The organism is Pseudomonas coronafaciens pv. oryzae str. 1_6, assembly GCF_000156995.2.
Taxonomy (GTDB): domain Bacteria; phylum Pseudomonadota; class Gammaproteobacteria; order Pseudomonadales; family Pseudomonadaceae; genus Aquipseudomonas; species Aquipseudomonas tremae.
Genome location: NZ_CP046035.1, coordinates 287,203 through 517,888, shown reverse-complemented (window position 1 = coordinate 517,888; position 230,686 = coordinate 287,203). Strand labels below are relative to the sequence as shown.

Below are 230,686 nucleotides of genomic sequence, written 5' to 3'. Positions count from 1 at the left end.
TCGAAATTGAGCATCACCAGCGCGCACGCCAGGTAGAGGCCCCACGCGTCGCCCTTGCGCAAGGCGTTCCACAGCGTCATTGCCATCACCACCAGAAACATCACCAGCGAAGCGGCACCGGTATAGAGCCCCAGCGACACAAAGATGTTGTGCGGGTGCTGAATCGGTATGCCGCCAGTCAGTGTCTGAGTGGTATAGAAATCGACACCACACCCTAGCAGCCAACCGCAGCGACGCCATTCGCCGGTCATGATTTCAAACAGCTCGATGCGGTAGGAGTCGCCTCTGACCATCAACAAGGTCACCCACTGCTCATCCTTCACGAACCAGAAACCTGCCGCCGCGACGATGCCCAGCACCACCAGGGCCGCGACGGTGCGCAACGGGAAGCGGTAGATCGAATACACAGTGCAGGCAAAAAACAGGAACCCGGCACCCACCAGAGCGGTGCGCGTCTGGACGACGAACGCCGTTATCACCAGCGTAAAAATGACGCCGCAGACCGCCTCGGCCCAGCGTTGCTCTCTGGCCCAGAGTGGCAGGGCCAGTGCAAGACTGCACACCAGCCAGGCGCTAGCGTAAATCACGTTTTCCATGCGCCCCGGCAGGATCGCCACGCGCTGACCGAAGATGAACTGCCCGGTCACCCAGCTGTGAATCGAGCTGAGCAGGATGTACAGACCGACGGCCCAGAACATGCCGCGCACGAAAAGCCCGCGCCGGAAGAAGCCGTTGTCTGCGATACCGGCAACGACGAAGACAAACAGGCTGACGTATATGATGTGCTTGTAGTACTGAAACTCCTGCGCCTGCAGCGCCGGGACCAGAAAGCACGCCATGAACACAACCCAGGCAATGCCCAGCGGTTTGGCAAATACACCCGCGCCACGGTACTTGATCAAAAAGAACAAGCCCGGCAAGGCCGTGAGTGCATAGAACAGGTTATTGGTGATCTTGGCTGACGAGTTGAGGATAAAACTCAGCAGAAAGACAACAATCGCTGCGGTGAAATACGCTTGTACTTTGCTGCTGGGGATTCTGATACGGTCAACTGACATTATTGAGCAACCAACCTGCTACGAGACCTGCGAACACCGCCACGATCAGCTTGACGCGATCCCGGCGCTTGCGACGCTGTTTATCCAGCCGCTCCTGCGGCACCACCACATGCTCACCGAAACCGGTGTGCAACACGGCATCATTTTCCAGAATCAGAGCGTAACGGTTTTGCGAAGCGAATAATTGTGAAAGTTTCTTCTCTCCACCGTGGCCAGAATAAGGCGCATGCTGCCGGTAATCGGCCAGCCGACGCAACCCGGGGTTGAATGAAAACCCCTGCCACTCGGGCTTGCTCGAACCGAGCCGGTAAAACGGAATACCATCGACCACTTCGCGCTCATTCAGGTAGACATAAGGGCTGTGAATGCGCAGGTCGTGATTGTAGCTGCGCAACCAGACCTGCAGCGCCTGCGGGTCATGGGTGAGCAGGGTCATCGACTCTTCGATGAAATGCGGACGGTAGAAATCCCAGTCATCTTCGCAATGGAAAACCCATGACGTCTCGACCATCGAATAGGCGCTATCGACCGAGCGCATCTGCCCCAGCTTCGGGTTGTTGATGATGAACCGAGTGTGAGGACGCCAGTGTTCCGGAATGCACGCCTCGACCTGAACATCACCCGAGTCTTCGGTAATCAGCACCTGGCGTATGGGCGCAGTGTTGAAACGGTCGAACGTCTCCAGAGTGCGCTTCAACAAGTCGAAGCGACCACAACTGGTTACGACCAGTGTGATGTCGCTGTTTTCGCTGAAAACCATCATTCGTTCCCGCTCATTGAATATTCATAAAACATCACCAGCCCCAACGTGACCGCAAGCGATCAACCCAGCTGGCGGCTGGCATGCTGCGCAATGGCGCACGCATGGCCTCCACAATCGCATTGCCAAGGGCATGGAATGTAAAGCGTTCCTGAACCAAAGTCTGCCCGTTACGCGAGATTTCGCTGGCAAGTTCGGCGTTATCCCGCAATTGTGCCAGTTTTTCACGCAGTTCGGGAATGTCGCGGTAGAGCACGATATTGCGCATATCCTCAAAACCCAGTGCGCGGTTTTCTTCAGCACCCTGGTCAAAAGCGAACAGCACACACCCGCAGGCCATGGCTTCGAAATTCTTGATCATGTATTCGCCCATGCCGACATCGGCACTGACGAAAAAACGGATCCGGTTCAGGGTGTCGCAATATTCTTCCCCGGACTTGGTGCGCGTTACCAGCAGGTTTTCGACCTGCCCCAACTCATCCAGCAGAGCCTTGCGGCCACTGTAGGCGACGCTGTTGGTGCTGCCGACAAACGCCAGCTCGATGTCGCGCTCGCGGCTTTGCAACTGCAGCAGGCTCTGGTCATAGCCCTTAGGCACAAAGACTGCGTCGAAGCCCTCTTCACGCAGGCGTTCGCTGACCATGAACCCCGAGCAGATAACTCTGACCCACGGCAGCTTGCGATAGTGCGCGCTGAACTTGCCGGTGTATTTGCAAGGGATGTAGTTCTGGTAAGCGTCGTGCTCGAGGATGACCAGATTGGGAATCGTGCGGATGAACGCGACCTGGCGCACTTCCTGTTTGAAACGCAGAAAAAACACGATCCGGTCGTAACGGCCGACGTCCACTTCGCGACGGAAATAGCTGCGCAGGTTGCGCTGCTCGTCGGAACTCAGCCAGCGCACATCGCATTCGCAATGGGCGGCGATGCCCTCGTAAAGACGGTCCAGAATGGCACGCTGCTCTTTCTGGACCAGAAGTAGGACTTTCATGGTTTTCCTTGCAGTACTGCGCCTGCTGAATCAGATATCACGGCTGCACCAGAACAGCTCGTGTCGTCGCACAGCTTTACGGAAGAATTCGTTTTCACCTTCGGCCGGCCAGCGCCGCCCCGCCAGAACGCGCTGTAATGCACGGCGCATGCGGCGCTTGAAAGGCATGCGCGGCAGCAGGTCATGCATCATGCCCAGCGCCATCGCCTTGTCCCGTTGCGTCGCCACCGACAGCTGAAGGCTGTAAGGCACCAGCGGCAATCGGGCATCGAACACCGGGGGCAGGCTGATACCTGTGTACGCATCGCCCATCGGCCAGCGGTCATTGTCATGCAGGTGGTTGGCGTAACCGAGTATCAGCTGCGGCTGCCACTCAAGGCCGACCAGCGCCTCACGCACTGCTGCCTGGGCGCAGATATGATCGGGGTGTGGATCAATGGCCGGATGCGGCATGACAATTACTTCGGGACGGGCCTTGAGGATCAGCGCGCGCAGGTCGGCGAGCAGGTTGTTCCAGGTCGGCTGGCCGTCGTCGCCGGGCAATGGCAGTGTGTTGAATTGGCGGAATAACCGGGTATCGGTCAGATCAGCCTCTCGCGAGCCGACAGGCACATCCGGCGCCGCCTGCATGGCAGGCAGTTGCAGGCAGAAATAGCCCAGTTGCACACACTGCGATTCCGGCACGCCACCCCAACGGGCAACGGCGATACTGTCCCATGCCCGCAAGCGGCCTTTCATGCGCGCAGCCTCGGCGCGCTCCATACCCATCTGCTGATAATGTTCGGCTTCAATTTCACCGGCAGTCAGCGTGACAATCCACGCTTCCTCGGCTTGGCTGTACAACCCGAAAGCGGCAAGTTCGGCATCGTCGGCGTGCGGCGCGATGACCATGACACGCTGTTTGCGTGCATCCGGCTGACGAAACAGCCAGAGACGCGGCGTGCCGGTCAAACGGCAGAAACGCCCGCGCAGGTGCAGCGCACCGGCAGCCAGTGAATCCCCCAGACCAGTCAGGTTCAGGTACCGAACGCCGCCGACGCCACGCTCGAAAGCCTGCCGGTCCTGCACATCAAACCCGCGAAGCTCGACGAACGGATCGAGAAAATGGCCCAGCCACGTACTGTCGATTGTCAGCGCCAGCACCAGCGTCTCGGCGCCGGTCAGTGACAGCGGCGCTTCCAGCAACAGCTTGCCACCCTGCAGGTGTAAGCCGGGCACTTCGGCATCGGCCGGAAAATTGTACTGATAGTCATCGGCTGGCGAATAAAACAGATGGTCGGCGAACCACGCCTCGTGTGCGACCCATGCGCAAACGGCCAGAAGCGGCACCAGCCACCAAGCCACCAGTGCGCCAAGCACGATAAGCGCCAACAGCCCACCCAGCAGCACCAGCCGTTTGTTACGGCGATGGCGCTTGAGCAATTGCTGCTTGCGGCTCAAATCTGGAACACCGGAACGGGATTGCACCATCGATCCTTATACTCGCGGTCGGCACGGCCAAAGGAAAAACGTAGCGACTTGCCCAAGGCGCGAGCGTCTTCCCAGGCGGACTGGGTGTTGACGAAGCTCAGCACGCTGCCCGGACTGAAATCCCGGGTTTCAGGATCTACGCCGCCATTGACGTACTCGACGCTGACCCACTGCGGCGCTTCAACGCGATACACCAGTTGAATGGCGACCGGGGCATCGTTGAGAAACACCACAGAGCCGATCAGCAGTTCGCGCAGCAGTTCGATAACCTCGGCCTTGTGCCGGGCGCCAGTGGCCGCAAAGCCCCAGCGACGCTGAAACAGATCGCAATACATGCTTGCCAGTTCGGCACTGCCGAACTCGCTGACCGGCCGCACCGTACCACCCGCCTCTTCCAGCAAACGCAGTTCGCGACGCTGGTTGTAACGAAACTTTTTGGACAACTCTTCAGGCGTACGCGCCATCGCCAGCGATTCGGCCTGCGGCTTGAAGGTGCTGACCCGGCCTTCGTTAAGCGCGGAGACGTAGCGAGCCTGGTGGCGAACCGGCACCTGAACGTCTTCAGCCATCGGCAGAATCAGCTCGGCATTGCCCAGATCGAACAGACCTTTCTTGCCGTGACGTTTCAGCTCGTCCTTGGACAGCGCCATTGAGCGCCCCCAGGTAGCAATTGCTGCCTTCAACTCACCGCCCTGCTCCCACGCCAGATAGCGCACGGGTATACCGGCAAGCCCTGAAAGGCGCGCAACCACCAGCGGGTGCGTGGCGACACTGCCGCCAAAGCGTTGCCATGCCTGCTCGTAGGCGGCAGCATCGATTTGCACCCAGCCACGTTCACGCCAGCATCTGAACCGGTTGAGCATCAGACCCCCGCCGTCAGGCTGGAGACTTGCGGCAAGCGCCAGAACACGTCGCGCACGGCATGGTCGGAAAACCGCTCGCGCAGACGCAGCAACATGCGTTCGGCACAATCCTGACGCTGCTCGGCATCCAGGCCCGCCATATGTACCAGGCCGTTTGCCAGGCTATGAATATCGCCGAGCGGGAACAACAGGCCGACATCCTCGACCACTTCCTTCGCGCCACCGCACGAGGTCGCCACCAGTGGCACACCGGCGACCATCGCCTCCAGCAAAACCATGCCGAACGGTTCGTGATCCGAGCTCAGGGCGAAGACGTCGAACGCCTTGAAGTAACGGCGCGCGTCAGCCACCTGTCCGAGAAACAGCACCTGCGCGCCGATGCCCAGCTCCAGGGCGAGTGCCTTGAGGTCTTCTTCAAGACGACCCTTGCCGAGAATCACCAGCTGGCTGTTCTCGGGAAGATTGGGCAACGCCTCGGCAAAACCGCGCAACAGCGTGGCCTGATCCTTGTCGGGATGCAGACGGCCGACGTTGGCCACGATCCACGCAGAAGGTGAAAGCCCCAGCTCGGCACGCGCATCTTCCGGGGAAAACTGGCTGCCTTGCAGTTGCTCGATATCAATACGGTTGTATAAGGTCTGAATACGCTCGGCCGGCCATTTGGGCAGGCTGCTGCGCATGTCGTCACGAACGGCATCGGACACCCCGAGCAGGCTCAGGCGCTTGCGAAACAGCGTGGCGAACAGCTTGCGCGAACGGCGCTTGTAGTCGCCAAACGCATGGTGCACGCCGATCACAGGCAGACTCGTGGCCAGCAGTGCGATGTAGACCGGCTTGAAGCGATGCGCAATGCAAAAGCTGAAGCTGCGCGTGGCAGCGATCTTGCGCAAGTCACGGATGGCGCCCAGCTTCAGGCCACGAATGGCACTGGAGCTGTACTCCATGAACAGCACTTCGTCCGAACCGCAATCAGCGACCACATCGGGGTCGGCGGCACCGGTCAGAAATACCGTTGTGACCCGATATCCCTTGCCGGCGAACAGGCTGGCGTATTGCCGTGCGCAGTCCAGAAAAGGCCCGTCATAGCCATGACAGAACTGCAGTACGTGACGTTCAGCCGAGCGTGTCATAAGTTTCGACGCCCTCTTTGACCACCAGGATGTCTTCCATGATCAGGTACTCGAGGTCCGAGCCGAAGAACATGTTCAGGGCATCGGTGGGCGAGCAGATCATTGGCTCTCCTCGGCGGTTGAGCGAGGTGTTCAGCGACACGCCGTTACCGGTCAGGCCTTCCAGCGCCTTCATCATGTCGTAGTAGCGCGGGTTGTACTCGCGCTTGAGCACCTGAGCGCGAGAAGTCCCGTCTTCGTGGACGACTTCCGGCACGCGGGTCTTCCATTCTTCTGCGACTTCGAAGGTGAAGGTCATGAACGGCGCAGGGTGATCGATCTTGATCATCTGCGGCGCAACGGTGTCGAGCATCGACGGGCAGAAAGGCCTCCAGCGCTCGCGGAACTTGATCTGATGGTTGATGCGGTCGGCCACACCGGTCACGCTTGGGCAACCGATGATCGAACGACCGCCCAGCGCGCGCGGGCCGAACTCCATGCGCCCCTGGAACCAGGCAACCGGGTTGCCCTTGACCATGATCTCGGCAATACGCTCTGGCGTATTGTCGATTTGACGCCAGACCGGCTTGCTCGGGTGACGGGCGCAGGCCGCGATCACGTCCTCGTTGCTGTACGAGGGGCCGAGGTAGACGTGTTCCATCTTCTCGACCGGCACACCACGGGCATGCGACACATAGGCTGCAGCGCCCACTGCCGTACCGGCATCGCCCGAGGCTGGCTGAACGAACAGCTCCTTGACCTCGGGACGGGCAATGATGCGCTGGTTCAACTTGACGTTCAGCGCACAGCCACCAGCGAACGCGATCTTGCCGGTTTCTTTGAGGATGTCACCCAAGTAGTGGTCCATCATCTGCAACGCCAGTTTTTCGAACAGCGCCTGCATGCTGGCGGCGTAGTGGATATAGGGCTCATCAGCCACATCGCCGACACGCTTGGGGCCAAGCCATTCGATCAGCTTCGGCGAGAAGTAGAAGCCCTTGCCGTTCTCTTTATAGCGACGCAGGCCGATGACGTTGGCCAGTTCGGTATTGATGATCAGCTCGCCGTTTTCGAAGGTAGCCAGACGCGAGAAGTCGTACTTGCTGGCATCGCCATACGGCGCCATGCCCATCACCTTGAATTCGCCGTCGAGCATTTCGAAACCGAGAAATTCGGTGATCGCGCCGTACAGCCCGCCCAGCGAATCCGGGTCGAAGAATTCCTTGATCTTGTGGATCTTGCCGTTTTCGCCGTAGCCGAAGAAGGTCGTGGCGTATTCACCCTTGCCATCGATGCCCATGATCGCGGTTTTCTCGGTAAAACCGGAGCAGTGGTAAGCGCTGGAGGCGTGGGCCAAGTGGTGTTCGACCGGCTCGATCTTGATCTTTTTCGGATCGAAACCCAGTTGCTCCAGGCACCAGACGATCTTGTTGCGATAACGCTTGTAGCGGCGGTTGCCCATCAGCAGCGCATCAAGTGCGCGATCCGGGGCGTACCAGTAACGCTTGGCGTAGTGCCAGCGTGCCTTGCCGAACAGGCTGATAGGGGCGAAGGGAATAGCTACCACATCGACGTCCGACGGCTTGATGCCTGCCTGTTCCAGACAGAACTTCGCCGACTCGTAGGGCATGCGGTTCTTTGCATGTTTATCACGAACGAAACGCTCTTCCTCGGCCGCTGCTATCAGCTTGCCGTCGATGTAAAGCGCTGCGGAAGGATCATGGCTAAGGGCGCCGGACAGGCCAAGGATCGTCAATGCCACTAGGGTCTAGCCTCTTTGTCTGCACACAGGCGCATCGCGCCCGAGAAAAGGTGTGCCCCCGCACAGCGGGCTGAGGGCAGCTAAAGGGCGGGATTATAACGTAATGGCCGAGGATTGGCTCGGCGGCCTGAAATGTCGCCGCTGACTCCCGCCAGGCGGTGTACGAAACGTCTCTTTCACTGCACTCAATATTTATCTACGACGTGCCGCCGCTTGCTTCTGATTAATTGAGGCCTTTAGTCGCTGGCCACGAAGGCCGCGCATCAAACCTCAGCGCATCAAGCGCAATGGAAAGCCTGTCATGACGCAAACGCTGCCCCTCTCATTCCCCGATCCATCTCCCCTGACGCCCGTTCCGCTTAAGCCCGCCGGCACCTGGCCTGCTGCTGCCGCTGCACTGCAAAGGCTCGATGAGCTGCGCACCGTTCTGGCCGGCGAACTGCAAGCGCTGCCCACACCTGCCGATTCCTTGCTGATCGCCCTGGAGGGGTCTGACGTTTCGGAGCGCGAGCTGGAAATCTTCAGCCTGCTGCAACAGGTCGATGACTACTGGACAGCCTCTGGCGAAACTGGTGAAAGCCGCCGCGAGCGGCTTGTACCTGCCTTACAGCGAGCCCTGCGCGATGAAGCCTGTGTGCGCATCCACGAGCGCGATATCGAGAGCGGCTACCTTGTTTGCCTGCCCGACTCGCCCGATAACCCGCAAGGCGCAGCGCTCACCTATTCCTCACTGCGGCTGCAGTTGCATGATGACGAACAGGTCGAAATGGCTGGTGTGCTGGCAATATCCAAGGAGCAAGGGCTTACGCTGCTCATGCTGCCAGGCCTTGGCATCATGGGGTTTGCCACGCAACCCATGATGCTCGCAACCCTCGCACGCTGGCTTAACACGCCGACCCTGCGGGATGCGCTGCTGAACAATGTGGAGAAACATCATCAGGATCGACTGGCCGAGATAAACCAGGACGCCGACCTGTTTCTGGAACCGTTCATTGCCGACGACGTGCATTTACAGCCCGTTACAAACGCACCCTTCACTCATGCTTTCGACAGGCTGCTCGACAAACAGCGCAACGACATCCGTTACGCCTGCGAACAGCCAGGCATCGCAGATAGCCAGACGCGCCAGTCGCTGATCAACGAGGCTATCAGCATGCCTGGCCTTTTTGGCCCTGCAGCAATGCTCGAACTGCGGGAGCTGACCAACACACAGCGTCAGTACCATCGGGCCATGCCGGAATGGATGAAGATTGCCAGCGAGGCCGACCTGCAGACTTATGCCGCACACCTGCAACGCTATGACGAAGCTCATACAGCGATGCTCAGTGTAATGGCCGGCGCTGCGTCCCCAGAGCAGTTTGCCGACATGCAATTGCGTGCGCGGATTGCCGATGACCTGGGCCATGACCTGGACCCACATGCGTTGACCATCGATACACTTCGCACAATACCGGCAACGAGCGAGACCTACCGCGTGAAACTCACGCTGGTCAAACTGGCACTCTACGGCCTGCATCCGGGTGACGAGGTTGCAGGTTCGAACTTCCTCGATCAGACCGTCATCACCCTCAATGGCCAACCACTGGACGCCGCGTACTCGCCCTTGAGCCCGGCCTACCTTGCAGAATTGATCGATGAACTCGACCTGCGGGCAAGTTTTGGCGATTTTCAGCGCACTGTCTGTCAGCAAGAGCACAGCCGGAAGACTCTACGCGCACTGGCGCGCTCCCGACTGACCACGCTTGGCTGGGCGGCCAGGATGCAGGGGCATATCCAGCCTGCTGATTTCACCATTGTCGCAGCGCTGACAAACCCGACAGAGCGGGCTTCTGATCCCGCATTAAGTGTGCAGCAGATCCGATTGAACGACAGCAGCTTGATGGCCAGGTTATTGGTGTTTCGCAAGCAAGACGCCCAAGGCCACACGCAGCGGCTGATCCTGGTCGCAACCGATGCACCCGGGCAGCAGTATTTCAAGGCCTTCGACACTGAAACCCAATTGCTCCACGAAGTGGTCGGCTGGACCGCATCGCCCTCAATGACAACCTATCTGCTCGATCAGGTAGAGGTCGCTGCCCGACCAGCCTTGGCAGAGCGGCTGACGGCCCTTGCGCTCAAGCCCCAGCCTTCGACAAATTTCATCCGGTTCATCGATCATGCCGACTGCGACTCGGCCCTGCTCGGTTTCATCGACGAACAAACTCGCGTGCTGCTCTCCGAAACCGCCCGCCACACCCCGGACTGGTATCTGCACGCCAGTCGCGCTCAGCGCCGTGAACTGCTGGCGCTCGAGCAAGCCATCGGCGGCGCACTCTACAACTATCAGGCCCAGCCGCACACACAGGTTCAGCCGTTCAAGGACTATGTACACCAGCGTGCCAGCCAGCAGATCGGCACCCTGTTGAACGTGCCTTCAGGCACGGTAGATCCCGACCTGATCGTGATCACCAGCGAGCGCGAAACACTGACTTACACACAAATGCTGCTCAATGGTTATGACGACAGCATCGACCCAATCCGCGCTGGCGCGGCCACCCACGCGACCTTCAGTGGCCCGACAGGCATCGACCTGAGCGCGCTGTCACCAGCAGCCGTAGCAGGTTCGGTACGCGGCCAGTGGCTGGCCGACGACTACATTGCCTTGATCAGAGGCACACTGCTGAACAGTGAAAGCGCTGGCTATGCCTACCGGCGGCAGTTCAGCGTGTTGATCACCCAGCTGCAGATGAAGGCTGCGGCACTGCGTAGCGTACTGAAGGGCCATATCGAAGCGGCGCACTATGCCTGGCTGAAAAAATCGCTGGATAACGCCCACCTGAGCGACCCGGCATCACGCGAACAATATCCGCTCTACCCCTTGCAAGTGCATGTAGATAAACCCCTCATTGGCTCGGGATTGAGCGATATAGACCAACTGGTTATCCCCAGCCCGTTACTCACCCACATAGAAACCGTTCAGGGCTGCCTGATAATCCTCCCGACCCGGATCCGACACGCTGCACTGCTCTACACGCCGCAGGCGCCTGACGGGATCGAGTTTCGTCTGTTCAGCGACTTCGTACGCTCGCTGGGCAGCGAAGGCATGATCGATTACTACAAGGACCGCTGCCGGATCAAGGCACGCAGGACGCTGGCTTTCTTCCTGCGCGACATGCAGCAAGGCAATGCCAACAAACCACCGGTCATTCCCAAGGCATTCATTTCAGACATGGCCGACACCTGCTTCAACCGGCCGCTGGAGCGCCGGTTGCGTGACGTGGAAGAGACCACCACTGGCCGCAACGACATGCTGGCCAGGCTGATATGGATCAGTGTCGAAATCATCGCCACCGCCCTGACCCTGCCCTTCCCGCCAGCAAGCTTTGCGGTTGGCAGTGTGCTTTCACTGCATGACAGCGGGCGGGCAATTGCCGCGCTGGCCGCCGGCGACCAGGAGCGCGCCACAACCTACATCCTGTCGGCACTGTTCAACGGCATCGGCGCGGGCAGCGATTTGCTGGTTGGCCTGAAAGGCTTTGGCGGCGTGCTGCATCAGCTTGAGCGCGGTAAGGGGCCGGCGTCGACAAAACGCGCGATCCAGCGGCGGCCTTCTCTGCCGCGTTACGAGGACTTGTACCCGGCAGAGCTGCAAGAACAGGTATTTCTGATCGGCAAGCCCAACACCAACGGGCACGCGGCTGTTTTCCACATACCCCACGTCACTTCGGCGCCCCCGATTGCGACAGGCCAGTTCGCCTTGCGAGAGGCTGGTGGTGCCTGGCAGCCCCTTCTCCCCATCGCTGACGCCAGGCCTCGTGCGCCATCCGGGCTGCGTATCGAGCTGGCCGTGAATGTCTCACTGGATAACGTGCCACGCATCGCCGATGGCCACGCGAAAGGCCTGTATGCAATAGACGGCAAGCGCTACATCAGGTTGTCAGACAGGACCTTTCAGGTTCAATACGATGCGCAGCTGCGCTGCTGGCAAGTCATCGACCCGGCCAACCCATTCGCGTTTTTCGGCAAACAGCCGGTCAGGCTGGGTGATCAGGGGGAGTGGCTGCTCGTCGAGCGGCAGCTTCTGCCTGGCGGGGGCCTGGACGGGCCGGCGAGCTACCGGCCACTGCCTGAAGAGCCTGCTGGAAACTCGATCGACCTGCTAAGCGATTACGAGATGCCACGCGCCATGCGGGCACATCTGGACATCATTATCAGCAAGGACGTTTTTGACCCGACCGGCGTAGGCCTAGAAGCCTATTTCGAGAGCTATTTCACGCAAGTGCGTGAGACTTTCGCAGCACGTCGGGAAAAACTCTATCAGGACGCTCAGGCATTTTTTGCCCGATTCTCTCCGCCGCCCAAGCCACCACTGCCCACCTATGACCTGCCCGGTAGCGTCGACACACTGATCAAACACGTGTTCGCCCACAACAACGGGCTGATCTTCAGCGAGGCCCCTAAATCGGTGTCCAGCAAGCGTCTGCTCCTGTTGAACATGCCTTTGCTGGCAGAGCAGCGTGTCGAGATCCTGTACATCGAACACCTGCTGACAGACAAGCACATGCCCAAACTGGCTCGATACCGTCAACTGGGCAAGAAGAGTCGCTCAGGCTCCCATGAGCTCAAGTACTACCTGCACGACACCAATCGCGGAGCCCTGAATAATTCAAGCACCGAGTACGATTACTACCATCTGGTCAAGGAAGCCCATCGTTGCGGCATTGAGGTGCGTCCGTTCAGTTCGTCGATCAGCTACCCGTTTCTCGGCCACACGGTGCAGGCCGCTGCTGATGATCCAGCGGCCACCATAAAGATGAGCAACTTTTTTGGGCACAGGCTCATCAGCCACGACATCCCGCCCGGCGCCTCGAAGCGCTGGGTGGCATTGCTCGACCAGAAAATAGCCACAACGCATGATCATGTGCCCGGCATTGCCGAAATGCACGGTGCAGTCAGTGTGCACGTACAGGACATCCCGGCAGGACGCCCGACCCGCATCAGGCAGGACGCTGGCTTGCTGCAGAGCGAAAACACCCCGAATCGCTGCGACTTCATCATTGCATTTGCCGACCCGGCGCTTACCGCCCCCCTGCCGTCGCCTGCCACCCCTCTGGACAACATGCTCATGCGCGAGCTTGGTAGCCCGACCGCTATCGCCGAAGGTGAGCAATGGGCAGGCGAGTACGGGTTCATCCTGAACGAAAACAATGCCTGGCAGCGCGTGGACCCGGAAGACTGGAGTGCCGACCGGCCAATGACAGCAATCCAGCAATCGTTGACTGACGCAACTTACGACATGCCACCGGATACCCGAACAACACTGCATACACTGGCGAACTTCGAAAAGAAGGGCCTCGATATGGAGTACTTCTTTGAAAACACCAAATTCGACACCGTTCGCCACACGTTCGGTCTGCGTCGCAAGAACCTGCAACAGGCCGCAGCGAACATCAGCGCAACAGCACTGCCACCTCGCCCGACATTGCCAGTCATACAGCCTCGGATAACCACTGCGGGGCTGCTTGAAACGCTCTTTCAGCACACCGATGGAGTTGTGGTAGGCGAGTCGCATTTTTCGGTGGCCAGTAAGAAGCTGATCATCGACAACCTGCCTCTGCTGTCGCAACAAAACGTCAAGACGCTGTACATGGAGCATCTGTTGACTGACCTTCATCAGGCGGACCTGGACCGTTTCCTCGAAACCGGGCAGATGAGCAAAACCCTGCTGCATGACCTGAAAACCCTGGACCGGGGGCATCTTACCGATCCGGACAAGGTGTATACCTTCGAACAGCTGATCATCAAGGCGCGGCAGCAAGGCCTGGAGATTCGGGCAATCGACTGCGCCAGCAGTTACCACCTCAAAGGCATAGCCAGTGAGGAATCCATCACCCGCCAGCAAATGATGAACTACTTTGCATCGCGCACGATGCGCAAGCATCAGGAGGTCATGGGGTCACACAAGTGGATCGCCTTGGTTGGCAATAGCCACTCCAATACCTATCAGGGCGTCGTGCCCGGTATTGCGGAACTGGAAGGCGGCATCGGCTTGCGGGTCGTGGACGTAGTGCCTGGGCAGTCCAAGGGCGTGATGGTAGACCCTGGAGAACTTGTTTCAGGGGATATCGCGACTTCCAACGTGTATCTAAAAGCCGATTATCGGGTGGAAATGGAGGTGCTGCGCACTCGGACGACCAGACCGCAGAGCATCGAACAACGCCTGTTCAAACCGGGAATGTTCATGGTGCAGCAAGGTGAAGACAACCTGCAGACCATCCTGCATCGTGCGCGCGACACGTGGGTTCACCGCACGCCGGTACACATCAATGCGGAGGGCAAACTGTATATCGAGCGTGTGCGCTGGCCGCGCCTGCATCTCAAGCCCTTCGAGGACATGGATGCACTGGTGAAAGCACTCGAGGCGATGAACCTCACCCGGGTCGACTGAGGTAGCACGCCGCCCGAAATGGGGCAGGCTCAGTCCGGTGCGATCTTCGGCAAGCGCTGCTCTAGCATCTGGTGCAGCGCGCTCTGCGCCGACCAGTTGCGCATGAAGCGCGCCCGGTCACGGGCATAGGCCGAAGCGAATGAAGATTGCGACCCGTGCTGCTGCATGGCATCCAGGTCGATCAGTGCCCAGCGATCGTTGTGCCAAAACAGGTTGTGCCCCTTGAGATCACCGTGACTGATGCGCTCCTCGATGAGCTGTGCGAACAGTTGATCCAGCGCCAGCAACTCGACCTCCGGGACATCGGCGGTGTCTACCCAGGGAGCAAAACGCTCGATGATGTCTGGCCCGTCGAGAAACTCGGTCACCAGCCAGGCCTTGCTGCGCAAACCCAGAAAACGTTGCTCCTGCACCGCCAGCGGTTTTGGCGTGGCGATGCCGAGGAACATCAGACGATTGCCTTCACGCCATGAATGCCAGGCACGGCTGGGGCGCCAGAAGCGCTTGAGCCAGTGGCTGAAATTCTTGATGTTGTAACGCTTGATGACCAACGCACGACCATTGACGTCGACACGGCCGACACTCGCGGCGCCACCCGTCTTGTACAGGTGCCCTTTGTCGAGCAAGGCATCAGCCTGAGTCAGCACGGGCAACATGGCGGCCTCTTCCTCGCGGCGACTGGCGCGAAACACCGAAGCGTCAGCCTTGACGCTGAAAAGGCTGCAGTCACGCACGGTCTTGCCCATGAAGTCCTTGAGCCGCCAGCTGCGAACGCGGTCGATCTGCTTTTGCAGCGCCTCCATCGGCAGGCCATGCTCGCCATTGCTCAGGAGGTAATACACCAGCAGTTCTTCGGTGAAGGGCGCATAAGACCGTGGCAACTGGGCAAAGAAAACGCCCAGATTTTCCAGCACCTTCTGCCGGGACAGCGGTTGTCCGGCTTGTTCGGCACGAATGCCCGCACCGTCGATCAGGTACAGCTGGCCCTTGTGACGCAGCAGGTTGTCCAGGTGCAGGTCTTCCTGCCACAAGCCCTTGGCATGCTGCAGGGCGATGGCGGTCAACGCTTCGCCCAGCACCGCCTGCTGCTCATCTGCCAGCGGCGGCAGGTCCTTGACCGCATTCCAGGCATCGCCAAGACTCGATGACTGCTCCAGATATTCGAACAGCAGCCAGCCACCCTCACCTTCCTGCAAACCGTCGGCCAGTAATAGCGGCGTGGTCAGACCTTGCTCGGCAAGCAGACGTACCCCGGCCAGCTCACGTTGAAAGTGCCGTGCAGCCTTGTCGCCCACCAGCAGTTTCGCCAGCACCGTCCGCCCTCGCCATATGCCTGCGCCCACATACCGCTGCCCCGGCAGTACGCGCAGCAAGGTCAGCAATTGCAGCTCGGCCGGACCAGCAGCATCGGCCAGCGTCAGGCTGATCGGCAACTCGGGGTTACGGCCGACGTTCTTGAGTTCAGACAAGCGCATCAACGAGTCTCTTTATCATTGCGGTGTTGAAGGTCACGTTTATGGTCGCTGCGCCTGCCCAGCCGTACGCTCCATGCATCGACCAAAGCGCTTTCCGGGCTGGCTTGCAGGTAGGCGGCCAGCAGCTCGCGCCGCTCGCTTTCATTCCATACCTGCGCACGCCGCAGCAGCGGTTCCAGATCGCGGGCAAGGTCACGTTTGCCGAAGATCACCGGCCGGGTTTTTTCCAGGTCGATCAGTTGCGCCTGATAGCCCGCGCCGCCCGGCCGGAGGAAGATATGCTTGGGGTAGAAGCAACCGTGCACCTGGCCTGCACCGTGCAGCGTATGCGCCAGTCGGCCGCAGGCCTGAAGGATCGCCAGGCGCTCACCCGCCTCAAGGCTGCTCCATTGCAACAGCAGCTCATCGAGATCGGTCCAGCCGTCCAGCGCCCGGGTCATCAGAATGGCGCGGTGCTCGCCTTCGACCTTTTGCTCGCCGTAGAACACCGCTTGCAGGGCCGGAATGCCCAGCTTGCGATAGCGGCTAATGTTACGAAACTCGCGAGAGAATGACGGCTCGCCAAAAGGGTGATGCAACGTATGCGTCAGGTAGTTGCTCTGGCGTTTGAGGTAAAAACCCTGACCGTCCAGGTCAAGGCGAAACACACTGCTCCACCCGCCCCGCCCCGTGTTCGGCTCATCGACTGCATCGAGCCTGATGTTCCAAAGCGATTCAAAATCCGCCAGATGATGACGCGCCAGTAACGGCTGGTCGGCACTGGCAATAAAAACGCTCATTCACGGCCCTCGAAAAAGCTGACGATATGTCGAATACGTTTTTTGTCGGAGGCATTCAAACGCGTTCGCTGACGGTAAAGCAGATAGAAGCGCAGGCGCTGGGTGGCCGACAGGTGATACTTGGCAACCTTGTCCAGGCACGCCAGGTCCTTGGTGATCCGGTAGCGCAGCATGAAGCTCCACCAGAACGCACCGTTGGGGCAATCGATGAAGAACAGCCTGCCCTCGTCATCGACCAGCAAATTGCGCCATTTCAAATCGTTATGGGTGAAATGGTGGTCATGCATGATTCGGGTATAAGCAGCCAGCTGGCGGCTGATGCCTTCGACCCAATGCCTGTCGGCCAACCGGGAGTCCTTGCGCTGCGCAAGCGCGGACAGGTCTTCGGTGTTCGCCAACTCGCGAGTGATCAGCGCCCCGCGATCGTAGGCGGTGCCGTTGCGTTCAAGTCCCCAGGCCACGACCTCGGCTGTAGGGATGCCCCACTTGGCGAAACGCTTGAGGTTCTGCCACTCGGACCTGACCCTGGGCTTGCCCATGTAACGGCGCAAGCCTTTGCCCGCGCCCACGTAGCGCTTGACGTAATAGTTGACCCCGGCGCGCTCGACGCGGATCACTTCGGAAAGCGGGTCACGGGTCAATCGATGTCCTTCCAGAGCAAACACGGCATCCAGACTGCCGAAGTCCTGCGTCAGGAAGGCGTACTCGGGCTCCAGGTTCCAGCCCGCCATCAGAGCGCGTCCCCGTAGCGCACTTTGCGCTGATACAACTTGTCGGCTTTTTTATCCAGCCAGGTGAGTAGCTTCGTTTCCCTGAGCAGAATTTCGCGCAACGGTTTCTGGAAATAGACGTTGAGAAATCGCAGCTTGTCGCGCCGGGTCAGGCCGATGTCCAGCGCTGAAAAATACAGCGCGGCCAGGTCCTTGTTGCGCCAGCGTGGCGTAATCGCGCGCCGGGTCTGGGCACGATGCAGATCGATGACCGACAGCCTGAAATCATCGGCCGTCACAGGCTTGTCGGTGTGCAACAGAAAATGACAGATGTAACAGTCACGGTGGTTGACGCCCGCTCGGTGCATCATCCCGACCAGTCGGGCGACTTCGGCAATAAACGCTCTTTTCAGCCGTGGCTCGGGCGGCTCGTTACGCCAGTTGAGGCTGACATCTTCCAGGCTGGTGGTCGGTGCCAATTCTTCGGTAACGATAAACGAATGCTGCGCGGCGGGGTTGCTGCCACGTTCGCCATAAGCCACAGCGGTCATGGTCGGAACACCGACCTCGTGAAGACGCTCGATAGCGTCCCATTCCTTGCCGGCACCCAGCACCGGAAGCTTGGCGGTCGCCAGGTTCTTGGCGATCTCGCCCCAGCCGATACCCCGGTGGATCTTGACGAAGTAGCCGCGCCCGTCGACTTCGGTGCGCAGCGTGCGACGTCCTTCCAGCTCGCGATAGACCTCACCGCTCAGGCCCTCGACCTCGGCGAATGCATCGCGCCCGGCCCACAGGCTCTTGAACGGTTCAGCAAGGAACAGCTTCATCAATAGTGCTCCGCCAGAATCACATCCGCAGCGCGTTGCGGCATGCTGTAAAGGTCCGCCATGTCCGCAAAGGCCAGGCCATTGCGGCTCCAGGCGCTGCGCGCGGCATCGTCCTCGAGCATGCTCGCCAGGTAGCGATTGAGTTGTGCCTGATCGAACGGTTCATCCAGAACCCGCCCGCAATCGGCTTTGGCAATGTAGTGAGCGTAACCGCATACAGCGCTGACCAATACCGGCAAACCGGCCACCAGCGCCTCGAGCAGCACGGTCCCGGTGTTCTCGTTGTAGGCAGGATGGATCAACACGTCGGCGCCCAGCAGAAAACGCGGAATGTCACTGCGCCCTTTCATGAACGTCACTTGATCGCCCAAGCCCAGCGCGGCGCTCTGCAACTGGAATACTTTGGGGTCGTCCTGGCCGATTACAAACAGGCGCGTGCGTTTTTTCATGTCTGCAGGCAAGGCCGCCAGGGCTTTCAGGCTGCGATCTAAGCCCTTTGTCTTGAAACCGGAGCCGATCTGCACCAATAAAAGGTCATCATCGGCAAGACCAAACTCTTTGCGAAAGTCTGCGCGGATCTGCGGCGCATTGGGGGGCGCACGGCGATCCTGGGAAATACCCGGTGGCAGCAGGTGAAAACGCGACAGCGGCGTATCGTAATGCTTGATGAACAGCGGCTGCTGGACTTCAGAGATCATCAATACCTGGGTTTTCGAGTTCCTGGCGAATACCGCTCGCTCATAGTCGGCAAAATGACGATAACGCCCCCACTTGCGATACAGCGGGCTGCGCAGGTTCTGCGCCTTGTCCTCGAAGCAGCCATCGGCGGCGTAATAAACATCCAGACCCGGCATCTTGTTGAAGCCGATCAGACGGTCCACCGGACGCTGGGCCAGGTCGGCTTCCATCCACGCCATGAGCTTCTCGTTGCGCCGATGATTGAAGAAAGCCTTGACCGGCGCAACCAGCACTTCAAAACCCGGCGGCACGTCGCCTTCCCAGATCAGGGTGTAAACACGAATCTGATGGCCGCGCTGCTGGCACTCCAGCGCGATGCGCATGAAGTCGCGTTGCAGACCGCCGAACGGGAAGTATTTGTAGAGCACGAAAGCCAGTTGCATCAGCCAGGTTCCTTTGCCAGCAACAGCGCGCCCAATTGGCTCGCTACTCGCTCGGGATTCAAACGAGTGAAGCACAGCGGCCACTCGCGTTTCAGGTCGAACCGGCGCTGATCATCGGCGCTAGGTTGGTAAGTGCATTTCTTTTGCAGGCAAGGCGCACAGGCAGGGTAATCGCTGGCCAGGTGCACCTGTGATTTGCCGTAGGCCCCGGTCAGCCCCGGGTTGGTGGGGCCGAACAGGGAAATGGTCGGCACGTCCAGCGCTGCCGCAAGGTGCCCGATTCCGGTGTCCACCGCAACGCAAGCCTGCGCACTGGCCAATATTCGCGCAACACCTGCGAGGTTCAGCTTAGGCAACACATGGGCGCTGTCCAGACCGTCGGCGATGCGCTCGGCTCGGGCCTTTTCCATCGGGTTGCCCCACGGCAACTGCACCTGCAAGCCGCGTGCAGCCATCAATTCAGCCAATTGCCGCCAATACAGCTCGGGCCAGTGCTTGGTGTCCCAGGTCGTGCCATGCAGAAACATCACAAAGGGCGCGCGCGGCGTATCGTCGAGCCCGGCCAGCAGCTTGAGACCGTAATCGCCCATGCCGGCGGGCAACTGATAACCCAGCGCCTGAGCGAACAGCTGGCGCAACCGTTCGACTGCATGCTGCCCGCGCGCCACCGGCAAGGCGCGATCATAAAAGCGACTGGCAACCGGCTCGCGAGCCGAGTCACGGTCCAGACCGGCCACCGGCGCATCGACGTAGCGTGTCAGCCAGGCACTTTTGAACAGGCCTTGAGCGTCGATCACCAGATCGTAACGCTGCTCGCGCACACGCTGCTTGAAGCGTCGCCATTCGCCTGACCTGACGGTCTGCCAGAGATTCTTGCGCCAGCGACGGATTGCCACCGGGATGACCGTATCGACCGCCGGATGCCAGCCGGGAATTTCAGCAAAACCTTCTTCCACCACCCAGTCGAAACGAATGCCGGGCAGCGCCCGTGCAGCGTCGGTCAGTGCGGGCAAGGCGTGAATCACATCACCCAGCGAGGAAGTCTTGATCAGCAGTACCCGCAAAATCAGGCCACCTCGACCGGCGTGCCACTCAGGCGAGCAAGCGCCTCAGTGACGGCGTCCGGCTCAAGCAGACGCATGCAGTTGTAATGACCGAAACGGCAAGTGCGGTCGAAGCACGGGCTGCATTCTATGCCGAGGCGCACCACTTCAACCTCGTCGGCCAGCGGCGGTGTGAAGCCTGGCGAAGTCGAGCCGTAGACCGCCACCAGTGGGCGGTTCAATGCCGCAGCAACGTGCATGAGGCCTGAATCATTGGAGACGACGGCATCGGCACACGACAGCAGATCAATGGCTTCGGCCAGCGAAGTTTCGCCGCTGAGGTTCACCGACTCCTCTCGCAGACCGGGGATCAGGTCTTGACGAATGCTTTCACCGACCGGGTGATCCTTCTTCGAACCGAACAGCCAGACCTGCCAGCCTTCACGAATCCTGGCTTCGGCGACCTGCGCGTAATGCTCGGCGGGCCAGCGTTTGGACTCGCCGAACTCGGCACCAGGGCAAAGCGCCAGCACCGGGCGATCAAGCATCAGGCCGAACTTGAGCAGTGCGGCATCGCGAGTCACAGGGTCGATACGCAAGCTCGGTTTGGGATAGGGCTGCGGCAGCTCGGCGCCCTTGTCGAAAGCCAGCGCCATGAAGCGTTCGATCATCAGCGGGTAGCGCTGTTTGTCGAGGCTGCGCACGTCGTTGAGCAGGCCATAACGAAACTCGCCACGCCAGCCGGTGCGCTTCGCAATGCCGGCAAAGAACGGCACCAGCGCGGATTTCAGCGAATTGGGCAGCAGAATTGCCTGATCGTACTGGCCAGCGAGGGACTTGCCGATGCGCCGCCGGGTCGCCAGCTCAAGGGCGCCATGACCGAGCGGAAAGCTGAGCGCGGCACGAACCTCGGGCATGCGCTCCAGGATCGGACGGCTCCATTCCGGCGCCAGCACGTCGATTTCGCACCCGGGGTGACGCTGCTTCAGGCACTGGAACAGCGTTTGCGCCATCACCATGTCACCGACCCAGCTAGGCCCAACGATCAGAATTTTCATGTTCTATCCAAAAACGACCGGAAACGATCAGGGAGGCCGATCAGACTGCGTGACGTTCCCACACAACCCGTCGCCTCCCTGTCATAGCTTTATATAGCCTTGTGGCTCAGCTCAACCCCATCTGCGTCCAGATCCGCATCACCTCACGCCGCTGGGCATGAAACTGATCACCACTGACTACACCCGCCTGCTTCTGCAAAGCCTGACGGTGCGCCGCCGAGCGGTAGGCCTTGTAGGCTTCACGCAGCAGGCTGGCGTCCGCATCAGGCAACAGTCCGGCTTCTTCCAACCCTTCGAGAATCCGGATGTTATCGGTGTAGCGCAGCAGCGCAGGATGCTCTCTGGACCATGCCAAAGCGGCGTATTGCACCATAAATTCGATGTCGACGATACCACCGGCGTCCTGCTTGAGGTCGAATGGCATTGATGCTTCGAAGGCATTGGCCGCCCTGCCCGCGGCTGTCAGGCGGGTGCCGAGGTTGTCGCGCATCTTGGCACGCATCTCGCTGACTTCAGCCCGCAACGTGTCCGGATCGCGCTCGCGCCTCAATACATCGGCACGCACTTGCTCGAACTGCTCGCCCACATCGCGGCTGCCCGTCAGCACCCGGGCGCGTACCAGCGCCTGATGCTCCCAGGTCCAGGCTTCACCGGCCTGATAGCGGGCAAAGGCACCTACCGAGCTGACCAGCAGCCCGGAAGCTCCGGAAGGCCGCAGGCGCATATCGACGTCATACAGCTGACCGGAGTTGGTCTGCGTGGTCAGCAAATGGATGACTCGCTGACCGAGACGGGTGAAAAATTGCGCACTGTCGATAGGCTTGGCGCCGTCGGTCTCGGCCTGCAGATCACCGTCATGGATGAACACCAGATCCAGATCGGAACCGTGGCCCAACTCGATGCCGCCGACCTTGCCGTAACCGACGATCACAAACCCCGGATCGCACAGCGAACCGTCGGGCCGCGAAGGCGTACCATGCCGTGCCACGCTGTAACGCCAGGCCAGCGCCAGTACCTGATCCAGAATCGCCTCGGCCAGCCAGGTCAGGTAATCGCTTACTTTCATCAGCGGCAGGCTTCCGGAGATTTCCGAGGCCGCCACGCGCAGGCTATGGGCCAGCTTGAAGTGTCGCAAGGCTTCCATCTGCTGTTCAAGGTCATCCTCGGGAATGCGGATCAACCGTTCACGCAATTCGGCGGCCAGCTCCGGGGCCAACGGCGGATTGAACAGACGACCCTCGTTGAGCAGTTCGTCCAGCAGCAGCGGGAAGCGCGCGATCTGCTCGGCAATCCACGGGCTGGCAGCGCACAGAGTCAGCAGTTGTCGCAGCGCATCCGGGTTCTCGGTCAGCAGCACCAGGTACGCCGAGCGCCTGGCCACCGCTTCGACCAGCGGAAGTACCCGCTCAAGAACCAGATCAGGCTTGTCATGCTCTACCGCCTGCGCCAGCAACCTCGGGATGAACGCATCTAGACGTTCGCGACTCAGGCGCTGCATCGAGCGCAGGTTCGGGCTGCTGCGCAGATTGGCCAGATGTTTGAGTGCGCGGTCGGGGTCGACGAAACCAGCCTGCTGTAACTGACGGCCAGCGGCCTCTTCGTCCTGGGACTCTTCCCACAGTGGCAGCCACTCGCCGCCGACCACGACTTCGCCATCGTCCTCTTGCTCGTCGTCCGGGTCTGAATCGGGGTCAGCAATGACCTGGCGAAAATGCCAGGACACCCGACCGCGCCAGTACATCAGTCGCTCGTGGAAGCTGGCCCAGTCAGCGAAGCCCATGATCAACGCAATACGCGCCTGATCCTGCTCGTTGTCGGGCAGCATTTGCGTCTGACGGTCGGCAATGGCCTGAATGGCGTGCTCGGTGTAACGCAGAAATTCGTAGCCTTCGCGCAGCTCTTCAGTCACGGCAGACGGCAGATAACCTTGGCCTTCAAGGATCTTCAACACCTTGAACAACGGACGCTGTTGCAGGCTCAGGTCGCGGCCACCGTGGATGAGCTGAAACGCCTGAGCGATGAACTCCACCTCACGAATCCCGCCCGCGCCGAGCTTGATGTTCTCGGCCATGCCCTTGCGTTTCACTTCCTGCTGAATCAACTGCTTCATTGTGCGCAGCGCTTCGATGGCCGAAAAGTCCAGATAGCGGCGGTACACAAACGGGCGCAGCATCTCCAGCAACTCGGCACCCGCGGCTTGATCACCGCCGACCACTCGCGCCTTGATCATCGCGTAACGCTCCCAGTCGCGCCCCTGATCCTGGTAATACTGCTCCAGCGCATTGAAGCTGAGCACCAGCGCCCCAGATGATCCGTAAGGCCGCAGGCGCATGTCGACGCGAAAAACAAAACCGTCGACTGTCACCGGGTCCAGCGCCTTGATCAATCGCTGTCCCAGGCGGATGAAAAATTCCTGATTATCCAGCGGCCTTTTGGTGCCGACCGTTTCTCCGCCCTCCGGGTAACCGAAGATCAGGTCAATGTCCGACGAAAGGTTCAGCTCGACCGCGCCGAGCTTGCCCATGCCCAGGATGACCATGTGCTGCGGCAAACCCGAGTGGCGGCCGGTCGGTGTACCGACTTGCTGACACAGGCGTGGATAAAGCCATTGGTAAGCGAGGTCGATCGAAGCGTCGGCCATTTCCGAGAGATCTCGGCAGGTTTCGATCAGATCTGCCTGCCGGGTCAGGTCGCGCCAGATAATCCGGACTTGCTGACGCGCGCGCTGTCGACGTAGATTACGCCCCAGTTCATCTTCGCTGGCGGCGTCGAGCAGTGCGTCGGCAATCCGGGCGCGCAATTGGCCAGCAGAAAAGCTACGCTCCAGCTCGCCCGCATCGGCCAGTTGCAGCAGCATCTGCGGGTCACGGCAGATTTGTTCGGTTACAAAATCGCTGGCTGCACAGACCCGATCGAATGCCTGGCGGCGTGCCTCGGGCCAGGCCTTGAACGAGGCCAGCGCTTCGTCTGACACATCGGCCAGCGCGGCCTCGAAAGTTTGCCGGGCACGGCTGATCAACGGCAGCAGAATGGCCGGAAAATCGGCCAGTGAAGGTAGGCTCATGGTCTATCCTTGATCGGCGTGCAAACGCCCGCCCGTCGTGTGCCGGAAACGCGTCTGCCACCACCGCTTGTCGAACAAAGGTTATAAATTGCTGGAAAAATCAAATTAGAAGCATAAAAATCCGCTTTTTACCGGCAAGATATTCAATAGCGACCAACAGTAACGTTTTAAGTCACAACACAACAGAAGCGATTGAGTCGCTTCTCTGTAGTTTTACTACTGGGTCCATTACGTGGAGGGCTGAAATCGTCGTCGATTTGTAGTAAAACTACACGCCGCCGGATCCCACCCTCCGGTAATCCAAGAATTTATGTCGTCTGCCCACAAGGCCAGTCGCAAACTCAGGCAACCGATTCTGGAAGCCTTTCCGCCCTGGAGCAAGCCATGCAAGACCTCGATCCCGTCGAAACCCAGGAATGGCTGGACGCCCTGGAATCGGTTCTCGACAAAGAAGGCGAAGACCGCGCTCACTACCTGATGACCCGTCTGGGCGAGCTGGCCACCCGTAGTGGCTCGCAGCTGCCATACGCCATCACCACGCCATACCGCAACACGATTCCTGTCACCCACGAAGCACGCATGCCTGGCGACCTGTTCATGGAACGCCGCATTCGCTCGCTGGTGCGCTGGAACGCATTGGCCATGGTTGTCAAAACCAACATCGGCGACCCGGATCTGGGCGGCCACATCTCCAGCTTCGCCTCCAGCGCCACGTTGTATGACATCGGTTTCAACTATTTCTTCCAGGCCCCGACCGACGAACACGGCGGCGACCTGATCTACTTCCAGGGCCATGCATCGCCAGGCGTCTACGCCCGTGCATTCCTGGAAGGTCGCATCACTGAAGACCAGATGAACAACTTCCGCCAGGAAGTCGACGGCAATGGCCTGTCTTCTTACCCACACCCGTGGCTGATGAAGGATTTCTGGCAGTTCCCGACTGTATCGATGGGCCTTGGCCCGATTCAGGCAATCTACCAGGCACGCTTCATGAAGTACCTGGAGCACCGCGGTTACATTCCGGAAGGCAAGCAGAAGGTCTGGTGCTTCCTGGGTGACGGCGAGACCGACGAGCCGGAATCCCTGGGCGCCATCGCCCTGGCCGGTCGCGAGAAGCTCGACAACTTGATCTTCGTCGTCAACTGCAACCTGCAGCGCCTCGACGGCCCGGTTCGCGGCAACGCCAAGATCATCCAGGAACTGGAAGGCGTGTTCCGTGGCGCTCAGTGGAACGTCACCAAAGTCATCTGGGGCCGCTTCTGGGACCCGCTGCTGGCCAAGGACGTCGACGGTATTCTGCAACGTCGCATGGATGAAGTCATCGACGGCGAATACCAGAACTACAAGGCCAAGGACGGCGCGTTCGTTCGCGAGCACTTCTTCAACTCGCCTGAACTGAAAGCGATGGTTGCCGATCTGTCCGACGACGAGATCTGGAAGCTCAACCGTGGCGGTCACGACCCATACAAGGTCTACGCGGCGTACCACGAAGCCGTCAACCACAAGGGTCAGCCGACCGTGGTTCTGGCCAAGACCATCAAAGGTTACGGCACAGGTGCTGGCGAAGCGAAAAACACTGCGCACAACACCAAGAAGGTCGATGTAGACAGCCTGCGTCACTTCCGTGATCGCTTCGACATCCCGGTCAAGGATTCCGAGCTGGAAGCCCTGCCGTTCTACAAGCCGGAAGAAGGCAGCGCCGAGGCCCGCTACCTGAGCGAGCGTCGCGCAGCACTGGGCGGCTTCGTGCCTCAGCGTCGCGCGCAGAGCTTCAGCCTGCCAACCCCGCCACTCGACACCCTCAAGGCCATCCTTGACGGCTCGGGCGACCGTGAAATCTCCACCACCATGGCGTTTGTGCGCATCCTGACGCAACTGGTCAAGGACAAGGAAATCGGCCAGCGCATCGTGCCGATCATCCCGGACGAAGCCCGTACCTTCGGCATGGAAGGCATGTTCCGCCAACTGGGCATCTACTCGTCTGTCGGCCAGCTCTACGAGCCAGTCGATAAAGAACAGGTGATGTTCTATCGCGAAGACAAGAAAGGCCAGATTCTCGAAGAAGGCATCAACGAAGCGGGCGCCATGTCCTCCTTCATCGCTGCCGGTACTTCGTACTCCAGCCACAACCAGCCGATGATTCCGTTCTACATCTTCTACTCGATGTTCGGTTTCCAGCGTATCGGCGACCTGGCCTGGGCCGCTGGCGACAGCCGCACCCGTGGCTTCCTGATTGGCGGCACCGCCGGGCGTACTACGCTGAACGGCGAAGGTCTGCAGCACGAAGACGGTCACAGCCATATCCTGGCATCGACCATCCCGAACTGCCGCACCTTCGACCCGACTTACGGCTACGAACTGGCAGTGATCATCCAGGACGGCATGCGCCGGATGTTCGAAGAACAGCAGGATGTTTTCTACTACCTGACCGTGATGAACGAGTCCTACGCTCAGCCAGCCATGCCGGCCGGTGTCGAGGAAGGTATCGTCAAGGGCATGTACCTGCTCGAAGAAGACACCCGGGAAGCGGCGCACCACGTCCAGTTGCTGGGCTCGGGCACCATCCTGCGTGAAGTACGCGAAGCGGCGAAGATTCTCCGTGACGAGTTCAACATCGGCGCTGACGTGTGGAGCGTTACCAGCTTCAACGAACTGCGCCGCGACGGCCTGGCTGTAGAGCGCAACAACCGCCTGCACCCTGGCCAGAAGCCGGAACTGAGCTATGTCGAGGAATGCCTCAACGGTCGCAAAGGTCCGGTCATCGCGTCGACTGACTACATGAAACTGTTCGCTGACCAGATTCGTCAGTGGGTTCCAACCAAGGAATACAAAGTCCTGGGCACCGACGGTTTCGGCCGTAGCGACAGCCGCAAGAAGCTGCGTCACTTCTTTGAAGTCGATCGTCACTTCGTGGTGCTGGCCGCCCTGGAAGCCTTGGCTGATCGTGGCGATATCGAACCCAAGGTCGTGGCGGAAGCCATTGCCAAGTTCGGCATCGATCCTGAAAAACGCAATCCACTGGACTGCTAAGAGTCTGCTTCAAGAGCGCTGATCAGAGCGTAGACAGCCGAGGATGCGGAATTTACCCACCGTAAATGAGCATCCAACGCTGTTTCGTTGTAACTGAACCAGCGTATTCGTGAGTGAACAGGTTCTCCTGAGGAGAGACATAGTGAGTGAGTTAATTCGCGTACCCGACATCGGCAACGGTGAAGGCGAAGTCATTGAGCTGATGGTCAAGGTCGGTGATCGCATCGAAGCTGACCAGAGCGTTCTGACGCTTGAATCGGACAAGGCGAGCATGGAAATCCCTGCTCCCAAGACTGGCGTCATCAAGGCCATGAAGGTCAAGCTGGGCGACCGCTTGAAAGAAGGCGACGAGCTGTTCGAACTGGAAGTGGAAGGTGAAGCATCTGCGGCGCCTGCCCCTGCTGCCGAACCTGCAGCTGCCGCCGCCCCTGCCGCTGCTGAAAAGCCTGCCGAAGCTGCGCCTGCTGCCGCCGAACCAGCGCCAGCTGCAGCTGCCACCGTTCAGGACATTCATGTCCCGGACATCGGCTCTTCGGGCAAGGCCAAGATCATCGAACTGATGGTCAAGGTCGGCGACTCCATTCAGGCTGATCAGTCACTGATCACCCTGGAGTCAGACAAGGCCAGCATGGAGATTCCATCTCCTGCGGCAGGCGTCGTTGAAAGCATTGAAGTCAAACTGGATCAGGAAGTCGGCACCGGCGACCTGATTCTGAAGCTGAAAGTCGAAGGCGCTGCGCCTGCCGCTGCACCGGCACCTGCTGCCAGCGCTCCAGCTGCTGCTCCGGCCAAGGCTGAAGCGGCTGCCCCGGCAGCAGCTCCTGCACCTAAAGCCGAAGCTGCACCCGCTCCGGCCGCACCCGCCAAAGACGGCGCCAAGGTTCATGCAGGCCCGGCCGTTCGTCAGCTGGCGCGCGAGTTCGGCGTCGAGCTGAACGCGGTCAGTGCCACCGGCCCTCACGGCCGCGTGCTGAAGGAAGACGTTCAGGCCTACGTCAAGACCATGATGCAGAAGGCCAAGGAAGCTCCAGCTGGCGGCGCAAGCGGCGGCTCGGGTATCCCGCCGATTCCGGAAGTCGATTTCAGCCGTTTCGGCGAAATCGAAGAAGTGCCGATGACGCGTCTGATGCAACTGGGCGCATCGGGTCTGCACCGCAGCTGGCTGAACATTCCGCACGTCACGCAATTCGATCAGGCCGACATCACCGACCTGGAAGCTTTCCGTGTTGCGCAGAAAGGCGCTGCCGAGAAGGCTGGCGTCAAGCTGACCGTGTTGCCTTTGCTGCTCAAGTCCTGCGCGCACCTGCTCAAGGAGCTGCCGGACTTCAACGCTTCGCTGGCACCCAGCGGCAAGGCTGTAATCCGCAAGAAATACGTGCACATCGGCTTCGCCGTGGACACTCCGGATGGCCTGCTGGTCCCGGTTATCCGCGACGTCGATCAGAAGAGCCTGCTGCAGTTGGCCGCTGAAGCCGCTGCACTGGCTGAAAAAGCGCGTAACAAGAAACTCACTGCGAACGACATGCAGGGCGCTTGCTTCACCATCTCCAGCCTCGGCCACATTGGCGGCACCGGCTTCACGCCGATCGTCAACGCGCCGGAAGTGGCGATCCTTGGTGTTTCCAAGGCAACCATCCAGCCAGTCTGGGACGGCAAAGCCTTCCAGCCGAAACTGATGCTGCCGCTGTCGCTGTCCTACGATCACCGCGTGATCAATGGCGCAGCTGCTGCACGCTTCACCAAACGCTTGAGCGAATTGCTGGCGGACATCCGCACAATCCTGCTGTAAGCCAGGCAGGCCCGCCGCATGGCGGGCCTCGCTGTACACCTTTGCGAGCTGCCACGCTCGAACCTCAACCCCGCCCTCCAGCGGGGATTTTTTTGCCTCGCTATCGCGCCCCATGCTCCGCGCTCATTGCTGGATCCTGTGGGAGTGAGCTTGCTCACGAAGACCATGGTCCAGACGCCCCATCTTCTGGGGCTGTACGGGCCCCTTCGCGAGCAAGCTCGCTCCTACGATCTTCATCGCGGTGCCAGGTCTGGCTGGCGGGTGATACACTGCGCGACATTTTTGTTTTGCAGGTCCACCGTCGTGACTAACACCGCTTTCAATTCTCTGCCCCTGTCTGCTGCCATGCTGGCTAACCTGGAGTCGCTTGGTTATGCCGAGATGACGCCGATCCAGGCGCAGAGCCTGCCGGTGATCCTCAAGGGCATGGACCTGATCGCGCAAGCCAAGACCGGTAGCGGCAAGACCGCTGCGTTCGGCATCGGCCTGCTCAACCCGATCAACCCGCGCTTCTTCGGTTGCCAGGCACTGGTCATGTGCCCGACCCGCGAGCTGGCGGATCAGGTGGCCAAGGAAATTCGTCGTCTGGCCCGCTCGGAAGACAACATCAAAGTGCTGACCCTGTGTGGCGGCGTGTCTTTCGGCCCGCAGATCGGCTCGCTCGAGCACGGCGCGCACATCATCGTCGGCACGCCAGGCCGCATTCAGCAGCATCTGCGCAAAGGCTCGCTGGTGCTTGACGGCCTGAACACGCTGATTCTCGATGAAGCCGATCGCATGCTCGACATGGGCTTCTACGACTCCATCGCTGACATCATCGAGCAGACCCCACAACGTCGCCAGACCCTGCTGTTCTCGGCCACCTACCCGGTCGGCATCAAGCAGCTGTCCTCGAAATTCATGCGTGACCCGCAGACAGTAAAAGTCGAAGCTCTGCACGCCGACAGCCAGATCGAGCAGATTTTCTACGAGATCTCCCCCGAGCAGCGTCTGGAAGCAGTGGTCAAGGTAATCGGTCATTTCCGTCCAACGTCCTGCGTTGCGTTCTGCTTCACCAAGCAGCAGGTTCAGGAAGTGGTTGATCACCTGACCGCCAAGGGCATGTCTGCAGTCGGCCTGCATGGCGACCTTGAGCAGCGTGACCGCGACCAGGTGCTGGCGATGTTCGCCAACCGCAGTACTTCGGTACTGGTCGCCACCGACGTAGCAGCACGCGGTCTGGACATCGATGCGCTGGACATGGTGCTCAACGTCGAACTGGCCCGCGATTCGGAAATTCACATTCACCGCGTGGGCCGTACCGGTCGCGCTGGCGAAAAAGGCATTGCGGTCAGCCTTGTGGCACCGTCCGAAAGCCAGCGTGCGCGCGCCATCGAAGAATTGCAGAAAGCCCCGTTGAACTGGCAGCAATACGACAAGCTGAGCATCAAGGAAGGTGGCAAGCTGCTGCCGGCCATGACCACGCTGTGCATCGGCTCGGGCCGCAAGGACAAATTGCGTCCGGGCGACATACTCGGCGCACTGACTGGCGAGGCCGGTATTGCGGGCACCCAGGTCGGCAAGATCGCGATCTTCGACTTCCAGGCCTATGTCGCCGTCGAACGCAGCATGGCCAAGCAGGCGCTGGAGCGTCTGAACAACGGCAAGATCAAAGGCAAGTCGCTGCGCGTGCGGATTCTCTGAAATAGTCGTCAGTTGCATTATCGTCCTCATGCTCCGCGTGGGGACGCAGCTCTGGACGCTCTGCGTCCAATTTTGAATATGTGGCGCGACGCAGGTATGTGACGCAGAGCATCACGAGAGGTATTCCCACGCGGAGCATGGGAACGGTCGTGACCTAAAGTTCGAGGAAACACGCTGTGCCCGTTACTGACGTTGTAATCATTGGCGCTGGCGCCGCAGGTTTGATGTGTGCGTTCACTGCTGCCGCTCGCGGGCGCAAGGTGATGCTGATCGATCATGCCAACAAACCCGGCAAAAAAATCCTCATGTCCGGTGGCGGTCGCTGCAACTTCACCAATATGTACACCGAGCCGGCCAATTTCCTGTCGCAGAATTCGCACTTCTGCAAATCGGCTCTGGCCCGCTACACACAGTGGGACTTCATTGCGATGGTCGCCAAACATGGCGTGCCGTATCACGAGAAAAAGCTCGGCCAGCTGTTCTGCGACAACAAGTCCAGCGACATTCTGGAGATGCTTCTGGAGGAATGTAGACAAGCCGGTGTCGACCTCCACATGGACACTTCCGTGCAGCAGATCGACAAGACCGAAGCCGGCTACAGCCTGCAAACCACACTGGGCACGCTGACCTGCGAATCACTGGTCATCGCCACGGGCGGCCTGTCGATCCCGACGCTGGGGGCAACAGGCTTCGGTTATCAGGTCGGCAAGCAGTTCGGCCACACGCTGCTGCCGACCCGCGCCGGGCTGGTGCCGTTCACCATCACCGACCAGCTCAAGGACCTGTGTACCGAGCTGTCCGGCACATCGGTCGATTGTCTGGTGAGCTGCAACGACACCAGCTTTCGTGAAAACATCCTGTTCACCCATCGCGGCCTCAGTGGCCCCGCGATTTTGCAGATATCCTCGTTCTGGCAGCCCGGCGACACAGTGGAAATCAACTTGCTGCCTGATCACGATGCCTCGGCCTGGCTGACGCAACAGCAGGCAGAGCGCCCCAACAGCGAACTGAAAACCCTGCTGGGTGAAATATTCACCAAGAAGATGGCCAACCTGATCGCCGAAAACTGGTTCGTGTCCAAACCCATGAAGCAGTACACCCACGCGGAACTGGCCGATATCGCCGAAAGGCTGGCGAGCTGGCAGCTGGTCCCGGCGGGCACCGAAGGCTATCGCACCGCCGAAGTAACGCTGGGTGGCATAGATACCCGTGAAGTGTCGTCCAAGACGATGGAGTCGCTGAAATCCCCCGGCCTTTATTTCGTTGGCGAAGTGCTGGACGTGAGCGGCCACCTGGGCGGCTTCAACTTCCAGTGGGCATGGGCATCGGCCTATGCGGCTGCGCAATACGTGTGACGCAGTACACGTGACGTAACATTGCGACACTGCAAACCGGTATAAATGTTGCGAAGCAGATGTACAGCCCGCCGTTTGGGCTGTACATATCCTCCTGCAGGATCGATCAATTGCGAACAGGGCCGTCAGCTTATCCATGGCATCGAAATCTCTCCGTCATACACTCCGTCGATTGTGGGCGCTGGATAAATTCAGCTATAGCGTTCGAGTCTTTATCGCGCTGACCGGCAGCATGGCGCTGTGCTGGTATCAAAACGAGATGGCCCTGCTGATCCCGCTGTTCCTGGGGATTATCGCCTGTGCCCTGGCCGAGACCGACGACAGCTGGCAGGGCCGGCTGAATGCCCTGGCAGTGACCCTGGTGTGTTTCAGTGTTGCCGCCCTCGCCGTCGAACTGCTGTTCCCCTACCCTTGGCTATTCGTCTGTTCACTGGCACTGGCCAGCTTTTGCCTGACCATGCTCGGCGCGCTGGGCGAACGTTATGGCGCAATCGCCTACGGCACGCTGATTCTGTCGGTCTACACCATGATCGGCGTCGATCAGCGTGGCGGCGAGGTGCTGGACTTCTGGCATGAGCCAATGTTGCTGGTGGCGGGCGCAGCCTGGTACGGCCTGCTGTCGGTGCTCTGGCAGATGCTGTTTTCCAACCAGCCGGTGCAGCAGGCGCTGGCGCGACTGTTCCGTGAGCTGGGGCAGTACCTGAAGCTCAAATCGACGCTGTTCGAACCGTTGCGCACGCTCAACGTGGAGGCCCGTCGCCTGGAACTGGCGCAGCAGAACGGCCGGGTGGTTGCGGCGCTGAACGCCACTAAGGAAATCATCCTGCACCGCGTCGGCAGTGGCCGTCCCGGCTCGAAGGTCAGCCGCTACCTGAAGCTGTACTTCATCGCGCAGGATATCCACGAGCGTGCCAGCTCGTCGCATTACCCCTACAACTCCCTGGCTGAGGCCTTTTTCCACAGCGACGTGCTGTTCCGCTGCCAGCGCCTGCTGCGTCAGCAAGGTGTGGCCTGTCAGGCGCTCTCAGAGTCCATCCAGCTGCGTCAACCGTTCGTTTATGACCCCAACTTTGCCGAAGCCATGGAAGACCTTCAGGCGTCCCTTGAGCATCTGCGTATCCAGAGCAACCCCGCGTGGCGTGGCCTGCTGCGCTCGCTGCGAGCGCTGGCCGCCAACCTCGGCACGCTGGACCGCCTGATCAGGGACGCCAGCAACCCGGACGCCGTCGCCGATGCCACCGACAGCAGCCTGCTGGACCGTTCACCGCGCAATCTCAAAGATGTCTGGACGCGCTTGCGCCTGCAGATGACCCCGACTTCGCTGCTGTTTCGCCATGCACTGCGCCTACCGCTGGCGCTGACCATCGGCTATGCGATGGTGCACCTGATACACCCCTCGCAAGGCTACTGGATCATCCTGACCACGGTGTTTGTCTGCCAGCCGAGTTACGGCGCAACCCGACGCAAGCTTGGGCAAAGGATTATCGGCACAGCGATTGGTCTGACGGTCGGCTGGGTACTGTTCGATCTGGTCACCAGCCCGATTCTGCAATCGATGTGCGCAGTACTGGCTGGCGTGGTGTTCTTCGTCAACCGCACCACCCGCTATACCCTGTCGACAGCCGCGATCACGGTGATGGTGTTGTTCTGCTTCAATCAGGTCGGGGACGGTTACGGCCTGTTTCTGCCAAGGCTGTTCGATACGCTGCTGGGCAGCCTCATCGCCGGCCTTGCGGTGTTCCTGTTCCTGCCCGACTGGCAAGGGCGACGCCTGAACAAGGTGCTGGCCAATACCCTGACCTGCAACAGCATCTACCTGCGCCAGATCATGCAGCAGTACGCCAGCGGCAAAAGCGACGATCTGGCCTACCGGCTTGCCAGGCGCAACGCCCACAACGCTGATGCCGCTTTGTCGACCACGCTGGCGAACATGCTCATGGAGCCCGGCCACTTCCGCAAGGAAGCAGATGTCGGCTTTCGCTTTCTGGTGCTGTCGCACACCTTGCTGAGCTACCTGTCAGGGCTAGGTGCGCATCGCGACACCCAGTTGCCGCCCGAGATCCGCGAGCACCTGATCGACAACGTCGGTCCCGCGCTGGCAGCGAGCATCGATGAAATCGCCTCCGGGCTGGCCGAGAAAAAACCCGTCGCGGTACAGAGTGATGCGGAGGAAGCGCTGGCCACACAACTCGAGCAACTTCCGGAAGAGATGGACGAAAGCCAGCGCCTGGTGCAAGCCCAACTGGCGCTGATCTGTCGTCAACTGGCGCCGCTGCGCACCCTCGCAGCACACTTGATCAAGGTTCCGGAGACGCTTGCAGACCGTGCAGTCTGAGCAGTTCCTCGTAAGTACCGTCGGCTTTCATCGCCGCGATTTCCCGGTCAAAATCAGCAACGATTCGCGCATGCTCCGGGTTTTTCAGACTGACCAGAATATGCAGGCTGTTTTCGCTCAACGAGCCCGGGACGAATGCGACGCGATTGCGCACCTCTTCAGACTCGAGCCCCAGGTTGTAACGGGCCACGTATTCGTCTTCAAGCGCAAGGTCGACACGGTCAGCCGCCAGCATGCGCACAGCCGAGGAGAAGTTCTGCACGAGAACTTTCTTGAGCAATGCGTCGTTATCGAATGCGGGTGAATAGGCGTACCCCCTCACGACAGCAATACGGTAATCATGCATCTGCTCAAGGGTCAGGCTGCCCATAGGCGATTCCTTGCGCTTGATGAGGCGAATCCGGTTGAGCAAGTACTCCGTTGAAAACTGGCCCACTTTCTCACGGTCTTCGCTGAACCACGCATTGATCAGCACGTCGTGACGCCCTTCACGCAACCCCAGCATGGCCCGCGCCCAAGGCACCTGTTCGTAGGCCGTGGAGTACCCGGCGCGGTGCAACGCGGTAGTGACAATATCGGTGGCCAGGCCGCCATTGAGCAGCAGCGCATCGGTAAAGGGCGGCCAGGGGTCCGCGACCAGACGCAGCTTTTCCGCCGCACCGGCTTGCGCCATCAGCAAGAAGACCAGCAACCCAACAGCGCGAAGCAAATTCGACATGCTCAGGTTCCTGAAGAGATCGACGAGGCCGATGCAATCCTATCGGCAGCAAAACCACTGTTCATTAACGTGCCTGCACATAATTGAAGCCCTGAAGCAGTCAGTAGACAGCCTGCAGGAAACACACATTCTGCAAAGCTTCACGCACTCGAATGACAGCGTTTATTGGGAATGTCGCCGGATACGTTTAGACTTCGCTTCTGGTTTATCTGCGAGTCTGCAACATGTCAATTGAATGGATCTGCAAACATCACACCGAACTGAGCATCCAGCAGCTCTATGCCGCGCTGCAACTGCGGGCGGAGGTGTTTGTGGTCGAGCAGAAATGCGTGTATCTGGACGTGGACGGACAAGACCTGACAGGCGATACCTGCCACTTGATGGCTTGGCAGGGCGACAAGCTGGTGGCTTACCTTCGCCTGCTCGATCCTATCCAGCAAGGCGGCGACGTGACCATTGGCCGCGTGGTGACCGCACCGTCGATCCGCAGCAGAGGCATCGGCCATGAATTGATGGTCCAGGCACTGGAAAACGCCGAACGAAAATGGCCAGACCAGCCCATATACCTGTCGGCTCAGGCCCACCTGCAGGGCTACTACAGCCGATACGGCTTCGACCCGATCGGCGAGATATATCTGGAAGACGACATCCCGCACATCGGCATGCGTCGCGATCTGGACTAGGGGCGGCCTTGAGTTGCAAGCGGCTCCTCAGGGATACCCGAGCACGGCCTTGATGCTGGCAAGGTTACTGGCAATCCAGGCCTTGTCGATGGCTCCCCAGTCGCGAATGCGATAGCTGCCGGCGTGATTGCGGGCGCCTTCCTGTTGTTCGAATTCACACTCGATGTCCAGATCGGCGAGCGCGCTGATGGTGTCCTGCGCAGTGCGACGTGGCATGCCGGTCACTGTGGTCAGCTCGGGAACGCTGCTGGCGATCTGCGAATCGATCAGGTACGCCACGTACAACCGGCGATAGAAACTGCTTTTGGTCTTGCTGACCTCCATCGACGAATCCTTTTTCCATACGTTGTTCAGAGGGCCACCCGGGCAGCCTGCAGGTCGCGATACGTCAGGTATACGCGCAGGTCGAACTCCAGCTGGTGATAGCCGGGCAACATGTGCTCGCATAACTGATAAAACGCTTTGTTATGGTCAGACTCGCGAAAATGAGCCAGCTCATGGACGACGATCATGTTCAGAAACTCCGGGGGCGCTTCCTTGAACAGGGCCGCTACACGAATCTCGTTGCTGGCCTTGAGCTTGCCGCCCTGCACTCTGGATATCTTGGTGTGCAACCCGAGCGCACGGTGGGTCAGGTCCAGACGATTATCGAACAGCACTTTTTTAATGGCCGGCGCGTTGCGCAGGTGGTCCTGCTTCAACCCCAATGCATAGGCGTAAAGCGCCTTGTCACTCTGAATCTGGTGACGCTCGGGGTAGCGTTGTTGCAGATAGTCCGCAAGGCGGCCCTGCTCGATCAGTTGCTGCACCTGATCCTGCAGGGCCTGCGGGTAAGCCTGCAAGTACTTCAGCGAGGCATGGCTAGACGCGGTCATAGGTCTCTGGCGCACTCATGAAAGTGCGCCATTCTACAGCAATCCGGCACGCTTCAAGGCGGGCAGCTCAAAGTGCGCCGGGAACTGCACGGCGTCGTCGGCAACCATCGGGTGAGAGATCAGAAACCCCTGCACGATCTGGCAGCCATTGTCGGCCAGCCACTGATACTGCTCATGGGTTTCTACACCCTCGGCAATGACCAGCATATCGAGGTTGCGACTCAGATCGATGATGCTCCGGGCCAATGCCGACTCTCGCTTGGACCCTACAATATTGGCCACAAAGCGTCGGTCGAGCTTCAGCGTGTCCAGTTGCAGATTACGCAGGTGCGACAGTGAGCATTCCCCCGTGCCAAAGTCGTCCAGCGCGACGCGCACGCCGATATCGTGCAACAAACTCAGCTGTTTATGGCTGTGCGTCAGGTTGTTGACCAGTGAGCTTTCAGTGATCTCTACTTCCAGCTGCCCTGGTTCCAGTTCAAATCGGTCCATCGCACGCTTTAGTTCCGAGGCCAGATTGGGCATGCAGAACTGCGTAGGGCTCACGCAGACACTCACGACCACATCCGAAGCAAACACCCCGCTCCATATCTGGCGCTGCTCGGCACCCTGATCGAAGATCCAGCCGCCCAGCCTGTTGATCAGTCGCGTTTCTTCCAGCAGGGGAATGAACAATGCAGGAGGCACCTCGCCTACCGCCGGATGCTGCCAGCGCAGCAGCGCTTCGAACCCGCGCAGCCGACCGTCCACCATATTAATCTGTGGCTGATAGACCACCGAAAAGTCCTTGCCGTCGATGGCCGTGCGCACGCTTTCTTCAAGCATTAGCCGCGAGCGTGCGCGCCCGTTCATGTTCTGGTCATAGAACCGGTATTGCTGGCGTCCTGCGCGCTTGGCTTCGTACATGGCGATATCTGCTGCGCGCAGCAGGCCGTCAAGGTTTGAGCCGCAATCGGGAAAGGTCGCAATGCCTACACTCGCGCCCACGGTTATATCGACACCATCGACCTGCCGCCTGCCCGACACGCGATCGATGAGCTTTTCAGCAATTTTTGCGGCCTGCTCGGGGTAGTCAAGGCCATCGATAACAACGGTAAATTCGTCACCGCCAACCCGCGCCAGCACATCATAAGGGCGCATGCAGTCCTTGAATTGCTGCGCGACCCACAGCAACACCTGGTCCCCTGCATCGTGACCGAGCGCGTCGTTGATTTGCTTGAAGCCGTCCAGGTCCATGAACAGCACGACAAGGTATTTATCCGCCTGCTCATTACGCAACAGCATGCTTTCAACGGCTTGATACAGACCGCGTCTATTGAGCAGACCGGTCAAGGCGTCTGTAACGGCCTGTTTTTCCAGCTGCTGGTACAGATCACGGACCACCGACATGTCGAGCACCGTCAGCACCATTGCCTTTTGCTCAGCAGGCAGCGCGGCGCAGGACAACGCGACCGGCAACTGCGCCCCTTGGGCAGTGCGCAACACAGCATCGTGAACGCGGTAGGTGTCTGACTTGCGATAGTGTTGATAAAACCCCGAATCCAGCCACTCACCCACCTGCGGCTCGACGATATAGTCGAGCACCCGGGTCCCCCGTAGCTGCTCGACCGAAGCGTTCAGCAATTGGCAGATAGCGGGGTTGGCAAAGCTGATCAGGCCTGTTTCTTCCACCACCAAAATACCTTCAGCCACATTCGACAAGACCGATGCGTTGAAGGCCCTGGCCGACTCCAGCTCTTGGGAGAGCTGCTGCAGCGCACGACGATTACGCTGCTGCTCCAGCAAGGTCTGAACCTTGGGTTTGAGCACGTTGGGGTCGAACGGTTTGAAGAGGTAATCCGTCGCGCCGTTTGCGTATCCCTTCTGCACAGCGTCCTGGGTCTGCTCGTTGGCCGTCAGGAAGATAATGGGAGTAAGGCGGGTACGCTGACTGCCACGCATCAATCGCGCGACCTCGAAGCCGTCCATGCCCGGCATCTGTACGTCCAGCAATACCAGATCGACTTCCTGCTCCAGAAGCACCGTCAGCGCCTCGATGCCTGAGCTGGCGGTCACGATGTGCCAGTCCGTTCTTTGCAGAACAGCGCACATCGTCACCAGATTTTCCGGGTAATCGTCTACAACCAACAATACTGAAGAGCCATCATGTGGCTGGGGTGGCACGCGTTCCATGCTGCTTCTCTATGTGGGTATGACGCCTGTAAGCCAGGAAGACCGTCATACTTTGGTTCCAACTCTAGCCCCGTCTCGCCAAAAGCAGAAGCAAGGCACCTCTTCCCAACCATCAAAGTTCGATCTAACCGACTAACGGTCATTCTCTACAGCCCTTGAAATCCCTGCCCTGCAGAAAAAGTGACAGCACTTTGACGTCATTCGTTCGACAATTTTCCATTAACAAATTGTCTTACAAGACGTATAAAACTCTCCCCCCAAACCTTTCCCTACAGACCAGAGACCCATTCGCTGGCAAAACGTATTTATGGACGGATAAAAAATGGTAGATCTTGGATCGTGGAACCTCAGCATCCCGGTGGAGACACCCCCCAAGACCATCGAAACCTCTCAACTGGTAAAGGGCTACGACGGGAAATACTTCCAGTCGAAGTCTGATTCCATCGTGTTCTGGTCGCCGGTGACTGGCACCAAGACCGACAACGCCAAATACTCGCGTAGCGAACTACGAGAAACCTGGGCCGACGGATCACTACACAACTGGGTCTATCCAGACGCAGACAACCACCTGAATGCCAAACTGGAAGTGGATCAGGTACCGTCGACAGGCAAGGTCGTGATCGGCCAGATCCACGCCTATGAAAGCACCGAGCCTCTTCTGAAAGTCGAATACCAGTACGATGAAGACACCAAGACCGGTGACATCGTTGCCAAAGTTCGCAACCGTTACGATGACGACGACAGCAAGGTCTATAAGATAGTAGAAGGTGTGAAGCTGAATGAGACATTCAACTACGCGATTAACCTGACCAAGGGCGGTAAATTGACTGTCTCTGTCAACGGTACCGACTGGAGCAAACGGATCAGCAAGACCTGGCGTGACAAGCCGCTTTACTTCAAAGCGGGCGTGTACACCCAGGACAATACGGGCTACACCTCGGAAGGTGGCAAGGCCACGTTCTACAACCTGGACATCGATCACAATAAAAGCTGAGCTTTTCAGCTTCCAGGCATAACCAGAACGGCCCGCACTTTCATTGAAAGGCGGGCCGTTTTTGTTTCAGGCGTTTGCTGTTAGCGGTTAGCTTTGAAGTCCTGCTCAGCCGCGAGGAAACGCGCCTGCATCGAAGCCGATGCTGGCTTGCAGATCAGGCTGAACACCACGATCGCGATGCTGGCGAGAATGAAACCGGGGATGATTTCATACAGCCCCATCGTGCTGAACTGCTTCCACAACACCACGGTCACCGCACCGACAACCACGCCAGCCAGAGCGCCGTTGCGCGTCATGCCTTTCCACAGTACCGAAATCAGCACCACAGGGCCGAATGCCGCACCGAAACCGGCCCAGGCGTAGCTCACCAGACCCAGCACACGGTTCTCAGGGTTGGCCGCCAGCAGAATGGCGATGATCGCGATCAGCAGCACCATTGCGCGACCGACCCAGACCAGTTCGACCTGGGAAGCGTCCTTGCGCAGATAAGCCTTGTAGAAGTCTTCGGTGAGTGCGCTGGAGCACACCAGCAACTGACAGCTCAACGTGCTCATGACAGCAGCCAGAATCGCCGAGAGCAGCACGCCGGCAACCCAGGGATTGAACAGCAGTTTGGCCAGCTCGATGAACACCCGTTCGGGGTTTTCGACCACCGGGCCGGCCACATCCGGGTTGGCAGAGAAATAGGCGATCCCGAAGAAGCCGACCGCCACGGTACCGCCCAGGCACAGAATCATCCAGGCCATGGAGATGCGACGGGCGTTGGCAATCGATTTGACCGAATCCGCCGCCATGAAGCGCGCCAGAATATGCGGTTGACCGAAATAGCCCAGCCCCCAGCCCAGCAGTGAAATGATGCCGATGAAAGTAGTGTTCTTGAACATGTCGAAGCTGGTCGGATCTTTCGCTTCAATCGCCAGGAACGTCGCATCGACCCCGCCTGTCGCCAGCAGCACGATGATCGGCGTAAGGATCAGCGCGAAGATCATTAGCGTGGCCTGCACAGTGTCTGTCCAGCTGACAGCCAGGAAGCCACCGACAAACGTGTAGGCGATGGTCGCCGCGGCGCCGGCCCAAAGAGCGGTTTCGTAGGGCATGCCGAAGGTGCTTTCAAACAGGCGCGCACCGGCAACGATGCCGGAAGCGCAATAGATGGTGAAGAACAACAGAATCACGATGGCGGAAATGATGCGCAGCAGCCCGCTGCTGTCCTCGAAACGACTGCTGAAATAGTCCGGCAACGTCAATGCATCGCCATTGTGCTCGGTCTGAACACGCAGACGCCCCGCCACGAACAGCCAGTTGAGATAAGCACCGACGATCAGGCCGATGGCGATCCAGCTCTCCGACAGACCCGACATGTAGATGGCGCCCGGCAGCCCCATCAGCAGCCAGCCGCTCATGTCCGAAGCACCCGCCGACAGTGCAGTGACCACACTGCCCAGGCTGCGTCCGCCAAGAATGTAATCCGAAAGGTTGTTGGTCGAGCGATAGGCCATCAGGCCGATCAGTACCATTGCCGCGATGTAGATCACGAACGTGATCAAGGTAGGGTTGCTGACACTCATGAGTTCTGCCTTGGCATTGTTTTTATGTTGGCACCTGATGCACCCGTGAACCACCGGACCGGCGATATTCACCTGTGCACCCGACACCGCGCTGACTGATCCCCTGCGGAATGACAGTCACGGTTGCACCGAGGGATGGATGCTATGAAACAAAGCAGACAAGGTGCAACCCATTTCATCGCACAAGTTGCACCTGTTACAAAAAAACAGGCAAGGGCGATTTTCCGCCCTATTTTAGGGCGTTTTCGACGCAATACACGAAAAAACGCGCACCAGCATTGAGCGCAGGGATCATTTCACTGACCGTTCCCTGTGAATGTCACAAAATATTCTCCAAACAGGGTTGCACTCGGTTGCACCTCGCCGACTCCAGCGCTAACCTGCGCCAAAGCCGATGCCACATTCGAGTGGCTATAAAGAGGACAACATATGGCCACCACCACTCTTGGCGTCAAACTCGACGACCCTACCCGCGAGCGATTGAAAGCTGCCGCGCAGTCCATCGACCGTACACCGCACTGGTTGATCAAGCAGGCGATCTTCAATTACCTGGAAAAGCTGGAGAGTGGTGCAACCTTGCTGGAGCTCGATGGCTCGACAGGCAAGGACAGCGATGACCGTGGCGAGCTGGCGGAAGACACCGGCCTGCAATGCTTCCTGGATTTTGCCGAAAGCATCCAGCCGCAATCAGTGCTCCGCGCCGCTATTACCTCGGCCTACCGACGCCCCGAACCCGAAGTGGTGCCCATGCTGCTTGAGCAGGCTCGCCTGACGGCGCCTGTTGCAGAAGCCACCAACAAGATGGCTGCATCGATTGCCGAGAAACTCCGCAATCAGAAAAGCGCCGGCGGTCGTGCCGGTATTGTTCAGGGTCTGCTGCAGGAGTTTTCGCTTTCGTCTCAGGAAGGCGTTGCCCTGATGTGTCTGGCCGAGGCGCTGCTGCGCATCCCGGACAAGGGCACGCGTGATGCCTTGATACGCGACAAGATCAGCAACGGTAACTGGCAGCCACACCTCGGCAACAGCCCGTCACTGTTCGTCAACGCGGCAACCTGGGGCCTGTTGCTGACCGGCAAGCTGGTCGCGACACACAACGAAGCAGGCCTTACCTCTTCGCTGAGCCGCATCATTGGCAGAAGCGGCGAACCGATGATCCGCAAGGGCGTCGACATGGCCATGCGCCTTATGGGCGAGCAGTTCGTCACCGGCGAAACCATCGGTGAAGCCCTGGCCAACGCCAGCCGGTTTGAAGCCAAGGGCTTCCGCTACTCCTATGACATGCTGGGTGAAGCAGCACTGACCGAGCACGACGCCCAGAAATATCTGGCGTCCTACGAGCAGGCCATTCACTCGATAGGCAAAGCGTCCCATGGCCGCGGCATCTACGAAGGCCCGGGCATTTCCATCAAACTGTCGGCGCTGCACCCGCGCTACAGCCGCGCTCAATACGAGCGCGTGATGGAAGAGCTATATCCGCGCCTGCTGGCGCTCACCTTGCTGGCCAAACAATATGATATCGGCCTGAACATCGACGCCGAAGAAGCCGACCGCCTGGAGCTGTCGCTGGACCTGCTCGAACGCCTGTGCTTCGAACCACAGCTGACTGGCTGGAATGGCATCGGCTTCGTGATTCAGGCTTATCAGAAGCGCTGCCCGTATGTGATTGACTACGTGATCGACCTTGCACGTCGAAGTCGTCATCGCCTGATGATACGTCTGGTAAAAGGCGCCTACTGGGACAGCGAGATCAAACGCGCACAGGTCGAAGGCCTGGAAGGCTACCCGGTGTACACCCGCAAGGTGTACACCGACGTGTCGTACATCGCTTGCGCCCGCAAGTTGTTGGCGGCACCGGAAGTCATCTATCCGCAATTCGCCACGCACAACGCCCACACTCTGGCGGCCATCTACCAGATTGCCGGTCAGAACTACTACCCCGGCCAGTATGAGTTCCAGTGCCTGCACGGCATGGGCGAACCGCTTTACGAGCAAGTCGTAGGCAAAGTGGCCGATGGCAAGCTGAACCGTCCATGCCGCGTGTACGCACCGGTCGGCACCCACGAAACGCTGCTGGCGTATCTGGTCCGCCGCCTGCTGGAAAACGGCGCCAACACCTCATTCGTCAACCGGATTGCCGACCACTCTATCTCCATTCAGGAACTGGTGGCCGACCCGGTCAGCCAGATCGAGCGCATGGCCACGCAGGAAGGCGGTTTCGGCCTGCCGCACCCGCGCATTCCGTTGCCGCGTGACCTTTACGGCTCAGAACGCGCCAACTCCAGCGGCATCGACATGGCCAACGAACATCGTCTGGCTTCGCTGTCTTCGGCACTGCTGGCTACCGCACACAACGACTGGAAAGCCGCGCCGATGCTCGGTTGCCCGGCAGGTGCAGGCAGCCTGACCGCTGCATTGAACCCTTCGGACATGCGTGATGTGGTGGGTCATGTGCAGGAAGCCTCCCTGCAAGACGTGGATAACGCCATTCAGTGCGCCTTGAGCGCCGGCCCGATCTGGCAGGCCACACCGCCTGCCGAGCGAGCTGCAATTCTGGAGCGTGCTGCCGATCTTATGGAAGCCGAAATCCAGCCGCTGATGGGCTTGCTGGTCCGGGAAGCAGGCAAAACGTTCGCCAACGCCATCGCAGAAGTGCGAGAAGCGGTGGATTTCCTGCGCTACTACGCTGTGCAGGCACGAAATGATTTTACCAACGACGGCCACCGCCCTCTGGGACCTGTGGTGTGCATCAGCCCCTGGAACTTCCCGCTGGCGATTTTCAGTGGGCAGGTTGCCGCCGCACTCGCCGCTGGCAACCCGGTGCTGGCCAAGCCTGCCGAGCAGACGCCGTTGATCGCCGCTCAGGCCGTGCGCCTGTTGCTTGAGGCAGGAATTCCGGAAGGCGTGCTGCAACTGCTGCCAGGCCGTGGCGAAACCGTAGGTGCCGGGCTGGTGGGTGATGAGCGCATCAAGGGCGTGATGTTCACCGGTTCCACCGAGGTCGCCCGCCTGCTGCAACGCAATGTCGCAGGTCGCCTGGATTCTCAGGGCCGTCCTGTCCCGTTGATCGCCGAAACCGGTGGCCAGAACGCGATGATCGTCGACTCTTCGGCGCTGACCGAGCAGGTGGTGATCGACGTGGTGTCTTCGGCGTTCGACAGCGCCGGCCAACGCTGCTCGGCACTGCGCGTGCTGTGTCTGCAGGAAGACTCCGCCGACCGCGTCATCGAAATGCTCAAGGGCGCAATGGCCGAAAGCCGCTTGGGCAACCCGGAGCGCCTGTCCGTGGACATCGGCCCGGTCATCGATGCCGAGGCCAAGGCCGGGATCGAGAAACACATCCAGGCCATGCGCGACAAAGGCCGCACGGTTTACCAGGTGGCCATGGCCGACAGTGCCGAACTCAAGCGCGGCACCTATGTGATGCCTACCCTTATCGAGCTGGAAAGCTTCGATGAGCTGCAACGCGAAATATTCGGCCCGGTGCTGCACGTGGTGCGCTACAAGCGTAAGGCGCTGGACCAGTTGATCGGCCTGATCAATGCGTCCGGCTATGGCCTGACACTCGGCGTACACACCCGCATCGACGAAACCATCGCCAAGGTCATCGACAACGTCAATGCCGGTAACGTCTACGTCAACCGCAACATTGTTGGTGCCGTGGTGGGTGTTCAACCGTTTGGCGGCGAAGGTTTGTCCGGCACAGGCCCAAAAGCCGGTGGTCCGCTGTATCTTTATCGCCTGCTGTCGACACGACCTCACGATGCTATCGAGAAATCGTTCGAGCGTGGCGACGCGCTGGTCGCGCCGGATACCCGTCTGCGCGAGGTGATGAGCAAACCGCTGCAGGCATTGAAAGCATGGGCCGCCAGCAGTCAAAACGCCGAACTGGATGCGCTGTGCAGCCAGTACGCCGAGCAGTCGCAAAGCGGCATTACCCGCCAGTTGGCAGGCCCTACCGGCGAGCGCAACAGCTATGCGATCCTGCCACGCGAGCACATCTTGTGCCTGGCCGATGACGAAGCCGACCTGCTGATTCAACTGGCGGCCATTCTGGCTGTCGGCGGCTCGGCCGTCTGGCCGGAAACAGATGTCGGCAAACCACTGCGCGCGCGCCTGCCCAAAGAGGTGCAGGCACGTATCAAGCTCGTTCCGGACTGGAAAAAGGATGAAGTCACCATTGACGCCGTCCTGCACCACGGCGACTCGGACCAGCTACGCGCTATCTGCCAGCAGATCGCGCGGCGCAACGGCGCGATAGTCGGCGTCAACGGCCTGTCCCACGGCGAAACCAGTGTTCCATTGGAGCGTCTGGTGATAGAACGCGCACTGAGCGTCAACACGGCGGCGGCTGGCGGCAATGCGAGCTTGATGACGATCGGGTGATACAACACGCTATCTCGTTGCCGCGCTCCAGCGTGGCAACGATGGCTGTTCGAAAGAGCACCTATCATCCGAATCAATCTTGCTACCGCCAACGCACAACGCGCCCTAGACTGAGCCTATTCCAATAATAGGTACGCCATTATGTCCGAGTCGCTGCTCAGTTCCCGAAATCTGGCTTTCGAGCTGTACGAAGTGCTGGACGCCGAGGGGCTGATCCGGCGTGAGCGGTTTGCCGAGCATTCGCGAGAAACCTTCGATGCTGCGCTGGGAACCGCGCGTACCATCGCGGAAAAATACTTCGCGCCGCACAATCGCAAGGCTGACGAGAACGAACCGCGCTACGAGAACGGAGAGGCCATTCTGATTCCAGAGGTCAAGCCGGCAGTAGACGCGTTCCTTGAAGCCGGTTTTCTCAACGCATCGCGTAATTTCGAAGCGGGCGGCATGCAGTTGCCTACCTTGCTCTCCCAAGCGTGTTTCGCGCACTTTCAGGCAGCCAATGTCGGGACCACCTCATACCCGTTCCTGACGATGGGCGCGGCCAATCTGATCGAAAGCTTTGGTAGCGACGAGCAGAAGCAGCGCTTTCTGCAGCCTATGATCGAGGGCCGTTTTTTCGGCACCATGGCGCTGACTGAACCCCATGCAGGTTCGTCCTTGTCTGACATACGCACACGTGCAGAACCCGCAGCGGACGGTACGTATAGACTGCGCGGCAACAAGATCTTCATTTCCGGAGGCGATCATTCGCTATCCGAGAACATCGTACACATGGTTCTGGCGAAACTGCCGGATGCGCCTGGCGGGGTCAAAGGCATCTCGCTGTTCATCGTGCCAAAATTTATGGTCAACGAAGATGGCAGCCTGGGTAAACGCAACGATGTATTGCTGGCCGGGCTGTTTCACAAGATGGGCTGGAAAGGCACCACGTCCACAGCGCTCAACTTCGGCGATAACGGCGAGTGTGTTGGCTATCTGGTGGGAAAAGCGCATCAAGGTCTGAGTTACATGTTTCAGATGATGAACGAAGCGCGCATTGGCGTCGGCCTTGGCGCTGCGATGCTGGGTTATTCGGGTTATCTGTATTCACTTGAGTACGCCCGCGATCGCCCGCAGGGCCGTTTGCCAGACAGCAAAAGCCCGGAAAGCAAGCCTGTCCCGATCATTCAGCACGCTGACGTGCGGCGCATGCTATTGACCCAGAAAGCCTATGTGGAAGGCGCCTTTGACCTCTGCCTGTATGCCTCGCGGCTGTTCGACGATACCCAGACCGGCGAGACAGAAGATGTCCGCAAGCAGGCTCACGAGTTACTCGACCTGCTGACCCCTGTCGTCAAATCCTGGCCATCGGAGTTCTGTCTCAAGGCCAATGAACTGGCGATTCAAGTGCTCGGCGGTCACGGCTATACCCGCGAGTACCCGGTCGAGCAGTATTACCGGGATAACCGCCTTAACCCGATCCACGAGGGCACGCAAGGGATTCAGTCGCTGGACCTGCTGGGTCGCAAGCTGGCGCAAAACGGCGGGACCGGACTCAAGCAGTTGTTGCGTCTGATTTCCGGCACCTGCGAACGCGCCCAGGCACACGCCCCCATTGATGAATTGCGCCAGCCTCTCGAACAGCTGGTGGCACGTCTGCAGGCCGTCACCCTTGGCCTGTTGACCGATATGGCTCAGGGCAGAATCACCAGCACCCTCGCCAATTCGGCGCTGTACCTCAAGGTATTCGGGCACACCATCGTCGGCTGGCGATGGCTGGAACAGGCCATCCGGTCAGAGGAAGGTTTGAGCAAAGGCAATGCGGCTGATAACGACTTTTACAGGGGCAAGCTGCAAGCCGCTCGGTACTTCCTGACATGGGAAGTACCGAGCTGCCATCACGAGCTGACAATACTGGAAAACCGTGATGACACGTGCCTGGCAATGCACGAGAACTGGTTTTGATCAAACCCCGGCTGGCACTTGCTCAGTGAGGGCTGAACAGGTTGGCCAGTGGGTCATGCGGAAAAAACCGGTCGACCAGTACCTTGGCGTCTGCACCCAGCTTGAGCGCATATTGCGCCCGGCTGAAGGGTTCACCCGTGCGCAGATCGTAAAGCGTCAGCCCTTGAGCCGGGCGGTCTACCTCCTGCATCTGGACTTTCATGATGCGGTAAAAATCACCGACGACTTCTTCGATGCTGTCGATCTGAAAATAGCATCCAGGCAGAAATATCGACTCGGCTTCCTCGGGCGAGGCTGAAAACGGCGCAATCGGAGTGGCCCTCAGATACCGCCCCTTGGGCAATACAAACACCACCGAAGTGTCATCAAACGTTACTGGTGCAATGAGCGCGTTGGTGGGAGCACCGGCACGACTGCTAGCGAAGGCGCCAACCACATAGGGGTTTTCACTGAACGAGGTGATATCGGTATTGACCAGAACATCACCGACCTTGATCTGCCCGCTGCGGAATACCGCACCCGAGGTGCCGCGATCGCCACTGCCGCCCCGATACAACTCGACATCATTGTTATAGCCCACCACATGGATGTCATCGGCAAGCCGCTCAATGAACCTGACCTGATGATTGACATCACGCTTGCCTGTACGCAGGAATCGATTGAACATCGCGTCCTCCTGAGTGTAGAGCTTGATGTTAGCGCCGCTATATTCGTCCTCGCCCAGCCTGAATACTCTGTGTTTTCCGTGCCACGGGTCTTTGTACACCTCATCGCCGTCGGACGAAGAGTCAGACTCCAAAACATCCTCCGGCGTGGGTTCCCAGATCGCCATGGCCTGTTTCTGCCGAGCCAGGGCGCTGTCCGAATAGTACTGTTCGTTGAAGATGTCCGTTTGCAGGTACCTGTCCCAAAACGTCGAACGTACCGCCACGTAAGGTTTGCTTGCCGGAGCAAATGCGCTGGTTGACGGAACCTGCGGCTCCATAGGCGAGCCGCCCTGCAAGCCGAGTGGTTTCATTAAAGTCCACTCCCCGTCTGCACCGAGGCGCACAGGCTGGCCGCCGATGAACGCAAAGGGATTGTCAGGGTTGACGATAAACCAGCAATGCTCTTGCTCATTGAACATCACGCGGTAAGGCAGTTGCCCAAGCTTGATCCAGGTTTCGCCATTGCTCAGCGAGTAAATACTACGAAACCTGCCTTCCGCGGCTGAAGGCGTGAGGCTGTCCAGCAGCAGGTTGCCTTCCATGTTATCCAGTAGATCAACAGGCACGCTGCCCTGCACAATTTCACCGGGCAGTGACACAACATCGGCACGCACTAATTGCGTGGGCTCGGGCGTGGCCCGAATGGACATCAGTAGTGGCAGATTAAAAAGCAGATAAAGGGTGTTGATAATGGCCCCCAACACACCAGCGCGGCGTTGCGCCGGGGTTTTGCCGTTGACCGCCTGTTCGATGTTCAAACCGGTGTTGGCAAAGCTTGCGCCAACCAGTGTCAGGGCAACAGGCCACCCCAATGGGGCAAGTCCGCCAAAAACCTGCATGAACGCACTTAGATATCCCATCCACATCTGCTTGCGCAGATCGGTATTGGACGTCAGCAGTTGACGCGCATCGGCGCTCATGGCCTGGCGCGCAATATCACGCTGGTAAATAAACGGATCACCCACAATGGGTGCCTGGGATAGGTTGATAAGTCGAACATCGGCATGCCAGTCCTGCGCGAGCAACTCGCTCACACCACTGGAAAAGCTGGCGCTGTCTTTTATCAGTGCCGCTTGGCCTCGCAGGAAATGGCCTGTCAGCGCCTTGCCGGCCTGCTCGCTCAGGAACTGCTCCTTGAGCCAGTTGTACAAAGCGCGTTCGTTATCAAACACCCGAAAAGGCTGCTCGGCATCAGGCCAATAAATAACCTCCCGACCATCGGCGATAACAATGCGCAGCATGTTGTGGGCCTCGATGCCATTGATATCCAGCGTATGCACCGAAAGGCCAAGCGTTGCCGGAGGCGATTCCAGCAAGCCTTTCAACGTAAGAGGCTGTAAGGGGTCAGTAACCACGAAGCGAGTGACGTGTTTGAAGTCGTCTGGCGAAAGCTGGCCTTTGCGCAGACAATTACCGGCTGCAACCAGATAGTGCGCTTTGGCAAATATGCAGAAATTCTCGCTGTGCGTGCTCCAGAAACGCTCCATACGGCGGGTGTACTGCTCGCTGAAATCGAGTGTCCACATGTCCTTGAGCACGTCCTGAGGCAGCATGGGTACCTCGTTGCGCTCGTCGAAAGCCCCATGATCCGGGCCATCGGTGTAAAAACCGCCGTACAGGGAGAGCTCGTCGCTGGCTTCCTGGTCGTGGGCTTCGAAGCGCTGCATGAGCAGTTCGATCAACGTCATTGATTGCACCGGCTTACCGGAATGCTGCCAGCCGGTAAAGGTACGCGGACTGCTGCTCGCGCTGCCAAAACGATGCCAGTACACCTTGTCAGGATTGAACACCCTTTTCGTGTGCTGAAGCATGATATTGCTGGCTGCTTCATAGGCAAGATCGTGCAGGTCGGGATAATCGAGCACAAACTGCCGCGCGCGTTCGCGCAGCCGTTGCTGATCAGTCATAGGTATTTTCGAAGGTATGGATGTCATGACGTCTTCCTGTATGAGAGAAGTCATGCACGTAATCATCCAATAGCGCGCACGTGGCACTAACTATCTATAGAAAAACCTCTGATGGCTGAGGCCTGGACAATTGAGCGCCAGAAGCGCCTGACCTGCGCTGTACAAGTCGGTATCAGCCGCCGAGTTGCAACGAACCGTGTGCTCTGGAGCGCCGGTCTGCCGCAACCGCGTGAAATTGCACTTTGACAGCCAAGCAATTCAACAGGTTAAATCGCTTGGCACGCGGACTGCATGGTCAGTTTTCGCTCTTCCCGCTTTTGTTTCGTTTTCTTTGGAGTACCGCCCTTGGACGCCACCACCATCAACAGCCTGTTCCTGATCGGCGCGTTGCTGGTAGCCGCAAGCATCCTGGTCAGCTCTCTTTCGTCGCGTCTCGGCATCCCGATTCTGGTCATCATCCTGGCAGTGGGCATGGTGGCAGGCGTCGATGGCGGCGGGATTATCTTTGACAACTATGCAACGGCCTACCTGGTCGGCAACCTGGCGCTGGCGGTTATTCTGCTCGACGGCGGGCTGCGCACGCGGGTGTCCAGTTTCCGGGTAGCGCTCTGGCCAGCCCTGTCGCTGGCGACTGTCGGCGTCCTCATTACCACCGTCCTGACCGGCATGATGGCCGCCTGGCTGTTCAACCTGAGCGTCATTCAAGGCTTGCTGATCGGGGCCATCGTCGGTTCGACAGATGCCGCAGCCGTGTTCTCGCTGCTTGGCGGCAAAGGCCTGAACGAGCGGGTAACCGCTAGCCTGGAAATCGAATCAGGCAGTAACGACCCGATGGCGGTGTTTCTCACCGTGACCCTGATCGGAATGATTGCCAGTGGCCAGACCGGTCTGCACTGGGGGCTTCTGGGGCACCTGATTCAGGAATTCGGCATCGGCAGCGTCATCGGTCTTGGCGGTGGCTGGATTCTGTTGCAACTGGTCAATCGCATCAATCTGGCGGCAGGTCTATACCCGATCCTGGTCATTGCCGGCGGTCTGGCGATCTTCGCGCTGACCAACGCCATTCACGGCAGCGGCTTTCTGGCGGTCTACCTGTGCGGCCTGGTACTTGGCAACCGGCCAATCCGTAGCCGCCACGGGATCCTGCACATGCTCGACGGCATGGCCTGGCTGGCGCAGATCGGCATGTTTCTCGTGCTGGGCCTGCTGGTCACGCCTCATGACCTGCTCCCGATTGCCCTGCCGGCTTTGGGGCTCGCACTCTGGATGATCCTCGTCGCGCGGCCGCTGTCGGTGTTGGTCGGCCTGCTGCCCTTCAAGGTATTTCATGGTCGCGAGAAAGCGTTCATTGCCTGGGTAGGCTTGCGCGGCGCGGTGCCGATCATTCTGGCCGTGTTCCCGCTGATGGCCGGGCTGCCCAACGCTCAGCTGTATTTCAACCTGGCGTTCTTTATCGTCTTGGTCTCGCTGTTGCTGCAGGGTACCAGCCTGCCCTGGATGGCCAAGCTGCTGAAAGTCACGGTTCCGCCAGACCCTGCCCCTGTTTCCCGGGCAGCGCTGGAGGTACACGTCACCAGCGAATGGGAGCTGTTCGTTTACCGCCTTGGCGCCGAAAAATGGTGCATCGGCGCCGCGCTGCGGGAACTGAAAATGCCCGAAGGCACGCGCATCGCCGCACTGTTCCGCGGTCAGCAACTGCTCCACCCGTCGGGTAGCACAACGCTGGAAGTGGATGATCTGCTGTGTGTCATCGGCCACGAGCATGACCTTCCGGCGTTGGGCAAACTCTTCAGTCAAGCGCCGCAGCGCGGTCAGGATCTGCGCTTCTTCGGCGATTTCGTGCTCGAAGGCGACGCACAACTGGGTGAAGTCGCGGCGCTGTATGGTCTGAAACTGGATGGCATTGACCCCAATATGCCGCTCAGTCAGTTCATAGTGCAGAAGAACCGAGGCGAGCCGGTGGTTGGCGACCAGATTGAATGGAACGGAACTATTTGGACTGTTGCCGTCATGGACGGGAACAAGATCCAGAAAGTCGGCGTCAAATTCCCCGAAGGAACCCGCCCGGGTCTCGGTCTGTTCCTTTAAACTGCCAACCCACACGTATCATCATGCGACCGGTGTCTATGTTTTCCCTGCGTTCCATTTGTGCTGCCGCACTGTTTGCGCTTTGCCTGTCCACCTTCCCGGCGCTGGCCGCCGACCCTCCGACCAGCGAGGCTGTGCAGCAAAGTCTCGACAAGATTGCCGACCGCAAGCTGCCTGATGCCGATCAGAAGGCGTTGCAGCAGGTGCTCGAACAGACATTGGCGTTTCTGGCCAGCAAGAAAGACAGCGAGCAGAAACTCGAAGCGCTCAAGCAACAACTGGCTCAGGCCCCCAAGCAGACCTCGGAAAACCAGCGTGAACTGGCCCGCCTGAAAGAAAGCAAAGTGGTGCCCGTCGCCCAGCGCTACGGCGGCCTCGACGTGCCGCAACTGGAGCAGCTTCTCAGCCAGCGCAGCACCCAGCAAAGTGATTTGCAAAGCGAACTCAACGACGCTAACAGTCTGGCCATCACCGCGCAGACGCGACCGGAACGGGCACAGGCTGAGATCAGCGCCAATCAGACACGCATTCAGCAGATCAACGCCACCCTCAAAAGCGGCAAGGACAATGGAAAGACAATCAACGCCGACCAGCGCAACCTGCTCAATGCAGAACTGGCGTCGATCAATGCTCTGAACCTGTTGCGCCGCCAGGAACTGGCCGGTAACAGCCAGCTTCAGGATCTGGGCAATAGCCAGCATGATTTGCTGACTGAGAAAGTAGCGCGTCAGGAGCAGGAAATTCAGGACCTGCAAACCCTGATCAACGACAAGCGCCGCGCCCAGTCACAGAAAACCGTGGCCGACCTGTCTCTGGAAGCGCAGAAATCCGGGGGCAGCAGCCTGCTGGCAACCGAGAGTTCTGAAAACCTCAAGCTCTCCGACTACTTGCTGCGCGGTACCGATCGCCTCAACGAACTGACCCAGCAAAACCTCAAGACCAAGCAGCAACTCGACAACCTGACTCAGACCGATCAGGCCTTGAGCGAGCAGATCAACGTCTTGAGCGGCAGCCTGCTGCTGTCGAAGATTCTCTACAAACAGAAGCAGTCGCTGCCGCATCTGGAGCTGGACACTGGCCTGGCTGACGAAATCGCCAACATCCGCCTGTACCAGTTCGACATCAACCAGAAGCGGGAGCAGATGAGCACCCCGAGCGCGTACGTAGAACGCCTGCTGGCTACGCAAGCGCCGGAAAACGTCACCCCGCAACTGCGCCGAACCCTGTTGGACCTGGCCATCACCCGCAGTGACCTGCTAGAGCGCCTGAACCGCGAACTTAGCGCGTTGCTCAATGAATCCATCACACTGCAATTGAACCAGAAGCAGTTGACCAGTACCGCTCAGGGCCTGCGCTCCACGCTGGACGAGCAGATGTTCTGGATTCCCAGCAACAAGCCGCTGGACCTGGAGTGGTTTCAGAACATCTGGCCACGTCTGGAAAAACAGGTCGCGACCCTGCCCTGGACTTCCAGCCTCAGCGAGCTGTCGGACGGCCTGACGCAGCGGCCGCTGCTGTTTCTGCCACTGTTGCTGCTGATCGGTGTGCTCACCTGGAGACGCAAGGCGCTTTATCAGAAGCTCAACCGGTTGCACGCTGACATCGGTCACTTCAAGCGTGACAGCCAGTGGAAAACCCCGCTGGCGCTGTTGATCAACGTGCTGCTGGCCATGCCGGTAGCATTGGGGCTGGCGCTGTGCGGCTATGCCCTGCAGATCGACGCGCGCGGACAAAACGCTAATCTGGGCGAAGCGCTGCTGCAAATCGCCTTGGCCTGGCTGGTGTTCTACACCGCCTACCGCGTACTGGCACCCTCCGGCGTAGCGCAGCTGCATTTCCGCTGGGAACCGGCGCAGGTCGCGTTCCTGCGCGGCTGGGTTCGTCGCCTGGGGCTGGTGGTGCTGGCGCTGGTTGCCGTCGTAGCAGTCGCCGAGCACCAGCCTGCTGCGCTGTCTGACGACGTACTGGGTATCGGCGTCGTACTGACCTGCTACGCGCTGATGACCTGGCTGCTGGGCCGACTGCTGATCTCAAGCCCGACGCATCACAATGCTTCACTGTTCCGCAAAGCGATTGGCGTGGCATTCACGGCACTGCCCGTCGCGCTGTTTCTGGCGGTGTGCTTCGGTTATTACTACACCGCACTCAAGCTCAGCGACCGCCTGATCGACACGCTGTACCTGATGATGATCTGGCTGATGGTCGAAGCCACCTTCGTCCGTGGCCTTGGCGTAGCGGCACGGCGACTGGCCTATCAGCGCGCCTTGGCCAAGCGTCAGGCAGCCAGAGAAAACGGCGACAGCGATATCCCTGTCGAAGAGCCGAAGCTGGACATCGAACAGGTCAACCAGCAGTCGCTACGCCTGATCCGCCTGGCCTTGCTGGCCGGTTTCGTCGGCGCGCTGTATCTGGTCTGGGCCGAGCTGATCACGGTATTCGCCTATCTGGACAACATCATCCTCTACGAATACACCAGCGGCACCGGCGCCAACATGAGCATGGTGCCCATCAGCCTCAGCGACTTCCTCGGCGCCGGGGTGATCATCGTCACCACTTTCGTGCTGGCGGGCAACCTGCCTGGCCTGCTGGAAGTGCTGGTGCTGTCCCGCATGAACCTGGCACAGGGCAGCGCCTACGCCACCACTACCCTGCTGTCCTACACCATCGCCGGCATCGGTTTCGTGACCACCCTGTCGACGCTGGGCGTGAGCTGGGACAAACTGCAGTGGCTGGTCGCAGCGCTGTCGGTAGGCCTGGGGTTCGGCATGCAGGAAATCTTTGCCAACTTCATTTCGGGGATCATGATCCTCTTCGAACGACCGGTGCGGATCGGCGACACCATCACCATTGGCGCCCTGTCGGGTACGGTCAGCAAAATCCGCATCCGTGCCACGACCATCACTGATTTCGACCGCAAGGACATCATCGTCCCGAACAAGACCTTCATCACTGGCCAGCTCATCAACTGGTCGCTGACCGACACCGTAACCCGCGTGACCCTCAAACTGGGCGTGGACTATGGCTCTGACCTGGACCTGGTGCGTTCGTTACTGCTGCAAGCGGCCCGCGAAAACCCTCGCGTCCTCAAGGACCCGGAGCCCATCGTCTACTTCCTGAACTTCGGCGAAAGCACTCTCGACCACGAACTGCGCATGCACGTACGCGACCTGGGCGACCGCAACCCGGTACTTGACGAGATCAACCGTTTCATCAACCGCGAGTTCAAGAAGCAGCACATCAACATCTCGTTCCGCCAGATGGAGATCTACCTCAAGAACACCCAAGGCCTGGAATACAAACTGGTGCCAGCCGAACCCGGCGACAAGAACAGCGCGCCTACCGGGCAAACAACACTGCAACCGGTAGACACCAAAGTGGCACCAGCCACCAAGGACGCGCCAGAGCCGCCTGAGTTGCGGCTGGACTGAGACAACCAACCCGACACGCGTCAACCGGGCAACAAAGCCCGGTTGTGCGTAACAGCGATTACATCAGGCCTCAACCCGCCCAATCACCACTTTTGCCTCCAGATACTCGCCAGGTTCCTTGCTCACCTTCAACTGCCCGGCACACGGTGCCAGTATCGATGTCTCCATTTTCATGGCTTCCATGATCGCGATTACCTGACCGGCTTCTACCGTCGCTCCGTCCTCGACCGCCCACGCATGCAGATTGCCGGCTACTGGCGTAAGCACTGCGTGCGGGTCAGGCGCGTCTGTAACTGGCTGACTGGCATCCGTCGGTGCGGCAGAGTTCAGGCTCATGCCACGTAGCAGCGCAGCAGGCAGGCCCAGTTCATGACGTTTGCCGTCGATTTCGACGAAGGTGCGCAGCACGCCCGGGTCGACCGGTGCGGCATTGCGCGGCGCGATAGTGACGTGTTCGGCGAAGTCGGTTTCGATCCAGCGAGTGTGTACGGCGAAGGTGTCGGCGGCGGTGAAGTCGTCGTGGTCCATGACGGCACGATGAAACGGCAGCACGGTGGCGACGCCTTCTACCTTGAACTCGGCCAGAGCGCGACGGGCGCGGCTGATGGCCTGTTCACGGGTTGCTCCGGTGACGATCAGTTTGGCGATCATAGAGTCGAAGTTGGGTGACACTCGCGAGCCGACTGTCACGCCGGTGTCCAGCCGCACACCCGGTCCGGACGGCGGCTGGAACACGTCGATGGTGCCCGGCGTCGGCAGGAAACCGTTGCCTGCATCTTCGGCGTTGATACGAAATTCGAAGCTGTGGCCACGTGGCACAGGCGTGCCGTCGAACGACAGCGGCAGGCCGTCGGCCACGCGCAGTTGCTCGATGACCAAATCGATGCCGCTGGTTTCTTCGGTGACCGGGTGCTCCACCTGCAAGCGGGTGTTGACCTCCAGGAACGACAGGGTGCCATCACCGCTGAGCAGGAATTCGACTGTCCCGGCACCGACGTAACCAGCCTCGGCACACACCGCTCGTGCGGAATCGTGGATGCGCTGGCGCAGGTCGTCATTCAGGTAAGGCGCGGGTGCTTCTTCGATCAGCTTCTGGTTGCGGCGTTGCAGCGAGCAATCACGGGTGCCGACAACGACTACCCGGCCGTGGCGGTCGGCGATGATCTGCGCTTCGATGTGCCGAGGGCGGTCCAGAAAGCGCTCGACGAAACACTCGCCGCGGCCAAACGCTGAAACCGCTTCACGCACGGCGGACTCGTACAGTTCGGCAACCTCTTCTAGCTTCCAGGCCACTTTAAGGCCGCGACCGCCACCGCCAAAGGCTGCCTTGATGGCAATCGGCAGGCCGTACTGCTCGGCGAACGCGACCACTTCAGAGGCATCTTTCACCGGATTTTCGGTGCCTGCCACCAGCGGCGCACCAACTTTAAGCGCGATACGACGGGCCTGAACCTTGTCGCCCAGCGCATCGATGGTGGCTGGGTCCGGGCCGATCCAGGTCAGACCGGCGTCGATAACGGCCCGCGCAAAATCGGCGCGTTCCGAGAGGAAGCCATAGCCTGGATGGACCGCGTCGGCACCCGCGCGCGCTGCTACGGCCAGCAGTTTCTCGATATTCAGGTAGGTATCGGTCGGGCGCTCGCCTTGCAGGCCATAGGCTTCATCGGCCTGACGCACATGCAGCGCGTCGATATCGGCATCGGCATACACCGCCACCGAGGCGACGCCATAGTCACGGCAGGCTCGGGCAATACGAACGGCAATTTCGCCACGGTTGGCAATCAGAACCTTTTTCATCTGTTATCGGTCTCGTCTGAAGTGGCGGGGCGCACTGGCTCGAAGGCGCTCAGCGGGTTGAAACGAATGCGTGCATTGACCGGAATCTGCCCGGCCTTATCGAGGTGATAGGTGGCAACTGCGCCGATCACCGGGTAGCCACCGGTCAGCGGGTGGTCAGCCAGGAACAGCACCGGCTGGCCGCTGGGCGGCACCTGAATGGCGCCAACCGTGGTGCCTTCGCTGGGCAGTTCGCCACTGACGGCACGCTCCAGCGACTGCTCGCCCGCCAGGCGGATGCCGATCCGGTTGGATTGCGGCGTCACCAACCAGGTCTGTTGCGCCAGCAGTTGCTGGGCATCGGCGGTGAACCAGTCGCTGCGCGGGCCCATGACCACATCCAGGGTGATGATCTGATCATTACGCGGCATCTCGAAGGCCGTTTGCTCGGCAGTCGATACTGCAAGGCCGCCGGTTTTGCGCTTGAACCCCAGCCGATCACCGGCTGCCAGCGCTGCGGGACCAACCTGCGCCAGCGTGTCGGTAGACAGGCTGCCGAGCACTGGTTCATGCACAAAACCACCCCGAACGGCCAGGTAGCTGCGCAGCCCGGCACTGGGCGAGCCGATGCTGACCTGATCGCCGCTCTGCAAAGAAAATGGCGCATAAAGCGGCGGCTGCAACTTTTGCCCATCGGCCGTCAACACGTCGACGATGAGTTGCGCACCTGTGACCGCAACAACTGTCTGGCCCTCACACGTGAACGTCAGGCCGCCCATGAGAATTTCCAGGCAAGCAGTTGCCGGATCATTGCCAACCGCGCGATTGGCCGCACGCAGTGCGCCACGGTCCAGCGCGCCAGAAGCCGAAACGCCCTGCCCGGCCTGACCGGGACGGCCCAGGTCCTGAAACAGGGTTTGCAGGCCCGGCGTGACGATGTGCAGATAGTCTTCGGTGACCGTTGAAACCTGCCGACGGACTGGCGCAGGCACCGAAACACCGGCCACGGGCAGAGGACCCGCGTCTTGAAAGCGCACCCGATAACCGGGCTGAAGCAAGGCTGGCTCGTCCCGGCTCAGGTCCCACATCGTCGATGGGGTCACACCAATGATCTGCCAACCACCAGGGCTGGCCTGTGGATAAACACCGCTGAAACCACCCGCCAATGCCACCGCGCCAGCCGGAATGCGGGTACGTGGCGTACTGCGGCGTGGCACCACGAAGCCCGCGCCGCCGCTCAGGTATGCGAAACCGGGCGCAAAGCCGCAGAACGCAACGTTGTAGTCGCTGCCAGTGTGGCGCTTGATCACTTCGTCGATGCTGATATCCAGCTCGCGGGCGACGTCGGCCAGGTCTTCGCCGTTGTAATGCACGGGTATTTCAATGAGCTTGCCGGGCTCGCGAGCGGTGCCGCGGATGTCACGTGAGGCAATCTGCGCCGCCAGCGCATCGAAACCGATGGCGGAAGGACGAAAATGCACCAGCAGTGTTCGGGCCGCCGGGACGATCTCCTCAACGCCAGCGACAGGCTGCTGCTGCAGTGATTCGAACAGCGCAAGAGTCTCGTCCAGATTCGACAGTTCAACCAGCAGCGCGTCCAGGTTGGCCGGGTAGAAACGCATGAGCCTCTCCTATACGTGGTAGTAGCTGTCGGGAATATCGGTAATGAACATGTGGCCCGGCGCGTGGGAAATGGCAAACGGCACACGGGATGCCATGACCACCGCTTGTGGCGTTACACCACAGGCCCAGAACACCGGAATCTCGCCAGGTTTGATGGTCACCGCATCGCCGAAATCCGGACGCGCAAGGTCGCTGATGCCGAGCCGTTCAGGCTCACCGACATGCACTGGCGCGCCATGCACTCCGGGATAGCGTCCGGTTATTCTGGCCGCTTCTGCAACGCGGTCTGCTGCGATGGGACGCATCGACACCACCATGTTTCCCTGCAAGCGGCCGGCGGGCCTGCAGACACGATTGCTGCGATACATCGGCACGTTGCAGCCCTCGCTGATGTGTCGCACATCGATCCCGGCGTTCATCAGGTCGGTCTCGAAGGTGAAGCTGCAACCGATCAGAAAACTGACCAGATCACTGTGCTGAGCCCATATCTCGCGGGCGTCGCTGATTTCTTCGGCCAATTGGCCATCGCGCCAGACCCGATACAGCGGCAGGTCGGTGCGCAAGTCAGCCTGTTCGGCAAGTAACGTGGTGTAGCTGCCGGGTTCGGTCACGTCCAGCACCGGGCAGGCTTGCGGGTTGCGCTGAGCGAACAGCAGAAAGTCATAGGCCCAGTCGCGTGGCAGTGTAATCATGTTGCATTGGGTCAACCCAGGCGCCTGGCCAGCAGTCGGCGAGACAAACCCTTCGCGGTAACGGGTACGGGCTTCGATGGCCGCCTGGCGGGCGTGTTGCAGTGTGCTGTTCATGATCAGCCTCGACTGAATGCGCGGACGGTAACGCCTGCTTCGTGCAAGCGGTCTTTCAGGATGCGGGCAATGTTTACCGCGCCTGGGCTGTCGCCATGTACACAGATCGAATCAGCTTGCAGGCTGATCTCGCTACCGTCCTCGGCTTCGATGATGCCCTCGCGCACCAGGCGCAGCATGCGATCGGCGATCAGGCCGGCGTCGTGAAGTACGGCACCGGGCCGCGAGCGAGACACCAGCGTGCCTTCGACGGTATAGGCGCGGTCGGCGAATGCTTCGGCGACGCAAGACAGGCCCGCCTCCCGCGCCCAGCCGAGCAAGGGTGAATTGGCCAGGCACACAAGCTTCAGCGTGGGGTCAATGCGCAACAACGCCTGAATGACCGCCGCTGCCTGACGCTGATCGCCAGCAATGGTGTTGTATAGCGCGCCGTGGGGTTTGACGTAACTCACGGTTGTTCCGGCGCTGCGGGCCAGGCCTTGCAATGCGCCGATCTGGTAGATGACATCGGCCATCAACTGATCGGTCGGAATGTCCATGTTGCGACGGCCAAACCCGACCAGGTCCGGATACGCCACGTGAGCCCCGACCGAGACGCCGCGTGCGGCAGCGGCTTCAAGGGTGCGCAGGATTCCGGCCGGATCGCCGGCATGAAAGCCACACGCCACATTGGCGCTGCTGACCACATCGAGAATGGCCTCGTCGTCGCCCATGCTCCAGGCGCCGAAGCTTTCGCCGAGGTCACTGTTCAGGTCTATCGCAGGCATTTGCTGTTCTCCGAAATCAGGCTGCATTGATGAAGGCAAAGATAGGACCTACCGACATGAACGCCATGTACCACGACAGCAGGCAAGTCAGTACGCCCAGCACCAACAACCAGCGTGGATAGTGGTAGCCGTCCATCATGTCGGAACGGCGCCAGCCGACGTACATGAAAATACTCAGGCCCAGCGGCAGGATCAGGCCATTGAAGCCACCGGCAAACACCAGTAGCGCAGCCGGCGGTTTGCCCCACATTACGTATACGACCACGGTAATCAGAATAAAGCCGACCGTGGCCAGGTTGCGCCCGCGTTCGGTGATATGTTTTGAAAACACCGTGATGAACGACATCGATGTATAGGAAGCGCCGATCACGCTGCTGATACCCGCGGCCCAGAGCACCAGACCAAACATGATCAGACCGAAGTCGCCGGCAGCTGCGGTAAACGCCTGGGCTGCCGGGTTTGCGCCCTTGCCGGACACATCGATGACGACACCACTGGCGACCACGCCAAGGATCGCCAGAAACAACACGTAACGAACAATCCCCGTGACCAGAATACCGGTCAGCGCAGCTCTGGACACCACGTCGATGTTCTCGACGCCGACTGTGCCGCGATCAAGCAAGCGATGCGCACCAGCATAGGTGATGTAACCGCCGACGGTGCCACCGACAATGGTGGTGATGGCCGCGAAATCGATCAGGTCCGGCAGAACGGTCTGGCGCAGCGCCTCCCCCAGCGGAGGATGTGACGCAAACGCGGCAAACAGGATCAGGCCGACTTTCAGGGTGCCCAGCACCATCATGATGCGATCCATTGCGATGCCTGCCCGATGGGAGGAGAAGATCGCGATGGCGATCAACGCGCTCAACGCACCGCCCCACCTGGGGTCAAGGCCGGTCAGCGCATTCAAGCCCAGGCCCGCGCCGGCAATGTTGCCGAGGCTGAACACCAGCCCGCCAAAGATCACCAGCACCGCCAACAGATAGCCGCTGCCCGGAATCGCCGTATTGGCCAGATCGGCCGCGCGCATTCTGGTCAGAGTGACGATACGCCAGACGTTCAGTTGCACCACGAAGTCGATCAGGATCGATGCCAGAATGCCGAAGGCAAATGCCGCCCCCAAGGTCGCGGTGAAGGTAGCGGTCTGGGTCAGAAAGCCGGGGCCGATGGCAGAGGTCGCCATCATGAAGATCGCAGCTATCAAAGAAGCGCGGCGCGCCTTGGTGAACTCATTGGCAGTCTGTGTCACGGCGGCATTCCTGAGGTAGGGGGTAATCTGCCAGAGCAATGACCATGCCAAAGCTCAATCAAACAAGGCAACCTGTAGATACATAACGATAATATTGTTGAACAATCTAATCAGCCTAGGTCACTCATTCGCACCATATTGTTACGCACGAACTCAAGAGTGCTACCTGATGAAGCATCTGGTGACCTTCGTCCTTGCCAGCCAATACGCTGTCGTGGAATATCGACCTGGCTTTTTTCTCTCTGGACCCTTTATGAACGATGCTGCTTCTGCCCTTCCTCGTACGCTTGGAGAATCAATCACCGCAGAGCTTCGCAGGATGCTGGTTGAGGGCGAGCTGGTCCCCGGTCAACGCCTCTCGGAAGCGACTCTGGCCGAGAGCCTGCAGATTTCTCGCAACACCTTGAGAGAAGCCTTCAGAATACTGACCCGCGAAGGGTTGCTCACTCATGAGCCCAACCGTGGCGTGACCGTGGCCAAGCCTGACATCGCTTCGATCATCGATATCTATCGCATCCGGCGCTTTATCGAATGCAGGGCGATCTCCCAGGCTTATCCACAGCATCCAGGTGTGCTGCACATGCGCAATGCGGTCGAGGCCGGCGTGCAGGCGCGTGAAGCCAGTGACTGGATTGCCGTGGGCACCGCTAACATGATGTTTCACAAGGCCATCGTCGAGCTGTCCGACAGCCCGCGACTGGTGGCCTTCTATGCGCAGATATCGGCAGAGTTGCGCTTGGCCTTCGGGCTGCTCAACAATCCCGAGCTGCTTCACTCCCCGTACCTCGACATGAACGCCGCCGTTCTCGGCTGTCTCGATGCAGGCAAGCCCTACGAGGCGATGCGCATGCTGGAGGATTACTTGGTGCAATCGGAGCGTACGGTGCTGGCCGCTTACGAGCGCAGCCGAAACCGATAGTCAGGGCCGATACCTGATCGCCAGAACTCCCGCTGATGGCCTGGGTCTACGGTTTCTGATCGTTGAAAACCGCCGACGAGCCCGACAGGCCGCCGTTCCGTTGCAAGCCTGACATTCTCCTCTGGAGGCGAAACGCTGTGAAAGCACTCGACGAACTCATTTTCGACAACCGCTTTGCCCGCCTGGGCGACGCGTTTTCCGCCCACGTACTGCCCGAGCCAATCGACGCACCGCGTCTGGTGGTTGCCAGCCAGTCCGCCCTGGCGCTGCTGGACCTGGTCCCTGAACAGGCTGACCTGCCGCTGTTCGCGGAAATCTTCAGCGGCCACAAACTGTGGGCCGAAGCCGAGCCGCGGGCGATGGTTTATTCAGGCCACCAGTTTGGCTCCTATAACCCGCGTCTGGGTGATGGCCGTGGCCTGTTGCTTGGTGAGGTTTACAACGATGCAGGTGAGCATTGGGACCTGCACCTCAAGGGCGCGGGCCGCACGCCGTATTCGCGCATGGGCGATGGTCGCGCAGTGCTGCGCTCGTCGATTCGGGAGTTTCTGGCCTCTGAAGCGCTGCACGCGCTTGGCATTCCCAGCAGCCGCGCCGCTTGTGTGGTCAGCTCCAGCACGCCGGTTTGGCGAGAGACCCAGGAACACGCGGCTATGGTGTTGAGGCTGGCGCAGAGCCATGTGCGTTTTGGCAGTCTTGAGTACTTTTTCTACACCAAACAGCCCGAGCACCTGAATACGCTGGCCGAACATGTGCTGACCATGCATTACCCGCAGTGTCAGGAGCAGCCTGAGCCGTATCTGGCGATGTTCCGGGAAATCGTCGAGCGCAATGCCGAGCTGATTGCCAAGTGGCAGGCTTACGGTTTTTGCCACGGTGTCATGAACACCGACAACATGTCGATTCTGGGCATTACCTTCGACTTCGGCCCGTTTGCGTTTCTGGACGATTTCGATGAGCACTTCATCTGCAACCACTCTGATCACGAAGGTCGTTACTCCTTCAGCAATCAAGTGCCTATTGCTCAGTGGAACCTCAGTGCGCTGGCGCAGGCATTGACGCCATTTGTGAGTGTGGAAGCATTGCGCGAGACAATCGGCCTGTTTTTGCCGCTGTATCAGGCGCACTACCTGGACCTGATGCGGCGCCGGCTGGGCCTGACGGGTGCCGAAGAACAGGACGACAAACTGATCAGTCAGCTACTGCAACTGATGCAGAACAGCGGCGTGGATTACACCCTGTTCTTCCGCCGCCTGGGCGATCAACCTGCTGCCGAAGCACTGCGCTCCTTGCGTGACGACTTTGTGGACATCAAGGGCTTCGACGGCTGGGCCGAGAAGTATCAGGCGCGTATCGCCCTTGAAGAAAGCGGCACCGAGCAGGACCGTCAGGCGCGCATGCACGCGGTCAATCCGCTGTACATTTTGCGCAACTACCTGGCCCAGAATGCCATCGCAGCGGCTGAAAAGGGTGACTACGAAGAAGTTCGCCGCCTGCATCAGGTGCTCTGCACGCCCTTCACCGAGCAACCCGGCATGCAAGGCTACGCCCAGCGCCCACCGGACTGGGGCAAGCATCTGGAGATCAGTTGTTCTTCATGAGGTTTTTGATCCTCATACCCATAGCTCGCGGGCGTCCGCTCTTGATGTGTCCGAAGATCGACGCTAGGGCGCCAGCCCCGCATCCACCAACCACTGCTCCAGACCTTCCAGGTCGGGAATGCGCGCGACGGTTTCGCCGATCTGTACGGCGGCCAGCTCCAGCTCGGCCAGCGGCACGTCGACGTAGCTCAACTGGCTGTCGACCTTGCACGACCTCGGAATGCCCTGGGTCAGCAGCGCGATGAATCTGATACCGTTGCGCCCGCCCAGCGCGTTAAGCACCACGATCCGGGCGCGACCGCCCACTCGCGTGCGCCCACCGCAGGCAGCTTCGAAGCTGAGCAGCGGCAAGCTCAGTTCGCGCCAACTGATCAACCCCAGAAACCATTCGGGTGCGCCGGGTTCAGCGCTGCTGTCCTGGTAGTCGATCAGTTCGGCGACCGCGACATTAGGCAGCAGCAGGTGGCGGTCGCTCAGCGGCAACAGCAGGCCTGTCAGGCTGGTGAGCCGACTGGTCTGAAACGTACCTTCAGACATTGACCTGACTCCAGTAAGCGATGCTTTCCAGCAGCACGTTCTCCTGATAAGGCTTGCTCAGGTACTCGTTGACGCCCAGCGCCATTGCCCGGTCGCGGTGCTTCTGGCCGGAGCGGGAAGTGATCATGATGATAGGCAGCTCCTTGAGCTGATCGTTCTGGCGGATCTGGCTGACCACCTCGAAGCCGTCCATGCGCGGCATTTCTATATCCAGCAACATGATATCGGGTGTGTGTTCCTGCAACAGGCTCATCGCGTCGATCCCGTCTTTGGCAGTCAACACATGCATGCCATTGCGCTCAAGCAACCGGCCAGTCACCTTGCGTACCGTCACCGAGTCGTCCACCACCATCACCAGCAACGGCTTGGCATGCTCGATCTCGGTGTATGCCGCAGGCGTGAACCCTTTGAAAGGCAGGCGCTGCAACGTACGAATCTGCGCCATCAGGTCGAGAATCAATACCACGCGGCCATCACCCAGAATGGTTGCCCCGGAAATCCCCTGCACTCTGGAAAACTGCGTCCCGAGGTTCTTGACCACAATTTCCCGCGAGCCTGCCAGCGCATCGACCTGCACTGCCACCCACTGATCCTGCAGATGCACCAGCAGCACCGGCAGAGGCTGCAGTTGCCCGACCAGCCTGGGCGGGCTGTTACCCAGTAGCTCGCCCAGGTAGCGCAGCTCGTAGCTGCGTCCGCCGTATTGATAACGCGGTGGAACGGTCTGGTAATAGCCATCCAGTTCGTTGGCCATCACCCGTACGATGCCATCGACCGTGTTGAGCGGCACTGCGTACTGCTCTTCGCCACACGCAACCATCAGCGCCCGATTGACCGAAACCGAAATCGGCAGACGGATGCGGAACCGCGTGCCTTTGCCTGGCACCGAGTCGATGACCATCGAGCCGCCCAGCTGCTTGACCTCGGCATGCACGACATCCATGCCAACGCCGCGCCCGGAAATCTGGGTGATGATATCGCTGGTGGAAAACCCGGCCTGCAAAATGAACGGCAAAACTTCATGATCGGACAGGTCTGCATCCGGGTGGATCATGCCGCGCTTGATGGCCTTGCGGCGCACTGCGGCCAGGTCGACCCCCGAACCATCGTCGCTCAGCTCGATCAGGATGTCGCCGCCCTCGTGCATCAGCTCAAGCGTGATGCAACCCTCCTCAGACTTTCCGGCAGCGATACGTTTTTCAGTGCTTTCAAGACCGTGATCGACGGCGTTACGCAGCATGTGTTCAAGCGGCGCGACCATTCGTTCCAGCACATTGCGGTCCATTTCACCTTCGGCATTGCCAACCTCGAAACGCACCTTCTTGTGCAGCTCGGACGCCACCTGGCGCACCACCCGGCGCAGGCGCGGCACCAGCCTCTCGAATGGCACCATGCGCGTGCGCATCAAGCCTTCCTGCAACTGGGTATTGACCCTTGCCTGCTGCGACAGCAGCGTTTCGGCATCTCGATTGCGTGCGCCGAGGGTCTCCTTGATATCCATCAGGTCGGAGGCAGACTCGAACAGCGCGCGCGACAATTGCTGCAACTGCGAATGGCGGTCCATTTCCAGCGGGTCGAATTCTTCATAGCCCAGCCGCTCGGCCTGCACCTGCTCGCGACTGAGGATGCGGCCTTGGGTTTCCATGTCCAGACGGCGCAACTGATCACGCATACGCTCGATGGTGGTTTCCAGCTCGACCAGCGTGATTTGCGAGTCGAGAATCTGCTGTTCGATGCGGCCACGGAATATCGACGTTTCACCCGCCAGGTTGACAAGGTCCTCCAATTGCTCGGCAGGCACCTTGACCATTTCCGGCCCGCTGCGCTCAGCCTCGCCGTCGGCGACCGGCGCTACCACCACGACAGGTTCCTGGCCAGACACCGAAGCCTGCGAAGGCAACGGCTCGCCTGCCGGCTCGTGGCGAGCCAGTTTGCGGATGTTTTCGATCAGCAACGCAGCGTCGGGCAACGGCTTGTCGTTTCGCACCGCGTCCAGCATGTCGGCCAGCACATCGTGGCCGCTTTGCAACAGGCTGATCGTCAAGGGGGCGGGTTGCAGACTGCCGGCGGAAAGCCCTTCGTAGAGGGTTTCCAGCTCATGAGCCAGGTCGCCGATCGGGGCGATCTCGACCATTCGGGCGCCACCCTTGAGGGTGTGCAGGTCGCGCAGCAGGTTTTCGACCTCCAGCAGGTTATGCGGGTCGCTTTGCCAGCGGGCCAGCGCCGCACCGGAGCTTTCTATAATGTCGAAGCCTTCCTCGAGAAAGACCTCACGCAGCTCGTTGTCATGCTCTGGCGGGTCTTCACTGGGGACGGGCGGCGCCTGCACGTCCGGTGCGGCACTCTCGGCATTGCGGCAGCGGCCCAGTGCGTCGATCAGGGCCGAGGGATCGCTGAGCGGCTCGTGCCGATACAACTGTTCCAGCAGAATCGCCAGATGATCGTGACTTTCGTGCAGCAGCTCTGCCAATGCTGCTGAATGGTGGAAGCGCCGGTCGATCAAGCCTTCGTAAAGGTTTTCCAGTTCATGGGCGAGGTCGCCGACTTCCGCCACTTCAGCCATCCGCGCACCACCCTTGAGGGTGTGCAGGTCGCGCTGCAACGAAGCCAGTGGCGCCGGGTTTTCCGGATCAGCCAGCCAGCGCTGCAAGGCCTGCCCGGCGCTGTCGAGGATATCGACGGCTTCTTCCAGAAATATTTCGACAATTTCATCGTCCGCATCGGCAGCGTCAGCAGGCGCAGCCTCGCTGGCCAGTTGCTCGGTCGCAGCATTGAGTTCGGTGACAGTCAGGGTCTGGTGGCCGTCACTCTTGACCAGCCCGGTCGCCGACGGGTCGAGCGCTTGATCCAGCAGTTGGAGCAGGGCGCGCACGCATTCCGGACGAGGCTCGACATCCTGACCGGCAGCCACCTGATCAAGCATGTTGATCAGGGCCTCGTGGGCGTTTTCCGCCACATCGAAAAAGCGCTCGCTGACTGCCAGGCTGCTTTCCTCGACCGAACCATAAAGGTCGAGCAAGGCTTCACACAATTCGTCGACCTGCGGCAGATCGGCCAGGTGGGCGCCATGCCCCAGGGTCGTCAGTTCGTCGAGCAGCGCGCTCAGCTCCTGCCGCTCGCCGGGGTGCTGACGCCAGCGCCGCAGGAGGTTTTCGGCGTCCAGCACAATGTCCATGCCTTCAGCCAGAAAGCTGGCAATCAGCTGGGGATTACGCTTGATTCGCAAGCCACTGTCCGACTCGCGCAGCACCGCGGCGAGCCGGTCGTTGAGCAGCGAGAAGGCTGCTTCGATCAGTTGCGGTGCGCCCGGAATTTCAGCCAGCGGGGTAGTGTCCAGCTGCTCCAGCCCCTTGTGCAGCAAGGGCTCGGCACTGCGCAGCAGGCTGAGTTCAGGCGGTCCGATATCGATCAGGTTGGCCTTGTATTCGCGCACCAGTTGATCGAGCGGGTTGGCCAGCTCGGCAATCGGCAGCACGTCGGCCATGTGCGCGCTGCCCTTGAGCGTATGCAGGGCGCGCAATACCGCGTCACTGATCGAAGGCGACAGTGACTGTTCGGCGACGTCGAGGAATCGGCCAAGCGTACTCAGATGCCCAAGCGCTTCCTGACGGAAAATTTCCAGCAACTGCGGATCCAGCGCCTTGTCCGCCTCAGGTTCATCGCGAGCGGCAAGCGTCGGCGCTTCCAGGCCGTTGGCGAGCGCATGGGCTCGGGCCGCCAACAGGTCGACATCGTTGCGCTGGCACTGCGCACCGTCGGCAAAATCGCGGATCACCGACGGCAACAACGTCAGCACTTCGCTCATCAACTGCTGCACTTCTAGCCCCGGCAACACCTCGCCTTCCAGAACCCGATTGAGCAGGTTCTCCACCAACCATGCCAGCTCGCTGAGGATCAGCGCCCGTACCATGCGGCCGCTACCCTTGAGAGTATGAAAAGCCCGGCGTACTTCGGTGAGCGCAGCGCTGTCCCACTGGGGGCCTTTGCCAAGCGACGCAAACCAGCGCGGCAGGTACTCGCCCAAGGCATCGAGCACCTCGTCGGCCTCCTCTAGAAACACATCGCGCAATTCGTCGTCTACCGCCTCCTCTTCAGTAGAAGGTGGCAGCAGGCTGGCCGGTACGTTGCGCGCAGGCGGATTGACCGCAGACAGCGGGCTGGCGAGGACTTGCGCGATGGTTTGCGTCGGGCTTACCAGCGCCTGGCGATCATCAAGTTCCAGTAACTCGTCCTGAGTGATGATTTCATCGAGCAGCGGTACCTCAAGGGTGTCCGTGACCGGGGTATAACCCAGACGGGCGAGGCTCTGCTGGGCCATGTCCAGCACCTGATCGCCCGGCGCCTCGTGGTCCTCGAGCATGCGCTCAAGGTAGTACTCGATGCCGGTGATGGTATCGGCCAGACAATCGAGCTGCACAGGAGTCGGACGGGTTTCGTCAACCAGCAGGTGTTCCTGAATGTATTCGTTACAGGCAGCCAGCAGGCTTGCCGCACGGGCCAGCGGGATCATTGCCAGCGCACCACGCACCTGCACCAGCAAGGCACAGAGCGGGTCGAGTCGCTGTCGGTCCCACTCGCCATCGATGTAATCGAGAATGACGTCCTTGGCCTGCTGCAACACATTGCGCGCTTCGCGGATCACCAATTGGTGGATCTGTGTCAGGTCGGTGGTCGGCAGTCGGCTCTCTTCGCGGCTTGACTGCTCGTGGCTGCCGGCCATGCCCGCCAGGGTCGATTCGACATACAACAATGCGCCCGCGACATCCATCAGCGCGCCATCAGTAGGCTCACGCTGCCCCTGCGCCAGCCCCAGAACAACGGAAAGCTGATCGATGATCACCTTGCGCGGCTGACCAAAACCGAGCACCGCCAGGGTGTCGGCGATCTGGCGCAGCGGAGGCAACAGCGCATTGAGCTCGCTGACGTGCTGGCGATCGCCGCGCACGAACACATCCAGGCGCTCCTTGACCCGCACCAGTCCTTCGCACAACGCCGTGATCACCGAGCGCATCGCGTCCCGGTCCGGGCCGGCCATGCGCGCACGCTCTTCGTCGACCACATCGCTGCCGGGCAAGGCGTCGGCCAGCGCGTACTGATCCTTGAGGTCGAGCATCTTCGGCGCCAGGCTGTCGGACTTGGCGATATAGAACAGCAGGCTTTTCAGCAATTCTTCGGGCGCAGGCTGATTGATGCCTGTCACACCCTGTTCCGCCAGGCGCTTGAGCTCCTTGTCGGCATCCTTCAACAGGCTGCGCAAGGCCGGACTGTTGGTGAAATTGCCGTTGAGCATGGTTTCGACCAGAGCCGTGGAAATACGCCACAGCGGCCCTAGCGGTGCGTCTTCGCACAATTGCTCCAGCCGGGCAAAGACCTTGGCCATGTAACCGAGCTGGGTCTGCACGCCCTGCTCGCGCATCAGCCCCGCCAGCGCAGCCTGCAAGGTCTGACGCAGCTTGCGCAGCAGGTTGGGCAGGTCCGGGGTATTGCGGCGGGTCAGTTCGTCATCATCAAGCGGAGGAACGTTGACCAGTTGCGGAGCGAACAGGCTGGTCTCCGACAACAGGCTTTCGCCCCGCGCACTGCGCAGGTCGTTGAGCAACGGCAGCACCACCAGCGGCAGATCACGACGCGCCGAGTGAATACGCTCCAGATAGATCGGCAGCTGGCTCATGGCCTGGATGAGCAACTGCTCGGACTCGACCGGATGAGTAACGCGGTTCTGTTGAACGGCCAGCACCAGTTGCTCGATTTCCTCGGCCAGCAAAGCGGCACCGTAGAACTCGATCATCTGCAGGCTGCCGTGAACCTGATGCACCAGGTTCAGACACTCAGCCATCGCCGCGCTGTCGGACGGGTCTTCGATAAACGCGTCCAGTGCCTCTCGGGCCTGTCGCAGCGTCTCGGCGATCTCGCCCTTGAGCCATTCAAGGGCCACGTAGTCGTGACGATCAGCCATGACGAATCCCGCCTGTTGTCCCGCCAAGAGTGTTCATGTCTTGAACATCATCCGATTTTCTTCGAGGGCGGCAAGGTGAACCCCGACACCGAGCGGCGCATTTCGCTGGCCATCTTCGCCAGATTGCCGATGCTCTCTGCGGTGGCCGCTGTGCCCGAGGTGGTCTGGGACGTGGTCTGTTGAATCACGGTCATGGTCTTGGAAATCTGTCCGGCAGACTCGGCCTGTTGATGGGCGGCCTCGGTGATACTTTCGATCAGTTCGGCCAGCACTCTGGAAACCCCTTCGATTTCCCCCAGCGCCACACCGGCGTCCTGCGCCAGCCGCGCACCGCGCACCACTTCGCTGGTGGTCTGCTCCATGGAGATGACCGCCTCGTTGGTGTCGTTCTGGATGGCGCGCACCAGCGTTTCGATCTGCTTGGTGGCGGACGAAGATCGCTCGGCCAGCCGCTGTACTTCGTCGGCGACCACTGCAAAGCCGCGCCCCGCATCTCCGGCCATCGATGCCTGAATGGCCGCATTGAGCGCCAGAATGTTTGTCTGGTCGGCAATATCGTCAATCAGGCTGACTATGTCGCCGATTTCCTGCGAAGACTCGCCAAGCCGCTTGATACGCTTGGAGGTATCCTGAATCTGTTCGCGAATGTTGTCCATGCCGTGGATGGTGTTATGCACCACCTCGTTGCCTTTGTTAGCGATTGCCACCGAACGCGCTGCCACCGTCGAGGATTCCGACGCATTGGCCGAGACCTGATCGATAGAGGCTGCCATGTCGTTGATCGACGTCGAGGCTGCACTGATCTGCAACGCCTGATGCTCGGATGCAGCAGACAGTTGCATCGCCGTGGCCTGGGTCTCGGCCACTGCGGCAGCCACCTGCTCGGCGGTCAGGTTGATGGTCACCACCAGTTCGCGCAGTTGGTCAATGGAGTAGTTGATGGAGTCGGCAATCGCGCCGGTAAAGTCTTCGGTGACCGAGGCGGTCACGGTCAGGTCGCCATCGGCCAGGCTCTCGATCTCGTCCAGCAGGCGCATGATCGCGGTCTGGTTGCGCTCGCTTTTCTGTGCGGTTTCGCGCAGCTGACGGTTGGTTTCGCGGACCATGACCAGACCGATCAGGATGATCGACATCAGCGCCAGCAGCCCCAGCACGTAACCCCCGACAGTATTCATCGTGCGGCGTTTGGCGAGGTTTTCCAGACTATTGGCGAGTACCGAGGTTTCATCCAGCAGGGTCTGCGAGGTGTTGAAGATATTGCCGGACGCCTCGCGCACCTGGTAAAGCTCAGGCGACGTCTCCAGAATTTCGTCCACCGAGCCGGACACAAACTCGAACAGCTCGGCAATTTCTGCCAGTCGAGCGCGGGCATCGCGGTCCTCGACCTGGGTGATTCGCAGCGTGGCGTTGCCTTCCAGCATGCCATTCAGCACCCGGCCGAACTGGCTGGCATCACGGCCAAACGCGTCCGCAGCCTGTACCGCCGTTTCGTCACCGGCCAGTACCGTATTGACCGAGCCGAGAATACGCTCAGCCAGCAGTGCCTGACGCTGTGCGACGACAACCTGGGCTGCGGGCGCACGACTTTGCAGAAGGTTCTCGACAACCTTTTCGTATTCGGCCTGCAGTTGCGGAATGGTTTCGGCCAGTGTCGCAGCCACCTGATGCAGCGACAACACAGTCTGCTCGCTGGCAAGAATCACGTCGGTGCTCTTGCGCAGCCCCTCCCAATCCTTCTGCACAGTGCGCAATTCTTCACGGATCAGGTCGGGGGCGGCGGGCAGGCCGGTGGCCGGGTCGCCTTTCTTCAAATAGCCCCAACGCACGTCGAAATCATTGCGCGCGTCAGCCAGCAGCTTGAACGCCTGAGTTTTCCCGGCGGCCGCTTCAGTGGCGTTTTTCGCGATGCGCTGGGACAGGACACGCAGCTCACCGGCATGTCCGATGTACTGCTTGTCGTAATTCGACTGTGTATTGAGGTACGCGAAATTGGCGAACAGCAACACGATGAAAACGATAAGCGCGACGAACAGCAGGATGATCTGCGTCCGGCTTCGTGCGCCCTCCAGTGACCTGCCTGTATTACTCATTAATCAGGCCCCCGCCTGGATCAATTGTGAAACATAACAAACCAGAGCCTAGGCTCTGTACGAAAGTCGGCGAGCGAAGGTCAGGCAAGGCAAAACAGGTAAGGAAGCGGAATCTACTGATTGTAAATGAGCATTCCGAGCCTGTTTTAACGCAGCATCAACGAGCGCAGCCACTTCTCGTACAGAGCCTAAGATGCCAGGTCCATGAAATCTGCAGACTGCACCACCGCCCAAGGACTGAACACTTGCCATGCCTGTTCACGAATGAACTGCCCGCGCAGGAACGGCGCGATACCTTGATCGACATCTTGCGGGGTCTGAGGTATGAGGCTCAACTGACTGAAACGTTGCATGCCGAACACCTCATCGACCAGCAGACCGGCGAATACTTCGTTGTGCTCGACCACCAGCACCCGCCGCTGCTTGCGCGCGGTCATCGCTTCAAGGCCGAAGAACCCGCACAGGTCCATGAGCGGCAACAGCCGGCCGCGCAGGTTGGCGACGCCCGACACCCAGGACTTTACGCCTGGCATCACGGCATGACGCGGCTCGTGAAGAATTTCGGCAATTTCGCGGATAGGCGCAACGAAACGCTGCTCGCCCATCCGGAATCCGATCCCTACCCAGTCCTGCTGATGGGCTTCCTGCAATGGCAGGCCGGCCGCGAGCGAACGACAGCGTCGGTCCATGTCCAGCAGCAATTCGAAGGCGGTACGTGGCTCGGCCATGACGATTCCGGCAATCAGCCGGCCAGCACCGCATTCAGGGTTTTCATCAGGGTTTCTTCATCCACCGGCTTGGTCAGGTAATCCTGAGCGCCCTGGCGTTTGCCCCAGACCTTGTCGGTTTCCTGATCCTTGGTGGTGATCATGATCACCGGGATCATGCTGGTGTCGGGATCCTTGGTCAGCTGGCGGGTGGCCTGAAAACCGTTGAGCCCCGGCATGACGATGTCCATCAACACGGCATCGGGCTTTTCCTGACGGGCCAGCGCCACACCATCGGCACCGTTTTCGGCCTTGAGCACTTCATGACCGTACTTTTCAAGCATGCCGGTGAGTTTGTACATTTCAGTCGGCGAGTCATCGACGATCAATATTCGAGCCATGGGTGTTCCCCGTCAGTTTTCGAGCGCGCGACATCAGGCGCGGGCATCACGATAGATGGTGTTCTGCGGCAACGAAGCCGGGCACATGGGCCTTGATTGCGTTGAGCAGTTCTTCCTTGCTGAAAGGCTTTGTCAGAAATTGGTCGGAACCGACGATCCGCCCCTTGGCCTTGTCGAACAGGCCGTCCTTGGAGGACAGCATGATGACCGGCGTCGATTTGAATGCGCGGTTGTTCTTGATCAGTGCGCAGGTCTGATAACCGTCCAGGCGCGGCATCATGATATCGACGAATATGATGCGCGGGTGGTTATCGGCAATTTTGGCCAGTGCGTCGAAACCGTCTATCGCCGTGATGACTTCACAGCCAGCGTTTTTAAGCAGCGTTTCGGCGGTGCGGCGGATAGTCTTCGAGTCATCGATGACCATGACTTTCAAGGCGGAGGCGTGTTGTTCCATAAGCTGCTCTTCCATCGCCGCAGCGAATTTTTGCGCATTCTGCGAGTCACCGGGAGCCTGACTTTATCGCTTCATTGATCCAAAGGGATTGAAGCCCGGATGCGCAGTCTTTTTAGCACACTCTCCAGACTCAATCCATAAACTGCACCGTGGCGGACCTGCCCCTTGACCGGGAGCAATCGGAACGCCACCCTGATGCCAATTTTACGGCCGTCACGGCCCTTACCGATCAGAGGATATTGCCCATGAGCGTTCGCCTAGGGATTGTCATGGACCCCATTGAGCGCATCTCCTATAAAAAGGACAGCTCGCTGGCCATGCTCCTTGCCGCCCAGAATCGCGGCTGGTCGCTGTTCTACATGGAACAGAAAGACCTGTACCAGAACGCTGGCCAGGCCCGCGCGCGCATGAAGCCGCTCAAGGTGTTTGCCGATCCGGCCAAGTGGTTTGAATTCGAGGCTGAAGTCGACGCCGGCCTGGACGATCTGGACGTGATCCTGATGCGTAAGGACCCGCCGTTCGACATGGAGTTCGTCTACGCCACTTACCTGCTGGAGCAGGCCGAGCGCGCCGGCGTGCTGGTGGTCAACAAGCCGCAAAGCCTGCGCGACTGCAACGAAAAGCTGTTTGCCACGCTGTTTCCGCAATGCACCCCGCCGACCTTGGTCAGCCGCCGTGCCGATATCATTCGCGAGTTCGCCGAACAGCAGGGCGACGTGATCCTCAAGCCGCTGGACGGCATGGGGGGCGCATCGATCTTTCGCCACCGTGCAGGCGATCCTAATCTGTCAGTCATCCTTGAAACGCTGACGGCTCACGGCACTCAACAGATCATGGCGCAGGGCTATCTGCCAGCCATCAAGGACGGCGACAAACGCATCTTGATGGTTGACGGCGAGCCGGTGCCGTACTGCCTGGCGCGTATCCCTGCAGCGGGTGAAACACGCGGCAACCTGGCCGCTGGTGGCCGCGGCGAAGCCCGCCCGCTGAGTGACAAGGACCGCTGGATCGCCGAACAGATCGGCCCTACGCTGCGCGAAAAAGGCCTGTTGTTCGTCGGTCTGGACGTGATCGGCGAGCACCTGACCGAAATCAACGTGACCAGCCCGACCTGTATCCGCGAAATCGACAACGCCTACGGCACCGACATTGGTGGCCTGTTGATGGATGCCATCGAGAAGAAACTCGAAGCGCGCAAAGGCTGATCAAACGCTGACGCTGCTGGCTGCGGTCAAACCGTACGCCACGGCGTCCCTTCGTCCGATCCGCCGTAAAGCCGCACTACACATTGCGTTATCATGCGCCACCTGTAACACGACACGGATTTTGACATGCAGGCTGACGAGATGCTGAACCGCCAATGACATCCATGGCCAAGAACGACCTCCCCCTAGAGCTCTCCACTGCGGGTGTGCGCCCTGCCGATCGTCTGGGTTTCACCATGATGATCGCGGCGCTGATCCACCTGGCAGTGATCCTTGGCGTGGGCTTTACCTACGTCAAGCCGGAGCATATCTCGCAGACCCTGGAAATCACCCTCGCCACCTTCAAGAGCGAAGAAAAGCCCAAACAGGCGGATTTTCTGGCGCAGGACGACCAGCAGGGCAGCGGCACCCTCGACAAGGCCGAGACGCTCAAGACCACCGAACTGGCGCCCTATCAGGACACCAAGGTCAATAAGGTCACCCCGCCCCCAGCCAGCAAGCCCGTGGTCAGGCAGGAGGCACCCAAGACCGCCGTGGCGACCACAGCGCCCAGCCAGCAGAAAACCGTTGCCAAGCGCGAAGAGGTCAAGCCCGAACCGACAGCCAAGGCCGCACCGACCTTTGACAGCGCGGAACTGAGCAACGAGATCGCCAGCCTGGAAGCCGAACTTTCGACCGAACAACAGGCTTATGCCAAGCGCCCCAAGATCCATCGCCTCAATGCGGCTTCGACCATGCGCGACAAAGGCGCCTGGTATAAGGACGACTGGCGCAAGAAGGTCGAACGGGTCGGAAACCTGAACTATCCTGAGGAAGCACGCCGCAAGCAGATCTACGGCAATTTGCGACTTCTTGTGTCAATCAATCGGGATGGTTCGCTGTACGAGGTGCTGGTGCTGGAGTCGTCGGGGCAACCGCTGCTCGATCAGGCGGCTCAGCGAATCGTGCGTCTGGCAGCGCCTTTTGCGCCGTTCACCGGCGATCTGGCGGATATCGACAGACTTGAGATCATTCGCACCTGGAAATTTGCACGCGGCGACAAACTGTCCAGCAACTGACATTTTTGCCAATGGACAACGGGCACCTGCTAAGTGCCAGTTGTCAGGCCTGTAACACGACGCCAAACTAGGACTCATGAAAAAAGTCTCTCCGAGTTATCTCAAGCATCAGTTCCTGATCGCCATGCCCCACATGCACGACGAGAACTTTGCTCAGACCTTGACCTACGTTGTCGAGCACAACGCCAATGGCGCGATGGGGCTGGTGATCAACCGCCCGCAAGGCCTGTCTCTGGCGGATGTGCTTGAACAATTGCGGCCGGAGCTTCCTGCGCCCAAGCGCTGCGAGGAAATCGCCATTCATTACGGCGGCCCGGTGCAGACCGACCGCGGTTTTGTCTTGCACCCCAGCGGTCAGATGTTTCAGGCCACGGTCGCCTTGCCGGGCGGTATCTCGTTGTCCACTTCCCAGGATGTGCTGTTTTCCATCGCCGACGGCTATGGCCCTGATCAAAATGTGATCACCCTGGGCTATGCGGGCTGGGATGCCGGTCAACTGGATGCCGAAATGGCCGACAATGCCTGGCTGACCTGCTCGTTCGACCCAGCCATCCTGTTCGATGTCGACAGCGATCAGCGCCTCGACGCAGCAGCGAGGCGCCTTGGCGTCAACCTCAGCCTGATTTCGACCCAGGCAGGACACGCTTGATGGCCGCGCTACGGCTTCTGCTGGGCATCGATTACGGCACCAAACAGATCGGCGTTGCCGTCGGCCAGGCAATCACTGGTCAGGCTCGCGAACTCTGCACGCTCAAGGCGCAGAATGGCGTACCGGACTGGGACAAGGTCCAGGCGTTGATCACCGAATGGAAACCTGACGCAATTGTGGTCGGCCTGCCATTGAACATGGACGGCACACCCAGCGACATGAGCGCCCGCGCCGAGAAGTTCTCGCGCAGGCTCAATGGTCGCTTTGGTGTAACGGTCTACACCCACGATGAACGCCTGACCACCTTCGAGGCGAAAGGCGAGCGCATGGCGCGCGGCGGACAGAAAGGCAGCTATCGCGACAACCCGGTGGACGCCATCGCCGCTGCACTGCTTCTGCAAGGCTGGCTGGACGAGCACCCCGAGCTGCTGAATGTGTGACTTTTGCAGCCCAGACCGCTTCGAGATAACCGGATTCCACGTTACCGCTTGAGCAAGGCGCCATGGATGGACGCTGCCCGAGCCTCAAAGGAGCAACCATGAGTCTGCCAAATCCCGCCGAGCTGATTCGTAAGATGGCCACTGACCTGAACGCTCATCTGAGCAAGCGCAGCATCAGCGACCCTCGCTTCATCGGCATTCGTACCGGCGGCGTATGGGTCGCTCAGGCGCTGCTCAAAGCGCTGGACAATCCGTCGCCACTCGGCACCCTCGACGTTTCCTTCTATCGCGATGATTTCAGCCAGAATGGGCTGCACCCTCAGGTTCGCCCTTCAGAGCTGCCTTTCGAGATCGAAGGCCAACACCTTGTGCTGATCGATGACGTACTGATGAGTGGCCGTACCATCCGCGCCGCACTCAACGAGCTGTTCGATTACGGCCGCCCGGCCAGCGTCACGCTGGTCTGCCTGCTGGACCTGGACGCCGGTGAATTGCCGATCTGCCCTGACGTGGTCGGGGCAACGCTGTCGCTGGCACCGAACGAACGCATCAAGCTGTCCGGCCCTGCGCCAATGACACTCGAACTTCAAGACCTTTCCACCGCCCTTTAAGAGTTCATTGCGATGACGCCTCTCGACGCCAAGCGCCCGCTGCAGCTCAACCATCAGGGCCAGCTGCGCCATTTTCTGTCTCTGGACGGCTTGCCCCGCGAGCTGCTGACCGAAATCCTCGACACCGCCGACTCTTTTCTCGAAGTCGGCGCCCGCGCGGTGAAAAAGGTCCCGCTGTTACGCGGCAAGACAGTGTGCAACGTGTTCTTTGAAAACTCGACGCGCACCCGAACCACATTCGAGCTGGCGGCACAGCGACTGTCGGCCGACGTGATCACCCTGAACGTCTCGACCTCCTCCACCAGCAAGGGCGAGACGCTGTTCGACACCCTGCGTAACCTTGAAGCGATGGCCGCCGACATGTTCGTCGTGCGCCACGCCGACTCGGGCGCAGCGCATTTCATTGCCGAGCACGTGTGCCCGGACGTGGCGATCATCAACGGCGGCGACGGCCGCCATGCCCACCCTACCCAAGGCATGCTCGACATGCTGACGATTCGTCGTCACAAGGGAGGTTTCGAGAACCTGTCGGTGGCCATCGTCGGCGATATCCTGCATTCGCGGGTGGCGCGTTCCAACATGATTGCGCTCAAGGCGCTGGGCTGCCCGGACATCCGCGTGATCGGGCCGAAGACCCTGCTACCGGTTGGTGTCGAGCAGTATGGTGTGAAGGTCTACACCGACCTCAACGAAGGCCTGAAGGATGTCGACGTGGTGATCATGCTGCGCTTGCAACGCGAGCGCATGACCGGTGGCCTGCTGCCCAGCGAAGGCGAGTTCTATCGCCTGTTCGGTCTGACCACCACTCGCCTGGCGGCTGCGAAGCCGGATGCGATTGTCATGCACCCCGGCCCGATCAACCGCGGTGTGGAAATTGAATCGGCGGTGGCCGACGGAGCGCATTCGGTGATTCTCAATCAGGTGACCTACGGCATCGCCGTGCGCATGGCGGTGCTGTCGATGGCCATGAGCGGACAAAACGCGCAACGACAATTCGAGCAGGAGAACGCCCAGTGAAGCTAAGCATCCTCGGCGCTCGCGTCATCGACCCGGTCAGCGGGCTGGATCAGATTACCGACCTGCACATAGAAGCAGGCAAGCTGTGCGCAATCGGCGCCGCACCGGAAGGCTTCGAGCCCACCCAGACCATCGACGCCACCGGGCTGGTCGCAGCCCCCGGTCTGGTCGATCTCAACGTGGCCCTGCGCGAACCCGGCTACAGCCGCAAAGGCAGCATCGCCAGCGAAACCCGTGCAGCGGTAGCCGGCGGCGTGACCAGCGTGTGCTGCCCGCCGCAGACCAAACCGGTGCTCGACACCTCGGCAGTAGCCGAGTTGATTCTGGACCGCGCCCGCGAAGCCGGTTTCAGCAAAGTGTTCCCCATCGGGGCGCTGAGCAAGGGCCTGGAAGGCGAACAACTGGCAGAACTGATGGCCCTGCGCAGCGCAGGCTGCGTGGCCTTCGGCAATGGTCTGAGCAGCTTCAGCAATACCCGCACGCTGTGCCGGGCGCTGGAATATGCGGCCACGTTTGACCTGACGGTGATTTTCAATTCTCAGGATCGGGATCTGGCCGAAGGTGGTCTGGCGCATGATGGCCCGACTGCCGCCTTTCTGGGGCTGGCCGGCATTCCTGAAACAGCCGAAACAGTGGCGCTGGCTCGCGACCTTTTGCTGGTCGAGCAAAGCGGCGTGCGCGCGCATTTCAGCCAACTGACCAGCGCCCGTGGCGCGGCGCTGATCGCCCAGGCTCAGGCACGTGGGCTGCCTGTGACAGCGGATGTGGCGCTGTATCAGCTGATTTTGACCGATGAAGCGCTGATCGACTTCTCCAGCCTGTATCACGTCCAGCCGCCGCTGCGCACCCGTGCCGACCGCGATGGCCTGCGTGAAGCTGTGAAGTCAGGGGTTATTCAAGCGATATCGAGCCACCACCAGCCGCACGAGCGCGATGCCAAGCTGGCACCGTTTGGCGCGACAGAACCGGGCATCAGCAGTGTCGAACTGCTGTTGCCGCTGGCGATGACGCTGGTTGAAGATGGCCTGCTGGACCTGCCAACCCTGCTGGCCCGCCTGAGCAGCGGCCCGGCACAAGCCTTGCGCCTGCCAGCCGGCAAGCTGAGTGCTGGCGCGCCTGCCGACATCGTGCTGTTCGACCCGGCTGCCTCCACCGTTGCAGGTGAGACCTGGCTGTCAAAAGGCGACAACTGCCCCTTCATCGGCCACTGCCTCCCGGGCTCGGTGCGCTACACACTGGTGGATGGGCGTATCAGCTACAGCCGCTGAGGCAAGCCACCGGCCTCCACGCCCTGACCAGCGGCGGGCGGACCGCACTCTGCGTCCGCCCACCCCCAAGCATTCAACCGCGTCGGGCGTTCTTCATCGAGATCTGGTCATTCAACGTCCAGAAGTCATACAGGATGCCCACCAGGAACAACCCACCGGTCAACAGGTAGATGACGCCCGTTATCCACTTGCCCTGATACATGCGGTGCAGGCCGAACAGGCCGAAGAAGGTCAACAGCACCCATGCCACGCTGTAATCGGCCGAACCGGGCGTAAAGCGCAGGTCGGCCTCGCGGTCCATGGACGGGATCAGGAACAGGTCGATCAGCCAGCCAATGCCGAACAGGCCGAACGTGAAGAACCAGATGGTCCCGGTCACCGGCTTGCCGTAGTAGAAACGATGCGCTCCCAGGAACCCGAAAATCCACATCAGGTAACCCATGACCTTGCTGTGCGTATCAGAACGATAGCCGTTCATTTTTAACCTCTTTGCGCTGATAGAAAAAAATACATAACATTTTTGTGACTTGGTTTCGCTCATCCGACGTATGGCACATGAGCCGGTTTAATGCCGCCAAGCCCTTGTCACTAAAGGGATTAGCGATAAAAAAGAAAGAGTCTGTCGCAGAAAACGCAACGATACCAGTGTGATGCACTCGACAAATGGGGTCAGATTTTTCGAAAAAGCTGTTATAAAGTTGCGCGCTGACCACTACGAGCCCTGCCGAATGCGTCCTTTTTTCAAGACATGGCTAACCATTTGCCTATTTATGCCACTGGCCGCCCACGCCACCAATCGTGAGCAACAACTTCCTGCGAGCTTCACGGGCCATACCGCCAAAAGTCACTCTTCACCGGCACTCGCGACTCGCACTGCACCCAAGGAAGCCACACCAGTATCCGTTCAACCCAAAAACTCTCGCGCTAGCAAGCCGCTGTCGCGCAAGAATGCCCAAAAGGCAGCCCTGCAGGCATCGGTGCCTGCCAAACAGGGCAATGCCGTTGTAAAACGGGCCTTGCAGGCTGTCGGGACGCCTTATCGCTGGGGCGGCAACACGCCCGGCAAAGGCCTCGACTGCAGCGGTCTGGTCAAATATGCCTACACGGATGTCCGTGAAGTCAATTTGCCACGCACCTCCAATGCCATGGCCCAGGGTCATGGTCAGACGGTGGATCGCAAGGACCTGAAACCCGGCGACCTGCTGTTCTTCAACATCAAGAGCAGCAACATCAACCACGTCGCCATCTACCTCGGCGACAACAAGTTCGTTCATGCGCCGCGCCGTGGCAAGGCCGTTACTGTCGATACGCTGAACAAACCGTATTGGAACAGTCACTACAAGGTCGCCAAGCGTGTGCTGCCCAAGCAGCCGGTGCAGATGCGCGTCGTCCAGCGCTGACCTGATCGCAGCGCGACAAAGGGGGCCTTGAATTCATTCAAGACCCCCTTTTCGTTCCGCTCTCATAACATCCGAAGGCTTGCGGAACAGGTCAGAAATTGTCAGGCACCTTGGCCCGCTCGCGTGCGCTCTCGCGGGTGATCAGGCCCTTCTTGACCAAGTCGGCCAGACACATGTCCAGCGTCTGCATACCGACCGACCCGCCGGTCTGGATCGAGGAATACATCTGCGCCACCTTGTCCTCACGAATCAGGTTACGAATCGCCGGGGTGCCCATCATGATTTCGTGCGCCGCCACGCGTCCGCCGCCAACCTTCTTGAGCAACGCCTGCGATACCACGGCGTGCAGCGATTCGGACAGCATCGAACGGATCATCGACTTTTCCTGCGCCGGAAACACATCGACGATCCGGTCAATGGTCTTTGCCGCCGACGTGGTGTGCAGGGTGCCGAATACCAGGTGACCAGTCTCCGCAGCGGTCAGCGCCAGGCGAATGGTCTCGAGGTCACGCATCTCGCCGACCAGAATCACATCCGGGTCCTCACGCAGGGCCGAGCGCAGCGCTTCCGAGAAACCCAGGGTGTCACGATGAACCTCACGCTGGTTGACCAGGCACTTCTTGGACTCGTGGACGAATTCGATCGGGTCTTCAATTGTCAGGATATGGTGATGCTTGTTGCAATTGAGGTAGTCGATCATCGCCGCCAGAGTGGTCGACTTGCCTGAACCGGTCGGCCCGGTGACCAGAATCAGGCCTCGCGCCACATCGGTAATCTTCCGAAACACATTGCCCATCCCCAAGTCTTCCATACTCAGAATTTTTGAAGGAATGGTCCGAAAAACGGCGCCTGCGCCACGATTCTGGTTGAATGCGTTGACCCGAAACCGCGCGACACCCGGCACTTCGAAGGAAAAGTCAGTCTCTAGACGCTCTTCGAAATCCTGACGCTGCTTGTCGTTCATGATGTCGTAGATCAGCGCCTTGACCTCCTTCGCGTCCAGCGGCGGCAGGTTGATGCGGCGCACATCACCATCGACACGAATCATCGGTGGCAGACCTGCAGAGAGGTGCAAGTCCGACGCGCCCTGTTTGGCACTGAAGGCCAGCAGCTCGGTAATATCCATACAGCTCCTCAATCACATAGAATGCCGCAGACCTTAGCCTGACTGGCGCAAATCAATGTCCACGATAGCAGCGAACATTTCAACGCTTGAACAGCGAATTCGCGACGCAGCCCACGCTGCCAACCGCGATCCGGCCTCCGTTGGCCTGCTGGCGGTCAGTAAAACCAAGCCGGCGAGCGACCTGCGAGAAGCTTACACGGAGGGCCTGCTTCATTTTGGCGAAAATTATTTACAGGAAGCACTGGGCAAACAGCTCGAATTGACCGACCTGCCCTTGTGCTGGCACTTCATCGGCCCCATTCAATCGAACAAGACGCGTGCTATTGCCGAGAACTTCGCCTGGGTACATTCCGTGGATCGCCTGAAAATCGCTCAACGCCTGTCCGAGCAGCGCCCCGACGCGTTGGAGCCGCTGAACATCTGCATTCAGGTGAACGTCAGTGGCGAAGCCAGCAAATCGGGTTGCGCGCCTCAGGACCTGCCGGAGCTGGCAGCCGCCATCAACGTGCTGCCGCGGCTGAAGCTGCGCGGCCTGATGGCGATTCCCGAGCCAACGGATGACCCTCATGAGCAGGCAGCGGCGTTTGCCGCCGTGCGCACCTTGCAGGAGCAACTGGGCCTGCCTCTCGACACACTTTCCATGGGCATGAGCAACGACCTGGAGGCCGCCATTGCACAAGGCGCCACCTGGGTACGGATCGGCACTGCCCTTTTTGGCGCTCGCGACTATGGGCAGCCATAACTTTGCACACAAGGACCCTTTCATGAGCAAGATCCGTATTGCCTTTATCGGCGCCGGAAACATGGCCGCCAGCCTGATCGGCGGCCTGCGCGCGCAAGGTGTGGACGCGGCGCTGATCTGCGCCAGTGCGCCGGGCGCCGAAACCCGCGAGCGAATCGCAAAAGATCACGGCATCAAGGTATTCGCAGACAATGCAGACGCGATCAACGGCGCGGATGTCGTGGTGCTGGCAGTCAAGCCACAGATGATGAAAAGCGTCTGCCAGGCCTTGAAGTCCAACCTCGAACCTCACCAGTTGATTGTTTCGGTGGCTGCCGGTATTACCTGCGCCAGCCTGACTCAGTGGCTGGGCGAACAACCGGTTGTGCGTTGCATGCCCAACACCCCGTCGCTGCTGCGTCAGGGTGCCAGCGGGCTATATGCGACCGACAAGGTCACTGCCGAGCAACGCGATCAGGCCGAGCAACTGTTGTCAGCCGTCGGGCTGGCGGTCTGGGTCGAACAGGAAAAACACATGAACGCGGTGACGGCGGTGTCCGGCAGCGGCCCTGCGTACTTCTTCCTGATGATGGAAGCGATGACCGCGGCAGGCGTGAAACTGGGCCTGCCGAAGGATATCGCTGAAAAGCTCACGCTGCAGACGGCGCTGGGCTCGGCCCTGATCGCGACTGGCAGCGATGTGGATGCGGGCGAATTGCGCCGTCGTGTCGCCTCACCGGGCGGGACCACCGAAGCAGCAATCAAGGCATTTCAGGCGGGCGGCTTCGAAGCGCTGGTGGAAACGGCGCTGACCGCCGCAGATCATCGTGCAGCCGAGCTGGCTGAACAACTGGGCAAATAATTTTCGGGTTTTCTGGAGCAGATCGATGATCGGATTGAACACCGCTGCAATTTACGTCCTGCAGACGCTCGGCAGTCTGTACCTGCTGATCGTACTGCTGCGCTTTGTGCTGCAATTGGTGCGGGCCAACTTCTATAACCCGCTGTGCCAGTTCATCGTGCGCGCCACTCAGCCGCTGCTCAAGCCACTGCGACGCATCATTCCGAGCCTGTTCGGCCTGGACATGTCGTCGCTGGTGCTGGCAATCATCGTGCAGATGATCCTGATGGCGCTGACCCTTCTGCTAATGTTTGGCACCACCGGCGATCCGCTGCACCTGCTGCTTTGGTCGATCATTGGCGTGACGGCGCTGTTCCTGAAGATATTCTTCTTCGCCCTGATCATCAGCGTGATCCTGTCGTGGGTGGCACCGGGGAGCAACAACCCTGGCGCAGAGTTGGTCAACCAGATCTGTGAGCCAGCCCTGGCACCGTTCCGCAAGATTGTCCCGAACCTGGGCGGTCTGGACATCTCGCCGATCCTGGCGTTTCTGGTCCTCAAGCTGCTCGACATGCTGGTCATCAACAACCTCGCCGCCATGAGCAACATGCCCGATGTACTGCGGTTGTTGATGTAAGCGAAGTTCCGAATCGTCCGGATATATAGAGGTTTTGTGGGAGCGGACCGGGCGACGCTCCCACAACAGCCCTGCCTCAACTATGGTGCGACGCTCTGCGTCCTGGTCAGATAGCGCAACTGATTTACGCCTCACAACATCCCTTATTGCCGCTGCACCCCGCGGTCTTTAGACTTACGCCTCATTCACGCGAGAGCAGGGTCGATGCCCACGGTTTTCCCTCACGATTCTGTCGGACTGGTCACACCGCAAATGGCGCATTTCAGCGAGCCTTTGCCGCTGGCCTGTGGCCGTTCGTTGCCAGCCTATGACCTGATTTACGAAACCTACGGTCAGCTCAACGCTGCTCGCAGCAACGCCGTGCTGATCTGCCACGCGCTGTCAGGGCATCATCATGCCGCAGGCTTTCACAGCGCCGACGACCGCAAGCCCGGTTGGTGGGACAGTTGCATCGGCCCTGGCAAGCCAATCGACACCGACCGGTTCTTCGTCGTCAGCCTCAACAACCTTGGCGGTTGCAATGGCTCGACCGGCCCAAGCAGCATCGATCCAGACACCGGCAAACCATTCGGTGCCAATTTCCCGGTACTGACCGTGGAAGACTGGGTCAACAGCCAGGCCCGGCTGGCCGATCTGCTGGGTATCGACACATGGGCTGCGGTGATTGGCGGCAGCCTGGGCGGCATGCAGGCGCTGCAATGGACCATCAGCTACCCGGATCGCGTGCGCCATTGCCTGGCAATCGCCTCGGCCCCCAAGTTGTCAGCGCAGAACATCGCCTTCAACGAAGTGGCGCGCCAGGCGATTCTCACCGACCCGGAATTTCACGGCGGCTCGTTCCAGGAGCAGGGCGTCATACCCAAACGCGGGCTAATGCTGGCGCGGATGGTCGGGCATATCACTTACCTGTCCGACGACTCGATGGGCGAGAAATTCGGTCGCGGCCTCAAAAGCGAGAAGCTCAACTACGATTTCCACAGCGTAGAGTTTCAGGTCGAAAGCTACCTGCGCTATCAAGGTGAAGAGTTTTCCGGGCGTTTCGACGCCAATACCTACCTGTTGATGACCAAAGCGCTGGATTACTTCGACCCTGCAGCCAGCTTCGACGACGACCTCGCAAAGACTTTCGCCAACGCCACCGCGAAGTTCTGCGTGATGTCGTTCACCACCGACTGGCGCTTCTCGCCAGCCCGCTCGCGGGAGCTGGTGGATGCGTTGATGGCTGCCCGCAAGGACGTCTGCTACCTGGAAATCGACGCGCCTCAAGGGCATGACGCTTTCCTGATCCCGATTCCGCGCTACCTGCAGGCTTTCGGTAATTACATGAACCGAATTTCGTTGTGAGGACGTCATGAGAGCCGATCTGGAAATCATCCAGGAATGGATCCCCGCAGGCAGCCGCGTGCTCGACCTCGGTTGTGGCAATGGCGAATTGCTGACCTGGCTGCGTGATCACAAACAAGTGACAGGGTACGGGCTGGAAAACGACGCCGAGAACATTGCCGAATGCGTAGCCAAAGGCATCAACGTCATCGAGCAGGACCTCGACAAGGGCCTGGGCAACTTTGCCAGCAACAGCTTCGACGTGGTGGTCATGACCCAGGCCCTGCAGGCCGTGCATTACCCGGACCGAATCCTCGACGAAATGCTCCGCGTCGGTCGGCAGTGCATCATCACATTCCCGAACTTCGGTCATTGGCGCTGCCGCTGGTATCTGGCCAGCAAGGGGCGCATGCCGGTGTCAGAATTTCTGCCGTACACCTGGTACAACACGCCGAACATCCACTTCTGCACCTTCGGCGACTTCGAAGAACTGTGCCGCGAACGCGATGCACAGGTGCTCGACAGGCTGGCGGTCGATCAGCAGCACCGTCATGGCTGGGCCAGCAAACTCTGGCCTAACCTGCTGGGCGAGATCGGCATCTACCGGGTTACCAGCCCAGGGCTGGCGGAGCACAAGATTGCCGTTTAAACGATCGTTTTCAAGCACCACCACAGGCCGACCATGAACCTCACACAACTCGTACTGGCCAGCCACAACGGCGGCAAACTCAAGGAACTCCAGGCCATGCTCGGCGGCAGCGTGACGCTACGTTCGGTGAGCGAGTTCAGCCTCGTGGAACCGGAGGAGACCGGGCTGTCGTTCGTCGAAAACGCGATCCTCAAGGCACGCAACGCATCGCGGCTGTCCGGGCTGCCTGCGCTGGCCGATGACTCGGGGCTGGCAGTAGATTTTCTCGGCGGTGCGCCAGGCATCTATTCCGCGCGCTATGCCGATGGTCAGGGCGACGCGGCCAACAATGCCAAGCTGCTGGAGGCGCTGAAAGACGTGCCGGACGAGCAGCGTGGCGCGCAATTCGTCTGTGTACTGGCGCTGGTGCGGCATGCCGACGATCCGCTGCCGATTCTCTGTGAAGGCTTGTGGCACGGGCGCATTCTGCCCGCCGCCAGCGGTGAGCACGGCTTTGGCTACGACCCGCTGTTCTGGGTGCCGGAGCGCAATTGCTCAAGTGCCGAACTCGGCCCCAGCGAGAAAAACCAGCTCAGCCATCGCGCTCGCGCGATGGTCCTGTTACGCCAACGCCTGGGTTTGCAATGACCCACGATTCGCCTGCACAGCCGCTGTTTCTCGGCGAGAGCGGTTTCTCATCAGAGAGCCCACGCCCTGCACTGCAGCACCTGCCACCGCTGTCGCTGTACATCCATATCCCGTGGTGCGTGCGCAAATGTCCGTACTGCGACTTCAACTCGCACACCGCCAGCCCGGTGCTGCCGGAACAGGAGTACGTCGACGCCTTGCTGGCCGATCTGGACCTGGACCTGCCGCACGTCTACGACCGCGAGCTGCAATCGATCTTCTTCGGTGGCGGTACGCCGAGCCTGTTCAGCGCCGACGCTTTGGGCCGCTTGCTGAAGGGCGTCGAGCAACGCATCCGCTTTGCCAGCGACATCGAGATCACCCTGGAAGCCAATCCCGGCACCTTCGAACAGGCCAAGTTCAGCGCCTATCGCGGCCTGGGGATCAATCGGCTGTCGATCGGCATCCAGAGCTTTCAGGAATCCAAACTCAAGGCGCTGGGCCGCATACACAATGGCGACGAAGCGATTCGTGCCGCTGACATGGCGCGTCAGGCCGGTTTCGACAACTTCAACCTGGACCTGATGCACGGCCTGCCGGACCAGTCCCAGGATGAAGCGCTGGCCGATCTGCGCCAGGCTATTGCGCTGGCACCGACTCACCTGTCCTGGTATCAGCTGACCCTGGAACCCAACACGGTGTTCTGGAATCAGCCACCGGTTTTGCCGGAAGACGACATTCTTTGGGATATTCAGGAAACCGGACAGCAGTTACTGGCCACTCATGGGTACGCGCAGTACGAAGTGTCGGCCTATGCGCAACCCGGAAAACCGGCGCGGCATAACCTCAACTACTGGGCGTTCGGTGATTTCATCGGTATCGGCGCAGGCGCGCACGGCAAGCTGAGCCATCCGGACGGGCGCATTATCCGCACATGGAAGACCCGGCTGCCCAAGGATTACCTGAACCCGGACAAGCCGTTTCAGGCAGGCTCGAAGCTTTTGCCGCTGGACGAATTACCGTTTGAATTCCTGATGAATGCACTGCGACTGACAAATGGTGTAGACGCTGCGTTATTTCGCGAAAGAACGGGTCTAAGCCTCGATTCGCTTGCCGAGGCACGCAGGCAGGCCGAACAAAAGGGTCTGCTGCATGAAGATCCGTCACGCCTGATCGCCACGCCTCAAGGCCAGCTGTTCCTCAATGACTTGCTGCAATACTTTCTGATCTAAGGACCCTGCATGGATTTCGTACTCGACTTGCTCGCCACCGTTTCGCGCTGGAGTCGCAGCAATCTTTCAGAAATCGCGCTGGCATTGGTGGGCTGCCTGCTGGTGCTGTTTGGCGCAGACATCAAAGGCTGGATAGAACAACGCATCAGCAGCATGACCGGCGCCCTGCGCATTCCGCTCATTGCCCTGCTCTGCGCAGTCGGCAGCGGTGCGGCGCTGATCTACGCCACTCCTTGGGTGGTGCGCGGCCTCAGTCAATTCAACAACTACAGCCTGGCGCCGGTGCTGTTGGTGGTGCTGGTGTTGATCGGGGTGATTGCGGACCGCAAGTGAGCCTTTCAACTGGAGCCCCACGTCGCGTTATTGAACGATGAGGCAACTGGCAAACGTGCATGCGCCTGTTTTCCCGGTGAGTGTCACAAACTTTATGCTCGGCGTGCCACTGACAGGGGTGATACTCAGCGGGTAAGTGGCGACGCGACTAATGACGTAGGTGCCCTTGCTCGCCACCTCCTGCTTCACGCCCTTCTGTATGACATAAATCGCGAACGTACTGTTATTGCGGACCTGTACCGCTGTCTCCACTTCCTGAGCGATATCAGTGGGCGGAGCTATTTCATTTTGGGTGGCGTCTGTTGAGTCAACTGCGTATGCACCAAGGCAAACGCTCATGAACAATGTCGGTGCCAGGAACCATGCTCTCATCACGTTCTCCATAACATTTGATAGCGGTTCGCCGCAGAGGATTTCGCGGCTGTTGGGCCACTGTATAGTGCTGAAACGCTCTCGACACCTGTCAGAAATACCACTGTGTCTAAAGTGCTGCGCACAATCTTTGGACAAAAAAACACCCCGACTGGCGGGGCGTTTTCATACCAACTCAAACGTTCGCGCTATGGCACCAGCTTGTCTAGCAACGCCTTGTCACGCACGGCGCCCTTGTCGGCGCTGGTTGCCAGCAAGGCGTAGGCCTTGAGTGCAGTGGTCACCTTGCGTGGACGCGACTCGACAGGTTTCCAGCCTTTCTTGTCCTGTTCGGCGCGACGATCAGCCATCTCGGTGTCATCGATCATCAGGTTGATCGAGCGATTCGGGATGTCGATCAGCACTTTGTCGCCATCGCGCACCAGACCGATTGCCCCGCCCGCTGCGGCTTCCGGCGAGGCGTGACCGATGGACAGACCGGACGTACCGCCCGAGAAGCGGCCGTCGGTGAGAAGCGCACAATCCTTGCCCAGGCCTTTGGACTTCAGGTACGAGGTCGGATAGAGCATTTCCTGCATGCCCGGACCGCCTTTCGGGCCTTCGTAACGAATGATGACGATGTCGCCAGCCTTCACTTCGTCAGCCAGAATCCCGCGTACAGCGCTGTCCTGGCTTTCGAAGATCTTCGCGTTGCCTTTAAAGACGTGGATCGACTCGTCGACACCGGCGGTTTTAACCACGCAGCCATCCAGCGCGATGTTGCCGTACAGCACGGCCAGGCCGCCCTCTTGCGAGTAGGCGTGCTCGACGCTGCGGATGCAGCCGTTTTTACGGTCGTCATCCAGGCTTTCCCAACGGGTCGACTGGCTGAACGCGGTCTGGGTCGGGATGCCTGCCGGGCCGGCCTTGAAGAAGGTATGCACGGCTTCGTCGTCAGTCTGGGTGATATCCCATTTGGCGATGCCTTCGGCCAGGGTTTTGCTGTGTACGGTGGGCAGGTCGGTGTGCAGCAGGCCGCCACGGGCCAGCTCACCGAGGATGCTGAAGATCCCGCCGGCGCGGTGCACGTCTTCCATGTGGTACTTCTGGATGTTCGGTGCCACCTTGCACAGCTGCGGCACCTTGCGCGACAGACGATCGATGTGACGCAGGTCGAAGTCGATCTCGGCTTCCTGAGCGGCTGCCAGCAAGTGCAGGATGGTATTGGTCGAACCGCCCATGGCGATGTCCAGCGTCATAGCGTTTTCGAACGCCTTGAAGTTGGCGATGTTGCGCGGCAACACCGAATCGTCGTTTTCCTTGTAGTACTGGCGGCACAGGTCAACGATGGTCCGGCCAGCCTGCAGGAACAACTGCTCGCGGTCGCTGTGGGTAGCCAGTGCAGAGCCGTTGCCCGGCAGGGCCAGACCCAGCGCTTCGGTCAGGCAGTTCATCGAGTTAGCGGTGAACATACCCGAGCAGGAGCCGCATGTCGGACAGGCGCTGCGCTCGTATTCGGCGACTTTCTCGTCGCTGGCAGTCGAGTCGGCAGCGATGACCATTGCATCGACAAGGTCCAGACCGTGGCTGGCCAGTTTGGTCTTGCCCGCTTCCATCGGCCCGCCGGAAACGAAGACCACCGGGATGTTGAGGCGCAACGCCGCCATCAGCATGCCGGGGGTGATCTTGTCGCAGTTGGAAATACACACGATGGCGTCGGCGCAGTGCGCGTTGACCATGTACTCGACCGAGTCGGCAATGATCTCGCGGCTTGGCAGCGAATACAGCATGCCGTCATGGCCCATCGCAATACCGTCATCGACCGCAATGGTGTTGAATTCCTTGGCTACGCCACCGGCGCGTTCGACTTCCCGCGCGACCAGTTGGCCCATGTCCTTGAGGTGGACGTGGCCCGGCACGAACTGGGTGAAGGAGTTGGCGATGGCGATGATCGGTTTCTTGAAATCTTCGTCTTTCATGCCCGTAGCGCGCCAAAGGGCACGGGCGCCGGCCATGTTGCGGCCGTGGGTGGACGTTTTCGAGCGGTAATCAGGCATTGGAGCACTCCGGCAAAAATAAGGCTGATCAGGAAGGGAGTGAGCTTCTATTGACGTCGCGGGCGTGCGGCAGTGACCACAGGCAGCGAAGAAACCGAACACCACGGGATCACCGTGTACTCGGCCTGAGCTCATAAACCCGCCGGGGATGAATGGCGATGAATAGCGCGATTCTACACCGCCGACTCCGTTTGGTGGGTGAACAATGTTTGTACAGCTCGCGCTGTAATCTCTGTGGACAAAACGCTATCAGCCCATCTATCTTGGTCGGCAGGCCGCCTCATGCGGCCGCGTCGCTCGGACGGTTCCGGGCGCTTACGTTTGCGAGATACTCATGGCCGAACAAGGTTCGCCGCGCCGCTTTGCGCGCATAGATCGACTCCCCCCTTACGTGTTCAATATCACCGCCGAGCTGAAAATGGCTGCCCGTCGTCGCGGTGAGGATATTATCGACTTGAGCATGGGCAACCCCGACGGGGCCACGCCGCCACATATTGTCGAAAAACTGGTTACCGTCGCCCAGCGCGAAGACACCCACGGCTACTCCACATCACGCGGTATCCCCCGCCTGCGTCGCGCCATTTCCAACTGGTACAAGAAGCGTTACGAGGTCGATATCGACCCTGAAAGCGAAGCCATCGTCACCATTGGTTCCAAGGAAGGCCTGGCGCACCTGATGCTCGCCACGCTGGATCAGGGCGACACGGTGCTGGTGCCCAACCCGAGCTATCCTATCCACATCTATGGTGCCGTGATTGCCGGCGCCCAGGTGCGGTCGGTGCCGCTGGTACCGGGCGTGGATTTCTTCGCCGAGCTGGAAAAGGCCATTCGCGGCTCGATTCCCAAGCCGAAGATGATGATTCTGGGCTTCCCGTCGAACCCGACCGCGCAATGCGTGGAGCTGGATTTCTTCGAGCGCGTGGTGGCGCTGGCCAAGCAGTACGACGTACTGGTGGTGCATGACCTGGCGTATGCCGACATCGTCTATGACGGCTGGAAAGCACCGTCGATCATGCAGGTGCCTGGAGCCAAGGACATCGCCGTCGAGTTCTTCACCTTGTCCAAGAGCTACAACATGGCAGGCTGGCGAATCGGTTTCATGGTCGGCAACCCGGAGCTGGTCAACGCATTGGGGCGCATCAAGAGCTACCACGACTACGGCACCTTCACGCCATTGCAGGTCGCGGCCATTGCGGCGCTGGAAGGCGATCAACAGTGCGTTCTCGACATAGCCGAACAGTATCGCCAGCGCCGCAACGTGCTGGTCAAAGGCTTGCATGAAATGGGCTGGATGGTCGAGAACCCCAAAGCCTCCATGTACGTCTGGGCCAAGATCCCGGAGGTTTACGCGCATCTGGGCTCGCTGGAGTTCGCCAAGAAACTGCTGGCAGAAGCTAAAGTCTGCGTCTCGCCGGGCATCGGTTTTGGTGAGTACGGCGACGATCACGTGCGTTTTGCGCTGATCGAGAATCAGGACCGAATCCGTCAGGCTGTGCGCGGGATCCGCAGCATGTTCAGGCCGACGACAAGCTCAGGTCCTGAGTTTTCCCTGCGCACCCTGCCTGCTGACCGACTGCGGTCGGCAGGCAGCAACCTCATCGTCAATTACGCTCCTCAGCCTGACCGACAGTCGCTTCGACAATTTTTACTTACTGCAAATGGCCGCGGACCGGTATGATCGCGCGCCCTGATACACCCGGAATTCTGAAATAAAATGAAACCCACCTTGATCGCCGCCGCAGAACTCGATCGCATCGACACTTGGGCCAAGTACTCCAGCCACATGTGCGGAGGCTGCATCTCCAGCTGCTGCACGCTGCCGGTAGAAGTGAAGATCAAGGACCTGATCCGCATCGGCATCGTCGATGAGTTCGAGCGCGGCGACCCGGCCAAGAACATCGCCAAGCGCCTGCAGAAAGAAGGCATCGTCGAGCGTTACAACCAGAAGTCGGAAATCTTCACGTTGCAGCGCATGAGCAACAACGACTGCCTGTACCTGGACCGCAAAAGCCGCCTGTGTACCATCTACGAAAAGCGCCCGGACACCTGCCGCAACCATCCGAAGATCGGCCCGCGCCCCGGCTATTGCGCCTACAAGCCCAAAGAGGTCGTGCGTCAGGAAAGCGGCTCACTGAAGAACGCCACCAGCGCGCCAGTGCCGAAATTCTGAGCCTTCGTGGATGACGCAAGGCGTCAGCAATGCAGCGATTTCAATCAAGCCCCGGTCAGGGGCTTTTTTGTGGGCGATTGGAAAACTCCGAGAATGTTAAATTTTGTTAGAAATAAAAATACTTCACATTATTTACTCATTGATTCACTATCTGATTCACAGATCAGAACAATAACGCTCGAATGCCGGCTTCACAGGCATCGGCACTGACTTTGAGGATTACTGCATGAACACTAAAAACGTTGGCGTCATCGGCCTGGGCGCGATGGGCTTGGGTATCGCCCGCTCGTTGCTGCGCAGCGGTTTCAATGTGCATGCCTGCGATGTGCGCACCAGCGTGACCGAAGCGTTCGCCCAGGAAGGCGGTGTTGCCTGCCAATCCCCAGCAAGCATGGCCGCTGCCTGCGACGTGATCATTACCGTCGTGGTCAATGCCGAGCAGACCGAAACCGTCTTGTTTGGCGAAAACGGTGCCATTGCGGCCCTGCGTCCGGGCAGCCTGGTGATCGGCTGCGCAACCGTCGCACCGACCTTCGCCGTCGAACTCGGCGAACGTCTTGCCGCACAGAATCTGCTGTACCTCGACGCCCCGATCTCCGGCGGCGCAGCCAAGGCCGCTGCTGGCCAGATGACGATGATGACCTCCGGCCCGAACCAGTCCTATGCCAAGGCCGAAGCCATCCTCAACGGCATGGCCGGCAAGGTCTACCGCCTGGGCGACGTCCACGGCCTGGGCTCGAAGGTCAAAATCATCAACCAGTTGCTGGCCGGCGTGCACATTGCTGCCAGTGCCGAAGCGATGGCGCTCGGCCTGCGTGAAGGCGTCGATGCGGACGCGCTGTACGAAGTGATCACCAACAGTGCCGGTAACTCGTGGATGTTCGAAAACCGCGTGCCGCACATCCTCAACGCCGATTACACACCGCTGTCGGCTGTGGATATCTTCGTCAAGGACCTGGGCCTGGTGCTGGATACCGCACGCAGCAGCAAATTCCCGCTGCCGCTGTCGGCCACTGCGCACCAGATGTTCATGCAGGCTTCCAGCGCTGGCTACGGTCGTGAAGATGACTCGGCAGTGATCAAGATTTTCCCGGGCATCGAATTGCCCAAAGCCAAGCCTGAAAAAGCCTGAGGAGCGAATGATGAGCCTGAACACCGCTCGCCCGCTGCTGGGCTGCATTGCCGACGATTTCACCGGCGCGACCGATCTGGCCAACATGCTGGTCCGTGGCGGCATGCGCACCGTGCAAAGCATCGGTATCCCCAGCGCCGAAATGGCTGCGGGGCTGGACGCCGACGCGATTGTCATCGCCCTGAAATCCCGTACCACGCCAAGCGCTGAAGCGGTTGCAGAGTCCCTCGCTGCGCTGGAATGGCTGCGCGAGCGCGGCTGCGAGCAGATTTTCTTCAAGTACTGCTCGACCTTCGACTCGACCGCAGCAGGCAACATCGGCCAGGTCAGCGAAGCACTGTTGGAACAACTGGGCAGTGATTTCACCCTCGCCTGCCCAGCCTTTCCGGAAAACGGCCGCACGATTTTCCGTGGTCACCTGTTCGTGCAGGACCAGTTACTCAGCGAATCGGGCATGCAGAACCATCCGCTGACACCCATGACCGATGCCAATCTGGTGCGCGTGCTGCAAGCGCAGACCACCCACAAAGTCGGCCTGTTGCGCTACGACACGGTTGCCAAAGGCGTAGAAAGCGTACGCGGCAAAATTGCCGAGCTGCGCGCTGAAGGTGTGCGCATGGCCATCGCCGATGCCCTGTCGGACGCCGACCTGTACACCCTGGGCGAAGCCTGCGCCGACTTGCCGCTCTTGACCGGCGGTTCGGGGCTGGCATTGGGCCTGCCGGGCAACTTCCGCAAGGCCGGCAAGTTGCGTGATATCGACGCGGCCAAACAGATCGCCATCAGCGGCGGTGAAGTGGTGCTGGCAGGCAGTGCATCGGTTGCGACCAATGGCCAGGTCGCGGCCTGGCTGGAAGCCAATCGCCCTGCCCTGCGCATCAACCCGCTTGATCTGGCCGCTGGCAAACCAGTAGTCGAGCAGGCGCTGGCGTTTGCAAGAGACGCCGCTCAGACAGTGCTGATCTACGCCACCAGCACCCCGGACGAAGTCAAAGCCGTGCAGAAAGAACTGGGCGTCGAACGCTCCGGCGCGATGGTCGAAGCCGCACTCGGCGAAATCGCCAAAGGCCTTTTCGACGCTGGCGTACGCCGTTTCGTGGTGGCCGGTGGCGAGACGTCCGGGGCCGTGGTTCAGGCATTGGGCGTGCAACTGTTGCAGATCGGCGCACAGATCGATCCAGGTGTCCCGGCCACCGTCAGCAGTGGCAGTGAGCCGCTGGCACTGGCGCTGAAGTCCGGCAACTTCGGTGCTCGCGACTTCTTCGCCAAAGCCCTCAAGCATTTGGCGGGGGAAGCCTGATGATTGATGAAAACGCCCTGCGTCAGGAAATCTGCGACGTCGGCCGCCTGTTGTATGGCCGTGGCTACACGGTTGGCAGCGCCGGCAACATCAGCGCGCGCCTTGATGACGGCTGGCTGATCACGCCGACCGACGCCTGCCTGGGCCGCATGGACCCGGCAGATATTGCCAAGGTCAATCTGGCTGGCGAATGGGTGTCGGGCAGCAAGCCGTCCAAGACCCTTGCGTTACATCGCGAAGTCTACGACCGCAACCCTGAAGTCGGCGGCGTGGTGCATACCCATTCGACGCATCTGGTGGCGCTGACCCTGGCCGGCGTGTGGCGTGAAGACGACATTCTGCCGCCGCTGACGCCCTATCAGGTCATGAAAGTCGGCCACATCCCCTTGATCCCTTACGAACGTCCGGGCTCGCCAAAAGTCGCCGAACGTGTTGCGCATCTGGCCAACAGCGTGCGCGGCGTGATGCTTGAACGGCTCGGCCCGGTGGTCTGGGAAAGCTCGGTGGCCAAGGCCTGCTACGCCCTCGAAGAGCTGGAAGAAACAGCTCGTCTATGGCTGATGACCGATCCAAAACCTGACCCGCTTGACCCTACGGCGCTTGAAGAATTGCGTCAGGTGTTCGGCGCGAAGTGGTAACGGGCACACATTGATCGTGAGGCGCACGACGCCTCCCGGCCAAAAAACAATAACAACAGGAATCGAGAGCATGACTCACCACAAACCCGCTGTTTCGCATTCAATCTTCACCAACATTGGTCGGAGTACACGGGCATGACGCCGCTCATGTTGATGGTCGTGGCCGGTGCGGGCATCGCACTGCTGCTGTTTCTGGTGCTCAAGTACAAATTCCAGCCCTTTGTCGCCCTGATGCTGGTCAGCATCATCGTGGCCTTGGTCGCCGGTGTTAAACCCGCCGATCTGGTGGCCACCATTGAAGGCGGCATGGGCAAGACCCTCGGCCATATCGCGATCATCATTGCCTTGGGCGCAATGATCGGGCGCATCATCGAGCTGTCGGGCGGCGCCGAAGCGTTGGCCAGAACCCTGATCAACCGCTTCGGCAACAAGCGTACGCCGCTGGCCCTGACGATCGCGGGCTTCATGGTCGGCATCCCGGTGTTCTTCGAGGTCGGCGTGATCATCCTCATGCCGCTGGCTTATGGTGTGGCCCGCGCGGCGCGCAAGCCGTTGCTGATTTTCGCGCTGCCGATGTGTGCTGCCTTGCTGGCGGTACACGCGTTCCTGCCGCCACACCCCGGCGCGGTTGCCGCTGCCAGTCAGTTGGGTGCGGACCTGGGTCGCGTGCTGATGCTGGGTATTCCGATCGTGGCGGTACTGTGCATGGTCGGCTACTTCGTCGCGGGCCGCATGACCCGCAAGACCTACCCGATGACCGATGACATCCGCGCCGAAGTCTACGGCCCGCACGTCACCAACGAAGACCTGGAAGCCTGGGCGCGCAACGATTATTCCGGCGTGCGTGAAGCCACCGAAACCAAAACCCTGGGCGCAGAAGAAAGCGCCAGCAGCCTGGCAAGCAAGCTGCCGCCAGCGCCCGCACCGGGTTTCGGGCTGATCATCGCCCTGATTCTGCTGCCGATCGTGCTGATTTTGATGGGCACTCTGGCAACCACGCTGCTGCCCGCAACCTCCACGCTGCGTGCAGTGCTGACGGTTCTCGGCGCGCCGCTGGTGGCGCTGCTGATCGACACCCTGCTGTGCGCCTGGCTGCTGGGCTCGCGTCGTGGCTGGAGCCGCACGCAGGTGTCCGACGTAATCGGCTCGGCGTTGCCCGGTGTGGCGATGGTCATCCTGATCGCCGGTGCCGGTGGCGTGTTCGGCAAGGTGCTGGTGGATACCGGTATTGGTGCGGTGGTTTCCGAGGCGCTGCGCAACACTGGTCTGCCAGTGCTGGCGCTGGGCTTTCTGTTGACGCTGTTACTGCGCGCTGTTCAGGGTTCGACCACTGTTGCGCTGGTGACCACCGCCGGTATTCTCAGCCCGCTGATTGCCACACTTGACCTGAGTGCCAATCACCTTGCCCTGCTGTGCCTGGCAATGGGCGGTGGCGGTTTGGCCATGTCGCACATCAACGACGCCGGTTACTGGATGTTCACCAAACTGGCGGGCCTCAACGTCGCCGACGGCTTGCGCACCTGGACTGTGCTGGTCACGCTGCTCGGCACACTGGGTTTCGTGATCACTCTGCTGCTTTGGCCATTCGTCTGACCTTTTGAAGACTGGAGTCAACATGCCTCGTTTTGCCGCCAACCTCAGCATGCTCTATCCACAGCATGATTTTCTTGAGCGCTTTCCCGCCGCCGCTGCCGACGGTTTCGGGGCGGTCGAGTATTTGTTTCCTTACGCCTACACGCCGCAGGAGCTCAAACAACGCCTGAGCGACAACGGCCTGGTGCAGGCACTGTTCAACGCCCCACCGGGCGACTGGGATGCGTGCGAACGAGGCATCGCGACATTGCCAGGCCGCGAAGCGGAATTTCGCAGTGGCATCGAACGTGCGCTGGAATATGCGCAGGTGTTGGGTAATGACCGCGTGCATGTGATGGCCGGTCTGCTGCCCAGCGAGGACTTGCGCGAGCGCCATCAGGCGGTTTATCTGGAAAACCTGGCGTTTGCGGCCGAGCAGGCGAAGTCTGTTGGTGTCACGATCCTGATCGAGCCGATCAACACGCGTGACATGCCGGGCTTCTTCCTCAACCGCCAGGATCAGGCGCAGGAAATCCGCAGGCTGGTGGGTGCAGACAACCTGAAGGTGCAGTTCGACTGCTACCACTGCCAGGTCGTCGAAGGCGACTTGACCAGCAAGCTGCGCCGGGACTTTGCAGGCATCGGCCACATTCAGATTGCAGGCGTACCGGATCGCAACGAGCCGAACCTCGGCGAATTGAATTACGAGCACCTGTTCAACGTCATCGACGATCTGGGCTACACCGGCTGGATCGGCTGCGAATACCGCCCGAAAGGCGATACCAGCGAAGGCCTGGCGTGGTTGCGAGAGTTCCAGGCCAAGGGCTGAGCCAAGCTGTGTGGACGACGCGGAGCGTCGTGAAGGGCATTCGCAAGCGGAGCGTGAGGTACGATCACTTTGTAACTATCATGCTCACGCTCTGCGTGGGCATGCCGTTGCGAACGCTCTGCGTCCAATCTTCAGCAACCTGAACGTCAGTCCTCTACGTCGAACTGATCCTTTATATAGCGGATCTCGGTCCGCCCATGTGGCGCTGGCTGGCCGTCTTCGTCGAGGTTGACGAAGACGATCTTCTCGACCGTCAAGATGCTCTTGCGGGTGATCTTGTTGCGCACCTGGCATTTGAGGGTGATCGAGGTGCGGCCAAACTCGGTGGCGGTGATGCCCAGCTCGATGATGTCGCCCTGACGCGAAGCGCTGACAAAGTTGATCTCGGAAATATACTTGGTCACCACCCGCTGGTTGCCCAACTGGACAATCGCATAGATCGCAGCCTCTTCATCGATCCAGCGCAGCAGGCTACCGCCGAACAGGGTGCCGTTGGGGTTGAGGTCTTCGGGCTTTACCCACTTGCGGGTGTGGAAATTCATGTTCATTCCTGAGCGTATGGCCGGTAGAGGGTTGCATGATGGCAGAGCAGAAGGCTTCCGCCCATGCTGGTCTCATAGAGACTGTGCATCGACCCTATTACCGCTAGATGGCAAAAGCATGGCCTTTAACCCGACAGAAAGCCTTGGGAAGAATCGCCAGCACAGCTATACTGCCAAACGTTTCACAACGGTCATCAACGCTTGATACCGTTCCCGCCACCTGTCCGAGGGGCGCTGCAGCAGGTTTTCCCTGTCAGGCTCGGATGGGGCGTTGTTTGCAAGGTTGATCATCAGCCGGCAAGCCTTAAACGCACAACGGCGCCCATTCGCATTTTTATGGAATGGAGACTCTCAATGAGTGCTGTAATCACGCCCGCAGATTTTAACGACTATAAGGTTGCCGATATTTCTCTGGCCGCCTGGGGCCGCCGCGAAACCATCATTGCCGAATCCGAAATGCCTGCCCTGATGGGTCTGCGCAGCAAGTACGCCGCTGAACAGCCGCTCAAGGGCGCGAAAATTCTCGGCTGCATCCACATGACCATTCAGACCGCTGTACTGATCGAAACCCTGGTTGCCCTGGGTGCCGAAGTACGCTGGTCGTCTTGCAACATTTTCTCGACTCAGGACCAGGCCGCTGCTGCCATCGCCGCTGCGGGCATCCCTGTTTTCGCCTGGAAAGGCGAGACTGAAGAAGAGTACGAGTGGTGCATCGAGCAGACCATCCTCAAGGATGGCCAGCCATGGGACGCCAACATGATCCTCGACGACGGCGGCGACCTGACCGAGATCATCCACAAGAAATACCCGGCGATGCTGGACAAGATCCACGGCGTGACCGAAGAAACCACCACCGGCGTTCACCGTCTGCTGGACATGCTGGCCAAGGGCGAGCTGAAAATCCCGGCCATCAACGTCAACGACTCGGTGACCAAGAGCAAGAACGACAACAAGTACGGCTGCCGTCACAGCCTGAACGACGCCATCAAGCGTGGCACCGACCACTTGCTGTCCGGCAAGCAGGCGCTGGTGATCGGCTACGGTGACGTGGGCAAGGGCTCGGCCCAGTCCCTGCGTCAGGAAGGCATGATCGTCAAAGTGACCGAAGTCGACCCGATCTGCGCCATGCAGGCTTGCATGGATGGTTTCGAGCTTGTCTCCCCGTTCATCGACGGCGAAAACGACGGCACCGAAGCCAGCATCGACAAGGCTCTGCTGGGCAAGATCGACCTGATCGTGACCACCACCGGTAACGTCAACGTCTGCGACGCCAACATGCTTAAAGCGCTGAAAAAACGCGCTGTAGTGTGCAACATCGGTCACTTCGACAACGAAATCGACACTGCTTTCATGCGCAAGAACTGGGCATGGGAAGAAGTGAAGCCGCAGGTTCACAAGATCCATCGTACTGGCGCCGGCTCGTTCGACGCGCAGAACGATGACTACCTGATCCTGCTGGCCGAAGGCCGTCTGGTTAACCTGGGCAACGCCACAGGTCACCCAAGCCGCATCATGGACGGCTCGTTCGCCAACCAGGTTCTGGCACAGATCTTCCTGTTCGAGCAGAAGTACGCTGACTTGGCTCCGGCCAAGAAAGCAGAGCGTCTGACTGTTGAAGTACTGCCGAAGAAACTCGACGAAGAAGTGGCCCTGGAAATGGTCCGCGGTTTCGGCGGTGTGGTGACCAAGCTGACCAAGACCCAGGCCGATTACATCGGCGTGACCGTCGAAGGTCCGTTCAAGCCAGATGCTTACCGCTACTGATTGAGCAGGTCCGGTACGCTTCTGCTGCCAAAAGAAGCGGATCGGGCCGTCTGCTCGCGTGCAAGTGGGCAGAGGTTGCAATCAGCCTTCACCGGACGTAGTTGATACTCCGGTGATGCTCGGTATCTGAAGGTCCTTCCGACCTTTTCGCGAACAAGTTCGCTCCTACGATGAGATCGGCTCCATGTCTCAAGATCGCCGCTTCAGTTTCGAGTTTTTTCCTACCAAGACCGACGCTGGACATGAAAAGCTGCTGACCGTTGCTCGTCAGCTGGCCACGTACAACCCCGATTTTTTCTCCTGCACCTACGGTGCCGGTGGTTCTACCCGCGACCGCACGCTCAATACCGTGTTGCAGCTGGAGAACGAAGTAAAAGTGCCTGCCGCGCCGCATCTGTCGTGTGTTGGCGACGGCAAGGACGACTTGCGCAACCTGCTGGCCCAGTACAGGGAAGCAGGTATCAAGCGCATCGTAGCCCTGCGTGGCGACCTGCCTTCCGGCATGGGCATGGCCAGCGGCGAGCTGCGTCATGCCAACGACCTGGTGACCTTCATTCGTGAAGAAACCGGCAGCCACTTCCACATCGAAGTTGCCGCCTATCCGGAAATGCACCCTCAGGCGCGCAATTTCGAAGACGATCTCAAGCACTTCGTCAACAAGGCCAACGCGGGTGCCGACAGCGCAATCACCCAGTACTTCTTCAACGCCGACAGCTATTTCAATTTTGTCGAGCGCGTCGAAAAGATGGGAGTGAGCATCCCGATCGTGCCCGGCATCATGCCGATCACCAATTACAGCAAGCTGGCACGCTTTTCCGATGCCTGCGGCGCAGAGATCCCGCGCTGGATCCGCAAGCAACTGGAAGCGTACGGCGATGACGTGCAGAGCATTCAGGCATTTGGCGAAGAAGTCATTACGCAGATGTGTGAACGCCTGCTGCAAGGTGGCGCCCCAGGCCTGCACTTCTACACGCTGAACCAGGCAGAACCGAGTCTGGCGGTGTGGAACAACCTGCAATTGCCACGCTGACAGTCCTGCAAAGCCGTGATCTGACGGGCAATTCCCTGAAGATCGCGGCCTGATACACCGTTGGGCAGCAGGAAAGCAGCGTATTGCGCTCGCTCTGTTATACTCCAGCCTTCCCGCCAGGCTTACGCCCGGACGCGCGGTCTTGCAATCGTCACTCGTTCACGCCATCAGCGCATTTTTTTCATCAAGCGCAGACGTCACGAGATGCACTGAAGACCCTGCAGGACCGGACGGGATCGCGTTGTCTTTACACGCCATTCGCGCCAGGCAAGACATCCCTTGAGCTTAAGCTCCAACAGAACAGGATTACTCATGTCCTTTGCTTCCCTCGGTCTCTCCGAGGCTTTAGTCCGCGCCATCGAGGCAGCGGGCTATACCCAGCCTACCCCCGTGCAACAGCGGGCAATTCCCGCCGTGTTGCAAGGTCGCGACCTGATGGTTGCGGCGCAGACAGGTACTGGTAAAACCGGTGGTTTCGCCCTCCCTATTCTGGAGCGGCTGTTTCCCAATGGTGTTCCGGACAAATCCCAGCGTCATGGCCCGCGCCAACCGCGCGTACTGGTCCTGACCCCGACTCGCGAACTCGCCGCGCAAGTGCATGAAAGCTTCAAGCTCTATGCACGCGACCTGAAGTTCGTCAGCGCCTGCATCTTCGGCGGCGTAGGCATGAACCCGCAGGTTCAGGCCATGTCCCGCGGTGTGGATGTACTGGTAGCCTGCCCTGGCCGCCTGCTCGACCTCGCCGGTCAAGGCAGCGTTGATCTTTCCCACGTCGAAATCCTGGTGCTTGATGAAGCAGACCGGATGCTCGACATGGGCTTCGTACATGACGTCAAAAAGGTCCTGGCTCGTCTGCCGGCCAAGCGTCAGAACCTGCTGTTCTCGGCGACGTTCTCCAATGACATCACGTCATTGGCAGGCAAGCTGCTGCACAACCCCGAGCGCATCGAAGTAACGCCTCCGAATACCACGGTCGAGCGTATCGAGCAGCGGGTGTTCCGTCTTGCGGCCAACCACAAGCGTTCGTTGCTGGCGCACTTGATCACCGTGGGGGCCTGGGAACAGGTGCTGATCTTCACGCGTACCAAGCACGGCGCCAACCGTCTGGCCGAGTACCTGGACAAGCACGGCCTTGCCGCCGTTGCTATCCACGGCAACAAGAGCCAGAACGCACGCACCAAGGCTCTGGCCGACTTCAAGGCCGGTGATGTGCGCATCATGGTCGCGACCGACATCGCCGCACGCGGCCTGGATATCGATCAGCTGCCACACGTCGTCAACTTCGAATTGCCGAATGTCGACGAAGATTACGTACACCGCATCGGCCGTACCGGTCGTGCAGGTCGCTCGGGCGAAGCCATTTCGCTGGTTGCACCGGACGAAGAAAAGCTGCTCAAAAGCATCGAGCGCATGACCAAGCAGAAAATCCCGGATGGCGACCTGATGGGCTTCGACATCACGGCAGTCGAGGCTGAAAAGCCGGAAGTACGTGAGCGTCCGGATGTTCGCAATTCCCGTGGTGCGCGCCCTGCTCGTGCCGATGGCGACAAGAACAACGGCGGTCGTCGCGACAAGGGCAAGGACAAAGGCAAGGAAAAACCTGCCGCTGCTGCCGCCACTGGCGAACGTCCTGCAAGGCAGCCACGCGAAAAAAAACCTCGTGAGGGCACGCCTCGCAGCGAACAGCGTGCATCGCAACCAGCCACACCGCGCCCGGCGTCGGATCGCGCCCCGGACGAGTTCCGCGATGACGAAGTAGATAACTTCGGTAATCGCGCTGACTACGTGAGCCCTTATCAGGGCAAAGGCCAGAACCGCGGTCGTCGCCCTGCTGCCGCGCCTGGCGCAGCACCGGCAACCGGTGGCGCTGCACGCCCGGCCAATTCGGGCCGCCCTGCGGGTGGCGCACCACGTACCGGTTCCGCTACTGGCGCACCCAAGCGTAACGGCTCGGGTTCTTCGGCACCGCGCTCGCGCGATAGTCAGCCACGCGGTCGTCGCCCGGCACGTGAAGATCAACCCTTGCCACGTGAAGGCCAAGAGCCTGCTGTACGCGCCCCGCGCGACGGTCAGCCTCAGCCGAAGATCGTGCACAAGGAATCAAAGATCGACCGCTTCCCGTCTGCCGAGCAACTGGACCAATTGCCAGCACGCCCACGCGGTGAAAAACCGGCCCTGCTGACCCGCAACCGCGACAGCTGACAGCCACGCAACAAAAAAACGCCCCGACTTGCTCGGGGCGTTTTTGTTTGTGGTGTCGATCATGGCTCCCACGCGCCGCGTCCGATTCTGGGCAGCACCAACAAAAACGCCGACCCAAGGGTCGGCGTTTTGTCGATCAGGCGAACACTTACTTCTTCTGTACGCCTTCGAAGGTGATGTCCAGGTCCAGCGTCTGCGACGTCGGGCCAGGGCCTTTGATGCCGAAGTCGTTCAGGTTCAGCGTCGAAGTACCGTTGAAACCGGCACGGTAGCCGCCCCACGGATCCTTGCCTTCGCCGTTGAAAGTCGCCTTGATCACGATTGGCTTGGTGACGCCGTGCAGGGTCAGGTCGCCAGTCACGTCAGCTGTTTTCTCACCGGTCGATTTGACGCTGGTGGAAACGAACTTGGCTTCCGGGTACTTGGCAACGTCCAGGAAGTCTTTGCTGGAGATGTGCTTGTCGCGCTCGGCGTGGTTGGTGAACAGGCTGGCGGTCTTCAACTCGACATTGATTTTGCTGGCCTCAGGCTTGGCAGCGTCGAAGCTGAACGTGCCGTCCCAGTCCTTGAACGTACCGTGAATGAAGCTGTAGCCCAGGTGGCTGATCTTGAAGTCAACGAATGCGTGTTGACCTTCCTTGTCGATAACGTAGTCGGCAGCCATGGCCTGGCCGGCAGACAACAGTGCAGTACCCAGAGCCAGAGCGGCGAGAGACTTCTTCAACATGCTTTTCTTCCCTTTTTGGTTAAACAATCAATTACGACCCAGCATGCGCTTGAGCGTCACATCGTGATCGATGAAGTGGTGTTTCAGTGCAGCAAGGCCGTGGAGCACCGCGAATATCACGATGACCCAAGCCAGATACAAATGAATCCAGCCCGCGGTTTCTGCCTGGTCAGGAAGACCTGATACCAGCGAAGGCACCTCGAACAGACCGAATACCGGTATTCCCACACCATCAGCTGTGGAGATCAGGTAGCCGGCAAACATCACGGCAAACAGTGCGACGTACAGGAATAGATGGCCGAACGCTGCGCCGAGACGCGTCAACTTACTGTAGCTGGTCAACGGCGGTGGCGGCGGGCTGAGCAAGCGCCAGACCACACGGATCAACATGACCGCAAACAGGGTGATGCCAATGCTTTTGTGCAGATCAGGGCCGGCCTTGCGCCAAGTGTCGTAGTAATCCAGCCCGACCATCCACAGCCCCAGCGCAAACATACCAAACACGACAGCAGCCACACCCCAGTGCAGCACCATGCTGACCAGACCGTAGCGAGAGGATGAATTACGTAGCTGCATTACCAGTACCTGTCAGAAGTATTACCAGACTAGCTTTTTATCTATCGAATGAAAGCGCAAAATTTCGCTTTGACCTATCGAACAATACGATGGATCTGCATGAAGCTTTTGCTTTCGCCATGCTGGTTTATCAATGTCTGGCGAGCCTCTCAGGGTTGCCAGACGGCGTTTGTCGCAGCAGCATCGCGATAATTTGCAGTCAGTAACACTTTGCAATGACCATCGGCCGTTCGATACCGATGAACGGCATAATCACGCCCGGTCTCATCAGCGCACATAAAACGGAACGAATTCGGCACGCGTAAAAAAAGGGACGCGGCGTGAGCCGCGTCCCTTTCAGTCATCTGGCGCCAAGTCAGTTGTTGGCGTCTGCGGGGGCTGTTTCAGCGGATGGCTTGGCGGGAGCAGGCTTGGCCTGAGCCTTCTTCGCAGCCTCTTTTTTTGCTGCCTCCTTCTTGGCGGCTTCTTTTTTGGCGGCGTCCTTCCTGGCTGCTTCCTTTTTCGCAGCATCAGTCTTGGCGGCAGGCTTTTTCGCAGGCTCGGCCTTTACCGGAGGCTGGACTGCCGGTGCGACCACAGGAGCGGGCGCTGCAACCGGCGCTGGCGCTGGAGCGGGCTCCGGGGCTTTCTCTACCGGGGCAGGTACAGGCGCGGGAGCCGGCGCTTCAGAGCCGCCGAACATGCGCGAGAAGAAGCCAGGCTTGTCCGCTTGAGGTTTTACGGGTTCAGACGGCTTGTCGGAAGAACCACCGCCAAACAGGTTACTGAAGAAGTTGCCTTCGGATTTCTGCGAAGCCGGCGCCGGGGCTTTCGGCGGAGCGACCTTGACTGGCTCGAACGATTTGCCAGCGGCCAGATCCTGCACCTGACTGGCCGCACGCTGACCACTGCGCAAAGCGCCTTCCAGCGTGCCAGGGTACAAGGTGTCCGTGTGTTCGCCGGCGAAGGCTACACGCAGTATCGGCCTTTCCCACAAGCGCCAGTATTTACTGATCTGACCGGGACCGAACGCCAGGTAGGAGCCTCCCGTCGAGGGGTCAACGCTGTAACGACGAATTTCATAGCCGGTGTAGGCGCCGCGGGCTTCAGGGTAGAACGCATGCAGCCGGATCAAAACCTGATCGACCATCTGCTTGTCGCCGAATGATTGCATGATGCGGGCATTGTCGCCGGAGAGGTTGATCACCACATTGGCGCCACCCTTGAGTGCAGGCTCGACCCACAGCATGCCCAGGCCGGTGTTGCTGAACACTTCACCCGACATGCGCGCCTTGCTGTCCCAGACCGGGGTCTTGAACTTGAGCATGATCTGGTCGCGCCAGCCGTAGTTGGTGCTCTTGATCGCGCCCATGTGCTGGGCGTCCAGCGCTGGCGTCATCTGAATCTTGCTCAGCGAACGCAGCGGTACGGCCATGACCACGTAGTCCGCAGTGTAGCTGGTGGCGCCAGCCTTTACGGTGACCTTGTCCTTCTCCTGAATGACTGACGTCACAGGCGAGTTGGTCTTGACGGTCTTTAGCTGCTTGACGAAAGCCTGGGTCAATACCGCACTGCCACCGGGCAAGCGCGCAGCGCGCAAGTCACGCTCATCGACAGCACGATAAACCCGTGATTGCTGGGCGAGGTACAGCAGCGACAGCCGCGAAGGCTCGTCATAGCGGGTACGGATCTGCTGATTGATCAACTGACGGGCCGTGGCAGGCAGGCTCAGACGGTCCAGCCAGTTGGCGACGTTGATCTGATCCAGGGCATACAGCGTACTGTTGGACGCCGGGTTCTCCGGGTCGTCAACCGAGCGCGCCAGATTGTCCAGCGTGTCGTTGTAGCGCTTGATGGCTTCGGCGGTTGCAGGCTGTTTGACGGCCAGGTCGGCTTGAGTGAAGTACACACCGTCAATCAGGTAGCTGGGCGTACGCACAAATTCAGGGGCTGGCACGGTAGGTAGCTTGAAGCTGTCCAGGTAGTGGTTCAGCACCGGCTGGGCCTTGGTATTGCCGATCCATTCACTGGTTGCCAGACCGGAGCGACCGCCCAGCACAGGTTTGGCTTCAAGCAGCGTCACTTGCCAGCCCTTGGCCTGCAGCTCATAGGCAGCAGTCAGGCCTGCCAGACCACCGCCGACGACGATCGCGGTGCGTTGTTTTTCATCGGCGAGCGTCGAAACGCTGACCAGCCCTGCAACTATCAGCGCACATGCGCGCAGCCACCCAGAAAGCATTCGGCGAACTCCGAAAAAACGTAGGAAAGATTGGGCAAGTCACCCCGAAAGATCGACTCGCTGCGCAGGATACGCGAGCCATCAAATAGCTGCCAGCAATGTCAATCGGGCTTTAAAACTGCATCAAAGGTTGTTCCATGGGCGGGCATTGCATAGGCTTGCGCGATTGTTCGTCCTCGCATCAGGCGAGTCGCTACCCGGAGATTGAAAATGGGCCTCAATGACCAGTGGATGCAACGTGACCTCAAGGTCCTGTGGCACCCCTGCACCCAGATGAAAGACCACGAAAATCTGCCGCTGATACCGATCAAGCGTGGTGAAGGCGTATGGCTCGAAGACTTTGAAGGCAAGCGCTACCTGGATGCTGTCAGCTCTTGGTGGGTGAACGTGTTCGGGCATGCCAACCCGCGCATCAACCAGCGCATCAAGGATCAGGTCGACCAGCTGGAGCACGTGATTCTGGCCGGTTTTAGCCATCAGCCGGTAATCGAGTTGTCCGAGCGGCTGGTCAAGCTCACCCCCGAAGGTCTTACGCGTTGCTTCTACGCCGACAACGGTTCTTCGTGCATAGAAGTTGCGCTGAAGATGAGCTTTCACTACTGGCTCAATCGCGGCCAGCCAGAGAAGAAACGCTTCGTCACCCTGACCAACAGCTACCACGGTGAAACCATGGCGGCGATGTCGGTCGGCGATGTGCCGCTGTTTACCGAAACCTACAAGGCGCTGCTGCTGGACACCATCAAGGTGCCAAGCCCTGACTGCTATCACCGCCCTGAAGGCATGGGCTGGGAAGAGCATTCGCGGAATATGTTTGCCGCGATGGAACAGACCCTCGCCGAGCACCACGCCAGTGTCGCGGCAGTGATCGTCGAGCCCCTGATTCAGGGAGCCGGCGGCATGCGCATGTATCATCCGGTGTATCTCAAGCTGCTGCGCGAAGCCTGCGACCGCTATGGCGTGCACCTGATCCACGATGAAATTGCCGTTGGTTTTGGCCGTACCGGCACCATGTTCGCCTGTGAGCAGGCCGGCATTCGCCCGGATTTCCTGTGTCTGTCCAAGGCGCTGACCGGCGGCTATCTGCCGCTGGCGGCCTGCGTGACCACAGACGACGTGTACGACGCGTTCTATGACGACTACCCGACCCTGCGCGCGTTTCTGCACTCGCATAGCTATACCGGCAACCCGCTGGCCTGCGCTGCTGCGCTGGCGACCCTGGATATCTTCGAGCAGGACAACGTCATCGAGAACAACAAGGCGCTGGCGCAGCGTATGGCGACGGCAACGGCGCACCTGGTGGATCATCCGCATGTCGCGGAAGTGCGTCAGACCGGCATGGCCATTGCGATCGAGATGGTTCAGGACAAGGCCACCAAAACTGCTTACCCGTGGCAGGAGCGGCGTGGCATGAAGGTATTCCAGCATGCACTGGAGCGTGGCGCGTTGCTGCGTCCGCTGGGCAGCGTGGTGTATTTCCTGCCGCCTTATGTGATTACCCCGGAGCAGATCGACTTTCTCGCTGAAGTGGCCAGCGAAGGCATTGATATCGCGACGCGCAGCAGCATCAGTGTTGCAGTGCGCGAGAATTTCCATCCGGATTTCAGGGATCCGGGTTAGGGCCGGAATTTTCGGCGCAATGGCTGGCGCCTTCGCGGACAAGTCCGCTCCCACAGTGTTTAGTCGACGGTTCGCTCGTGGGAGCGGACTTGTCTGCGAAGCCATCATCACAAAATAAACATCAGAACCGAGACACACCATGAGACTGTCCCGCTTTTTCACTGAAACGCCGCTGAGCCTGGGCGAGCACGAGCTGCCCGAGGCTCAGGTGCATTACATCAGCCGTGTGCTGCGCATGACCGAGGGCGATGCGCTGCAACTGTTCGACGGCTCGGGCCTGGAGTTTCGCGGCACGCTGCTGGAAGTCGGCAAAAAGCGTGTGCGCGTGCAAATGACCGAGCGCTTCGCCGGGCAGGTTGAGTCAGGCTTGCGCATTCATCTGGGCCAAGGCTTGTCGCGTGGCGAGCGCATGGACTGGGCGATTCAGAAGGCGACCGAGCTGGGCGTCAGCGAGATCACCCCGATTGTCAGCGAACGCTGCGAAGTGCGCCTCAAGGACGAACGCGCCGAGAAGCGTCAGGCGCACTGGCAGCAGATCGCGATCAGTGCCTGCGAGCAGTGCGGTCGCTCGGTAGTGCCGGTGATCCATCCGCCCATGCCGTTGGCCGACTGGATCAAGCTGACCGAAGCCGACCTGAAGCTGGTGCTGCACCCGGTGGCCGAACCGCTGACCAGCCATGACAAGCCAGCCAGCCTGGCTTTCCTGATCGGCCCGGAAGGCGGACTGAACGATGCAGAAATTGATCAGGCGCAAGACGCAGGCTTCCACGCCGCCCGCCTTGGCCCACGCGTCCTGCGCACAGAAACCGCCCCGGTGGTTGCCTTAAGCGTGGCGCAGCAATTGTGGGGCGATTTCTGACTGTTTATCGCGCCAATGCTCCGCATTGAAGGCTCAAGAGCGGACGCGAAGCGTCCACGAGGGCGTTACCACGCTGGAGCGTGGTAACGATAATCGAACCCAACGAGAACCTGGCTTCAGCGCCCACCTTCACAACACATAAAAACAGATAGCCACAAAATGCATCAGGCTGCCGCCGATCACGAACAGGTGCCAGATGCCGTGAAAGTGGCGGATCTGGTCGTAGGCGAAGAACAGGATGCCGACGGTGTACAGCACGCCGCCGCCAGCCAGCCAGATGAAGCCCGCCGTGCCGAGCGCAGCCAGTAGCGGCTTGACCGCCACCAGCACGATCCAGCCCATCACGGCGTAGATCACGATGGACATGATTCGCGCTTCGGAGCGGGGTTTTATCTCCTGCAAAATACCGATCAGCGCCAGTCCCCAGACGATGCCGAACAGCGTCCAGCCCCACGCGCCGCGCAGCGTGACGAGGCAGAATGGCGTGTAACTGCCAGCGATCATGAGGTAGATCGAAAAGTGATCGACCTTTTGCATGATCGACTTCGTGCGCCCCTGAACGCTGTGGTAGACGGTTGAAACGCTGTACAGCGTTATCAGGCAGACACCGTAGATCGCCATGCTGACCACTTTCCAGACATCACCCTGCAGGCTTGCCATGACCAGCAGCCAGATCGCGCCGACGGTCGCCAACACTGCGCCCACCAGGTGGGACCACGCGTTGAATTTTTCTCCGTAGTACATCCGCTCTATACCCTCTTATGGCGAAAACACTGGTTACAGAGGCTCCGGCTTATTGAAACAAACCGCAACACCTATGTCTGTGAGGGATATTTTAAGCAGCTATCGGGGCATGAGTTGGGCACAATCAGCGCACACCAACAACAAGCGCCACGACATGCAGATCGATGACGAACTCACGCTGAAGAAACTGGAAATATTCCTGGCGTTCATGCGCACAGGCAATCTGGCCCGTGCTGCAGAAGCGCTGCAGACCAGCAATGTCAGCGTTCACCGGGCGATCCATTCTCTGGAGAGCGCCCTGCGCTGCCCTCTGTTCAAGCACGAAGGGCGTAATTTGACACCGCTGGAAAGTGCTTATGTGCTGGAAGAGCGCGCGCAAAAGCTGGTGCAGGATGTGCTCGCCACGGTCGAGCTGACGCGCCAGGCCGCGGGTTTCTCGGCGGCACGTTTTCGCCTTGGGGCGCTGTACTCGCTGACGGTCAAGACCGTGCCGCAATTGATCATGGGCCTGAAGATACGTCGCAGCGAGCTGAATATCGACCTGATTCTAGGCTCGAACATCGACCTGCTCTACAAGCTCAAGAACATGGAAGTCGATGCGATGCTGGTGTCGCTGGACGAAAGCACCAACGACCCGGATTGCGAACACCTGGCGCTGTTTTCAGATGACATCTTCCTCGCCGTACCGACCGATTCACCGTTCGCGGCACACGACGAAGTGGACTTGAGCGACTTGCGCGAAGCGACGTTCATCACCCTTACCCAAGGCTTCGCAACCCATCGCGACGGAGTACGGGTATTCCGGCAAGCCGGGTTCGAGCCCAAGGTGGCGATGCAGGTAAATGATATTTTCACTCTGTTGAGCATGGTCAGTTCCGGCGTCGGCTATGCCCTGCTGCCGGGACGCATCGCCGCAGTCTATGAAAACCGCGTGCGGCTGATTCCGCTGCAGAGCCGTTACCGGATGCAGCAGCACATCGGCATGGTCTTTCTCAAGTCAAAGGAACGCGACCCTAACCTGCTGGCGCTATTGGCTGAATGCCGCATGTACGCCAATCGCCTGCTGGACCAAGCTACCTGATCGACAGGCACTAACCGACGATGCCGCGCACAATGAAATACAACACCGAAGGCCCTAGCAGGCAGCCAAGCCCGGTGTGGAAGGTGGCAGTCAGCGCGCCATAAGGCACCAGGCGCCGATCCGTTGCGGCCAGCCCGGCGGTCACGCCGCTGACCGTACCCGCCAACCCACCGAAGACCATTGCCGAGCGCGGGTTGTCCAGGCCCATCCAGCGCGCAGCCATCGGCGTACCCACCATCACCAGAATCGCCTTGATCAGGCCCGTGGCGATCGACAGCGCCATGACGTCCGAGGTTGCTCCCAAGGCAGCACCGGTAACCGGACCGACGATATAGGTCACCGCACCCGCGCCAATGGTCGTCATGCTGATTGCATCACGATAGCCAAACATCCAGGCAATACTGGCACCCACGATAAACGGCAGAATGGTGCCCAGCAGCAAGGCAATCACACCGATCAGCCCTGCCTTGCGTGCTTCGGTGGCCTGCACTTCAAAGGCCGTCGCCACGATAGCGAAGTCGCGCAGCATCGCACCGCCCATCAGGCCGATGCCGGAAAACAGCGTGATATCGGCAAGACCTTTCTGGCCGCCGGTCATGGTGCCGCCGACCCAGGCCAGAATCAGACCGATGACGATAGCAATCGCAGAGCCGTGAACCCTGCCGAAGGTCAGGCGCTTTGAAAGCACTACCGAGACCCACATGATGATGCCGACAAAGGCAAACGCCGTGATCAGGCCGTTGTGCTCCAGTCCCTTTTCGATGAGAGCCCACATATCAGCGACCTCCAGCCGGAGCGATATCGGGGGTCAACAGCGGCTCTTCATCAGGCAACGGGCCGCCTCGATTGGTGCGACTGATGAGTGCGATAGTGCAGGCACACAGCACCACTGAACCTACTGCAGCCAGCACGGCAATAGGGCCGCCCTTCAATGCAGTCACGACGTTCTGTTGCGCAGCCATCGCGACCACCACCGGGATGTACAGCGCGCCCCAGAAGCCGACGCCCATTTCACAGTCTTTGGTCATGCCGCCGTGTTTCTGCATCCACAGGCGTGCGCAGATCAACAGGATCATGGCGATCCCGACCCCGCCCACATTGGATTTGACGCCCAGCAGAACGCCGAGCATGTCACCGAGAATCACGCCCGCAAGCGTGCAGATAGCCAGTAGTGCAACACCGTAGATAATCATTGTTGTTATTCCTCTGTTTGCATTGCTGAAGTTGTTGTTTTTGTCCTTCGTAGCAGCTGCACGGCGGCTCTATCGGGTGCGGCAACCTTCCTCTCGCGACAGCGCGACCAGGCTGTCCAGACGCGCAGCCTGAAAAGCCAGCGCCGTTCCTTGCTGGAAGACCTTGCGCGCCAGGCCGGTCAACACCGCACCGGGCGGTAGCTCGATGTGCAGGCGCACACCGCGTTCGTAGGCGGTTTCCACCGTGCTGCGCCAGTCGATGACCCTGCACATATTGAAGGCCAGGTCATCACGCATCTTTTCGACATTCAGTAGCGGACGCGCCGTACTGCCGCTGAGGTAGCGCACCTTGGGTGTTTTAAGCTCGATGCCTGAAAAAGCCTCGGCCAGCTTTTGTGCGGGTGCTTCAAGCAAGGCGCAATGAGAGGGCACGCTGACGGCCAGACGCTTTACGGCTGCGGCGCCTGCAGCCTTGGCCTGTCGACCGACCTGTTGCATCGCCTCGGTGCTGCCTGCGATGACCATCTGGTTGTCGGCATTGATATTGGCAAGAAACACGGGCGTTTTCGCGCTGTGTACCTGGCCGATCATCGCTTCGACCTGGGCCTGATCCAGCCCGATGACAGCGGTCATGCCGTAGCCTTCGGGGTAAGCGCTCTTCATCAGCTCGCCGCGCAGCGCTACCAGCCGCATGGCATCGTCGAAGGCCAGCGCGCCGCAGATGACGGCTGCCGGATAGGCGCCGATCGAGAGCCCTGCGACGTAATCCGGCACGCACTCGCGGGCCTGCAACAAGCGCGCGCAGGCAACACCGGCGATCAACAGACACAGCTGAACGGCGCGGGTCGATTGCAACGCCTCGGGGGTGTCCAGCGCCATGACATCCTCACCCAGCGCATCGGCGGCCTCTTGCAGGCAATCGCGAATAATCGGGTCGTCAGGCAACTGATGCAGCATGCCCGCCTGCTGCGCACCCTGGCCGGGGAACACCCACAGGCTGCTCATGCGCACGCCTCGACCAGGTACCACGGATCGGTCACAAGTCGAGCTCCGCTGGAGGTCTTGAGCAGCACCCGCCCTGCTGGCCGCGCCCATTCCTGTAGCGCGATTGCACCGTGATCGAGCTGTAACTGGACATCGACCCGGCAGGCCGATGTCTCCAACGCCTCGACCAGCTCGGCGGCGCAACGCCGACTGAACGGCTCGGGGGTGCGCAGAATCAGGTCCAGGTCGCTGTCCTGATTCAGCGCTGCGAAACCGCTGGCCAGTTCGAATCCGGCACTGCCGCCGATGCCCCAGACCAGCTCCAGTGCTTCCATCACCGGACGGATCTGGCGCAGGGCGCACAAGGCCGGGCAGTCCTGACCAGATCCGGTCGGACAAGCGATAAGTTGCTCGGGGCTTACCCGGTGAGAAATCTGCGAGAGCAGCATGCTCGCGGCATAACGCTGTTCCCGCCCACTGCCACGCAACCCTACCGCCACCTGACCGGCTGGCATCGTCTGACGCCGCACCACAACCGGCTGCCCGGCGATCAAGGCCTCGACCGCCCACTTTGGCGCGTCGTCCGGCAAGGCGGACAGCGGCATACCCCACAGCAAATCATGGGGCAGCACTGCGCCAGTAAGATCACTCACCATTGCGCTCGCATCAGCTGGCGCACTTTTGCCGACGCCGCTCGGTTGCTTGCGCCCAGGCGACTGCTCAGGTCGACGCCAGTGGCCTGCGTGTCCTTAATGGCACGACTCAGCACATCGCGCACCTGGGTCAAGTCATCTGCAGCGGGTTGTTCGATCTGACTGACCTGCAGGGTTTCCCACAGCAGACCGAGGCTGGCGTAGCTGTCGATGTCGTAGGCCATCGGCGGGATGCTGGCAGCGAGCTTTTCCAGGTCTTCGACACTGCGCAGGGTCACGCGGGCGGCCGAGGCTTTGCCCATCGCGTGCACCATGACGCCAGGGTCGCGCAGCGCGATCAACCGATTGGCCTGGTAGCCGTGGGCCAGAAACGCGCCGGACATCGCTTTGCCCACCAACAGGCCAACCACCGGATGCCCGGCCAACCGTGCCCGCGCATAGCTATCCACTGCCCCGGCCAGCGCCTGGTGAATGCCTAGCGCCTCTTCGCGACGGCCATAGGCCTGGCTCGGTACGTCGACAATGGCGATCAGGGCGCGCTTCTCGGCACGCTCGCGATCCTGTTCGATGGCATCGTCCACCGCCTTGGCCAGCCCCCAGCCTTCCAGCAAACCCACCTCGCCCTGACGCGCACGAGGGAAGCGGTTTTCGGTATCGACAATCACCGCCAGAAAGCGCACCGGCTGCTCGCCCAGCCTGCCATCGGCTACCTTGAGCGAAGCAGGCAGACCCGCAACGGCGGCGCCCCCTGAGCTCAATGCGTTGAACCAGTTCAAACCCCGTTGTGAATGACTCATGAGCGGGCTCCTTGGTAAAGGGTGCGCACACGTTGTGGATCGATTTGCGCTTCGGTATCGAGGCTGGCCAGACGGTTTAAAAACAGCTCGTACTGGCTGCTGCGATGCGTTTCGGGCACGCCTTGCCTGAGCCAGTCGCTGACCTGCTGACGAATAGCGGCCACGTCATCGCTGGCAAAGCCATCGACCAGATCACTGGCGAAACGCTGTTCACCACCAGTCAGGCTCCAGATGAACGGTCGGTCACGGGAGTCGTATTCTTCGATGCCGGCTTCCTGCTCGATCACCTGCGGGCCGTTCAGCCCGAGGCGCGCTTCCTGGGTCACCAGCAGATAACTGCAAAGCCCTGCAGCAATGGACATTCCGCCAAAACAACCAACGCTGCCCGCTACTACGCCGATCACCGGTTGGTACTGACGCAGGTCGACCATCGCGGCATGAATTTCGGCAATCGCCGCCAGGCCCAGATTGGCTTCCTGTAAGCGCACACCGCCGGTTTCCAGCAATACAATCGCGGCGGTGGGAATACCGTTGCGATTGTCTTCGGCAGCCAGTTCCAGTGCGCCGGCCATTTTTGCGCCGCCGACCTCACCCATGCTGCCGCCCTGAAAAGAGCCTTCGATGGCAGCGATGACCACCGGCAAACCATCGACAGTGCCTTTGGCGACCACCACGCCGTCATCGGCCTGAGGCACCACGCCTTGCATGGCCAGCCAGGGCGACATGACGCGGTCGAACGGGCCGAGCAATTCCCGAAAGCTGCCCGTGTCCAGCAAAGCGCGGGCGCGTTGACGGGCGCCGAGTTCGATGAAGCTGCGCTGGCTCAGCAAACGTGCGTTATCAGTCATGGCCGATCTCCTCGAAACCTTGCTCCAGACGCAAGCGCACCACGCCGGGGGTTGCACCGAAGTCATGGATATCGATGCTCAGCGCGGGCGGGGTCTGGCCCTCGAACATGCGCTCGAACAGGTGTTTCCAGCGCAGCGAGGCGCCGTTCACCGAGGTCACCACCTGAATAGACAGTTTGCCCGGCTGTCCTGGTTCCAGCAGCACTTCCAGGTCACCGGAACCCACCACGCCCACCATCGCCCGGCCTTTGGGCGGCTGTCCGGCGGGGAATTCAAAAGACAGGGTTTCCATTCAGGCACTCCTCGAAACAGGGCCGAGCGCAGGCTCCAGGCCGTCGATAAACAGGCAGGCGGCGAGCAGATCAGCAGCTCCGCCAGGCGAAGCGTTAAGTGCCAGCAATTGCTGATCCAGTTCGTTCAGCGCTCGGCGACCGGCCAGGCTGGCACTGCCACCGGCATCAAGCACACGCTGCGCGCCCTGTTGCATGACGCTCAGCCCTTCGATACCCGAACGATGCAGCACGCAGGTGTCAGCCAAGCGGGTCATGATCGCCAGCAATGCATCAAGCCGGGCGTTCTGCTCGCCACTGCCTGCCGCGCGACTGCGCTGCAACTGCGGCAGCGCGAACAGCGTCACGGCAGGAAAGCCCTGCTGCGCCTGCTCCTTGGCCCCCATGACCTTGTAGCGACGAACCACTTCACTGCCGTGGCTATTTTGCGTGAGCACCTGGCGGTCCTTGATCATTGCCAGCCTGGCTGCGCGCTGACAGACTGCGTCAGATCCACAGTCATGCGGCTCCAGCGCCACCGCCGTGACCAGCAGCCCCAATGCCCAGATTGCGCCACGATGGGTATTTACCCCGCCCGTGGTGCGCAACATGGAGCCCTCGCCCTCACGTCCCAGACGGCCAAGCGCCTCGCGCAACGGCTGGCCCACTGTCTTGAATTGCGCGGCAGCATCGGCCATCAGCTTGAACGTCGGCCATAACGAGAGCGCCGAAGCATGCATAAGCCCCAAGTGCAGGTCGGTGTGCGCGCCACTGCCACGACGGTCGACCAACGCGGGTTTCGGCGAAAGGTCGGCTTCGGCGATCAGGGCGTCGACTGCCAGATCAGCCAGTCGCTCGGCCAGTGAGGCAGGTTGCGGTTTCAGTTGAAGTGCGCTCATTACCAGCTCCTGAATTTGGCAGGCGGGTTGTAGAGGCCACCGGACCACTCGACCAGATCGGCGATGCTTTTGGCCGCCAGCAGTTCGCGACTGGCATCGGTGCGGCGGATGCCGAGGTCTTCGGGCAGCGCGATCAAGCCTTCGCGACGCATGCGGGCAGTGTCTTTCGGGTTGTGGCGCAAACCGATCACGGTCACGCCCGCCACCGCTGCAATCATCGCCTGACGCTCTTCCAGGCTGCGCGCCTTGTACAGATAGGCGATGCCTTCTTCGGTCAGTAAATGAGTGACGTCGTCGCCGTAGATCATGATTGGCGCCAGCGGCATGCCGCTTTTCTTCGCCACCTCAACGGCATCGAGCGTTTCGACGAAGGTCGGTTTGCCGCCCTCCTGAAAGGTCTCGACCATCTGTACCACCAGCTTCTTGCCACGTTCCAGATAGGCAGCCGGGCCGTCTTCGGTCTGCTGACGCATGTCCAGCCAGGCCGGGGTGGCATGCCGTCGGCCACGCGGGTCATGGCCCATGTTCGGCGCGCCGCCGAAACCTGCCAGACGCCCACGAGTGACAGTCGAGGAATGCCCGTCACCGTCGACCTGCAGAGTCGCACCGATGAACAAATCAACGGCGTACTGACCAGCCAGCTGACAGAGCTGCCGGTTGGAACGCAGTGAGCCGTCGCGCCCGGTAAAGAACACGTCAGGGCGGGCGGCAATATAGTTTTCCATGCCCAGTTCGGTGCCGAAGCAATGCACGCTCTCGACCCAGCCGCTCTCGATGGCCGGGATCAGGGTCGGGTGCGGGTTGAGCGTCCAATTGCGGCAGATCTTGCCTTTGAGCCCCAGCGACTCGCCATAGGTCGGCAGAATCAGTTCGATGGCGGCGGTGTTGAAACCGATGCCGTGGTTCAGCGATTGGACGTTGTGTTTCTCGTAGATGCCGCGAATCGCCATCATCGCCATCAGCACGTGTACTGGCTTGATGTGACGCGGGTCGCGGGTGAACAGCGGCTCGATGTAGAAAGGCTTGTCGGCCACCACCACAAAATCGACCCAAGAGGCCGGAATGTCGACCCGAGGCAGCTCACTGACGTCATCGACCAACTGATTGACCTGAACGATGACAATGCCGTCGCTAAAGGCAGCGGGCTCGATCAGTGCGGGGGTGTCTTCGGTGCTGGGCCCGGTATAGATGTTGCCTGCACGGTCGGCCATGAAACCTGCGGCCAGTACGACGTTGGGGATAAGGTCCACCACCAGCCGTGAATAAAGCTCGATGTAGGTGTGAATCGCGCCGATTTCCAGCAAGCCGTCTTCCAGCAACTGGCTGATACGCAGGCTTTGTGTGCCGGCAAACGAGAAATCCAGTTTACGAGCGATGCCTTGCTCGAACAGGTCCAGATGTTCTGCACGGCCAACGCTCGGCATGATCATGTGCAGGTCATGCACCTTGCCTGGGTCAACTTTGGCCAGTGCGCGGGAGAGAAAATCCGCCTGTTTTTGGTTATTGCCCTCAAGTACCACCCGATCACCGGAAACCAGCAACGCCTCCAGCGCCTCGACGATCTTGTCGGTCGGCAACACCACGCCATCGGCCAATGCCCGCACCTGCTCGAGACGCCTTTTTTTCTCGGTGCGACGACGTGTCCAGCGCGCGTCGGGGGAAGTTGTTGTTGTCATGATCGCTCCACGATTGTGCTGTCGTGGGCCACCTTAGGAGCGATGGATGCCTTGCATCAATCAAGCAGCGAGCCCGATCGTTACGGCTGGAGTAACGATGAGCGAAATAATCAGTTTTAGGCACACTTTATATGTGCCTCTGCAACATCTCTGAAACGCGCTGCTGATGTTTACGTGGGATTTGTCTTTAACTGGCTTTGGTCGATGCCGAGGCGCTGATTTGCACCTAGCCTCAGGCCTTCCGGAACCTACAGGAAGTACTGCCATGTCATTCATAGTCAGGGAAGGCGATTCCACTACCAGCGGCGGCTTTGTGCTGAGCGCATCGGCGCAAGAGGTGATCGACGAGCGCCGCGTAGCGCGCATGGGGGACCCGGTCTGGTGCCCTGCATGCACGAGTATCGGCTTCATCGCCCAGGGCAACCCGACTTACGTCGACGACCTGGTGGCAGTGGCCACTCAAGGCCACCATGTACGCTGCGGCTGCGAACCCGGCAGCAATACACTGACGGCCTCGCAGGAGAGATTCCAGGCTGATATGGACGCAACCATCAGCATCCCCGAAGAACTGGCATCGAAAGCACGCCTGAATGGCGAACACCTGGCGCGCTCATTGAGAGACGGCAGCTACACGCCAGAGGTGCTGAGGCCACGATGACTCTCATGCCAATGCCCGTATGCCATTTGGACGCTCTGCGCCCACTCTCGAGCAGGCTGCGCGGCGCAGATCTGTGACGCGGAGCGTCACCCAAGGCATTACCACGCTGGAGCGTGAGGAACGATAGACGCATATGTTGGGAGGTGAGGCACGATAGGCGTCCGGAAGAACTCCTATCGTGCCCACGCTCCAGCGTGGGCACGCATTTCTGGACGCTCTGCGTCCGATTTCGGGTGCGCAATGGCCCATCAAGGATGGGCATTGGTCTCCAGCAAATGATGCAGGTCGACAAACTGTTGCGTCAGTTTGTGGCGTGGGTCTAGGTGGATCAGGGGCAGGTTGACCTGGTGCGATTCACGCATTTTCACCGAAGCATTCAAATAGACCGGCAGCACTGGCAGGCCCTCGGCGATGAGCTCGTCGAGCATCTGCTGCGGCAGGCTGGCCCGCGGCTGAAACTGGTTGACGATGATGCCCTCGACCAGCAGATCCTCGTTGTGATCTTCCTTCAACTCTTCGATTTCACGCAGCAGCCCGTACAGTGCCTGTCGCGAGAAGCTGTCGCAATCGAAAGGGATCAATACGCGATCTGAAGCAATCAGCGCCGAAACCGCATAGAAATTCAGTGCAGGCGGCGTATCGAGATAGATCCGCTCGTAGTCCTCGCTTAGCTCATCCAGCAGTTTGCGAAGCTTGTTGATCTTGTGCTTTGCCTCAAGCTTGGGCTGCAGGTCAGCCAGCTCGGCCGTGGCGGTGACCACGTGCAGATTGTCGAATGGCGTTTCATAGATATCGACGTGGTTTTTCTTGGCGAACGGGGCGGCCGCCAGCGTGTTCTTGAAAAACTCGGCAATCCCCATCGGAATATCGTGGCCAGTCAGGCCGGTAAGGTACTGGGTAGAGTTGGCCTGGGCATCGAGATCGATCAACAGTGTCCGATAGCCTTCGTGAGCGCTGACTGCAGCCAGATTGCAGGCGATGCTGGATTTGCCGACACCGCCCTTCTGATTGAATACCACGCGACGCATGCTTTGGACTCCTCGAAGATGAAGAAACAACAAGAGTGGCCGATAACGACCATAGGTGCATCGATTCTAGGCAGCAGATGTGACAACAACGAGCTTACCCCATACGGAGGGTGTCTGGTTGTCATACACAAAACAGACTCGAACCTTACAATACCTGCCTGTAAACAGTTTTTCATGTAACAAATTTGCTAGTAATGACACCCATCGGGATAATGCGCGCACTCGGGATAATGACCGCACCCAGGCTGATATCGACCTGATATCGATGTAGCGAGAAACATGCCCACAGGGGCGGGAAGGCATAGTCTTGATCACGTTCAACATTGCACGATGGCAGGCTTGGGCCCCGGGCCTGGCAAGCGCGGATGACTGGCAGAAATGGAGTCGTGACCCGACGCCTTTGCAAGACAGTGATGAAGCGCCGGACGTGTCTTTTCTGCCTGCCATGCAGCGCCGACGTCTGGGCCGCATGGCGCGCATGGCGTTTGCAGTTGGCTGGCCATTGACCGAAGGCTACGGGCGAGTGCCGCTGGTGTTCGTATCGCGCCACGGAGAAACCCCGAGAACGTTTGAAATTCTGCGTGACCTGGCCGCAGACGAGCCGCTTTCGCCGACCCAGTTCAGCCTCTCGGTGCATAACGCAGTGATTGGCCTGTGGTCGATAATGCGCGGCGAGACCAGTGAAATGACGGCGTTGGCAGCCGCAGGCGATGGCCTGGAATATGGAGCATTCGAGGCAGCTGCGCTGTTGGCTGAAGGAGCTGAAGCAGTGCTGCTGGTGGTGACCGAAGAGCAACCACCGCAAGCCTATGCCCAATGGATTGATGATGTGCCCTTTCCCTACGCCGTCGGCTTGCTGCTGACGCCTGGCAGCGAGTGGGAATTGTCTTTGCACGGCGACACGCAAGGAACCCGACGGACTCAGTGGCCCCACGCACTGAATCTGCTGCGCGCCTTGCACACTAATCAATCGGCCTGCCTGCACCCCTGGAATAACCGGTTATGGAACTGGCAACGCAGTCACTGAAAAAAGGTCGGGACGCCTATTACTGGCGCCTGCTGGCAACCGGCATCAGTTTCGCCCTGTTCGGGTTGAGCGGCCTGTGCCTTCGATTGTTCGTTTTTCCGGTATTGAGCTGCCTGCCAGGCAGCAAGGCCAGCCACCAGCGGCGCGCGCGACGGACCATCAGCCACCTGTTCTGGCGGTTCATCCGCATCATGGCGCGTATGGGCGTGCTGACCTACGAGGTGCAGGGCGCCGAAAAACTGGGGCGTCCCGGGCAGATGATCATCGCCAATCACCCATCACTGATCGACGTGGTGTTTCTGATCGGTCTGGTGCGTGACGCCAACTGCGTGGTCAAGCGCAGCCTCTGGGAGAACCCGTTCACACGTGGCCCGGTGCGCTCCACCGGATATATCAGCAACGACGGCAGCATGGACATGCTCGACGCCGCAGTGGAGCGCCTGCAAAGCGGCCAGACGCTGATCATCTTTCCTGAGGGCACGCGCACACGGCCCGGTCAGCCGCCGGTCTTTCATCGGGGCGCGGCCGCCATCGCGTTGCGCGGCGCGAGCCTCATCACCCCGGTGACCATTCAGGTACGCCCGACCACCCTGACCAAGGCCGAGCCTTGGTATCGCATTCCGCAACGCCGCGTGCACTTCACTTTTCGCGTCGGTGCCGATATAGACCCAAACGCCTTCAGTTCGCTAGGCCCGCCACCCATAGCGTCCCGCAAGCTCAACGATTACCTGCATGACTATTTCACCAAGGAGCTCGCCTCAGATGAGCGATCTGCACCAGGACATTAAATTGTTGATCATCGATGCCCTGGGCCTCGAAGACATCACTCCGGAGGATATCGGCAACGATATGACGTTGTTCGGCGAAGGACTTGGCCTGGATTCGGTCGATGCACTGGAATTGGGTCTGGCCATCCAGAAGCGCTACGGCATCAGGATCGACGCCGATGCAAAAGACACACGTAACCATTTTGCCAGCGTCGACAGCCTAGCGGCCTTCGTCAGCGCCAACCGGCCTGAGAATTGAACATGCAAACCCGTGAAGACATCTTCGAAATCCTGCGCACCGCAATGGTGGAACTGTTCGAACTGGAGGCCGAGAGGGTCACGCTTGACGCTAACCTCTATCAGGACCTGGAAATCGACAGCATTGACGCCGTGGACTTGATCGACCACATCAAACGCAAGACAGGGAAGAAGATCGCCGCTGAAGAGTTCAAGTCGGTCAAGACCGTGAACGACGTGGTCGAGGCTGTTTACCGACTGGTCAACGCGACCGAATGAAGCGCCTGATCGGGCTGATTCTGGTCCTGGCCGGTGTGCTGTATCCATTTGCCGTCTATTGGGGAACCGAGCACTTCGCTCCGTGGCAGTTTGCGCTGCTGCTGGGAAGCCTGTGGCTCGCCCGCGCGCTTACCGGCGAACGCAAACCCGGCAGCCTGGCAATGGCGCTAGTGGCCCTGGCCTTCTGTGTGGTGCTCGGTGTCGTCGACAGCCACCTGATGCTGCGCTGGTATCCGGTGCTGGTCAGCGCATTCATGCTCAGCCTGTTCGGTTCAAGCCTGATCTACGGGCCACCGATCGTGGAAAAAATGGCGCGCCTGAACCGTCCGGACCTGCCTGAGGCCGGCATCCGCTACACCCGCAGGGTCACGCAGATCTGGTGCGGGTTCTTTCTGTTCAACGGCCTTGCTGCAACGCTGCTGACGTTGTGGGCGCCGTTGTCTTGGTGGACGCTGTACACCGGCCTGATTTCCTACGGGTTGATGGGCGTGCTGTTTGCTGTCGAATGGATCGTCCGCCCTCCCTCTGCGGGCGGCAAATGAAATGGATCGCATGAACTGGTTGAATCTGCAAGACCTGCTGCTGGCCCCACTGCCGGGTCGCCTGCTGACCCAGGCCCCAGAGCTTGACCACGCGCAGTTCTGCCATCAGGCGCTGAGCGTCGCGGCGGACTTGCAGGCACGTGGTGTCAGGCAGATTGCGGTGCATCTGGAAGACGCCGCCGAGCTGGCTGTCGCGTTGTTCGGTGCCTGGCGCGCGGGTGTCCACGTACTGCTGCCCGCCGACCTGCAGGGTCAGACCCGTGAGCGCTGGGCAACTCAGGTAGATCTATGGCTGACCGATCAGCCAGGCGACACGCATCTGCACGACCTGCACGCTGCGCCGCTTGCCCCTGCTGCGCTGGACCTTGACCAGTGCCAGCTTGGCCTGTGTACCTCGGGGTCCAGTGGCGAGCCCAAACTGATTGAAAAGCGCCTTCGACAACTGGCCAACGAAGTCTGCGCACTGGAACAATTGTGGGGCGCAGAACTGGGTGAGGCGTGCATGATCGGCAGCGTCGCGACCCAGCATATTTATGGTTTGCTGTTCCGCCTGCTGTGGCCACTGTGCGCGGCACGCTCCTTTGTTCGCCACCAGTTGCCGTTTGCCGAAGACCTGCAACGCGCCAGTCGCGAGTACCCTTCATTCGCCTGGGTTGCCAGCCCGGCGCTGCTAAAACGCATGGGCGATAACCTCGACTGGGCCAGCCTGAGTGCCGTGCGCAGGGTCTTTTCATCCGGCGGCGTGCTGCCTGCCGACGCCGCGCAGAGCCTGCAACAGCGCCTCGGCCAGTGGCCAACGGAAATTCTCGGCAGTTCGGAAACAGGCGGCATCGCCTGGCGTCAGGGCGAACAGCACTGGCAAGCCTTTGCCGACGTCGAGCTGAGTCAGGACGCTGAAGGCGCATTGCGCATCCGCTCGCCCTACCTGCCGCCCGGTCATACCGAGCAGACCTCTGATGCCGTTCGAATAGGCCAAGACGGGCGTTTCGAGCTGCTGGGCAGACTGGACCGTATCGTCAAACTCGAAGAAAAACGCGTTTCGTTGCCGCTGATCGAGCAAGCTCTCGCGACTCACGAATGGGTGAGTGAAACGCGCCTTGGCGTGGTCCAGGAAAACCGTGCTTCGCTGGGCGCAGTGCTGGTGCTGAGCGATGCGGGCTTGCTGGCCCTGCGCAACCAGGGCCGCCGCGCCCTTACCGAGGTTTTGCGCCAGCACCTGCGGCCGCATTGCGAAACCATCGCGCTGCCGCGGCGCTGGCGTCTGCTGCGGCAGATGCCGCTGAATGCACAGGGCAAACTGCCTCAGGCAGAGGTTGAGGCGCTGCTGCTGGCGCCACGTTCGACACAACCGGAAGTACTCGAACAACAGACCGTCGAAGGCGAACTGCATCTGCAAATGATCGTCCCGCCCGACCTGGCGTTTTTCAGCGGGCACTTCCCCAAGGCGCCGATCCTGCCCGGCGTGGTTCAGGTCGACTGGGCAATCAGCCTGGGCCAGCGACTGCTGGATCTGCCACCCGATTTTGCCGGCATGGAAGTGCTCAAGTTTCAGCAACTGGTTCGCCCCGGCGATCGCCTGAAACTGACCCTGCGCTTCGACGCCGCGCGCTCCAAGCTCCATTTCGCCTTTCACAACAGCAAAAACGCACCCTGCTCCAGTGGCCGAATCCTGCTGGGGGGCAAACATGCATAAGCCCTGCGTCATCATTCCGGTGTTCGATCACGAGTTGGCGGTGCCCAATGTAGTCAAGGCCGTGCGCGACGCCGGCTTGCCCTGCGTACTGGTGGACGACGCCAGCAGCCCGGCCTGCGCCGCCGTGCTGCAACAACTGGCCCGGGGCGACGACATTTACCTGCTGCGCCTGCCGGTCAACCAGGGCAAGGGCGGCGCAGTCATGGCAGGCTTCAGGGAAGCGGCACGCCTGGGTTTCAGCCATGCGTTGCAGGTCGATGCCGACGGCCAGCATGACCTGCGTGACATCCCGGTGTTTCTGGAGCAGTCGCGCCAGTACCCCAATGCGCTGATCTGCGGCTATCCGCAATACGACGACAGCGTGCCTAAAGGCCGCTTGTACGCTCGCTACCTCACCCACGTCTGGGTGTGGATCAATACGCTGTCGTTGCAGATTCGCGATTCGATGTGCGGCTTCCGCCTCTACCCGCTGGCGCCTGTGCTGACCCTGATCAACCATGTAAACATCGGCAAGCGCATGGACTTCGATTCGGAAATCCTCGTGCGCCTGTCATGGCGGGGGCAGGCGATGCGCTGGCTGCCGACCCGCGTTCATTATCCGCAGGACGGGCTGTCGCATTTCCGGCTGTTTCATGACAACGCGCTGATCTCGAAAATGCACGCCAAACTGTTCTTCGGCATGCTGATCCGATCGCCGATGATTGTTCGCCGCAGGTGGCGTTCATGAGCCTCAACAAGCCCCCCAAAGAACATTGGGCCAGTCACGAAGAGCGCGGCAGTTTCATGCTCATGAAACTCACCGCCTGGGGCATGCGTGTACTGGGCCGGCGCCTGCTCAGCCCGGTGCTGTATGGCATCGTCTTGTATTTCTTTGTGTTCGGTCGACGTGCCCGGAGCAGCATCTGGCAATACCAGCAGCGGTTGTCTGACTGGAGCGCCAGACCCGAACTACAACCCAGCCAGAGGCGGGTGTTCGGCCAGTTCATGGCCTTTGCCGAAGCGTTGCTCGACAAGCTCGATGTGTGGAACGGCAGGCTGGGCCTCGACCAGATCGAAATCGTCGACCGCGGCATGATCCGCCAGAACCTGCGCGGCGAACGCGGCCAGATGCTGGTGGGTGCGCACCTGGGCAACCTTGAAGTATGCCGCGCACTGGCCGAACTCGGCGAAAAGATCACCATGAACGTGCTGGTACACACCAAGCACGCCGAACGCTTCAATCGTCTGCTGGGCGAGGCTGGCGCGACCAACCTGCGGCTGATTCAGGTCAGCGAGCTGGACCCGGCGATCATGTTGCAATTGAGCCAGCGGCTGGACGAAGGCGAGTGGCTGGCGATTGCCGGCGACCGTGTTGCCTTGCATGGCGGACGCAATGTGCGGGTTGATTTCCTCGGCCATTCCGCCGCTTTTCCGCAAGGCCCGTGGTTGCTGGCCGGCCTGCTCAAATGCCCGGTCAACCTGTTCTTCTGCCTTAAAGGCACGCAGGGTTATCGAGTGATTCTTGAACCGTTCGCCGAGGCAATCGAATGGCGCCGCAGTGACCGCCCTCAGGTGATCGCCCTCTGGGCCACGCGCTACGCCGAGCGGCTTGGGCATTACTGCCTGGAGGCGCCGCAACAGTGGTTCAATTTCTACCCGTTCTGGAAATCCGACGATGAACCAAGCTCCTGATCCGATCACGTTCGGCGAACATGCCTTGCGTATCGAAGACGTGTTGACCCTGGCCAATCGCCAGACACCCGGCGTGCTGCAGAACGACGCCGCGTTTCGCGCACGCATCGCACGGGGCGCAAGGTTTCTGGACTCGTTGCTGGCCAGGGAAGGCGTTATCTACGGCGTCACTACCGGTTACGGCGACTCCTGCGTGGTAGCCGTGCCGCTGGAGCATGTGGAGGCACTGCCACGTCATCTGTACACCTTTCACGGCTGCGGGCTGGGCAAGTTGCTGGATGAGCAAACAACCCGAGCAGTGCTGGCAGCGCGCTTGCAGTCATTGTGTCAGGGCGTTTCCGGGGTCAGGATCGAACTGCTCGAGCGTTTGCAGGCGTTTATCGATGAGGACGTCCTGCCGCTGATCCCGGAAGAAGGCTCGGTAGGCGCAAGTGGCGATCTGACGCCGCTGTCCTATGTAGCCGCGACCCTGTCCGGCGAGCGCGACGTCATGTTTCGCGGTGAACTCCGGCAGGCCGTTGATGTACATCGCGAGCTGGGCTGGACACCGCTGGTGCTGCGTCCCAAAGAGGCGCTGGCGCTGATGAACGGCACCGCAGTCATGACCGGCATTGCCTGCCTGGCGTTTGCCCGCGCCGATTACCTGCTGCAACTGGCAACCCGTATCACCGCCATGAACGTGGTGGCACTGCAAGGCAACCCGGAGCATTTCGACGAACGCCTGTTCGCCGCCAAGCCGCATCCCGGCCAGATGCAAGTGGCGGCGTGGCTGCGCCAGGACCTCGCCATCGACGCGCCGACCGCCCCATTGCACCGTTTGCAGGACCGCTACTCACTGCGCTGCGCGCCGCATGTGCTGGGCGTGCTGGCTGACAGCCTGAACTGGTTGCGCTCGTTCATCGAGATCGAACTGAACAGCGTCAACGACAACCCGATCATCGACGCCGAAGCCGAACGCGTGTTGCACGGTGGGCACTTCTACGGTGGGCATATCGCCTTTGCGATGGACAGCCTGAAAACCCTGGTGGCCAATGTGGCGGACCTGCTTGACCGACAACTGGCGCTGCTGGTCGACGAGCGCTATAACCACGGTCTGCCAAGCAACCTGTCAGGTGCCAGCGCCGAGCGGGCAATGCTCAATCACGGCTTCAAGGCGGTGCAGATCGGCACCAGCGCCTGGACTGCCGAAGCGTTGAAAAACACCATGCCGGCCAGCGTGTTCTCGCGCTCCACCGAGTGCCACAATCAGGACAAAGTGAGCATGGGCACCATCGCCGCGCGGGACGCCATCCGGGTGCTGGAACTGACCGAACAGGTGGCCGCGGCTACGCTGATCGCTGCCAATCAGGGCATCTGGCTGCGCAGCAAGGCTGCCGATGCGCGGCCGCTGCCGCCGGCCCTGGCCGCCATGCACGATCAGTTGAGCAAGGATTTCGCCCCTGTCATAGAGGACCGGGCACTGGAAGGCGAATTGCGCCTGTGCCTGAAACACATCGCCAACCGCCGCTGGAGGTTGCATGCGCAGTAAAGGCTTTCTGCACGTCGACACCGAAATCGTGGTGCCGTTTTTCGACGTCGACATGATGAACATCGTCTGGCACGGCAACTACGTCAAATACCTTGAGGTCGCGCGCTGCGCTTTGCTGGACCATATCGGGCATAACTACATGCAGATGCTCGAATCCGGTTATGGTTGGCCAGTGATCGACCTGCAATTGCGCTACGTGCGAAGCACCGTGTTCGGCCAGACGCTGAACGTGCGCGCCAGTCTGGTGGAATGGGAGAACCGTCTGAAGATCAACTACCTGATCACCGATGCACACACCGGGGAGCGACTGACGCGCGCCAGTACGGTGCAGGTCGCCGTGGACAGCCAAAGCCGCGAGATGCAGATGGTCTCGCCTCAGGTCTTTATCGATGCCGTAAAGAGAGCCCTGCCATGACCCGACCGTTTCGTACGTTGCTGCTGCTGGGTTTGCTGGGCCTGTCTTCACTGGCCCAGGCTTTCGACCTGCAGCAGTTGAGCGACCAGCTCGCCAAACCTGCGGTGGTGCAAGGCCGCTTCATTCAGGAAAAGCATTTGCGCGCCCTGCCGCAGCCGCTGCTCAGCAAAGGGCGCTTTGTCCTCGCCAGAGATTTCGGCCTGCTCTGGTTGCTGGAGACACCGCTGAAACAGGATTACCGCATCACGGCCAGCGGCATTTCCCGCCGTGAAACCGTCGGCGACGTCAGCACCTGGAAACCGGTGCCGAACAAGAACGCCGGTGCCGAGCAGAACCGCCTGTTCCTCTCCGTGCTGCAGGGTGACAGCAGCGGCCTGCAACGGGATTTCGACTTGCAGCTCAAAGGCGATGCGAGTGCATGGCAACTGACTCTGGTGCCGCGCTCGCTGTTGCTGCAACAGGTCTTCAAGCAGATCAACATCGATGGCGGCGAGCTGGTCCAGCGGATCGAACTGCTGGAAACCCAGGGCGACAGCACGGTTCTGAAAATGATCGACAGCAGCAGCGCCCCGGCCCTGACAGATGCGCAGCGTAATGACTTCAGCAACTGAGCGGCGACTGCCGCGACTATTCCTGCTGATTCTGGCAGGCATTCTGGCGCTGGCCGTCTGGCAATGGCACGACCGTTCGCCGCTGTCGGCCAACCTCATGGAGCTGGTGCCGGGCACTGACAACGATGCGCTGGTAGAGAGCGCTGAAAAGCGCATGCAAGAGCCGCTCAACCGCGAAATGCTGGTGCTGGTGGGGCATACAGATCGCCAGCAAGCCGTCGAGCTGGCCCGCAAACTGGGCGAGCAATGGCAGGCGAGCGGTCTGTTCGAGAAGGTTCAGTGGACGCTGCAGGCTGACCTGCCGGCTTTGCGCACCCAGTTGCTGAAAGGCCGTATTGCGATGTTGCCGGCAGCGGATCGGGCCCTGTTGATCGAAGACCCGAAAACCTTCATCGAGCAACGCGTGCAGACCCTGTTCGACCCGTTCGCCGGTTTCAGCCTGGTGCCGAGCCAGGATGACTGGCTGGGCCTTACCGGACGCATTCAGAACGGCCTGCCAAAACAGGGCTCGGTCGAACCCGACTTGGCCAGTGGCGCGTTGATTGCTACCGCCGAGGGCAAAAGCTGGGTGCTGCTGCGCTCGCGAACCCGCAGTGATGCGTTCGACATGCACCTGCCCGGTCAGGTCGCCGACCTGCTGGCGCAGGCCCGAGTGCAGGCGAGCGACGCCGGTGGCCAGTTGCTTGCAGCCAGCGGCCTGCTTTACGCGGCAGACGGCCAGAAGCAGGCCAGCCGGGAAATTACTTGGGTTGGCGGCGGTGCTACGGCAGGTATTTTGTTACTGCTGTTGCTGGCCTTCCGGCGCTGGAGTGTGCTGCTGGCATTCGTCCCGGTGGTGGTCGGCATGCTGTTTGGCGCAGTCGCCTGCGTGGCATTTTTCGGCAACATGCATGTCATGACATTGGTGCTGGGCTCCAGCCTGATCGGCGTGGCCGTGGATTACCCGCTGCATTACCTGTCCAAAAGCTGGAGCATGAAGCCTTGGCGCAGCTGGCCTGCGTTGCGCCTGACGCTGCCCGGCCTGAGCCTGAGCCTGATCACCAGCTGCATCGGCTACCTTGCACTGGCCTGGACGCCCTTCCCGGCACTGACGCAAATTGCTGTGTTCTCGGCTGCAGGCCTTGTGGGCGCCTACCTGACAGCGGTGTGCCTGCTGCCCGCGCTGCTCGCAAACGTAGAGATCCGTCCTGCGCAATGGCCATTGAGGCTGGCACAGCAGATGCTCGATTGCCGGGCTGCACTGCTGCAACGCATCAACACGCCGATCCTGCTGGTACTGCTGCTGGCCTTTTGTGCCGGAGGCATCTGGCACCTGACCACCAAGAACGATATCCGCCAATGGGTAGCTGCCCCTCAGGCGCTGACCGACGAAGCCCAGACCATCGCGCAAATCACCGGCTATCAACCGACCAGCCAGTTCTTTCTGGTGCGCGGCAAGGATCAGCAGCAGTTGCTGGATCGCCAGACGGCGTTGACCCAGCGGCTTGATCAACTGGTGAGCATGGACAAGCTGCAGGGCTACATGGCGATCAACCAGTTGCTCGACTCGCCGGCCGAGCAGCAGGCGACCCGCGACGCTCTGAGCAAACTGCCGCAGTACTGGGAGCCGCTGGTGCAACTCGGCGTGCCGGCCAACGCCTTGAAGGCCGAACTCGCCCAACTGCAGGCCCTGCCGAAGCAAGACATCGATGGTGCGCTGCAAGGCCCGCTGAGCGAGCCGTGGCGCACACTCTGGCTGGGCGCCATCGACAACCCTGAAGGCGGCGTTGCGGGAATCGTCAGCCTGCGCGGCCTGAACAGCATGGCGTTATTGCGCGTGCAGGCTATCGGGCTGGAAGGCGTGCAACTGGTTGACCGCCTTGGCGAACTCAATGACGTGTTCGCTCACACGCAGATCAGCGCCGCCGAGCTGAAACTGGCTTCATGCCTGTTGATCGTCCTGCTGCTGATTGTCCCGTTCGGCTTCAATGGCGCATTGCGCATCGTCGCGCTGCCTCTGCTGGCAGCGTTGTGCAGCCTCGCCAGCCTGGGTTGGCTTGGCCAGCCGTTGACCCTGTTCAGCCTGTTCGGCCTGCTGTTGGTCACCGCAATCAGCGTCGATTACGCCATCCTGATGCGCGAACAGGTCGGAGGGGCCGCAGTCAGCCTGCTTGGCACGCTGCTGGCGGCCGTCACCACCTGGCTGTCGTTCGGCCTGCTGGCGGTTTCCGGCACTCCGGCGATCAGCAATTTCGGGCTATCGGTCAGCCTGGGGCTGGCCTTCAGCTTTTTGCTCGCACCGTGGGCCAGCCCGCGTCAAGACACTCATGTGCCCTTATCGTCCTCCCCTGCCTCCGTCAAATCGGAAAGGAACAGCCGTGCCCATCATTGATAGGGAAATGCGTCAGGTCGTGGTCATCGGTGCCGGCCCCGCCGGTTCGATTGCGGCCGCGCTGCTAAAGCGCCAGGGTCATGACGTGCTGATCATCGAGCGCCAGCTTTTTCCGCGTTTTTCGATCGGCGAAAGCCTGCTCTGTCATTGCCTGGACTTCGTCGAAGAGGCGGGAATGCTCGACGCGGTGCAGGCTGCCGGTTTCCAGCGCAAGAATGGCGCAGCCTTCGCGCGCGGCGAGCAGTACAGCGATTTCGATTTCGGAGACACCTTCAGTCACGGCAAGCCCACCACCTTCCAGGTACAGCGCAGTGAGTTCGATAAACTGCTGGCCGATCAGGCCGAGCTGCAAGGTGTGGAGATTCGCTATGAGGAGGAAATCATCAGCGCAGACGTCGATGGCACGCAGCCTGTATTGCGGGTTAAGCGCGCAGATGGCAGCCAATACAGCGTGCAGTCTGCCTTTGTGCTGGACGCCAGCGGCTACGGTCGCGTGCTGCCGCGCCTGCTGGACCTGGAAGCACCTTCGGGTTTTCCGGTACGTCAGGCAGTGTTCACGCATGTCGAAGATCACATCGACAGCCCACCTTTTGATCGTCAGAAAATCCTTGTCAGCATCCACCCGCAGCACAGCGACGTGTGGTTCTGGACGATCCCGTTCAGCGAGGGCCGTTGCTCGGTGGGCGTGGTGGCCTGCGCCGAGCGCTTCAAGGACAAGCCCGACGACCTGGACGCCTGCCTGCGAGCCTTTATCGATGAAACACCGCAACTGGCGAATGTGCTGAAAAATGCCGTCTGGGATACGCCTGCCAGAACCATCGGCGGCTACTCTGCCAACGTCAAAACGCTGCACGGCAAGGGCTTCGCGCTGCTGGGCAACGCTGCAGAGTTCCTCGATCCGGTGTTCTCTTCGGGCGTGACCATCGCCATGCGTTCAGCGAGCATGGCGGCCGGCGTCCTGAGCCGGCAGTTGCAGGGCGAGCCTGTGGATTGGGAAAGCGAATTTGCCATCCCGCTGAAACGTGGCATCGACACCTTCCGGGCCTATGTCGAAGGCTGGTACGACGGCACCTTCCAGAGCGTCATCTTCTACCCCGGCAGCGCTCCGGACATTCGCCGCATGATCAGCTCGATTCTGGCCGGCTATGCTTGGGACGAGCGCAACCCGTTCGTCAGCGAACCCAAGCGACGCCTGCGCACGCTGTCGGAAATCTGTGCGGACAGTGGCTCATGACTCGACCGTTCCTGAGCGACAGCTACGTCGAGGAAACCCGCTTCGGGCTGTGGTTTCTGCGCAGCCATACCTGGCAACACCGCGTGCTGCGCGTCGCGATCGACGACCTGCGCACGCTGTTTTCAAGCCCGCCACCGGTTGCGCCGGTCTTGCTGGATGCCGGTTGCGGGCAGGGCAAGTCGTTCCAGCACCTGAGCAAGGTCTTCAAGCCGTCCAGGCTGATCGGTGTCGACGCCGATCCGCACAGCCTGAGCATGAGCCGCCAGGAAGCGGTTGCCAAAGGCATTGAGGTGGAGCTGATCGGCAGTGACTGCGCCGCCCTGCAATTGCCGGATGCCAGCGTCGATCTGCTGTTCTGTCATCAGACCTTCCATCATCTGGTCGAGCAGGAACAAGCGCTGGTCGAGTTTTTCAGGGTACTCAAGCCGGGCGGTTATCTGTTGTTCGCAGAGTCCACCGAGGCCTATATCGACACCTGGGTGATTCGCTGGCTGTTCCGTCACCCTATGCACGTTCAGAAAAGCGCCGATCAGTATCTGGACATGCTCCGCGAGCAGGGCTTCGAATTCGCCGCACATAATGTTTCCTACCCTTACCTGTGGTGGAGCCGTGCCAGGGATTTCGGCTTGCTGGAAGCCCTGAAACTGCGCAAGCCCAAACCATTCGGGCAACGAGAAGAAACCCTCGTCAATGTCGTGGCCCAAAAACCGTTGCGAGGTGACGCCTGATGATCCGACTGCTGTTGCTGGCCTTTCTGTTGCTTGGCGGCTGCGCTGCACAGGCGCCACTGCCTGCTACCCCGCCGACCCTGCAATTGCCGATGCAACTGCACATCGAACGTCATCAGGCGGAGCAGAGTCAGGACTGGGTGCTGGTCATCCAGCGCGAACCGACCGGGCTGCGTTGGTCGATGATGGACCCGATGGGCATTCCTCAGGCACGCCAGCTGCTGATCAACGGAGAGTGGCAGGCCGATGGTCTGCTGCCGCCCAACCCCGAGGCCCGCGAATTGTTTGCGGCATTGATGTTTGCCATGACGCCTGATCTGGAAATGCATGGCCGCTATCCCACGGCTTATCGCCAAGGCATGCAGCGCCGCCTGGATGACCGCTGGCTGGTTGAATACCAGTCGGCCAACGCGTTCACCATCCGCCTCAAGGACCATCTGAGCTACAAAGTGACCCCGCTTAACAACGGGACCGCGCCATGACCGCCTACCTCAATGCGCTCGGGGTCATCTGTTCGCTGGGTGCAAGTCGAGAAGAAGTATCGCGCAGGCTGTTTGCCGGTGACAGCTCAGGCATGGTGGTCGAGAGCGGCTGGGTGCCAGAGCGTGCGCTGCCAGTCGGGGCGGTAAAGGCCGAACTGCCAGCCATGCCGCCAGCCATGAGTTCGCAACACAGCCGCAACAACCAGTTGCTGCTGGCCGCCGCCTTGCAAATCGAAGACGATATTCGGCTGGCCATCGAACGCTTCGGTGCAGCGCGCATCGGCGTCATCATCGGCACCAGCACTTCCGGCATCGACGAAGCGAGTAGCAGCATGGCGATCTGGCTGCGTGATAAAGCGTTCCCCGAACACTACGATTATCGCCAGCAGGAGCTGGGCGCACCGGCTGGTTTCCTTGCCAGCTGGCTGCAATTGACCGGCCCGGCCTACGTGATTTCCACGGCCTGCACATCCAGCGCACGCGCATTGCTCAGTGCTCGTCGGGCGCTGGACATGGGCCTGTGCGACGCAGTGCTGTGTGGCGGCGTCGACAGCCTGTGCAAGCTGACCCTCAACGGTTTCTCGGCGCTCGAAGCAATGTCGCCCCAGCTGTGCAATCCATTCTCGCGTCATCGAAACGGGATCAATATCGGCGAGGCGGCCGCGCTGTTTCTCATGACCCGAGAAGCTGGCAGCACGCATTCGGTTGCGCTGTTGGGCGCGGGCGCAAGTTGCGATGCTCACCACATATCAGCCCCCGAACCCAGCGGACGTGGCGCACAGAACGCCATGTTGCAGGCGTTGAGCAATGCCCGACTGGACGCCGCACAGATCGGCTATCTGAACCTGCATGGCACAGCAACGCCGCTCAACGATGCGATGGAAAGCCGTGCGGTGCAGGCCGTGTTCCCGGAGGGTGTGCCCTGCTCTTCGACCAAACCACTCAGCGGCCACACACTGGGCGCGGCCGGGGCGCTGGAAGCCGCCTTTTGCTGGCTGAGTCTGGCGCCGCACAACAGCCAACAGGCCCTGCCGCCACACGTGTGGGACGGCGAGGCAGACCCACAGCTGCCTGCCCTGCAATGGACACTGCCGGGCACTCGCCTGGCCTCTGCCGACGCTCGCTACATGATGAGCAATTCCTTTGCCTTCGGTGGCAACAACATCAGCCTGATTATCGGAGATGCCCCATGACCGAGTGGCCGCTCGCCGAACTTATTCCCCACGCTGGCGACATGATCCTTATCGATCAGGTGCTGGACTTTGACGCAGAGCAGATTCACACCCGTCTGACCGTGCGCGCCGACGGCCTGTTCAATCAGGCGGACGGCAGCCTGCCCGCCTGGCTCGGCGTAGAACTCATGGCACAAAGCGTGGCGGCCTTTGCCGGCTGCCAGGCGCGTATCAAGGGCGAAGCGGTCAAGCTGGGTTTTCTGCTCGGCAGCCGCAAGTTCGAATGCAATGTGGCGCGCTTCCCTCTGGGCAGCGAACTGCATATTCATGCCATACGCTCGCTGCAGGATGACAGCGGCATGGGCGTCTTCGAATGCACCCTGACCGGCCCGGACATCACAGCGTTTGCCCGCCTCAATGTATATTGCCCAACCAACACTGCTGATTACCTGGCTGAAGGAGCCCCGGCATGACTGAATCGATACTGGTCACCGGCTCCAGCCGTGGCATCGGCCGCGCCATCGCCTTGCGTCTGGCACAGGCCGGCTATGACCTGATCTTGCATTGCCGCACCGGGCGCAGTGAAGCCGAGGCCGTGCAGGCCGAAGTACTCGCCTTGGGACGTCAGGCACGGGTTCTGCAATTCGACGTCTCGGACCGCGCCGCCTGCAAGACGATTCTGGAAGAGGACGTGGAAACCCACGGTGCGTATTACGGCGTGGTGCTCAACGCCGGTCTGACCCGCGATGGCGCCTTTCCGGCACTCAGCGAGGACGACTGGGATCAGGTGCTGCGGACCAATCTGGACGGTTTCTACAATGTCCTGCATCCACTGACGATGCCGATGATTCGCCGTCGTGCTGCAGGCCGAATTGTGTGTATCACCTCGGTCTCGGGCCTGATCGGCAACCGTGGGCAGGTCAATTACAGCGCGTCCAAGGCAGGTCTGATCGGCGCTGCCAAAGCACTGGCCATTGAACTGGGCAAGCGCAAGATTACCGTCAACTGCGTAGCGCCGGGGCTGATCGACACAGCGATGCTCGACGAGAACGTTCCCGTGGATGAACTGATGAAAATGATCCCGGCACAGCGCATGGGCACGCCCGAAGAAGTTGCTGGCGCTGTGAATTTTCTGATGTCGGCGGAAGCCAGTTACATTACCCGACAGGTGCTGGCCGTCAATGGAGGGTTGTGCTGATGAAGCGTGTGGTGGTCACCGGTATGTCCGGCATTACCTCAGTGGGCAGCGACTGGGCCACCATCAATGCGAGTTTCACGGCCAACCGCAGCGGCATTCGCCGGATGGACGAATGGGACCGTTTCATCGAGCTGAATACTCGCCTGGCTGGCCCCATCGACGATTTCGCCGTGCCTGCGCACTGGACGCGCAAGCAGTTGCGCAGCATGGGCCGTGTCTCGCGGCTGGCAGTGGGCGCCGCCGAACAGGCGCTGATCATCGCCGGGCTGCTGAATGACCCGATCATTCGCGACGGCCGCATGGGCACAGCCTGCGGCTCATCCACCGGCAGCACCGACGAGATCAAGGCCTTCGGCAACATGTTGATCAACTCGGTGGCGCTGGACCTGAATGCCAATTCGTATGTGCGCATGATGCCGCACACAACGGCGGCCAACATCAGTATCTTTTTCGGCCTGACCGGACGCCTGATCCCGACCTCCAGCGCCTGCACCAGCGGCAGCCAGGGCATCGGTTACGCCTACGAAGCGATCAAATTCGGGCGTTTGCCCTTAATGCTGGCAGGCGGTGCCGAAGAACTGTGCCCGACCGAAGCGATGGTGTTCGACGCACTGTACGCGACCAGCCTGAAGAACGATGCACCGCACACCACGCCGCGTCCTTACGACAGCGGGCGCGATGGGCTAGTCATCGGTGAGGGCAGCGGCATGCTGGTGCTTGAAGAACTTGAACACGCCCAGGCACGCGGTGCGCCGATCTATGCCGAGGTAGTCGGCTTTGGCAGCAATGCCGACGGCGCTCACAGCACCCGGCCAGAACAAACCACCATGCGCCGCGCCATGGAGCTGGCCCTGGAAGATGCGGGCTTGCCGCCGGACGCCATCGGCTACGTCAACGGGCACGGCACGGCCACCGAACAAGGCGACATAGCCGAAACCCTGGCCACCAGCAGCCTGTTCGGCCCACGCATGCCGCTCAGTTCCCAGAAAAGCTTCCTCGGCCACACCTTGGGCGCATGCGGCGCACTCGAATCATGGTTCAGCATCGAAATGCTCAACAGCGACCGATATATCCACACCCTGAACCTGACTGACATTGACCCACAATGCGGGGAACTGGACTACATCGTCGGCGAACCCCGGAAGATGAGTAACGAATACGTCATGAACAACAACTTTGCCTTTGGCGGAGTAAATACATCGTTGATCTTCAAGCGTTGGGGTTGAGAGGTAGTCCATACGCAGAACAAGGTTTCTGCCCCCAAGGCGTGAGAGTTTCAGGAGATTAAGACCGCTACGATGGGCTGCAAAGGGGCCTTCGAACAGGTCTACGCTCCGCGCAGGACGAAGTTCTGGACGCCATGCACCCGATCTTGAGTCTGCGGGAGCGCACAGTTTTGTGACGCAGAGCGTGAGGAGCGATAGGTGTTCTTCCTCAGGCTACGTTGCGCGTCAGCAGGTCGGTAAATGCCTTGGCCATCGGTGATTGTTCGTCCTTGCGCTGTACCAGCCATACCGCGCTGGTTGCGCCAGGGTCGAGGACGTTGCGGTAGACCACGCCGTCAATGCGCATCCGCCGATAGGATGCAGGCAGCACCGTCACACCCAATCCGGCTGCGACCAGACCAATGATGGTCATGACTTCCCCCGCCTCCTGAGTGATAAGCGGGCTGAAACCCGCGGCGCGCGCCAGGCTCAGCACCTGCGCGTAGATGCCACTGCCATAGGTGCGCGGGAAGAACACGAACGGCTCGGCAGCCAGAGCCGCCATGTAGATCCCGTCCTCGGTACTCGCAGCCAGCGGATGGTCCGCGCGCATGATCGCCACCAGCGGCTCGTTCAGCAATTCGAACACCACCAGTGAGTCAGGCAATTCAAGTGGGCGCATGATGCCGACCTGAATGGTCTTGTCCTCAAGACCTGCGGCCACTTCCTGGCTGGTGATTTCGGTCAGGGTAAGGTGTACGTCGGGGTAGGCCTGACGAAACGCAAAGATTGCCTGTGGAATGCTGGAAGTAAACGGCGCCGAGGACGTAAAGCCGATCTTCAGCTCACCGATTTCCCCCAGTTGCGCACGTCGCGCCACATCGGTGGCCTTGTCGACCTGAGCCAATACCAGACGTGCCTCTTCAAGAAACAGCCGCCCGGATTCACTTAATTCAACACGGCGGTTGGTGCGGTCGAACAGCCGCGTGCCGAGCTCTTGCTCCAGCGTCTGGATCTGCTGACTGAGCGGCGGTTGAGAGATCCCCAGCGCCTGCGCTGCACGGCCGAAATGCAGCTCTTCGGCAACCGCGATGAAGTAACGCAGATGGCGCAATTCCATGCGACCCCCATTAAGTCGTTTTACCTATCAAACAGGTCGAACAATATATTGGATGGAATGATTAGCTAGCTATATGATTTTTTCATTGTCCGTCCAATAGTGCCCAGAGGTCCCCCTTGAATCCTGCCGTGGCCCCGCCCGTAACAGCCCAGAACACATCCGCTGAAACGTCTGGCGACACCTACATCGAAAAGAACACGCCGCTTTTCAAACGCACTGCACTGGCGCTGTTCGCTGGCGGATTTTCTACCTTCACCCTGTTGTATTGCGTCCAGCCGATGATGCCGACGCTGTCCGGCGAGTTCTCGTTATCAGCCGCTCAGAGCAGTCTGATCCTTTCGGTTGCCACGGCAATGCTCGCGATCGGCCTGCTGATTACCGGGCCGATATCCGACCGGCTCGGGCGCAAGTCGGTGATGGTCATGGCGCTGTTCTGCGCATCGCTGTTCACCATCGCCAGTGCGTTGATGCCAAGCTGGGAAGGTGTTCTTGTGACCCGCGCATTGGTCGGTCTGTCGCTGAGCGGTCTCGCGGCCGTAGCGATGACCTACCTGAGCGAGGAAATACACCCCACGCATCTGGGCCTGGCGATGGGACTGTACATCGGCGGCAGCGCAGTCGGCGGCATGAGCGGTCGATTGATCGTCGGCGTCCTGATTGACTACGTGAGCTGGCATGCAGCGATGCTGGTGGTCGGCGGGCTGGCCCTGATCGCAGCGGTGGTGTTCTGGAAAATCCTCCCGGAATCGCGCAATTTCCGCCCCCGTTCGTTGCACCCGCGCAGCCTGCTGGACGGCTTTGTGGTGCAGTTTAGAGACGCTGGGTTGCCGCTGCTGTTTCTGATCGGCTTTCTGCTGATGGGCGCCTTCGTCACGCTGTTCAACTACATCGCATACCGCTTTCTGAGCGCACCCTACAACCTGAGCCAGGCCGTGGTCGGGGTATTTTCCGTGGTGTATCTGTCGGGCATCTACAGCTCGGCGAAGATTGGCTCACTGGCCGACCGACTGGGCCGCCGACAAGTGCTGTGGGCCGTAATCGTGATGATGCTGGCGGGCCTGTTATTGACTCTGTTCACACCACTGCCCTTGGTAATAATCGGCGTGCTGATCTTCACCTTCGGCTTTTTCGGCGCGCACTCGGTGGCCAGCAGCTGGGTGGGCCGCAGGGCCACCACGGCCAGAGGCCAGGCCGCTTCACTCTACCTGTTCTGCTACTACGCCGGCTCCAGCGTGGCCGGAACCGGCGGCGGAGTGTTCTGGCACTACGCGGGGTGGAACGGTATCGGGCTATTTATCGGCGTACTGCTGTTGATAGCGCTGGGGGTTGCGTTGAGGCTGGCGCGGCTGCAACCGCTGGGTGCCAAGGTCTAACGACCTGTTTGACAGCCCACCACAAAAGCAGACTTCTCATGTTGCCATTGCGGCAGAGAGATAGCCCTTGATGAAAACTATTGGCCGTTGACAAACCATCCTGGAAACCATGGCCAGGAAAGACGCGATGTAAGCCCTTGGGGCTGTTACTGGAAACATCGAATAAGAAAATTATTTTCACATATTTTTTTATATCCAGTTTTCGTGTAATTTATTTTCATCACGAAAACAGAGATAACAATAATGAATACCTGTGATCGCCCTGAAACCTGCCTGTATTCTTTACCAGCGTCATCCCTGCCGAGTACTCCCGGGCTGCCTCCTGGCTGACGGTTTCCGCCGTTGCTGTTGCGCCCTCGCCTACCTACTTTGCAAGGAACCGCTGCTATGTCGCCGTCACCCGGTATTTCGCTGTTGGTCTACGCTGCTGTCGCAATCATTGCCTTGATCGTGCTGATCGCGCGTTATCGCCTTAACCCTTTTATCGTAATTACTCTTGTTTCAGTCGGTCTGGCGCTGGTTGCCGGGATGCCGGCCAGTGGCGTGGTCGCCTCTTATGAAGCGGGGGTCGGCAAAACGCTGGGGCATATCGCGCTGGTCGTGGCGCTGGGTACCATGCTGGGCAAGATGATGGCCGAATCCGGCGGTGCCGAGCAGGTGGCTCGCACCCTGATTGACCGCTTTGGTGAACGCAATGCGCATTGGGCCATGGTCTGCATCGCTTTCCTGGTGGGCCTGCCGCTATTTTTCGAAGTCGGTTTTGTGTTGCTGGTGCCCATCGCCTTCACCGTAGCCCGCCGCGTCGGGGTGTCGATTCTGATGGTCGGCCTGCCGATGGTCGCCGGTCTGTCGGTCGTACACGCACTCGTGCCGCCCCACCCCGCAGCGATGCTGGCCGTTCAGGCTTATCAGGCCTCGGTCGGGCAGACGCTGTTCTATGCCATTCTGATCGGCATACCCACCGCCATCATCGCAGGCCCGGTATACGCCAGATTCATTGTGCCGCGCATTCATTTGCCGACTGAAAACCCGATGGCGAAGCAATTCCTCGACCGCGAACCTCGGGCAAAACTGCCCAGCTTCGGCCTGACCATGACGACCATCCTGCTGCCAGTGCTGCTGATGTTACTGGGCGGTTGGGCCAACCTGATCAGCACGCCGGGCAGCGCCTTCAATGGTTTTCTGCTGTTCATCGGCAACTCGGTGATCGCACTGCTGCTGGCCACTCTGCTGAGTTTCTGGACGCTGGGCATCGCTCAGGGTTTCAACCGTGACTCGATCCTGAAGTTCACCAATGAGTGCCTGGCGCCTACCGCCAGTATCACCTTACTGGTCGGCGCAGGTGGCGGTTTGAACCGTATTCTGGTCGACAGCGGTGTGACTCATCAGATCGTTGGCCTGGCGCAGGACTTCCATCTGTCGCCCTTGCTGATGGGCTGGTTGTTCGCGGCACTAATGCGTGTGGCGACGGGCTCGGCGACGGTGGCGATGACCACCGCATCGGGGATCGTTGCGCCTGTGGCAATGGGCCTGGGTTACCCACATCCCGAGTTGCTGGTGCTGGCGACGGGCGCAGGCTCGGTGATCTTTTCCCACGTCAACGACGGCGGTTTCTGGCTTATCAAAGAGTACTTCAACATGACCGTAGCGCAAACATTCAAGACCTGGACGGTACTGGAGACGCTGATTTCCATCATCGCCTTTGCCTTTACCCTGGGCCTGGCACAGGTGCTCTGAGTGGACATTCTGTACCAGATACGTGCCCGCCAGGATTCACTCAGCGCGGGTGAAAGCCGGATCGCCAAGCTGGTGCTCAGCGATATCGCCTTTGCTGCAAGTGCCAGCCTGGATGAGCTGGCCAGCCGCGCCGAAGTCAGCAGCGCCACGCTGTCGCGCTTCGCCCGCAGCATTGGTTGCCGTGACCTGCGCGACCTGCGTCTGCAACTCGCCCAGGCCAGCGGCGTTGGCAGCCGCTTTCTGCACCCGGAACAGGCTCCGGAGCAGTCGGCTTTTTTCACTCAGATTGTCGGCGACATTGAAGACACACTGCGTCGGCACCTCGCCGGGTTTGATGCATCGCGCTTTGCGGCAGCGGTAGCGTGTGTCGCCGATGCGCGGATGATTCATACGTTCGGCGTGGGCGGCTGCTCAAGCCTGTGCAGCGAAGAACTGCAAACCCGGCTGGTGCGTCTGGGCTACCCGGTGGCTGCCTGCCGCGACCCGGTAATGATGCGCATGATAGCCGCCACGCTTGGTCCGCAGCACAGCTTGATTGTCTGTTCGCTCAGCGGCCGCACGCCAGAGCTGCTCGACGCGGTTAGCCTGGCGCGCAGCTATGGCGCACGCGTGCTGGCCATCACCTTGCCTAACTCGCCCTTGGCGCAACTGGCAGAGGTAGTATTGCCGCTGCAGATTGCCGAAACCAATTTCATCTATAAACCCACCGCAGCGCGCTACGGCATGCTGCTGACAATCGATGTGCTCGCCACTGAACTGGCGTTGCTGAGCCCTGAAGAAAATCAGGAGCGGCTGCGCCGGATCAAGCTTGCACTGGATGAATACCGAGGCGGCGAAGACGGCTTGCCGCTGGGAGACTGAACCATGCTTTATGACCTGATCATTCGCGACGTGCTGGTCATCGACGGCAGTGACACGCCCGGCATGCGCGCCGATGTGGCAATCAGCGATGGACGCATCCAGCGCATCGGCAACCTGAACGGTGCCAGCGCGCGCGAAGAAGTCCATGCTGCGGGTCGTGTGCTGGCCCCCGGTTTTATCGATGTCCACACCCATGACGACACGGTGGTCATTCGCAAACCGGACATGCTGCCCAAGATCAGTCAGGGCGTGACGACGGTTATCGTAGGCAACTGCGGAATCAGCGCATCACCTGTCTCGCTACGCGGTGATCCGCCCGACCCGATGAACTTGTTGGGCAACGCGCGTGCCTTTGTCTACCCGCGTTTCGCCGATTACCGCGCAGCTGTGGACAACGCACGGCCTGCCGTCAACGTAGCTGCGCTGATTGGCCATACGGCATTGCGCAGCAATCACATGGACGACTTGTTGCGCAGCGCCAGCGCGGAAGAAATCACCGCGATGCGCAAACAGTTGCGTGACAGCCTGGAAGAAGGCGCGTTGGGTTTGTCGACCGGCCTTGCCTACGCTTCGGCCTTTGCTGCCGAAACCAGTGAAGTCAAACAGCTGGCTGAAGAGCTGACAGCCTTTGGCGCTGTTTACACCACGCATTTGCGCAGCGAATTCGAGCCGGTGCTGGAAGCGATGGCCGAGGCGTTCGATATAGGCCGCCATGCACGCTCGCCAGTGGTCATTTCCCACATGAAATGCGCTGGCGCAGGTAACTGGGGCCGCAGCCCGCAATTGCTGGCTGCGCTGGAAAAAGCCGCAGAGAACCATCCGGTTGGCTGCGACTGTTATCCCTATGCGGCCAGTTCCTCGACGCTGGACCTCAAACAGGTCACCGATGCTTTCCGTATCACCATTACCTGGTCAACGCCGCACCCGGACCAAGGCGGTCGGGACCTGCAGGACATTGCCGCCGACTGGGGGCTGTCATTGATGGACACCGCGCGCAAGTTACAGCCTGCAGGGGCGGTTTATTACGGAATGGATGAGGGGGACGTCGAACGCATTCTGTCTCATCCGCTGTCGATGATCGGCTCCGACGGCCTTCCAGAAGACCCGTTTCCACATCCTCGCCTATGGGGCGCGTTCCCGCGCGTGCTCGGCCATTTCAGCCGGGACAAAGGCCTGTTTGCGCTGCACACCGCCGTACACAAAATGACCGGTCTTTCGGCGGCGCGCTTTGCCTTGCACGAGCGTGGCTTGATCCGGGAGGGTTATTGGGCGGATCTGGTGTTGTTCAACCCGCAAACCGTGCGCGACATCGCGGATTTCAAAGACCCTCAGCGAGCGGCACAAGGCATTGACGGCGTCTGGGTAAACGGCCGGTTGAGCTATGCCGACGGCAAACCGCAAGGGCAGCGACAAGGCAGGTTCCTGCCGCGCAATGGTTCATTGGTGGATGGCTTCGCGGATGCAAAAACGCCGACTTGATCGTCGGCGCTGAAGAGGATCGATGTGTCTTGATGTATAGACACATCGGCAACACGCGGTTACTGGTGATACTGCGCCGACAACTCGTGTACCGCTTCGATGAACGCGCCAGCGTTGGCCGGGTCGACTTCCGGGGTGATGCCGTGGCCGAGGTTGAAGACGTGGCCCGTGCCGCTGCCGTAGCTGGCGAGGATGCGCGCGACTTCCTTGCGGATGGCTTCAGGGCGGGCGTAGAGCACCGTCGGGTCCATGTTGCCTTGCAGCGAAACCTTGTTGCCGACACGCTGCCGTGCTTCGCCGATGTCGCAGGTCCAGTCCAGGCCAAGGGTGTCTGCACCAATGTCGGCGATGCTTTCCAGCCACAGCCCACCGCCTTTGGTGAAGACGATGACTGGCACCTTGCGCCCGTCATGTTCGCGAATCAGGCCGTTGACGATCTTGCGCATGTAGGCCAGCGAAAACTCTTGATAAGCCGCTGATGACAGGCTGCCGCCCCAACTGTCGAAAATCTGCACGGCCTGGGCACCGGCCATGATCTGGCCGTTCAGGTACGAGGTCACCGACTGCGCCAGTTTGTCCAGCAGCAGGTGCATTGCCTGCGGGTTGTCGTAGAGCATGGCCTTGGATTTGCGGAAGTCCTTCGACGAACCGCCTTCGACCATGTAGGTCGCCAGGGTCCAGGGGCTGCCAGCAAAACCGATCAGCGGCACACGACCGTTGAGTTCACGGCGAATAGTGCTGACGGCGTCCATCACATAACCCAGGTCCTTCTGCGCATCCGGGACCGGCAGGGCTTCGATATCGGCCAGAGTACTGACGGTTTTCTTGAAGCGCGGGCCTTCGCCGGTCTCGAAATACAGACCCAGGCCCATCGCGTCGGGAATGGTGAGGATGTCGGAGAACAGAATCGCCGCATCAAGCGGGTAGCGATCCAGCGGCTGCAATGTGACTTCACAGGCGAACTGCGGGTTCTTGCACAGGCTCATGAAGTCCCCGGCACTGGCACGACTGGCGCGGTATTCCGGCAGGTAACGCCCAGCCTGACGCATCATCCATACCGGCGTGACGTCTACGGGTTGCTTGAGCAAAGCGCGAAGGAAACGGTCGTTCTTCAGGGCAGTCATGTCGGCATCCGCAATAAAAGTGCCGGCATTTTCTCAGAGCACGACGCAAAAGGCACGGCGAGAGCCGTGCCTTTTGTCTATTGGAGCGATTTGTCGCAATAATTGACCTTTAATGACGGCTTCGCCTGCTCCGGAAAAACACCGGCCAGCCGCTTCATCAATGAGGGTCCAAAATGCTGTGGACTTTCAAAACCCCTTTTTTTGGTGGCTCGAACATCAAGCGCCAGGCGCCACGCCCTGTACTTTTGCCAACGCCGGGCAGGTCCAGCGAGTAAAGCCCTGCTTTCGATGGATGCAGGCTGCCCTTACCTTCCAGGCGGTACTTTTCAACGGCTTTTTTGACGACCGGTATCAGATCGTCCTGGATGTTTTTCTGGGCTTTCTTGAAAGCGCTGCTCTCGAAGAATCCACTCATGTCCAGTTCGAACAGTTTTTTCCCCGTGCTTATGTCCGGCGAACTTGTGTCACTTCCCGAGCCACTGTCGGACTTCTTCGCTTTGGAGCCCTTCTTGCCACCGCGCAGTCCTACCGACACCTGCACCCAGCTACCCTTTTCGTCGAAGCGGATCGGCACCTGATAGTACGCATCTGGACGCCTGGCATCGATCACTCGCCAGGTAGCGACATCGGTGTCGTACCTGACCGCATAGGTCTTGCCCTGCTGCACCGCATAAAAACGACTGGCAGCACCTTCCTGAACCTTTTCGTGGACACCTTTGTAAATCCCGTCTTCACGCAGGTTCAGTCCACGAGGCGCTCTGGAGACGGCAATCTTCGGATCAAGTGCCGCGCGGCCAACTGCAATTGCTGTCGGCGATTTGACCCGGCGGCTTGTCGGAACAATCAAGCCATCAGCCAGCAACAGCGCCGCCTGGACAAAATACAACGAGGCACCTTTCTCATCACCGCCAGCCTTCTGGACGCCTTGCCAGATGGCGTAAAAGCTTCGGATCGCGGCAATCGGCAACCTGACCCTGAACGGCGCGAAAGCAAGCACGATGTCGCCGAAGGTTTTAGCAATTTCCCAGGCACTCTCCCAGTTGGTCTCCCAGGTGCTTGTGGTTTGTTCGTCTACGGCAGAAATGACACGCTCGACCTCAAAATCATAAATGGCCTCAAGAAAACTCCCGTTACACGGCAGCAACTCCATCGATAGAGCATCCCGACCGGCCGTCAACGCGCGCCTGATATCAGCTCGGGATGCCAGATGCGCCCTCCTGACCAGATAGTCCAGCAAAGCAGGCTCGAGGAGTACCTGATTCAGAAACTCCTCAGCGCTGCTTATTTCCCGAAAACACAGGCCATCAGGCGCCTGCGGAGTAAAAACGACTACCGTCACCACGCTAGCACGCGACTCGACGCTGAATACCAGAATCCCGCCCAATGGAATGCCGTCGATGGACAACTGGCTGACCTGGATGCGATGCCCCTCCACTGCCTCCCGCTCGTCGTTATCGACCGGGTGATTCAGTGCCGCCATTACCCACTTGTAGCCTCTGTTGGCCAGTTCCTCGGGCAGACCGCCATCACCCAGAAAATCACCAGCCATTTTCGCTTCGATCGCATCCAGACGCATCTGGGCTTGCATGGCCCGCGCATAACACTCCCGGTGCCATTGACCAGAGGCAGAGGTCGAGAGGACGGTCCTCAGGAAATTCGAATAGTCTTCGCCGATGTTCAAATCACGAATCATTGCGAACAGATAGCCTGCATTCAAAAAGCTGAGCCGTTGCCCCTGACTGTCAAATGCATGGCTTGCGAGAAGGAAATTGAGGTTGGTGACAGCAAGGTTTTTCAGGGATAGATCAGTGAGGCTGCGTGACTCGGTCACGTATTGCGGCTCCAGCTCCGAAGGACCTGCAAAACCGAAATCGATATCCACCACAGTGTCCGGATCAATTTCGACACTGTAGGTGTGGACACTGATTTTGTCAGGGTCCACCGCTACACCGTGATCGAGCATGATTCGCTCTTTCAGTTTTTCACGCGCATATTTTCGTAGCTGCTCTGGCTGACCGTGCAGGGAAGGGTCGAGCAGATCAGGCGTCTGTGCTTCGAGCAACGCCATGCTGTAATCATGTACCGCCGTCTTCCAGTTGCGCTTATCGGCGTCGGTTGCGTTCGCAAACCATTCGGGCAAAAAACCGGTATCGATTTCAGTTGGTTTCTCGGGATCGAACCAGCCTTGGTTTTCATTAATCGCCTGCCGGGTCAAAAGGCTGCGGAAACCTTTTATATCCTGCTCGAACTGCAGCCCCAACAGCGCGCGTTCGTCATCCTTCAATTGCGAACTGATTGCCAGATAGAAACTGTCGGTGCCCTCTTTGAATTCGGTGATCTCGCGATTACTCGCATCCTGTGCGCGATAATTACCGTAGCCGTCATGCAGCAATACAATCTGGGTTTCATCCGTCCTGGCAGCTACATATGCCTCCTTGTCGACTTCGACGATAACGAGTTCACGCCGCAATTCGCTCGCCAACAGCTCACTTGCAACCTTGTAGGCCAGTTCATGTGTATACGAATTGAAAAACCGTGTTCGTGACAGGCCATCAATCGCCAGACTGCTACTCCATTCTTTCGAGGAAATAGTCATCGCCTCAACGAAAGCATCCGGCAAAATGCCGTTTTCCAGGAAGTCAGTCTCCTGCTCCTCTGACAGTTTCATATGATCCTGCAGGTCTTCAAGACGTCCGAGCGGCACGTCGGGGGTCAGTGCGTTGAGTATGCTCAGGACTGGAGAGCGCTCAGCCTGCCCGCGCTTCCAAAGCGGCAAAAATGGATTGGGCGGCCTGATCAGCGATTGGCTCTTGAAGGCGAAGTCAGCAGCCAGAAAGGCGTCGAAAAACAAAGGCCGCTGCGCTCGCGCCAGCCCGGCAACCTGCTCACGCAGGGTCACGATTCGGCCGGGCACACTGTTGCTTCCAGGGAAGTTGCCACCCGCGCCCAAGGTACAACTGGGTGGCAGCTGGCTGAACACCAGATGCAACAGCGGCTCTTCATCGGCGATGGAAACACCATCAGGCGCGATATACGTATCGTCAGCGCTTTGCGTCAATACGACGGTCTGTCGAGCAACGCTTTTATCGTTGCCTTTCAAATACAGCGCCAGCACTTCGTCGTTTTCGCTCTGAACCCGAAGCATCAGGTCAGCAGGCCATTCCGGCATTTGAACCAGCAAGGCAAACAGCGCGCCGTCATCGCCGTCAGGGAAGTAATTCTTTTCCGGGAAGTGCTCAATGAACTGATCAACGAATCGGTCCGCACGCTCGCGAGCACGATGCTCGCGAATGGCAAGGGTGCTGGGCGTGAACCGATGTGATCCAGCGTCCAGTTGATCATAGGACCGGGCCAGCTTGCCCGCAGGTGCTGCTCTCGACATGGCTATTTCCTTATAGCGACATGGATGGCGGGAGCGTCGGTATGTCGATGAGCCCCCGATGAGGGCGCGAGAGTAAGCGCTTTCCAGAAGCATCAGCAGAGGGCAGAAACCAGCGGTAACGCATCGGCTGTCGTACCTGCTTCAGCAGGTCATGACCGGAATCAAGGGAAGGGGATGAAACCTCGAAAAGCCGCCCCTGGCAGGGCGGCAAAACTCAACGAACGGCATGTTTGAGGACTGAGTCAGAGTTATTTCAAGAAGTCACAACTCAGCCTTATCGTCACTCAGACGCCCAGATAATCCATGATCCCTTCAGCCGCATTGCGGCCTTCGAAAATCGCAGTCACCACCAGGTCGGACCCGCGAACCATATCGCCGCCAGCGAAGATTTTCGGGTTGCTGGTCTGGTGCTTGTACTGCGCCTGTTCAGGAGCAACGACGCGCCCCTGGCTGTCGGTGCTGATTGTGAAGGGTTCGAACCACGCGGCCGGGCTTGGGCGGAAGCCGAAAGCGATGACCACTGCGTCTGCCGGAATGATCTCTTCAGAACCCGGAATCGGCTCGGGGCTGCGACGGCCACGGGCGTCGGGCTCGCCAAGACGCGTCTCGACGACCTTGACCCCTTCGACCTTGCCATTGCCAACGATGGCGATAGGCTGACGGTTGTAGAGGAAGCGTACACCTTCTTCCTTGGCGTTTTTAACTTCCTTGCGCGAGCCAGGCATGTTTTCTTCGTCGCGACGGTAGGCGCAGGTCACCGACTTGGCACCCTGACGAATCGAGGTACGGTTGCAGTCCATCGCCGTGTCGCCACCGCCCAGTACCACAACCCGCTTGCCCTTCATGTCGACAAAATCTTCCGGCGCCTTTTCAAAGCCCAGGTTGCGGTTGACGTTGGCGATCAGGAAGTCGAGTGCATCGTGGACGCCCGGCAGGTCTTCACCGGCAAAACCGCCTTTCATGTAGGTGTAGGCGCCCATGCCCATGAACACTGCATCGTATTCTTCGAGCAGCTGATCGATGGTGATGTCCTTGCCGATTTCGGTGTTGAGTCGAAACTCGATGCCCATGTCGGTGAACACTTCGCGGCGATGGCTGAGCACGGATTTTTCAAGCTTGAACTCTGGGATGCCAAAGGTCAGCAGACCACCGATTTCCGGGTTCTTGTCGAACACCACGGGGGTCACGCCACCGCGCACCAGCACGTCTGCACAGCCCAGGCCTGCAGGCCCGGCACCGATGATGGCCACACGTTTGCCGGTCGGCACGACGCGCGACATGTCCGGACGCCAGCCCATGGCGAATGCGGTGTCGGTGATGTACTTCTCGACCGAACCGATGGTGACGGCACCAAAACCGTCGTTCAGCGTGCAGGCGCCTTCACACAGGCGGTCCTGGGGGCACACGCGGCCGCAGACTTCCGGCAGGGTGTTGGTCTGGTGAGATAATTCCGCAGCCGCGAGAATATTGCCCTCGGCGACCAGCTTGAGCCAGTTGGGAATGAAGTTGTGCACCGGGCACTTCCACTCGCAATAAGGATTGCCGCACCCCAGGCAACGGTGCGCCTGATCGGCGGACTGCTGAGGTTTGAAAGGTTCATAGATTTCCACGAACTCTTTCTTGCGTTGACGCAGCAGTTTCTTCTTCGGGTCTTTACGCCCGACGTCGATGAACTGGAAGTCGTTACTGAGACGTTCAGCCATTCTCTGGAGCCTCTTTACAGCCGCTTCAAGCTACGCACTTGAAGCGGCAAAAATCATGATCGCAGGCAATACGCGCACTGCCGTTGGCTTGCGGCCTGCAACAGGTCGCTAGCAGCTGCTTTTATTGCGGATTCGCACGGGTACTGGAGAGCAGCGATTTCAGGTTGGCCGCCTTGGGCTTGACCAGCCAGAAGCGACGCAGGTAGTCGTCCAGGTTTTCTGCCAGATTGCGACCCCACTCACTGTCGGTCTCCGCCACATACTCGTTCAGAACGCTCTGCAGGTGAGTGCGATAGGCTTCCATCGACTCGCCGCTGATGCGCTGGATCTCGACCAGCTCGTGGTTGACGAGGTCAACGAAGGTGTTGTCCTGGTCGAGCACATAAGCGAAACCGCCGGTCATGCCGGAACCGAAGTTGTAACCGGTCTTGCCCAATACGCAGACGAAACCGCCGGTCATGTATTCGCAGCAGTGGTCACCGGTGCCTTCTACAACCGTGTGCGCACCCGAGTTACGCACTGCGAAACGCTCGCCTGCCGTGCCCGCAGCAAACAGCTTGCCGCCGGTTGCGCCGTACAGGCAGGTGTTACCGATAATCGCGCTCTCGTTGGTCTTGAACGGGCTGCCCTTGGGCGGCACGATCACCAGTTTGCCAGCGGTCATGCCTTTACCGACATAGTCGTTGGCATCGCCTTCCAGATACATGTTCAGGCCACCGGCGTTCCACACCCCGAAGCTCTGACCGGCAGTGCCTTTGAAGCGGAACGTGATCGGCGCCCTGCTCATGCCCTGATTGCCGTGCAGCCGGGCGATTTCGCCAGAAATCCGCGCGCCGATGGAACGGTCGCAGTTGCAGATGTCCAGTTCGTACTCGCCGCCACTGAGCGCTTCGATGGCCGGTTTGGCCAGCTCTACCATTTTCTCTGCCAGCAGCCCTTTGTCGAATGGCGGGTTGCGATCAACCAGGCTGAATTGTGGCTTGTCAGCCGGTATGTGATCGCTGCCCAGCAAAGGCGTGAGGTCCAGATGCTGCTGCTTCTCGGTTTCGCCCGGCAGAATGTCCAGCAGGTCGGTACGACCGATCAGCTCTTCCAGCGAGCGAACGCCCAGCTTGGCCAGCCACTCGCGGGTTTCTTCAGCCACATAAGTGAAGAAGTTGATCACCATGTCGACGGTGCCGATGTAGTGGTCCTTGCGCAGCTTTTCGTTCTGCGTCGCAACGCCGGTGGCGCAGTTGTTCAGGTGACAGATACGCAGGTATTTGCAGCCCAGTGCAATCATTGGCGCGGTGCCGAAGCCGAAGCTTTCAGCGCCGAGAATCGCCGCTTTGATCACGTCTAGGCCGGTTTTCAGGCCACCGTCGGTCTGCACCCGGACCTTGCCGCGCAGATCGTTGCCGCGCAGGGTCTGGTGGGTTTCCGCCAGGCCCAGTTCCCACGGCGCGCCAGCGTATTTGATCGAGGTCAGCGGCGATGCACCGGTGCCGCCGTCGTAGCCGGAAATGGTGATCAGGTCGGCATAGGCCTTGGCCACGCCTGCGGCAATGGTGCCGACGCCGGCTTCTGCCACCAGCTTGACCGAGACCAGCGCTGCCGGGTTGACCTGTTTCAAATCGAAAATCAGCTGCGACAAGTCTTCGATGGAGTAGATATCGTGGTGCGGCGGCGGCGAAATCAGCGTCACGCCCGGTACGGCATAGCGCAACTTGGCGATCAGGCCATTGACCTTGCCGCCCGGCAGTTGCCCGCCCTCGCCCGGCTTGGCGCCTTGCGCGACCTTGATTTGCAATACGTCGGCATTGACCAGGTATTCAGGCGTGACACCAAAGCGGCCAGTGGCGATCTGCTTGATCTTGGAGCTGCGGATCGTGCCGTAGCGCGCAGGGTCTTCGCCGCCCTCACCGGAGTTGGAGCGTGCGCCCAGCCGGTTCATCGCCTCGGCCAATGCTTCGTGAGCTTCAGGCGACAAGGCCCCCAGCGAAATACCGGCCGAGTCGAAGCGCTTGAGGATTTCGCTCAGTGGCTCGATTTCGTCGATGTTCAGCGGCTGGTCGAGGGTCCTGACCTGCAGCAAGTCACGGATCATCGACACCGGACGCTGATCCACCAGCGCGGTGTATTCCTTGAACTTGCTGTAGTCGCCCTGCTGCACAGCGGCCTGCAGGGTACTCACCACGTCCGGGTTATAGGCGTGGTATTCGCCACCGTAGACGAACTTCAACAGACCGCCCTGCTGGATCGGCTTGCGCGGGCTCCAGGCTTCGGCCGCCAGCGCTTTCTGTTCGGCTTCGAGGTCGACGAAGCGCGCGCCTTTCAGACGGCTCGGCACACCACGGAAGCTGGTGTTGCAGACTTCCTCGGACAAGCCGATGGCTTCGAACAACTGCGCGCCACGATAGGACGCAACAGTCGAGATACCCATCTTCGACAGAATCTTGAGCAGGCCCTTGGTGATGCCTTTGCGGTAGTTCTTGAAGACTTCATACAGATCGCCCAGCACTTCGCCGGTACGGATCAGGTCGCCCAGCACTTCGTAGGCCAGGAACGGGTAGACCGCCGAAGCACCGAAACCGATCAGCACAGCGAAGTGATGCGGGTCACGCGCCGTGGCGGTTTCGACCAGAATGTTGCTGTCACAACGCAGGCCCTGTTCAGTCAGGCGATGGTGAACAGCGCCGACTGCCAGCGAAGCGTGAACCGGCAGTTTGCCCGGCGCAATGTGGCGGTCGCTCAGCACAATCAGGGTGTGCCCGGAACGCACCGCTTCTTCGGCCTGATCGGCTACGTTGCGCACAGCGGCTTCAAGGCCCAGGCTTTCGTCGTAGTTCAGGTCGATGATGTGGCGCTCGAAACCCGGACGCTCGAGGTTCATCAGCGAACGCCATTTGGCCGGCGAAATGACCGGCGAGCTGAGGATCACGCGCGAAGCATGCTCTGGCGACTCCTGGAATATGTTGCGCTCGGCACCGAGGCAGATCTCCAGCGACATGACGATGGCTTCACGCAGCGGGTCGATCGGCGGGTTGGTGACCTGCGCGAACTGCTGGCGGAAGTAGTCGTAAGGCGAGCGCACACGGCGCGACAATACTGCCATCGGCGTGTCATCGCCCATCGAGCCCACGGCTTCCTGGCCCTGCTCACCCAATGGGCGCAGCACCTGATCACGCTCTTCGAACGTGACCTGATACATCTTCATGTACTGCTTGAGCTGCTCGCTGTCGTAGAAAGCCGAACCGTGGTCGTTGTCTTCCATGGTGGCCTGAATGCGCAGCGCATTCTTGCGCAGCCATTGCTTGTACGGATGACGCGACTTGAGGCGGTTGTCGATGGCATCGGTGTCGAGGATCTGCCCGGTTTCGGTGTCCACGGCGAAGATCTGCCCCGGACCGACACGGCCCTTGGCGATGACGTCTTCGGGCTTGTAGTCCCACACTCCGATTTCCGACGCGAGGGTGATGTAGCCATTCTTGGTCGTGACCCAGCGCGCCGGGCGCAGGCCATTGCGGTCGAGCAGGCATACCGCATGACGACCTTCGGTCATCACAATGCCGGCCGGGCCGTCCCACGGCTCCATGTGCATGGAGTTGTATTCATAGAAGGCGCGTAGATCCGGGTCCATGGTCTCGACGTTCTGCCACGCAGGCGGAATGATCATGCGCACGCCACGGAACAGGTCGATACCACCGGTAACCATCAGCTCGAGCATGTTGTCCATGCTCGACGAGTCGGAGCCCACGCGATTGACCAGCGGGCCGAGTTCGTCCAGCTCCATCAGGTCATTGGTGAACTTGGTGCGACGCGCCTGTGCCCAGTTGCGGTTGCCGGTGATGGTGTTGATCTCGCCATTGTGGGCCAGAAAGCGGAAAGGCTGGGCGAGCGGCCATTTCGGCAGGGTGTTGGTCGAAAAGCGCTGGTGAAACACGCAGATCGCGGTTTGCAGACGCTCGTCGCTAAGGTCCGGGAAGAAGGCCGTGAGATCGGCCGGCATCATCAGGCCTTTATAAATGATGGTCTTGTGCGAAAAGCTGCAGATGTAGTGGTCGGTGTCTGCGGCGTTGGACACCGATGAACGACGACGCGCGCTGAACAGCTTGATTGCGAATTCCTGATCGCTCAGGCCTTCACCACCGATATAGACCTGCTCGATTTTCGGCAGACGTTCCAGCGCCAGCTGACCCAGCACGCTGGTATCAATCGGTACCTGACGCCAGCCCACCAGCTCCAGGCCTTCGGCCAGGATCTCGCGGTTCATGTTTTCGCGCGCGGCCTCGGCTTTGGTGTCGTCCTGATTGAGGAACACCATGCCCACAGCGTATTGGCGGGGCAGATCGGCGCCAAAGTGTTCTTTGGCCATTGCGCGCAGGAAGCCATCGGGCTTCTGAATCAACAGACCGCAACCGTCGCCGGTCTTGCCGTCGGCATTGATACCGCCACGGTGGGTCATGCAGGTCAGGGCCTGAACGGCCGTCTGCAACAGGTGATGACTGGGCTCGCCCTGCATATGAGCGATCAGGCCGAAGCCGCAGTTATCCTTGAATTCATCTGGTTGGTACAGACCTGCTTTCATAGACACTTTCTCACCAGGCTGCCTCTTTACGAGGCAAATTTCCTTTTAATTCAACCAATTACCTGACACGCCGAACGTACGCCGGCTTCGGACAGGCAAAACGGAGGTCATTGTACACAGCGACACAAGGGCTAACAAATTTAGCGACGACTGGCTGATAATCAATGTCGCAATTATGAAAGTTTTAAAACGGGTCGCTGTGCTAGTCAAAGCATTTGTTCATGAATCTGACTGACGCGACGGGAGACTGTAGAGCGCTTGTAACGCAGACACCGCAAGCAGCACGCCAATAAAGTGGCGCACTGGAGCGGGTTAAGTCAGGTTTGCTTGGTGAGCGGCCCGGATAGAGCCGCTGCGACTTCAGCGACTGGCGCCGAGCTCTTGTTGGACGCTGGCGACAGTACGAGGCCAAGGTTTACCAGCCTGAACCTTCGCTGGCAATACCTTGATGGCTGCCAGGGCGGCAGCACGGTCAGGAAAGTTGCCATACGTGACGACGTAAAGCGGCTTGCCCTGCAGGGTTTTCTTGAAGTAACGGTACTCGCCGCCCTGTTCCGCGATGTAGGCCTGGGCAGTTGCTTCAGAGCTGGTGCCGAGGATCTGCACCACGTAATGGCCAGGTGCCTGGCTGCTGTACCAGCTACCACCGGTCGTCGGTTTGGCAGCTGCCGCTGGTTTTTCGGCAGGCTTGGCAGCCGGGGCCGGCTTGGCCGTCGCGACCTGAGCCGGAGCAGGCTTGGCGGCTGGGGCTGGCGCCGGAGCTGCCGGGGTAGGTGCAGGAATCGACGAACGCGGCGTTTGGGCCGCCGCCTGACCTGCAGGTACACCGGCTGGCGGTGCAGTGGTGGTCACGGTTGGAGGCTGAGCAGGCGACCCGGTAGGCACTGCGTCTTCGTCGGCATCGCTGGAGCCGGCGGCTTCAGCCAGCGGGCCGCGCATCACCGGCTGCGAATTGCCATTCATGGGCAACGGCATCGGTTGGGAATTGCCCGCGAACTCAATGGCAGGGCCACCGTTATTCGATTGCTGAGCAGTCGGCTTGCCTTCGCCCAGCGGCAATTGTGCCTGGGCAGACGCTGGAGCATCGGCGGTAGTGCCTGTCTTGTTGCCACGACCCGGGATCAGCACTGCTGCTGCCACGGCCACGATGACAACGGCACCCAAGGCCAATACGTGTTTTTTCGGCATTTTGAACCCCACACTTGGACGCTTGACCGCGGAACGACTCGCGATCATCGCCTCGATCATTGAATCGCGGGCCACCTGGTTGATCGCCCCAGGCCAGCCATCGGATTGTTCATGAATATCGGTGATCTGGTCGGCAGTGAACAACGAGATTCCTTGCCCTGCACCCTCCAGACGTTGAGCCAGATACTCCCGGGTTTCCTCTTCCGTATAGGGTTGCAGCTCGATGACGTGAAAGCGCTCGCCTTCTACATCGCCCTGCAGGTCGGCACACATCTGATCGAGACGATCGAGCAGCGATGGCTCTCCGAACAGGAATACATGCGGGCGCCCTTCAGGGGTTCCCGCAGCAAGACCCAGCAACGCTTCGAGCGCCGAATCGCCAAGTTGTTCCGCATCGTCAACCAGCACGTAAACTTCTTGCCCGGTCAGACCCAGCTGCACAACCTGCGACAGGATCGCCTGCATTTCAGGCTGGGCGACGCTGAGCGACTGAGCGACCTGCTGCAACACGCCTGCCGCATCGCCGGCACCGCGCGCGGAAACCACGACGCTTTGCACCGATTGCTTGTTGGTACTTGCCACCAACGCCTGGCGCAACAGCGTCTTGCCGCTGCCCTGTGGGCCGGTGACTGCCAGCAGCAACTGGCTGTAGCGCGCCAGATGATGAAGCTGACCCAACACAGGCTTGCGCTGGGCAGGGAAGAATTTGAAGCCAGGTACCCGCGCCGCAAAGGGGTCATGACTCAACTGATAATGACCGAGGAAGGCCTCGTCGGCATGCAAACTAGTCATGGGGTTTCCGTTAACCTCTAAGCTGATCCACCAGGGCGCGATAGTCCGCAACCAGAGTGGCCTGTAATACTTCTTTTGGATAATCGTCCGTGATAACCGCTTCGCCCATCTGGCGCAACAGCACCAGACGCAGGCGACCGTCGATGACTTTCTTGTCGATCGCCATGTGTTCGAGGAAATTATCTTCCGTCATGTCCTGCGGCGGTACGACGGGCAACCCGGCACGTTGAAACAGGCGAATACCACGGTCCCGTTCCTGGGTGCTGATCCAGCCCAGACGCGAGGACATTTCCAGCGCCATTACCGTACCGGCCGCTACCGCCTCGCCATGCAGCCAGACACCATAGCCCATATGCGTCTCGATGGCGTGACCGAATGTGTGACCCAGGTTCAATGTCGCACGCACACCCGATTCGCGCTCGTCGGCGCCGACCACCAGTGCCTTGGCTGCGCAGGAGCGCTCGATGGCGACGGTAAGCGCCGCCTGATCCAGCCCGCGCAGGGCGTCCACGTGCTCTTCGAGCCAGGTCAGAAAAGGCTCGTCGCAGATCAGGCCGTACTTGATGACTTCTGCCAGCCCGGCGGACAGCTCACGCTCGGGCAGGGTATTGAGCGAGGTGGTGTCGATAATAACGACGCCTGGCTGATAAAAGGCACCGACCATGTTCTTGCCCAGCGGGTGGTTGATGCCGGTCTTGCCGCCGACCGAGGAGTCCACCTGAGACAAAAGGGTGGTCGGAATCTGGATGAAATTCACGCCGCGCTGGTAGCAGGCGGCAGCGAAGCCGGCCATGTCACCGATCACCCCGCCCCCCAGAGCGATAACGGTGGTGCGCCGATCGTGACGCGCCGTGAGCAATGCATCAAAAATGGTCTGCAGGGTTTCCCAGTTCTTGAACGCCTCGCCATCAGGCAGAACAATCGGAAGCACGTTGTAACCGGCCAGGGTCCGGGTCAGACGCTCCAGATAAAGCGGCGCCACTGTCGTGTTGGAAACAATGGCCACCTGACGCCCGACGATGTGCGGCGCCAGTAATTCCGGCTGATCCAGCAGGCCTTCGCCTATGTGAATCGGGTAGCTACGCTCGCCCAGCTCGACCTTAAGTGTCTGCATGTGTCCCCACATTGATTACCGGTTGCACCGTTGTGTGCTCAGCGGGTCATGACGTCAGGCCATGCACCGTCGCTGTTTTTATGGTCGACGAGGATAGCGCATTTTCGTCTACGCTTTAACGGGGAGGAAGCTCTGCCAGACGCCCGAGTATCTCGAGAACCACCATTCGGGGTGGCCGCTCATCGGTTTCGATCACCAGATCGGCAATTTCTCGATACAACGGGTCCCGAATGGCGAGCAACTCGCTCAGCACACGGGCCGGATCGGCAGTACGCAGCAAAGGGCGATTGCGATCACGTGCGGTACGTCCGACCTGCTGTTCGATAGACGCATGCAAGTAGACGACACGCCCACCGGCGCGCAGGGCCTGACGATTTTCGCTACGCATCACTGCACCGCCGCCAGTCGCCAGCACCACGCCATCGGCGTCACACAACTCGGCAATCATGGCCTGCTCGCGATCACGAAAACCCGGCTCGCCTTCCTTGTCGAAGATCCAGGGGATATTGGCGCCCGTACGCAGCTCGATTTCCTTGTCGGAATCCTTGAACGGCAGTCGCAACTCTTTGGCAAGCAAGCGGCCGATGGTGCTCTTGCCAGCACCCATCGGCCCCACAAGTATTAAATTTCGCACAAAATCAACGACTCACAGAAATCGCCTGGTTGTTCATGATACGCGGAGTCAAAAATACCAACAGCTCGGATTTGGACTCGGATACCACATCGCGCCTGAAAAGCCGGCCAAGATACGGTACATCGCCGAGAAATGGCACTTTATCGACAACTTTACTTTGCGTATTCGAGAACACGCCGCCAATGACGATGGTTTCGCCGTCGGAAATCAGCACTTTGGCGTTGACTTCGTTTTTCTTGATAGGCGGAACGCCAAGCACCGCATTCAGGTAGTCCGGCTCATCCTTGGTGACCTTGACCTCCATGATGATGCGGTTATCGGGCGTGATCTGCGGCGTCACTTCAAGCGACAGGGATGCCTCCTTGAAGCTCACGGTGGTTGCGCCGCTGGAACTGGATTCCTGGTACGGGATTTCCGTGCCCTTGAGGATCTTGGCAGTTTCCTTGTCGGACGTGACCACTTTGGGCTGGGAGACGATTTCACCGTTGCCGGTTTTTTCCATCGCGCTCAGCTCAAGGTCCAGCAGCGTGTTGTTGGTCACGAAGCCCAGGCCGATACCTGTCGTCGCATTAGCAGCGCCCAGGTCGACAAACGGAATGTTGGGCCCCAGATTGTTGCCGGTATTGCCTGCCTCATCGCCGTTATTGTCCAGACCGCCAGCGCTCCATTTGCTGGAACCCGACAGGTTGGTCCGGCCGCCCCAACGCACACCCAACTGTTTGTTGTAATCGACGTTGGCCTCGACGATGCGCGCCTCGATCATCACCTGACGCACCGGAATGTCCAGTTGCGAAACGATACGGCGAAGTTCGTCCAGGCGGTCCTGGGTCTGATAGGCAATGATGTTATTGGTGCGGTCGTCCACTGTAATGGAGCCACGCTCGTCAGCCTTGGCCTCGGCGCTGGTCACCGACTGGAACAGCTTGGCGATATCGGCGGCCTTGGCGTAGTTGACCTGCAGCAGTTCACGACGCAGCGGTGCCAGTTCGGCGATCTGCTTGAGCGATTCCAGCTCCTGACGTTCGCGGGCGGCGATTTCGTCAGCTGGCGCGACCAGCAGGACGTTGCCGATCTTGCGCTTGTCCAGCCCCTTGGTTTTCAGCACCAGATCCAGTGCCTGATCCCACGGCACGTTCTGCAGGCGCAGCGTGATGCCACCCTGGACAGTGTCGCTGGCGACCAGATTAAGGTTGGTGAAGTCGGCAATCAGTTGCAGCACCGAACGCACATCGATGTCCTGGAAATTCAGCGACAGCTTCTCACCGGTGTACACCGGCTTGTCGGCGGCGCGGCGGTCCACGTCCTCGTTAGTCAACGGACGCACACTGATCGTCAGCTTGTTTTCGGTCTGGAACGCCGAGTAATCGAAAGCGCCCGACGGCTCGATCAAGATGCTGGCCTTGTCGCCAGAAGTAGAAGCACTGACGAACTGCACGGGGGTCGCGAAGTCCTTGACGTCGAGGCGGACACGCAGCGGTTCAGGCAGCAGGGTCTTGGCGAAATCGACGCGGATCTTGCCGCCCTGCTCCTGAATATCAGGGGCAATGCTGGCATTGCTCAGGTCGATGACCACATTACCTTCACCCAACTCGCCGCGCTGGAAGTCGATATTCCTGATCGCCTTGGCGCCGGCAGGCACGTAAGGCCTGGCGGAAGCCGGAGTGGGCGGCGGCACAGCCACTCTCTGCGCGCCCATGGCGGTGGTTGGCTGAGAGGCCTGCGCGGCAGATGCTCCTTGCCCGATGACCACGAACAGGTTGTTGCCGTCGACCCGCGAGCTGTAAGGCGACAGCGTCGTCAGGTTGATGATCACCCGCGTGCGATCCTGGGCCTGCACCACGACCACACTGCGTGCATTGCCGGTGCCCAGTTCTCGACTTTTGGTCGATAACTGGCTGGTCACGCCCGGAAGGTCCAGCGCGATGCGAGCCGGTTGCGCGGTAGTGTAGCCACGAGGCGCAGGCACGGGCGCATCGAATGACAGCTTGAGCTCGATGCGATCGCCCGGCAGGGCAGCCACATCCAGGGTCTTGAGGTTGGCAGCCTGGAGAACCGGCGAAAGCATCGCGATGCATAACGACACGCCGATAATCGAGAAAATCCGGGTCATGATCAATTTCCGTTGAGCGCTACTGTGCATACTTGGCCTTGCCCACTTCATGAGCGTTCTTTGAGGGAAATACTGCGCGGCCTTTCCAGCCAGGCCCCCTCTCCATCAGGAACTATTTCGATGACATCTACCTGCGCGTCGCCGATCGACACAACCCGACCGTTATTGCGCCCCAGGTAATCGCCCACCTTGACGCGATGTACACCACCAGCGCCGCGCAACAGGGCAAAGGTGCCTGATTCATTGCCTATCGTGCCGACCATTTCGAACGACTCGATGTTGAAGCCTTCCAGAAACTGCTTGACCCTATGCTCATCCGGCGCCACCAGCCGCGTGCCCTTCTGGCGATTGAGCAGGTCAATCTTCACCGGCGGCTGGAACGGGCTGCGCAGGGCCGATGCGTTGTAAGTGAACGCTTCGTAGGGGCGAAACTTGGGCAGGGGCTCGATGGTGCCACTCGGACGCGCCCGAGCCTGATCCATGAAGCCGGTCAGATCAGCAAAGTCATTGTCATTGCCGCAACCGGCCAGCCCCGCAAAAATCACACTGACGCACAACAATCGCGCCGCCTTCATTTTTTCAGCCCTTCATCGTTGTAGCGGTAAGTCTTGGCCAGAATGCTCATGCGCAATTTGCCCGGGACTTTCGGATCGACCGGTTTGATCTCGAAGTCATGCAGCGTGACGATGCGTGGCAGGCTGGCAACGCCGCTGACGAAAGTCGCCAGGTCGTGATAACCACCGACCACGGTGATCTGTATCGGCAGCTCGATGTAGAACTGCTGGACGGCCTCGGGCAGCAGCTTGATTTCCTCGAACTCAAGGCCGCTTCCCAGCCCGGTCCGCGTGATGTCCTCGAGCAAACCCGGCACTTCGGTGTCGCTGGGCAATTGCCTCAGCAGCGCACCGAAGGTGTTTTCCATTTCTTCCATCTGTTTCTTGTAGGGCTCCAGGTTGGCGGCCTGAAATGCCTTGTTGGAAAATTGATCCTTGAGCGTTATCTCGCTGGTCTGAGCGGCTTCCAGCTGGGTCTCCAAGTCTTGAATAAAGAAGAAGTAGCCCAGTGCGAAAATCAATACTGCGACCAGTACGCCTGCAATGACCTTGACCGCCGCAGGCCAGGAGCCGGTGTTGTTCAGTTCCAGCTCGCTCAGGTCGACCTTGCGCAGCCCTTCCATCCATTCGGAGATGTTCATGGCTTGGCTCCTTCGGCAGCGACAACCGGTGGCTGCGTCTGGCGCACAGTCAGCTGGAAGATATTGGCCTGATCCACGGCACCCGCCGTCGTCGCCTTGACCTCGGTCAGGCTCGGCGCTTCAAGCCATTCGGAGGCTTCAAGGTTGCGCATCAGGTCCGAAACCCGGTTATTGGACTCTGCTGCACCGCTGATGGAAATCAGCTTGCTGGCCATCTTGACCTGCGAGTAGTAGACGCCATCGGGCAAGGTGCGGGCCAGCTGGTCGAATACACGCCCGGTGATCGGCCGGTTGCCTTGCAGGTCCTGAATGATCTTCATGCGCTCAAGCAGTTGCTTGCGACGCGCCTTCAGGTCGCTGATCTCCTTGATGCGGATATCCAGTTGCGCGATCTGGGTCTGCAGGAATGCATTGCGCGCCATCTGATGCTCGATGGCATTGCTGACGTAGCGGTCGACCAGAAACAGAATGCTGACAGACACCACCAGCACACCGACCAGCGCCGTCAAAAAGCGCTTCTTTCGCTCTTCGCGAAGCTCTTCACGCCACGGTAAAAGGTTGATCCGTGCCATCAGTCGAAGCTCCTCAACGCCAGACCGCACGCGATCATCAAGGCAGGCGCATCACTCGCCAGGGCGCCAGCATTGACCTTGGCGCTCAAAGCCATGTCGGCAAACGGGTTGGCCACCATAGTCGGCGTACCAATGCGCCGCTGAATAAGATGCTCCAGCCCGGAGATTGAAGCCGTGCCGCCTGCCAGCATGATGTGATCCACTGAGTTGTATTGACCTGCCGCAAAAAAGAACTGCAGAGAACGGGAAACCTGCTGCACCAATGCATCCTTGAACGGGTCCAGCACTTCGCTGACGTAGTCGTCGGGCAGCCCGCCCTGCTTTTTGGCAAGCCCGGCTTCCTCCATCGAGAGCCCGTAACGGCGCTGAATTTCGTCAGTCAGTTGGCGACCACCGAACAGTTGCTCGCGGGTATAGATGATCCGGCCATGGTGCAGCACGCTCAAGGTGGTCATCGTGGCGCCGATATCAACCACCGCCACGGTAAGCTCGTCATGACCGTTGCCCAGTTGCGCGGCCAGCAGGCCGAACGAACGCTCCAGCGCATAGGCTTCGACATCTACGACACGCGCGGTCAGACCGGCCAGCGCCAGCGCAGCCTCGCGCACTTCGACGTTTTCCTTGCGGCAGGCCGCCAGAAGGACCTCGACGCGTTCCGGGTTGCGGACCGAATAGCCCTGCACCTCAAAATCGATGGCGACTTCTTCAAGCGGATAGGGAATGTACTGATCAGCTTCAAGCTTGAGCTGGTTTTCCATGTCGTCGTCGGAAAGACCGGCGTCCATCTCGATGGTCTTGGTAATAACGGCGGACCCGGCAACGGCCACCGCCACAATCTTGACGCTGGTCTTTGCCTTGGCAAGCACGCGAGACAGCGCCTGACCCACCCCTTCGAGTTCGGCAATATTTTTTTCGACCACAGCGTTGGCCGGCAACGGCTCGACTGCGTAAGACTCGACCTTGTAACGAGTGCCGGAACGACTCAATTCCAGGAGTTTTACCGAGGTGGAGCTAATATCGATCCCTAGAAGGGTGTTGGCCTTCTTCTTGAAGAGTTCGAACACAACCTGATTCCTATTGAGTTTCCGTCACTTACGGAGTTATTTCGGGTCAACGTCACTGTCGACAGCCTTGACAGTAGCGCAAATCACGCTCGGGGACGAAAAATGCTTATAATGCCCAGCGTTTTTTTCGTTTAACAAAGCTTCAAGGCGTGTTCATTTGTAAACGCCTGCGCTTAACCCATTATTTTTTCTGGAAATCCAAAAGCCTTGATACGCCTGCTGAAGTTTTTCTGGTGGTCCCTCGTCGCGGTATTCTGCTCGCTGTTGCTTGGCTTGAGCGGCGCGTTTCTTTACCTGAGCCCGACCCTGCCCTCCGTTGAAGCGCTGCGAAGCATTCAACTGCAAATTCCCCTGCGCGTGTTCAGCAGCGACGGCAAGCTGATTGCCGAATTCGGTGAAATGCGTCGCACGCCGATTCGCTTCGCGGAAATCCCGCCCAATTTCATCAATGCCCTGCTGTCGGCCGAAGACGACAATTTCGCCAACCACTACGGCGTCGATCCTGGCAGCCTGATGCGCGCTGCCACTCAGCTGGTGAAAAGCGGCCACATTCAATCAGGCGGCAGCACCATCACCATGCAGGTCGCGAAAAACTTTTTCCTGACCAGCGAACGAAGCTTTTCACGGAAAACCACCGAGATTCTTCTGGCCTTGCAAATCGAGCGCCAACTCACCAAAGACGAGATTCTCGAGCTGTACGTCAACAAGATTTATCTGGGTAACCGGGCCTATGGCATCGAGGCCGCGGCGCAAGTCTACTATGGCAAATCGATTCGCGATGTAAGCCTTGCGCAAATGGCCATGATTGCCGGGTTGCCCAAGGCGCCGTCGCGCTTCAACCCACTGGCCAACCCGACCCGCGCCAAGGAACGTCGTGACTGGATCCTCGGGCGCATGTTCCGTTTGGGCAAGATCGACCAAAGCGCTTATCAAGCCGCCTTGAGCGAACCGCTCAATGCCAGCTATCACGTGCCGACACCTGAAGTGAACGCCCCGTACATTGCTGAAATGGCGCGCGCAGAAATGGTCGGCCGCTACGGCAGCGCCGCGTATACAGAGGGTTTCCGCGTCACAACCACGGTGCCGAGCGACCTTCAGGAACATGCCAACAAGGCTATCCAGCAGGGCTTGATCGACTACGACCAGCGCCACGGCTACCGAGGTCCGGAAAGCCGCTTCCCGGCCATGACCCGAGCTAACTGGGTACAGGAGCTGACCAAGCAACGGACTATCAACGGCCTCGAACCCGCCATCGTGACCCAGGTCGACAAGACCGGGCTGCGCGTTCTGACCCGCAATGGCGAGAAGGAAGAGACTGTCGATTGGGCCACCATGAAGTGGGCGCGCCCTTATCTGAACACCAACAGCCTGGGTGCAAATCCAAAGCAGCCAGGCGATGTTGCGAAGGTCGGTGACCTGGTTCGCTTGCTGCGCCAGGACGATGGCTCGCTGAAATTCAGTCAAATTCCCGTCGCGCAAAGCGCCCTGGTCTCGCTTGATCCGCAAAACGGCGCCATTCGTGCGTTGGTCGGCGGTTTTGCTTTCGAGCAAAGCAACTACAACCGGGCCATGCAGGCCAAGCGCCAGCCGGGTTCCAGCTTCAAACCGTTCATTTACAGCGCCGCGCTTGATAACGGCTACACCGCATCAAGCCTGGTGAACGATGCCCCTATCGTGTTTGTCGACGAGTACCTGGACAAGGTGTGGCGTCCGAAGAACGACACCAATACGTTCCTCGGGCCAATTCGCCTGCGCGAAGCGCTGTACAAGTCGCGCAACCTGGTTTCGATCCGCCTGCTTCAGGCGCTGGGTATCGACAGTACTATCGATTACATCACCCGCTTCGGGTTCGCCAAGCAGGACCTGCCGCGTAACCTTTCGCTGGCACTGGGTACAGCCACACTGACGCCGATGGAGATCGCCACTGGCTGGGCCACGTTCGCCAACGGTGGCTACAAGATCAGCCCTTATCTGATCCAGACCATCGAGAACCGTGACGGTCAGACGCTGTTTGTCGCCAACCCGCCCAGCGTTCCGGCCAACGACGTCAAGACTGCGCCCGACACATCGACCTTTGCCGTACACGACAGCCCAAGCGTCGCGACCACGGCACCGGGCACGCCTGCCGAACCGCAAGCGCCGGCCTTTGCAGAGCGTATTGTGGATGGCCGCACGACCTATATCCTTAACAGCATGCTGCAGGATGTGATCAAGCGCGGCACCGGCCGTCGCGCCCTGGCAATGAATCGTCCGGACATCGCGGGCAAGACCGGTACGACCAACGACTCCAAGGATGCGTGGTTCTCTGGCTACAACTCTGACTACGTGACAACGGTCTGGAGCGGTTTTGATCAGCCTGAAAGTCTTGGCCGTCATGAATTTGGCGGTACCGTCTCACTGCCGATCTGGATGGACTACATGAGCGCTGCGCTCAAGGACAAGCCTCCGCATCAGCAAGCGCAACCGGACGGTATCCTTAGCCTGCGTGTCGATCCGTTGAGCGGACGTGCCGCTACGCCAAGCACACCGAATGCGTTCTTCGAGCTGTTCAAAAGCGAAGACACGCCGCCTAGCGTCAACGAAATGGGCGGCAGCAGCGCACCCGGCAGCCCACTGCCCGCAGACGAGTCAGCGCCGATCGATTTGTTCTGATCCACAGCCGTGTGACGCGGAGCGTCACCAAAGGCATTCCCACGCTGGAGCGTGAGGAACGATAGTCTTTAAGCAGGCACTATCGTGCCCATGCTCTGTGTCCACTTCGCAGGCATAAAAAAACCCCTGCATCGCTGCAGGGGTTTTTTATTGGGTCAGGTATCAACCCTTGAACACATCGTCCACGCTGGTCAGCGGGTAGTGCTTTGGATACGGCAGGGTGGCAACGCCGCTTTCGATGGCTGCCTTGGCGACCGCATCGGCGATCAGGCCCAGCAGGCGGGTGTCCATTGGTTTCGGGATGATGTACTCACGACCGAATTCCAGCTTGATGCCGCCGTAAGCGTCGCAGACTTCCTGTGGGACCGGCAGCTTGGCCAGTTCACGCAGAGCATTGGCTGCGGCGATTTTCATCTCTTCGTTGATGCGCTTGGCGCGAACATCCAGAGCACCACGGAAGATGAACGGGAAACCCAGCACGTTGTTGACCTGGTTCGGGTAGTCCGAACGGCCGGTCGCCATGATCACGTCGCTACGGGTAGCGTGAGCCAGTTCCGGGGAGATTTCCGGGTCAGGGTTCGAGCAAGCGAACACGATCGGGTCCTTGGCCATCAACTTGAGGTTTTCAGCACTCAGCAGATTAGGACCGGACAGGCCTACGAACACATCAGCGCCATCCAGTGCGTCAGTCAGCGAGCGCTTTTCGGTGGCGTGGGCGAACACAGCCTTGTACTGGTTCAGGTCGGTACGGCCGGAATGGATCACGCCAGTACGGTCAACCATGAAGATGTTTTCGATCTTCGCGCCCATGCTGACCAGCAGCTTCATGCACGAGATGGCAGCAGCGCCAGCGCCGAGGCAGACGATCTTCGCGGTATCCAGGCTTTTACCGACGATTTCCAGCGCGTTGATCATGCCGGCAGCAGTTACGATTGCGGTGCCGTGCTGGTCATCGTGGAAGACCGGAATGTCGCACTGTTCGATCAGCGCCTTCTCGATTTCAAAGCACTCAGGCGCCTTGATGTCTTCCAGGTTGATGCCACCGAACGTAATGGAGATACGCTTGACGGTGTCGATGAAAGCCTGCGGGCTTTCGGAATCGACTTCGATATCGAAAACGTCGATACCGGCGAAACGCTTGAACAGAACCCCTTTACCTTCCATGACCGGCTTGGAAGCCAGTGGGCCCAGATCGCCGAGGCCCAGAATCGCGGTGCCATCGGAAATAACTGCTACCAGGTTACCTTTGCCGGTGTACTTGTAAGCCAGCTCGGGGTCACGGGCAATTTCACGCACGGGTTCAGCAACGCCAGGGCTGTAGGCCAGAGCCAGGTCACGAGCGGTTGCGGTCGGCTTGGTGAGTTCGACGCTCAGCTTCCCCGGACGAGGATTGGCATGGTATTCGAGCGCGGCAGTTTTCAAATCTGACATGTATTGGATTCCGCTTTTTTACTGTGGGACAGACGGACCGCCGAGGATACGCAAGATGCATAGTCCTAACAAGACTGACCAGTCACTGCTGTCAAGGGGCGTGGCGTTAGACTTTACGCCTACATACCTGAAAACCGAATACCCGACAGCCCATCAGAAGAAGGGCGACTTTGCGGAAATTTCTATTCTTCGGGCTGGCTCAGCATGGCCGGATGAGTCAGTGTCATCATCCAGCGCGTTTGCCCGGCCTTCAGGCCTCCGCGCCTGGAACGGTCGACAACCCAGCCGCGCGCTTCGACTTTTCTGCCTTTAAGGCTTTCGAGCTTCACACGATCGAAACCTGGCACCTGACCGGGCGCAACGCGCAGTACCAGCGAGCCCTGCAGCTCGATCCAGATACCACCGCCATTGCGCTGCACGCGTCTGACCTTACCCGATACCAGGGCAAAGCCGCTGCTGCTGATTCTGTCTGAAGGCTGCACCGGCGAATTGCGCCACAAACCGCGTCGGGCCTGACGCGCCTGCCGCTCGACACCCTGCTGGCAATCGACAAGTGCCACATTGGGCGCAACGGCGACCAGATAGCCCAGCCCTTCGCTGAGCAACTGCGCTTCAAGATTACTGCCGTCACGGCCATAGACGTTGGCCAGCGTACGGCCGTAATGATCCTTGCTTTGCTGCCCGACACGCAGGCTGACGCGCCCGTCGCTTTCATCCACCAAGGCTTGCAGGCGCGCCTTGGCCGCATCGGCAAACGGCTCGGCAGAACGGCCTTTTTTGCCGGTTTCGGGTGTATTGAGGCCGATCATGCGCACATTACGACCATCGGTCAGGCGCAGCGTATCGCCGTCGATCACGCGCTGCACCTGCGCGACAGGCAATGAAGCAGGCGCCGGGCAGAAGGCCTGAGCCCCGGACAGCCAAATCGCGGATATAAAAAAGGCGCCCACAAGGGGCGCCTTTTGAAGCAGTCTGGAAAGGCCCAATGGGCAACCAGTCTTGCTATCAGTCCTGCTTCGGCTTGGTTGCGCCGAACGCACCGAAACGGGACTTGAACTTGTCAACACGGCCGCCAACGTCAAGCATCTTCTGCTTGCCGGTGTAGAACGGGTGGCACTCGTTGCACACGTCCAGGCTCAAAGGGCCGGTCAGCGTGGAACGGGTTTTGATGACATTGCCGCAGCTGCAGGTCGCGTCAATGGCTTCGTAAACTGGATGGATATTAGCTTTCATCGGTACTTCCTCAGTCTAACGTGCCGCCACCCAACACTATTGTTGAATACCGCACGGAAATAGGCTGCGGATAGTACCAGACAATTGCAGCCACGCAAGCGAACCTTCACACCGGCCGTCTGCTAAGATCGCGTCTTCTTATTACAGACCACCACAGGGAAACATTGCGTGCCCGACGCCATCCTGCGCCTTGCCCTGCCCTCGCCGCTGCGCCGCCTGTTCGACTACCGCGCCCCTGCCGGTGTAACGCGCAGCGCCTTGCAGCCGGGCATGCGCCTGCGAGTGCCGTTCGGGCGTCGGGAGATGATCGGCATTCTGGTGGAAGTGGTCGATCACAGCGAAGTGCCCGCCGACAAGCTCAAACCCGCCATCGCCCTGCTCGACAGCGAAGCACCGTTGCCGCCTGCGCTGTTCAAGCTGTGCCTGTGGACGTCGCAGTATTATCAGCACAGCCTCGGCGATACGTTGAGCTGGGCCTTGCCAGTGCTGCTGCGCCAGGGCGAACTGGCAGAAAGCCGTCAGGAGCGTTTCTGGCATGTGGCAGCCAATGCCAGTGTCGATGATCCGCGCATCGCCCGCGCGCCCAAGCAGCGTGAAGCGTTGACCACCCTCGCCCAGCACCCGCATGGCGTGGCGCACCAGTTGCTCAGTAAGCTGATGCTCAACAAGGACAGCCTCAATCTGCTGCTGGCCAAGGAGCTGGTCTATGTAGAAGTGCGCAGCCATGCGCCCAGCGCACGTCACGAACACTGGCTGGCCCAGCCGGAGTTGCCTCTCAACACTGAACAACGCGCTGCGTATGAGGCCATTAGAGCCGGGTTCGACAGCTTTCATGCGTTTCTGCTGGCCGGTGTGACGGGCAGCGGCAAGACCGAAGTCTATCTGCAACTTATTCGCGAAACCCTTGAGGCAGGTAAACAGGCGCTGGTACTGATCCCGGAGATCAACCTGGGGCCACAAACCCTGGCGCGCTTCGAACAGCGCTTCAACGCCCGGATTGCGCTGGTACATTCTGCCGTCAACGACCGCGAACGACTGGATGCCTGGCTGGCAGCACGCGATGGTGAAGCCGACATCATCATCGGTACGCGATCGGCGCTGTTCACGCCAATGAAAAACCCCGGTTTGATCATTATCGACGAAGAACACGACGGCTCCTATAAACAGCAGGAAGGCCTGCGCTATCACGCTCGGGATCTGGCGCTGGTGCGCGCCCGCCAGGAAAACATTCCGATTGTGCTCGGGTCGGCCACGCCTTCGCTGGAAAGCCTGCACAACGCTTACACCGGACGTTACGGCCTGTTGCGCCTGAACCAGCGCGCAGGCGGCGCGCAACAACCTCGCTTCATGCGCCTGGACGTCAAGAGCCGGCCACTGGACAGCGGGATTTCCGGGCCGATGCAACAGGCCATCGGCCAGACCCTGGCGGCAGGCCAGCAAGTGCTGGTGTTCCTCAACCGTCGCGGCTTTGCGCCAACGCTTCTGTGCCATGACTGCGGCTGGATGTCCGGCTGCCAGCGCTGCGACGCTCGCATGACCGTGCATCAGCGCTCCGGCGAGCTGCGCTGCCACCACTGCGGTTATGTCGAACGCGTGCCGCGCCAGTGTCCTTCCTGCGGCAAGGTGGATTTACGCCCCGTAGGTGCAGGCACTGAACGCGCCGAAGAGCGGCTGGCGATTCTGTTTCCGGACTTTCCCGTGTTGCGCGTGGATCGCGACAGCACCTCGCGCAAGGACGCAATGAACCAGTTGTTCGCGACCATCCAGCGCGGCCAGCCGTGCATTCTGGTCGGCACCCAGATGCTCGCCAAGGGGCATCACTTCCCACGAGTGACACTGGTGTCGATTCTCGACGCTGACGGCGGGCTGTTTTCCGGTGACTTCCGCGCCAGCGAACGCATGGCGCAGCTGATTGTGCAGGTTGCCGGGCGCGCAGGACGAGCCGAAGAACCTGGCAAAGTGATCATCCAGACCCATCTGGCGGATCACCCACTGTTGATCCAGCTCACCGAACAAGGTTATTTCGCGTTCGCCGAACAGGCCCTGAGCGAGCGCCGTTCGGCGGGTCTGCCACCGTTTTCGCACTTGGCGCTGCTGCGTGCCGAGGCGCACAAGCCTGGTCAGGCAGAAGCCTTCCTCGATCAGGCCTGCAGCGATGCCGAGCAACTGGTGGCGCAAATGCAGCTGGGTGGCATAGAGCTGCTGGGGCCAATTCCGGCACCGATGGAGCGTCGGGCCGGGCGATATCGTGCGCAGTTGCTCGTGCAATCCAGCGCGCGCGCGCCCCTGCATAAATTACTCGGCACCTGGCTGCTGGCGCTGGAGCAAATGCCCAGCGGGCGACAGGTCCGATGGTCGCTGGATGTGGATCCGGTGGATCTTTATTAGGTCACGCCGTTGGCAAGCAGGCTCCGGCAACGGATAATGCGGCGTTTTTCCACCCGCGCATCAAAGCGCCACCGCGCTTGCGGTTGAAGAGAGCACCATGAAAGACACCATTCGCCAGCTGATTCAACAAGCCCTGACCCGTCTCGTCACCGAGGGCGTCTTGCCAGAAGGGCTGACGCCGGCGATCCAGGTAGAAAACGCCCGCGACAAGACTCACGGCGACTTCGCCAGTAATATCGCGATGATGCTCGCCAAACCTGCTGGCATGAAGCCCCGCGACCTGGCTGAAAAGCTGATCGCCGCGCTGCCTGCCGACGAGCAGGTAAGCAAGGTCGAGATTGCCGGCCCAGGCTTTCTGAACTTCTTCCAGAACACTGCCGCACTGGCTTTACGCCTCGACGCCGCCCTTGCCGACGCCAACCTGTCGGTGCGCAAGGCGGGCGCAGCGCAGCGTGTGGTGGTCGACCTGTCGGCCCCCAACCTGGCCAAGGAAATGCACGTTGGCCACTTGCGCTCGACCATTATTGGCGACGGCGTGGCGAACGTCCTCGAGTTTCTGGGCGACACGGTCATTCGCCAGAACCACGTGGGCGACTGGGGCACCCAGTTCGGCATGCTGCTGGCCTACCTGCAGGAAAAACCGGCGACCAGCGACGAACTGTCCGACCTGGAAAACTTCTACCGTGCCGCCAAGCAGCGTTTTGACGAGTCTGCGGAGTTTGCCGAGCGCGCTCGCGGCCTGGTAGTCAAGCTACAAGCGGGCGACGCCGAATGCCTCACATTGTGGGAGCGTTTCAAGGACATTTCGTTGTCGCACTGTCAGCAAACCTACGAGCGCCTCAACGTCAAGCTGACCCCAGCCGATGTCATGGGCGAAAGTGCTTATAACGATGACCTGGCCAATGTGGTCAACGACCTGAAAGCCACCGGCCTGCTGGTCGAGAGCAACGGCGCGCAGTGCGTGTTCCTCGAAGAATTCCGCACCGCCGACGATACGCCTCTGCCAGTGATCGTGCAGAAGGCAGGCGGCGGTTATCTTTATGCCACCACCGATCTGGCTGCCATCCGCTACCGCAGCAAGGTGCTCAAGGCCGATCGCGTGCTGTATTTCGTCGATCAGCGTCAGGCGCTGCATTTCCAGCAGGTATTCGAAGTCGCCCGCCGCGCAGGTTTCGTCCACAACGGCATGCAACTGGAACACATGGGCTTCGGCACCATGAATGGCGCTGATGGCCGCCCGTTCAAGACCCGCGACGGCGGTACGGTCAAGCTCATCGACCTGCTCGATGAAGCAGAAGAGCGCGCTTACACGCTGGTAAAGGAAAAGAACCCGGAAGTCGCCGAGACCGAGTTGCGCAGCATCGCCAAGGCCGTGGGCATCAGCGCGGTGAAATACGCCGACCTGTCCAAGCACCGTGCCAGTGATTACAGTTTCAACTTCGATCAGATGCTGAGTTTCGAGGGCAATACCGCGCCTTATCTGCTGTACGCCTATACCCGTGTAGCAGGCGTATTTCGCAAACTGGGCACACCTTTCGACGCCAGCAAGGGGCAAATCGTCCTTGAGGCGCCGCAGGAGCAGGAACTGGCTGCACGCCTGGCGCAGTTCACTGAAACATTGAACAACGTCGCAGAAAAAGGCACACCGCACGTACTTTGTGCTTACCTGTATGACCTTGCGGGTCTGTTTTCGAGCTTTTATGAAAACTGCCCGATCCTTGGTGCGGAAAGTCCCGATCAGCAACAGAGCCGTCTGCGCCTGGCTGCCCTGACCGGTCGCACCCTCAAGCAAGGCCTGGATCTATTGGGTCTGGAAACTCTGGAGCGTATGTAAGTTGGCAGTTGCGAAGAAAAAACCGGCACCCAAGCGGGGCGCCAGCCGTTATCAGGCACCCGCGAAGAAGCCGATTCCAGGATGGTTGTGGCTGGTCATCGGCTTGAGCGTGGGCGCATTTGTAGTCTTCCTGATGAAGCTCGAACCGGGTGGCGAAGACGTCAAGCGGGTCAAGGCGGACGCCAAGGCTGCGAAAATCGCCGAAGCGAACAAGACCCCGCCAAGCCCGACAGCACCGGTCAAACCCAAGTACGACTTCTACACACTGCTGCCTGAGTCGGAAGTGATCGTGCCGAACGAAGCCGTCCCGGAAAAGACCCCACCGGCCGTGGCACCAACGGCACCGGTGTCTCCCGAGCAGGCTGCCAAGATCGACACTGCGCGGGCTCAGGCAGCACTCAGCGGCTTGACGCCTCCACCGGCGCCAGCGGTTGCCACGACCAAGCCAGCGGCGGTCACGACGTTCTTCCTGCAGGCTGGTTCGTTCCGCAAGCAGGCGGACGCCGAGAAGGTCCGCGCGCAGATCATCCTGCTGGGCCAGACCTCGACAGTCGAGTCCGGCACCGTGAAGGATGAAACCTGGTACCGCGTACTGGTCGGCCCGTTCAGCAACCGCGAACAACTGACCACTGCCCAGAAACAACTGGCGGGCGGCGGTTTTAGTAACCTGTTGTTGCAACAGCGCCAGAGCCGGTAGCCAAAGCGCCGCTGTTTCTGTGCTCATCGCGATGTTCCGATGAGCACAGAGCTTCTGCTGGAGGGCGTAGGACCGGACCGAGCGACGCTTCGCTTGTCCGCGATCTGCAGGGAACCGGCAGCAAAACCAGCCACATCGGTGTATCAGACGCATCCGAGGCAGCCTGTTTTGGGGCCGTTTCGCAGCCCATCGCGGACAAGTCCGCTCCTAAATATCATCTGGGCGTCGCCCGGCCGCTAAAGGGTTCGGATCAACTCGCGGTCGTTACCCCCGATTCACCTCCAAGGTTGAAATACTCGCTCACACCCCCATATGAGTTTGCATCAGGGCATTTTCGCCCCGCAGTGTGGAGACTCTCCCTTGACCACCATCGTTTCAGTGCGCCGCCACGGTAAAGTCGTCATGGCCGGCGACGGCCAGGTTTCCCTGGGCAACACCGTCATGAAAGGCAACGCCAAGAAGGTGCGCCGCCTGTATCACGGAGAAGTGATCGCAGGCTTCGCTGGCGCCACCGCCGATGCATTCACGCTGTTCGAGCGTTTTGAAGCCCAGCTGGAAAAACACCAGGGGCATCTGGTCCGCGCAGCCGTGGAACTGGCCAAGGACTGGCGTACCGATCGCTCCCTGAGTCGCCTTGAAGCCATGCTGGCGGTTGCCAACAAGGATGCCTCGCTGATCATCACCGGCAACGGCGATGTCGTCGAACCCGAGGATGGTTTGATCGCGATGGGCTCCGGCGGTGCATTTGCTCAGGCCGCTGCACGCGCCCTGCTGCTCAAGACCGATCTGTCGGCACGCGAAATCGCCGAGACTTCGCTGCACATCGCTGGCGACATCTGTGTCTTCACCAACCACAACATCACCATTGAGGAGCAGGACCTCGCCGGTTAAGCCCTTGCCGGGCCGCACATGCTGCGGCCCCATTGGCTTTACCGCGCAAGAGGGCCGTGAATAATCATGTCCATGACTCCCCGCGAAATCGTCCACGAACTCGATCGCCATATCATCGGCCAGGACGATGCCAAGCGCGCCGTTGCCATTGCCTTGCGCAATCGCTGGCGCCGTATGCAGCTGCCTGAAGAGCTGCGTGTCGAAGTAACTCCCAAGAACATCCTGATGATCGGCCCGACCGGTGTCGGTAAAACCGAAATTGCGCGTCGACTGGCCAAGCTCGCCAATGCACCGTTCATCAAGGTTGAAGCGACCAAATTTACCGAAGTTGGCTATGTAGGCCGCGATGTTGAGTCGATCATCCGCGATCTTGCCGACGCGGCGATCAAATTGCTGCGCGAGCAGGAAATCATCAAGGTCCGTCACCGTGCCGAAGATGCTGCCGAGGACCGCATTCTCGATGCCCTGTTGCCGCCTGCACGTGCAGGCTTCAACGAGGATCAGGCCCAGAGCAACGATTCCAACACCCGCCAGCTGTTCCGCAAGCGCCTGCGTGAAGGCCAGCTGGATGACAAGGAAATCGAACTCGAGATCAACGAAGCCGTTGGTGTCGATATTTCCGCGCCACCCGGCATGGAAGAAATGACCAACCAGCTGCAAAGCCTGTTTGCCAACATGGGCAAAGGCAAGACCAAGAGCCGCAAACTCAAGGTCAAGGACGCACTGAAGCTGGTGCGCGAGGAAGAAGCGGGCCGCCTGGTCAACGAGGAAGAGCTGAAGGCCAAGGCGCTGGAAGCCGTCGAGCAGCACGGCATAGTGTTCATCGACGAAATCGACAAAGTCGCCAAGCGCGGCAATTCCGGTGGCGTCGATGTATCCCGTGAAGGCGTGCAGCGTGATCTGCTGCCGCTGATCGAAGGCTGCACCGTGAATACCAAACTGGGCATGGTCAAGACCGACCACATCCTGTTCATTGCTTCCGGCGCATTCCACCTGAGCAAACCGAGCGATCTGGTGCCTGAACTACAGGGCCGCCTGCCGATTCGTGTCGAGCTCAAGGCTCTTTCGCCGCAGGACTTCGAACGCATTCTCAGCGAGCCGCACGCTTCGCTGACCGAGCAATATCGCGAGCTTCTCAAGACCGAAGGTCTGAAGATCGAGTTCAAGCCCGAGGGCATCAAACGTCTTGCCGAGATCGCCTGGCAAGTTAACGAGAAGACTGAAAACATCGGCGCTCGCCGCCTGCATACGCTGCTTGAGCGCTTGCTGGAAGAGGTGTCGTTCAGCGCCGGTGACCTGGCCATCAACCCGGACGCAGCCACCATCGAAATCGATGCCGAATACGTCAACAGCCACTTGGGCGATCTGGCAGAAAACGAAGACCTGTCCCGCTACATTCTCTAAAACTTCGGCACCGGACGGTAAGTTGAAAGCTGCAAGAGGTCGTTCACTCTTGCAGCTTTTTTGCTTCTGCCTGAAGCTCACAGCTCAACACCCGAGACTGCTTCCCATGCTCCCCACCGCCATCCAGCTGCACAAGGCCTCCAAAACCCTGACGCTGAAGTACGCATCCGGCGAGGAATACCACCTGCCTGCGGAGTTTCTGCGGGTGCACTCTCCGTCTGCCGAAGTTCAGGGGCATGGCAGGCCGATCCTGCAGTTCGGCAAGCTGGGCGTCGGCCTGACCAAGGTCGAGCCGGCTGGCCAATATGCATTGAAACTGACCTTCGACGACGGCCATGACTCAGGACTGTTCACCTGGGACTACCTGTATGAGCTGGGCAGGCGTCAGCAATCCCTGTGGGAAGACTACATTCAGGAATTGCAGAAAGCCGGGAAGTCTCGCGATCCTTCAGAGCAGGTCGTCAAGCTGATGCTTTGAGCCACTCTGCACGCGTTGGAAAAAGCCCGACCTGCTTGGCAGGCCGGGCTTTGATGTTGCAGCTGACTGTCAGGACCGGCTGGCTGGCGTTTCTGGTGCGGACGAAGGTGCTGACGCTGCAGTCGAGCTGTTTGCCGAGGTAGACGCTGCGGGCTTGGCGGCAGTTTTTCTCGCCGCAGGTTTTTTCGCTGCAGCAGGCTTGGCGGCTGACTTCGCTTTGCTGGCGGTTGCAGTAGCGGCTTTGCTGGCTGCCTGGGCCGGCTTGGCGGCTGTTCTGTTCACGGCCGGCTTGGACGCTGCGGTTTTATCCGCCGTTTTGGCGACAGGCTTGGCGGCGGCCTTGACCAACGGTTTTGCAGCAGCTTTCGGGGCTGGTCTGGGTGCGCTTTTGGGTGCTACAGGCTTGGCGGCGGCAGCACGCGGCGGAACAGGTTTGGCCTTTTGCCCCATCAACTGCTCGATCTGCCGGGTCAGTTGATCGACCTTGCTGTGCAGCTCCTTGACTTCATGGCGGCTTAGTACGCCCAGACGTGAGATAGCGCTGTTCAGACGCTCGTCAAAAGCCCCCTCCAGCTCGTTCCATTTGCCAACCGCAAGGTCTTTGACATTATCGACACGGGACTTGGACTTCTTGCCAGCGTCTTTCACTTCGTCGAGCTGCTTCTGCGCCTCGAGCTTGGTCTTCTTCTCGGCTTTTTCGCCGTCCTTGACCAGCGTCTCGAAGAACTTGCTGCCATCGTTGCTGATCTTGGAATAAGCGCCCAGACCAGCCAGCCAGATTTGCCGAGAGTATTTCTCGACGTCTCCCATCCACGAGCCGCCATCCTTATCAACTTTTTTCTTGCCAGCCATCCTGCTCTCCTTATTGTCCAGACTCGGAACGTTCGAGTCATTTCGACTCAGAGCGTTTGAGGTTTCAGGCCCGACACGTCCCAATAACGCTGTCAGTTAAACGAGCTTAGCAGAGCGCGTGTCTACGTCATGTCCAGACACAATTCGGATGCGATTCAAGAATTTTTCGGCACGCCGGAAGCTGTATCCAGGTGGCCTCAGGCGGCCAGCGCCTTATCCAGCACGCGTTCGATTTCAGTCTTGATCGGGCCACTCATGGCCGACAACATGAAGCTCAGCTCTATCTCGATACGAATCATCGCCTCTTCGACTTCGACCTTGCCTTTGGCGCCCTTGCCTTTCAGCATCACGGTATCGCCTGCCCATTCGTGAGCCAGACCATATTTGTCGGTGAGCTTTTGCACCAGTTGCCCGGCCTTCTCGCGGGCCTTTTCCTGGCCCAGAGTATGCGGGCGTTCAACGGTTATCTTGGCCATCGGAGAGTTCCTTGATCGTCTTGTGAAATGCGGCGCAACTATATACATCCGTCCGCATCCAAGAAAGCGTTGCAAGTGAGCCTTGTCAAGACAAAGCCAGCCTTGGCGATTAGAATGACACGCACTCTATTCCGGTGAACGATATGAACGATCAGCGCAAAGGCAGCGATGCCGAACCTACTACTCACTTCGGTTACAAAAACGTACCGGAAAGCCAGAAGGCAGAGAAAGTCGCTGAGGTTTTCCACTCGGTTGCTGCCAAGTACGACCTGATGAACGACCTGCTGTCTGGCGGCATGCACCGCCTCTGGAAACGTTTCGCCATCGAGCTTTCAGGTGTCCGCACCGGCAACCGTGTACTGGACATCGCCGGCGGCACAGGCGATCTGACCCGCAAGTTTTCCAATCTGGTCGGCCCGACTGGCCAGGTGGTTCTGGCAGACATCAATGCCTCCATGCTCAAGGTAGGCCGCGACCGTCTGCTGGATCTGGGCGTGTCGGGCAATGTCGAATTCGTCCAGGCCGATGCCGAAAAGCTGCCGTTTCCAGACAACCATTTCGACTGCGTGACCATTGCCTTCGGCCTGCGCAACGTGACGCACAAGGAAGACGCCCTGCGCTCCATGCTGCGCGTGCTCAAGCCCGGCGGTCGCCTGTTGGTGCTGGAATTCTCCAAACCGACCAGCAAGCTGATGTCCAAGGCTTATGACGCCTACTCGTTCGCGTTCATGCCGTTGATGGGCAAACTGGTCACCAACGACTCTGAAAGCTATCGTTACCTGGCCGAGTCGATTCGTATGCACCCCAATCAGGAAACCCTCAAGTCCATGATGGTAGAAGCCGGGTTTGACCGCGTGACCTATCACAACATGACTGCGGGCGTTGTTGCTCTGCATCGCGGCATCAAACCCTGATGTTGCTTCGGGGGCTGCTCGCCGGCATCGAGCACGGCATCAATCGGGTATTGCGCCTGGACAGCACGGCGCTGCCGCGCATGGCGCGTCTGTCCGGCCGCATCATTGCCGTAGACTGTCGCGACCCGTCCCTGAAAATCTTCATCTTGCCCAGTGACGAAGGCCTGCTGCTGGCGGCCGACTGGGCTGCCGACGCCGATTGCACCCTGCGCGCGCCAGCGTCCAGCCTGATGCGTCTTGCCCTGAGCAAGGACAAGACGGCCATACTGCACGGGCCGGATGTCGAGATTGACGGTGACAGCGGTGCCTTGCTCGAACTGGTCGGTATTCTGCAAGACCTGGAGCTGGACTGGGAGCATGAACTGTCCCGCTGGGTTGGCCCGGTCGCCAGCCAGATGTTCGGCAGCCATTTGCGCAATCGGGGGCGTTGGACCCGCGACAGCGTCGCCAGCCTCAGCCAGAACGTCACCGATTACCTGAGCGAAGAATCGCGCACGCTGGTAGGCAACCACGAAGCCGAAGCCCGATTTGCCGAGCTCGATCAGATGAAAATGGATCTGGAACGTCTCGAGGCGCGCTTTGCACGCCTTGCCCACTCCCTCAATACCAGCGATAACGCATGAAGCTGCTTGCCGTCCGACGTCTGTTTCGCATTCAACGTGTCGTTATTCGCTATCGCCTCGATGACCTGTTGTTCGCCTTGCCCCTGCCGTGGTGGATGCTTGCGGTACGTTTCGTGCTGCCCTGGCGCTGGCTGCCGCGGCGCAAGTCCGAGCTGAACCGTGGCGTGCGCTTTCGTCTCGCCCTGCAAGACCTGGGGCCGATCTTCATCAAGTTCGGGCAATTGCTGTCGACCCGGCGCGATCTGCTGCCAGAGGACATTGCCGATGAGCTGATGCTGCTGCAGGACCGCGTGCCGCCGTTCGACCAGCAACTGGCGATCAAGCTGATCGAAGAACAACTGGGCGCACGCATCTGTGATGTATTCAGCCGTTTCGACGAAACACCACTGGCCTCCGCCTCAGTAGCACAGGTGCATGCCGCCTGCCTGAAGACCGGCGAAGAAGTCGTGGTCAAGGTCGTGCGTCCGGGGCTCAAACCGATCATCGGCCAGGACTTGGCATGGCTGTTCATTCTTGCCCGCATGGCCGAACGCGTGTCTGCCGATGCGCGCCTGCTGCACCCGGTGCAGGTGGTGATGGATTACGAAAAAACCATCTACGACGAACTGGACCTGCTGCGCGAAGCAGCCAACTCCAGTCAGTTGCGACGCAATTTCGAAGGCTCCGACCTGCTCTACGTGCCCCAGGTGTACTGGGACTGGTGCCGCCCGAAGGTGCTGGTCATGGAGCGCATCTACGGCCTGCAGGTGACCGACATGGCCGGCCTGGCTGACCAGCGCACGGACATGAAACTGCTGGCCGAGCGTGGCGTGGAAATCTTTTTCACGCAGATCTTTCGCGACAGCTTCTTTCACGCCGACATGCATCCCGGCAATATTTTCATCAGCACGGTCAACCCGTGGGCCCCGAAATACATTGCCATCGACTGCGGTATCGTCGGCAGCCTGACCCCGGAAGATCAGGATTATCTGGCGCGCAACCTGTTTGCCTTCTTCAAACGGGATTATCGTCGGGTTGCGCAGTTGCACATCGATTCGGGCTGGGTACCGGCAGAGACCAAGCTCAATGAGTTCGAAGCGGCGATCCGCACAGTCTGCGAGCCGATTTTCGAGAAGCCACTGAAGGATATTTCCTTCGGTCAGGTGCTGATGCGTCTGTTCCAGACCGCGCGCCGCTTCAATATGGAAGTGCAGCCACAGCTGGTGCTGCTGCAGAAGACGCTGCTCAATATCGAGGGGCTGGGTCGCCAGCTGTATCCCGAACTGGACCTCTGGAGCACCGCGCAGCCTTATCTGGAGCGCTGGATGCGTGAGCGGGTCAGCCCCAAAACGCTGCTCGGCAACCTGCAGTCACAAGTCGAGCAACTGCCGCATATCGCGGGCATGACCCGTGACCTGCTGGAGCGCATGTCCCGACCTCATGCGTCCGATCCGCCACGCCCCTGGCACGACCGCAAAGACGAACCTATCCTGCGGCTCATCGGTGCGGCCCTGCTGGTAGGTGGCGCGATACAGGGCTGGGTGATGAGCGAGGCTGCCACACAGTTGCTGACGCTTACCGCCTGGCCAGCGGCGATCATGCTGGTCGCCGGCCTGTATCTGATCGTTCGCCGATAGCCAGCAGCGTATGGCGCTGGCACACTGTTCAATCCGCCGGGCCTGAAGTCCGGCTGCCGGAGTAGATATGAAAGACTGGCTGGACGAGATTCACTGGAACAGCGACGGTCTGGTGCCTGCAATCGCTCAGGATCACAAGACCGGACGGGTACTGATGATGGCCTGGATGAACCGCGAGGCGCTGAGCCTTACGGCATCCGAGAATCGTGCAATCTATTGGTCGCGTTCACGTGGCAAACTCTGGCGCAAGGGTGAAGAATCAGGTCATGTACAAAAGCTCCATGAACTGCGCCTCGACTGTGACGCCGATGTCATTATCCTGATAGTCGAGCAGATCGGCGGCATCGCGTGCCACACCGGACGCGAAAGTTGCTTCTACCGGGTGTACGAAAATTCGGAGTGGAAGACCGTAGACCCGGTCTTGAAAGATCCTGATGCCATTTACCACGCAGGCCACTGACCATGACTGATACGTTGTCTCGCCTGGCCGAGGTGCTGGAATCACGCAAGGACGCCGCTGCCGACAGTTCTTATGTCGCAAGCCTGTACCACAAGGGCCTGAACAAGATTCTCGAAAAGCTCGGTGAAGAGTCGATCGAGACCATAATTGCCGCAAAGGATGCTGCTGTCAGTGGTGATTGCAGTGATGTGATCTATGAAACCGCTGACCTGTGGTTTCACAGCATGGTGATGCTTGCCGCGCTGGGTCAGCACCCACAGGCCGTGCTCGATGAGCTGGACCGCCGCTTCGGCTTGTCCGGCCACGCGGAAAAAGCCGCACGCACGGCAGATTAACGCTCTCTCCTTTCAAGCTTGAAATCTTTTACGAGGACTGTTTCATGGGTATTTTTGACTGGAAACACTGGATCGTCATCCTGATCGTCGTAGTGCTGGTTTTCGGGACCAAGAAACTCAAGGGTCTGGGCAGCGATGTCGGTGAATCGATCAAAGGCTTTCGCAAGGCCATGCATGAAGACGACAAGCCGGAAGAACAACCTGCGCCTCAGCCACAACAGGCACAGCCCACTCCTCAGGGCTCGCCTTTGAATCAGCCGCACACCATCGACGCCCAGGCGCACAAAGTCGACGAGCCGCTCCGCAAAGATCAGGTTTAAGCCCATGTTCGGTATCAGCTTCTCTGAACTGCTGCTCGTCGGCCTGGTTGCCTTGCTAGTACTGGGTCCCGAGCGCCTGCCGGGTGCTGCACGCACCGCAGGCTTATGGATCGGTCGGTTGAAGCGCAGCTTCAATGCGATCAAACAGGAAGTTGAGCGTGAAATCGGTGCCGACGAGATTCGTCGGCAATTGCACAACGAGCACATCGTTTCGCTTGAAGACGAAGCGCGCAAGATGTTCTCCCATAATCAGCAACCAGGGACCACTTCGGACCCTGTAAGCCCGGCATCGACACCGGTGCAGACAGAATCGGCAGCCCCCGCACCTCAGCACATTGGTCCCGCAGAACCAGCGCTGCCTGAAACAGGGCTGTCGCTCGATAAAACCGCGAAGCCAGCCGATGCGTCTGCACCGCCTCCGACGCCTCCCGCCCACGATTCGTCATTGCCACCACGAGCCCCATGAGCGCTGATATCCCGGAAAACGATCAGCAGATGCCGCTGATCTCGCACCTCACCGAGCTGCGTACACGTCTGTTGCGCTGTGTTGCGGCAGTATTTCTGATTTTTGCCGGTCTGTTCTACTTCACGCAGAAGATCTACACCCTGGTCTCGGCGCCGTTGCGGGTCTATCTGCCTGAAGGCGCAACGATGATCGCCACCGATGTGGCCTCTCCGTTCATCACGCCGTTCAAGCTGACCATGATGGTCGCGCTGTTCCTTTCCATGCCGGTTATCCTGCACCAGATCTGGGGTTTCATCGCGCCGGGCCTGTACAAGCATGAAAAGCGCGTGGCCATTCCGCTGCTGGTCTCGAGCATTATCCTTTTCTACGCAGGCATGGCGTTCGCGTACTTTCTGGTCTTCCCGATCATCTTCCACTTCTTCGCCAGCGTGACGCCCGAAGGCGTGTCGATGATGACCGACATTGCCAGCTATCTCGATTTCGTGATGACACTGTTCTTCGCTTTCGGCGTGGCCTTTGAAATCCCGGTGGCGGTGGTATTGCTGGTCTGGATCGGCATCGTCGACGTCAAATACCTTAAGAAGATCCGTCCTTACGTGGTCATTGGTTGCTTTGTGGTCGGCATGATCCTGACCCCGCCAGACATCTTCTCGCAAACGCTGTTGGCCGTGCCGATGTGGCTGTTGTTCGAACTGGGCGTGCTGTGCAGCACGATGATCAAGAAGCGCGGCGAACATCCGGACGATCAGGCCGAAGACGCCGACAAGCAAGACCAGCCGCCCGCGACCACTCCGTGAACCTGCTGCTGCTTGAGGAGGCCGATTTCATTGCGGCCGACCGGGTCATCCTGCGTGACCGACGACTCAAGCACATGCAGGAGGTGCATCGGGCCGAGGTTGGCGATAGCCTGCGTGTCGGTCGCATCGACGGCCTGCTGGGCAGTGCCGAATTGCTGCGCCTTGAACCCCATGAAGCAGAACTGCGTGTCGTCCTGAACGCCGCACCTCCCGCAAAGCTCCCACTGACACTACTGCTGGCGCTGCCGCGCCCCAAGATGCTGCGTAGAGTGTTCCAGACCATTGCGACCATGGGTGTACCCAAAGTCGTCCTGATGAACAGCTATCGGGTCGAGAAGAGCTTTTGGCAAACGCCTTTTCTGGAACCCGAAGCCATCCGCGAGCAGCTGATTCTGGGGCTGGAGCAGGCGCGCGATTGTGTACTGCCCGAGATCGTGATCGAGAAGCGCTTCAAGCCCTTTGTCGAAGACCGGCTGCCGCAAATGGCGGCCAATACACTGGGCCTGGTCGGACATCCCGGCGACTTCCCTGCCTGCCCGCGCGCTGTCACACAGCCCGTGACGCTGGCCATCGGCCCCGAGGGCGGATGGATACCCTACGAGATCGACCTGTTGCAGAAGTCCGGCTTGCAGCCTGTGCAACTGGGAGAACGCATCCTGCGCGTCGAAACCGCTGTCACCGCCCTTCTGGCCCGTTTGTTCTAGGCGCTATCGCGTTCCCGCCCTGCTTCAGTTAGCTGAAGCGCAGCCGATGCATGTGGAACTATAACGAATAGACAAAGGAGCAGTCATGTCCCGTGGGTTATCTGGAAGCCTCGCCAATGCGAGCGTCAGTCTTAAATTGGCAGGTGGCTTCGGCCTCGTTCTGTTGATGACCATAATGATCTCGGCAATTGGCTGGTTCAGCAATCAGACCTTGATAGATCGCGGTGACCGGGTGACTGCCATCGGCAAGGTCAACGAGCTGACCCTTCAATTGCGCATCAACCGCATGCGCTACGAGGATTTGTTTAACGCAGAAGCCGCCGCGGCAGTAAGAACCAGCCTTGATCAACTCGACGCAGCCCTTGGAGCTGCCAGAAACCTGCTGCGCTCCCCTGAAAACATTCAGCTTCTGGATCGCCAGATTCAAACGACCCGTGATTATCGCCAGTCTTTCAAAGACATGACCGACGCTATTGCCATCCGTGAAACCAGCCGCACGCAAATGGGCGCCAATGCCGACAAGGCGGTGGCCCAGGCCGACAAAGTAGAAGCCGAACTGCTCAAGGCGAACGACATTCTCTCCTTCAACGGTATCGTTGGCGTCAGCAAGCTGATTCAGCAGGCACGCTTCCAGGTTCGCGGCTACACCTACAGTGGCCGTCCCGATTTTGAAAAGAACGCCAATCAGGCGATTGACGAAGCCATCACCGGGATCAATACCCTGGCCGGTGACATTTCTTCCGACTACACGCCATTGCTGCAACAGGCAGTCCTGGGCCTCAAGGGCTATCGCGAAGCGGTGGGGCAATATCGCGACTCGCAGGCTGCGAGCACAGCTGCGCTGGACAAGATGACCGCGCAGGGCACAGAAATGCTGGCCGTAAGCAACGACCTGATCGCCAGGCAAAACAAAAGCCGCAATATCGACAGCGAAAAGTCAGTGATGATGATCGTGGTTGCCACCGTTCTGGCATTGGTGCTGAGCATACTGGCTGCCTGGGTCATCACCCGCCAGATCACTACGCCACTCCAGGAGACCCTCGAGGTCGTGGAGCGTGTCGCCGCGGGTGACTTGAGCCGCAACCTGCGGGTCGATCGCAAGGATGAACTGGGCAGGCTGCAAAGCACCATTCAGCGCATGACCGTCAGCCTGCGCGAGCTGGTGGGCGGTATTCGCGATGGCGTGACGCAAATTGCCAGTGCCGCAGAAGAACTGTCGGCGGTGACCGAGCAGACCAGCGCCGGGGTCAACAGCCAGAAGGTCGAAACCGATCAGGTGGCCACGGCCATGCACGAAATGACCGCCACAGTGCAGGAAGTTGCACGAAATGCCGAAGAGGCCTCGGAAGCAGCCGTTGCCGCCGACCAGCAAGCCCGCGACGGCGAACGTGTGGTCAACGAGGCGATTGCGCAGATCGAACGTCTTGCAGTAGCCGTGGCTAACTCCAGCGAAGCGATGGGCGCCCTGAAACAGGAAAGCAGCCAGATCGGCAGCGTGCTGGACGTGATCAAATCGGTCGCCGAGCAAACCAACCTGTTGGCCCTGAACGCCGCCATCGAGGCCGCCCGCGCCGGAGAGGCTGGCCGCGGTTTTGCCGTGGTCGCCGACGAAGTACGCAGTCTGGCGCAACGAACCCAGAAATCCACCGAAGAAATCGAAGCACTGATCGCTCGCCTGCAAAGCGGCACGCAGCAAGCCGCGACGGTCATGGACAGCAGCCGCGAGTTGAGCGCCAGCAGCGTGGAACTGACCCGCCGGGCCGGCGGATCGCTGGAGAACATCACCAGAACCGTTTCGGCGATTCAGGCCATGAACCAGCAGATCGCGGCCGCAGCCGAACAGCAAAGCGCCACGGCTGAAGAGATCAATCGCAGCATCATCAATGTGCGCGATGTCTCTGAGCAGACTTCGGCCGCCAGTGAAGAAACAGCAGCTTCCAGCGTCGAGCTGGCAAGACTGGGCAACCATCTTCAGTTGCTGGTCAGCCGCTTCACCGTCTGATAATCAACTGCCAGACCCGCGCTGCGCAATGGCGCGGGTCTTTCCCATCGGCTAAACGTGACGCCCGTCACCGCTGCCTTCTGCTCGGAAATCTCCTACGACCTTCTCAGGTCACACAATGGATCGCCATGCCGATGCGCTCACAACGCACGTCCTGACTCGCTCGGGACCTGCTTTTGTTAGCTCATTTGCAGGAGATTCCAATGTTCCGACTGATCAATCAAGCACTCGGCAACATGAACGTCAGGTTCAAGTTGTCACTGGGTTTCGGCCTGGTGCTGCTACTGACGCTGATCATCACGTTTACCGGGTGGTATGGCCTGTACACGATGATTGACCGATCCGAGTCGCTTTCCGATGTTGCCCAGCTCACCAGCCTCACCAAGGATTTGCGCGCCGAGCGGATCATCGACCGTGTACAGAAAACGCCGGAGACGACCGCTCAGGTGACAAGAAAAATCGATGAAATGAAGACCCATCTGACATCGCTGCACCGGCAGAGCACCGAGCCGGCAACAATGACCCTGCTCAACGAGCAGCTTCAGACGGTGAGCGAACTGGAGAAATCATTCGCCGACGTACGTATCAATCGACAAACCCGAGAGCAAATACGCCAGCACCTGGATCAGAAATCAGAGCAAGCCTCGCAGGCCGTTGCGCAGGTCGAAGCTGAAGTGCTCAAGGGCGTAAGCCAGGAGCAGGAAAGCAGCGAGCGAATGGAGGAATTCACCAACATATCGCAGCTGAGGCAGCAGATTCAGGTTGCGCGTTATCAGGTGCAGACCTACACATTCACTACCAACGATGCCGATGAGGCCGCCGCCATCAACGCCATCGACGAAGCGCTAAAGGAAGTCGAGGAGATAGCCAGGGACCAGCGTAAAGACCAGCTTCAAGGTCTGACACCTGCCTCGAAAGCGCTGAAGGACTACCGGGACAGCCTGAACAACTTCAAACAGATACAGACCAAAGCCGAGGCTGATCAGCAGTCCATGGAAGTCCTCGGGGAGAAACTGCTGGAATCGGTAGCGACACTGACCCGCCTGCAAACTGCGCAACGTGACAGCGAGGCGGCAAACGCCAGGACTACCCTCACCAGCATTGCGGCTCTGGCGCTACTGATTGGATTGACAGCCGCCTGGATCATGACCCGGCAGATCACCGTTCCCTTGCAGCAGACCCTGGTGGTGGCAGCACGAATCGCTCAGGGCGATCTGAGTCAGGATATGTCGGTCACACGCCATGATGAAATGGGTCAGCTGCAGCGCAGCATGCAGGCCATGACTGTCAGCCTGCGCGGGTTGATCGGCGGAATCAGCGATGGTGTATCGCAAATCGCCAGCGCAGCCGAACAGCTTTCGGCCGTTACAGAACAGACATGCGCCGGGGTCAACAGCCAAAAAGATGAGACCGATCAAGTGGCCACTGCCATGAACCAGATGGCGGCCACTGTGCAGGAAGTGGCGCGCAATGCGCAAAATGCATCGCAGGCTGCAGTGCAGGCGGATAAACAGGCGCGCAGCGGCGATGAGGTCGTCGGCAAGGCCATTGCGCAGATCGAGCAACTGGCTCGCGAAGTGGCAAACTCTACTCAGTCAATGATCCAGCTCAAGCAAGAAAGCGGCAAGATCGTAGGTGTTCTTGACGTGATCAAATCCGTATCGCAGCAAACCAACCTGCTGGCACTGAACGCCGCCATCGAAGCCGCTCGTGCAGGGGAAGCCGGGCGCGGGTTTGCCGTGGTCGCTGATGAAGTGCGCGGCCTGGCACAACGCACACAGAAGTCCACCGAAGAAATCGAGGAGCTGATCGCCGCCCTGCAAACCGGCACCCAGCAGGTTGCAACCACACTCGACAATAGCCGCACTTTGACTGACAACACCGTCGAGCTGAGCCGCCGCGCGGGCAGTGCACTGGAGGAGATCACATGCACCGTTGCCTCTATCCAGCTCATGAATGAACAGATCGCCACGGCCAGCGAAGAACAAAGTGTGGTGGCCGAACAGATTAATCGTAACGTGATCAGCGTCCGCGACATCTCGGAGCAAACCGCTGCCGCCAGCGAAGAAACAGCAGCCTCCAGCGTCGAACTGGCCAGGCTGGGCACCCATCTGCAAGGGTTGGTGGGGAAATTCAGAGTGAGCTGAACGCCACTGCTGTGGCCACGTCAGTGCCTTGTGAAACGAGCGCTGTCGGGATAAAAAAAGCCCCCGAAGCGAGGCTTCGGGGGCTTTTTTACCGCTGAGTGGACGTTAAGCCATAACTGGCTCGGACGCCTTGCCCAGTGGCTGCAAAGGCAGCAACGGCGCATGTGGGTCAGCTTCTATGGAAGCTCTCCACGCCGCCAGCCACTCTTCGTGACCTTCGCTCCAGACGCGCTCGTGCAAGCGGCCTAAGGCAACCGGGTCACTCAGGAGCATCAGACGTTCCTGATTGCTGAGTTTCGCCGGCCCTACCTTGAGTGCGTGATCAACGCGCTCCATACGCACCACTTCGATCGGCTGTGCCTGACGGTGACGCGATGTCGCCAAGGCGCACGCCAGAGCGTTTTGGCGAGGATCGACCACGGCGCGGATGAAGCCTTGCTTCAGGGCGTGCCAGCGGTTCTCATGGGTGTAATGATCGGTAGAGATCAGTTCTTGCGGCGGCTCGAACTCTTCGGGAATCAGGAAGAATTTCTCGTCACGCGCTTTCAGCCCCAGACCTGTACGGCTGGAAATCACCGACACAGGAATCGACAGCATCAACGACACCACGATCGGCGCCAGCCACCACAGGAAGCTTGGGTTCAACCAGAACACCAGCAGCGCCCAACAAGCACCCAGCAACGTTTGCGGACCATGACGCTTGACCGCTTCGATCCACGGTGTCGAGTCATCGTCGCGTTGCGGCGAGTTCCAGGTCGCGGCCCAGCCCAGGAAAGCAGCCAGTACGAAGCGGGTGTGGAACAGCATGCGCACTGGCGCCAGAAGCACCGAGAACAGCATTTCCAGCAGCATCGAAACCGTGACCTTGAACTTGCCACCAAAGCCTTTCGCGCCCTTTGCCCAGATCAGAATGACACTGAGCAGTTTAGGCAGGAACAGCAAAACGATGGTGGTCGAAAACAGCGCGACGGCTTTTTCCGGGTGCCACTGTGGCCACAACGGGTACAACTGACGTGGCTCAAGGAAGTAGGTCGGCTCCATCAGCGTGTTCACGGCAAGCAACGCGGTGGACAGCACGAGGAAGAAGAACCACAGCGGCGCCGACAGGTAAGACATCACGCCAGTCAGGAACACCGCACGGTGAACCGGGTGCATGCCTTTGACCAGAAACAGCCTGAAGTTCATCAGGTTGCCGTGGCACCAGCGACGGTCACGCTTGAGTTCGTCGAGCAGGTTGGGCGGCAGTTCTTCATAGCTGCCCGGCAGATCGTAAGCAATCCACACACCCCAGCCGGCGCGGCGCATCAGCGCAGCTTCGACGAAGTCGTGGGACAGAATCGCACCGGCGAACGCACCCTTGCCCGGCAACGGCGCCAAGGCGCAATGCTCGATGAACGGCTTCATGCGGATGATCGCGTTGTGACCCCAGTAGTGGGATTCACCCAACTGCCAGAAGTGCAGGCCAGCGGTAAACAGCGGACCGTAGACGCGAGTAGCGAACTGCTGCATGCGCGCATACAGCGTGTCCATGCCCGAGGCACGTGGCGCGGTCTGGATGATACCGGCGTCTGGAGTTGCTTCCATCAAGCGCACCAGACTGGTCAGGCATTCACCGCTCATCACGCTGTCGGCATCAAGCACGACCATGTAACGGTACTCACCGCCCCAGCGACGGCAGAAGTCGTCCAGGTTGCCGCTTTTGCGTTTTACGCGACGACGACGGCGGCGATAGAAGATGCTGCCGAAACCTTTGGTTTCGCGGCACACGTCCAGCCAGGCCTGTTGCTCGGCAACGGCAATGTCGGTCTCGTTGGTGTCGCTGAGTACGAAGAAGTCGAAGCGGTCCAGGTTGCCCGTGGCCGCCACCGATTCGAATGTCGCACGCAGACCGGCGAAAACCCGCGGTACGTCTTCGTTGCAAATCGGCATGACCAGCGCTGTGCGCGCACCGGCTTCGATCGGCTCGTTACCGGCGCTGGCGCCCGAAATACGGTACTTGTCGCGACCAGTGAGCAATTCCAGAAAGCCCATCAGTGCGGTCCAGAAACCGGCCGACACCCAGCAGAACAGAATCCCGAACAGCAACAGAATGCTGGTCTGCAGTGCATAAGGCATGACCTGCAAGGCTGTCTGCACGAAGGTCTGACGAGTGATTTCGTCCAGCGAAACCAGCGACCAGCCCTGATAAGGCAGAATGCCCTTCATGTACCAGCCCGCCACGATCGTCTGACCCAGCATCAGGATCAGCAGAATATAGCGGCGGATCGAACCGACAGTACGCCAGCGCGACTTCGGCAAATCCCGTGGCAGATCATCATGATCCGGCTTGGGCGGGTTGGTCTTGCCGGTCAGGCGACGCCAGCCACGCACCAGAATGTTGGTACGCCACGGCTCGGGCACAACCTTGGTCCGGCGAATAGGCGGTGTCGCCTTGAGGCACAGACGCCCGCTGGCATCGACGCCGAGCATCTCGGCATCTTCCAGATCATCGGCAGACAGCGTGAGGCGACGCCCTACCGAAGCCTGGGCGGCCTCGGAGGGATCGTTGAGCGGCTGCGCCGACAGGCGTTCATGCAACTCGGCGAAGGTCTTGCAGCTGGCAAGTTCTGCCCGCTGCTCGTCGCTCATCGGTAGATGTGCCAGGTACTCGTTCAGAGACACAGGCACCAGTTGAGAATTACTCATCGCTCGGCAACTGATAGTTCCAGGTCTCGGTCATGACTTGCAGCGTCTTGGCCGGTTCCGGATGGGTGGGCGCTGCCTCGGTTTCAGGCTGCTTATTCTCTTTAGCGTCTTTATCCTTGGCGTCATCTGCCTTGGCAGCGTCGGCCTTGGCGGCGTCGGCTTTCGCAGTGTCGGCCTTGGCGCTGGCTTTGGAAGCTTCGGCTTTACCGGTTTCAGGCTTGGCAGCTTCGGGCTTGGCGTCAGACTTCGGCGCATCAGCCTTGGCAATCTCTACCTGATCGGTCGCGGACTCTTTGAAGGCGGCCGGTTTGGCTGCTTCCTTGGCGGCGGCTTTCTTCTCTTCGGCCTTGTCAGCCACGAGCAGCGCAGGTTCCTTGCCCGGTTCGGCAGGAATTTCACGCAACAGGTAAGCGCTCATCTCGGTCGGCTTGCCGGAATCCTTGACCTTCACACGAAGGGTCAGGCGGTAGCCTTTGGTGACCGGGTTGTAACGCAGGTTGTTTTCGACCAGTTCGACGTTGTCGTCGGTGGTCACCTGGCTACGGATGGTCTTGTCCTCAGGCAAGGCGGCCAGTACCGGGCCAACGAAATCGACCAGGAATGCAAGGCTGCCATCCGGCTGACGAACCAGGTTGGACTGACGCACGTCACCGATGGAGCGTTGAGTCTGCTTGACCCAGCCCAGATCAGGGGAGTGAATCGAGTTTTCCTGCATGGTCCAGTGCAGACGGTAATCGAAGCTCATCTGTTCGCCCGGAGCAGCCAAAGTATCAGGCTTCCAGAACGCTACGATGTTGTCGTTGGTTTCGTCGGCAGTTGGGATCTCGACCAGATCGACAGTCCCTTTGCCCCAGTCACCCTTCGGCTCGATCCAGGCGCTTGGGCGCTTGTCGTAACGATCATCGAGGTCTTCGTACTGACTGAAGTCACGGCCGCGTTGCAGCAAGCCGAAACCGCGCGGGTTCTCGACCGAGAAGCTGCTGATGGACAGGTGTTTAGGGTTGTTCAGCGGACGCCACAGCCATTGACCATTGGCAGCCTGAATCGACAGACCGCTGGAGTCGTGCAGCTCGCGACGGAAGTTAGGCACACGCGACGGCTGGTTGGCACCGAACAGGAACATGCTGGTCAATGGAGCCACACCCAGCTTGGTGACCTTGTCACGCAGGAACATGCGCGATTTGACGTCGACCAGGGTGTTGGTGCCAGGACGCAGGGTCAGCTGGTAAGCACCAGTGGCACGTGGCGAATCAAGCAGCGCGAAGATCACCAGATGGTTGTCATCCGGGCCTGGCTTCTCGATCCAGAATTCCTTGAAGCGCGGGAACTCTTCGCCGGACGGCAATGCAGTGTCGATGGCCATGCCGCGGGCGGACAGACCGTACACCTGGCCTTTGCCGATCACGCGGAAATAGCTCGCGCCCAGCATGGTCATGATTTCGTCCTGCTTATCATCCTTGTTGATCGGATACAGGACACGGAAACCGGCGTAACCCAGCTTCTCGGTGGATTTCGGGTCGATCTTCAGGTCGCCGAAGTCAAAACGACTCGGGTCGTACTTGATTTCGTCGACGCTGGTCGCGGTAACTTCGTTGATCTTGACCGGCGTATCGAAGTGCATGCCCTGGTGATAGAACGAGATTTTGAACGGCGTTTTTTCGCCCGCCCATTCGGCCTTGTCATCACGGAAGCGGATCTTCTGATAATCGGCGAACTTCATGTCGCGCAGTTCGTTCGGCAGATTGCTCCGCGGAGCCTCGAACTTCTGCCCGGCCATTTCTTTGGCCCTTGCCGCTACATCATCAAGACTGAACGCCCACAGCTGGCCTGCACTGAACAGACACACAAGGGCCGAGCCAGCCAGAAGCGCATTGCGCAACCGCTTGACAGGTGTTTTTGGAGCATCACAGGGACTAACAATCACGAGCAACCCTCGCCGAAAACAGATGAAGAAACCAACGGCCAGCTATCGAATGCCGGGTTGGCGAGCATTGTTCCGACTCCGAATGGGCTTAATGATTCCCCAACCGGACGTCAGAACCGCTTTTGTCATACAAATGGACCAACAGTGCCGATCCCCGTAACGCGCGATTATCCAGCAGCGCGCGTTACAACGCATCAGGTATGACAAAGAAATTTATCCGCCTTGCGACAGATAAATTCGGAAAAATCAAAAGCAATCAACGTTCACGTATCAAACAAAAACGTCACGGGCCCATCGTTTATCAGATGCACTTGCATGTCCGCACCAAATTGGCCCGCAGCAACAACGGGATGCGCGATTCTGGCCTGACTCAATAGATAGTCGAACAACTCGGCCCCCAGCGCTGGAGCAGCCGCTTTCGAGAACCCTGCGCGCAACCCGCTTTTGGTGTCGGCCGCCAACGTAAATTGCGAAACCAGCAACAGGCCGCCACTCACTTCCCGCAACGACAGGTTCATCTTGCCCTCGGCATCGCCGAACACACGATAATTGAGCAGCTTGTGCAGCAACTTATCGGCACTGGCACGCGTGTCTTGAGGTTCTATTCCGACCAGCACCAATATGCCGTGATCAATAGCTCCGACGACCTCTGTCGCCACCTCGACACGCGCACTTCGCACGCGCTGCAGCAACCCTTTCATGAATACCTTTCCGTACTGGAAACAAAAGACAACAACACTGTCAGGCTTCTTCGGGCGGCAGATCGAGAAGGTTCTGTGCAACCTGTGCAGCCGCCCGCACCAGCGCATCGGCAATACCAGGCTCGGCTGCCGAATGCCCCGCCTCGCGAATCACCTGCAACTCGCTGCCCTGCCAGTTCTGATGCAGCTCCCATGCATTGTCCAGCGGGCAGATCACGTCATAACGACCGTGCACGATGATTGCCGGCAGGTGCGCAATCTTCGGCATGTCGCGGATCAACTGGTTTTCTTCAAGGAAAGCGTTGTTCATGAAGTAATGGCATTCGATGCGTGCGATGGACAGCGCACGGTGCGGTTCGGCGAATCTATCGACCACCTGCGGGTTGGGACGCAATGTGGCGCAGCGACCTTCCCACGTAGACCAAGCCTTGGCGGCATGCATCTGGGCAATCTGGTCCGGGCCCGTGAGTCGCTTGTAGAAGGCCGCCAGAAGGTTGTCGCGTTCATCCATCGGGATAGGCGCAACGTAGTCTTGCCAATAGTCGGGGAACAGGCGACTCGCGCCAGCTTGATAGAACCAGTCGATTTCCTGCTTGCGTGCCAGAAACACCCCACGCAGGATCAGCGCATGCACGCGATCAGGGTGCGTCTGAGCATAGGCCAGCGCAAGCGTCGAACCCCATGACCCCCCGAACAGCACCCATTTTTCAATCCCCAGATGCTCGCGAATCCGCTCCAGGTCTTCGACCAGCTTCCAGGTGGTGTTATTTTCCAGGCTGGCGTGAGGCGTGGAACGACCGCAGCCGCGCTGGTCGAACGTGACGATACGGTACAGGTTGGGGTCGAAGTAACAGCGGCTGTGCGCGTCGCAACCGGAACCCGGACCGCCGTGGATGAACACCACTGGCAAACCTTCAGGCGAACCACTTTCATCGACGTAAAGCACATGCGGTTGTTCCACGGCCAGATCGTGCCGGGCGTAGGGTTTGATCTGCGGGTACAAGGTCTGCATAAGTGCTCCATAAGTCCAGTTCAGAGGCTTCTATTATTCTGCCGTGGGGCATCATAAACCCGAAACGAAGAATGAGCATGCTGCACGTCATCGATCGGGATGGAACGATCAATGCAAGCGTTTTGCCAATTTGAACAGTTCGCGAACCAGAGCCGTTAAGCTGGGTCGAAGCGTGAGTCGTAAACCGATTTATTTCTCTTTTTTCAGGAAATAACTGACGACACGCCTACAGTCTAAGAATCCCATATCCCATTCGTCAGACTACTTGAGGTTGTATCGATGTCTCAGGAACCACTTGTTCGTGACGCTGATGTGGCTGCTTTCCGCGCCGCTGTGCTCGCCAAACTCACCTATTCGGTGGGCAAGGACCCCGCCCATGCGTTTGAGCATGACTGGTTCGAAGCTGTCGCTCTCGCGGCTCGCGACCACATGGTCGAACACTGGATGGACCATACGCGACAGATTTATCGCAAGGTCCAGAAGCGCGTTTACTACCTGTCGCTGGAATTTCTCATCGGTCGTCTGCTGTATGACAGCCTGAGCAACCTCGGCCTGCTGGAAGTCGCCCGCGAGGCGCTGACCGAGCTGGGCGTGGACATCGAGCGTATCCGCCTGCTTGAGCCGGATGCAGCGCTGGGCAACGGCGGCCTCGGTCGCCTGGCAGCATGCTTCATGGAAAGCATGTCGACCCTCGGCATCGCCGGCCACGGCTACGGCATTCGTTACGAGCACGGGCTGTTTCGTCAGGGCATCGTCGATGGCTGGCAGCAGGAGCAGACCGAGAACTGGCTGGACTTCGGCAACCCTTGGGAATTCGAACGCCCTGAAGTGGTGTATTCGATCGGCTTCGGCGGCAGTGTCGATACCGTTGTTTCTGAAACCGGCGAGCCGCGCCATGCATGGCGTCCGGGCGAAACGGTGCGAGCCATCGCTTATGACACCCCGGTGGTGGGCTGGCGTGGCAAGAGCGTCAACACGTTGCGTCTGTGGCGCGCGCGCGCCGTAGAAGACCTGCACCTGGAGCGCTTCAACGCGGGCGACCACTTTGGCGCCGTTGCCGAGGTAGTTCGTGCAGAAAGTATCTCCCGCGTGCTTTACCCGAATGACGCCACTGAAGCGGGTCAGGAACTGCGCCTGCGTCAGGAATACTTCTTTGTGTCTGCATCCCTGCAGGATTTGCTGCGCCGCCACCTGAACCAGCACGCCACGCTGACCGATCTGGCCGAGCACGCTGCCATTCAGATGAACGACACGCACCCTTCCATCGCAGTTGCCGAACTGATGCGTCAATTGGTCGACAACCACAACATTCCGTGGGACACCGCCTGGAAAATCACCGTCGGCACCCTCGGTTACACCAACCACACGTTGCTGCCTGAGGCGCTGGAGACCTGGTCTGTCGGTTTGATGGAGCGGATGCTGCCGCGCCACATGCAGATCATCTATCTGATCAACGCGCAGCACATCGATACGCTGCGCGCCAAAGGCGTCGACGATGTCAACGTCCTGCGTGCGGTGTCGTTGATCGAAGAAGACAACGGTCGTCGCGTGCGCATGGGCAACCTCGCCTTCCTCGGTTCGCACAGCGTCAATGGCGTATCGGCCTTGCACACCCAGTTGATGCGCAAGACTGTGTTCGCCGAACTGCACAAAATCTATCCGGACCGGATCAACAATAAAACCAACGGCATCACCTTCCGCCGCTGGTTGTTCCAGGCTAACCCGAAGCTGACTGAAATGCTGGTCGAGGCGCTGGGCGAAGACATTATGGACAACGCCGAAACCCGCTTGAGAGAGCTGGAGCCGTTCGCCGAAAAGTCGTCGTTCCGCAAGCAAATGGCCGATCAGCGCCTGCACAGCAAACGTGCGCTGGCAGCGATCATTCACGAACGACTGGGTATCGCAGTAAACCCTGCAGCGATGTTCGACGTTCAGGTCAAGCGGATCCACGAGTACAAACGCCAGTTGCTGAACCTGTTTCACACCGTGGCGCTGTACCAGGCCATTCGTGCCGAGCCAGGCACGGACTGGGTACCTCGGGTGAAGATCTTTGCAGGCAAGGCGGCAGCCAGCTATCACTCGGCCAAGCTGATCATCAAGCTGACCAACGATATCGCCAGGACTGTGAACAACGATCCTACGGTTCGCGGCTTGCTGAAAGTGGTGTTCATGCCCAACTACAACGTCAGCCTGGCGGAAAGCATCATTCCGGCAGCCGACCTTTCCGAACAGATCTCCACGGCAGGCCTGGAAGCCTCGGGCACCAGTAACATGAAGTTCGGCCTCAATGGCGCACTGACCATCGGCACGCTGGACGGTGCCAACGTGGAAATGAGCGAGCAAGTGGGTCTGGAACACATGTTCATCTTCGGCATGACGTCGCAGCAGGTCGAGGCACGCAAGCGCGCCGGCGATTTCAGCGCTCATGGCGACGTGGCCGCTTCGGGACGTCTGAACGATGTTCTGCAGGCGATACGCGGCGGGGTGTTCTCGCCTGATGACCCGAATCGCTATGTAGGTCTGGTAGATGAGCTGCTGGCGTACGACCGCTTCCTGGTCTGCGCTGACTTCGATTCTTACTGGGCAGCCCAGGCCAAGGTCGAAGAACGCTGGCACGACTCCAAGGAATGGTGGCGCTCGGCGGTGCTCAATACCGCACGCATGGGCTGGTTCTCTTCGGACCGGACCATTCGTGAATACGCCGGGGACATCTGGAAGGCACTGGACTGACCAGCTCGCACACTCACCTGACTCGCGCTACCACGCCCCACAGCGTGGTAACGCGGCTCTATAACGTGGAGCGTCAGCCAAGGCATCCCTACGCTAACGTGAAGAACGAAAGGTGCAGAGACTGGCCGCGTTCTGCATAAAACATTACAAACGATGCCCACCCGCCCCTATATACTGCGCACGATGAACCTTCACACACCGAAAAGGATGTCGTCGCGTGCTTTGGATTTGTCTGCTGGTGGGTGGCGCACTGCTGGGCTACTCGTTGAGTTACGACGAGTGGGCAGGCGCTTTGATTGGCGCGATCATGGGCATGGCGATGTGGGCCGGTATCCGTGTGCGCGTGCTGGGCAGGCAATCTGCTGACCATTTGCAGCAACTCCTCGAAACCCGGAAATCCCTCGACTCCGTTCAGCAACGCCTGAGCGCGCTTGAACGCAAGCCTGCGTCCATCGTACCCCCTGCTCAGGACAGCGCGCCGCTGCCAGCCGACGCTGTGATTCTCAACACGCCAACCCAAGGGCCAGAGCTGATCTGGGACCTGCCTGACGAAGCACTGCAAGTCGACACTCCAATCCCTCACATAAAACCGGCCATTCCACCACGCCAGCCCTCTGCACCGGCCAGCCCCAACCTGCTCGACAGCGCCATTGGCCGCGCCAGGGACTGGTTGTTGGGCGGTAATACGGTACTGCGGGTCGGCGTCGTGGTGCTGTTCCTCGGCCTGGCTTTTCTGCTGCGTTACGCCACCGAAGGGATGGTCGTGCCGATTGAAGCGCGTTACGCCGGCGTCGCGCTGAGTGCGCTGGCATTGCTGGGGCTGGGCTGGTGGCTGCGCTTGCGCAACGGTCCTTACGCGCTGATGTTGCAAGGTGCAGGCATTGGCGTCTTGTACCTGACCATTTTTGCCGCGATGAAACTGCACGCTTTGCTGGACCCCACCCTCGGCTTTGCGCTGCTGGTCGCGATCACCTGTTTCTCGGCCGTCCTGGCGTTGACCCAGAACTCGCTGGCCCTGGCCTGCGCTGGTGCGCTCGGCGGTTTTGCGGCGCCGATTCTGGCCTCTACCGGACAAGGCAGCCATGTTTCGCTGTTCAGCTATTTCGCTCTGCTCAACGCCGGCATTTTTGCCATCGCCTGGTTCAAAGCCTGGCGCATCCTCAACCTGATCGGCTTTTTCGGCACCTTCGGTATCGGCTTCGCCTGGGGCATGAAGGCTTATACGCCCGAACTGTTCTGGAGCACCGAACCGTTCCTGATTCTGTTTTTCCTGATGTATCTGGCCATCGGCCTGTTGTTCGCCCGGCAAAAACTGCTGCAGCTCACTCACGCGGCCCAGGATGAAACCCGAGCAGCCATGCTGCGCTGGTCTGCCCGCCAAGGCGACTACGTCGATGGCACGCTGCTGTTCGGTACCCCCATCGCGGGTTTTGGACTGCAATACGCGCTGGTCGAGCATATGGAGTTTGGCGCAGCCTTCAGTGCGCTGGCGCTGGGCCTGATCTACATGGGGCTGGCACGCTGGCTGGCAGGGCACACTTCGGGACGCACCGTATTGCTGATGGAAACCTGTCTGGCTCTTGGCGTGGTGTTTGCCACCCTGGCGATCCCGCTGGGCCTTGGTTCACAGTGGACAACCAGCGCCTGGGCCGTGGAAGGCGCGGCGGTTTTGTGGCTGGGCCTGCGTCAGCAACGCAGGCTGGCACAGGCGTTCGGCCTGCTGCTGCAAGTGGGCGCAAGCGCGATTCTGTTCAGCGGCGGCACCGACAGCTCGGCACAGGCTTTCGCCAACGATTACTGGACGCCGATGGTTCTGGCGATTGCAGCGATGGTCAGTGCATGGTGCGTGTTCCGCTTCAATTCGCTGGCACTCATGAGCCCGGTCCGCGCACGGAAATTACTGATCATCTGGGGCGCGTTCTGGTGGCTGGTTTCGCTGGCCAGCGCGGCAGGCCTGCACGCGCCAGCGCCTTATCAGGCCTGCGCGTTCCTGGTCGCCATGGCCCTCAGCGTGGCGCTCTGGGCCGCACTCGCCATCCGTTTGCGCTGGACAGATCTCGCCGCGCTGTGCAGCGCACTGACCCCGATCAGCGCTGCAATACTGATGATCTCGATGAACCTGCGAAACAATCCGGCAGGCAACCTGGGCTGGCTGGCCTGGCTGGCGGTGTTCGCTGTGCATCTGCTGACCTTGCGCTACGTGTCGGACCTGCTGTCCATTCTTGCAAAACGCGTTGCTCACACCGTGGGCTGTCTGCTGATCATCAGTGTGCTAGCGCTGGAGCTGCGTTTCGGCCTGCTGCAGCTGTCCGAGAACTACAACGCCTGGCGCTGGCTGGGCTGGGCGATTCTGCCCAGCCTGTTCCTGCTGGCGATGAGCTCCAGGCGTCAATGGCCGTGGCCAGTAGCAGCCTGCCCTGAGGCTTATCACCTTGGGGCCGCTGCGCCACTGGCAGCGTTGATGCTGGCGTGGTTCTGGCTGGCAAACATCTTCAGCGACGGCGCGGCCGATCCGCTGCCCTATGTGCCGCTGCTCAATCCACTCGAAGTCGGCCTGCTGCTGTCTCTGGCGGGGGTATGCCTGTGGATGCGCGACCATATGGCGCACAGGCGCACCCTGCTGGTGGCAGGTGCCTCATTGTTTGCACTGGTCACGGCCATGGTCATGCGCACAGCCCATCACTGGGCTGATGTGCCGTGGTACACCGAGGCGCTGTTCGAGTCGATGCGCGTTCAGGCTGGCCTGTCGATCGTCTGGACGTTGATGGCGCTGGCCTTGATGATCGGTGGCCACATACGATCCAGACGCGAAATATGGCTGGGCGGTGCCGCGTTGATCGGGGTGGTAGTGATCAGATTGTTCTTCGTCGAACTGGGCAATCGCGGCGGCATGGAGCGCATCGTCTCGTTTATCGGTGTTGGCATTCTGCTACTGGTGGTGGGATATTTCGCACCATTACCGCCGAAATCACCTGTCAAAGAAACTGTCGAAGACCCTGGCACCGGCCCGATCGCCGCGCCTGAAACTCCGTGAGGAACTGTTCTTGAGTCATCCTGCCATGAAAATCGCCGTGTTTGGCCTGGCATTGTGCGCGTCGATCACCGCCAATGCTCAGGACAAGCCAGCGGACTTTGCCAGCCAGACCCCGCTGAGTCTGAATGGCGAAGGACCTTGGTACCGCCTTGAGTTGCCGTTGGGCGTCCAGCTGAATGCCCGACAGACTGACCTGGGCGACCTGCGCGTGTTCAACGCCGAAGGCCAGCCACAGGCGTATGCAATCACGCCGCGACAACCTGCGCGCGAGGAGGAACCGGCGCCGATCCCGGTCAAATGGTTCGCGCTCTACAGCACCCAGGAATCAGGCGACGCAGCGCCTGTCATCCGCATCGAACGCTCAAGCAGCGGCAGCCTGATCGAGGTCCAGCCACAAAGCGATATCGAAGCTGGCGAAGAAGTGCTGCGCGGCTGGCTGCTGGACACTAGCGCAATCAAGGCGCCACTGGAGCAGTTGATCATCGACTGGAGCACCGAGCGCGAAGGCTTTCAGAACTTCAGCATCGAGGCCAGCGACGACCTGCAACACTGGCGAGACTGGGGCGAAGGACAAATTGCACGTTTGTCATTTGCCGATGAAGTGGTCGAGCAACGAGAAGTCGGCCTGCCCGGCCAGAGCGCCCGCTACCTGCGGCTGCTGTGGCGCGCACCTCACAGCGCGCCGCTGTTGATCTCCGCGCACCTGCTGAGCGCCAGCAGCGACACGCCGACACCGCCGTTGACATGGTCGCCACCGGTCAAAGGCTCTGTTGAAAGCCCCAACGAATACGTCTGGCAATTGCCGGCCGGCCTGCCGATAGGAAGGGTAAAAGTCGATATAACCCAGCCCAACAGCCTTGCACCGGCGATTCTGTATGGCCGGACAGACTCTAAACAGCCGTGGCAACCCATCAGCAGCGGCCTGCTGTATCGCTTGTCGCAAAACAACAGCGACGTGCTGCAGGACCAACTGCAATTGCCCGGACGCGTCGTTCAGCAGCTCAAGCTGGTGGTCGATGACCGAGGCGGCGGTCTGGGGAACGAGGCGCCGCAGTTGAGCGTCGCAGTGCCTGCCACTGAGGTAGTGTTTCTGGCACGCGGCAATGGGCCGTTCACGCTGGCGGTCGGCAACTCGACGGCCAAGGCGGCAAACCTGTCGCTGGCGACGCTGATCCCCGATTACAGTGCGGCAAAACTCGCGTCCCTCGGTACCGCGAAACCCGCCACTGCGAGCATCGCTGACATGGCTGCCGCACCGATGCAGGTGGCACCGCAGGGGACCGACTTCAAACGCCTGGGGCTGTGGGCAGTATTGCTTCTGGGGGTGCTGTTTCTGGGCTGGATGGCCTTCAGCACCCTGCGCACCTCAAAACGTTGAAACACGCGGGCTGTCGGGCGCGGTTCGCCCGGCATATGAACTGAAACAGTCATAAGCCAGTCTCATAGCAGTATTAAGTCACCACTCGCGTTAAACTGCGCGGGTTTTCATACCCCTATTTTCGGAGCTATCCATGTCCCGCGTCACACTAAGTCGTTACTTGATTGAGCAGACCCGCAGTAACAACACCCCTGCCGATCTGCGCTTCCTGATCGAAGTTGTGGCGCGCGCATGCAAGGAAATCAGCCATGCAGTCTCCAAGGGCGCGCTGGGCGGCGTTCTGGGCAGCATGGGCACCGAAAACGTACAGGGTGAAGTGCAGAAAAAACTCGACGTGATCTCCAACGAGATCCTGCTCGAAGCCAACGAATGGGGCGGTCACCTGGCCGGCATGGCGTCCGAAGAAATGGACAACGCCTACCAGATCCCCGGCAAATACCCTAAAGGTGCCTACCTGCTGGTTTTCGACCCGCTGGACGGATCGTCGAACATCGACATCAACGCGCCGGTCGGGACTATCTTTTCGGTGCTGCGCTGCCCGAACCAGTACCTGAGCCAGAACGAACCGCTGAATGAGAAGGCGTTCCTGCAGCCAGGCACCGAGCAGGTGGCAGCCGGTTACGCAATCTACGGCCCGCAGACCATGCTGGTGCTGACCTTGGGTGACGGCGTGAAAGGCTTCACGCTTGACCGTGAAATGGGCAGCTTCGTGCTTACCCACGAAGACATCCGGATCCCGGAATCCACTCAGGAATTCGCGATCAACATGTCCAACCAGCGTCACTGGGAAGCTCCGGTACAGCGCTACGTGAACGAGCTGTTGGCCGGTGAAGACGGCCCCCTGAAAAAGAATTACAACATGCGCTGGGTTGCCGCGATGGTGGGCGACGTGCATCGCATCCTGACCCGTGGCGGTCTGTTCATGTACCCGCGTGACAGCCGCGAACCGTCCAAGCCAGGCAAGCTGCGCCTGATGTACGAAGCCAACCCGATGTCTTTCCTGGTCGAGCAGGCTGGTGGCGCGTCTACCGACGGTCATCAGCGTATTCTCGACATCCAGCCCGATGGCCTGCATCAGCGCGTCGCGGTTTACCTGGGTTCCAAGGAAGAAGTGGAGCGCGCAACGGCTTATCACAAAGAGTAAGACCGCTTTCTGATGCCACACTGGCGATTCGACCCGAGCGAATCGCCAGCGCGCATATAGGTGCGCAAAACGGCCAATCGAGAACCTTATCCACACCCGTCTACAGCCCTATCTGCCGACCTGCGGCACAAATCCTTTCCCCCTGCGGGAACCAGATCCCCTTTTTCTCTTCTAAGCTTGCGGTAATGCGCCAGCGCCAGACTGCATCGGCCTGCACTGCGACGCGACCCCCTTCCGTTCAGGAGCTACATCCATGTCCTTGCGCACTGTCGCGTTACTCTCGTTCTGCGTCTTTCTGGCTGCCTGCAGCAAGATCACCCAGGAAAACTATTCGAAAATTTCCGCTGGCATGCCCAAGGCACAGGTCGAGTCCTTGCTGGGCAGCCCGACCGAGTGTTCCGGTGCGCTGGGGATGTCCAGCTGTACCTGGGGCGATCAAAACACCTTTATCAGCGTGCAGTACGCAGCGGACAAGGTTGTACTGTTCTCGGGTCAAGGTCTCAAATAACACATGATCAAGTTATTGGTACGTTTTGGAATTTGTGTCATGGCCAGCTTTCTGGCCATCGGTTTTGCCCACTCGGCTGACAACCTTGAGCCGAAGACGGTTGATAACGTCGACCTCAAGCAGTATCAGGGCACCTGGTACGAAATCGCGCGGCTGCCGATGTTTTTCCAGCGTAAATGCGCGCAGTCAGAGGCGCTTTACACGCTCAAGGACGACGGGAATATTGCGGTAACCAACCGCTGTCGCACCCTTGAAGGCAAGTGGGAAGAAGCCACCGGCACCGCCTCGCCGCAGGTTCCGGGCAAGACCGACAAACTGTGGGTTGTGTTCGATAACTGGTTCTCGCGGTTGCTGCCTGGCGTTGCCAAGGGCGATTACTGGATTCTGGACGTCAGCGAAGGCTATCGCACCGCCGTGGTCGGCAATCCGGATCGCAAGTACCTGTGGTTGCTGTCGCGCACGCCTGTGGTTTCTCAGGCAGACAAAGAGAACATGCTGAGCAAGGCTCGCCAGCAGGGTTACGACACCTCCCGCCTGATCTGGCGCGAGGATGACTCGAAGATCGGCAAGGGCGAGAAGTAAGGGGGCTTGCGTCGTGCAGCGTCATGCAGAAGTGTGACGTGCAGCGTCATGCAAGGCACTCCTACGCGGAGTGAGGAACGATAGGTGTCTGGACTCGATCGTTAGGAACGAGAACCGGCTGGCAACACCATCGTGCCCACGCTCCAGCACTCATCGTTATACACAAGTCCGCTCTTGATTCTGGCCGAAGGCCGTGGGAGTGAAAAGGGCCCTACTAGGGTGCCCGCGCTCCAGCGTGGGCACACCGGTTCTGGACGCTCTGCGTCCGATCTTGCATCAGCCCAGCAACTCCCTCAATACCTGTGCAAACTCGCGGTTGCTCTGCTCTTCGGCTGCGTGTCGTCCTTCGCGTATGACCCAGCGGCCATTCACAGCCACGTCGCGAATCTGCCGATCGCTGCCAGCGAATAGCCAGCGGTTGAGGATGGCGTCGCCGGAGGCTGTCTCGATGTATGGGTCTTTGCCATCCAGCACCAGCCAGTCGGCACGATGCCCTGCTTGCAGTTTGCCAGTCTGCTGACCCAGCGCCTGCGCGCCACCGGCGAGTGCAGCGTCGTACAGTGTGCGACCGACCATCGGCTGATCACTGCGATGCAGCCGGTTGCGACGCTGGTCGCGCAGCCGCTGCCCGTACTCCAGCCAGCGCAGTTCCTCGACCACGCTGAGCGAGACGTGGCTGTCCGAGCCAACGCCCCAACGCCCACCCTGCGCGATGTAATCCACCGCCGGAAATATCCCGTCGCCGAGGTTGGCCTCAGTGGTCAGACACAGTCCTGCCACGGCACCGCTCTGCGCCATCAACTGCACCTCGCGCGCATCGGCGTGGGTCGCATGGACCAGGCACCAACGGTTATCCACAGGGGTGTTTTCATACAACCACTGCAGCGGACGCAGACCGCTCCAGCTCAGGCAGTCATCGACTTCCTTCTGTTGCTCGGCAATATGAATATGCACCGGACACTGCGGGTCGCTGGCGGCAAGCACTTCGCTGATCTGCTGTGGGGTGACTGCGCGCAGCGAGTGGAAACACAGGCCGAGCTGTTGCGCCGGCTGGGCCGCCAGAACAGCTTGCAGACGAGCCTGCAAATCCAGATAGCTGTCAGTGCTGTGGATAAACCGGCGTTGCCCCTCGTTCGGCGCCAGCCCGCCAAACCCGGAGTGGCTGTAAAGCACCGGCAACAGCGTCAGGCCGATACCCGCCGAGCTTGCCGCCTGGCTGATCTGCAAGGCCAGTTCGCCAGGGTCGGCGTAAGGCAGACCACTGACGTCATGATGCACATAATGAAATTCCGCCACCGAGGTGTAACCGCCCTTGAGCATCTCGATGTACAGCTGACGAGCGATGACGCCCAATTGCGCGGGACTTATACGCCCGACCATGCGGTACATCAGATCGCGCCAGGTCCAGAAACTGTCGTTGGGGTTGCCCGCCACTTCGGCCAGACCGGCCATTGCCCGCTGAAACGCATGAGAATGCAGGTTCGGCATGCCGGGCAACAGTGGACCACCGATGAGTTCGGCACCCTGCCGGTGCGCACTGGCTTCGACACGGGTCAATACACCCTCCTGGCTGACCTCCAGGCGTACATCGCTGGCCCAGCCGTCGGGAAGTAGCGCACGCTCGGCAAAGAAGGCTGACATTGACTTGGCACCTCATCACGGTAATTTGTATATACATATACAGACGTTCCAGCGAGTGGTAAACCGCTCGCACGCTTGCCGTGTACCGGGTTAATGGTTAGCGTTGGCGCTTTGCTGTATTTGAATCATCTCGAACAAGGACTCATCCGTGTCGACTCCGCCCGCCGCTTCTCCCCTGGCTGCCCAGATGGGCGAAAGTCCCGCACCCTTGTACGCCCGCGTCAAACACATGATCGCGCTGCAGATTCAAAACGGCACTTGGCCGCCGCATCATCGCGTGCCTTCGGAAAGCGAGTTGGTGACGCAACTGGGTTTCAGCCGCATGACCATCAACCGCGCGTTGCGCGAGCTGACCGCCGAAGGCCTGCTGGTGCGCATGCAAGGCGTCGGCACTTTTGTCGCTGAGCCAAAGAGCCAGTCTGCGCTGTTCGAAGTGCATAACATCGCCGACGAGATCGCCGCGCGCGGTCATCGCCATACCTGCAAGGTCATGGTGCTCAAAGAGGAAGCCGCAGGCTCCGAGCGCGCTCTGGCGCTGGATATGCGTGAAGGCCAAAAGGTGTTTCATTCGCTGATCGTGCATTTCGAGAACGACATTCCCGTGCAGATCGAAGACCGCTTCGTAAATGCTCAGGTAGCACCGGACTACCTCAAGCAGGACTTTACCCTGCAGACGCCCTACGCCTATCTATCTCAGGTCGCCCCGCTGACCGAAGGCGAGCACGTGGTCGAAGCGATTCTCGCCGAAGCCGCCGAGTGCCAACTGTTGCAGATCGAGGCTGGCGAGCCCTGCCTGCTGATTCGCCGCCGCACCTGGTCAGGTCGCCAGCCGGTCACGGCGGCGCGCCTGATACACCCAGGTTCCCGTCATCGCCTTGAAGGACGCTTTACCAAATGAGCCAGACTCGACTCCTGCGCGCTGCCGATTACCCGCGCATGCCGTGGAAGAACGGTGGCGGCAGCACTGAAGAAATCGCCCGCGATGCAGGTCATGATCTGGACGGTTTCGGTTGGCGCCTGTCGATTGCCGAAATCGAGACCTCCGGGGGCTTCTCGGTGTTCGCCGGCTACCAACGGATCATTACCGTTTTGCAGGGCGCAGGCATGACGCTGACGGTAGATGGCATGACCAGTCGCGCGTTGTTGCCATCCGACCCGTTTGCCTTCAGCGGCGACAGTCAAGTCAGCTGCACCCTGCTGGATGGCCCGATTCGCGACTTCAACCTCATCTATGCGCCACACCGGTATACTGCGCGCCTGCACTGGATCGATGTGCGCCAACCGCAACGGCTGTTCAGTTCGGCCAGCACGTTCGTGCTGTTCAGCATGGCCGCGCAAGTGGCGATCAGCGTCGACAGTCAGCCATGGGAAGTCCTCGGCAAACATGATTGTGCGCTTGTGGATAACCCTGGCGGCTTGCTGGAAATAGAGCTGCAATCTCCTCGCGTCAGTCGCTGCTGTCTGATCGAGCTCAGTGCCACGGGCCAGTAACCGCCCGCCTGCCACCACAATAAAAACAGCTTCTCGTTTCAAGGACGACCATGACTCAGGCTCCACATCGGGAAACACCACGCGCCATCGCCATTCTTGCCCGCTTTCTGGCTTCTGAATCAGCAGGCGGCATCGTCCTGATGATGGCTGCGCTGGCGGCACTGATCGTTGCCAACTCAGCGCTTTCCGCCAGTTATTTCTCGATACTGCACAGCGTCTGGCTGGGCCTGTCGGTCGAGCTGTGGATCAACGACGGGCTGATGGCGATTTTCTTCCTGATGGTCGGCCTGGAGATCAAGCGCGAAGTGCTGGCCGGTGGCCTGTCGACCTGGGGACAGCGCGCCCTGCCCGGCTTTGCAGCGGCAGGCGGCATGCTGGTACCTGCACTGATCTACATCGCGATCAACTGGGGCAACCCGCAGACCCTCAGCGGCTGGGCCATTCCGGCGGCAACCGACATTGCCTTCGCGCTTGGTGTGCTTTCGCTGCTGGGCAATCGAGTGCCCACATCACTGAAAGTCTTTCTGGCTGCGCTGGCGATTCTCGACGACTTGGGGGCGGTGACCATCATTGCGTTCTTTTACAGCTCCGGCCTGAACCTGCCGATGCTCGCTGCCGCATTCGCGACCCTCGCTGTACTGATCGTACTGAACCGCCTGCATGTCCGTCGCCTGTTGCCCTATCTGCTGCTCGGCGCATTGCTGTGGTTTTTTGTCCTGCAATCAGGCGTGCATGCCACGCTGGCCGGTGTCGCGCTCGCGCTGTGCATCCCGATGGGCAAACCCGAGGAAGAGGCGCGCTCGCCGCTGTTGTTCCTTGAAGAAAAAATGCATTACTGGGTGGCCTTTGCGGTAGTGCCTGTATTCGGCTTTGCCAATGCTGGGGTGTCACTGGCCGGTATCACCCTTGAAAACCTTATAGATCCAGTGCCGCTGGGTGTTGCGCTGGGGCTGTTCGCGGGCAAGCAGATCGGTGTGTTCCTTGCCGCACTACTGGCGATTCGTGCCGGGCTGGCGACCTTGCCGGAAGGCAGCAACTGGGTGCAGTTGTACGGCGTGGCGATCCTGTGCGGCATCGGCTTCACCATGAGCCTGTTCATCGGCAACCTGGCATTCCCTGGTTCACAGCACCTGATCGACGAGGTGAAAGTCGGCGTGCTGATCGGCTCGGGGCTCGCGGCCATTGCCGGAATACTGCTATTGCGAAGCCGTTTCAGCCGGCATTGAAAAAATATTTTCAAATCACTGCATCCAGATGGATTTCTCGCGGGTAGTACATTCAGCAGCCACTTCGAGTTGCTGAGCGCGGTTAAACAATCTGGAGATTTCTGCATGAACGCAAAACGCTTGCTCTGCCTTGCCGGTACTACCCTGGCCTTCACCTGCCTGTCATCCGTGGCCCTGGCTCAGACCGACCTTCCGGAAAGCGTGCGCGTGCCGGCTGGCAACAAAGTCGGCATGCAAACCACAGGTGTTGGCGAAATCACCTACGAGTGCCGCGCCAAAGCCAACATGCCTAGCGAAATGGAGTGGGCGTTCGTCGGGCCCAAAGCAGTGCTCAACGACAAGAGCGGCAAACAGGTCGGTACTTACTACGGCCCGCCTGCCACCTGGGAAGCCAAAGACGGCTCCAAAGTGACCGGCACCCAGGTGGCCGTAGCACCATCCAGCGCTGGCAACCTGCCGTATCAACTGGTCAAGGCCAACCCGGCTGAAGGCAAAGGCGCAATGACTGGCGTGACTTACATCCAGCGTGTAGCCCTGAAAGGCGGCGTTGCCCCGGCCAAAGCCTGCGCCGAGAGCAACAAGGGTGCGAAGGAAGTGGTCAAGTATCAAGCCGACTACCTGTTCTGGACCGCGAGCTGATCGCGGCCATTAGCCGGGTGACCGCGCAGAGGTTGAGCTATGCTGCTGCGCGGGAGCCTCGTGATGTCAACGAGGCAGTAGTCTTCCATTGATGGCGGATCATCTTGTCCTCGCACGAATCTCTCTTTGATTACGAAGCCACGTTGCAGGCCTGCGCTCGCGGTGAGAAACAGGCCTTGCAGCGTCTCTATCAACAGGAAAGCGCCCGATTGCTCGGCGTCGTCCAGCGGCTGGTACGTGACAGCGCTCTGGCCGAGGACATCGTGCACGACGCCTTTCTGAAAATCTGGACCCGCGCTGCCAGTTTCGATGCTTCCCGTGGCTCGGCGCGTGGCTGGATATTCAGCGTGACCCGGCATCTGGCACTCAATACGCTGCGCAACACCGCCCGCGAGGTAAGTATCGAGGAAGACGGCAGCGAAGATCATCATGAACAGGCGACCCTGGAAGGCTGGCAGGAAGCCGGGGATGCTTTTGACTGGCGGGTCAATCCAGGACGGATTACTTCATGCATGGAGCAATTGGAGCCGGTAAGACGAAACTGTGTTTTTCATGCTTACGTAGACGGCTATTCGCATCAGGAAATCGCGCAGAAAATCGGCGCGCCATTGGGTACGGTAAAAGCCTGGATCAAGCGCAGCCTGACGGCTTTGCGGGAGTGCATGGGATGACCCGGCCTTTAGACGACAACATTCATGACTTGGCTGGCGAGTACGTGCTCGGCACCCTGTCGGCGCAGGATCGGCTCGACGTGCAGCGTCGCCTGTCCCGCGAGCCAGACCTGCAAGCGGCCATCGATGCCTGGGAGCAACGCTTGTTGCCCCTGACGGAACTGGCCGAGCCCGTTACGCCATCGCCCGGTCTGTGGCACCGAATCGAACGCAACCTGCTGGAGATCACCGCGCCCGCCAGTGTTTCGCCAAGACCGCGCGCGCGCTGGTGGGACAACCTGTCGGTCTGGCGCGGGCTGGCTGGGGCCGGGCTGGCGGCATCGCTGGTATTAGGCATGACCCTGCTGACCCGCGCCCCGGCGCAGACTTCCTACCTTGTTGTTCTGGTCGGGCCGCAGGACAGGTCGCCCGGCTGGGTAGTGCAGGCCAGTAATTCGCAGGAAATCCAGCTTATTCCGCTGGGCGTGGTAGAGGTTCCGGCTGACAAGGCACTGGAGTTCTGGACCAAAGGCGACGACTGGCAAGGCCCGGTTTCTCTGGGGCTGGTAAAACCGGGGCAAAGCCTGAACATTGCGCTGGATAAACTGCCGCCGCTGCAGCCCAATCAGTTGTTCGAGCTGACGCTGGAAACATCCTCCGGCTCGCCTATCGGCAAACCCACCGGCCCGATTCAGTTCATCGGGCGGGCGGTGAAAGTCATCTGAGCTTCACGCAGGCATCACTTTTTCGAGCAGTCGTCCTGTTGCAGCAGGTTGGCCTGAGTCAGGTTGCAGTCTGCCGGCACGCTGCGGGTCAGCCAGACATTGCCGCCGATGGTCGAGCCTTTGCCAATCGTGATGCGCCCCAGAATGGTCGCCCCGGCGTAAATAACCACGTCATCTTCGACGATCGGGTGCCGTGCGTGGCCTTTCTGCAACTGACCATCCTCGTCCGCAGGGAAACGCTTGGCGCCCAGCGTCACGGCCTGATATATCCGCACTCGCTCACCGATAATGGCGGTTTCGCCAATGACCACACCCGTCCCGTGATCAATGAAGAAGCTCGGGCCGATCTGCGCGCCGGGGTGAATATCGATACCGGTCGCCGAATGGGCGATTTCCGAGCTGATGCGCGCCAGCAGCGGCAGACCAGCCCGGTACAGGTGGTGAGCCAGGCGATGATGAATCACAGCAAGGACGCCCGGATAGCACAGCAGAACTTCATCCACACTGCGCGCCGCCGGGTCGCCGTGATAGGCGGCCAGCACGTCAGTGTCCAGTAACAGGCGGATGCCCGGCAGTGCCGTGGCGAAATCCTGAATCAACCTGAGCGCATGAGCATCGATGTTCTTTAGGTCGCCACCCTGTTGATGGGCCACATAGCGCAATTCCAGCCGGGCCTGAGCCAGCAGCGCATTGAGTGCCACGTCCAGCGTGTGGCCAACATAGAAGTCCTCGCTCTCTTCGCGCAGGTCTACCGGCCCAAGCCGCATCGGAAACAGTGCGCCACTCAACGCCTCGAGAATGTCGCCCATGGCCGCACGAGAAGGCAGCTCACGCCCGCCGTGCTCGCCGCTCACTCGCCTGTTGCGCGCCCGCCAGTCTTCCCGCGCACCGCGCAACTGGCTGACGATCCGTTGCAACTGCCAATGGCTGGAACGGCCGTCGGCGGAGGCTTCTGGAATATCACTCACGCTGATCTCTCCTTGACACATTAGGGTGTCGACCGACAGTGACGGCCGCTGATGCCTTCACTCTACGGCAAACATTCGAACGCAAAGAACAACAATTTCCACAGGAACAGGCTGACCAGATGATAAACACAGAGAAGTTGCCGTGTAGGAAACGTCTGCCTATAGTCCGGTGACTCTTTACACGGCTTATCTATCACCATGATCAAACATCAGCTCGCCCGCTTCAATCGTCTCGACCTGATCAGTGCGCCGACGGCTCTGGAGAAGCTCGAACGCCTGTCCGCCTGGGCAGACCGCGATATCTACATCAAACGTGATGACACCACGACCCTGGCACTGGGCGGCAACAAGGCTCGCAAGCTCGAATACCTGGCTGCCGATGCGCTGGCACAGGGCGCCGATACGCTGATCACCGCCGGTGCGATCCAGTCCAACCATGTGCGTCAGACCGCAGCGCTGGCAGCGCGGCTGGGCATGAGCTGCGTAGCCCTGCTGGAAAACCCCATCGGCAGCGAAGACCCTAACTACCTGAGCAACGGCAACCGCCTGCTGCTGGAGCTGTTCGATGCTCGGGTAGAGCTGGTCGAAAACCTCGATAACGCGGATGAACAGCTGCACGCACTGGCTGCACGCCTGCGCTCCAGTGGCAAAAATCCCTATCTGGTCCCCATCGGCGGCTCCAGTCCGATAGGCACTTTGGGCTACGTGCGCGCCGGTTTGGAGCTGGCCGAGCAGATCAAGCAGACCGGCATTGAGTTCGCTGCAATTGTGCTGGCCTCCGGCAGCGCGGGTACACATAGCGGTCTGGCGCTGGCGCTGGCCCATGAACTGCCGCAATTGCCGGTCATCGGCGTCACCGTGTCGCGCAGTGAAGAGGACCAGTTGCCCAAGGTACAGAGCCTGGCCGAACGCACCGCCGAATTGCTCGGCATCGCGCTGCCGGAAACCTTCAAGGTCGAGCTGTGGGACGAGTATTTCGCCCCCCGTTACGGCGAACCGAACGCAGGCACGCTGTCTGCGATCAAACTGGTGGCCAGCCATGAGGGTGTCTTGCTTGACCCGGTCTACACCGGCAAGGCGATGTCAGGCCTGCTGGACGGCATAGGGCGGCAGCGCTTCAATGACGGCCCGCTGATATTCCTGCACACCGGAGGCGCACCCGCGTTGTTTGCCTACCCTGATGCCTTCAGCAATTGACCGAGGTCTTTATTCCGTTTTTTGGCGGACTGTGCATTTTTAGTTATTTTTATTCATAAGAAGATAGCTATATAGTCGCGCCCGGAACATCGGTGTGACGTAACTGCTTGAAAAAAAAACAAACCCTCAGCACCAAGTCGCTTCAGTCGGGTCAGAAAATAGCCAGACACTTTCGTATCAACAAGGGGCTCGCATGAACATTTCCGCTATTCGTCGTACGTTTCTTTTCTCCGCACTGGGCCTGATGCTTGGTACCGGTATCGCCGGGCAAGCCATGGCTGGCGAGCAACTGCAGAAAATCAAGGATAGCGGCACTCTGAATGTGGGCCTTGAAGGCACTTATCCGCCGTTCAGCTTCGTAGATGAAAACGGCAAACTCACTGGCTTCGAAGTAGAGTTTTCCGAAGCGCTGGCCAAGGAACTGGGCGTGAAGGCCAAGATCCAGCCGTCCAAATGGGATGGCATTCTGGCTGCACTGGAATCCAAGCGCCTGGACGTGGTGATCAACCAGGTCACCATCTCCGACGAGCGCAAGAAAAAGTACGATTTCTCCGAGCCTTACACCATTTCCGGCATTCAGGCGCTGGTTCTGAAGAAGAATGCAGATGCCATCAAGTCCGCTGACGACCTGAAGGGCAAAAAGGTCGGCGTAGGCCTGGGCACCAACTACGAGCAGTGGCTCAAGGAGAAAGTGCCGGGCGCCATCGTCAGGACTTACGATGATGACCCAACAAAAATTCAGGACCTGAGCGTAGGCCGTATCGACGTGATTCTCGTTGACCGTCTGGCGGCCCTAGAAATGGCAACCAAGACCAAAAACAAACTCGTGCCTGCCGGCGTTGCCTTTTCCCGTCAGGAATCCGGTATTGCCATGCGCAAAGGCGAGCCTGAGCTGCAGGCTGCAATCGACAAGGCGATCGACAAACTGCGTGCCGACGGCACACTGGAAAAACTGTCGAAAAAGTATTTCAACGCTGACGTCACACAATGATCGAAGAGAGCCTTCAGCTCGCGCTGGACTCCGCGCCCTTCCTGCTGAAGGGCGCGTACTACACAGTATTCCTCAGCCTGGGCGGTATGTTCTTCGGGTTAGTGCTGGGCTTCGGCCTGGCGCTGATGCGCCTGTCGCGTTTCAAGCCGGTGAACTGGCTGGCGCGCATCTACGTATCGTTCTTTCGCGGCACGCCGTTGCTGGTGCAGTTGTTCCTGATCTACTACGGCTTGCCGGAGTTGGGCATCGAGCTTGACCCGTTGACCGCAGCGCTGATCGGCTTTTCGCTGAACATGGCCGCCTACGCCTGCGAAATTCTCCGCTCGGCCATAGGCTCCATAGAGCGCGGCCAGTGGGAAGCCGCAGCGAGTATCGGCATGACCCGCTGGCAAACCCTGCGCCGGGCAATTCTGCCGCAAGCAGCACGTACCGCTTTGCCACCACTGGGCAACAGCTTTATATCGCTGGTCAAGGACACGGCTCTGGCGGCCACTATTCAGGTGCCCGAGCTGTTCCGCCAGGCTCAGTTGATCACCGCACGTACCTTCGAAATTTTCACCATGTACCTGGCCGCAGCACTGATCTACTGGATCCTTGCCACTGCGCTTTCGTACCTGCAAAACAGGCTGGAAGCGAGGGTCAACCGGCATGATCTGGAGTCCTGACGCATGATCGTGGTTGAAAAACTCACCAAGGAATTCAACGGTAACCAAGTCCTCAAGGGCATCGATCTGCGCATCGAAGCAGGCGAGGTCGTGGCGATCATCGGCCCCAGCGGCTCGGGCAAGACCACCCTGTTGCGCTGCCTGAATCTTCTGGAAACGCCTACTGCCGGCAGGATCAAGGTCGGCGACATCGAAATCGATGGCGCGCGTTCGGTGGGCCAGCAGCAAGGGTTAATCCGTCAACTGCGCCAGCAGGTCGGGTTCGTGTTTCAGAACTTCAACCTGTTTCCGCATCGCACTGCGCTGGAGAACGTCATCGAAGGCCCGGTGGTGGTCAAGAAGATCCCTCTGGCGACGGCAGAAGCACTGGGTCGCCAATTGCTGGCCAAGGTCGGCCTGACCGGCAAGGAAGATGCTTACCCGCGCAGACTCTCGGGCGGGCAGCAGCAACGTGTGGCGATCGCCAGAGCGCTGGCGATGGAGCCGCAAGTCATTCTGTTCGACGAACCGACTTCGGCGCTGGACCCTGAGCTGGTCGGCGAGGTGCTGACCACCATCCGCGCCCTGGCCGAAGAGAACCGCACGATGGTGATCGTCACTCATGAAATGAGCTTCGCGAGGGATGTCGCCAATCGGGTGATCTTCATCGACAAGGGTGTAATCGTCGAACAGGGCGAAGCCAAGGCGCTGTTTGCGAACCCCAGGGAAGAACGCACCAGGCAGTTTCTTGAGCGCACGCGATCCTGATAAAGCCGCTACACACCCTCCGAAAGCAGCGTCCGTCCCGGCGCTGCTTTTTTCTTACATTTCAGAAAGGTTTAATCGTTCAGGATCCTTGCTGAATTCCCGCCTTATTTTCCGAAAATTCATCGAAATAATAAAACCTGAAAGCGTCAGCCTCCGCGCCTGACGCGCGCCCCTGTGATCAACGACGATGACCTGTTTACAGCCCATCCCTCCCGGTCGTAACGGCATCTTTCGTGTGCATGCATAACTGATACTTTGTGGTAGGACAGTTGTTTGCCAGTGGGTAAACACTTCCAAATACCGCGTGTAGGAAGTGTCCGTTTTTCAAGTAAAAAGTCGTTAAACATCTTTCGTATATTGACAAGTGCTCGCAAAGAACATTAGCTCACCGCAATGAGGCATTTGATCAACCACTCAAGTTTCAAGTGAAACTTTCCCTCCAATTGTAATGTTTGCCATGACTTGGTTATTTAAGGTACTTATCGCTCCGCCCGAACCGGGCTTTATATTACTTGACCATGACAACTTATGACGATTCTTTACTTGAATTACTGATTATCAGGAGCACCTCAACATGAGCCACACTACTTGCACTACCGCACGCCCAGGGCTCCAGCCCCCTTCTGTACCGCAGGCCAGCCGACACGGCATCGGCGTGAGGATCGCGTCTCAACTCATGGTTCACGTTGCCCCCTACGACAACATGGATAAGGGGGACCTTATCGAACTGTTCTGGGATGGCTGTTACGTGGCGTCAACGATTTTAGAGCCATCCGACATCGACAAAGCCATCGCCCTACGTGTGCCCGAAAGCTTTCTTCAGAACGGCAAGGCGAGGACCTACTACCGGGTCATGAAAATAGGCGGGACACCCGTCACCTCGCCGTGCCGCAAGCTCTGGGTCAAGCTGAACGCACCTGGCGGACAACTGATCGGTGCCAGCAGCGAAGAAAATCAGGGGCTGGCGCCGCTCCATGTCGCGCCATCGGTCATACGCCGCGGACTGTCCAGCAGGCACCTTGAAGGCGGTTTGCCGATGGCCATCGAGCCGTACCTGAACATGGCCGTTCACGACGAGATCACTGTGCGCTGGGGCGATCTGCGCATGGATCTGCCGCCCCTCACCACAGAGGATATCGGAGAATCCGTCGACTTGATCGTGCCACCTACGCTGATCATGGAGGGCGGCGGCGAACAACAAGTGGACGTGACTTACTGCATTATCGATAGGGTAGGAAACAACTCGTTGTGGGCGCCGGCCCGGGTCATTAACGTTCAGCCTCTGGGTGAATTGACGCATTGACAAAGGGCCGTCGAACAGCAACAGGTTGTATGCCAACAGTCGTTTAAAGGTCCTCCCGCTAACGAGGAAAACCACACACCACGATCAGTTCGCGTTGATTAATACAAGCGTCCCTTACACCCGGTGTGCCTACGTGCGTTGTTACTCACATCAACCACTTCATCCTGTTCACTGCCGTCGTTATGGCGCCATGTGCAGTGTGTTCAGCGCAAAGTGAATGCCGGGACGTCGCTATCAGCTGGCGATAGCTGTCTATGCTTATTCCAAAAAGCATGTTTTAAAAAGCCTTATACACGCTTAGGGTATATGCACCGGACCACCGGACATCGTGATTTTTTCCCAGCCGCTTTTGCAGCGGTCTATTTTTACGAGGTTCCGATGGTCCCTTTCACAACTACCCCTGTGGATAAACCAAGGGCTGGTTCGATTGCCGGTGAGCGACGCGAGTCTGATCCCGCTAACGTAACTGCCCACACCGTCAACGCTCCACAAGAGCCAGACGTTGCTCCCCGACTGTTACCCGCCACGGTGTTGCACAACGATGCCGAGGCTGTTGCAGCTGCTCATGAACTGGCAGCAGCTGCACGCCTTACTGCCGCGAGCCGCGATCAGCAACGCGCTTTGCCGTGGGCTGAAATAGAACAATTCACCCGCAGCGGGCTCGGCAGTATTTCCATTCCACGCGCCTATGGCGGCCCCGAGGTCTCGTTTGTCACGGTGGCGGAAGTGTTCAGGATCATCTCCACTGCCGACCCGGCGCTGGGGCAGATCCCGCAAAATCAGTTCGGCATTCTGCACCTGCTGCAAAACAGCGCCACTGAACAGCAGAAACGCACCCTGTTCCAGAGCGTGCTGGAAGGCTGGCGTATCGGCAATGCGGGGCCTGAACGTGGCACCAAAAACACTCTTGAACTCAAGGCGCGGATCACAACTGAAGGCGACCGCCTGAGCATCACAGGTCAGAAGTTCTACTCCACCGGCGCATTGTTTGCGCACTGGGTGGCGGTCAAGGCGCTTGATGACCAGGGCCAACAGATCATGGCGTTCGTCAAACGCGGTTCGCCGGGTCTGAGTATCGTCGACGACTGGTCAGGCTTCGGGCAACGCACCACAGCGAGCGGCACGGTGCTGCTCGACAACGTGCCGGTGGATGCCGAACAGGTGATAGACAACTGGCGTCTGGGACTGACACCCAATATTCAGGGCGCCGTGTCGCAACTCATTCAGGCGGCAATCGATGCTGGTATTGCCCGGGGCGCAATCGATGATGCGATCGCCTTTGTTCGCGAGAAATCCCGTCCGTGGATCGATGCCAGAGTAGAGCGTGCCAGCGACGACCTGTACGTGATCGCCGATATCGGCAAGCTGAAGCTTGATTTGCATGCCGCCGAAGCCCTGTTGCGTAAAGCCGGACAGGAGCTGGACGAAATAAATGCCAGCCCCATAGACGAGCAATCGGCAGCCCGCGCGTCGATTGCCGTGGCGCGCGCCAAGGTGCTGACCACCGAGATATCACTGCTGGCCAGCGAAAAGCTCTTCGAACTGGCAGGCAGCCGCGCGACTCTCGCCGAGTTTAATCTTGACCGCCACTGGCGCAACGCGCGCGTCCACACCCTGCACGACCCGGTGCGCTGGAAATACCACGCAGTTGGCACCTGGCATTTGAACGGTACCCTGCCCGCTCGCCATTCCTGGATCTGAGCCAGACCACTGGAGAACACTCTTCATGAGCTTCAATACTCAAGCGCGTGACAACGCTGCGCTGATTACCAGTGACGCTCAGGCTTTGCGCGTGGCGAGCGAGCTGGCACTAATTTTCAAAGCCGAAAGCGCCCGACGCGACCGCGAGCGCCGTTTGCCCCATGCCGAACTCGACGTTTACAGTCAGTCCGGGCTGTGGGGCATCAGCGTGCCGAAAGCGTTTGGCGGCGCGGGTGTTTCAAACGTGACGTTGGCCAAGGTGATCCAGCTGATTTCCGAAGCCGATGGCTCGCTGGGACAGATTCCGCAAAACCATTTTTATGCGCTCGAAGTGCTGCGCGTGAACGGCAGCGCGCAACAGCAGGCAAGGCTGTACGCCGAAGCGCTGGCCGGTCGACGCTTTGGCAACGCACTGGCTGAACTGGGAACCAGGACGGCACACGACCGCACCACACGCCTTACACGCGATGGCGATGGTTATCGCATCAACGGGCGCAAGTTTTATGCAACCGGCGCGCTGTATGCCCAGCGCATTCCCACCTCGGTGATCGACGACAATGGCGTGCAGCAACTGGTGTTCGTAGCGCACGACAGCGAGGGGCTGAAGGTTATCGATGACTGGAGCGGCTTCGGCCAGCGCACTACCGGCAGCGGTTCAGTGGTATTCGACAACGTGTATGTCAGCGCCGACGACGTTGTGCCATTCCAGAGCGCTTTCGAGCGCCCCACGACAGTAGGCCCGCTGGCGCAGATTCTTCACGCAGCCATCGACACCGGTATAGCTCGCGCAGCGTTCGAGGACGCTCTGACGTTCGTTCGCACACGCACCCGACCGTGGATCGATTCGGGTATCGAAAAGGCCGTAGACGATCCGCTGACCCTGCACAGCTTCGGCAGGCTCGGCATTCGCCTGCATGCAGCTGAAGCGTTGCTGGAACGGGCCGGAGAATTCCTGGACATCGCACAGGCCGAGAGCAACGCCGAGAATGTGGCGGCGGCCTCGATAGCCGTGGCCGAGGCACGCGCCATCAGCACGGAGATTTCCCTGGCGGCTGGCAGCACACTTTTCGAACTGGCCGGCAGCCAGTCCACCCTGGCGGAACACGGCCTCGATCGCCACTGGCGCAACGCCCGCGTACACACGCTGCACGACCCGGTGCGCTGGAAGTTTCACGCCATTGGCAATTACTACCTCAATGACACGCCCCCCCCATTGCGGGGGACGATCTGATGGCGCGCAAGAAGATCCTTTTCAATGCGTTCAACATGAACTGTATCGGCCACATCAATCATGGCCTGTGGACGCATCCGCGTGACACCTCCACGCAATTCAACAGCCTGGAATACTGGACCGACCTGGCGAAACTGCTGGAACGTGGCTTGTTCGACGGGTTGTTCATCGCCGATATCGTGGGGGTGTACGACGTCTATCAGAACTCGGTGGACGTCACGCTCAAGGAAGCCATTCAGTTACCGGTCAATGATCCGCTGCTGCTGGTGTCTGCAATGGCCGGGGTGACGACACACCTGGGCTTCGGCCTGACCGCCAACCTGACCTACGACGCGCCGTACCTGTTCGCCAGGCGCATGTCGACGCTGGACCACCTGAGCCGTGGTCGGGTGGGCTGGAATATTGTCACCGGTTATCTCGACAGCGCGGCGCGGGCAATGGGCCTGAGCGAGCAGAACGAGCACGACCGGCGCTACGACCAGGCCGATGAATACCTGGAGGTGCTGTACAAGCTCTGGGAGGGCAGTTGGGAGGACGACGCGGTCATCAACGACACGCAGCAGCGCGTCTACGCCCAGCCGGGCAAGGTTCACAAGGTTCGGCACCAGGGCGAGTTCTATCAGGTCGAGGGATATCACCTCTGCGAACCGTCGCCGCAACGCACGCCGGTGCTGTTTCAGGCGGGCAGTTCCGAGCGCGGCCTTCAGTTTGCCGGGCAGAACGCCGAGTGCGTGTTCATCAGCGGCCAGAACAAGACGGCGACCCGCGAGCAAGTGAACAAGGTGCGCGCCAGCGCGGTACAGGCCGGGCGCAACCCGGAGGACATCAAGGTATTCATGGGCCTGAACGTGATTGTTGCGGCGACCGAGGCGCTGGCCCGCGAGAAGCACGCTGAATACCGCCGTTATGCCAGCGCAGAAGCAGGGGTGGCGCATTTCGCGGCATCGACCGGTATTGATTTCGCCGAATACGAGCTGGACGAACCCATTCAGTACGTGAAGAACAATGCCATCCAGTCCGCGACCAAAAACCTCAAGAACAACGACTGGACCCGCCAGAAATTACTCGACCAGCACGCGCTGGGTGGCCGCTACATCACCTTGATCGGCTCGCCCGAACAGGTCGCCGACGAGCTGGAATCGTGGCTCGAGGAAACTGGCCTGGATGGCTTCAACCTGACCCGAATCGTCACCCCGGAAAGCTATGAGGATTTCATCGATCTGGTCATCCCGGAACTGCAACGCCGCGGGTCATACAAGACTGCTTATCAGGACGGCACCTTGCGTAAAAAACTGTTTCCGGAAGGTACTGATCGTTTACCGGAACGGCATGCGGGGGCGGCACATAGACATATTTGATGATGACATGCGCTCCCACGCTGGTTACACACAGCTCCCACAAAGCTCCATATTCAAGGAACCCCAGGACTTTGTGTAGAACGCAGGAACAAGAATCTCTTAAAGGACCGCACCATGACCAAAACCCTCGCAGCAATGGCCCTCGGGCTGTTGACCCTGACCGCTTACGCCGCAGATAAACCCTTGAAGGTCGGCACCACGGCAGCCTTTGCGATACCGCTGGAAGCCGCTGTCGAAGAGGCTGGCAAGCAGGGCCTTGAAGTCGAGCTGGTGGAGTTCACCGACTGGATCGCGCCCAACGTCAGCCTCGCCGCAGGTGATATCGACGTGAATTACTTTCAGCACATTCCGTTTCTGACCAACGCCAATGAAGCCGCTGGTTTCGGTCTGGTGCCTTATGCACCGGGGATCATCAATAACGTCGGGCTGTACTCGAAAAAGTACCAGCGCTTCGATGAGTTGCCGACCGGCGCCACCGTGGCCATCGCCAATGATCCGATAAACAGCGGACGCGGTCTGCAACTGCTGGCCAAAGCCGGACTGATCACCCTCAAGGAGGGCGTTGGCTACAAGGCCACCGAAGAAGACATCACCGCCAACCCGAAAAAGCTCAAGCTCATTCAGGTCGAGGCCGTGCAACTGGTGCGCGCCTACGATGACGCTGATCTGGTGCAGGGCTACCCCGCCTATATCCGCTTGGCCAAGACCTTTCCTGCCGATTCGGCGATTCTGTTCGACGGCATGGATCACCCTGAATACGTGATTCAGTTCGTGATCAAACCCGATCACAAGGACGATCCACGCCTGGCAAAATTCGTCGATATCTACCAGCACTCGCCGGTGGTCCGCGCCGCGCTGGACAAGGTCAACGGCAAGCTCTACCAAGTAGGGTGGAAAGAATGACGGCAACCGCGCAACGGCAACTGCCATTCGACACCACGGGCACAGGTGAGTTGGCGCAACACACCGAGCTGCACCCGGAGCTGAACCGCGCCCATGTGCGGTTCATCAACCTGGGCAAGACCTACCACGGCAAGCAAGGTCCGGTGGAGGCCCTGGGCAATATAGACCTGGCCATCCAGCGCGGCGAGATCTTCGGCATCATTGGCCGTAGCGGCGCAGGCAAATCCTCGCTGATCCGCACTATCAACCGCCTGGAACAACCCAGTAGCGGCCGGGTGCTGATCGATCAGGTGGACATCGGCGAGTTCGACGAAGACAAACTGGTCGAGCTGCGCCGACGCATCGGCATGATCTTCCAGCACTTCAACCTGATGTCGGCCAAGACCGTGTGGCAGAACGTCGAGCTGCCATTGAAAGTGGCCGGCGTACCGAAAGAGCAGCGAGCGCTCAAGGTCGCACAGTTGCTGGAACTGGTGGGTTTGCAGGACAAGCACAAGGCGTATCCGGCGCAATTGTCCGGCGGGCAGAAACAGCGCGTCGGCATCGCTCGCGCACTGGTTCACGACCCGGCGATACTGCTCTGCGACGAAGCCACCTCAGCGCTGGACCCGGAAACCACCCAGTCGATTCTTGCCCTGCTGCGCGAGATCAATCAGCGTCTGGGCCTGACCATTGTGCTGATCACCCATGAAATGGCAGTGATCCGCGATATCTGCCACCGCGTCGTGGTGCTGGAACAGGGCTGCATCGTCGAGCAAGGCCCGGTCTGGCAAGTGTTCGGCGACCCGCAGCACGAGATGAGCAAAACCCTGCTGGCACCGCTGCAGCTCGGGCTGGCGAAGGAATGGACCGAGCGCCTGAGCGATCAGCCGCAACGACCGGATTCGGCCATGTTGCTGGACGTGCATTTCACCGGCACAAGCAACCAAGGGCCTGACCTGGCAGCGCTGTTTGCGACACTGGGCGGCAAGGTGCAATTGCTGCAGGGCGGTGTCGAGCGTATTCAGGACCGGGCCATCGGGCACATGATTCTGTTGGTTGCCGGCTCGCCGCACGGTCGCGACGAACTGCTGGGCCACGCCCGCACACTGGCACCGCGCGCGGAGGTATTGGGCTATGTGGACTGATCGCTTGCTGCAAGGCACCCTCGACACCTTTCTGATGGTCGGCGTGTCGTCATTGATCGCATTGCTGCTGGGCATTCCGCTGGCGGTGATTCTGGTCACCAGTTCCAAAGGCGGCATCTACGAAGCACCAGCGATCAACCGGGCGCTGGGCGGTTTCGTGAACCTGTTTCGCTCTATTCCGTTTTTGATTCTGATGGTGGCGTTGATCCCGTTTACGCGGATGATCGTCGGCACCACGTACGGTGTATGGGCCGCCGTCGTGCCACTGACCATCGCAGCCACGCCGTTCTTTGCGCGAATAGCTGAAGTGAGCCTGCGCGAGGTCGATCACGGTCTGGTAGAGGCGGCGCAGGCGATGGGCTGTCGGCGCTGGCACATCATCTGGCATGTGCTGCTGCCAGAAGCGCGTCCCGGCATCGTCGGCGGCTTCACTATCACGCTGGTGACCATGATCAACTCGTCGGCGATGGCCGGCGCGATCGGGGCAGGTGGGCTGGGCGACATTGCTTATCGCTATGGCTATCAACGCTTCGACACACAGGTGATGCTGACCGTGATCGTGTTACTGGTGGCGGTCGTGGCGCTGGTGCAACTGGGCGGTGACCGGCTGGCGCGCAGTTTCGACAGACGCTGAGCAGCCCGCGCGGTCCGAGGGTATATTGGCGGTCTTCCTTTACCGGACCGCCTTTGATGAAACTCGACCCACAGACCCTTGCGCAGATTACCTCGACCACCGTCAGTCATTACAACAGCGTGGCTGACGACTTCCGCGAAGGCACCCGCGACCACGACGTCAGCCAGAATATCGATGCATTGCTGCGCCACATCGACGGACCGAAGCCGTGGCAGATTCTCGATTTCGGCTGCGGCCCGGGGCGTGATTTGAAGACGTTCACGGCAATGGGGCATGTGGCGGTCGGGCTCGACGGCTCCGAGCGTTTCGCTGAAATGGCACGTGCCGAAACCGGTTGCGAAGTGTTTCAGCAAAACTTCCTTGAACTCGACCTGCCGGAAGGCCGCTTCGATGGCATCTTCGCCAATGCGGTGTTGTTCCACATACCGAAGCAGGAACTGCCGCGCGTGCTGCGCGAGCTGTATGCCACGCTCAAACCGGAAGGCGTGCTGTTCAGCTCCAACCCGCGCGGTCAGAACCAGGAAGGCTGGAACGGCGAGCGTTATGGCGCTTATCACGACCTGCAAGCGTGGCGCGAATTACTGACTGAAGCCGGGTTTACCGAGCTGGAACACTACTACCGTCCAGCGGGGCTGCCGAGGGAACAGCAGCCTTGGCTGGCGAGCGTGTGGCGGCGCTAGGCCTCGTGTCAATGCGCCGCATTGGCCAGAAGTTCAGGACGCTCTGCGTCCCCTTTGCGACGCAGAGCGTCTAGAAATGCATCCCCACGCGGAGCGTGGGGACGATAATCAAACCGGGGGCGTGGGCAATAATCATCCTTGCGCAGGCTGTGCGTTTTCGCTCTCGTTCTTGTCCTCGGCGTCCTTACGCTGTTCGTCTGTCGGCTCCTTGATGCGATACCAGGCCACGTACAGCGCTGGCAGAAACAGCAAGGTCAGCAGCGTGGCGATGATGATGCCGCCGATCATGGCGTAGGCCATCGGCCCCCAGAACACTTCGCGGGCAATGGGAATCATGCCCAAGCTGGCCGCTGCCGCCGTCAGCAGAATCGGCCGACGGCGATGTTCGGTGGCTTCGACCACAGCGTCCCAAGGCAGATACCCACTGCGCTCATAGGCATCGATCTGGGTCACCAGAATCACCGAGTTGCGGATGATGATGCCTATCAGCGCCAGAACCCCGAGAATCGCCACAAACCCCAACGGCGTACCTGTAGGAATCAGCGCCAGCACCACGCCTATAAGGCCCAGCGGCGCGACGCTGGCCACCAGAAACATCTTCTGGATGCTGTGCAGCTGAATCATCAGGAACGTCGCCATCAGGAACAGCATCAGCGGTGCAACGCTGGCAATCGGCCCCTGCGCCTTGCTGCTTTCTTCAACCGTGCCACCGGTCGCGACTTTGTAGCCTACCGGCAAACCGGCTGCAAACTTGTCGATTTCCGGCTTCAACTGATTGACCAGATCGGTCGGCTGAATCTCGTCGCGCACCGAGCCCTTCACGGTGATGGTCGGCTTGCGATCACGCCGCCAGACCAGCGGCTGCTCAAGCTCATAGCCGACATTGGCAAATGCCAGCAGTGGAATCGAGGTGCCGCTGGGGGTCACGATCTGCAGATTTTGCAAGGTTTCCGGCGTACCACGCTCGGCGTCTTCAGCACGTCCGACCACGTTGATCAGGTAGATGTCGTCACGCACCTGAGTCACGGTAGAACCACTGACCACGGTGTTCATCAGTTTGGCGACGTCCTCGGACGACAGCCCCAGTTGCCTGGCCTTGTCCTGATTGATGTCAATGCGCAGGACCTTGCCCGGCTCGTTCCAGTCGTAGATAACTTCGCCCACATGCGGGTTCTGGTCCAGCAACGTGGCCAGCTCGATGGCGTGCTGACGCACCTTGTCGATATTCTCGCCGCTGACGCGATATTGCAGCGGACGACCCACCGGCGGGCCCATTTCCAGCGCCTGTACGTAGGAGCCGATGCCGACGAAATCATCGCGCAGACGCTTTTGCAGCCGAGCGGTCAATGCGCCCCGCTCTTCCAGGCCTTTGCTGACAATCACCAACTGGGCATAGAACGGGTTTTCCAGCTGCTGATCGAGCGGCAGGTAGAAGCGCACCGCACCTTGCCCGATGTAGGTGCTCCAGCGCTCGATGTCCGGGTCGTCCTTGAGGCTCGCTTCAAAGCGGTCCACTACCTTGCGCGTCTCGTTGATTGAGGCGTTTTGCGGCAGGTTCAGGTCGACCAGAATTTCCGGACGGTCCGAAGACGGGAAGAACTGGTTCTGCACGAACTGCATGGAAAACAGCGACGCGGCGAACAACCCTACCGTGATGCCGATCGCCAGCCAGCGATGGCGCATGGCCCAAAGCATGCTGCCGTTGAACGCACGGCCAATGCGGCCGGGTTCTTCGGATTTCGGTTTGATATTGGCCTTGAGGATATGCACGCCAATCACCGGCGCAAACAGCACGGCAACCACCCACGACACCAACATCGCCACAGCAATCACAGCAAACAGCGTGAAGGTGTACTCCCCCGCCGAGCTGTTGTTCAGACCGATAGGCACAAAACCGGCCACTGTCACCAGCGTACCGGTGAGCATCGGGAACGCTGTCGAGGTGTAGGCGTAAGTCGCGGCCTGCTCCTTGGTTTCACCCATTTCCAGCCGTGTGACCATCATCTCCACGGTAATCATGGCGTCGTCCACCAACAGACCTAGGGCGATGATCAACGCACCCAGAGAGATCCGCTGCATGGTAATGCCGCTGTATTCCATGAACACGAATACCATCGCCAGCACCAACGGAATCGAACAGGCAACCACCAGTCCCGCACGAAACCCGAGGCTGACGAAGCTGACCAACAGCACGATGATCACCGCCTCGAACAACGCGCTGGTAAAGCCACCTACCGCCTTGTTCACCACCTCGGCCTGATCCGATACCTTGTGTACGCCGATGCCAACAGGCAGCTCGGCGGTCGTGGCGTCCATACGTTCATGCAGCGCCTTGCCGAACGCTTGAATGTTGCCGCCCTTCTGCATGGCGATAGACAGCCCGATGGCCGGTTTGCCGTCAAAGCGAAACAGCGGTTTGGGCGGATCGGTGTAACCGCGCGTGATGTCGGCAATGTCGCTCAGGCGGTAAAAACGGTCGTTGATCCGCAGGTTGACCGCGGCCAGATCCTTCTCGGAAGCAAACTGCCCGGAGGTGCGCACGGAAATCCGCTCTGGCCCCGCTTCTATCACCCCCGCAGGCGTCACCGCGTTCTGCGATTGCAGGCTCTGTACCACCTGAGTCTGGTCGATGCCCAGCGCAGCGAGTTTGCGCGTGGAGAAGTTCAGGTAGAGCACTTCATCCTGCTGGCCGATCATCTCGACCTTGCCCAGACCAGGCACTTCGCGGATGTCGGCACGAACCTTTTCTACGTAGTCACGCAACTGCCGCATCGAGAAGCCATCTGCGGTAAACGCGTAGATCGAGCCGTAGACATCACCGAACTCATCGTTGAACGACGGGCCTTGCAAGCCCTGCGGGAACTGGCCGCGGATGTCGTCGACCTTTTTGCGCACCTGATACCAGATCTCCGGTATCGCCTTGGCACTGGTGGTGTCACGCAGATAAACGAAGACCGTGGATTCACCCGGCCGCGTATAGCTCTTCACGTAGTCCAGCGAGTCCAGCTCTTCAAGCTTCTTCTCGATGCGGTCGGTGACCTGCTCCAGGGTCTCGTCCACCGTCGCGCCTGGCCAGCGGGTCTGGATAATCATGGTCTTGATGGTGAAAGACGGGTCTTCCTCGCGCCCAAGCTTCATGTAGGAAAACACGCCCATCAACAGCGCGACGAACATCAGGTACCAGACAAACGACTGATGCTTGATGGCCCACTCGGACAGATTGAAATTCCCTTTCATCGCGAGCGTTCCCCATCGACTTTGACTTGCTGACCCGGCTTGAGGCTGTTGACGCCTGCGCTTACAACTTTTTCGCCCGCTTTGACACCGTCTGCCAGCAGAAAGCTGTCGTTGTCACGACTGATGATGCTCACTGTTCTGGGGCTCACCGTCTGGCTTTGCGGGTCGACGATCCACACCTGAAGTTTGCCATCGACTTCCTGCAGGGCACTGATCGGTAAACGCATACGCGGCGAGATGGTCGAGCTGAGCTTCACGCTGATGGCGGTACCCAGCCGGAACGCTGGCGGGGTATCGGTCAGTGACAGCCGCGCGCGGCGTGTGCGCGTTGTGCTGTCGGCCTGAGGTTCGATTTCACGAATGATCGCCGTGGTGTTCACCTCAGGGTTCAACTGACTGGCAACGGTGAAAACCACATCGCCAGGCAATTGCTCCGCCAATGCAGCGGGCAGGTCGATAACAGCTTCCTTGATGTCGGGGCGCGCAAGAGTGACCACTTCCTGACCTGCGGTGACGACTTGTCCGGCTTCGACCTTCCACTCGGTAACCACGGCGTCGTGATCACTGCGCAGTTCGCTGTAGCTCAATTGATCGCGCGCCTGCTGGGCAGCGGCCTTGGCCTGCTCCTGCGACGAGCTGGCAGTCTTCAGGTCAGTCAGTGCGATGTCCAGCTGCGCCTGAGCACCGACGCCACGGTCGAACAGCTCTTGCTGACGACGGGCATTGGCCTGCGCGTTGATCCACTGCGCCTGAACATTGGCCAGGTCGCCCTGCCGGGCACGTACGTTATTCTGCTGATCGGTCGGATCGAGGGTGGCGAGCAAGTCGCCCTTCTTCACTTCGCTGCCGACGTCGACGTTACGCCGGGCGATACGTCCCGACACTCGAAAACCCAGCACACTCTGGTAGCGCGCCTGAATGTTGCCGGCGAAACGCCCGAAAGCCAGATTCGATTCAGGCAGTGCCTCAACGAAGACCACAGGGCGTACCGGCTCGGGGGGCTTTTCATCCTTGCCGCAACCACTTAACAAAAGGCCGCCCAGCAACAGACATGACAGGCGCTTCATGGCTTCACCTGCGCGTTTTGCTGTTCAGGCTGTTCGGCAATTTCGACCTGCATGTCCGGATGTAGCAACTGTCCGCCTGCCACCACAACTTTTTCTCCATTTTTGAGCCCGTCACCGATGATGACCTTGGCGGTCAGGTAGCGGGTGACAGTGACTTTGCGCAAGTTGACCTTGCCTTGCTCGTCCACCACCCACACGGCGGGCTTGCCTAATTGCTCGCCAAGGTCCTTGGTGAGCGCCGCCCAAGGCAACTCTACGCTGGCACTGGCAGGTGCGCTCAGCGCCACACTGACCACCGACCCCAGGTCCATGCCTTG

187 protein-coding genes, 2 pseudogenes and 1 riboswitch (2 of these 190 running past the window's edge) are annotated in these 230,686 nt (G+C 59.8%); of the genes and pseudogenes, 111 read left to right on the top strand and 78 right to left on the bottom strand.

Going from position 1 to position 230,686, the window contains the following annotated elements:
* The 7 genes in view from POR16_RS02360 to POR16_RS02330 are tightly spaced (at most 31 nt apart) and all read right to left on the bottom strand, a layout consistent with a single transcriptional unit that may run on beyond the window.
* Positions 1–1,058: the 5' portion of a membrane protein gene (locus tag POR16_RS02360; RefSeq protein ID WP_005888441.1), read on the bottom strand. Its footprint begins 118 nt before the window's first position; 1,058 of the gene's 1,176 nt are visible here — the first part of the coding sequence; its start codon is at positions 1,056–1,058; its stop codon lies beyond the left edge, outside the window.
* Positions 1,048–1,821, bottom strand: coding sequence for a hypothetical protein (locus tag POR16_RS02355; RefSeq protein ID WP_005888439.1), 774 nt, complete (start codon positions 1,819–1,821; stop codon positions 1,048–1,050). Before POR16_RS02355 ends, POR16_RS02360 begins: the two co-directional genes overlap by 11 nt.
* A gap of 31 nt (positions 1,822–1,852) precedes the next feature.
* Positions 1,853–2,809 carry a glycosyltransferase family protein gene (locus tag POR16_RS02350; RefSeq protein ID WP_005888437.1) on the bottom strand — a complete coding sequence of 319 codons (957 nt, stop codon included), beginning with the start codon at positions 2,807–2,809 and terminating at the stop codon, positions 1,853–1,855.
* Between the two features lie 30 nt (positions 2,810–2,839).
* Entirely contained in the window at positions 2,840–4,249 is a 1,410-nt protein-coding gene (locus POR16_RS02345; RefSeq protein ID WP_024668644.1) for a PIG-L family deacetylase, read from the bottom strand.
* The gene (locus POR16_RS02340) at positions 4,246–5,142 is read right to left on the bottom strand and encodes an antimicrobial resistance protein Mig-14 (protein ID WP_005888431.1); all 897 of its coding nucleotides are present in this window, start codon (positions 5,140–5,142) and stop codon (positions 4,246–4,248) included. Before POR16_RS02340 ends, POR16_RS02345 begins: the two co-directional genes overlap by 4 nt.
* On the bottom strand, positions 5,142–6,272 hold the full coding sequence (locus tag POR16_RS02335) for a glycosyltransferase (RefSeq protein ID WP_005888429.1): 1,131 nt from the start codon (positions 6,270–6,272) through the stop codon (positions 5,142–5,144). The genes POR16_RS02340 and POR16_RS02335 overlap by 1 nt, the downstream gene beginning before the upstream one ends.
* Positions 6,256–8,013, bottom strand: a complete 1,758-nt coding sequence (locus POR16_RS02330; protein WP_005888427.1) for a carbamoyltransferase family protein — start codon at positions 8,011–8,013, stop codon at positions 6,256–6,258. Before POR16_RS02330 ends, POR16_RS02335 begins: the two co-directional genes overlap by 17 nt.
* 301 nt (positions 8,014–8,314) lie before the next feature.
* Between POR16_RS02330 and POR16_RS02325 the strand changes: the two genes are divergently transcribed.
* Positions 8,315–14,440, top strand: coding sequence for a membrane-targeted effector domain-containing toxin (locus tag POR16_RS02325; protein WP_005888425.1), 6,126 nt, complete (start codon positions 8,315–8,317; stop codon positions 14,438–14,440).
* Between the two features lie 29 nt (positions 14,441–14,469).
* On the opposite strand, the gene POR16_RS02320 is transcribed toward POR16_RS02325, so the two are convergent.
* The 8 genes from POR16_RS02320 to glnE form a co-directional block, all read right to left on the bottom strand.
* A complete protein-coding gene (locus POR16_RS02320; protein ID WP_005888423.1) occupies positions 14,470–15,915 on the bottom strand; it encodes a lipopolysaccharide kinase InaA family protein in 1,446 nt (481 codons plus the stop codon).
* Positions 15,915–16,694 carry a lipopolysaccharide kinase InaA family protein gene (locus POR16_RS02315; RefSeq protein ID WP_005888421.1) on the bottom strand — a complete coding sequence of 260 codons (780 nt, stop codon included), beginning with the start codon at positions 16,692–16,694 and terminating at the stop codon, positions 15,915–15,917. The genes POR16_RS02320 and POR16_RS02315 overlap by 1 nt, the downstream gene beginning before the upstream one ends.
* Positions 16,691–17,425, bottom strand: a complete 735-nt coding sequence (locus tag POR16_RS02310; RefSeq protein WP_005888418.1) for a lipopolysaccharide kinase InaA family protein — start codon at positions 17,423–17,425, stop codon at positions 16,691–16,693. Before POR16_RS02310 ends, POR16_RS02315 begins: the two co-directional genes overlap by 4 nt.
* Positions 17,425–18,231: a lipopolysaccharide core heptose(I) kinase RfaP gene (gene rfaP / locus POR16_RS02305; protein ID WP_005888416.1), complete on the bottom strand. Its 807-nt coding sequence runs from the start codon at positions 18,229–18,231 to the stop codon at positions 17,425–17,427. Before rfaP ends, POR16_RS02310 begins: the two co-directional genes overlap by 1 nt.
* Positions 18,231–19,352 (bottom strand): glycosyltransferase family 4 protein, encoded by a 1,122-nt coding sequence (locus POR16_RS02300; RefSeq protein ID WP_005888414.1) that lies wholly within the window; start codon positions 19,350–19,352, stop codon positions 18,231–18,233. Before POR16_RS02300 ends, rfaP begins: the two co-directional genes overlap by 1 nt.
* Positions 19,352–20,416: a lipopolysaccharide heptosyltransferase I gene (gene waaC, locus POR16_RS02295; protein ID WP_005888413.1), complete on the bottom strand. Its 1,065-nt coding sequence runs from the start codon at positions 20,414–20,416 to the stop codon at positions 19,352–19,354. Before waaC ends, POR16_RS02300 begins: the two co-directional genes overlap by 1 nt.
* A 2-nt stretch (positions 20,417–20,418) precedes the next feature.
* Positions 20,419–21,453: a lipopolysaccharide heptosyltransferase II gene (gene waaF / locus POR16_RS02290; RefSeq protein WP_005888412.1), complete on the bottom strand. Its 1,035-nt coding sequence runs from the start codon at positions 21,451–21,453 to the stop codon at positions 20,419–20,421.
* A gap of 106 nt (positions 21,454–21,559) precedes the next feature.
* Complete coding sequence (glnE, locus tag POR16_RS02285) at positions 21,560–24,517, bottom strand: bifunctional [glutamate--ammonia ligase]-adenylyl-L-tyrosine phosphorylase/[glutamate--ammonia-ligase] adenylyltransferase (protein WP_005888411.1); 2,958 nt, start codon at positions 24,515–24,517, stop codon at positions 21,560–21,562.
* A gap of 384 nt (positions 24,518–24,901) precedes the next feature.
* Between glnE and aceE the strand changes: the two genes are divergently transcribed.
* The 5 genes from aceE (at position 24,902) to yccS (ending at position 34,709) form a co-directional block, all read left to right on the top strand.
* Complete coding sequence (aceE, locus tag POR16_RS02280; protein ID WP_024668635.1) at positions 24,902–27,547, top strand: pyruvate dehydrogenase (acetyl-transferring), homodimeric type; 2,646 nt, start codon at positions 24,902–24,904, stop codon at positions 27,545–27,547.
* A gap of 142 nt (positions 27,548–27,689) precedes the next feature.
* The gene (aceF, locus tag POR16_RS02275) at positions 27,690–29,336 is read left to right on the top strand and encodes a dihydrolipoyllysine-residue acetyltransferase (protein ID WP_024668634.1); all 1,647 of its coding nucleotides are present in this window, start codon (positions 27,690–27,692) and stop codon (positions 29,334–29,336) included.
* 303 nt (positions 29,337–29,639) lie between these two features.
* Positions 29,640–31,019, top strand: coding sequence for an ATP-dependent RNA helicase DbpA (gene dbpA / locus POR16_RS02270; protein WP_005888408.1), 1,380 nt, complete (start codon positions 29,640–29,642; stop codon positions 31,017–31,019).
* A 176-nt stretch (positions 31,020–31,195) separates the two neighbouring features.
* Positions 31,196–32,374: a BaiN/RdsA family NAD(P)/FAD-dependent oxidoreductase gene (locus POR16_RS02260; protein ID WP_005888405.1), complete on the top strand. Its 1,179-nt coding sequence runs from the start codon at positions 31,196–31,198 to the stop codon at positions 32,372–32,374.
* A gap of 136 nt (positions 32,375–32,510) precedes the next feature.
* Positions 32,511–34,709 carry a YccS family putative transporter gene (gene yccS, locus POR16_RS02255; RefSeq protein WP_032618265.1) on the top strand — a complete coding sequence of 733 codons (2,199 nt, stop codon included), beginning with the start codon at positions 32,511–32,513 and terminating at the stop codon, positions 34,707–34,709.
* On the opposite strand, the gene POR16_RS02250 is transcribed toward yccS, so the two are convergent.
* Positions 34,672–35,427 (bottom strand): substrate-binding periplasmic protein, encoded by a 756-nt coding sequence (locus POR16_RS02250; RefSeq protein ID WP_005888400.1) that lies wholly within the window; start codon positions 35,425–35,427, stop codon positions 34,672–34,674. The genes yccS and POR16_RS02250 overlap by 38 nt on opposite strands.
* Before the next feature lie 224 nt (positions 35,428–35,651).
* On the opposite strand from POR16_RS02250, the gene POR16_RS02245 reads away from it, so the two are divergent.
* A complete protein-coding gene (locus POR16_RS02245; RefSeq protein ID WP_005888399.1) occupies positions 35,652–36,110 on the top strand; it encodes a GNAT family N-acetyltransferase in 459 nt (152 codons plus the stop codon).
* A 27-nt stretch (positions 36,111–36,137) separates the two neighbouring features.
* Here POR16_RS02245 and POR16_RS02240 read toward each other — a convergent pair whose 3' ends face one another.
* Genes POR16_RS02240 through POR16_RS02230 form a run of 3 tightly spaced genes read right to left on the bottom strand, consistent with a single transcriptional unit; the run spans position 36,138 to position 39,157 of the window.
* A complete protein-coding gene (locus tag POR16_RS02240; RefSeq protein WP_005888396.1) occupies positions 36,138–36,434 on the bottom strand; it encodes a winged helix-turn-helix domain-containing protein in 297 nt (98 codons plus the stop codon).
* Positions 36,435–36,460: 26 nt separating this feature from the next.
* Positions 36,461–36,985: a M48 metallopeptidase family protein gene (locus POR16_RS02235; RefSeq protein WP_005888394.1), complete on the bottom strand. Its 525-nt coding sequence runs from the start codon at positions 36,983–36,985 to the stop codon at positions 36,461–36,463.
* A 33-nt stretch (positions 36,986–37,018) separates the two neighbouring features.
* Positions 37,019–39,157, bottom strand: a complete 2,139-nt coding sequence (locus POR16_RS02230) for an EAL domain-containing protein (RefSeq protein WP_005888393.1) — start codon at positions 39,155–39,157, stop codon at positions 37,019–37,021.
* A 322-nt stretch (positions 39,158–39,479) separates the two neighbouring features.
* Here POR16_RS02230 and POR16_RS02225 point away from each other — a divergent pair, with 322 nt between their 5' ends.
* Entirely contained in the window at positions 39,480–40,151 is a 672-nt protein-coding gene (locus POR16_RS02225; RefSeq protein WP_005888391.1) for a polysaccharide lyase family 7 protein, read from the top strand.
* Positions 40,152–40,231: 80 nt separating this feature from the next.
* On the opposite strand, the gene putP is transcribed toward POR16_RS02225, so the two are convergent.
* Positions 40,232–41,719 (bottom strand): sodium/proline symporter PutP, encoded by a 1,488-nt coding sequence (putP, locus tag POR16_RS02220; RefSeq protein WP_005888389.1) that lies wholly within the window; start codon positions 41,717–41,719, stop codon positions 40,232–40,234.
* A gap of 429 nt (positions 41,720–42,148) precedes the next feature.
* Between putP and putA the strand changes: the two genes are divergently transcribed.
* Both putA and POR16_RS02210 read left to right on the top strand, forming a co-directional pair.
* Positions 42,149–46,102 carry a trifunctional transcriptional regulator/proline dehydrogenase/L-glutamate gamma-semialdehyde dehydrogenase gene (gene putA / locus POR16_RS02215; RefSeq protein ID WP_005888387.1) on the top strand — a complete coding sequence of 1,318 codons (3,954 nt, stop codon included), beginning with the start codon at positions 42,149–42,151 and terminating at the stop codon, positions 46,100–46,102.
* Between the two features lie 141 nt (positions 46,103–46,243).
* The gene (locus POR16_RS02210) at positions 46,244–48,046 is read left to right on the top strand and encodes an acyl-CoA dehydrogenase (RefSeq protein ID WP_005888385.1); all 1,803 of its coding nucleotides are present in this window, start codon (positions 46,244–46,246) and stop codon (positions 48,044–48,046) included.
* A 22-nt stretch (positions 48,047–48,068) separates the two neighbouring features.
* Here POR16_RS02210 and POR16_RS02205 read toward each other — a convergent pair whose 3' ends face one another.
* Positions 48,069–50,687, bottom strand: a complete 2,619-nt coding sequence (locus POR16_RS02205; RefSeq protein ID WP_005888384.1) for a dermonecrotic toxin domain-containing protein — start codon at positions 50,685–50,687, stop codon at positions 48,069–48,071.
* A gap of 318 nt (positions 50,688–51,005) precedes the next feature.
* Here POR16_RS02205 and POR16_RS02200 point away from each other — a divergent pair, with 318 nt between their 5' ends.
* Complete coding sequence (locus POR16_RS02200; RefSeq protein WP_005888380.1) at positions 51,006–52,748, top strand: potassium/proton antiporter; 1,743 nt, start codon at positions 51,006–51,008, stop codon at positions 52,746–52,748.
* 38 nt (positions 52,749–52,786) lie between these two features.
* Positions 52,787–56,176, top strand: a complete 3,390-nt coding sequence (gene mscK / locus POR16_RS02195; RefSeq protein WP_005888379.1) for a mechanosensitive channel MscK — start codon at positions 52,787–52,789, stop codon at positions 56,174–56,176.
* Positions 56,177–56,239: 63 nt separating this feature from the next.
* Here mscK and POR16_RS02190 read toward each other — a convergent pair whose 3' ends face one another.
* The 5 genes from POR16_RS02190 to POR16_RS02170 are packed head-to-tail and all read right to left on the bottom strand — an operon-like array spanning position 56,240 to position 62,397.
* A complete protein-coding gene (locus POR16_RS02190) occupies positions 56,240–57,973 on the bottom strand; it encodes an acetyl/propionyl/methylcrotonyl-CoA carboxylase subunit alpha (protein WP_005888377.1) in 1,734 nt (577 codons plus the stop codon).
* Positions 57,970–59,574 (bottom strand): 5-oxoprolinase subunit B/C family protein, encoded by a 1,605-nt coding sequence (locus POR16_RS02185; protein WP_024689960.1) that lies wholly within the window; start codon positions 59,572–59,574, stop codon positions 57,970–57,972. Before POR16_RS02185 ends, POR16_RS02190 begins: the two co-directional genes overlap by 4 nt.
* Positions 59,575–59,583: 9 nt before the next feature.
* Positions 59,584–60,381 carry a putative hydro-lyase gene (locus POR16_RS02180; RefSeq protein WP_005888371.1) on the bottom strand — a complete coding sequence of 266 codons (798 nt, stop codon included), beginning with the start codon at positions 60,379–60,381 and terminating at the stop codon, positions 59,584–59,586.
* Between the two features lie 2 nt (positions 60,382–60,383).
* Positions 60,384–61,148, bottom strand: a complete 765-nt coding sequence (locus tag POR16_RS02175; protein WP_024668627.1) for a LamB/YcsF family protein — start codon at positions 61,146–61,148, stop codon at positions 60,384–60,386.
* Positions 61,149–61,164: 16 nt separating this feature from the next.
* Positions 61,165–62,397, bottom strand: coding sequence for an NRAMP family divalent metal transporter (locus POR16_RS02170; RefSeq protein WP_005888366.1), 1,233 nt, complete (start codon positions 62,395–62,397; stop codon positions 61,165–61,167).
* 253 nt (positions 62,398–62,650) lie between these two features.
* Between POR16_RS02170 and POR16_RS02165 the strand changes: the two genes are divergently transcribed.
* On the top strand, positions 62,651–63,316 hold the full coding sequence (locus POR16_RS02165) for a GntR family transcriptional regulator (protein ID WP_081004301.1): 666 nt from the start codon (positions 62,651–62,653) through the stop codon (positions 63,314–63,316).
* 137 nt (positions 63,317–63,453) lie between these two features.
* Positions 63,454–64,917 (top strand): protein adenylyltransferase SelO, encoded by a 1,464-nt coding sequence (selO, locus tag POR16_RS02160; RefSeq protein ID WP_005888362.1) that lies wholly within the window; start codon positions 63,454–63,456, stop codon positions 64,915–64,917.
* Positions 64,918–64,980: 63 nt separating this feature from the next.
* Here the strand turns inward: selO and POR16_RS02155 are convergent, their stop codons facing one another.
* The 6 genes from POR16_RS02155 to pilG all read right to left on the bottom strand — a co-directional run bounded on the left by POR16_RS02155 (position 64,981) and on the right by pilG (position 75,065).
* A complete protein-coding gene (locus POR16_RS02155; protein ID WP_005888360.1) occupies positions 64,981–65,454 on the bottom strand; it encodes a chemotaxis protein CheW in 474 nt (157 codons plus the stop codon).
* Entirely contained in the window at positions 65,447–71,410 is a 5,964-nt protein-coding gene (locus tag POR16_RS02150; RefSeq protein WP_122381208.1) for an Hpt domain-containing protein, read from the bottom strand. The genes POR16_RS02155 and POR16_RS02150 overlap by 8 nt, the downstream gene beginning before the upstream one ends.
* Positions 71,411–71,457: 47 nt before the next feature.
* Positions 71,458–73,500, bottom strand: coding sequence for a methyl-accepting chemotaxis protein (locus POR16_RS02145; protein ID WP_005888352.1), 2,043 nt, complete (start codon positions 73,498–73,500; stop codon positions 71,458–71,460).
* 188 nt (positions 73,501–73,688) lie between these two features.
* A complete protein-coding gene (locus POR16_RS02140; protein ID WP_005888350.1) occupies positions 73,689–74,228 on the bottom strand; it encodes a chemotaxis protein CheW in 540 nt (179 codons plus the stop codon).
* A gap of 14 nt (positions 74,229–74,242) precedes the next feature.
* Entirely contained in the window at positions 74,243–74,608 is a 366-nt protein-coding gene (gene pilH, locus POR16_RS02135) for a twitching motility response regulator PilH (protein WP_005888349.1), read from the bottom strand.
* Positions 74,609–74,654: 46 nt separating this feature from the next.
* Positions 74,655–75,065, bottom strand: a complete 411-nt coding sequence (gene pilG, locus POR16_RS02130) for a twitching motility response regulator PilG (RefSeq protein WP_005888348.1) — start codon at positions 75,063–75,065, stop codon at positions 74,655–74,657.
* A 245-nt stretch (positions 75,066–75,310) separates the two neighbouring features.
* Here pilG and gshB point away from each other — a divergent pair, with 245 nt between their 5' ends.
* From gshB to POR16_RS02095, 7 genes are all read left to right on the top strand, one after another.
* Positions 75,311–76,270: a glutathione synthase gene (gene gshB / locus POR16_RS02125; protein WP_005888347.1), complete on the top strand. Its 960-nt coding sequence runs from the start codon at positions 75,311–75,313 to the stop codon at positions 76,268–76,270.
* 155 nt (positions 76,271–76,425) lie between these two features.
* Positions 76,426–77,328, top strand: coding sequence for an energy transducer TonB (locus POR16_RS02120; RefSeq protein WP_024668620.1), 903 nt, complete (start codon positions 76,426–76,428; stop codon positions 77,326–77,328).
* Positions 77,329–77,404: 76 nt separating this feature from the next.
* Positions 77,405–77,977: a YqgE/AlgH family protein gene (locus tag POR16_RS02115; RefSeq protein ID WP_005888343.1), complete on the top strand. Its 573-nt coding sequence runs from the start codon at positions 77,405–77,407 to the stop codon at positions 77,975–77,977.
* Positions 77,977–78,417: a Holliday junction resolvase RuvX gene (ruvX, locus tag POR16_RS02110; protein WP_005888341.1), complete on the top strand. Its 441-nt coding sequence runs from the start codon at positions 77,977–77,979 to the stop codon at positions 78,415–78,417. Before POR16_RS02115 ends, ruvX begins: the two co-directional genes overlap by 1 nt.
* Before the next feature lie 98 nt (positions 78,418–78,515).
* Positions 78,516–79,028, top strand: coding sequence for a bifunctional pyr operon transcriptional regulator/uracil phosphoribosyltransferase PyrR (gene pyrR, locus POR16_RS02105; RefSeq protein ID WP_005888339.1), 513 nt, complete (start codon positions 78,516–78,518; stop codon positions 79,026–79,028).
* 12 nt (positions 79,029–79,040) lie between these two features.
* Complete coding sequence (locus tag POR16_RS02100) at positions 79,041–80,045, top strand: aspartate carbamoyltransferase catalytic subunit (protein WP_005888337.1); 1,005 nt, start codon at positions 79,041–79,043, stop codon at positions 80,043–80,045.
* Positions 80,042–81,313, top strand: a complete 1,272-nt coding sequence (locus POR16_RS02095; RefSeq protein ID WP_005888335.1) for a dihydroorotase — start codon at positions 80,042–80,044, stop codon at positions 81,311–81,313. The genes POR16_RS02100 and POR16_RS02095 overlap by 4 nt, the downstream gene beginning before the upstream one ends.
* Before the next feature lie 73 nt (positions 81,314–81,386).
* On the opposite strand, the gene POR16_RS02090 is transcribed toward POR16_RS02095, so the two are convergent.
* Positions 81,387–81,791 carry an NINE protein gene (locus POR16_RS02090; RefSeq protein WP_005888333.1) on the bottom strand — a complete coding sequence of 135 codons (405 nt, stop codon included), beginning with the start codon at positions 81,789–81,791 and terminating at the stop codon, positions 81,387–81,389.
* Between the two features lie 250 nt (positions 81,792–82,041).
* On the opposite strand from POR16_RS02090, the gene POR16_RS02085 reads away from it, so the two are divergent.
* Positions 82,042–82,713 (top strand): C40 family peptidase, encoded by a 672-nt coding sequence (locus tag POR16_RS02085; RefSeq protein ID WP_050586564.1) that lies wholly within the window; start codon positions 82,042–82,044, stop codon positions 82,711–82,713.
* Positions 82,714–82,804: 91 nt separating this feature from the next.
* Here POR16_RS02085 and POR16_RS02080 read toward each other — a convergent pair whose 3' ends face one another.
* Positions 82,805–83,839, bottom strand: a complete 1,035-nt coding sequence (locus POR16_RS02080) for a type IV pilus twitching motility protein PilT (protein WP_024668616.1) — start codon at positions 83,837–83,839, stop codon at positions 82,805–82,807.
* A gap of 55 nt (positions 83,840–83,894) precedes the next feature.
* Here POR16_RS02080 and POR16_RS02075 point away from each other — a divergent pair, with 55 nt between their 5' ends.
* The 8 genes from POR16_RS02075 (at position 83,895) to POR16_RS02040 (ending at position 90,181) form a co-directional block, all read left to right on the top strand.
* Positions 83,895–84,581 (top strand): YggS family pyridoxal phosphate-dependent enzyme, encoded by a 687-nt coding sequence (locus tag POR16_RS02075; protein ID WP_005888329.1) that lies wholly within the window; start codon positions 83,895–83,897, stop codon positions 84,579–84,581.
* A 22-nt stretch (positions 84,582–84,603) separates the two neighbouring features.
* Positions 84,604–85,422: a pyrroline-5-carboxylate reductase gene (proC, locus tag POR16_RS02070; RefSeq protein WP_005888328.1), complete on the top strand. Its 819-nt coding sequence runs from the start codon at positions 84,604–84,606 to the stop codon at positions 85,420–85,422.
* A 25-nt stretch (positions 85,423–85,447) separates the two neighbouring features.
* The gene (locus POR16_RS02065; RefSeq protein WP_005888327.1) at positions 85,448–86,038 is read left to right on the top strand and encodes a YggT family protein; all 591 of its coding nucleotides are present in this window, start codon (positions 85,448–85,450) and stop codon (positions 86,036–86,038) included.
* Positions 86,039–86,242: 204 nt separating this feature from the next.
* Positions 86,243–87,382, top strand: a complete 1,140-nt coding sequence (metX, locus tag POR16_RS02060; protein WP_005888326.1) for a homoserine O-succinyltransferase MetX — start codon at positions 86,243–86,245, stop codon at positions 87,380–87,382.
* Positions 87,383–87,389: 7 nt separating this feature from the next.
* Positions 87,390–88,010 (top strand): methionine biosynthesis protein MetW, encoded by a 621-nt coding sequence (metW, locus tag POR16_RS02055; RefSeq protein ID WP_005888325.1) that lies wholly within the window; start codon positions 87,390–87,392, stop codon positions 88,008–88,010.
* Between the two features lie 33 nt (positions 88,011–88,043).
* A complete protein-coding gene (gene rdgB / locus POR16_RS02050) occupies positions 88,044–88,637 on the top strand; it encodes an RdgB/HAM1 family non-canonical purine NTP pyrophosphatase (RefSeq protein ID WP_005888324.1) in 594 nt (197 codons plus the stop codon).
* On the top strand, positions 88,634–89,848 hold the full coding sequence (gene hemW / locus POR16_RS02045; RefSeq protein WP_005888323.1) for a radical SAM family heme chaperone HemW: 1,215 nt from the start codon (positions 88,634–88,636) through the stop codon (positions 89,846–89,848). The genes rdgB and hemW overlap by 4 nt, the downstream gene beginning before the upstream one ends.
* A gap of 9 nt (positions 89,849–89,857) precedes the next feature.
* Positions 89,858–90,181: a DUF3392 domain-containing protein gene (locus tag POR16_RS02040; RefSeq protein WP_005888321.1), complete on the top strand. Its 324-nt coding sequence runs from the start codon at positions 89,858–89,860 to the stop codon at positions 90,179–90,181.
* Positions 90,182–90,208: 27 nt separating this feature from the next.
* Here POR16_RS02040 and POR16_RS02035 read toward each other — a convergent pair whose 3' ends face one another.
* Entirely contained in the window at positions 90,209–90,553 is a 345-nt protein-coding gene (locus POR16_RS02035; protein ID WP_005888318.1) for a hypothetical protein, read from the bottom strand.
* 188 nt (positions 90,554–90,741) lie between these two features.
* Positions 90,742–92,589 carry a dihydroxy-acid dehydratase gene (ilvD, locus tag POR16_RS02030; RefSeq protein WP_005888316.1) on the bottom strand — a complete coding sequence of 616 codons (1,848 nt, stop codon included), beginning with the start codon at positions 92,587–92,589 and terminating at the stop codon, positions 90,742–90,744.
* 334 nt (positions 92,590–92,923) lie between these two features.
* Between ilvD and alaC the strand changes: the two genes are divergently transcribed.
* The 7 genes from alaC (at position 92,924) to otnI (ending at position 100,230) form a co-directional block, all read left to right on the top strand.
* Positions 92,924–94,267 carry an alanine transaminase gene (gene alaC, locus POR16_RS02025; protein WP_005888315.1) on the top strand — a complete coding sequence of 448 codons (1,344 nt, stop codon included), beginning with the start codon at positions 92,924–92,926 and terminating at the stop codon, positions 94,265–94,267.
* 36 nt (positions 94,268–94,303) lie between these two features.
* Positions 94,304–94,759 (top strand): YkgJ family cysteine cluster protein, encoded by a 456-nt coding sequence (locus tag POR16_RS02020; RefSeq protein ID WP_005888313.1) that lies wholly within the window; start codon positions 94,304–94,306, stop codon positions 94,757–94,759.
* A gap of 226 nt (positions 94,760–94,985) precedes the next feature.
* Complete coding sequence (gene ltnD / locus POR16_RS02015; protein ID WP_005888311.1) at positions 94,986–95,891, top strand: L-threonate dehydrogenase; 906 nt, start codon at positions 94,986–94,988, stop codon at positions 95,889–95,891.
* A gap of 10 nt (positions 95,892–95,901) precedes the next feature.
* On the top strand, positions 95,902–97,191 hold the full coding sequence (gene otnK, locus POR16_RS02010; protein ID WP_005888310.1) for a 3-oxo-tetronate kinase: 1,290 nt from the start codon (positions 95,902–95,904) through the stop codon (positions 97,189–97,191).
* Entirely contained in the window at positions 97,191–97,829 is a 639-nt protein-coding gene (otnC, locus tag POR16_RS02005; RefSeq protein ID WP_005888307.1) for a 3-oxo-tetronate 4-phosphate decarboxylase, read from the top strand. Before otnK ends, otnC begins: the two co-directional genes overlap by 1 nt.
* Before the next feature lie 135 nt (positions 97,830–97,964).
* Positions 97,965–99,422, top strand: a complete 1,458-nt coding sequence (locus POR16_RS02000) for a GntT/GntP/DsdX family permease (protein ID WP_005888306.1) — start codon at positions 97,965–97,967, stop codon at positions 99,420–99,422.
* A gap of 22 nt (positions 99,423–99,444) precedes the next feature.
* Positions 99,445–100,230, top strand: coding sequence for a 2-oxo-tetronate isomerase (gene otnI / locus POR16_RS01995; protein ID WP_005888305.1), 786 nt, complete (start codon positions 99,445–99,447; stop codon positions 100,228–100,230).
* Between the two features lie 146 nt (positions 100,231–100,376).
* Here otnI and POR16_RS01990 read toward each other — a convergent pair whose 3' ends face one another.
* Complete coding sequence (locus POR16_RS01990; protein ID WP_002551711.1) at positions 100,377–100,772, bottom strand: acyl-CoA thioesterase; 396 nt, start codon at positions 100,770–100,772, stop codon at positions 100,377–100,379.
* Between the two features lie 220 nt (positions 100,773–100,992).
* Positions 100,993–101,103, top strand: a riboswitch (S-adenosyl-L-homocysteine riboswitch).
* A gap of 23 nt (positions 101,104–101,126) precedes the next feature.
* Between POR16_RS01990 and ahcY the strand changes: the two genes are divergently transcribed.
* The 3 genes from ahcY (at position 101,127) to POR16_RS01975 (ending at position 105,768) form a co-directional block, all read left to right on the top strand.
* Entirely contained in the window at positions 101,127–102,536 is a 1,410-nt protein-coding gene (gene ahcY, locus POR16_RS01985) for an adenosylhomocysteinase (RefSeq protein WP_005888304.1), read from the top strand.
* A 184-nt stretch (positions 102,537–102,720) separates the two neighbouring features.
* On the top strand, positions 102,721–103,566 hold the full coding sequence (gene metF / locus POR16_RS01980) for a methylenetetrahydrofolate reductase [NAD(P)H] (RefSeq protein WP_005888303.1): 846 nt from the start codon (positions 102,721–102,723) through the stop codon (positions 103,564–103,566).
* Positions 103,567–103,878: 312 nt separating this feature from the next.
* Complete coding sequence (locus tag POR16_RS01975) at positions 103,879–105,768, top strand: RNA helicase RhlE2 (protein ID WP_005888302.1); 1,890 nt, start codon at positions 103,879–103,881, stop codon at positions 105,766–105,768.
* A 148-nt stretch (positions 105,769–105,916) separates the two neighbouring features.
* Here POR16_RS01975 and POR16_RS01970 read toward each other — a convergent pair whose 3' ends face one another.
* The 3 genes from POR16_RS01970 to POR16_RS01960 all read right to left on the bottom strand — a co-directional run bounded on the left by POR16_RS01970 (position 105,917) and on the right by POR16_RS01960 (position 109,289).
* Entirely contained in the window at positions 105,917–106,495 is a 579-nt protein-coding gene (locus POR16_RS01970; protein ID WP_005888301.1) for a YceI family protein, read from the bottom strand.
* A gap of 27 nt (positions 106,496–106,522) precedes the next feature.
* Entirely contained in the window at positions 106,523–107,071 is a 549-nt protein-coding gene (locus POR16_RS01965; protein ID WP_005888300.1) for a cytochrome b, read from the bottom strand.
* Between the two features lie 355 nt (positions 107,072–107,426).
* Complete coding sequence (locus tag POR16_RS01960; protein ID WP_005888299.1) at positions 107,427–109,289, bottom strand: flavin monoamine oxidase family protein; 1,863 nt, start codon at positions 109,287–109,289, stop codon at positions 107,427–107,429.
* Between the two features lie 210 nt (positions 109,290–109,499).
* On the opposite strand from POR16_RS01960, the gene POR16_RS01955 reads away from it, so the two are divergent.
* Together POR16_RS01955 and POR16_RS01950 are read left to right on the top strand one after the other, a co-directional pair.
* The gene (locus tag POR16_RS01955; protein WP_005888298.1) at positions 109,500–110,906 is read left to right on the top strand and encodes an adenosylmethionine--8-amino-7-oxononanoate transaminase; all 1,407 of its coding nucleotides are present in this window, start codon (positions 109,500–109,502) and stop codon (positions 110,904–110,906) included.
* A 139-nt stretch (positions 110,907–111,045) separates the two neighbouring features.
* Positions 111,046–111,765: a 16S rRNA (uracil(1498)-N(3))-methyltransferase gene (locus tag POR16_RS01950; RefSeq protein WP_005888296.1), complete on the top strand. Its 720-nt coding sequence runs from the start codon at positions 111,046–111,048 to the stop codon at positions 111,763–111,765.
* 129 nt (positions 111,766–111,894) lie between these two features.
* Here POR16_RS01950 and trhA read toward each other — a convergent pair whose 3' ends face one another.
* Entirely contained in the window at positions 111,895–112,509 is a 615-nt protein-coding gene (gene trhA, locus POR16_RS01945; RefSeq protein WP_005888294.1) for a PAQR family membrane homeostasis protein TrhA, read from the bottom strand.
* A gap of 154 nt (positions 112,510–112,663) precedes the next feature.
* Between trhA and POR16_RS01940 the strand changes: the two genes are divergently transcribed.
* Positions 112,664–113,590 (top strand): LysR family transcriptional regulator, encoded by a 927-nt coding sequence (locus tag POR16_RS01940; protein WP_005888292.1) that lies wholly within the window; start codon positions 112,664–112,666, stop codon positions 113,588–113,590.
* 10 nt (positions 113,591–113,600) lie between these two features.
* On the opposite strand, the gene madM is transcribed toward POR16_RS01940, so the two are convergent.
* The 9 genes from madM to mdcA all read right to left on the bottom strand — a co-directional run bounded on the left by madM (position 113,601) and on the right by mdcA (position 120,909).
* Entirely contained in the window at positions 113,601–114,365 is a 765-nt protein-coding gene (gene madM, locus POR16_RS01935) for a malonate transporter subunit MadM (protein ID WP_005888291.1), read from the bottom strand.
* Position 114,366: 1 nt separating this feature from the next.
* Positions 114,367–114,783, bottom strand: a complete 417-nt coding sequence (gene madL, locus POR16_RS01930) for a malonate transporter subunit MadL (RefSeq protein ID WP_005888289.1) — start codon at positions 114,781–114,783, stop codon at positions 114,367–114,369.
* Positions 114,784–114,852: 69 nt separating this feature from the next.
* Positions 114,853–115,788 (bottom strand): malonate decarboxylase subunit epsilon, encoded by a 936-nt coding sequence (mdcH, locus tag POR16_RS01925; protein ID WP_005888285.1) that lies wholly within the window; start codon positions 115,786–115,788, stop codon positions 114,853–114,855.
* The gene (locus POR16_RS01920) at positions 115,785–116,423 is read right to left on the bottom strand and encodes a malonate decarboxylase holo-ACP synthase (protein ID WP_024668603.1); all 639 of its coding nucleotides are present in this window, start codon (positions 116,421–116,423) and stop codon (positions 115,785–115,787) included. Before POR16_RS01920 ends, mdcH begins: the two co-directional genes overlap by 4 nt.
* Positions 116,417–117,217 (bottom strand): biotin-independent malonate decarboxylase subunit gamma, encoded by an 801-nt coding sequence (gene mdcE / locus POR16_RS01915; protein ID WP_005888279.1) that lies wholly within the window; start codon positions 117,215–117,217, stop codon positions 116,417–116,419. The genes POR16_RS01920 and mdcE overlap by 7 nt, the downstream gene beginning before the upstream one ends.
* A complete protein-coding gene (locus POR16_RS01910; protein WP_005888277.1) occupies positions 117,214–118,065 on the bottom strand; it encodes a biotin-independent malonate decarboxylase subunit beta in 852 nt (283 codons plus the stop codon). The genes mdcE and POR16_RS01910 overlap by 4 nt, the downstream gene beginning before the upstream one ends.
* Complete coding sequence (locus tag POR16_RS01905; protein WP_005888275.1) at positions 118,058–118,357, bottom strand: malonate decarboxylase subunit delta; 300 nt, start codon at positions 118,355–118,357, stop codon at positions 118,058–118,060. Before POR16_RS01905 ends, POR16_RS01910 begins: the two co-directional genes overlap by 8 nt.
* Entirely contained in the window at positions 118,358–119,233 is an 876-nt protein-coding gene (locus POR16_RS01900) for a triphosphoribosyl-dephospho-CoA synthase (protein WP_005888273.1), read from the bottom strand.
* A complete protein-coding gene (gene mdcA / locus POR16_RS01895; RefSeq protein WP_005888271.1) occupies positions 119,233–120,909 on the bottom strand; it encodes a malonate decarboxylase subunit alpha in 1,677 nt (558 codons plus the stop codon). Before mdcA ends, POR16_RS01900 begins: the two co-directional genes overlap by 1 nt.
* Before the next feature lie 265 nt (positions 120,910–121,174).
* On the opposite strand from mdcA, the gene POR16_RS01890 reads away from it, so the two are divergent.
* Positions 121,175–121,567 carry a PAAR domain-containing protein gene (locus POR16_RS01890; protein WP_005888270.1) on the top strand — a complete coding sequence of 131 codons (393 nt, stop codon included), beginning with the start codon at positions 121,175–121,177 and terminating at the stop codon, positions 121,565–121,567.
* 248 nt (positions 121,568–121,815) lie between these two features.
* On the opposite strand, the gene POR16_RS01880 is transcribed toward POR16_RS01890, so the two are convergent.
* The gene (locus tag POR16_RS01880; RefSeq protein ID WP_005888269.1) at positions 121,816–122,595 is read right to left on the bottom strand and encodes a ParA family protein; all 780 of its coding nucleotides are present in this window, start codon (positions 122,593–122,595) and stop codon (positions 121,816–121,818) included.
* Between the two features lie 307 nt (positions 122,596–122,902).
* Between POR16_RS01880 and POR16_RS01875 the strand changes: the two genes are divergently transcribed.
* Genes POR16_RS01875 through POR16_RS01785 form a run of 19 tightly spaced genes read left to right on the top strand, consistent with a single transcriptional unit; the run spans position 122,903 to position 139,776 of the window.
* The gene (locus POR16_RS01875; RefSeq protein ID WP_005888268.1) at positions 122,903–123,622 is read left to right on the top strand and encodes a beta-ketoacyl synthase chain length factor; all 720 of its coding nucleotides are present in this window, start codon (positions 122,903–122,905) and stop codon (positions 123,620–123,622) included.
* On the top strand, positions 123,598–124,410 hold the full coding sequence (locus tag POR16_RS01870; RefSeq protein ID WP_005888266.1) for a lysophospholipid acyltransferase family protein: 813 nt from the start codon (positions 123,598–123,600) through the stop codon (positions 124,408–124,410). The genes POR16_RS01875 and POR16_RS01870 overlap by 25 nt, the downstream gene beginning before the upstream one ends.
* Positions 124,385–124,648 carry a phosphopantetheine-binding protein gene (locus POR16_RS01865; RefSeq protein WP_005888264.1) on the top strand — a complete coding sequence of 88 codons (264 nt, stop codon included), beginning with the start codon at positions 124,385–124,387 and terminating at the stop codon, positions 124,646–124,648. The genes POR16_RS01870 and POR16_RS01865 overlap by 26 nt, the downstream gene beginning before the upstream one ends.
* Positions 124,649–124,650: 2 nt before the next feature.
* Positions 124,651–124,905, top strand: a complete 255-nt coding sequence (locus POR16_RS01860; RefSeq protein ID WP_054989833.1) for an acyl carrier protein — start codon at positions 124,651–124,653, stop codon at positions 124,903–124,905.
* Positions 124,902–125,447, top strand: a complete 546-nt coding sequence (locus POR16_RS01855; protein ID WP_005888260.1) for a COG4648 family protein — start codon at positions 124,902–124,904, stop codon at positions 125,445–125,447. The genes POR16_RS01860 and POR16_RS01855 overlap by 4 nt, the downstream gene beginning before the upstream one ends.
* A 10-nt stretch (positions 125,448–125,457) precedes the next feature.
* Positions 125,458–127,140: an acyl-CoA synthetase family protein gene (locus POR16_RS01850; protein ID WP_024690752.1), complete on the top strand. Its 1,683-nt coding sequence runs from the start codon at positions 125,458–125,460 to the stop codon at positions 127,138–127,140.
* Positions 127,133–127,867 carry a glycosyltransferase family 2 protein gene (locus POR16_RS01845; protein WP_005888256.1) on the top strand — a complete coding sequence of 245 codons (735 nt, stop codon included), beginning with the start codon at positions 127,133–127,135 and terminating at the stop codon, positions 127,865–127,867. The genes POR16_RS01850 and POR16_RS01845 overlap by 8 nt, the downstream gene beginning before the upstream one ends.
* On the top strand, positions 127,864–128,811 hold the full coding sequence (locus tag POR16_RS01840) for an LpxL/LpxP family acyltransferase (RefSeq protein ID WP_005888254.1): 948 nt from the start codon (positions 127,864–127,866) through the stop codon (positions 128,809–128,811). Before POR16_RS01845 ends, POR16_RS01840 begins: the two co-directional genes overlap by 4 nt.
* Positions 128,795–130,339, top strand: coding sequence for an HAL/PAL/TAL family ammonia-lyase (locus POR16_RS01835; RefSeq protein WP_005888252.1), 1,545 nt, complete (start codon positions 128,795–128,797; stop codon positions 130,337–130,339). The genes POR16_RS01840 and POR16_RS01835 overlap by 17 nt, the downstream gene beginning before the upstream one ends.
* Complete coding sequence (locus POR16_RS01830) at positions 130,329–130,754, top strand: acyl-CoA thioesterase (protein ID WP_005888250.1); 426 nt, start codon at positions 130,329–130,331, stop codon at positions 130,752–130,754. Before POR16_RS01835 ends, POR16_RS01830 begins: the two co-directional genes overlap by 11 nt.
* On the top strand, positions 130,751–131,365 hold the full coding sequence (locus POR16_RS01825; protein ID WP_005888249.1) for an outer membrane lipoprotein carrier protein LolA: 615 nt from the start codon (positions 130,751–130,753) through the stop codon (positions 131,363–131,365). The genes POR16_RS01830 and POR16_RS01825 overlap by 4 nt, the downstream gene beginning before the upstream one ends.
* Positions 131,349–133,736 carry an MMPL family transporter gene (locus POR16_RS01820; protein WP_005888248.1) on the top strand — a complete coding sequence of 796 codons (2,388 nt, stop codon included), beginning with the start codon at positions 131,349–131,351 and terminating at the stop codon, positions 133,734–133,736. Before POR16_RS01825 ends, POR16_RS01820 begins: the two co-directional genes overlap by 17 nt.
* Complete coding sequence (locus tag POR16_RS01815; RefSeq protein WP_005888247.1) at positions 133,723–134,970, top strand: NAD(P)/FAD-dependent oxidoreductase; 1,248 nt, start codon at positions 133,723–133,725, stop codon at positions 134,968–134,970. The genes POR16_RS01820 and POR16_RS01815 overlap by 14 nt, the downstream gene beginning before the upstream one ends.
* Positions 134,967–135,698 (top strand): class I SAM-dependent methyltransferase, encoded by a 732-nt coding sequence (locus POR16_RS01810; RefSeq protein WP_005888246.1) that lies wholly within the window; start codon positions 134,967–134,969, stop codon positions 135,696–135,698. Before POR16_RS01815 ends, POR16_RS01810 begins: the two co-directional genes overlap by 4 nt.
* The gene (locus tag POR16_RS01805) at positions 135,698–136,180 is read left to right on the top strand and encodes a hypothetical protein (protein ID WP_005888245.1); all 483 of its coding nucleotides are present in this window, start codon (positions 135,698–135,700) and stop codon (positions 136,178–136,180) included. Before POR16_RS01810 ends, POR16_RS01805 begins: the two co-directional genes overlap by 1 nt.
* Positions 136,177–137,373, top strand: a complete 1,197-nt coding sequence (locus POR16_RS01800) for a beta-ketoacyl-[acyl-carrier-protein] synthase family protein (protein ID WP_024671184.1) — start codon at positions 136,177–136,179, stop codon at positions 137,371–137,373. The genes POR16_RS01805 and POR16_RS01800 overlap by 4 nt, the downstream gene beginning before the upstream one ends.
* Entirely contained in the window at positions 137,370–137,825 is a 456-nt protein-coding gene (locus POR16_RS01795; protein ID WP_005888242.1) for a hotdog family protein, read from the top strand. Before POR16_RS01800 ends, POR16_RS01795 begins: the two co-directional genes overlap by 4 nt.
* Positions 137,822–138,550 carry a 3-oxoacyl-ACP reductase FabG gene (fabG, locus tag POR16_RS01790; RefSeq protein ID WP_005888240.1) on the top strand — a complete coding sequence of 243 codons (729 nt, stop codon included), beginning with the start codon at positions 137,822–137,824 and terminating at the stop codon, positions 138,548–138,550. Before POR16_RS01795 ends, fabG begins: the two co-directional genes overlap by 4 nt.
* Entirely contained in the window at positions 138,550–139,776 is a 1,227-nt protein-coding gene (locus POR16_RS01785) for a beta-ketoacyl-ACP synthase (RefSeq protein ID WP_005888239.1), read from the top strand. The genes fabG and POR16_RS01785 overlap by 1 nt, the downstream gene beginning before the upstream one ends.
* 208 nt (positions 139,777–139,984) lie before the next feature.
* On the opposite strand, the gene POR16_RS01780 is transcribed toward POR16_RS01785, so the two are convergent.
* On the bottom strand, positions 139,985–140,875 hold the full coding sequence (locus POR16_RS01780; RefSeq protein WP_005888237.1) for a LysR family transcriptional regulator: 891 nt from the start codon (positions 140,873–140,875) through the stop codon (positions 139,985–139,987).
* A gap of 116 nt (positions 140,876–140,991) precedes the next feature.
* On the opposite strand from POR16_RS01780, the gene POR16_RS01775 reads away from it, so the two are divergent.
* The 4 genes from POR16_RS01775 to POR16_RS01760 all read left to right on the top strand — a co-directional run bounded on the left by POR16_RS01775 (position 140,992) and on the right by POR16_RS01760 (position 146,325).
* Entirely contained in the window at positions 140,992–142,248 is a 1,257-nt protein-coding gene (locus POR16_RS01775; protein ID WP_005888235.1) for an MFS transporter, read from the top strand.
* 387 nt (positions 142,249–142,635) lie between these two features.
* Positions 142,636–143,985, top strand: a complete 1,350-nt coding sequence (locus POR16_RS01770; protein ID WP_053479842.1) for a GntT/GntP/DsdX family permease — start codon at positions 142,636–142,638, stop codon at positions 143,983–143,985.
* Entirely contained in the window at positions 143,986–144,846 is an 861-nt protein-coding gene (locus tag POR16_RS01765) for a MurR/RpiR family transcriptional regulator (protein WP_005888231.1), read from the top strand. It begins immediately after the preceding gene.
* Between the two features lie 3 nt (positions 144,847–144,849).
* The gene (locus POR16_RS01760) at positions 144,850–146,325 is read left to right on the top strand and encodes an N-acyl-D-amino-acid deacylase family protein (RefSeq protein ID WP_005888229.1); all 1,476 of its coding nucleotides are present in this window, start codon (positions 144,850–144,852) and stop codon (positions 146,323–146,325) included.
* Between the two features lie 59 nt (positions 146,326–146,384).
* Here POR16_RS01760 and hemE read toward each other — a convergent pair whose 3' ends face one another.
* The 12 genes from hemE to POR16_RS01700 form a co-directional block, all read right to left on the bottom strand.
* Positions 146,385–147,449, bottom strand: a complete 1,065-nt coding sequence (gene hemE / locus POR16_RS01755) for a uroporphyrinogen decarboxylase (protein WP_005888228.1) — start codon at positions 147,447–147,449, stop codon at positions 146,385–146,387.
* Positions 147,450–147,606: 157 nt separating this feature from the next.
* Positions 147,607–150,831, bottom strand: a complete 3,225-nt coding sequence (locus POR16_RS01750) for a dermonecrotic toxin domain-containing protein (RefSeq protein WP_005888226.1) — start codon at positions 150,829–150,831, stop codon at positions 147,607–147,609.
* A 284-nt stretch (positions 150,832–151,115) separates the two neighbouring features.
* Positions 151,116–152,534 (bottom strand): FAD-dependent oxidoreductase, encoded by a 1,419-nt coding sequence (locus tag POR16_RS01745; protein ID WP_005888224.1) that lies wholly within the window; start codon positions 152,532–152,534, stop codon positions 151,116–151,118.
* Positions 152,535–152,655: 121 nt separating this feature from the next.
* Positions 152,656–157,101, bottom strand: coding sequence for a glutamate synthase large subunit (gltB, locus tag POR16_RS01740; protein ID WP_054997513.1), 4,446 nt, complete (start codon positions 157,099–157,101; stop codon positions 152,656–152,658).
* 360 nt (positions 157,102–157,461) lie between these two features.
* Positions 157,462–159,081 carry an SPOR domain-containing protein gene (locus POR16_RS01735; protein WP_005888218.1) on the bottom strand — a complete coding sequence of 540 codons (1,620 nt, stop codon included), beginning with the start codon at positions 159,079–159,081 and terminating at the stop codon, positions 157,462–157,464.
* 10 nt (positions 159,082–159,091) lie between these two features.
* A complete protein-coding gene (gene aroB, locus POR16_RS01730; RefSeq protein ID WP_005888216.1) occupies positions 159,092–160,195 on the bottom strand; it encodes a 3-dehydroquinate synthase in 1,104 nt (367 codons plus the stop codon).
* Between the two features lie 115 nt (positions 160,196–160,310).
* A complete protein-coding gene (gene aroK, locus POR16_RS01725; protein WP_005888214.1) occupies positions 160,311–160,829 on the bottom strand; it encodes a shikimate kinase AroK in 519 nt (172 codons plus the stop codon).
* Between the two features lie 4 nt (positions 160,830–160,833).
* The gene (locus POR16_RS01720) at positions 160,834–162,939 is read right to left on the bottom strand and encodes a type IV pilus secretin PilQ (protein WP_005888212.1); all 2,106 of its coding nucleotides are present in this window, start codon (positions 162,937–162,939) and stop codon (positions 160,834–160,836) included.
* Between the two features lie 47 nt (positions 162,940–162,986).
* Positions 162,987–163,514, bottom strand: a complete 528-nt coding sequence (gene pilP / locus POR16_RS01715) for a type 4a pilus biogenesis lipoprotein PilP (RefSeq protein ID WP_005888210.1) — start codon at positions 163,512–163,514, stop codon at positions 162,987–162,989.
* Complete coding sequence (gene pilO / locus POR16_RS01710) at positions 163,511–164,134, bottom strand: type 4a pilus biogenesis protein PilO (protein ID WP_005888208.1); 624 nt, start codon at positions 164,132–164,134, stop codon at positions 163,511–163,513. The genes pilP and pilO overlap by 4 nt, the downstream gene beginning before the upstream one ends.
* Positions 164,131–164,706 (bottom strand): PilN domain-containing protein, encoded by a 576-nt coding sequence (locus POR16_RS01705; protein ID WP_005888206.1) that lies wholly within the window; start codon positions 164,704–164,706, stop codon positions 164,131–164,133. The genes pilO and POR16_RS01705 overlap by 4 nt, the downstream gene beginning before the upstream one ends.
* Positions 164,706–165,770 (bottom strand): pilus assembly protein PilM, encoded by a 1,065-nt coding sequence (locus tag POR16_RS01700; protein WP_005888204.1) that lies wholly within the window; start codon positions 165,768–165,770, stop codon positions 164,706–164,708. The genes POR16_RS01705 and POR16_RS01700 overlap by 1 nt, the downstream gene beginning before the upstream one ends.
* Before the next feature lie 210 nt (positions 165,771–165,980).
* Here POR16_RS01700 and POR16_RS01695 point away from each other — a divergent pair, with 210 nt between their 5' ends.
* Entirely contained in the window at positions 165,981–168,422 is a 2,442-nt protein-coding gene (locus tag POR16_RS01695) for a penicillin-binding protein 1A (protein ID WP_371903650.1), read from the top strand.
* A 162-nt stretch (positions 168,423–168,584) separates the two neighbouring features.
* Here the strand turns inward: POR16_RS01695 and POR16_RS01685 are convergent, their stop codons facing one another.
* The 3 genes from POR16_RS01685 to rpmE form a co-directional block, all read right to left on the bottom strand.
* Positions 168,585–169,853 (bottom strand): malic enzyme-like NAD(P)-binding protein, encoded by a 1,269-nt coding sequence (locus POR16_RS01685; protein ID WP_005888200.1) that lies wholly within the window; start codon positions 169,851–169,853, stop codon positions 168,585–168,587.
* A 182-nt stretch (positions 169,854–170,035) separates the two neighbouring features.
* Positions 170,036–170,839 carry a thermonuclease family protein gene (locus POR16_RS01680; protein ID WP_162010083.1) on the bottom strand — a complete coding sequence of 268 codons (804 nt, stop codon included), beginning with the start codon at positions 170,837–170,839 and terminating at the stop codon, positions 170,036–170,038.
* 19 nt (positions 170,840–170,858) lie between these two features.
* A complete protein-coding gene (gene rpmE, locus POR16_RS01675; RefSeq protein ID WP_005888197.1) occupies positions 170,859–171,086 on the bottom strand; it encodes a 50S ribosomal protein L31 in 228 nt (75 codons plus the stop codon).
* Between the two features lie 168 nt (positions 171,087–171,254).
* Here rpmE and POR16_RS01670 point away from each other — a divergent pair, with 168 nt between their 5' ends.
* The 6 genes from POR16_RS01670 (at position 171,255) to POR16_RS01645 (ending at position 178,778) form a co-directional block, all read left to right on the top strand.
* On the top strand, positions 171,255–173,474 hold the full coding sequence (locus POR16_RS01670; RefSeq protein ID WP_005888195.1) for a primosomal protein N': 2,220 nt from the start codon (positions 171,255–171,257) through the stop codon (positions 173,472–173,474).
* 97 nt (positions 173,475–173,571) lie between these two features.
* Positions 173,572–175,308, top strand: a complete 1,737-nt coding sequence (argS, locus tag POR16_RS01665; protein WP_005888193.1) for an arginine--tRNA ligase — start codon at positions 173,572–173,574, stop codon at positions 175,306–175,308.
* Between the two features lies 1 nt (position 175,309).
* Positions 175,310–176,005: an SPOR domain-containing protein gene (locus POR16_RS01660; protein ID WP_024668731.1), complete on the top strand. Its 696-nt coding sequence runs from the start codon at positions 175,310–175,312 to the stop codon at positions 176,003–176,005.
* A 360-nt stretch (positions 176,006–176,365) separates the two neighbouring features.
* Positions 176,366–176,896 (top strand): ATP-dependent protease subunit HslV, encoded by a 531-nt coding sequence (gene hslV / locus POR16_RS01655; RefSeq protein ID WP_003392345.1) that lies wholly within the window; start codon positions 176,366–176,368, stop codon positions 176,894–176,896.
* Positions 176,897–176,962: 66 nt separating this feature from the next.
* Positions 176,963–178,300: an ATP-dependent protease ATPase subunit HslU gene (hslU, locus tag POR16_RS01650; RefSeq protein ID WP_053931632.1), complete on the top strand. Its 1,338-nt coding sequence runs from the start codon at positions 176,963–176,965 to the stop codon at positions 178,298–178,300.
* Between the two features lie 106 nt (positions 178,301–178,406).
* Positions 178,407–178,778: a gamma-butyrobetaine hydroxylase family protein gene (locus POR16_RS01645; RefSeq protein WP_005888187.1), complete on the top strand. Its 372-nt coding sequence runs from the start codon at positions 178,407–178,409 to the stop codon at positions 178,776–178,778.
* A 69-nt stretch (positions 178,779–178,847) separates the two neighbouring features.
* On the opposite strand, the gene POR16_RS01640 is transcribed toward POR16_RS01645, so the two are convergent.
* Both POR16_RS01640 and POR16_RS01635 read right to left on the bottom strand, forming a co-directional pair.
* On the bottom strand, positions 178,848–179,630 hold the full coding sequence (locus tag POR16_RS01640; RefSeq protein ID WP_005888186.1) for a phasin family protein: 783 nt from the start codon (positions 179,628–179,630) through the stop codon (positions 178,848–178,850).
* A 197-nt stretch (positions 179,631–179,827) separates the two neighbouring features.
* Positions 179,828–180,106 carry a polyhydroxyalkanoic acid system family protein gene (locus POR16_RS01635; RefSeq protein ID WP_005888185.1) on the bottom strand — a complete coding sequence of 93 codons (279 nt, stop codon included), beginning with the start codon at positions 180,104–180,106 and terminating at the stop codon, positions 179,828–179,830.
* A 143-nt stretch (positions 180,107–180,249) separates the two neighbouring features.
* Between POR16_RS01635 and ubiE the strand changes: the two genes are divergently transcribed.
* The 13 genes and pseudogenes from ubiE (at position 180,250) to POR16_RS26955 (ending at position 190,490) form a co-directional block, all read left to right on the top strand.
* Positions 180,250–181,020, top strand: coding sequence for a bifunctional demethylmenaquinone methyltransferase/2-methoxy-6-polyprenyl-1,4-benzoquinol methylase UbiE (gene ubiE, locus POR16_RS01630; protein WP_005888184.1), 771 nt, complete (start codon positions 180,250–180,252; stop codon positions 181,018–181,020).
* Positions 181,020–181,643, top strand: a complete 624-nt coding sequence (locus POR16_RS01625) for a ubiquinone biosynthesis accessory factor UbiJ (RefSeq protein WP_005888183.1) — start codon at positions 181,020–181,022, stop codon at positions 181,641–181,643. Before ubiE ends, POR16_RS01625 begins: the two co-directional genes overlap by 1 nt.
* Complete coding sequence (ubiB, locus tag POR16_RS01620; RefSeq protein WP_005888182.1) at positions 181,640–183,259, top strand: ubiquinone biosynthesis regulatory protein kinase UbiB; 1,620 nt, start codon at positions 181,640–181,642, stop codon at positions 183,257–183,259. Before POR16_RS01625 ends, ubiB begins: the two co-directional genes overlap by 4 nt.
* Positions 183,260–183,326: 67 nt before the next feature.
* Positions 183,327–183,719: a phosphoribosyl-AMP cyclohydrolase gene (gene hisI / locus POR16_RS01615; RefSeq protein ID WP_005888181.1), complete on the top strand. Its 393-nt coding sequence runs from the start codon at positions 183,327–183,329 to the stop codon at positions 183,717–183,719.
* Positions 183,720–183,721: 2 nt separating this feature from the next.
* Positions 183,722–184,054 carry a phosphoribosyl-ATP diphosphatase gene (locus tag POR16_RS01610; RefSeq protein WP_024668726.1) on the top strand — a complete coding sequence of 111 codons (333 nt, stop codon included), beginning with the start codon at positions 183,722–183,724 and terminating at the stop codon, positions 184,052–184,054.
* 44 nt (positions 184,055–184,098) lie between these two features.
* Positions 184,099–184,374: a twin-arginine translocase TatA/TatE family subunit gene (locus POR16_RS01605; protein ID WP_024668725.1), complete on the top strand. Its 276-nt coding sequence runs from the start codon at positions 184,099–184,101 to the stop codon at positions 184,372–184,374.
* A gap of 4 nt (positions 184,375–184,378) precedes the next feature.
* Positions 184,379–184,840, top strand: a complete 462-nt coding sequence (gene tatB / locus POR16_RS01600) for a Sec-independent protein translocase protein TatB (RefSeq protein ID WP_005888177.1) — start codon at positions 184,379–184,381, stop codon at positions 184,838–184,840.
* Positions 184,837–185,637, top strand: a complete 801-nt coding sequence (tatC, locus tag POR16_RS01595; RefSeq protein ID WP_005888175.1) for a twin-arginine translocase subunit TatC — start codon at positions 184,837–184,839, stop codon at positions 185,635–185,637. Before tatB ends, tatC begins: the two co-directional genes overlap by 4 nt.
* Positions 185,634–186,341 carry a 16S rRNA (uracil(1498)-N(3))-methyltransferase gene (locus tag POR16_RS01590; RefSeq protein ID WP_024668724.1) on the top strand — a complete coding sequence of 236 codons (708 nt, stop codon included), beginning with the start codon at positions 185,634–185,636 and terminating at the stop codon, positions 186,339–186,341. The genes tatC and POR16_RS01590 overlap by 4 nt, the downstream gene beginning before the upstream one ends.
* Before the next feature lie 85 nt (positions 186,342–186,426).
* A pseudogene (locus tag POR16_RS27245) lies at positions 186,427–187,488 on the top strand (methyl-accepting chemotaxis protein); the annotation flags it as partial.
* Complete coding sequence (locus POR16_RS27240) at positions 187,480–188,343, top strand: methyl-accepting chemotaxis protein (protein WP_454203642.1); 864 nt, start codon at positions 187,480–187,482, stop codon at positions 188,341–188,343. The pseudogene POR16_RS27245 and the gene POR16_RS27240, both read left to right, overlap by 9 nt.
* A gap of 203 nt (positions 188,344–188,546) precedes the next feature.
* Positions 188,547–189,629: pseudogene (locus tag POR16_RS26960) on the top strand (methyl-accepting chemotaxis protein); the annotation flags it as partial.
* Positions 189,615–190,490 (top strand): methyl-accepting chemotaxis protein, encoded by an 876-nt coding sequence (locus tag POR16_RS26955; RefSeq protein WP_420220138.1) that lies wholly within the window; start codon positions 189,615–189,617, stop codon positions 190,488–190,490. The pseudogene POR16_RS26960 and the gene POR16_RS26955, both read left to right, overlap by 15 nt.
* Before the next feature lie 105 nt (positions 190,491–190,595).
* Here the strand turns inward: POR16_RS26955 and mdoH are convergent, their stop codons facing one another.
* From mdoH to pip, 4 genes are all read right to left on the bottom strand, one after another.
* Positions 190,596–193,175, bottom strand: coding sequence for a glucans biosynthesis glucosyltransferase MdoH (gene mdoH / locus POR16_RS01575; protein WP_005888167.1), 2,580 nt, complete (start codon positions 193,173–193,175; stop codon positions 190,596–190,598).
* Positions 193,168–195,099, bottom strand: coding sequence for a glucan biosynthesis protein G (locus POR16_RS01570; RefSeq protein ID WP_042932027.1), 1,932 nt, complete (start codon positions 195,097–195,099; stop codon positions 193,168–193,170). The genes mdoH and POR16_RS01570 overlap by 8 nt, the downstream gene beginning before the upstream one ends.
* A gap of 263 nt (positions 195,100–195,362) precedes the next feature.
* On the bottom strand, positions 195,363–195,800 hold the full coding sequence (gene dtd, locus POR16_RS01565) for a D-aminoacyl-tRNA deacylase (protein WP_005888163.1): 438 nt from the start codon (positions 195,798–195,800) through the stop codon (positions 195,363–195,365).
* 40 nt (positions 195,801–195,840) lie between these two features.
* The gene (gene pip, locus POR16_RS01560; RefSeq protein ID WP_005888161.1) at positions 195,841–196,812 is read right to left on the bottom strand and encodes a prolyl aminopeptidase; all 972 of its coding nucleotides are present in this window, start codon (positions 196,810–196,812) and stop codon (positions 195,841–195,843) included.
* A 279-nt stretch (positions 196,813–197,091) separates the two neighbouring features.
* Here pip and POR16_RS01555 point away from each other — a divergent pair, with 279 nt between their 5' ends.
* The 6 genes from POR16_RS01555 (at position 197,092) to POR16_RS01530 (ending at position 206,188) form a co-directional block, all read left to right on the top strand.
* Complete coding sequence (locus POR16_RS01555; protein WP_005888159.1) at positions 197,092–199,542, top strand: glycogen/starch/alpha-glucan phosphorylase; 2,451 nt, start codon at positions 197,092–197,094, stop codon at positions 199,540–199,542.
* Between the two features lie 217 nt (positions 199,543–199,759).
* On the top strand, positions 199,760–202,576 hold the full coding sequence (locus tag POR16_RS01550; protein ID WP_122381206.1) for a DUF2339 domain-containing protein: 2,817 nt from the start codon (positions 199,760–199,762) through the stop codon (positions 202,574–202,576).
* 25 nt (positions 202,577–202,601) lie between these two features.
* Positions 202,602–203,954 carry a DUF3999 domain-containing protein gene (locus tag POR16_RS01545; RefSeq protein ID WP_162010118.1) on the top strand — a complete coding sequence of 451 codons (1,353 nt, stop codon included), beginning with the start codon at positions 202,602–202,604 and terminating at the stop codon, positions 203,952–203,954.
* A 133-nt stretch (positions 203,955–204,087) separates the two neighbouring features.
* Positions 204,088–205,098, top strand: coding sequence for a class 1 fructose-bisphosphatase (locus tag POR16_RS01540; protein WP_005888153.1), 1,011 nt, complete (start codon positions 204,088–204,090; stop codon positions 205,096–205,098).
* 253 nt (positions 205,099–205,351) lie between these two features.
* Positions 205,352–205,606, top strand: coding sequence for an outer membrane protein assembly factor BamE domain-containing protein (gene bamE, locus POR16_RS01535; RefSeq protein ID WP_002551616.1), 255 nt, complete (start codon positions 205,352–205,354; stop codon positions 205,604–205,606).
* A gap of 3 nt (positions 205,607–205,609) precedes the next feature.
* Entirely contained in the window at positions 205,610–206,188 is a 579-nt protein-coding gene (locus POR16_RS01530; RefSeq protein WP_024690284.1) for a lipocalin family protein, read from the top strand.
* A 276-nt stretch (positions 206,189–206,464) separates the two neighbouring features.
* Here the strand turns inward: POR16_RS01530 and POR16_RS01525 are convergent, their stop codons facing one another.
* Entirely contained in the window at positions 206,465–207,829 is a 1,365-nt protein-coding gene (locus POR16_RS01525) for a formimidoylglutamate deiminase (protein WP_005888150.1), read from the bottom strand.
* Positions 207,830–208,016: 187 nt separating this feature from the next.
* On the opposite strand from POR16_RS01525, the gene hutC reads away from it, so the two are divergent.
* The 6 genes from hutC to POR16_RS01495 all read left to right on the top strand — a co-directional run bounded on the left by hutC (position 208,017) and on the right by POR16_RS01495 (position 212,560).
* The gene (gene hutC / locus POR16_RS01520) at positions 208,017–208,727 is read left to right on the top strand and encodes a histidine utilization repressor (RefSeq protein ID WP_162010117.1); all 711 of its coding nucleotides are present in this window, start codon (positions 208,017–208,019) and stop codon (positions 208,725–208,727) included.
* Positions 208,724–209,320 carry a HutD/Ves family protein gene (locus tag POR16_RS01515; RefSeq protein ID WP_005888146.1) on the top strand — a complete coding sequence of 199 codons (597 nt, stop codon included), beginning with the start codon at positions 208,724–208,726 and terminating at the stop codon, positions 209,318–209,320. The genes hutC and POR16_RS01515 overlap by 4 nt, the downstream gene beginning before the upstream one ends.
* A 50-nt stretch (positions 209,321–209,370) precedes the next feature.
* A complete protein-coding gene (gene nhaA, locus POR16_RS01510; RefSeq protein WP_005888145.1) occupies positions 209,371–210,546 on the top strand; it encodes a Na+/H+ antiporter NhaA in 1,176 nt (391 codons plus the stop codon).
* Positions 210,547–210,651: 105 nt separating this feature from the next.
* Positions 210,652–211,185 carry a DUF3455 domain-containing protein gene (locus tag POR16_RS01505; protein ID WP_005888144.1) on the top strand — a complete coding sequence of 178 codons (534 nt, stop codon included), beginning with the start codon at positions 210,652–210,654 and terminating at the stop codon, positions 211,183–211,185.
* Positions 211,186–211,289: 104 nt separating this feature from the next.
* On the top strand, positions 211,290–211,856 hold the full coding sequence (locus tag POR16_RS01500) for a sigma-70 family RNA polymerase sigma factor (protein WP_005888143.1): 567 nt from the start codon (positions 211,290–211,292) through the stop codon (positions 211,854–211,856).
* On the top strand, positions 211,853–212,560 hold the full coding sequence (locus POR16_RS01495) for an anti-sigma factor (protein ID WP_005888142.1): 708 nt from the start codon (positions 211,853–211,855) through the stop codon (positions 212,558–212,560). The genes POR16_RS01500 and POR16_RS01495 overlap by 4 nt, the downstream gene beginning before the upstream one ends.
* A 14-nt stretch (positions 212,561–212,574) precedes the next feature.
* Here the strand turns inward: POR16_RS01495 and epsC are convergent, their stop codons facing one another.
* Positions 212,575–213,549, bottom strand: a complete 975-nt coding sequence (gene epsC / locus POR16_RS01490) for a serine O-acetyltransferase EpsC (protein ID WP_050586566.1) — start codon at positions 213,547–213,549, stop codon at positions 212,575–212,577.
* A gap of 177 nt (positions 213,550–213,726) precedes the next feature.
* Between epsC and POR16_RS01485 the strand changes: the two genes are divergently transcribed.
* The 12 genes from POR16_RS01485 (at position 213,727) to POR16_RS01430 (ending at position 226,065) form a co-directional block, all read left to right on the top strand.
* Entirely contained in the window at positions 213,727–214,725 is a 999-nt protein-coding gene (locus POR16_RS01485; RefSeq protein WP_024668712.1) for a D-cysteine desulfhydrase, read from the top strand.
* 193 nt (positions 214,726–214,918) lie between these two features.
* Complete coding sequence (gene tcyJ / locus POR16_RS01480; protein ID WP_005888138.1) at positions 214,919–215,716, top strand: cystine ABC transporter substrate-binding protein; 798 nt, start codon at positions 214,919–214,921, stop codon at positions 215,714–215,716.
* On the top strand, positions 215,713–216,381 hold the full coding sequence (tcyL, locus tag POR16_RS01475) for a cystine ABC transporter permease (protein WP_005888137.1): 669 nt from the start codon (positions 215,713–215,715) through the stop codon (positions 216,379–216,381). Before tcyJ ends, tcyL begins: the two co-directional genes overlap by 4 nt.
* 3 nt (positions 216,382–216,384) lie before the next feature.
* Positions 216,385–217,128: an L-cystine ABC transporter ATP-binding protein TcyN gene (gene tcyN / locus POR16_RS01470; RefSeq protein ID WP_005888136.1), complete on the top strand. Its 744-nt coding sequence runs from the start codon at positions 216,385–216,387 to the stop codon at positions 217,126–217,128.
* Positions 217,129–217,702: 574 nt separating this feature from the next.
* Entirely contained in the window at positions 217,703–218,431 is a 729-nt protein-coding gene (locus POR16_RS01465) for a hypothetical protein (protein ID WP_024668710.1), read from the top strand.
* Between the two features lie 528 nt (positions 218,432–218,959).
* Positions 218,960–220,132 (top strand): SfnB family sulfur acquisition oxidoreductase, encoded by a 1,173-nt coding sequence (locus tag POR16_RS01460; protein WP_005888134.1) that lies wholly within the window; start codon positions 218,960–218,962, stop codon positions 220,130–220,132.
* A 25-nt stretch (positions 220,133–220,157) separates the two neighbouring features.
* On the top strand, positions 220,158–221,363 hold the full coding sequence (locus tag POR16_RS01455) for an SfnB family sulfur acquisition oxidoreductase (protein WP_005888132.1): 1,206 nt from the start codon (positions 220,158–220,160) through the stop codon (positions 221,361–221,363).
* Positions 221,363–222,721, top strand: a complete 1,359-nt coding sequence (locus POR16_RS01450; protein ID WP_005888130.1) for an LLM class flavin-dependent oxidoreductase — start codon at positions 221,363–221,365, stop codon at positions 222,719–222,721. Before POR16_RS01455 ends, POR16_RS01450 begins: the two co-directional genes overlap by 1 nt.
* A 114-nt stretch (positions 222,722–222,835) precedes the next feature.
* On the top strand, positions 222,836–223,624 hold the full coding sequence (locus POR16_RS01445; RefSeq protein ID WP_005888128.1) for a MetQ/NlpA family ABC transporter substrate-binding protein: 789 nt from the start codon (positions 222,836–222,838) through the stop codon (positions 223,622–223,624).
* Entirely contained in the window at positions 223,621–224,751 is a 1,131-nt protein-coding gene (locus POR16_RS01440) for a methionine ABC transporter ATP-binding protein (RefSeq protein WP_005888126.1), read from the top strand. The genes POR16_RS01445 and POR16_RS01440 overlap by 4 nt, the downstream gene beginning before the upstream one ends.
* Positions 224,741–225,385 (top strand): methionine ABC transporter permease, encoded by a 645-nt coding sequence (locus POR16_RS01435; RefSeq protein ID WP_005888124.1) that lies wholly within the window; start codon positions 224,741–224,743, stop codon positions 225,383–225,385. The genes POR16_RS01440 and POR16_RS01435 overlap by 11 nt, the downstream gene beginning before the upstream one ends.
* Before the next feature lie 56 nt (positions 225,386–225,441).
* Entirely contained in the window at positions 225,442–226,065 is a 624-nt protein-coding gene (locus POR16_RS01430) for a class I SAM-dependent methyltransferase (RefSeq protein WP_005888122.1), read from the top strand.
* Between the two features lie 132 nt (positions 226,066–226,197).
* Here POR16_RS01430 and POR16_RS01425 read toward each other — a convergent pair whose 3' ends face one another.
* The 3 genes in view from POR16_RS01425 to POR16_RS01415 are tightly spaced (each overlapping or abutting the next) and all read right to left on the bottom strand, a layout consistent with a single transcriptional unit that may run on beyond the window.
* Positions 226,198–229,302, bottom strand: a complete 3,105-nt coding sequence (locus tag POR16_RS01425; RefSeq protein WP_053931648.1) for an efflux RND transporter permease subunit — start codon at positions 229,300–229,302, stop codon at positions 226,198–226,200.
* Positions 229,299–230,369 (bottom strand): efflux RND transporter periplasmic adaptor subunit, encoded by a 1,071-nt coding sequence (locus POR16_RS01420; RefSeq protein ID WP_005888119.1) that lies wholly within the window; start codon positions 230,367–230,369, stop codon positions 229,299–229,301. Before POR16_RS01420 ends, POR16_RS01425 begins: the two co-directional genes overlap by 4 nt.
* Positions 230,366–230,686, bottom strand: partial view of an efflux RND transporter periplasmic adaptor subunit gene (locus tag POR16_RS01415; protein ID WP_005888117.1) — the end only. Its footprint extends 798 nt past the window's final position; the window shows 321 of its 1,119 coding nt (coding positions 799–1,119); its start codon lies off the right edge, out of view; its stop codon occupies positions 230,366–230,368. Before POR16_RS01415 ends, POR16_RS01420 begins: the two co-directional genes overlap by 4 nt.

Excerpts from the sequence above, each read along its gene's own strand:
- POR16_RS02355 (WP_005888439.1), bottom strand. The coding sequence starts at position 1,821 with ATGATGGTTTTCAGCGAAAACAGCGACATCACACTGGTCGTAACCAGT.
- POR16_RS02350 (WP_005888437.1), bottom strand. The coding sequence starts at position 2,809 with ATGAAAGTCCTACTTCTGGTCCAGAAAGAGCAGCGTGCCATTCTGGAC.
- POR16_RS02340 (WP_005888431.1), bottom strand. The coding sequence starts at position 5,142 with ATGCTCAACCGGTTCAGATGCTGGCGTGAACGTGGCTGGGTGCAAATC.
- POR16_RS02335 (WP_005888429.1), bottom strand. The coding sequence starts at position 6,272 with ATGACACGCTCGGCTGAACGTCACGTACTGCAGTTCTGTCATGGCTAT.
- POR16_RS02325 (WP_005888425.1), top strand. The coding sequence starts at position 8,315 with ATGACGCAAACGCTGCCCCTCTCATTCCCCGATCCATCTCCCCTGACG.
- POR16_RS02320 (WP_005888423.1), bottom strand. The coding sequence starts at position 15,915 with ATGCGCTTGTCTGAACTCAAGAACGTCGGCCGTAACCCCGAGTTGCCG.
- POR16_RS02315 (WP_005888421.1), bottom strand. The coding sequence starts at position 16,694 with ATGAGCGTTTTTATTGCCAGTGCCGACCAGCCGTTACTGGCGCGTCAT.
- POR16_RS02310 (WP_005888418.1), bottom strand. The coding sequence starts at position 17,425 with ATGGCGGGCTGGAACCTGGAGCCCGAGTACGCCTTCCTGACGCAGGAC.
- rfaP (WP_005888416.1), bottom strand. The coding sequence starts at position 18,231 with ATGAAGCTGTTCCTTGCTGAACCGTTCAAGAGCCTGTGGGCCGGGCGC.
- POR16_RS02300 (WP_005888414.1), bottom strand. The coding sequence starts at position 19,352 with ATGCAACTGGCTTTCGTGCTCTACAAATACTTCCCGTTCGGCGGTCTG.
- waaF (WP_005888412.1), bottom strand. The coding sequence starts at position 21,453 with ATGAAAATTCTGATCGTTGGGCCTAGCTGGGTCGGTGACATGGTGATG.
- glnE (WP_005888411.1), bottom strand. The coding sequence starts at position 24,517 with ATGAGCCTACCTTCACTGGCCGATTTTCCGGCCATTCTGCTGCCGTTG.
- aceE (WP_024668635.1), top strand. The coding sequence starts at position 24,902 with ATGCAAGACCTCGATCCCGTCGAAACCCAGGAATGGCTGGACGCCCTG.
- yccS (WP_032618265.1), top strand. The coding sequence starts at position 32,511 with ATGGCATCGAAATCTCTCCGTCATACACTCCGTCGATTGTGGGCGCTG.
- POR16_RS02250 (WP_005888400.1), bottom strand. The coding sequence starts at position 35,427 with ATGTCGAATTTGCTTCGCGCTGTTGGGTTGCTGGTCTTCTTGCTGATG.
- POR16_RS02245 (WP_005888399.1), top strand. The coding sequence starts at position 35,652 with ATGTCAATTGAATGGATCTGCAAACATCACACCGAACTGAGCATCCAG.
- POR16_RS02240 (WP_005888396.1), bottom strand. The coding sequence starts at position 36,434 with ATGGAGGTCAGCAAGACCAAAAGCAGTTTCTATCGCCGGTTGTACGTG.
- POR16_RS02235 (WP_005888394.1), bottom strand. The coding sequence starts at position 36,985 with ATGACCGCGTCTAGCCATGCCTCGCTGAAGTACTTGCAGGCTTACCCG.
- POR16_RS02230 (WP_005888393.1), bottom strand. The coding sequence starts at position 39,157 with ATGGAACGCGTGCCACCCCAGCCACATGATGGCTCTTCAGTATTGTTG.
- POR16_RS02225 (WP_005888391.1), top strand. The coding sequence starts at position 39,480 with ATGGTAGATCTTGGATCGTGGAACCTCAGCATCCCGGTGGAGACACCC.
- putP (WP_005888389.1), bottom strand. The coding sequence starts at position 41,719 with ATGAGTGTCAGCAACCCTACCTTGATCACGTTCGTGATCTACATCGCG.
- putA (WP_005888387.1), top strand. The coding sequence starts at position 42,149 with ATGGCCACCACCACTCTTGGCGTCAAACTCGACGACCCTACCCGCGAG.
- POR16_RS02210 (WP_005888385.1), top strand. The coding sequence starts at position 46,244 with ATGTCCGAGTCGCTGCTCAGTTCCCGAAATCTGGCTTTCGAGCTGTAC.
- POR16_RS02205 (WP_005888384.1), bottom strand. The coding sequence starts at position 50,687 with ATGACATCCATACCTTCGAAAATACCTATGACTGATCAGCAACGGCTG.
- mscK (WP_005888379.1), top strand. The coding sequence starts at position 52,787 with ATGTTTTCCCTGCGTTCCATTTGTGCTGCCGCACTGTTTGCGCTTTGC.
- POR16_RS02190 (WP_005888377.1), bottom strand. The coding sequence starts at position 57,973 with ATGAAAAAGGTTCTGATTGCCAACCGTGGCGAAATTGCCGTTCGTATT.
- POR16_RS02185 (WP_024689960.1), bottom strand. The coding sequence starts at position 59,574 with ATGCGTTTCTACCCGGCCAACCTGGACGCGCTGCTGGTTGAACTGTCG.
- POR16_RS02180 (WP_005888371.1), bottom strand. The coding sequence starts at position 60,381 with ATGAACAGCACACTGCAACACGCCCGCCAGGCGGCCATCGAAGCCCGT.
- POR16_RS02175 (WP_024668627.1), bottom strand. The coding sequence starts at position 61,148 with ATGCCTGCGATAGACCTGAACAGTGACCTCGGCGAAAGCTTCGGCGCC.
- POR16_RS02165 (WP_081004301.1), top strand. The coding sequence starts at position 62,651 with ATGAACGATGCTGCTTCTGCCCTTCCTCGTACGCTTGGAGAATCAATC.
- POR16_RS02155 (WP_005888360.1), bottom strand. The coding sequence starts at position 65,454 with ATGTCTGAAGGTACGTTTCAGACCAGTCGGCTCACCAGCCTGACAGGC.
- POR16_RS02150 (WP_122381208.1), bottom strand. The coding sequence starts at position 71,410 with ATGGCTGATCGTCACGACTACGTGGCCCTTGAATGGCTCAAGGGCGAG.
- POR16_RS02145 (WP_005888352.1), bottom strand. The coding sequence starts at position 73,500 with ATGAGTAATACAGGCAGGTCACTGGAGGGCGCACGAAGCCGGACGCAG.
- POR16_RS02140 (WP_005888350.1), bottom strand. The coding sequence starts at position 74,228 with ATGGCCGAGCCACGTACCGCCTTCGAATTGCTGCTGGACATGGACCGA.
- pilH (WP_005888349.1), bottom strand. The coding sequence starts at position 74,608 with ATGGCTCGAATATTGATCGTCGATGACTCGCCGACTGAAATGTACAAA.
- pilG (WP_005888348.1), bottom strand. The coding sequence starts at position 75,065 with ATGGAACAACACGCCTCCGCCTTGAAAGTCATGGTCATCGATGACTCG.
- gshB (WP_005888347.1), top strand. The coding sequence starts at position 75,311 with ATGAGCGTTCGCCTAGGGATTGTCATGGACCCCATTGAGCGCATCTCC.
- POR16_RS02120 (WP_024668620.1), top strand. The coding sequence starts at position 76,426 with ATGACATCCATGGCCAAGAACGACCTCCCCCTAGAGCTCTCCACTGCG.
- POR16_RS02115 (WP_005888343.1), top strand. The coding sequence starts at position 77,405 with ATGAAAAAAGTCTCTCCGAGTTATCTCAAGCATCAGTTCCTGATCGCC.
- ruvX (WP_005888341.1), top strand. The coding sequence starts at position 77,977 with ATGGCCGCGCTACGGCTTCTGCTGGGCATCGATTACGGCACCAAACAG.
- pyrR (WP_005888339.1), top strand. The coding sequence starts at position 78,516 with ATGAGTCTGCCAAATCCCGCCGAGCTGATTCGTAAGATGGCCACTGAC.
- POR16_RS02100 (WP_005888337.1), top strand. The coding sequence starts at position 79,041 with ATGACGCCTCTCGACGCCAAGCGCCCGCTGCAGCTCAACCATCAGGGC.
- POR16_RS02090 (WP_005888333.1), bottom strand. The coding sequence starts at position 81,791 with ATGAACGGCTATCGTTCTGATACGCACAGCAAGGTCATGGGTTACCTG.
- POR16_RS02085 (WP_050586564.1), top strand. The coding sequence starts at position 82,042 with ATGCGTCCTTTTTTCAAGACATGGCTAACCATTTGCCTATTTATGCCA.
- POR16_RS02080 (WP_024668616.1), bottom strand. The coding sequence starts at position 83,839 with ATGGATATTACCGAGCTGCTGGCCTTCAGTGCCAAACAGGGCGCGTCG.
- POR16_RS02075 (WP_005888329.1), top strand. The coding sequence starts at position 83,895 with ATGTCCACGATAGCAGCGAACATTTCAACGCTTGAACAGCGAATTCGC.
- proC (WP_005888328.1), top strand. The coding sequence starts at position 84,604 with ATGAGCAAGATCCGTATTGCCTTTATCGGCGCCGGAAACATGGCCGCC.
- POR16_RS02065 (WP_005888327.1), top strand. The coding sequence starts at position 85,448 with ATGATCGGATTGAACACCGCTGCAATTTACGTCCTGCAGACGCTCGGC.
- metX (WP_005888326.1), top strand. The coding sequence starts at position 86,243 with ATGCCCACGGTTTTCCCTCACGATTCTGTCGGACTGGTCACACCGCAA.
- metW (WP_005888325.1), top strand. The coding sequence starts at position 87,390 with ATGAGAGCCGATCTGGAAATCATCCAGGAATGGATCCCCGCAGGCAGC.
- rdgB (WP_005888324.1), top strand. The coding sequence starts at position 88,044 with ATGAACCTCACACAACTCGTACTGGCCAGCCACAACGGCGGCAAACTC.
- hemW (WP_005888323.1), top strand. The coding sequence starts at position 88,634 with ATGACCCACGATTCGCCTGCACAGCCGCTGTTTCTCGGCGAGAGCGGT.
- POR16_RS02040 (WP_005888321.1), top strand. The coding sequence starts at position 89,858 with ATGGATTTCGTACTCGACTTGCTCGCCACCGTTTCGCGCTGGAGTCGC.
- POR16_RS02035 (WP_005888318.1), bottom strand. The coding sequence starts at position 90,553 with ATGAGAGCATGGTTCCTGGCACCGACATTGTTCATGAGCGTTTGCCTT.
- ilvD (WP_005888316.1), bottom strand. The coding sequence starts at position 92,589 with ATGCCTGATTACCGCTCGAAAACGTCCACCCACGGCCGCAACATGGCC.
- alaC (WP_005888315.1), top strand. The coding sequence starts at position 92,924 with ATGGCCGAACAAGGTTCGCCGCGCCGCTTTGCGCGCATAGATCGACTC.
- POR16_RS02020 (WP_005888313.1), top strand. The coding sequence starts at position 94,304 with ATGAAACCCACCTTGATCGCCGCCGCAGAACTCGATCGCATCGACACT.
- ltnD (WP_005888311.1), top strand. The coding sequence starts at position 94,986 with ATGAACACTAAAAACGTTGGCGTCATCGGCCTGGGCGCGATGGGCTTG.
- otnK (WP_005888310.1), top strand. The coding sequence starts at position 95,902 with ATGAGCCTGAACACCGCTCGCCCGCTGCTGGGCTGCATTGCCGACGAT.
- otnC (WP_005888307.1), top strand. The coding sequence starts at position 97,191 with ATGATTGATGAAAACGCCCTGCGTCAGGAAATCTGCGACGTCGGCCGC.
- POR16_RS02000 (WP_005888306.1), top strand. The coding sequence starts at position 97,965 with ATGACGCCGCTCATGTTGATGGTCGTGGCCGGTGCGGGCATCGCACTG.
- otnI (WP_005888305.1), top strand. The coding sequence starts at position 99,445 with ATGCCTCGTTTTGCCGCCAACCTCAGCATGCTCTATCCACAGCATGAT.
- POR16_RS01990 (WP_002551711.1), bottom strand. The coding sequence starts at position 100,772 with ATGAATTTCCACACCCGCAAGTGGGTAAAGCCCGAAGACCTCAACCCC.
- ahcY (WP_005888304.1), top strand. The coding sequence starts at position 101,127 with ATGAGTGCTGTAATCACGCCCGCAGATTTTAACGACTATAAGGTTGCC.
- metF (WP_005888303.1), top strand. The coding sequence starts at position 102,721 with ATGTCTCAAGATCGCCGCTTCAGTTTCGAGTTTTTTCCTACCAAGACC.
- POR16_RS01975 (WP_005888302.1), top strand. The coding sequence starts at position 103,879 with ATGTCCTTTGCTTCCCTCGGTCTCTCCGAGGCTTTAGTCCGCGCCATC.
- POR16_RS01970 (WP_005888301.1), bottom strand. The coding sequence starts at position 106,495 with ATGTTGAAGAAGTCTCTCGCCGCTCTGGCTCTGGGTACTGCACTGTTG.
- POR16_RS01965 (WP_005888300.1), bottom strand. The coding sequence starts at position 107,071 with ATGCAGCTACGTAATTCATCCTCTCGCTACGGTCTGGTCAGCATGGTG.
- POR16_RS01960 (WP_005888299.1), bottom strand. The coding sequence starts at position 109,289 with ATGCTTTCTGGGTGGCTGCGCGCATGTGCGCTGATAGTTGCAGGGCTG.
- POR16_RS01955 (WP_005888298.1), top strand. The coding sequence starts at position 109,500 with ATGGGCCTCAATGACCAGTGGATGCAACGTGACCTCAAGGTCCTGTGG.
- POR16_RS01950 (WP_005888296.1), top strand. The coding sequence starts at position 111,046 with ATGAGACTGTCCCGCTTTTTCACTGAAACGCCGCTGAGCCTGGGCGAG.
- trhA (WP_005888294.1), bottom strand. The coding sequence starts at position 112,509 with ATGTACTACGGAGAAAAATTCAACGCGTGGTCCCACCTGGTGGGCGCA.
- POR16_RS01940 (WP_005888292.1), top strand. The coding sequence starts at position 112,664 with ATGCAGATCGATGACGAACTCACGCTGAAGAAACTGGAAATATTCCTG.
- madM (WP_005888291.1), bottom strand. The coding sequence starts at position 114,365 with ATGTGGGCTCTCATCGAAAAGGGACTGGAGCACAACGGCCTGATCACG.
- madL (WP_005888289.1), bottom strand. The coding sequence starts at position 114,783 with ATGATTATCTACGGTGTTGCACTACTGGCTATCTGCACGCTTGCGGGC.
- mdcH (WP_005888285.1), bottom strand. The coding sequence starts at position 115,788 with ATGAGCAGCCTGTGGGTGTTCCCCGGCCAGGGTGCGCAGCAGGCGGGC.
- POR16_RS01920 (WP_024668603.1), bottom strand. The coding sequence starts at position 116,423 with ATGGTGAGTGATCTTACTGGCGCAGTGCTGCCCCATGATTTGCTGTGG.
- mdcE (WP_005888279.1), bottom strand. The coding sequence starts at position 117,217 with ATGAGTCATTCACAACGGGGTTTGAACTGGTTCAACGCATTGAGCTCA.
- POR16_RS01910 (WP_005888277.1), bottom strand. The coding sequence starts at position 118,065 with ATGACTGATAACGCACGTTTGCTGAGCCAGCGCAGCTTCATCGAACTC.
- POR16_RS01905 (WP_005888275.1), bottom strand. The coding sequence starts at position 118,357 with ATGGAAACCCTGTCTTTTGAATTCCCCGCCGGACAGCCGCCCAAAGGC.
- POR16_RS01900 (WP_005888273.1), bottom strand. The coding sequence starts at position 119,233 with ATGAGCGCACTTCAACTGAAACCGCAACCTGCCTCACTGGCCGAGCGA.
- mdcA (WP_005888271.1), bottom strand. The coding sequence starts at position 120,909 with ATGACAACAACAACTTCCCCCGACGCGCGCTGGACACGTCGTCGCACC.
- POR16_RS01890 (WP_005888270.1), top strand. The coding sequence starts at position 121,175 with ATGTCATTCATAGTCAGGGAAGGCGATTCCACTACCAGCGGCGGCTTT.
- POR16_RS01880 (WP_005888269.1), bottom strand. The coding sequence starts at position 122,595 with ATGCGTCGCGTGGTATTCAATCAGAAGGGCGGTGTCGGCAAATCCAGC.
- POR16_RS01870 (WP_005888266.1), top strand. The coding sequence starts at position 123,598 with ATGGAACTGGCAACGCAGTCACTGAAAAAAGGTCGGGACGCCTATTAC.
- POR16_RS01865 (WP_005888264.1), top strand. The coding sequence starts at position 124,385 with ATGAGCGATCTGCACCAGGACATTAAATTGTTGATCATCGATGCCCTG.
- POR16_RS01860 (WP_054989833.1), top strand. The coding sequence starts at position 124,651 with ATGCAAACCCGTGAAGACATCTTCGAAATCCTGCGCACCGCAATGGTG.
- POR16_RS01855 (WP_005888260.1), top strand. The coding sequence starts at position 124,902 with ATGAAGCGCCTGATCGGGCTGATTCTGGTCCTGGCCGGTGTGCTGTAT.
- POR16_RS01850 (WP_024690752.1), top strand. The coding sequence starts at position 125,458 with ATGAACTGGTTGAATCTGCAAGACCTGCTGCTGGCCCCACTGCCGGGT.
- POR16_RS01845 (WP_005888256.1), top strand. The coding sequence starts at position 127,133 with ATGCATAAGCCCTGCGTCATCATTCCGGTGTTCGATCACGAGTTGGCG.
- POR16_RS01840 (WP_005888254.1), top strand. The coding sequence starts at position 127,864 with ATGAGCCTCAACAAGCCCCCCAAAGAACATTGGGCCAGTCACGAAGAG.
- POR16_RS01835 (WP_005888252.1), top strand. The coding sequence starts at position 128,795 with ATGAACCAAGCTCCTGATCCGATCACGTTCGGCGAACATGCCTTGCGT.
- POR16_RS01830 (WP_005888250.1), top strand. The coding sequence starts at position 130,329 with ATGCGCAGTAAAGGCTTTCTGCACGTCGACACCGAAATCGTGGTGCCG.
- POR16_RS01825 (WP_005888249.1), top strand. The coding sequence starts at position 130,751 with ATGACCCGACCGTTTCGTACGTTGCTGCTGCTGGGTTTGCTGGGCCTG.
- POR16_RS01820 (WP_005888248.1), top strand. The coding sequence starts at position 131,349 with ATGACTTCAGCAACTGAGCGGCGACTGCCGCGACTATTCCTGCTGATT.
- POR16_RS01810 (WP_005888246.1), top strand. The coding sequence starts at position 134,967 with ATGACTCGACCGTTCCTGAGCGACAGCTACGTCGAGGAAACCCGCTTC.
- POR16_RS01805 (WP_005888245.1), top strand. The coding sequence starts at position 135,698 with ATGATCCGACTGCTGTTGCTGGCCTTTCTGTTGCTTGGCGGCTGCGCT.
- POR16_RS01800 (WP_024671184.1), top strand. The coding sequence starts at position 136,177 with ATGACCGCCTACCTCAATGCGCTCGGGGTCATCTGTTCGCTGGGTGCA.
- POR16_RS01795 (WP_005888242.1), top strand. The coding sequence starts at position 137,370 with ATGACCGAGTGGCCGCTCGCCGAACTTATTCCCCACGCTGGCGACATG.
- fabG (WP_005888240.1), top strand. The coding sequence starts at position 137,822 with ATGACTGAATCGATACTGGTCACCGGCTCCAGCCGTGGCATCGGCCGC.
- POR16_RS01785 (WP_005888239.1), top strand. The coding sequence starts at position 138,550 with ATGAAGCGTGTGGTGGTCACCGGTATGTCCGGCATTACCTCAGTGGGC.
- POR16_RS01780 (WP_005888237.1), bottom strand. The coding sequence starts at position 140,875 with ATGGAATTGCGCCATCTGCGTTACTTCATCGCGGTTGCCGAAGAGCTG.
- POR16_RS01770 (WP_053479842.1), top strand. The coding sequence starts at position 142,636 with ATGTCGCCGTCACCCGGTATTTCGCTGTTGGTCTACGCTGCTGTCGCA.
- POR16_RS01760 (WP_005888229.1), top strand. The coding sequence starts at position 144,850 with ATGCTTTATGACCTGATCATTCGCGACGTGCTGGTCATCGACGGCAGT.
- hemE (WP_005888228.1), bottom strand. The coding sequence starts at position 147,449 with ATGACTGCCCTGAAGAACGACCGTTTCCTTCGCGCTTTGCTCAAGCAA.
- POR16_RS01750 (WP_005888226.1), bottom strand. The coding sequence starts at position 150,831 with ATGTCGAGAGCAGCACCTGCGGGCAAGCTGGCCCGGTCCTATGATCAA.
- POR16_RS01745 (WP_005888224.1), bottom strand. The coding sequence starts at position 152,534 with ATGGCTGAACGTCTCAGTAACGACTTCCAGTTCATCGACGTCGGGCGT.
- gltB (WP_054997513.1), bottom strand. The coding sequence starts at position 157,101 with ATGAAAGCAGGTCTGTACCAACCAGATGAATTCAAGGATAACTGCGGC.
- POR16_RS01735 (WP_005888218.1), bottom strand. The coding sequence starts at position 159,081 with ATGACTAGTTTGCATGCCGACGAGGCCTTCCTCGGTCATTATCAGTTG.
- aroB (WP_005888216.1), bottom strand. The coding sequence starts at position 160,195 with ATGCAGACACTTAAGGTCGAGCTGGGCGAGCGTAGCTACCCGATTCAC.
- POR16_RS01720 (WP_005888212.1), bottom strand. The coding sequence starts at position 162,939 with ATGACCCGGATTTTCTCGATTATCGGCGTGTCGTTATGCATCGCGATG.
- pilP (WP_005888210.1), bottom strand. The coding sequence starts at position 163,514 with ATGAAGGCGGCGCGATTGTTGTGCGTCAGTGTGATTTTTGCGGGGCTG.
- pilO (WP_005888208.1), bottom strand. The coding sequence starts at position 164,134 with ATGAACATCTCCGAATGGATGGAAGGGCTGCGCAAGGTCGACCTGAGC.
- POR16_RS01705 (WP_005888206.1), bottom strand. The coding sequence starts at position 164,706 with ATGGCACGGATCAACCTTTTACCGTGGCGTGAAGAGCTTCGCGAAGAG.
- POR16_RS01685 (WP_005888200.1), bottom strand. The coding sequence starts at position 169,853 with ATGTCAGATTTGAAAACTGCCGCGCTCGAATACCATGCCAATCCTCGT.
- rpmE (WP_005888197.1), bottom strand. The coding sequence starts at position 171,086 with ATGAAAGCTAATATCCATCCAGTTTACGAAGCCATTGACGCGACCTGC.
- argS (WP_005888193.1), top strand. The coding sequence starts at position 173,572 with ATGAAAGACACCATTCGCCAGCTGATTCAACAAGCCCTGACCCGTCTC.
- hslU (WP_053931632.1), top strand. The coding sequence starts at position 176,963 with ATGTCCATGACTCCCCGCGAAATCGTCCACGAACTCGATCGCCATATC.
- POR16_RS01645 (WP_005888187.1), top strand. The coding sequence starts at position 178,407 with ATGCTCCCCACCGCCATCCAGCTGCACAAGGCCTCCAAAACCCTGACG.
- POR16_RS01640 (WP_005888186.1), bottom strand. The coding sequence starts at position 179,630 with ATGGCTGGCAAGAAAAAAGTTGATAAGGATGGCGGCTCGTGGATGGGA.
- POR16_RS01635 (WP_005888185.1), bottom strand. The coding sequence starts at position 180,106 with ATGGCCAAGATAACCGTTGAACGCCCGCATACTCTGGGCCAGGAAAAG.
- ubiE (WP_005888184.1), top strand. The coding sequence starts at position 180,250 with ATGAACGATCAGCGCAAAGGCAGCGATGCCGAACCTACTACTCACTTC.
- POR16_RS01625 (WP_005888183.1), top strand. The coding sequence starts at position 181,020 with ATGTTGCTTCGGGGGCTGCTCGCCGGCATCGAGCACGGCATCAATCGG.
- ubiB (WP_005888182.1), top strand. The coding sequence starts at position 181,640 with ATGAAGCTGCTTGCCGTCCGACGTCTGTTTCGCATTCAACGTGTCGTT.
- hisI (WP_005888181.1), top strand. The coding sequence starts at position 183,327 with ATGAAAGACTGGCTGGACGAGATTCACTGGAACAGCGACGGTCTGGTG.
- POR16_RS01610 (WP_024668726.1), top strand. The coding sequence starts at position 183,722 with ATGACTGATACGTTGTCTCGCCTGGCCGAGGTGCTGGAATCACGCAAG.
- POR16_RS01605 (WP_024668725.1), top strand. The coding sequence starts at position 184,099 with ATGGGTATTTTTGACTGGAAACACTGGATCGTCATCCTGATCGTCGTA.
- tatB (WP_005888177.1), top strand. The coding sequence starts at position 184,379 with ATGTTCGGTATCAGCTTCTCTGAACTGCTGCTCGTCGGCCTGGTTGCC.
- tatC (WP_005888175.1), top strand. The coding sequence starts at position 184,837 with ATGAGCGCTGATATCCCGGAAAACGATCAGCAGATGCCGCTGATCTCG.
- POR16_RS27240 (WP_454203642.1), top strand. The coding sequence starts at position 187,480 with ATGACCGTCAGCCTGCGCGAGCTGGTGGGCGGTATTCGCGATGGCGTG.
- POR16_RS26955 (WP_420220138.1), top strand. The coding sequence starts at position 189,615 with ATGCAGGCCATGACTGTCAGCCTGCGCGGGTTGATCGGCGGAATCAGC.
- mdoH (WP_005888167.1), bottom strand. The coding sequence starts at position 193,175 with ATGAGTAATTCTCAACTGGTGCCTGTGTCTCTGAACGAGTACCTGGCA.
- dtd (WP_005888163.1), bottom strand. The coding sequence starts at position 195,800 with ATGAAAGGGTTGCTGCAGCGCGTGCGAAGTGCGCGTGTCGAGGTGGCG.
- pip (WP_005888161.1), bottom strand. The coding sequence starts at position 196,812 with ATGCAGACCTTGTACCCGCAGATCAAACCCTACGCCCGGCACGATCTG.
- POR16_RS01555 (WP_005888159.1), top strand. The coding sequence starts at position 197,092 with ATGTCTCAGGAACCACTTGTTCGTGACGCTGATGTGGCTGCTTTCCGC.
- POR16_RS01545 (WP_162010118.1), top strand. The coding sequence starts at position 202,602 with ATGAAAATCGCCGTGTTTGGCCTGGCATTGTGCGCGTCGATCACCGCC.
- POR16_RS01540 (WP_005888153.1), top strand. The coding sequence starts at position 204,088 with ATGTCCCGCGTCACACTAAGTCGTTACTTGATTGAGCAGACCCGCAGT.
- bamE (WP_002551616.1), top strand. The coding sequence starts at position 205,352 with ATGTCCTTGCGCACTGTCGCGTTACTCTCGTTCTGCGTCTTTCTGGCT.
- POR16_RS01530 (WP_024690284.1), top strand. The coding sequence starts at position 205,610 with ATGATCAAGTTATTGGTACGTTTTGGAATTTGTGTCATGGCCAGCTTT.
- POR16_RS01525 (WP_005888150.1), bottom strand. The coding sequence starts at position 207,829 with ATGTCAGCCTTCTTTGCCGAGCGTGCGCTACTTCCCGACGGCTGGGCC.
- hutC (WP_162010117.1), top strand. The coding sequence starts at position 208,017 with ATGGGCGAAAGTCCCGCACCCTTGTACGCCCGCGTCAAACACATGATC.
- POR16_RS01515 (WP_005888146.1), top strand. The coding sequence starts at position 208,724 with ATGAGCCAGACTCGACTCCTGCGCGCTGCCGATTACCCGCGCATGCCG.
- nhaA (WP_005888145.1), top strand. The coding sequence starts at position 209,371 with ATGACTCAGGCTCCACATCGGGAAACACCACGCGCCATCGCCATTCTT.
- POR16_RS01505 (WP_005888144.1), top strand. The coding sequence starts at position 210,652 with ATGAACGCAAAACGCTTGCTCTGCCTTGCCGGTACTACCCTGGCCTTC.
- POR16_RS01495 (WP_005888142.1), top strand. The coding sequence starts at position 211,853 with ATGACCCGGCCTTTAGACGACAACATTCATGACTTGGCTGGCGAGTAC.
- epsC (WP_050586566.1), bottom strand. The coding sequence starts at position 213,549 with ATGTGTCAAGGAGAGATCAGCGTGAGTGATATTCCAGAAGCCTCCGCC.
- POR16_RS01485 (WP_024668712.1), top strand. The coding sequence starts at position 213,727 with ATGATCAAACATCAGCTCGCCCGCTTCAATCGTCTCGACCTGATCAGT.
- tcyJ (WP_005888138.1), top strand. The coding sequence starts at position 214,919 with ATGAACATTTCCGCTATTCGTCGTACGTTTCTTTTCTCCGCACTGGGC.
- tcyL (WP_005888137.1), top strand. The coding sequence starts at position 215,713 with ATGATCGAAGAGAGCCTTCAGCTCGCGCTGGACTCCGCGCCCTTCCTG.
- tcyN (WP_005888136.1), top strand. The coding sequence starts at position 216,385 with ATGATCGTGGTTGAAAAACTCACCAAGGAATTCAACGGTAACCAAGTC.
- POR16_RS01465 (WP_024668710.1), top strand. The coding sequence starts at position 217,703 with ATGAGCCACACTACTTGCACTACCGCACGCCCAGGGCTCCAGCCCCCT.
- POR16_RS01455 (WP_005888132.1), top strand. The coding sequence starts at position 220,158 with ATGAGCTTCAATACTCAAGCGCGTGACAACGCTGCGCTGATTACCAGT.
- POR16_RS01450 (WP_005888130.1), top strand. The coding sequence starts at position 221,363 with ATGGCGCGCAAGAAGATCCTTTTCAATGCGTTCAACATGAACTGTATC.
- POR16_RS01445 (WP_005888128.1), top strand. The coding sequence starts at position 222,836 with ATGACCAAAACCCTCGCAGCAATGGCCCTCGGGCTGTTGACCCTGACC.
- POR16_RS01440 (WP_005888126.1), top strand. The coding sequence starts at position 223,621 with ATGACGGCAACCGCGCAACGGCAACTGCCATTCGACACCACGGGCACA.
- POR16_RS01435 (WP_005888124.1), top strand. The coding sequence starts at position 224,741 with ATGTGGACTGATCGCTTGCTGCAAGGCACCCTCGACACCTTTCTGATG.
- POR16_RS01430 (WP_005888122.1), top strand. The coding sequence starts at position 225,442 with ATGAAACTCGACCCACAGACCCTTGCGCAGATTACCTCGACCACCGTC.
- POR16_RS01425 (WP_053931648.1), bottom strand. The coding sequence starts at position 229,302 with ATGAAAGGGAATTTCAATCTGTCCGAGTGGGCCATCAAGCATCAGTCG.
- POR16_RS01420 (WP_005888119.1), bottom strand. The coding sequence starts at position 230,369 with ATGAAGCGCCTGTCATGTCTGTTGCTGGGCGGCCTTTTGTTAAGTGGT.